The sequence below is a fragment of the Pelomonas parva genome (genome assembly GCF_043555835.1).
Taxonomy (GTDB): Bacteria; Pseudomonadota; Gammaproteobacteria; order Burkholderiales; family Burkholderiaceae_C; genus Pelomonas; species Pelomonas parva.
The window spans coordinates 169,229-377,904 of the sequence record NZ_JBIGHV010000008.1 but is presented as its reverse complement, the minus strand read 5'-3'; the positions used below and the strand labels follow the sequence as shown (position 1 = coordinate 377,904).

179 protein-coding genes and 4 pseudogenes (1 of these 183 cut by a window edge) are annotated in these 208,676 nt (G+C 68.9%); 105 read left to right on the top strand and 78 right to left on the bottom strand.

Translation table 11 applies throughout. The features are described from left to right. On the top strand, nt 1-677 hold a 677-nt coding region (locus tag ACG00Y_RS21825; protein WP_394482527.1), incomplete at its 5' end, for an OB-fold nucleic acid binding domain-containing protein. A 203-nt stretch (nt 678-880) separates the two neighbouring features. Here the strand turns inward: ACG00Y_RS21825 and ACG00Y_RS21820 are convergent. From ACG00Y_RS21820 to ACG00Y_RS21805, 4 genes are all read right to left on the bottom strand, one after another. Next, nucleotides 881-1,876, bottom strand: coding sequence for a hypothetical protein (locus tag ACG00Y_RS21820; protein ID WP_394482525.1), 996 nt, complete (start codon nt 1,874-1,876; stop codon nt 881-883). Between the two features lie 55 nt (nt 1,877-1,931). Then, nucleotides 1,932-3,344, bottom strand: a complete 1,413-nt coding sequence (locus tag ACG00Y_RS21815; protein ID WP_394482524.1) for a CBASS cGAMP synthase — start codon at nt 3,342-3,344, stop codon at nt 1,932-1,934. A gap of 1 nt (nt 3,345) precedes the next feature. Further along, nucleotides 3,346-4,347, bottom strand: a complete 1,002-nt coding sequence (locus ACG00Y_RS21810; protein WP_394482522.1) for a CBASS cGAMP-activated phospholipase — start codon at nt 4,345-4,347, stop codon at nt 3,346-3,348. Nucleotides 4,348-4,437: 90 nt separating this feature from the next. After that, nucleotides 4,438-5,088 carry a hypothetical protein gene (locus ACG00Y_RS21805; protein ID WP_394482521.1) on the bottom strand — a complete coding sequence of 217 codons (651 nt, stop codon included), beginning with the start codon at nt 5,086-5,088 and terminating at the stop codon, nt 4,438-4,440. A gap of 52 nt (nt 5,089-5,140) precedes the next feature. On the opposite strand from ACG00Y_RS21805, the gene ACG00Y_RS21800 reads away from it, so the two are divergent. Continuing rightward, entirely contained in the window at nt 5,141-6,124 is a 984-nt protein-coding gene (locus ACG00Y_RS21800) for a toll/interleukin-1 receptor domain-containing protein (RefSeq protein WP_394482519.1), read from the top strand. A 508-nt stretch (nt 6,125-6,632) separates the two neighbouring features. On the opposite strand, the gene ACG00Y_RS21795 is transcribed toward ACG00Y_RS21800, so the two are convergent. Next, nucleotides 6,633-8,081, bottom strand: coding sequence for a UvrD-helicase domain-containing protein (locus ACG00Y_RS21795; protein ID WP_394482518.1), 1,449 nt, complete (start codon nt 8,079-8,081; stop codon nt 6,633-6,635). 125 nt (nt 8,082-8,206) lie between these two features. Here ACG00Y_RS21795 and ACG00Y_RS21790 point away from each other — a divergent pair, with 125 nt between their 5' ends. Then, nucleotides 8,207-9,955, top strand: a complete 1,749-nt coding sequence (locus ACG00Y_RS21790; RefSeq protein WP_394482517.1) for a hypothetical protein — start codon at nt 8,207-8,209, stop codon at nt 9,953-9,955. A 1-nt stretch (nt 9,956) separates the two neighbouring features. Continuing rightward, on the top strand, nt 9,957-13,091 hold the full coding sequence (locus tag ACG00Y_RS21785) for an AAA family ATPase (protein WP_394482516.1): 3,135 nt from the start codon (nt 9,957-9,959) through the stop codon (nt 13,089-13,091). Between the two features lie 16 nt (nt 13,092-13,107). Here the strand turns inward: ACG00Y_RS21785 and ACG00Y_RS21780 are convergent, their stop codons facing one another. Continuing rightward, on the bottom strand, nt 13,108-13,818 hold the full coding sequence (locus tag ACG00Y_RS21780) for a hypothetical protein (RefSeq protein ID WP_394482515.1): 711 nt from the start codon (nt 13,816-13,818) through the stop codon (nt 13,108-13,110). A 188-nt stretch (nt 13,819-14,006) separates the two neighbouring features. On the opposite strand from ACG00Y_RS21780, the gene ACG00Y_RS21775 reads away from it, so the two are divergent. Beyond that, a complete protein-coding gene (locus ACG00Y_RS21775; RefSeq protein WP_394482514.1) occupies nt 14,007-15,047 on the top strand; it encodes a hypothetical protein in 1,041 nt (346 codons plus the stop codon). A 568-nt stretch (nt 15,048-15,615) separates the two neighbouring features. On the opposite strand, the gene ACG00Y_RS21770 is transcribed toward ACG00Y_RS21775, so the two are convergent. The 5 genes from ACG00Y_RS21770 to ACG00Y_RS21750 all read right to left on the bottom strand — a co-directional run bounded on the left by ACG00Y_RS21770 (nt 15,616) and on the right by ACG00Y_RS21750 (nt 20,879). Then, a complete protein-coding gene (locus tag ACG00Y_RS21770; RefSeq protein WP_394482513.1) occupies nt 15,616-17,115 on the bottom strand; it encodes a malonate--CoA ligase in 1,500 nt (499 codons plus the stop codon). A 6-nt stretch (nt 17,116-17,121) separates the two neighbouring features. Further along, nucleotides 17,122-18,072: a Bug family tripartite tricarboxylate transporter substrate binding protein gene (locus tag ACG00Y_RS21765; RefSeq protein WP_394482511.1), complete on the bottom strand. Its 951-nt coding sequence runs from the start codon at nt 18,070-18,072 to the stop codon at nt 17,122-17,124. A gap of 56 nt (nt 18,073-18,128) precedes the next feature. Next, on the bottom strand, nt 18,129-20,120 hold the full coding sequence (locus tag ACG00Y_RS21760; protein WP_394482509.1) for a PAS domain-containing hybrid sensor histidine kinase/response regulator: 1,992 nt from the start codon (nt 20,118-20,120) through the stop codon (nt 18,129-18,131). 40 nt (nt 20,121-20,160) lie between these two features. Further along, on the bottom strand, nt 20,161-20,589 hold the full coding sequence (locus ACG00Y_RS21755; RefSeq protein ID WP_394482508.1) for a globin family protein: 429 nt from the start codon (nt 20,587-20,589) through the stop codon (nt 20,161-20,163). An 89-nt stretch (nt 20,590-20,678) separates the two neighbouring features. Further along, on the bottom strand, nt 20,679-20,879 hold the full coding sequence (locus ACG00Y_RS21750; RefSeq protein ID WP_394482506.1) for a hypothetical protein: 201 nt from the start codon (nt 20,877-20,879) through the stop codon (nt 20,679-20,681). Nucleotides 20,880-21,011: 132 nt separating this feature from the next. Here ACG00Y_RS21750 and ACG00Y_RS21745 point away from each other — a divergent pair, with 132 nt between their 5' ends. Continuing rightward, complete coding sequence (locus ACG00Y_RS21745) at nt 21,012-21,740, top strand: response regulator (protein ID WP_394482504.1); 729 nt, start codon at nt 21,012-21,014, stop codon at nt 21,738-21,740. Nucleotides 21,741-21,904: 164 nt separating this feature from the next. Here ACG00Y_RS21745 and ACG00Y_RS21740 read toward each other — a convergent pair whose 3' ends face one another. Beyond that, on the bottom strand, nt 21,905-22,387 hold the full coding sequence (locus ACG00Y_RS21740; protein ID WP_394482502.1) for a response regulator: 483 nt from the start codon (nt 22,385-22,387) through the stop codon (nt 21,905-21,907). 238 nt (nt 22,388-22,625) lie between these two features. On the opposite strand from ACG00Y_RS21740, the gene uvrA reads away from it, so the two are divergent. Both uvrA and ACG00Y_RS21730 read left to right on the top strand, forming a co-directional pair. After that, nucleotides 22,626-28,250, top strand: coding sequence for an excinuclease ABC subunit UvrA (gene uvrA, locus ACG00Y_RS21735; protein ID WP_394482501.1), 5,625 nt, complete (start codon nt 22,626-22,628; stop codon nt 28,248-28,250). A gap of 160 nt (nt 28,251-28,410) precedes the next feature. After that, nucleotides 28,411-28,806 (top strand): hypothetical protein, encoded by a 396-nt coding sequence (locus ACG00Y_RS21730; protein ID WP_394482499.1) that lies wholly within the window; start codon nt 28,411-28,413, stop codon nt 28,804-28,806. A gap of 40 nt (nt 28,807-28,846) precedes the next feature. On the opposite strand, the pseudogene ACG00Y_RS21725 reads toward ACG00Y_RS21730, so the two are convergent. Together ACG00Y_RS21725 and ACG00Y_RS21720 are read right to left on the bottom strand one after the other, a co-directional pair. After that, nucleotides 28,847-28,933, bottom strand: a pseudogene (locus ACG00Y_RS21725) (PEP-CTERM sorting domain-containing protein); the annotation flags it as partial. A 54-nt stretch (nt 28,934-28,987) separates the two neighbouring features. After that, nucleotides 28,988-30,382 (bottom strand): annotated as a pseudogene (locus ACG00Y_RS21720) (choice-of-anchor I family protein); the annotation flags it as partial. A gap of 115 nt (nt 30,383-30,497) precedes the next feature. On the opposite strand from ACG00Y_RS21720, the gene ACG00Y_RS21715 reads away from it, so the two are divergent. Both ACG00Y_RS21715 and ACG00Y_RS21710 read left to right on the top strand, forming a co-directional pair. Then, nucleotides 30,498-32,891 (top strand): sensor histidine kinase, encoded by a 2,394-nt coding sequence (locus tag ACG00Y_RS21715; RefSeq protein ID WP_394482497.1) that lies wholly within the window; start codon nt 30,498-30,500, stop codon nt 32,889-32,891. 38 nt (nt 32,892-32,929) lie between these two features. Next, complete coding sequence (locus ACG00Y_RS21710; protein WP_394482495.1) at nt 32,930-34,663, top strand: diguanylate cyclase; 1,734 nt, start codon at nt 32,930-32,932, stop codon at nt 34,661-34,663. 70 nt (nt 34,664-34,733) lie between these two features. Here ACG00Y_RS21710 and ACG00Y_RS21705 read toward each other — a convergent pair whose 3' ends face one another. Continuing rightward, nucleotides 34,734-35,423 carry a response regulator transcription factor gene (locus ACG00Y_RS21705; RefSeq protein WP_394482494.1) on the bottom strand — a complete coding sequence of 230 codons (690 nt, stop codon included), beginning with the start codon at nt 35,421-35,423 and terminating at the stop codon, nt 34,734-34,736. A gap of 164 nt (nt 35,424-35,587) precedes the next feature. On the opposite strand from ACG00Y_RS21705, the gene ACG00Y_RS21700 reads away from it, so the two are divergent. Then, nucleotides 35,588-35,938, top strand: a complete 351-nt coding sequence (locus tag ACG00Y_RS21700; protein WP_394482492.1) for a hypothetical protein — start codon at nt 35,588-35,590, stop codon at nt 35,936-35,938. Nucleotides 35,939-36,180: 242 nt separating this feature from the next. Here the strand turns inward: ACG00Y_RS21700 and ACG00Y_RS21695 are convergent, their stop codons facing one another. Together ACG00Y_RS21695 and ACG00Y_RS21690 are read right to left on the bottom strand one after the other, a co-directional pair. After that, on the bottom strand, nt 36,181-36,723 hold the full coding sequence (locus ACG00Y_RS21695) for a DUF1415 domain-containing protein (RefSeq protein ID WP_394482490.1): 543 nt from the start codon (nt 36,721-36,723) through the stop codon (nt 36,181-36,183). Continuing rightward, the gene (locus ACG00Y_RS21690; protein ID WP_394482488.1) at nt 36,720-37,913 is read right to left on the bottom strand and encodes a M20 aminoacylase family protein; all 1,194 of its coding nucleotides are present in this window, start codon (nt 37,911-37,913) and stop codon (nt 36,720-36,722) included. The genes ACG00Y_RS21695 and ACG00Y_RS21690 overlap by 4 nt, the downstream gene beginning before the upstream one ends. Before the next feature lie 49 nt (nt 37,914-37,962). Here ACG00Y_RS21690 and ACG00Y_RS21685 point away from each other — a divergent pair, with 49 nt between their 5' ends. The 10 genes from ACG00Y_RS21685 (at nt 37,963) to ACG00Y_RS21640 (ending at nt 52,051) form a co-directional block, all read left to right on the top strand. After that, nucleotides 37,963-38,274, top strand: a complete 312-nt coding sequence (locus ACG00Y_RS21685) for a hypothetical protein (RefSeq protein ID WP_394482486.1) — start codon at nt 37,963-37,965, stop codon at nt 38,272-38,274. A 70-nt stretch (nt 38,275-38,344) separates the two neighbouring features. Continuing rightward, complete coding sequence (locus ACG00Y_RS21680; RefSeq protein WP_394482485.1) at nt 38,345-40,339, top strand: TonB-dependent receptor; 1,995 nt, start codon at nt 38,345-38,347, stop codon at nt 40,337-40,339. Nucleotides 40,340-40,466: 127 nt separating this feature from the next. Continuing rightward, nucleotides 40,467-41,900: a circularly permuted type 2 ATP-grasp protein gene (locus tag ACG00Y_RS21675; RefSeq protein ID WP_394482483.1), complete on the top strand. Its 1,434-nt coding sequence runs from the start codon at nt 40,467-40,469 to the stop codon at nt 41,898-41,900. Nucleotides 41,901-41,914: 14 nt separating this feature from the next. Next, a complete protein-coding gene (locus ACG00Y_RS21670; protein ID WP_394482481.1) occupies nt 41,915-42,859 on the top strand; it encodes an alpha-E domain-containing protein in 945 nt (314 codons plus the stop codon). 445 nt (nt 42,860-43,304) lie between these two features. Further along, entirely contained in the window at nt 43,305-46,763 is a 3,459-nt protein-coding gene (locus ACG00Y_RS21665; protein ID WP_394482479.1) for a transglutaminase family protein, read from the top strand. A 45-nt stretch (nt 46,764-46,808) separates the two neighbouring features. Beyond that, complete coding sequence (locus ACG00Y_RS21660) at nt 46,809-47,093, top strand: ribbon-helix-helix protein, CopG family (RefSeq protein ID WP_394482477.1); 285 nt, start codon at nt 46,809-46,811, stop codon at nt 47,091-47,093. After that, entirely contained in the window at nt 47,090-47,383 is a 294-nt protein-coding gene (locus ACG00Y_RS21655) for a type II toxin-antitoxin system RelE/ParE family toxin (protein ID WP_394482475.1), read from the top strand. Before ACG00Y_RS21660 ends, ACG00Y_RS21655 begins: the two co-directional genes overlap by 4 nt. 1 nt (nt 47,384) lies before the next feature. Further along, nucleotides 47,385-48,230 carry an alpha/beta fold hydrolase gene (locus ACG00Y_RS21650; RefSeq protein WP_394482473.1) on the top strand — a complete coding sequence of 282 codons (846 nt, stop codon included), beginning with the start codon at nt 47,385-47,387 and terminating at the stop codon, nt 48,228-48,230. A 67-nt stretch (nt 48,231-48,297) separates the two neighbouring features. Next, nucleotides 48,298-51,036 (top strand): circularly permuted type 2 ATP-grasp protein, encoded by a 2,739-nt coding sequence (locus ACG00Y_RS21645; protein ID WP_394482471.1) that lies wholly within the window; start codon nt 48,298-48,300, stop codon nt 51,034-51,036. Nucleotides 51,037-51,112: 76 nt separating this feature from the next. Beyond that, entirely contained in the window at nt 51,113-52,051 is a 939-nt protein-coding gene (locus tag ACG00Y_RS21640; protein ID WP_394482469.1) for a transglutaminase family protein, read from the top strand. On the opposite strand, the gene ACG00Y_RS21635 is transcribed toward ACG00Y_RS21640, so the two are convergent. The 4 genes from ACG00Y_RS21635 to ACG00Y_RS21620 all read right to left on the bottom strand — a co-directional run bounded on the left by ACG00Y_RS21635 (nt 51,958) and on the right by ACG00Y_RS21620 (nt 60,994). Beyond that, nucleotides 51,958-53,211, bottom strand: coding sequence for a PepSY-associated TM helix domain-containing protein (locus ACG00Y_RS21635; protein ID WP_394482467.1), 1,254 nt, complete (start codon nt 53,209-53,211; stop codon nt 51,958-51,960). The genes ACG00Y_RS21640 and ACG00Y_RS21635 overlap by 94 nt on opposite strands. Before the next feature lie 2 nt (nt 53,212-53,213). Continuing rightward, nucleotides 53,214-55,394, bottom strand: coding sequence for a TonB-dependent receptor (locus ACG00Y_RS21630; RefSeq protein ID WP_394482465.1), 2,181 nt, complete (start codon nt 55,392-55,394; stop codon nt 53,214-53,216). Between the two features lie 243 nt (nt 55,395-55,637). Further along, entirely contained in the window at nt 55,638-58,127 is a 2,490-nt protein-coding gene (locus tag ACG00Y_RS21625; protein ID WP_394482464.1) for a S8 family serine peptidase, read from the bottom strand. A 143-nt stretch (nt 58,128-58,270) separates the two neighbouring features. Continuing rightward, a complete protein-coding gene (locus tag ACG00Y_RS21620) occupies nt 58,271-60,994 on the bottom strand; it encodes a CHASE domain-containing protein (RefSeq protein WP_394482462.1) in 2,724 nt (907 codons plus the stop codon). 113 nt (nt 60,995-61,107) lie between these two features. Here ACG00Y_RS21620 and ACG00Y_RS21615 point away from each other — a divergent pair, with 113 nt between their 5' ends. Next, a complete protein-coding gene (locus ACG00Y_RS21615; RefSeq protein ID WP_394482460.1) occupies nt 61,108-61,653 on the top strand; it encodes a DinB family protein in 546 nt (181 codons plus the stop codon). Between the two features lie 6 nt (nt 61,654-61,659). Here the strand turns inward: ACG00Y_RS21615 and ACG00Y_RS21610 are convergent, their stop codons facing one another. Next, nucleotides 61,660-65,190, bottom strand: coding sequence for an indolepyruvate ferredoxin oxidoreductase family protein (locus ACG00Y_RS21610; protein WP_394482458.1), 3,531 nt, complete (start codon nt 65,188-65,190; stop codon nt 61,660-61,662). Nucleotides 65,191-65,301: 111 nt separating this feature from the next. On the opposite strand from ACG00Y_RS21610, the gene ACG00Y_RS21605 reads away from it, so the two are divergent. Continuing rightward, entirely contained in the window at nt 65,302-65,772 is a 471-nt protein-coding gene (locus ACG00Y_RS21605) for an Lrp/AsnC family transcriptional regulator (protein WP_394482456.1), read from the top strand. 7 nt (nt 65,773-65,779) lie between these two features. Here ACG00Y_RS21605 and ACG00Y_RS21600 read toward each other — a convergent pair whose 3' ends face one another. Next, entirely contained in the window at nt 65,780-66,202 is a 423-nt protein-coding gene (locus ACG00Y_RS21600) for a winged helix-turn-helix transcriptional regulator (protein ID WP_394482454.1), read from the bottom strand. A 107-nt stretch (nt 66,203-66,309) separates the two neighbouring features. Between ACG00Y_RS21600 and ACG00Y_RS21595 the strand changes: the two genes are divergently transcribed. Continuing rightward, nucleotides 66,310-67,149, top strand: coding sequence for an SDR family oxidoreductase (locus ACG00Y_RS21595; protein ID WP_394482453.1), 840 nt, complete (start codon nt 66,310-66,312; stop codon nt 67,147-67,149). Between the two features lie 117 nt (nt 67,150-67,266). Continuing rightward, nucleotides 67,267-68,295, top strand: coding sequence for a sensor domain-containing diguanylate cyclase (locus ACG00Y_RS21590; RefSeq protein WP_394482451.1), 1,029 nt, complete (start codon nt 67,267-67,269; stop codon nt 68,293-68,295). 21 nt (nt 68,296-68,316) lie between these two features. Here the strand turns inward: ACG00Y_RS21590 and ccsB are convergent, their stop codons facing one another. From ccsB to ACG00Y_RS21575, 3 genes are all read right to left on the bottom strand, one after another. Next, nucleotides 68,317-69,666, bottom strand: coding sequence for a c-type cytochrome biogenesis protein CcsB (ccsB, locus tag ACG00Y_RS21585; protein WP_394482449.1), 1,350 nt, complete (start codon nt 69,664-69,666; stop codon nt 68,317-68,319). Beyond that, a complete protein-coding gene (locus ACG00Y_RS21580) occupies nt 69,663-71,741 on the bottom strand; it encodes a cytochrome c biogenesis protein ResB (protein ID WP_394482446.1) in 2,079 nt (692 codons plus the stop codon). Before ACG00Y_RS21580 ends, ccsB begins: the two co-directional genes overlap by 4 nt. 61 nt (nt 71,742-71,802) lie before the next feature. Beyond that, nucleotides 71,803-72,423, bottom strand: coding sequence for a c-type cytochrome (locus ACG00Y_RS21575; RefSeq protein WP_394482444.1), 621 nt, complete (start codon nt 72,421-72,423; stop codon nt 71,803-71,805). Nucleotides 72,424-72,493: 70 nt separating this feature from the next. Here ACG00Y_RS21575 and yihA point away from each other — a divergent pair, with 70 nt between their 5' ends. Next, nucleotides 72,494-73,240 (top strand): ribosome biogenesis GTP-binding protein YihA/YsxC, encoded by a 747-nt coding sequence (gene yihA / locus ACG00Y_RS21570; protein ID WP_394482442.1) that lies wholly within the window; start codon nt 72,494-72,496, stop codon nt 73,238-73,240. Here yihA and ACG00Y_RS21565 read toward each other — a convergent pair whose 3' ends face one another. Then, nucleotides 73,241-75,286, bottom strand: coding sequence for a DUF1631 family protein (locus ACG00Y_RS21565; RefSeq protein WP_394482440.1), 2,046 nt, complete (start codon nt 75,284-75,286; stop codon nt 73,241-73,243). A 232-nt stretch (nt 75,287-75,518) separates the two neighbouring features. On the opposite strand from ACG00Y_RS21565, the gene ACG00Y_RS21560 reads away from it, so the two are divergent. Continuing rightward, complete coding sequence (locus tag ACG00Y_RS21560) at nt 75,519-76,346, top strand: MipA/OmpV family protein (RefSeq protein ID WP_394482439.1); 828 nt, start codon at nt 75,519-75,521, stop codon at nt 76,344-76,346. A gap of 113 nt (nt 76,347-76,459) precedes the next feature. On the opposite strand, the gene groL is transcribed toward ACG00Y_RS21560, so the two are convergent. Together groL and groES are read right to left on the bottom strand one after the other, a co-directional pair. Then, entirely contained in the window at nt 76,460-78,109 is a 1,650-nt protein-coding gene (gene groL, locus ACG00Y_RS21555) for a chaperonin GroEL (RefSeq protein WP_394482437.1), read from the bottom strand. Nucleotides 78,110-78,163: 54 nt separating this feature from the next. Next, on the bottom strand, nt 78,164-78,454 hold the full coding sequence (gene groES / locus ACG00Y_RS21550; RefSeq protein ID WP_394482435.1) for a co-chaperone GroES: 291 nt from the start codon (nt 78,452-78,454) through the stop codon (nt 78,164-78,166). Between the two features lie 417 nt (nt 78,455-78,871). Between groES and mraZ the strand changes: the two genes are divergently transcribed. The 15 genes from mraZ (at nt 78,872) to ftsZ (ending at nt 96,124) form a co-directional block, all read left to right on the top strand. Next, entirely contained in the window at nt 78,872-79,303 is a 432-nt protein-coding gene (gene mraZ, locus ACG00Y_RS21545; RefSeq protein WP_394482546.1) for a division/cell wall cluster transcriptional repressor MraZ, read from the top strand. An 11-nt stretch (nt 79,304-79,314) separates the two neighbouring features. Next, nucleotides 79,315-80,268, top strand: coding sequence for a 16S rRNA (cytosine(1402)-N(4))-methyltransferase RsmH (gene rsmH, locus ACG00Y_RS21540; RefSeq protein WP_394482433.1), 954 nt, complete (start codon nt 79,315-79,317; stop codon nt 80,266-80,268). A gap of 4 nt (nt 80,269-80,272) precedes the next feature. After that, nucleotides 80,273-80,536 carry a cell division protein FtsL gene (gene ftsL, locus ACG00Y_RS21535; RefSeq protein WP_394482431.1) on the top strand — a complete coding sequence of 88 codons (264 nt, stop codon included), beginning with the start codon at nt 80,273-80,275 and terminating at the stop codon, nt 80,534-80,536. Then, nucleotides 80,533-82,317 (top strand): peptidoglycan D,D-transpeptidase FtsI family protein, encoded by a 1,785-nt coding sequence (locus tag ACG00Y_RS21530; RefSeq protein ID WP_394482430.1) that lies wholly within the window; start codon nt 80,533-80,535, stop codon nt 82,315-82,317. Before ftsL ends, ACG00Y_RS21530 begins: the two co-directional genes overlap by 4 nt. Beyond that, a complete protein-coding gene (locus ACG00Y_RS21525; RefSeq protein WP_394482428.1) occupies nt 82,317-83,783 on the top strand; it encodes a UDP-N-acetylmuramoyl-L-alanyl-D-glutamate--2,6-diaminopimelate ligase in 1,467 nt (488 codons plus the stop codon). The genes ACG00Y_RS21530 and ACG00Y_RS21525 overlap by 1 nt, the downstream gene beginning before the upstream one ends. After that, nucleotides 83,780-85,174, top strand: a complete 1,395-nt coding sequence (locus tag ACG00Y_RS21520; RefSeq protein ID WP_394482426.1) for a UDP-N-acetylmuramoyl-tripeptide--D-alanyl-D-alanine ligase — start codon at nt 83,780-83,782, stop codon at nt 85,172-85,174. The genes ACG00Y_RS21525 and ACG00Y_RS21520 overlap by 4 nt, the downstream gene beginning before the upstream one ends. Then, on the top strand, nt 85,164-86,342 hold the full coding sequence (mraY, locus tag ACG00Y_RS21515) for a phospho-N-acetylmuramoyl-pentapeptide-transferase (RefSeq protein WP_394482424.1): 1,179 nt from the start codon (nt 85,164-85,166) through the stop codon (nt 86,340-86,342). The genes ACG00Y_RS21520 and mraY overlap by 11 nt, the downstream gene beginning before the upstream one ends. Nucleotides 86,343-86,346: 4 nt before the next feature. After that, nucleotides 86,347-88,053 carry a UDP-N-acetylmuramoyl-L-alanine--D-glutamate ligase gene (gene murD, locus ACG00Y_RS21510; protein WP_394482423.1) on the top strand — a complete coding sequence of 569 codons (1,707 nt, stop codon included), beginning with the start codon at nt 86,347-86,349 and terminating at the stop codon, nt 88,051-88,053. After that, nucleotides 88,050-89,294, top strand: a complete 1,245-nt coding sequence (gene ftsW, locus ACG00Y_RS21505) for a putative lipid II flippase FtsW (RefSeq protein ID WP_394482422.1) — start codon at nt 88,050-88,052, stop codon at nt 89,292-89,294. Before murD ends, ftsW begins: the two co-directional genes overlap by 4 nt. Continuing rightward, nucleotides 89,291-90,364 (top strand): undecaprenyldiphospho-muramoylpentapeptide beta-N-acetylglucosaminyltransferase, encoded by a 1,074-nt coding sequence (gene murG / locus ACG00Y_RS21500; protein ID WP_394482420.1) that lies wholly within the window; start codon nt 89,291-89,293, stop codon nt 90,362-90,364. Before ftsW ends, murG begins: the two co-directional genes overlap by 4 nt. Next, on the top strand, nt 90,361-91,749 hold the full coding sequence (gene murC / locus ACG00Y_RS21495) for a UDP-N-acetylmuramate--L-alanine ligase (protein ID WP_394482418.1): 1,389 nt from the start codon (nt 90,361-90,363) through the stop codon (nt 91,747-91,749). Before murG ends, murC begins: the two co-directional genes overlap by 4 nt. Beyond that, on the top strand, nt 91,746-92,717 hold the full coding sequence (locus tag ACG00Y_RS21490; protein WP_394482416.1) for a D-alanine--D-alanine ligase: 972 nt from the start codon (nt 91,746-91,748) through the stop codon (nt 92,715-92,717). Before murC ends, ACG00Y_RS21490 begins: the two co-directional genes overlap by 4 nt. A gap of 4 nt (nt 92,718-92,721) precedes the next feature. After that, nucleotides 92,722-93,549: a cell division protein FtsQ/DivIB gene (locus ACG00Y_RS21485; protein WP_394482415.1), complete on the top strand. Its 828-nt coding sequence runs from the start codon at nt 92,722-92,724 to the stop codon at nt 93,547-93,549. Between the two features lie 8 nt (nt 93,550-93,557). After that, the gene (gene ftsA / locus ACG00Y_RS21480; protein ID WP_394482413.1) at nt 93,558-94,787 is read left to right on the top strand and encodes a cell division protein FtsA; all 1,230 of its coding nucleotides are present in this window, start codon (nt 93,558-93,560) and stop codon (nt 94,785-94,787) included. Nucleotides 94,788-94,882: 95 nt separating this feature from the next. Further along, entirely contained in the window at nt 94,883-96,124 is a 1,242-nt protein-coding gene (gene ftsZ, locus ACG00Y_RS21475) for a cell division protein FtsZ (RefSeq protein WP_394482411.1), read from the top strand. A 53-nt stretch (nt 96,125-96,177) separates the two neighbouring features. Here ftsZ and ACG00Y_RS21470 read toward each other — a convergent pair whose 3' ends face one another. Together ACG00Y_RS21470 and ACG00Y_RS21465 are read right to left on the bottom strand one after the other, a co-directional pair. Beyond that, nucleotides 96,178-97,365: a Bcr/CflA family efflux MFS transporter gene (locus tag ACG00Y_RS21470; RefSeq protein ID WP_394482409.1), complete on the bottom strand. Its 1,188-nt coding sequence runs from the start codon at nt 97,363-97,365 to the stop codon at nt 96,178-96,180. Continuing rightward, complete coding sequence (locus tag ACG00Y_RS21465) at nt 97,362-98,204, bottom strand: alpha/beta hydrolase (RefSeq protein ID WP_394482408.1); 843 nt, start codon at nt 98,202-98,204, stop codon at nt 97,362-97,364. Before ACG00Y_RS21465 ends, ACG00Y_RS21470 begins: the two co-directional genes overlap by 4 nt. 94 nt (nt 98,205-98,298) lie before the next feature. Here ACG00Y_RS21465 and ACG00Y_RS21460 point away from each other — a divergent pair, with 94 nt between their 5' ends. The 6 genes from ACG00Y_RS21460 (at nt 98,299) to ACG00Y_RS21435 (ending at nt 102,971) form a co-directional block, all read left to right on the top strand. Then, nucleotides 98,299-98,862 carry a TetR/AcrR family transcriptional regulator gene (locus ACG00Y_RS21460; protein ID WP_394482406.1) on the top strand — a complete coding sequence of 188 codons (564 nt, stop codon included), beginning with the start codon at nt 98,299-98,301 and terminating at the stop codon, nt 98,860-98,862. Between the two features lie 77 nt (nt 98,863-98,939). After that, nucleotides 98,940-100,907, top strand: a complete 1,968-nt coding sequence (locus ACG00Y_RS21455) for a sensor histidine kinase (protein ID WP_394482404.1) — start codon at nt 98,940-98,942, stop codon at nt 100,905-100,907. An 18-nt stretch (nt 100,908-100,925) separates the two neighbouring features. Continuing rightward, nucleotides 100,926-101,861, top strand: coding sequence for a UDP-3-O-acyl-N-acetylglucosamine deacetylase (gene lpxC, locus ACG00Y_RS21450; RefSeq protein WP_394482402.1), 936 nt, complete (start codon nt 100,926-100,928; stop codon nt 101,859-101,861). Then, the gene (locus ACG00Y_RS21445; RefSeq protein WP_394482400.1) at nt 101,858-102,565 is read left to right on the top strand and encodes a RelA/SpoT domain-containing protein; all 708 of its coding nucleotides are present in this window, start codon (nt 101,858-101,860) and stop codon (nt 102,563-102,565) included. Before lpxC ends, ACG00Y_RS21445 begins: the two co-directional genes overlap by 4 nt. Beyond that, on the top strand, nt 102,562-102,786 hold the full coding sequence (locus ACG00Y_RS21440) for a hypothetical protein (protein ID WP_394482399.1): 225 nt from the start codon (nt 102,562-102,564) through the stop codon (nt 102,784-102,786). The genes ACG00Y_RS21445 and ACG00Y_RS21440 overlap by 4 nt, the downstream gene beginning before the upstream one ends. Next, nucleotides 102,786-102,971, top strand: a complete 186-nt coding sequence (locus ACG00Y_RS21435) for a hypothetical protein (protein ID WP_394482397.1) — start codon at nt 102,786-102,788, stop codon at nt 102,969-102,971. Before ACG00Y_RS21440 ends, ACG00Y_RS21435 begins: the two co-directional genes overlap by 1 nt. 275 nt (nt 102,972-103,246) lie before the next feature. Here ACG00Y_RS21435 and ACG00Y_RS21430 read toward each other — a convergent pair whose 3' ends face one another. Together ACG00Y_RS21430 and ACG00Y_RS21425 are read right to left on the bottom strand one after the other, a co-directional pair. Continuing rightward, nucleotides 103,247-104,731: a carboxypeptidase M32 gene (locus tag ACG00Y_RS21430; RefSeq protein ID WP_394482395.1), complete on the bottom strand. Its 1,485-nt coding sequence runs from the start codon at nt 104,729-104,731 to the stop codon at nt 103,247-103,249. Beyond that, on the bottom strand, nt 104,728-105,225 hold the full coding sequence (locus tag ACG00Y_RS21425) for a YqaA family protein (protein ID WP_394482394.1): 498 nt from the start codon (nt 105,223-105,225) through the stop codon (nt 104,728-104,730). Before ACG00Y_RS21425 ends, ACG00Y_RS21430 begins: the two co-directional genes overlap by 4 nt. 61 nt (nt 105,226-105,286) lie before the next feature. On the opposite strand from ACG00Y_RS21425, the gene dusB reads away from it, so the two are divergent. The 12 genes from dusB to ruvC all read left to right on the top strand — a co-directional run bounded on the left by dusB (nt 105,287) and on the right by ruvC (nt 115,603). Next, nucleotides 105,287-106,336, top strand: a complete 1,050-nt coding sequence (dusB, locus tag ACG00Y_RS21420) for a tRNA dihydrouridine synthase DusB (RefSeq protein WP_394482392.1) — start codon at nt 105,287-105,289, stop codon at nt 106,334-106,336. Nucleotides 106,337-106,343: 7 nt separating this feature from the next. Beyond that, on the top strand, nt 106,344-106,592 hold the full coding sequence (locus tag ACG00Y_RS21415) for a helix-turn-helix domain-containing protein (RefSeq protein ID WP_394482391.1): 249 nt from the start codon (nt 106,344-106,346) through the stop codon (nt 106,590-106,592). A 59-nt stretch (nt 106,593-106,651) separates the two neighbouring features. Beyond that, the gene (gene purH, locus ACG00Y_RS21410) at nt 106,652-108,232 is read left to right on the top strand and encodes a bifunctional phosphoribosylaminoimidazolecarboxamide formyltransferase/IMP cyclohydrolase (RefSeq protein WP_394482390.1); all 1,581 of its coding nucleotides are present in this window, start codon (nt 106,652-106,654) and stop codon (nt 108,230-108,232) included. Between the two features lie 8 nt (nt 108,233-108,240). Beyond that, complete coding sequence (locus tag ACG00Y_RS21405) at nt 108,241-108,819, top strand: hypothetical protein (RefSeq protein ID WP_394482388.1); 579 nt, start codon at nt 108,241-108,243, stop codon at nt 108,817-108,819. A gap of 92 nt (nt 108,820-108,911) precedes the next feature. Further along, on the top strand, nt 108,912-110,321 hold the full coding sequence (locus ACG00Y_RS21400) for a coniferyl aldehyde dehydrogenase (protein ID WP_394482386.1): 1,410 nt from the start codon (nt 108,912-108,914) through the stop codon (nt 110,319-110,321). Further along, on the top strand, nt 110,321-110,827 hold the full coding sequence (locus tag ACG00Y_RS21395; protein WP_394482385.1) for a hypothetical protein: 507 nt from the start codon (nt 110,321-110,323) through the stop codon (nt 110,825-110,827). Before ACG00Y_RS21400 ends, ACG00Y_RS21395 begins: the two co-directional genes overlap by 1 nt. Then, nucleotides 110,824-112,434, top strand: coding sequence for a GMC family oxidoreductase N-terminal domain-containing protein (locus ACG00Y_RS21390; RefSeq protein ID WP_394482384.1), 1,611 nt, complete (start codon nt 110,824-110,826; stop codon nt 112,432-112,434). The genes ACG00Y_RS21395 and ACG00Y_RS21390 overlap by 4 nt, the downstream gene beginning before the upstream one ends. Before the next feature lie 12 nt (nt 112,435-112,446). Next, on the top strand, nt 112,447-112,980 hold the full coding sequence (locus tag ACG00Y_RS21385; protein ID WP_394482383.1) for a GNAT family N-acetyltransferase: 534 nt from the start codon (nt 112,447-112,449) through the stop codon (nt 112,978-112,980). Next, the gene (locus ACG00Y_RS21380) at nt 112,977-113,366 is read left to right on the top strand and encodes a GFA family protein (RefSeq protein ID WP_394482382.1); all 390 of its coding nucleotides are present in this window, start codon (nt 112,977-112,979) and stop codon (nt 113,364-113,366) included. The genes ACG00Y_RS21385 and ACG00Y_RS21380 overlap by 4 nt, the downstream gene beginning before the upstream one ends. Before the next feature lie 40 nt (nt 113,367-113,406). After that, the gene (locus ACG00Y_RS21375; RefSeq protein WP_394482381.1) at nt 113,407-114,060 is read left to right on the top strand and encodes a lysophospholipid acyltransferase family protein; all 654 of its coding nucleotides are present in this window, start codon (nt 113,407-113,409) and stop codon (nt 114,058-114,060) included. Continuing rightward, nucleotides 114,057-115,055: a phosphatidate cytidylyltransferase gene (locus ACG00Y_RS21370; protein WP_394482380.1), complete on the top strand. Its 999-nt coding sequence runs from the start codon at nt 114,057-114,059 to the stop codon at nt 115,053-115,055. Before ACG00Y_RS21375 ends, ACG00Y_RS21370 begins: the two co-directional genes overlap by 4 nt. Then, nucleotides 115,055-115,603, top strand: coding sequence for a crossover junction endodeoxyribonuclease RuvC (gene ruvC / locus ACG00Y_RS21365; protein ID WP_394482378.1), 549 nt, complete (start codon nt 115,055-115,057; stop codon nt 115,601-115,603). The genes ACG00Y_RS21370 and ruvC overlap by 1 nt, the downstream gene beginning before the upstream one ends. Nucleotides 115,604-115,651: 48 nt before the next feature. Here ruvC and ACG00Y_RS21360 read toward each other — a convergent pair whose 3' ends face one another. The 3 genes and pseudogenes from ACG00Y_RS21360 to ACG00Y_RS21350 form a co-directional block, all read right to left on the bottom strand. Further along, complete coding sequence (locus ACG00Y_RS21360) at nt 115,652-116,476, bottom strand: PEP-CTERM sorting domain-containing protein (RefSeq protein WP_394482375.1); 825 nt, start codon at nt 116,474-116,476, stop codon at nt 115,652-115,654. Between the two features lie 37 nt (nt 116,477-116,513). After that, nucleotides 116,514-116,981: pseudogene (locus ACG00Y_RS21355) on the bottom strand (FxDxF family PEP-CTERM protein); the annotation flags it as partial. A 74-nt stretch (nt 116,982-117,055) separates the two neighbouring features. After that, nucleotides 117,056-119,782, bottom strand: a complete 2,727-nt coding sequence (locus ACG00Y_RS21350) for an ExeM/NucH family extracellular endonuclease (protein WP_394482374.1) — start codon at nt 119,780-119,782, stop codon at nt 117,056-117,058. Nucleotides 119,783-119,888: 106 nt separating this feature from the next. Here ACG00Y_RS21350 and ACG00Y_RS21345 point away from each other — a divergent pair, with 106 nt between their 5' ends. From ACG00Y_RS21345 to ACG00Y_RS21335, 3 genes are read left to right on the top strand one after another with little or no spacing between them, the layout of a single operon-like run. Continuing rightward, nucleotides 119,889-121,286, top strand: coding sequence for a sodium:solute symporter (locus ACG00Y_RS21345; RefSeq protein ID WP_394482372.1), 1,398 nt, complete (start codon nt 119,889-119,891; stop codon nt 121,284-121,286). A gap of 37 nt (nt 121,287-121,323) precedes the next feature. Continuing rightward, nucleotides 121,324-123,102, top strand: a complete 1,779-nt coding sequence (locus ACG00Y_RS21340; protein WP_394482370.1) for an ABC transporter ATP-binding protein — start codon at nt 121,324-121,326, stop codon at nt 123,100-123,102. Between the two features lie 28 nt (nt 123,103-123,130). Beyond that, entirely contained in the window at nt 123,131-124,855 is a 1,725-nt protein-coding gene (locus tag ACG00Y_RS21335; RefSeq protein ID WP_394482543.1) for an ABC transporter ATP-binding protein, read from the top strand. Here ACG00Y_RS21335 and ubiG read toward each other — a convergent pair. The 5 genes from ubiG to ACG00Y_RS21310 are packed head-to-tail and all read right to left on the bottom strand — an operon-like array spanning nt 124,852 to nt 128,451. Beyond that, entirely contained in the window at nt 124,852-125,568 is a 717-nt protein-coding gene (gene ubiG / locus ACG00Y_RS21330) for a bifunctional 2-polyprenyl-6-hydroxyphenol methylase/3-demethylubiquinol 3-O-methyltransferase UbiG (protein ID WP_394482368.1), read from the bottom strand. The genes ACG00Y_RS21335 and ubiG overlap by 4 nt on opposite strands. Then, nucleotides 125,561-126,103, bottom strand: coding sequence for a demethoxyubiquinone hydroxylase family protein (locus ACG00Y_RS21325; RefSeq protein ID WP_394482366.1), 543 nt, complete (start codon nt 126,101-126,103; stop codon nt 125,561-125,563). The genes ubiG and ACG00Y_RS21325 overlap by 8 nt, the downstream gene beginning before the upstream one ends. After that, entirely contained in the window at nt 126,100-126,480 is a 381-nt protein-coding gene (locus tag ACG00Y_RS21320; RefSeq protein WP_394482364.1) for a DCC1-like thiol-disulfide oxidoreductase family protein, read from the bottom strand. The genes ACG00Y_RS21325 and ACG00Y_RS21320 overlap by 4 nt, the downstream gene beginning before the upstream one ends. A 44-nt stretch (nt 126,481-126,524) precedes the next feature. Next, nucleotides 126,525-127,784, bottom strand: coding sequence for a patatin-like phospholipase family protein (locus tag ACG00Y_RS21315; protein ID WP_394482362.1), 1,260 nt, complete (start codon nt 127,782-127,784; stop codon nt 126,525-126,527). A 22-nt stretch (nt 127,785-127,806) separates the two neighbouring features. Further along, complete coding sequence (locus ACG00Y_RS21310; RefSeq protein ID WP_394482360.1) at nt 127,807-128,451, bottom strand: phasin family protein; 645 nt, start codon at nt 128,449-128,451, stop codon at nt 127,807-127,809. Nucleotides 128,452-128,624: 173 nt separating this feature from the next. On the opposite strand from ACG00Y_RS21310, the gene ACG00Y_RS21305 reads away from it, so the two are divergent. Genes ACG00Y_RS21305 through ACG00Y_RS21290 form a run of 4 tightly spaced genes read left to right on the top strand, consistent with a single transcriptional unit; the run spans nt 128,625 to nt 133,282 of the window. Next, a complete protein-coding gene (locus ACG00Y_RS21305; RefSeq protein ID WP_394482359.1) occupies nt 128,625-130,619 on the top strand; it encodes an SDR family oxidoreductase in 1,995 nt (664 codons plus the stop codon). Between the two features lie 7 nt (nt 130,620-130,626). Continuing rightward, nucleotides 130,627-131,172, top strand: a complete 546-nt coding sequence (locus ACG00Y_RS21300) for a GNAT family N-acetyltransferase (protein ID WP_394482357.1) — start codon at nt 130,627-130,629, stop codon at nt 131,170-131,172. Then, nucleotides 131,169-132,392 (top strand): saccharopine dehydrogenase family protein, encoded by a 1,224-nt coding sequence (locus ACG00Y_RS21295; RefSeq protein ID WP_394482355.1) that lies wholly within the window; start codon nt 131,169-131,171, stop codon nt 132,390-132,392. The genes ACG00Y_RS21300 and ACG00Y_RS21295 overlap by 4 nt, the downstream gene beginning before the upstream one ends. Further along, entirely contained in the window at nt 132,389-133,282 is an 894-nt protein-coding gene (locus ACG00Y_RS21290) for a LysR family transcriptional regulator (RefSeq protein ID WP_394482353.1), read from the top strand. Before ACG00Y_RS21295 ends, ACG00Y_RS21290 begins: the two co-directional genes overlap by 4 nt. Here ACG00Y_RS21290 and ACG00Y_RS21285 read toward each other — a convergent pair. The 5 genes from ACG00Y_RS21285 to ACG00Y_RS21265 all read right to left on the bottom strand — a co-directional run bounded on the left by ACG00Y_RS21285 (nt 133,273) and on the right by ACG00Y_RS21265 (nt 135,966). Beyond that, nucleotides 133,273-133,947, bottom strand: a complete 675-nt coding sequence (locus ACG00Y_RS21285; protein WP_394482351.1) for a glutathione S-transferase family protein — start codon at nt 133,945-133,947, stop codon at nt 133,273-133,275. The genes ACG00Y_RS21290 and ACG00Y_RS21285 overlap by 10 nt on opposite strands. Before the next feature lie 91 nt (nt 133,948-134,038). Continuing rightward, entirely contained in the window at nt 134,039-134,521 is a 483-nt protein-coding gene (locus tag ACG00Y_RS21280) for a hypothetical protein (protein ID WP_394482350.1), read from the bottom strand. Continuing rightward, on the bottom strand, nt 134,518-134,790 hold the full coding sequence (locus ACG00Y_RS21275) for a hypothetical protein (RefSeq protein WP_394482348.1): 273 nt from the start codon (nt 134,788-134,790) through the stop codon (nt 134,518-134,520). Before ACG00Y_RS21275 ends, ACG00Y_RS21280 begins: the two co-directional genes overlap by 4 nt. A 51-nt stretch (nt 134,791-134,841) precedes the next feature. Continuing rightward, nucleotides 134,842-135,312, bottom strand: coding sequence for an outer membrane lipoprotein (locus ACG00Y_RS21270; protein WP_394482346.1), 471 nt, complete (start codon nt 135,310-135,312; stop codon nt 134,842-134,844). Between the two features lie 96 nt (nt 135,313-135,408). Continuing rightward, nucleotides 135,409-135,966, bottom strand: coding sequence for an HNH endonuclease (locus ACG00Y_RS21265; protein ID WP_394482344.1), 558 nt, complete (start codon nt 135,964-135,966; stop codon nt 135,409-135,411). A 224-nt stretch (nt 135,967-136,190) separates the two neighbouring features. On the opposite strand from ACG00Y_RS21265, the gene ACG00Y_RS21260 reads away from it, so the two are divergent. Genes ACG00Y_RS21260 through ACG00Y_RS21225 form a run of 8 tightly spaced genes read left to right on the top strand, consistent with a single transcriptional unit; the run spans nt 136,191 to nt 144,639 of the window. Then, nucleotides 136,191-136,913 (top strand): TetR/AcrR family transcriptional regulator, encoded by a 723-nt coding sequence (locus ACG00Y_RS21260; protein WP_394482342.1) that lies wholly within the window; start codon nt 136,191-136,193, stop codon nt 136,911-136,913. Nucleotides 136,914-136,950: 37 nt separating this feature from the next. Beyond that, nucleotides 136,951-138,741, top strand: coding sequence for an acyl-CoA dehydrogenase C-terminal domain-containing protein (locus tag ACG00Y_RS21255; protein WP_394482340.1), 1,791 nt, complete (start codon nt 136,951-136,953; stop codon nt 138,739-138,741). A 12-nt stretch (nt 138,742-138,753) separates the two neighbouring features. Further along, on the top strand, nt 138,754-139,185 hold the full coding sequence (locus ACG00Y_RS21250) for a DUF2147 domain-containing protein (RefSeq protein ID WP_394482339.1): 432 nt from the start codon (nt 138,754-138,756) through the stop codon (nt 139,183-139,185). A gap of 23 nt (nt 139,186-139,208) precedes the next feature. After that, nucleotides 139,209-141,605 carry a 3-hydroxyacyl-CoA dehydrogenase/enoyl-CoA hydratase family protein gene (locus ACG00Y_RS21245; RefSeq protein WP_394482337.1) on the top strand — a complete coding sequence of 799 codons (2,397 nt, stop codon included), beginning with the start codon at nt 139,209-139,211 and terminating at the stop codon, nt 141,603-141,605. Between the two features lie 9 nt (nt 141,606-141,614). After that, nucleotides 141,615-142,100, top strand: a complete 486-nt coding sequence (locus ACG00Y_RS21240; protein ID WP_394482336.1) for a DUF4442 domain-containing protein — start codon at nt 141,615-141,617, stop codon at nt 142,098-142,100. A gap of 11 nt (nt 142,101-142,111) precedes the next feature. Continuing rightward, entirely contained in the window at nt 142,112-143,326 is a 1,215-nt protein-coding gene (locus tag ACG00Y_RS21235) for an acetyl-CoA C-acyltransferase (protein ID WP_394482334.1), read from the top strand. A gap of 3 nt (nt 143,327-143,329) precedes the next feature. Further along, complete coding sequence (locus ACG00Y_RS21230; protein WP_394482332.1) at nt 143,330-143,863, top strand: DUF1569 domain-containing protein; 534 nt, start codon at nt 143,330-143,332, stop codon at nt 143,861-143,863. Nucleotides 143,864-143,874: 11 nt separating this feature from the next. Further along, complete coding sequence (locus ACG00Y_RS21225; RefSeq protein ID WP_394482330.1) at nt 143,875-144,639, top strand: enoyl-CoA hydratase; 765 nt, start codon at nt 143,875-143,877, stop codon at nt 144,637-144,639. A 17-nt stretch (nt 144,640-144,656) separates the two neighbouring features. On the opposite strand, the gene ACG00Y_RS21220 is transcribed toward ACG00Y_RS21225, so the two are convergent. Continuing rightward, nucleotides 144,657-144,818, bottom strand: a complete 162-nt coding sequence (locus ACG00Y_RS21220; protein WP_394482328.1) for a DUF1328 domain-containing protein — start codon at nt 144,816-144,818, stop codon at nt 144,657-144,659. A gap of 115 nt (nt 144,819-144,933) precedes the next feature. Beyond that, nucleotides 144,934-145,347, bottom strand: coding sequence for an acyl-CoA thioesterase (locus ACG00Y_RS21215; protein WP_394482326.1), 414 nt, complete (start codon nt 145,345-145,347; stop codon nt 144,934-144,936). A 50-nt stretch (nt 145,348-145,397) separates the two neighbouring features. Between ACG00Y_RS21215 and ACG00Y_RS21210 the strand changes: the two genes are divergently transcribed. The 3 genes from ACG00Y_RS21210 to ACG00Y_RS21200 are packed head-to-tail and all read left to right on the top strand — an operon-like array spanning nt 145,398 to nt 149,089. Continuing rightward, nucleotides 145,398-147,215: an ABCB family ABC transporter ATP-binding protein/permease gene (locus ACG00Y_RS21210; RefSeq protein WP_394482324.1), complete on the top strand. Its 1,818-nt coding sequence runs from the start codon at nt 145,398-145,400 to the stop codon at nt 147,213-147,215. A gap of 60 nt (nt 147,216-147,275) precedes the next feature. Further along, nucleotides 147,276-148,613 carry an AAA family ATPase gene (locus ACG00Y_RS21205; protein WP_394482322.1) on the top strand — a complete coding sequence of 446 codons (1,338 nt, stop codon included), beginning with the start codon at nt 147,276-147,278 and terminating at the stop codon, nt 148,611-148,613. After that, nucleotides 148,610-149,089, top strand: coding sequence for a type II toxin-antitoxin system VapC family toxin (locus ACG00Y_RS21200; protein ID WP_394482320.1), 480 nt, complete (start codon nt 148,610-148,612; stop codon nt 149,087-149,089). The genes ACG00Y_RS21205 and ACG00Y_RS21200 overlap by 4 nt, the downstream gene beginning before the upstream one ends. A gap of 3 nt (nt 149,090-149,092) precedes the next feature. Here the strand turns inward: ACG00Y_RS21200 and ACG00Y_RS21195 are convergent, their stop codons facing one another. The 3 genes from ACG00Y_RS21195 to ACG00Y_RS21185 all read right to left on the bottom strand — a co-directional run bounded on the left by ACG00Y_RS21195 (nt 149,093) and on the right by ACG00Y_RS21185 (nt 150,350). Further along, on the bottom strand, nt 149,093-149,392 hold the full coding sequence (locus tag ACG00Y_RS21195; RefSeq protein ID WP_394482319.1) for a hypothetical protein: 300 nt from the start codon (nt 149,390-149,392) through the stop codon (nt 149,093-149,095). Between the two features lie 75 nt (nt 149,393-149,467). Further along, entirely contained in the window at nt 149,468-150,097 is a 630-nt protein-coding gene (locus tag ACG00Y_RS21190; RefSeq protein ID WP_394482317.1) for a UPF0149 family protein, read from the bottom strand. A 13-nt stretch (nt 150,098-150,110) separates the two neighbouring features. Continuing rightward, complete coding sequence (locus ACG00Y_RS21185) at nt 150,111-150,350, bottom strand: hypothetical protein (RefSeq protein WP_394482315.1); 240 nt, start codon at nt 150,348-150,350, stop codon at nt 150,111-150,113. A gap of 65 nt (nt 150,351-150,415) precedes the next feature. Here ACG00Y_RS21185 and ACG00Y_RS21180 point away from each other — a divergent pair, with 65 nt between their 5' ends. Beyond that, the gene (locus ACG00Y_RS21180; protein ID WP_394482313.1) at nt 150,416-151,261 is read left to right on the top strand and encodes a transposase; all 846 of its coding nucleotides are present in this window, start codon (nt 150,416-150,418) and stop codon (nt 151,259-151,261) included. Continuing rightward, the gene (locus ACG00Y_RS21175) at nt 151,258-152,091 is read left to right on the top strand and encodes an amidohydrolase family protein (protein WP_394482311.1); all 834 of its coding nucleotides are present in this window, start codon (nt 151,258-151,260) and stop codon (nt 152,089-152,091) included. The genes ACG00Y_RS21180 and ACG00Y_RS21175 overlap by 4 nt, the downstream gene beginning before the upstream one ends. Here the strand turns inward: ACG00Y_RS21175 and ACG00Y_RS21170 are convergent. Genes ACG00Y_RS21170 through ACG00Y_RS21155 form a run of 4 tightly spaced genes read right to left on the bottom strand, consistent with a single transcriptional unit; the run spans nt 152,078 to nt 155,294 of the window. Next, nucleotides 152,078-152,815: a LytR/AlgR family response regulator transcription factor gene (locus ACG00Y_RS21170; RefSeq protein ID WP_394482309.1), complete on the bottom strand. Its 738-nt coding sequence runs from the start codon at nt 152,813-152,815 to the stop codon at nt 152,078-152,080. The genes ACG00Y_RS21175 and ACG00Y_RS21170 overlap by 14 nt on opposite strands. Continuing rightward, entirely contained in the window at nt 152,812-153,831 is a 1,020-nt protein-coding gene (locus ACG00Y_RS21165; protein WP_394482308.1) for a histidine kinase, read from the bottom strand. The genes ACG00Y_RS21170 and ACG00Y_RS21165 overlap by 4 nt, the downstream gene beginning before the upstream one ends. Further along, a complete protein-coding gene (locus ACG00Y_RS21160; RefSeq protein WP_394482306.1) occupies nt 153,822-154,919 on the bottom strand; it encodes a sensor histidine kinase in 1,098 nt (365 codons plus the stop codon). The genes ACG00Y_RS21165 and ACG00Y_RS21160 overlap by 10 nt, the downstream gene beginning before the upstream one ends. Before the next feature lie 12 nt (nt 154,920-154,931). Beyond that, a complete protein-coding gene (locus ACG00Y_RS21155; protein ID WP_394482304.1) occupies nt 154,932-155,294 on the bottom strand; it encodes a hypothetical protein in 363 nt (120 codons plus the stop codon). Between the two features lie 188 nt (nt 155,295-155,482). On the opposite strand from ACG00Y_RS21155, the gene ACG00Y_RS21150 reads away from it, so the two are divergent. The 5 genes from ACG00Y_RS21150 to ACG00Y_RS21130 all read left to right on the top strand — a co-directional run bounded on the left by ACG00Y_RS21150 (nt 155,483) and on the right by ACG00Y_RS21130 (nt 161,434). Further along, on the top strand, nt 155,483-157,738 hold the full coding sequence (locus ACG00Y_RS21150) for a penicillin-binding protein 1A (RefSeq protein WP_394482303.1): 2,256 nt from the start codon (nt 155,483-155,485) through the stop codon (nt 157,736-157,738). A 100-nt stretch (nt 157,739-157,838) separates the two neighbouring features. Beyond that, nucleotides 157,839-158,543 carry a hypothetical protein gene (locus ACG00Y_RS21145; protein WP_394482301.1) on the top strand — a complete coding sequence of 235 codons (705 nt, stop codon included), beginning with the start codon at nt 157,839-157,841 and terminating at the stop codon, nt 158,541-158,543. Between the two features lie 88 nt (nt 158,544-158,631). Beyond that, nucleotides 158,632-159,297 carry a hypothetical protein gene (locus tag ACG00Y_RS21140; RefSeq protein WP_394482299.1) on the top strand — a complete coding sequence of 222 codons (666 nt, stop codon included), beginning with the start codon at nt 158,632-158,634 and terminating at the stop codon, nt 159,295-159,297. A 45-nt stretch (nt 159,298-159,342) separates the two neighbouring features. Then, on the top strand, nt 159,343-160,188 hold the full coding sequence (locus ACG00Y_RS21135) for a phytanoyl-CoA dioxygenase family protein (protein WP_394482297.1): 846 nt from the start codon (nt 159,343-159,345) through the stop codon (nt 160,186-160,188). Nucleotides 160,189-160,336: 148 nt separating this feature from the next. Beyond that, nucleotides 160,337-161,434 (top strand): BON domain-containing protein, encoded by a 1,098-nt coding sequence (locus ACG00Y_RS21130; protein ID WP_394482295.1) that lies wholly within the window; start codon nt 160,337-160,339, stop codon nt 161,432-161,434. A 63-nt stretch (nt 161,435-161,497) separates the two neighbouring features. Here the strand turns inward: ACG00Y_RS21130 and ACG00Y_RS21125 are convergent, their stop codons facing one another. From ACG00Y_RS21125 to ACG00Y_RS21075, 11 genes and pseudogenes are all read right to left on the bottom strand, one after another. After that, on the bottom strand, nt 161,498-161,917 hold the full coding sequence (locus ACG00Y_RS21125; RefSeq protein WP_394482293.1) for a BRO1 domain-containing protein: 420 nt from the start codon (nt 161,915-161,917) through the stop codon (nt 161,498-161,500). 108 nt (nt 161,918-162,025) lie between these two features. Next, on the bottom strand, nt 162,026-163,405 hold the full coding sequence (gene glmU, locus ACG00Y_RS21120; RefSeq protein WP_394482291.1) for a bifunctional UDP-N-acetylglucosamine diphosphorylase/glucosamine-1-phosphate N-acetyltransferase GlmU: 1,380 nt from the start codon (nt 163,403-163,405) through the stop codon (nt 162,026-162,028). A 62-nt stretch (nt 163,406-163,467) separates the two neighbouring features. Beyond that, nucleotides 163,468-164,091, bottom strand: coding sequence for a hypothetical protein (locus ACG00Y_RS21115; protein WP_394482290.1), 624 nt, complete (start codon nt 164,089-164,091; stop codon nt 163,468-163,470). Nucleotides 164,092-164,195: 104 nt separating this feature from the next. Further along, on the bottom strand, nt 164,196-164,822 hold the full coding sequence (locus ACG00Y_RS21110; protein ID WP_394482288.1) for a DUF4136 domain-containing protein: 627 nt from the start codon (nt 164,820-164,822) through the stop codon (nt 164,196-164,198). An 81-nt stretch (nt 164,823-164,903) separates the two neighbouring features. Continuing rightward, nucleotides 164,904-165,908 carry a glycosyl hydrolase family 18 protein gene (locus ACG00Y_RS21105; RefSeq protein ID WP_394482287.1) on the bottom strand — a complete coding sequence of 335 codons (1,005 nt, stop codon included), beginning with the start codon at nt 165,906-165,908 and terminating at the stop codon, nt 164,904-164,906. Between the two features lie 116 nt (nt 165,909-166,024). Beyond that, nucleotides 166,025-166,936, bottom strand: coding sequence for a tRNA 2-thiocytidine(32) synthetase TtcA (gene ttcA / locus ACG00Y_RS21100; protein WP_394482285.1), 912 nt, complete (start codon nt 166,934-166,936; stop codon nt 166,025-166,027). 6 nt (nt 166,937-166,942) lie between these two features. Further along, nucleotides 166,943-167,341 (bottom strand): dihydroneopterin aldolase, encoded by a 399-nt coding sequence (locus tag ACG00Y_RS21095; protein WP_394482541.1) that lies wholly within the window; start codon nt 167,339-167,341, stop codon nt 166,943-166,945. Nucleotides 167,342-167,650: 309 nt separating this feature from the next. Further along, a pseudogene (locus tag ACG00Y_RS21090) lies at nt 167,651-168,193 on the bottom strand (FAD-dependent oxidoreductase); the annotation flags it as partial. Nucleotides 168,194-168,231: 38 nt separating this feature from the next. Further along, nucleotides 168,232-168,876: a FecR family protein gene (locus ACG00Y_RS21085; protein ID WP_394482283.1), complete on the bottom strand. Its 645-nt coding sequence runs from the start codon at nt 168,874-168,876 to the stop codon at nt 168,232-168,234. A 131-nt stretch (nt 168,877-169,007) separates the two neighbouring features. Beyond that, entirely contained in the window at nt 169,008-170,222 is a 1,215-nt protein-coding gene (locus ACG00Y_RS21080) for a hypothetical protein (RefSeq protein ID WP_394482281.1), read from the bottom strand. 58 nt (nt 170,223-170,280) lie between these two features. Further along, entirely contained in the window at nt 170,281-174,363 is a 4,083-nt protein-coding gene (locus tag ACG00Y_RS21075) for an FtsW/RodA/SpoVE family cell cycle protein (protein ID WP_394482279.1), read from the bottom strand. Nucleotides 174,364-174,463: 100 nt separating this feature from the next. Here ACG00Y_RS21075 and ACG00Y_RS21070 point away from each other — a divergent pair, with 100 nt between their 5' ends. The 14 genes from ACG00Y_RS21070 to ACG00Y_RS21005 all read left to right on the top strand — a co-directional run bounded on the left by ACG00Y_RS21070 (nt 174,464) and on the right by ACG00Y_RS21005 (nt 188,421). Continuing rightward, entirely contained in the window at nt 174,464-175,798 is a 1,335-nt protein-coding gene (locus ACG00Y_RS21070) for a hypothetical protein (protein WP_394482277.1), read from the top strand. A 285-nt stretch (nt 175,799-176,083) separates the two neighbouring features. Continuing rightward, the gene (locus ACG00Y_RS21065) at nt 176,084-178,075 is read left to right on the top strand and encodes a hypothetical protein (protein WP_394482276.1); all 1,992 of its coding nucleotides are present in this window, start codon (nt 176,084-176,086) and stop codon (nt 178,073-178,075) included. Next, nucleotides 178,072-179,019, top strand: a complete 948-nt coding sequence (locus ACG00Y_RS21060; RefSeq protein WP_394482274.1) for a hypothetical protein — start codon at nt 178,072-178,074, stop codon at nt 179,017-179,019. The genes ACG00Y_RS21065 and ACG00Y_RS21060 overlap by 4 nt, the downstream gene beginning before the upstream one ends. 2 nt (nt 179,020-179,021) lie before the next feature. Then, on the top strand, nt 179,022-180,524 hold the full coding sequence (locus ACG00Y_RS21055) for a caspase family protein (protein WP_394482272.1): 1,503 nt from the start codon (nt 179,022-179,024) through the stop codon (nt 180,522-180,524). 114 nt (nt 180,525-180,638) lie between these two features. Further along, nucleotides 180,639-181,241: a hypothetical protein gene (locus tag ACG00Y_RS21050; RefSeq protein WP_394482270.1), complete on the top strand. Its 603-nt coding sequence runs from the start codon at nt 180,639-180,641 to the stop codon at nt 181,239-181,241. Between the two features lie 17 nt (nt 181,242-181,258). After that, nucleotides 181,259-182,014 carry a hypothetical protein gene (locus ACG00Y_RS21045; protein WP_394482268.1) on the top strand — a complete coding sequence of 252 codons (756 nt, stop codon included), beginning with the start codon at nt 181,259-181,261 and terminating at the stop codon, nt 182,012-182,014. 14 nt (nt 182,015-182,028) lie between these two features. After that, nucleotides 182,029-182,640 carry an OmpA family protein gene (locus ACG00Y_RS21040; protein ID WP_394482266.1) on the top strand — a complete coding sequence of 204 codons (612 nt, stop codon included), beginning with the start codon at nt 182,029-182,031 and terminating at the stop codon, nt 182,638-182,640. A gap of 20 nt (nt 182,641-182,660) precedes the next feature. Then, the gene (locus ACG00Y_RS21035; RefSeq protein WP_394482264.1) at nt 182,661-183,167 is read left to right on the top strand and encodes a DUF4384 domain-containing protein; all 507 of its coding nucleotides are present in this window, start codon (nt 182,661-182,663) and stop codon (nt 183,165-183,167) included. Then, a complete protein-coding gene (locus ACG00Y_RS21030) occupies nt 183,164-183,757 on the top strand; it encodes an OmpA family protein (protein WP_394482263.1) in 594 nt (197 codons plus the stop codon). The genes ACG00Y_RS21035 and ACG00Y_RS21030 overlap by 4 nt, the downstream gene beginning before the upstream one ends. A gap of 6 nt (nt 183,758-183,763) precedes the next feature. After that, nucleotides 183,764-184,420 carry an RNA polymerase sigma factor gene (locus tag ACG00Y_RS21025; protein ID WP_394482261.1) on the top strand — a complete coding sequence of 219 codons (657 nt, stop codon included), beginning with the start codon at nt 183,764-183,766 and terminating at the stop codon, nt 184,418-184,420. A gap of 5 nt (nt 184,421-184,425) precedes the next feature. Then, nucleotides 184,426-185,094, top strand: a complete 669-nt coding sequence (locus ACG00Y_RS21020; RefSeq protein WP_394482259.1) for a hypothetical protein — start codon at nt 184,426-184,428, stop codon at nt 185,092-185,094. Between the two features lie 113 nt (nt 185,095-185,207). Continuing rightward, complete coding sequence (locus tag ACG00Y_RS21015; protein WP_394482257.1) at nt 185,208-186,638, top strand: DUF4384 domain-containing protein; 1,431 nt, start codon at nt 185,208-185,210, stop codon at nt 186,636-186,638. A 2-nt stretch (nt 186,639-186,640) separates the two neighbouring features. Then, nucleotides 186,641-187,939: a serpin family protein gene (locus tag ACG00Y_RS21010; RefSeq protein ID WP_394482255.1), complete on the top strand. Its 1,299-nt coding sequence runs from the start codon at nt 186,641-186,643 to the stop codon at nt 187,937-187,939. Between the two features lie 11 nt (nt 187,940-187,950). After that, nucleotides 187,951-188,421 (top strand): hypothetical protein, encoded by a 471-nt coding sequence (locus ACG00Y_RS21005; protein ID WP_394482253.1) that lies wholly within the window; start codon nt 187,951-187,953, stop codon nt 188,419-188,421. 1 nt (nt 188,422) lies between these two features. Here the strand turns inward: ACG00Y_RS21005 and ACG00Y_RS21000 are convergent, their stop codons facing one another. Further along, a complete protein-coding gene (locus tag ACG00Y_RS21000) occupies nt 188,423-189,037 on the bottom strand; it encodes a protein-methionine-sulfoxide reductase heme-binding subunit MsrQ (RefSeq protein ID WP_394482251.1) in 615 nt (204 codons plus the stop codon). Continuing rightward, nucleotides 189,037-190,008: a protein-methionine-sulfoxide reductase catalytic subunit MsrP gene (gene msrP / locus ACG00Y_RS20995; RefSeq protein ID WP_394482250.1), complete on the bottom strand. Its 972-nt coding sequence runs from the start codon at nt 190,006-190,008 to the stop codon at nt 189,037-189,039. Before msrP ends, ACG00Y_RS21000 begins: the two co-directional genes overlap by 1 nt. Before the next feature lie 221 nt (nt 190,009-190,229). Between msrP and ACG00Y_RS20990 the strand changes: the two genes are divergently transcribed. Beyond that, nucleotides 190,230-191,027, top strand: coding sequence for a restriction endonuclease (locus ACG00Y_RS20990; RefSeq protein WP_394482248.1), 798 nt, complete (start codon nt 190,230-190,232; stop codon nt 191,025-191,027). 128 nt (nt 191,028-191,155) lie between these two features. Here the strand turns inward: ACG00Y_RS20990 and ACG00Y_RS20985 are convergent, their stop codons facing one another. From ACG00Y_RS20985 to imuA, 3 genes are read right to left on the bottom strand one after another with little or no spacing between them, the layout of a single operon-like run. Then, a complete protein-coding gene (locus ACG00Y_RS20985; protein WP_394482246.1) occupies nt 191,156-194,506 on the bottom strand; it encodes an error-prone DNA polymerase in 3,351 nt (1,116 codons plus the stop codon). Then, a complete protein-coding gene (locus ACG00Y_RS20980; RefSeq protein WP_394482245.1) occupies nt 194,503-195,792 on the bottom strand; it encodes a DNA polymerase Y subunit UmuC family protein in 1,290 nt (429 codons plus the stop codon). Before ACG00Y_RS20980 ends, ACG00Y_RS20985 begins: the two co-directional genes overlap by 4 nt. After that, nucleotides 195,761-196,627, bottom strand: coding sequence for a translesion DNA synthesis-associated protein ImuA (gene imuA / locus ACG00Y_RS20975; RefSeq protein WP_394482243.1), 867 nt, complete (start codon nt 196,625-196,627; stop codon nt 195,761-195,763). The genes ACG00Y_RS20980 and imuA overlap by 32 nt, the downstream gene beginning before the upstream one ends. Nucleotides 196,628-196,865: 238 nt before the next feature. On the opposite strand from imuA, the gene ACG00Y_RS20970 reads away from it, so the two are divergent. Continuing rightward, complete coding sequence (locus ACG00Y_RS20970; RefSeq protein WP_394482241.1) at nt 196,866-197,483, top strand: discoidin domain-containing protein; 618 nt, start codon at nt 196,866-196,868, stop codon at nt 197,481-197,483. Here the strand turns inward: ACG00Y_RS20970 and ACG00Y_RS20965 are convergent. The 3 genes from ACG00Y_RS20965 to ACG00Y_RS20955 all read right to left on the bottom strand — a co-directional run bounded on the left by ACG00Y_RS20965 (nt 197,480) and on the right by ACG00Y_RS20955 (nt 200,370). Continuing rightward, nucleotides 197,480-198,532, bottom strand: coding sequence for a serine/threonine protein kinase (locus ACG00Y_RS20965; protein WP_394482239.1), 1,053 nt, complete (start codon nt 198,530-198,532; stop codon nt 197,480-197,482). The two genes, ACG00Y_RS20970 and ACG00Y_RS20965, sit on opposite strands and share 4 nt — an antisense overlap. 28 nt (nt 198,533-198,560) lie before the next feature. Beyond that, the gene (locus ACG00Y_RS20960) at nt 198,561-199,421 is read right to left on the bottom strand and encodes a DUF2726 domain-containing protein (RefSeq protein WP_394482237.1); all 861 of its coding nucleotides are present in this window, start codon (nt 199,419-199,421) and stop codon (nt 198,561-198,563) included. 139 nt (nt 199,422-199,560) lie between these two features. Further along, nucleotides 199,561-200,370, bottom strand: a complete 810-nt coding sequence (locus ACG00Y_RS20955) for a GNAT family N-acetyltransferase (RefSeq protein ID WP_394482235.1) — start codon at nt 200,368-200,370, stop codon at nt 199,561-199,563. A 205-nt stretch (nt 200,371-200,575) separates the two neighbouring features. Between ACG00Y_RS20955 and rplM the strand changes: the two genes are divergently transcribed. The 3 genes from rplM to erpA all read left to right on the top strand — a co-directional run bounded on the left by rplM (nt 200,576) and on the right by erpA (nt 201,873). Further along, complete coding sequence (gene rplM, locus ACG00Y_RS20950; protein WP_056203159.1) at nt 200,576-201,004, top strand: 50S ribosomal protein L13; 429 nt, start codon at nt 200,576-200,578, stop codon at nt 201,002-201,004. A 9-nt stretch (nt 201,005-201,013) separates the two neighbouring features. Continuing rightward, nucleotides 201,014-201,406, top strand: coding sequence for a 30S ribosomal protein S9 (gene rpsI / locus ACG00Y_RS20945; protein ID WP_056262649.1), 393 nt, complete (start codon nt 201,014-201,016; stop codon nt 201,404-201,406). A gap of 101 nt (nt 201,407-201,507) precedes the next feature. After that, nucleotides 201,508-201,873, top strand: a complete 366-nt coding sequence (gene erpA / locus ACG00Y_RS20940; RefSeq protein WP_394482233.1) for an iron-sulfur cluster insertion protein ErpA — start codon at nt 201,508-201,510, stop codon at nt 201,871-201,873. On the opposite strand, the gene ACG00Y_RS20935 is transcribed toward erpA, so the two are convergent. Then, nucleotides 201,874-202,986 (bottom strand): anhydro-N-acetylmuramic acid kinase, encoded by a 1,113-nt coding sequence (locus ACG00Y_RS20935; RefSeq protein WP_394482231.1) that lies wholly within the window; start codon nt 202,984-202,986, stop codon nt 201,874-201,876. It abuts the gene before it with no gap. Continuing rightward, nucleotides 202,964-204,352 carry a peptidoglycan DD-metalloendopeptidase family protein gene (locus ACG00Y_RS20930; protein WP_394482229.1) on the bottom strand — a complete coding sequence of 463 codons (1,389 nt, stop codon included), beginning with the start codon at nt 204,350-204,352 and terminating at the stop codon, nt 202,964-202,966. The genes ACG00Y_RS20935 and ACG00Y_RS20930 overlap by 23 nt, the downstream gene beginning before the upstream one ends. A gap of 227 nt (nt 204,353-204,579) precedes the next feature. Here ACG00Y_RS20930 and tyrS point away from each other — a divergent pair, with 227 nt between their 5' ends. Further along, nucleotides 204,580-205,806, top strand: coding sequence for a tyrosine--tRNA ligase (gene tyrS / locus ACG00Y_RS20925; RefSeq protein WP_394482228.1), 1,227 nt, complete (start codon nt 204,580-204,582; stop codon nt 205,804-205,806). Here tyrS and ACG00Y_RS20920 read toward each other — a convergent pair whose 3' ends face one another. Then, nucleotides 205,807-207,294, bottom strand: a complete 1,488-nt coding sequence (locus ACG00Y_RS20920) for a protein adenylyltransferase SelO (protein ID WP_394482226.1) — start codon at nt 207,292-207,294, stop codon at nt 205,807-205,809. It lies immediately after the preceding gene. Between the two features lie 58 nt (nt 207,295-207,352). Then, nucleotides 207,353-208,676, bottom strand: partial view of a S41 family peptidase gene (locus ACG00Y_RS20915; RefSeq protein ID WP_394482224.1) — the final stretch only. Its footprint extends 2,006 nt past the window's final position; the window shows 1,324 of its 3,330 coding nt (coding positions 2,007-3,330); its start codon lies beyond the right edge, outside the window; its stop codon occupies nt 207,353-207,355.

The following is a 208,676-nucleotide window of genomic DNA, read 5'->3' as shown; positions in this document are numbered from 1 at the left end:
CGCGCTCACGACAAGCCACAGCACCGTCCACACATCGGAATCACATCCTCATCGCCACTGCGCCGATGGACCCACGAGCTCGCCACGATCGCTTGAACCGGAGATTCGGAATTTTGCAGGTCCGACTACAGAGCCTGAGCGGGAACCGCCGGCAGCAGATGTGGGACGCAGCCGGCCTGGGCGCGCAGCCCGAACTGCTGTCGGACGCGCCCATCCGCGAGGCGTTCCTGCAGTTCGTTGCTGCACCGGAAGCGCACGACGTCATCCACGACTACCGGTCGTTTGGCTTCACCCTGCGTAGCCACCCGCTCAAGCTGCTGAGGCCGCGGCTGGACGGACTCAACTTCGGCCTGCGGAGCTTCAGCCAACTGGAGGGCCTCCGTGACGGCAAGCTGGTGCGGACCTGTGGCCTGGTCAAGCGGCGTCAGCAGCCCGAGACCGCATCCGGCGTGACGTTCGTTTCGCTCGAGGATGAGGACGGCGACATCCAGGTCGTCGTGTGGAGGACGCTGCGGGATGCGCAAGAGAGCGTGCTGCTGACATCGCGGCTGATGGCGGTGGAAGGCGTTCGGCAATCGAGGGACGGTGTCACGGCTCTGGTGGCGCACAAGCTGCGGGACTGGACGCGGATGCTGGGGACGCTGGCCGATTCGGCGACGAGCCGGGACTTTCGATAGGCTCCCACGAAAGCGCAGCTCAACCCGACGAGCCGCGAGCAGCTCTCACATTGACCGCGACGAATGACGGAAGCTAGCGAGCGCCGGGCAGGAGTGTCGGCCGCTTCTCGCTGTCATCGTTGGTCGCAGTGACCTTCACGTTGACTTAGCCGCGGCCGACTGTTCGCGTCGGTTGCTGTCCGCTGTTGCCTTGAATTTTGGCTTCAAGGCGCTCTTCGATTCCAATTCGGACGGTCGCTGCGCGTGCCAATGGACATCGTAATAGTCATGGTTGCATGGGGCAGCCATGTGCCGTTCCAGGCCTCCCCGCCGCCGAGATTGCTTGCGATGATGTCAACGACCTCGGGGTCTCCGCATGCAATCTTAGACACGATATCCGACTCCTCATCGCGGAGAAGGTGTTCGTCCTCATACGAGTCTGGATTCAACCTTCCCTCGTGCGGGATGTGTTGCAGCAGGAACCACGACAACGGCATTGTTGAACGCATGACTTGGCTATGAACTTGCCCTAGGTTCGCCGGCGTGTGCTTGTGGTTCGCGACAAAGATGCCCGCACCAATGCTTGTCCCGCCGGCCGCGACTTCGTCGTACAGAGCCTGGCCGTAGGCGTAGTCGTAGATGTGACCGACCACGGCCTTGTTGCGGTGATATGCAAGCTCCTTGGCAACATCGGCGTCCAGGGTGTTAGGTCGAGGGCAGTACAAGAGGTATCGGAAGGAATCCAAGTTGATGAACTTGGCCAAGTCTTCAATTCGAATCTGCTGTTTAGGCGTCTTGGATTTGAACGTCGAAATCGTCGAGTACCTTAGCGGAGAAAGCGAGTCAGGAAACAGGCGCTTCGCTTGAAGAAGCCATGAGCGCTGGCCAGACTGCGACGGCTCGTAGTAGTTCTGATACCTGACGATGAGTCCAATGTCGGCCTGGGAAACTAGGTTCTCGTACTTCTTGGGATGCTTGTGTGTTTCCAGTGAGAAGCTCACGTCGAGCGGGTCGCCGGCATTGCTCAAGGTGGCTCTGAGTTCATGCAGCGGAAAGTCGAGTCGTACATCGACGCCGACCTCCTCATCGAGCAGGTCAATAAGCAGCTCGGTAAGGTACTCCTCATCTTTTGGACGCTTGCCGACCATCGGGGAGACTACGGCGCGGTCGATGGAATCGAAATAGCGAATCAGCTGCTTGATGGCAAAGGGCGAGAGCATTTTGAGGGCGTGGGGGGTGTTCGTCTTGGATGAGGCGCAGGAAGGAGAAGCTGCCTCAGCGGCGGCGCTTCGTCTTGATACGCCGCCATGGGGCATTGCGCACAGGACTGCGTTCGGCCGGCAGCATGTCCTTCACCACGACAGGTACACGGCGAAGAGCATGCACTTGACCATGCAATCGGATGACGCAGTCCATGTAGTGTTTGCCCGCGTAGGCCGTGTGCTCATCGGTTGAAAGTTGCCGCAAGCCGTAGGACCTGTGGCCTAGGTCACTTGCTTCGTCGGCCTCGCCGCCGGCATTGCGGACAGTCCATTCAACAGATGCAAACTGCGGGACGACATGTGGATTTGTGATGACAAACTTAAGGTCGCGGTCGCGCAAAACGCCCAGCACTTCATTCTGATGAGTGGCGAGACGCTCGGTCGTTCCGCGTTTGAAGATTTGAACCTCAATCTCCGGCAGCAACATGACTGCCCGGCCAGATTCCTCGTCGACGACTTCCAGTTCTTCGGCCTCAGGCAAGGGCATCAAGAAGGAGAAGGCCTCCGACCAAATAACTGCTGCTGCGGCCTCGTCCTCAGCAACGTCAGCGCGCTCTGCAATGTCAAGCAACTGATTCAATCTCGCCGCAAAGACGTCCCAAGCCTCGGCGTTCATTCGGTTGAGGTTCTCGTCTATATCTGAAGCAGGGTTCTGCACGTGCTTGTCTTCAAGAAGCCTGGCGTGCATGTTCCTGACGACCTCAATGAGGGCATCGTCGTCATCAATGCCGATAAATCGTGTGAGCGTGCCTATCTTCTTAAAGCTCTCGGTCACCAGGACGGTCAAGAAGATGGATGTCGGGCGTGCCTGCGGTACGTCGTCGAACGATACGGCCGCCCACGCCTTGAGATAGCGAACTAGGCGACGCACTTGGTCGCGTTCGCCCGAGTCGACGGCGTTCTTGAACCACTTGTAGAACGCCTTGGGGTCGCTGTCTTCCCACGTTCCGTCGAGACACGCGAGGCGCCTTTCATCGCTGTCACGGTTGAGGTGGTATACGGGAGTGTCAATGTGGAACTGACGCACGTAGTTCGCGCGGGAGCATCGCGGCTTGGGTGGTTCCGAGACGGACTTCAAATCTTCGCAAGTACCGGCGAATAGCTTGATTTCTTCCTGCACCCATGTGCGAAGCTGCTGTGCAGTCGGGGTGACATCCTCATCGCCTTCCCATTCGAAGTAGACCCCCAGGTCGACGTCGTACGCCTCATCCGGATGAACCGGCTTGATAAGCGTTCCATACTTGTAAGAGCCTTGGAGCCAGGTCGATATGGTGTAGCCATGCTTCGCTTTGAGGCTCGAACGCAAGTGGTCCGCCAACGTGTTCCAGCTACTCTGAAGGAATTCCCGTTGAGCAGCTGTGGGTGAAACGCGTGCGATGAGAGTCTGTTCAACGTTGCCGTTGAACAGAGTGCTTGCCTGCCCCATGTCAATCTCCTCGGACCAGCTTCAGTTGGGGCTGGTGCTTGGTGAACGGTTGAAGAACGTTGCCGACAAGGTCTGACGCACACTTCGAGGCAAGCCCGATGAGAGTCTTCCGCGCGGCTTCGCTGGCAACGTCGAGTCCGAGGTCAGACGCTTGCTCGTTGGAGGGTTCGGCATCGATTCGGAGATATCGGTCGCCCAACTTGTGCTTCATCAGCTGGTCGACCAGCTGTTGCTGGGAGGAGATGATGACGTTGAAAAGGCGCTGGTCCGACATCCAGTCGAACACGCCCATTTCCGCGTCAGCGCTATAGGAAAGCGAGTACTTCTTGGTTGTAGTGCCGACGCTGAGGATGCGAACAGCGTCTGCCGGGACGTCAAAGTAGTACTCAGCCTCGTGCAGCGCCAGCAGGTCGGGAGCGTTGGCGAACAACCCCCCGTCGGCGTAACGATTGCCTCCCACCTCGGCGAGGCCAAAGAACGTCGGCGCCGCCGCGGTGGCCAAAGCTACGTCCACTGCTTTGTAATTCCTATCGCGCGTCCACTCAGCTTTGTGGCGCGTTTTGAAGACCTGAGGCTCGCCCTTCGTGACGTTCACCGCTGGGATGGCGCACGGATGCGTTGCGTCGTTCAGGGTAAGGTCCTCGGGCAAGAGCTCGAGAATTACTTCCCGAAGGTCCGAGGACTGGTACCTTGGCTTGGACCGGTGGCAGAAGATGTCGGTGCCGATGCCCAACTTTGACGTAGGTTTAGCGTGCAGCGGAAAAATCTTGGTGCCGTGAGCGACGAACGTTTCGACGACCTTGCTCATTTTTACTTCGAAGGCGACTGCCAGCGCCACTATGCCGCCTATCGAGGTTCCGTAGGTTAGGTCAAACCTACGGCCAATCGGTTCGCCGACGTGCTCCTCAATCTCCTGCAGAACTCGGGCCGTAAATAGGCCCCGATATCCGCCGCCAGTTAGCGCCAGCGCCTGGAACGGCTGTTCCGTCGTCCAACCTGTCATCTCCGCTCCCTGAAATCTTGTAGGCTCAGGATACCAACAGTTGGCGTCATAGGTCGGCTGCCTAGACCTTCCAATCCGCTCGCCCAACTCCTACTTGTAGCCAGGAAATAGGCGCGACATCTTGGCGCCCATTTGCTCGCAAATGCCTTTGACATCCTCGGCGCTGTCGGCCCGATAGACTGGCCATTCGAAGCTGTCTCTCTTAAGGTGTCGGACCTGCGGCTGACCGTACTGTGGAAACAAGAGAACGCCAACGTCTCTCGTGTTCACGAGGGTGGCTGTGAGGGTTAGGCGGGCCTGAACTGCCGCGGCGGTGTGCAAATTCTTCAGCAGTTCGCCGAACTGGGTGAACGCATTCACGATGGCCGGATGCACTCCGGCCAAGTCTGCATACACCATCAACCTCACAGCGGCGAGAAAGTGCCCGTCTTGGTGGAGCTCAGTGACCCAGTTCGGTTCGCTCCGGCTGTCGACGGAAGACACGCCATCGAAGACCTTCGATGTCCGCCCAGCCATAAATCCGGACCACCATTCGGCACCGTTGTATCCGTTGCACCCTTTTAGCAGAGCTTGGTTGACCTCGCCGGAGTCCAGGTTGGCAACTTCGGTATCGTCGGCGGCGCACTGAATTACCAGCGTCGGGGTGTCTTCGAAGCCATGGTCCTCCAAGAGGCATCGAAGCTTCTTGATGAACGGCAGACGTTCCGGCGAATGGAGGAGGGGGTCTAGGCTCGGTAACATAGCTCTTCCTTAAAAATTTTGTCTGCGGAACCCGGCTTCGCCGGCAACTTACATGGCTCGCGTCTTCATCTCCTATTGCCACGCTGACCAGGCGCTTCGCGCTCAGCTCGACATTCATATGGCCATGCTCAAGAGGCAAGCCATCGTTGAGGTCTGGACCGACCACTGTATCCGTCCCGGGGAGCCTTTCGACGTCCACATTGCCGCGGCGCTGGAGGAAGCTGACGTTATCTTGTTGCTCGTCAGCCCCGACTTTCTTCACTCGGATTATTGCGTCACCATCGAGATGAAGAGGGCGCTGGAGCGCGCCGCAGCTGGTCTGGCTCAAGCTGTTGCGGTCATCCTCAGACCATGTGACTGGAAGTCTTCAGAAATTGGGAGGCTGAAGTGTCTGCCGACCGATGGAAAGCCGGTGGTCAAGTTCGCCAGCTTGGATGACGGCTTCGATGACGTGGTCGCACAGTTGCGCACCATGCTCACCAAGCCTGCGACCGGTCGACCATTTCCCAAGCATGCGGCGATTGCCGCAGACACGGAGACCGCGCGCGCAGTAAGTCAGAGCGTTTCCTCATCAGGGGGCGCACGTCGTTCGAGCAATCTGAATCTGCCCCGAAAGTTCTCCGACATCGACCGCGCGGAGTTTGTAGCGGAGGGCCTGGCTTACATCCGCGACTACTTCGCCAACTCGCTCAAGGAGCTGGAGGCTCGCAACCCTCACGTCAAGACGCGCTTTAGCCAGGAGACTGCCTCCTTCTTCGTCGCAAGTGTTTTTAGCGACGGAAAGAAGATGGTTGGGTGTGGCGTCCGCCAAGGTGGCTTCATGGGCGGAAACGGTATCAGCTTCGTCTTGAACGACGACCCTCAGCTCTCCAACAGCAGCAACGAGTCGTTGAGCCTGACCGATGACGAGTTCAATCTTGGCTGGCGCGCCATGTTCGGAGGATTCGGCGGTCGCGAGCGTGAGGTGATGCTGACGCACGAGGGCGCAGCAAGCCATCTGTGGGATATGTTCGTGCGTCCGCTGCTGCGGCAGTGAGGTCGCGGCGCGTAGCTCAGTGCGCCATCTGCTTTGGTTCTTCTTGAAATCAGAAGAAGTCGTCTTCCCCATCGGAGGGTCTTTTTAGCCCGATTTCGCTCATCAGACTCCTCGCAAGGATTTTTCGACTTGATGGCTTCCCTTCCCCTAGAAGAAGGTAAGTCAGGGTCGTGAAGTCACTGCGTGCACGGCGCAGGCGCCTGAAGACCTCAACCGCCGAAGACCAGGGAACTAACGCATCAGATTGCGAGTTCAACTCCCTAATGCTTTCTGCGAGTTATCGACTCAACAATTCTCAACTCGCGAATGAGTGAATCGAGGATTTCTTGGCTGCGCGTTCGGGGGCGTCTCATGACGTCGGACGCTACCAAAAAATCGGAAATACGGGGATAGACCACCAGTGTTGTCGAGAGACACCAGCAGTGCGCAACAGCTCCGCATCAAATCGTTTTGCCACGGTGCGGAGAATGCGCTTGCGAACTTTCGGAAGCCAATCTGGGGGCGGGCGCTACCTTGCAAGGCGTCTCGTGAACTTGCAGCGTGGATAGTGGGAGCAGCCCATGAAGGGGCCCCATTTCCCTTTTCTCGGCACAAGGAATCCGACTCGGCAACTGGAGCACAACTCCGCGTCGCTTTCATCGCCGTCGACGTTCAGCACCTTGATGCCGTGGTCGCGGATGAGCTCGGAGACGAACGTCGATTCCTTGCGCTCGATGGTAATGAGAGTGACGGTCTTGCGTGCCCGCGTCAGGCCGACGTAGAACAGCCGACGTTCCTCTGCGAACTCGTGGCTGTCTTCGCCAGGCATCGCTAGTGCGAGTACGGGGTCATCGACGATGCGGCAGGGGAAGCCCATGGTATCGGAGCTGAGGCCCGGGATGATGATGTGGTCGGCCTCAAGTCCTTTTGCCGAATGAACGGTCATGAACTGAAGGTCCACGCCATACATTGAATAGTGCGTTGGCATGTGTGTGCGGTCGCGCTTGTAGCGGCCGAGCACGTAGACCGACTGCTTCCCTCCGGCATGGCTCTCGATGAGACGGCTGATGACTGTCTCGATTGCGGACTTGGTCTGCTGCTCGTTGGCGACCCGGACGATGCGGATGGGGTCAACAACCTGCTCCATTGGTGAGCGCACGGCCTTTCGCAGCTGGCGTGCGTTCTGCTGGATGAATTTGCCGGTGATGTCGCACAGGGACTGAGGACAGCGGAAGGTGGTTTCGAGCTTGAGCGTGACGGCCTTGCCGAAGTGCTTTTCGAATTCCGACATGACGCCAAGGTCGGCACCGGCGAAGCGGTTAATGGACTGCCAGTCATCGCCGACTGCGAATAGGTAGCGGCCGGGTTTGCTGACCAGCGCCGCGACTAGGCGCGCGCGGGCCTGGCTCGCGTCTTGGAACTCGTCGACCATGACGAGCTCGTAGGGGTTCTGCCACTGGCCACGCTCCAGGCAGTCGGCGGCCATGTTGAGCATGTCTTCGAAGTCGATAACCCGTTCCGCGCGCAGCCGTGCCTCCCAGCGGTCCCAAAGCTTTTCGAACAAACCCAAGAACATCTGGTGGCGGAACCTGAAGGTGCCGGCGACCCCGGTATCCAGGCGGCTCCGAAGTTCCTCCATGGTCAGCCGGTTGTTCTTGACGTGGGTCAGGAATGCCCGAATGGTCCGAACCAGCCGAGGGCTCTCTATAGGCTGGCGACCAGGCGCCGGCCGGTCGGGGTTGGGGTCGAGCTTGACACCGAGGGCGGTGAGCTGACTCTCCAGCTTGCTGAAGAGCTGGCCCGACCAGAGGTCGGCCATCGTCGTCTCGAGAAGGCGCGTTCCGTTCTCGGCATGAACCTGCCGCTTCCAGGCCATGCCTCCCTTGTAGCCAGCGAACTCGGCCGGCGCCTCACCCTTTGCGTTGACGGCCCAATGCTCCAGGTAGGCATCCGCATCAGGGAGGTAGAAATCGGGCACGTACTGGCGGTGCTGCGGTGGCACAAGCTAGCCGTTGACGCATGCGGTTTTGTCGGTGCAACAAATTGCTACCATCCGCCGAAAAAGGGCTCGTATCGCCCAGCGGGAGGGAAATGCCAGCGCCAGTGTTCATCAGCGACGTGGAGGAGGTGCTCGCCTTGCGCGGGCTGGATACTCCTGACTTGGCGATGCTTCAAGCAACGCACCAGAGCTACCGCGCGCTGCTTCTTCAGCCGGCTGGGCCCATCTACGCAGACACCCATCGCATTGGTCCCCTAGACTTGGCCGCAGCGGCCGCCAGAGCAGACGGCTTCCTTTCGCTGGCTGCTCAGCGCGGCGACCAGCTCGTAGTCGCGCCTGAATACTTCCTTCCCGTGGATTCGCTGGCTAGGGCAGCGCAGGGTGGACCTTTCCCCGCAGAGGGCGCCATTTGGGTGCTTGGGTGCGAAAGCCTGACCCCAGTGCAACTCGAGGATTTCAAAACTGCCTGCGCGGGTCATTGCGACGTCATCTACGAGGATGACCCGTTTCCAGCGGTGCAGGGCAACTACTTCGACCCTGTAGCGTACTGCTTTGTCGCCCGTGACAAGGAGAAGAATCTCAAGCGCGTCGTGCTCTTTCAGTTCAAGACGGCGCCGTCACGCGACGACCACGGCTTTGAAAACAAGCAGTTGCGCTGTGGCCGCGCCATCTACCGGTTCCCCAACAAAGACGGCGCCATCAAGCTCTCGACCATCATCTGTTCCGATGCGCTGGACCTTGGCGAAGACCTTCCCGCAAATAAGAAGCTGTCGGATAGAGCCATCCTCATCCACATCCAGCTGAACCCTAAGCCCAAGCACACCGACTACCGGAGGTACCGGAACGAGGTCTTCCGGCGCAGCCCGGTCGCCACCGACTGCGACATCATCTGCTTGAACTGGGCTCACAACGTTGTCCAACACGAGGCAGGCGGCCACGCTCCACATGCTTGGAAGAATGAAAGCGGTTCAGCTTGGTACGTGCCGGAGCGTCGCTGCTCGGTCAAGGATGGCGAGGTCGCCAACAACGAGGCCAAGGGCCTGTACTACACCTGGCACGAAAAGAGGCGTCACGTCCTGCACTTCCACTACGACGAGGCCATCTTCGCGCTGACGGTTCCCAAAGTTTGGCAGGACGGCCCGGCGGTCCACGACGTGCTCATCGGACCGCAACTAGATACGCGTTTCGCCTGGGAGGACGGCGCCGGCGCATGGGCTGAGAACACGAGCTGCCCGGAGACCGGGTGGGCCGCAGTCATCAACGCGAACCCGGAAGTCACCGCAGCGTTCCAAAGCCTGCAGGACATCGCGAACCGGCTGCACATCGAGCGCGCCATCTCGCTTTCCTGCGGTCCTCACAGCATGAAGGACCAGTGGCATCTCGTGAACAACCTGGACGTGTGCCGCATCCCAGAGTCTGAAGTCGTTTCCCGCGCCACCCTTCAGCTCGACCGCGACGTCGCAGCCTCCGAGGAACGAAATAGACGCATCACCCGCGTCGCGACGCTGGGGCACATCCTTCAGACGGCGACATTGCCCGCGCAAATCAAGGACCTTGCTGGTGGCGATGCGTCGATAGCGTGGTCTCCGGACTCTCCCAACACCAATGTCATCAAGGCCGGCTCGCGGCCGGCGCTGGTGGCGTACCTCGGGGACAACCCGTCGATGGATATGGTTAAGAGGGTCGGCGAGAACGCCTTCGAACTCCTGCGCAAGGAGAACAAGGCGCACAAGGACCGCGTGGCCATCTGCTATCGCACGGTCACTGGCGTCACGAAGTTTGCCGATATCAAACAGCAGACTGACATTACATACGATGGAAGCAGCATGGCGTCCATCACAGGGGGACAGTGAGATGCCTGAGATGCAAGCCGCGCGTGACGCGCTGAACCATCTTCTCGTCGGGCTTCACGATGTCGACGACTCCGTCGTGCGCGGCGAGAAGAAGCTGGGCGAGCAGACCTACGCTGTTGCCTATGTGGATTTCGCTGATGACGTGGTGGAGCGCTCGCTACACCTGCGCGACTTCCAGGAACGAATCCTGGCTGACGACTTCTTCGACACGCCGGGAGACCTGCGCTGGAACAAGTACCTCTATTTCGTCGCTGGCCCCAACTCCAAGGCAGACCCTCAATTTGCTGCCGCGAAGGCTGCAATCGAGGCTGACAAGGACTACGCGCGCAAGCGTGTCATCTCGCAGGACGACCTCGAATCCCTGCTGGGTGGGCCGAAGCTGTTCGAGGCGGCAGAGCGCGGAAGCACCTATGACGTGCTGACGGACTGGCGGCAGCGGCTGTCGGCGGCTGGGCTTGAACTGCTGCTCGACGCGCCTAGCCCTCGCACCACCGTTGTCGAGAAGATTGCCCGTCGCGAAGCAGGGGCGGCCTCGAAGGGGAAGCAGCAGGTGAAGGAGCTGAATCCTGCCGACATGCCGCTGGCGACAGCGAAGCTGCTCAGCCTGAACATCGCTACGTTCCGGCCAATTCATAACGGCAAGACATACGACTTTGGCGACGTCACGCTGCTCGTTGGCGCCAACGGCAGCGGAAAAACCTCTCTGCTCGAGGCCGTCGAGTATTTCTACTGCGGGAACAACCGCAGAAGCAAAGCCGTCGGGCCGGTGCGACTTAAAGGCAAGCTGTTGTCCTCTGCGGGAGGCAGCGCCGTCGAGCTTCCATCCACCGCGGACGGCCCCCGCATCAAATCTCGAAATCTTGCTTGGTACAACCGTAGGGAGCACAGCGTCGATGACATCGTTGAAAGGTTCGCGCTCTACAACTTCCTCGACACCGATGCTGCCTATCGCTTGTCAGGCAACCTGAAGCCAGATGACATCACCAACGAGCTGAGTCGATTGCTGGTGGGCTCGTCAGCCGCGACGACATTCGACGACTTCAAGAAGTTTCGCGACGACGTTGACAAGGCTGCGGATAAGGCGCAGCGGCGCGGCGATGGAATCCAGGCGGAATTGACCGTGATGGAACGGCGGCTCAAGGAACTGGAGGGCAAACCATCCACGGCGAAGACGCTGACAGACGCGTATCGCGCCGCACTTGCAGGCCTCGGCTGGAAAAGGCCTTCTGAAGCCGGTGCTCCAACGCCTAGGGAAGGCCAGGAGCTTCTTGCCGCGCTCGCGCACGTGCAAGCGTTGGTCTCCCTGGGGAGCGCGGCTCGAACCATCAAGGATGTCGAGAACCGCGCCGCGCAACTGGAAGCAGTCGTCGTCAACGCTAGGCCCGTCGAGTCTCAATTGGTTGGGTGCCTCGAGCAGGAGAAGCGCCTCGCCTCGAAGATGGGCGGGCACGAGGCGAATGTCAACGACCTGGACCAATGGATTGCCTATGAGGCCGTGGGCTTTCATGACGTGCGCCGGCGATATAAGTTGGCCCGCGAGGTCTCGGAGCAGCTGGCCAGGCGCCTTGGAGGATTGGTGGCTGGCGACCTGCCCCAGGTTCCGCAACAGTACGCGGGCCTCGAGCTACAAGCTGCCGTGCAGATTGCGGTTGAAGCCGCGACTTCTGCTCACGCGAGGTTCACCCGCGCTCAACAAGCCCTGGACCTTCACGGCAGGGCTGCGTCGGCCCGCGCATCTGCGGCGGCGAAGCTGAAAGACGCGGCGAAGGAGGCGCTCAAGTCGGCCGAGAACCCGAACATGTGCCCAGTCTGCCGCACCGTACATGCCAGTGGCGCATTGATGCACCTCATAGAGGAGCTCAACTCAGGGCCGGAGACCACTCAGGAGGTCAAGGCGCTGGCAGAGTCGCTGCGCCTGGCGGGAGAAGAAGCGAGCGAAGCGCGGCGGTGGGCCGGCGCCGTGGAGCTCTGCCAGAAGTTTGCAACGCAGGTGCAGTTGAAGGGGACCACGCCGAAGGATGTCCTCGAAGAACTGGTCAGACTCCGTGAACAAGCGAACCAGGCGCAGTTTGAACTCCAGCGTGTCACCAAGGAAGGACAGGACCTGGGCAGCGCAGGCTTCTCAAGCACTGAAGCTGATTTGCTGTTGAGCCGAATCGCGGCATTGTTGGACGCCGAACCTGGCAGCCTCACGGCAGAGATTGCGTTGGGTGAACGGAGGCGTCAGTCGGACGCTGTGGATGAGACGCGAAACCTCTTGGGTGAGTGCCGCAGCACCATGGGCGGGTTTGTAGAGTCCATCCGAGGCTTCGCTCGGGATGCCTTCGTGGACAGCTGGGTCACGCGCGTCGAGCCAAACGGCACTTTCGCTTCGCTTGTGGCGCTGCAAGATGAGTTCCTGCCCGCTACAACCGATGCCGCTGGCCTTCGTTCTTATCTCGCAGTCGAGGACGATGTCCCGCTCGTCGAGGTCCAAGCGCGCGTCGCGGCCGTTGCCTCCGCGTTCAAGCAAGCTGACGAGGCATCGCGCAGCGACTCGGAGAGCTCGGCAGAGCAACGCGACCTACCGAGGAAGATTCAGGACTCGAAGCTCAGCCTCGGGAAGTATCGCGACGAGGAGAAGGCGCTCCTGGAAGCGGGCAGGACCTTGGAAGACCTCATCGAGAACGCTTCCCTGGAGAACGCCACTAGGGAGGCGCTTGATGCCATTGGCGGCCAAATCAACGAGGTTTTCTCGCGCATCCATTCGCCGCAGGAGTATGAGTACGTCGGCAGCCCCACTGTTCTTCTTCGGACCGCGGAAGGTCATGAGCCCCGCACGCTCGACCAGGTCAGCACCGGACAGCGAGCCGCGTTTGCCTTGTCCATCTTCCTGGCCAGAAATCGCACGGCAGGCGCAGCGCCCCCGATGCTGCTCATCGACGACCCAATCGCGCACATCGATGACCTCAACGCGCTGTCATTCCTGGACTACCTGCGCGACCTGGCTGTGGACTCGGGTCGGCAAATCTTCTTCGCCACCGCAGACACGCGCGTGGCATCTCTGTTCTCAAAGAAGTTCAGCTTCCTGGGCGAGAGGTTTAAGACCATCAGCTTGGTTCGCGAACCGCAACCCGAGCCCGCTGCGCAAGGGTGATATTCCTTGCCGCCGGTCACACCAGGAAATCTTGAAGCTTCACGACATCGAGCACGTCGTTTTGCCGAACGCTCGAGCCCAGCCACGCCTCCGAGTCCATTGGGTAGGCGTCAGGGTTGATGCGCCGGTGGTGGTAGTTCAGGGCGCACCAAGCCATGTCACAGTAGGTGCGGATGGCGTCGCCCGGCAACGCCACCTCCACGATTACGGGCTCGCCGAGCGTCTTCAGCTTCTCTATGACCGATGAGTCGTCGGCGAGGGGCATGTGAATGGCCTCGCCGCCATAGGCCCTGAAGAACGGTTTAGTCCCATGCGAAACAGCAAGGCTGCGCGTGAGGCACGCCCACACCTTTCCCTCCCGCGATTTGACCTGGCCAGCATCGAAGTACGCCGCCCATTGCTTGCGCATGTACGACTGCTCGTTGTCGGTGAAGTGGTGCCCCAGCGAGTGCAGAAATTCGTCCTGGTGGGCTCTGAGATTGGTTGCACGTAGGCCGTGACGCTTGAAGTAGCCCGGCTCCGGCTCTCGAGTGCAGTGGTAGCCGTGGATGCGCTGGGCGCACAGGTGCTCAGACAGTGCGTCGGCTATTGCATCGAGCGGGCCGCCGCGGATGAGGCTCTCGGTGTCTCGAGTTGCGCGCATCTCGCGGTCATGCGCGTTCAAGGCCTGACGCAGGGCCTTGGGAATCGAGTGCGGGTCTTCAAGCTTGACAGGGGCGGTGAGCATCGGTGGGTAGTCTGTAGTCGAAGGGACGCAGTAGCGAACGGTGAGTACCTCGGTCCAATGTGTACGCGGCGGCTGGCTTTCGACGCATCCTCAGCGGCGTCGCCGACCAATGCCGGTGGAACTTGCGCCCGTGACTACGTGGCAGCCGCCGGATACTACGCATAGACCAACGAAAGGGAGAGGACTTGATGCTCACCAGCACATTTACCGAGGCGCTTCAGCGTTTTCTTGGCACGAGGCAAACGTACGCGCCGCTGACCTCATTTGTGACGGACTTGAGCCAGAGGTATGAGCGGGTGCTCTCGCCCATCTCGAAGTTGCCCGAGGATTCAAGCAAATGGCAAAGCATTAACTCGGAGATGCACCAGGTGATGGCGGAAGCCGGCACGGCACTGCGCGGCAATCCTTCTTCCGCGATTTTTAAGGCTGCCGAGCATCTGGAGGAAGCGGTATCGCTCGTTCCCTTGCCGGCGCCGGTCGAGAAGGTGGAGGAAAGCCTGACGGCCTTTAAGCACAGCCTCGACACCTTCCTTGAGGGGCAGAACGCCCAGGCTGGTTTCAACCTCCTACTTGCGGCGCATACCCTTGGGCGTCGATACGACGCTCTCGTGGAGATTGCCGAGAGTGTGAGCCAAGCTCTTGAGCCGGAACCCCTTGCAGAGGGGGGACGCCTAGTGATTGCCATCGACGACGACCTGAGCCTCGAAGAGATGGCGGCGTTTCTGACGTTCTTTGCGACGCTGTACCGAAGGCTTGCGGAAATTGCTGAGCTGCAAGGCGGCGACCGACAGCTGCGTGCTCGAAGAATCGAGTCCGGAAGCTGGTGGATGGACTTGGCCGGGAATCCGACGGTCATCGGGCTGTTGGGAACGCTGGTTACTGCCTTCTTTGCATGGTCCTATCGCAGGTACACCAATGAAGGCCGCTCGAAAACGCTTCCGGAAAAGATGGAGTCAGTGCAGAAGGCGCTGGGCTTGCGGGAGAAGCTGAAAGACGCTGGCTTCAAGGTCGAGCATCTCGACGCCACCATCCAAGAGCTAGAGCATGAAGTTGCCCGCGAGCTGGTGGACCTGTTTGACTCCAGACGCCGCGTGCGGGTCGACAACGCCGTCTACACGCGGATAGAGCCCGTTTGGCCTGAGCTCGGAACAGTATCCCGGACGCTGATTTCGGCTCCTCCAAAGAGCCTATTTCTTCCTTCCAGCGGCGGGAACGACGACAAGGGTTGAATGCTCTCGCCTGCCGATGCTGATGATGACCATCGTGGCCCGGCGCAGCTAGAGAGCCTCCGTGAACGAGGGGCGCCAACAGACCGAACTGAGTCAACGGCGCTTGGCACAACTTTAGTCCGCACTGGCACGCTTGCCCGGCGGCTTTTTGCTTTGGCCAGCATCATCCCGGCCGGGAAACTATGCTCGCTGAGCTATGGATAGCGAAGAACTGTTGGTTGAATCTTGCTTGGACCGGTACGACGTCGGAGACGGTTCGTCGGCTAGGTCGTACCGGTACCGAGCGCGGCAGCTGCGGCTACAGACTTCTCCCAGATGCCGAATTGGGCTTTAGCGTAAAGCCTTTAGGTTGGACTTGCGGGTAATTGGCGCTTCAGTCTGTGGGGCTAGCAGTCCCACGTCGACGTCGCTTCTCTCACGATGTCGACTTTAATTTTGCAAAACGCTGTTTTGAGGGGCAAAAAAGTCAATGAAATCAAGGGGGCCTGATGTCGACTTTCGCCGGCACGAAAAAAGTCAATGAAATCAACACCCCTCGATGTCGACTTTAATTCTTCCGGTCAGAGCCCTAGGTGAACAACCCCGCGTACTGCTCCCTCAGCAGCTTCTTCTGCACCTTCCCCATCGCATTCCTCGGCAGCTCGTTCACCACGATGACCCGCTTGGGCACCTTGAACCCGGCGATGCGGCCCTTCAGCTCGCGGATCAGTGCCTCGGGGTCGGGCTGGCCTGACGGCGTGATCACCGCCACGACGGCCTCGCCGAAGTCTGGGTGGGGCACGCCGATGACGGCCGACTCGCCGACGCCCGGCAACTCGTTCAGGAATCCCTCCACCTCGGCCGGGTAAACGTTGAAACCGCCGCTGATGATGAGGTCCTTGCTGCGGCCGATCAGCGTCAGGTAGCCGTTCGCGTCGACGCGGCCCACGTCGCCGGTCCTGAACCAGCCGTCCGCCGTGAACTCCTCGGCCGTCTTCTCCGGCATCTGCCAGTAGCCGCTGAAGACGTTGGGGCCGCGCACCTGCACATGGCCGATTTCGTCCACCGCGCAAGCCTCGCCGTCATCGCGCAGCACACGCAGGCCGACGCCCGGAAGCGCCCGGCCGACCGTGCCACCGACGCGCTCGCCGTCCTCAGCGCGACAGGGGTTGGACGTCAGCATCAGCGTCTCGCTCATGCCGTAGCGCTCCAGGATCAGGTGGCCCGTGCGGGCCTGCCAGTCGCGCCAGGTCTCGATCAGCAGCGGCGCGGAGCCGCTGATGAAGAGGCGGATGTTCTTCGTGTCCAGCACCTTCTCCTGCAGCAGGCGCACGTAGAGCGTCGGCACGCCCATGAAGACGGTGGCCTCGGGCAGGCGGCGCGCAACGGCCGTGGCGTCGAACTTGTTGAACCACAGCATGCGGCTGCCGTTCAACAGCGCGCCGTGCGAGGCGACGAACAGGCCGTGCACGTGGAAGATGGGCAGCGCGTGGAGCAGTACGTCGCTCGGCTGCCAATCCCAGAACGTCTGCAACGTCTGGGCATTCGACAACAGGTTGCCGTGGCTCAGCATCGCGCCCTTGCTGCGCCCGGTCGTGCCACTGGTGTAGAGGATGGCGGCGAGGTCGCTCTCCGCCCGCGCCACGGGCTCGTGGGCCAGCGGCATCTGTGCGGCGCGGTCCAGCAGCGTGCCGCTGCGGTCGTCGTTCAGCGTGAACACCCAGCGCACGCCGCGCTGGAAGGCCTGCTTGCTGACCCAGCCGAAGTTGCGGCCCGCGCAGACGACGACGCCCGGCGCCGCGTCGGTGATGAAGTGCGCCAGCTCGCTGGCCTGGTAGGCCGGGTTCAGCGGCAGGTAGACGAAGCCGGCGCGCAGCACGGCCAGGTAGAGCATCAGGCCCTCGACGCTCTTGTCGGCATGCACGGCGACGCGACTGCCTGGGGCCAGGTCGAGCCTGCCCAGCCAGTTGGCCAGCATCGCGCTGCCGCTCTCCAGGTCGCGCCACGAGTAGAGCGCGCCGCCGCTGTCGATGGCGGTCGCGTCGAGGTCGGCGGGCCAGCCGGCGCGCAGGGCTGAGTACAGATTCATCGTGGATCAGTCCATCTTGGCGCCAGAGGCCTTGACGACGGCCGCCCAGCGCTTGATCTCAGAACTGACGAACTGCCCGAAGGCGTCGCCGTACAGGTTGGGCGTCTCGGCGCCCAGGCCGTTCCAGACGCTGCGGATCTCGTCGGTCGCGAACACCTTGCGCAGTTCGGCCTGCATGGCTGTGACGGCTTCCTTGGCCGTGCCTTTCGGCGCCCACAGGCCATACCAGGTCGACACCTCGTAGCCCGGCACGCCGGCTTCGGCGGTGGTAGGCACATTGGGGAAGCCGACCGCGCGCTTGGCTCCGGCGACGGCCAGTGCCTTGATGCGCCCGCCCTTGATGTGCGCCGCCGACGAGCCCAGGCCGTCGAACATCAAGTCCACCTGACCGGCGATCAAGTCCTGCAGCGCCGGGCCGGCACCGCGGTAGGGGATGTGGGTGATGAAGGTCTTGGTCTGCAGCTTGAACAGCTCGCCGGCCAGGTGGTGCGAGGTGCCATTGCCGGCCGAGCCGTAGTTGAGCTTGCCCGGCTTGGCACGCACCGTGGCCAGCAGGCCCTTGAGGTCGGTCACCGGCACCTGGCCGGGGTGCACGACGATGACCTGCGGCACGCTGGCCAGCAGCGCGACGGGGATGAAGTCCTCCTCCAGCCGGTAGTCCAGCTTCGGGTACATGGACGGCGCGATGGCGTGGTGCACCGCGCCCATGAAGAAGTTCGTGCCGTCCGGCGCCAGCCGCGCCGCCACGCTCGCGCCCACCGTGCCACCGGCGCCGCCCTTGTTGTCGATGAGCACCTGGCGGCCCAGCTGTCGGGTCAGCAGCGTGGTCAGCGGCCGCGCGAAGGCGTCGGTGCCGCCGCCGGCGGGGAAGGGCACGATCCACGTCATGGGCTTGAGCCCTTGAGCCTGCGCGAGCCAGGGGCTCAACATCACGGGCAGCAGCATGCGTCGCTTCATCGGTTTGTCTCCGGATGGTTTTTTGTGCGGGCGATTATGGGCGGCCCGCCGTGTGGTTACGCCGTCAGCAGCGCCGTCACGCGAGCCAGCAGCTCGGCCTTGGAGAACGGCTTGTTCAAGCGGTCGCAGCGCGCCTCGTCGAGGAACTGGCGGGCCGTGGGCGAGAGCGTGTCGCCGGTGACGAACAGCATGCGCCGCGCCAGCTGCGGGTGGCGGCGCTTGACCTCGCGCCACAGCCCGGCGCCGTCCAGCTCGGGCATGTGCAGGTCGCTGACGATGGCGTCAAAGCGCGCCTCTTCCAGCATCGCCAGCGCCACCGCGCCGGACTCGGCGGTCATGACCTCATAGCCCGCGCCCGCCAGCATCTCGCCGATCAGCTCGGCGATCTCGGGCTCGTCGTCGACGACCAGCAGGCGCGCGCTGACCTCGTCGGTCTCGGCCAGCGGCACGGGCTCGGTCTCGCTGGCCTCGCGCTCGCCACTGACGGGCAGTTGCAGGCAGAAGCAGGCGCCCGAGCCATCGTCCTGGATGGTCAGCTCGCCGCCGTGGTCGCGGGCGATGGAGCGCGACACGGCCAGGCCCAGGCCCGTGCCCACGCCTTCGCTCTTGGTCGTGAAGAAGGGTTCGAAGATGCGCTCGCGCAGCTCGGGCGCAATGCCCGGGCCGTTGTCGCGCACGCGCATCCACACGCGCGGCACGCGGCGGCGGTCGCCGTCGGTCATCGGCGCCAGACCGGTGGAGACGACCAGGCGCCGGCCCTGGTCGCGTGCGCCCAGCGCCTGCTGCGCGTTGACGATGAGGTTGAGCACGATCTGGCCGATCTGGTCGGCGTCGGCCTTCACCGGCGGCAGGCCGGGCAGCAGGTCCAGCGTGACGGCGATGCCATGGCTGCGCAGCACATAGGCCAGCATGTCGATGGCAGCCGTGGCGAGTTCGTTCAGCGCCACCTCGCTGCGGTTGGCGGGCCGGCTGCGCGCCATGTTCAGGAAGGTGCGGACGATGCGGCCGCAGCGCTCGGCGGCCTCGTGGATGCGCTGGGCGTCGCTGGCCAGCGGGCTGCCGCTCATCTTCTCGGCCAGCAGCGAGGCGCGGCCCATGACGATGGACAGCGGGTTGTTCAGCTCATGCGCCACGCCGGCCAGCAGGCTGCCCATGGCGGTCAGCTTCTCGCTCTGGCGCAGTGCCTCGCGTTGGCGCTCGATCTCGCCCTGCGCGGCTGCGCGCTCGGAGAGGTCGAACAGCGAAGCGGTGTAGAAGGTCTGGCTGCCGACGCCGGTGCGCCACAACACCATCTCGACGGGGAACTCGCTGCCGTCCGCACGCAGCGCCGGCATCTCGACGCGCCGGCCCATGACGCGTTGCTCGCCGCCGGCCGTCACACGCGCCATGCCGGCGTCGTGCATCGGCCGCAACCGGGGCGGGATCATCACCTCGGCCACCGAGCGGCCCAGCGCCTGCTCGCGCGTGAGGCCGAACATGGCCGCCGCTGCCGGGTTGAACTCGACGACATGGCCAGTCTCGTCCGTGGACACCAGCGCGGCCATCGCGTTGTCGAAGATGGAGGCCTTCAGCGCCTGCGTGGCCTCCAGCTCGGCGACCTTGGCGGAGAGTTCGGCATCGCGGCGCTTGAGCTCGGTCAGGTCCAGGCTCATGACGACGGTGGCCTGCGGCACGCCGCCCTGCACGTCGACCGGTACGAGGTGCTCGCGCATGTAGCGCCGGCCCGCGCCGGCCAGCTCCGTCCAGCCCTCCCAGGCCACGGTCTGGCCGCTGGCCAGGCGGGCGCGCACGCCGCCGTAGCTGGCGTAGGCGTTGTCGCCGACGATGCGGCCGATGGGCTGGCCGAGCACCTGCTTGGGATGCAGGCCGGTGAACTTGAAGAACTCGTGGTTGGCCCAGACGAAGCGTTCCTCCACGTCCAGCACGACGACCCGCGCGGGCACGGCTTCGAGCAGTTGCGACAGCAGCGGCAGCGTGGCTTGCAGCACCTGGCTGAGCTCGCCGACGCCGGCGTCCGGCGCGGGGTGAAAGTGAAGGGTCTCGGTCATCGGGCGCCTTTCCTCATGGCGCGGCCGATGATAAAGACGCTCAGGCTGCCATGGCCTGCGCTTCGGTCGCGCCCTGCTGCATGGTCTTCGCAACATGGCCGTACATCGTCGTCCAGGCCTCGCGCACTTCCGGCGTGAAGGCGTCGCCCAGGCCGGCAGACAGCGTGTCCAGCAGCGCGGCGCCGACGCTGGCGTAGTGCGCATCGACGACACCGTAGCCCGCGTGGCGCTGACCCAGCTTGAGCAGCACGGGCGTCAGCGAGGCCGGGCGGTCCAGCAGGTCGATGGCGGCGGCCAGCATCTGCATCAGCCGGGCGCCTTGCTCGCCCATGTCGCCGCCGCGGAACAGCGCGCGCAGGGCGGCGTCGCGGGTGAACAGCTGGGCGTAGAAGGACTGGGCCACCGTGGCGGCCAGGGGCTTCAACGGCTCGAAGCTGCTGCGGATGAGGTGGACTTGATGCGGGGTCATGGCGAGGTCCTTGGGCTTGGTGATCGGCCACCCGAAGCTGACGCACCCCTCGGGGGCAGCGAGCAACACGAGCGTTCTGCGGTTGAAGGTCAGCCGCGCAGGTAGGCGTCGGCGACGGGGGCGAAGATGCACAGCAGCGGCAGCGCAGCGACCAGGCGCTCCAGCGGATGGCTGCTGACGGTGGGCGCTTCGTCCCAGTCATCGAGGTCTTCGGCGAAGGCCTCGCTGCGGAAGGTCACGACCATCGTTTCGGGCCAGTCGGTGTGCGGGTTGTCGCTGCGGAAGTTCATGGCGTTGCTCCTGTTCGGTGACTGGACTGTCTGCGGCGGGCGTTTCAGCGCGGCTTCAGCACCGGCGGCCGCGTGTTGCGTTTGTTTCAGCACCACGCCGCCGTCGTTTGAGCCTGCCTATCATTCGCCGCCATGCCAGACACCCTGCCCACCGTCCTGCTCGTCGACGACGAGCCCGAACTGCGCGCCCTGCTGGCCGAGTACTTCGGCCGCAACGGCTTCGAGGTCCTGCAGGCCGAGGACGCCGCCGCTGCCCGCGCCCGGGTCGCCGAGCGCGTGCCCGACGTCGCCGTGCTCGACATCAACATGCCCGGCGAGAACGGCCTGTCGCTGGCCCGCGCGCTGCGCGAGGCCCACCCGCGACTGGGCGTGCTGATGCTGACGACGGCCGGCGAGGCCATCGACCGCATCGTTGGCCTGGAGGTGGGCGCGGATGACTACGTCGCCAAGCCCTTCGAGCTGCGCGAGCTGCTGGCCCGCGTGCGCGCCGTGCTGCGCCGGCTGCAGGTGACGGCCGCACCGGCGGCGGCCGAGGCCGAGCCGGCGTCCGAGGAGCGCGTGCCCTTCGGCCCCTGTCGGCTGCATCTGGGCGAACGCAAGCTCTTCGGTGCGGACGGTGCCGAGATCGACATCACCGCCGCCGAGTTCGACCTGCTCGCGCTGTTTGCCCGCCACCCCAACCGGCCACTGAACCGCGACCAGATCATGGAGCAGGCGCACAACCGCGGCTGGGATGTCTTCGACCGCAGCATCGACCTGCGCGTCATGCGCCTGCGCCGCAAGGTGGAGCGCAACCCGGACAAGCCGGAGGTCATCAAGACCGTGCGCAACGTGGGCTACGTCTACGTGCCGGCGGGCTGAACGGCATCTACGCGGCCGTCGTGAATTTGCGGGCCGAGCGCCGGGCCGCTCCGAAGCCGGCCCGTCTGGCGATGTGCGAGCGGGGCCTTCCCCGCGAGCATCGCCGTCCCCTCGGGGGACCGCTCAGGCTTGCCGCGTCCAGCAGGCTAGACTGAGCGAGGGGCTCAATGCGTCCCCGGCAGCTTCAGCCAGCGCTGCAACCGCGTGCGCAGCGCGACGAAGTCCAGCGGCTTGGTCAGGTGCTCGTCCATGCCCGCATCCATGCTGGCCGCCACGTCGGCGTCCAGTGCATGGGCGGTGAGGGCCAGGATGGGGAAGTTGACCATCTTGCCGTCGCGCTGCTGGGCGCGGATGCGGCGGGCGCATTCCAGGCCGTCCATGCCGGGCATCTGGATGTCCATCAGCACCAGATCCGGTGCGGCCTGTTCGCAGGCGGCCAGCGCCTCGATGCCATTCCTGGCCAGCGTGGCGTGCACGCCCATCAGCGCGAGGAATTCAAGGGCGACGACCTGGTTGATGTGGTTGTCTTCGACCAACAGCACCTGGGGCTGGCGTCGTTGCGCCTGGGTTTCGTCGGAGTCTGGCTGCGGCGCATCAAGGCCCGCACCGCCGGCGGCGGCGCTGAGCCAGAGTGAATGCGTGGGCACGTCAGCAGGCAGCCTTGAATAGTCCATCCCATTTCCTCGGTCGTTTTTATGGCCCCCGGTAAGGGGTAGGCCGATTGTTGCCGCAGGCAGCGCCGCGACGCAACCGGCGGCGTCGGAAATAGGAACAGCCTTGGCCGTTCACGTAGGCTGACGGAGGCGCTGCCGGGTGGCTTGTGCTGACGCGTTTCGCCTTGACGGCTCCCTACACTGCTCGCCTTTGCAGTTTTGGCCCCCATCCATGTCCGACGGTCTGATCCGAATCCGAGGCGCTCGCCAGCACAACCTCAAGAACCTCGACCTGGATCTGCGCACCGCAGAGCTGACCGTCGTCACCGGCCCCAGCGGCTCGGGCAAGTCCAGCCTGGTGTTCGACACCCTCTATGCCGAGGGCCAGCGGCGCTATGTGGAGACCTTCTCCGCCTACGCCCGCCAGTTCCTGGACCGCATGGACCGGCCGGCGGTGGACAAGGTGGACGGCGTGCCGCCGGCCATTGCCATCGACCAGACCAACCCGGTGCGCACCAGCCGCTCCACGGTCGGCACCATGACGGAGCTGAACGACCACCTGAAGCTGCTGTTTGCCCGCGCGGCGGAGCTTTATGACCGCAAGACGGCAGCGCCGGTCAGGCATGACACGGCGCAGAGCATTTATGTGGAGCTGATGGCGCGTGCGGCCGAAGGCGGCGACCCCAGGATGGTGCTTACCTTTCCGGTGGAGTTGCCGGCGAACACCAGTGCCGAGCAAGTCGCCCAGTGGCTGTCGGCCAGCGGCTTCACGCGGGTGCAGGCCGAGCGTGAATCGGACGGCAAGAAGCTGCTGGACGTCGTGGCGGATCGCTTCCGCATCCAGGGCGCTGGCAAACAGCGTGCGATGGAGGCCATCGAGCTGTCGCTGAAACGAGGCTCAGGCCGGCTCAGCGTCTACGTCGGCGACGAAGGCGCCACGTTGTGGCGCTTCTCTACCGGCCTGCATTGTCCCGAGAGCGACATCCGCTACGCCGACCCGCAGCCGGCGCTGTTCTCGTTCAACTCCGCGTTCGGCGCCTGCGACAACTGCCGGGGCTTCGGCCGCGTCATCGGCGTGGACCTGGGCCTCGTCATCCCCGATGACCGCAAGACGCTGCGCAACGGCGCCATCAAGACGCTGCAGACACCGGCCTGGAAGGACAGCCAGGACGACTTGCTGAAGTACGCCGGCGAGGCCGGCATACCGCGCGACACGCCGTGGAAGGACTTGTCGCCGGCCCACCGCGACTGGGTCATCAACGGCACGCCGAACTGGAACGGCAACTGGAACCGGCAGTGGTACGGGGTCAAGCGCTTCTTCGAGTACCTGGAGAGCAAGGCCTACAAGATGCATATCCGTGTGCTCTTGTCCAAGTACCGCAGCTACACCGAATGCCCGAGCTGCCGGGGTGCGCGGCTGAAGACCGAGGCGCTGCTGTGGCGTGTTGGCTCCAAGGCGCTGGCGGACGCTGCGCTGCCTGCAGCACAGCGTTTTCTGCCGGTGGGCGTCGACTGGAGCCGCGAGCAGCTCGAAGCGCTGCCAGGCCTCTCCCTGCACGACCTGATGCAGTTGCCTATCCAGCGCCTGCGCGATTTCGTCGACGGACTGCAACTGCCCAGCACCATGCTGGACGAAGCGTTGAAGCTGCTGCTGGACGAGATCCGCCACCGCAGCCGCTACCTCTGCGACGTGGGCCTGGGCTATCTGACGCTGGACCGCCAGAGCCGCACACTCTCCGGCGGCGAGGTGCAGCGCATCAACCTGACCACGGCGTTGGGGACTTCACTGGTCAACACCTTGTTCGTGCTGGACGAGCCCAGCATCGGCCTGCATCCGCGCGACATGGGCCGCATCGTGCAGGCCATGAAGCGGCTGCGCGATGCGGGCAACACGCTGGTCGTCGTCGAGCATGACCCGGCCGTCATGCTGGCGGCCGACCGGCTCATCGACATGGGCCCCGGCCCCGGCGAGCGCGGTGGGCAGATCGTCTTCGACGGCACACCCGAAGACATCCGCTCGGCGGACACGCTCACCGGCGCCTACCTGGGCGCGCGCAAGCATGTCGGCATGGGCCTGAAGCGCTTGGTGGACGAGTCCACGCCCAAGCTCATCCTCGAAGGCGTGCGCGAGCACAACCTGCGCAACGTGTCCGTCGCCTTCCCGTTGCAGCGCCTGGTCGTCGTCACCGGCGTGAGCGGCTCGGGCAAGAGCACGCTGATGCAGGACGTGCTCTACCCCGCGCTGGCCCGCCAGTTCGGCAAGGCGACCGAGACGCCCGGCGCGCACGACCGCCTGCTGGGCGGTGACTTCCTCGCCGACGCGGTGTTCGTCGACCAGTCGCCCATCGGCAAGACGGCGCGCTCCAACCCGGCCAGCTATGTCGGCGCCTTCGACGAGATCCGCAAGCTGTTCGCCGACGCGCCCATCGCCCGCGAGCGCAGCTACACGGCCGGCATGTTCAGCTTCAACGCCGGTGACGGCCGCTGCCCGACCTGCGGTGGCTCGGGCTTCGAGCATGTCGAGATGCAGTTCCTCAGCGACGTCTACCTGCGCTGCCCGGACTGTGACGGCAAGCGCTTCCGCGCCGAGATGCTGGATGCCAAGCTGACGCTGAAGGACCGCGACCTGAGTGTGGCCGACGTGCTGGAGCTGACGGTTGCCGAAGCGGTGCACCTGTTCAGCGAACACCGCGCCGTGCTCGCCAAGCTGCAGCCCATCGTCGACGTGGGCCTGGAGTACGTGCGCCTGGGCCAGCCGGTGCCGACGCTGTCCGGCGGCGAGGCGCAGCGCCTCAAGCTCGCCGGCTTCCTGGCCGAGGCGGCCGCGTCGCCGCGCTTTGGCGTGGCCAAGAAGGGCACGCTGTTCCTGTTCGACGAGCCGACGACCGGCCTGCATTTCGACGACATCGCCAAGCTGATGCGTGCGCTGCGCAAGCTGCTGAGCGCCGGCCATTCCCTGATCGTCATCGAGCACAACCTGGACGTCATCCGCGCGGCGGACTGGCTCATCGACCTGGGCCCCGAGGGCGGCGAGGCAGGCGGTGAGATCGTCTGCACCGGCACGCCCGAGGAGATCACCCAGCACGCCACCTCGCACACCGCCGCCGCGCTGCGCGACTACGCGCTGCACATGGATCGTCCAGCGATGGCGGTTGAAGAGGGCCGCCCCCTGCAGTCCATCATCCGTGGCCGCCGCCAGACCGACGAGGCCATCAAGATCGTCAATGCCCGCGAGCACAACCTCAAGGGCCTGAGCGTGGACATCCCGCGTGGCAAGTTCAACGTCGTCACCGGTGTGTCGGGTTCCGGCAAATCCACGCTGGCCTTCGACATCCTGTTCAATGAAGGCCAGCGCCGCTACCTTGAATCCCTGAATGCCTACGCGCGTTCCATCGTGCAGCCGGCCGGCCGGCCCGAGGTCGATGCCGTCTGGGGCATCCCGCCGACCGTCGCCATCGAGCAGCGGCTGTCGCGCGGCGGCCGCAAGAGCACGGTCGCGACGACGACCGAGGTCTGGCACTTCCTGCGCCTGCTCTACGTCAAGCTGGGCGTGCAGCACTGCACCAAGGACGGTGCGCCGGTGAAGCCGCAAAGCGTCGAGTCCATCGCCGCGCAGCTGATGCGCGACTACCGGGGCCAGCATGTCGGCCTGCTTGCGCCGCTGGTGGTGAACCGCAAGGGCGTCTACACCGACCTCGCCAAATGGGCCAAGGGCCGGGGCCATACGCATCTGCGCGTGGACGGCGAGTTCCTGCCCACCAGCCCCTGGCCGCGCATCGACCGCTTCAAGGAGCACACGCTGGAGCTGCCGGTCGGTGATCTCGTCATCGAACCCGAACGCGAGGCCGAACTGCGCGAGCTGCTGGCCAAGGCGCTGGACATCGGCAAGGGCGTGCTGCATCTGCTGGCGCCGCTGGACGGTCTCAGCGTGGAGGCCGGCGCGACCGGCGCCGGTGTCGGCACCGTCAAGGTGTTCTCCACCAAGCGCGCCTGCCCCATCTGCGGCACCAGCTACCCCGAGCTGGACCCACGGCTGTTCTCCTACAACTCCAAGCACGGCTGGTGCACCAGCTGCGTCGGCACCGGGTTGAGCCTGACACGCGAGCAGCGCAAGGCCCTGGACGACAGCGTGCAGGACGACGACAACCGCGGCCGCGAGCAGAGCTTCCCGTCCGAGGAAGCCGAGGTCGAAGGCCTGACCGACGCGGCCTGCCCGGACTGCCACGGCACGCGGCTGAACGCGACGGCGCGCTCGGTCGAGTTCGAGGACAAGGCCATCGGCGACGTGGCCGCCTGGAGCGTGGGCGAGGCGCAGGCCTGGGTGAAGGGCTTGCATCTGCATGGTCGTGACGCCGACATCGCGCGTGACGTGGTGAGCGAAATCCTCGGCCGCCTGGAGTTTCTGCAGGAGGTCGGCCTGGGCTACCTGACGCTGGACCGCGCGGCGCCCACGCTGTCGGGCGGTGAGGCGCAACGAATCCGCCTGGCCGCGCAGTTAGGCAGCAATCTGCAAGGCGTCTGCTATGTGCTGGACGAACCCACCATCGGCCTGCATCCGCGCGACAACCAGATCCTGCTGAAGGCGCTGGCGACGCTGGGCGACAAGGGCAACACGCTGGTGGTCGTCGAGCATGACGAGGACACGATCCGACGTGCTGACCACATCATCGACATCGGCCCCGGTGCCGGCAAACGTGGTGGCCGCGTGGTGGGCCAGGGCACGGCGGCGCAGCTGGCGCTGGAGCCGGATTCAGTCACCGGCCGCATGCTGGCCCACCCGCTCATTCATCCGCTGCAGGACCGCCGACCGATTGAATCGGATGCGCCCAAGTTGACGGTGCTCAACGCGGCTCTTCACAACCTCAAGGGCGTGACTGTGGATGTGCCGCTGCACCGCCTGGTGGCTGTCACGGGCGTATCCGGCTCCGGCAAGTCGACGCTGGCGCGCGACGTGCTGCTGGCCGGCATGGCCGTCGCCGTGCCGCTGCGCAAGGCGCCGGCCAAGTGGACCGGCTGCGACGGCATCGAAGGCCACGAGCAGGTCGACCGCGTGCTGGAGGTCGACCAGACCCCCATCGGCAAGACGCCGCGCTCCTGCCCGGCGACGTATATCGGCTTCTGGGACGCCATCCGCAAGCTGTTCGCCGAGACGCTGGAATCCAAGGCGCGCGGCTATGCGCCGGCCCGCTTCAGCTTCAACACCGGTGCGGGCCGCTGCCCCGGCTGCGAAGGCCAGGGCATGAAGACCATCGAGATGAGCTTCCTGCCCGACGTGAAGGTGCCCTGCGACCAGTGCCATGGCCAGCGCTTCAACCCGGAGACGCTGGGTGTTTCGTGGCGGGGGAAAAGCATTGGCGACGTGCTGGCGATGGAGGTCGACGAGGCCGTCGAGTTCTTCGCGGCCATGCCGTCGATTGCGCATCCGCTGCAGTTGTTGAAGGACGTGGGGCTGGGCTACCTGACGCTGGGGCAGCCGTCGCCGACCTTGTCGGGCGGCGAGGCCCAGCGCATCAAGCTCGTCAGTGAGCTGGTGAAGGTGCGCGACGACGTGGCCCGGCGCGGCCAGAAGGCGCCGCACACGCTCTACGTGCTGGACGAGCCCACCGTGGGCCTGCACATGGCGGATGTGGAAAAGCTGATCCGCGTGCTGCACCGCCTGGTGGCGGGCGGGCATTCGGTGGTGGTCATCGAGCATGACCTGGATGTCATCGCCGAGGCCGACTGGGTGCTGGACCTGGGCCCGGAGGGCGGCGATGCCGGCGGTCGCGTGGTGGTGGCCGGCACGCCGGAGCAGGTGGTGGCCAGCGGCAGCCACACCGGCGTGGCGCTGAAGCCGGTGCTGGCACGAGTGGGGTAGCACTTGAGGCCCAAGCCGGGAGTTCGCGCCGGCGGGCCTCGGCCAGCGTCGGTTTTGGTGAAACCTCCGGTTTTCCCGAACCGTCGCTGAGCCTCAGGCGCCTTCCTTGCCGCCGCGATGGCGAAGACACTCCGCCAGTTTTCTGACTGGAGTTCGTGCCATGTGGATCGTTGCGGGATGGGTGCTGGTGTTGCTGCTGCTGGCCATGTGGTCCGGGCTGGTGTGGGCCGGTGAGGCGCTGCTGGCGGCGGCGCTGTCCAAGGCCGGCACGCTGAGTACAGGGGACTGGAGCCTGCCCGAGGCGCTGACGGCCTGGCTGCCCGTGCCGGTGGCCGAGTGGCTGGCCGGCACGCTGGAAACGCTGACGCCGCAGTTGCAGGCACTGGTGGGCACGCTGCCCTGGCTGTCCGGCGGTGTCACCGTGCTGGCCTGGGTGGTGTGGAGCCTGGGCGCCCTGCTGCTGCTGGGCGTCGGCGTGGCCGTGCATGTGGCGGTGGCGCTGTGGCGCAAGTCCGCGCGGTCGTCGCTGCCGCCCAGCGTCACCGTGCTGCGGTAGGTCAGCCTGCCCACCCGCTTGGGTGGGTAGAACTTGGGCCTCAGCCCCGGCGGCGGCGGGCCATCAGGCCCACGCCGGCCAGGCCGGCCAGCATCAGCGCATAGGTGCCCGGCTCCGGCACCGGTGCCAGCGCGAACAGCGTCGTGCCGGCGTTCACGCCGTCGACGCCTTCGCTGGCGATGGCCAGGTAGTGCGTGCCATCCATCGTGAAGCCCTCCAGGCCTTCGGGGCGGGCCTGGCCCAGCGTCAGCATGCGCACGAAGCTGGTCTTGCCCGGGTCGGTCACGTCGATGTCGAACACCGCCACGGCGCCGCTGGTCGTGCGCTCCAGGCCGACGAAGGCGAAGGTCTTGCCGCCGATCTCCATCAGCTCCACGCCTTCGGGCTCCACGCCCTTGTCGCGGCTGCGGCCGTCGTCGTAGAGGCCGAGCTTGTGCGCCTCGACGTCCAGGATGTTGCCGCTGTCGTAGACGAGGTTGCCGTCCGCGTCGCGGATGGAGAAGGAACGGGCGCCGGCGGCGAACAGGTTGCCGGCGGACGAGTCGGTGTTGGACACGCGCAGGTTGGCCAGGTTGCCGGTGCCGCCCAGGCTGCCGGAGCTGGCGGCCGAGCGGTCGGCGTCGTCTTCGCGGAAGTCGCCTTCGTTGGCCATCACCACATAGGTCTTGGCGCCGGACTGGAAGGTTGCCATGCCGTCGGGCATGTAGAGGCCCTTGGCGGCCACGTTCTGGAAGCTGACGCCGCCGCCATTGAGGGTGTCGATGGCGTTGCCGGCTTGCGAGAAGTCCTTGGCGCCCAGGCCCACCACCTTGGTGAACTGGCCGCTCTGCAGGTTCAGCACACCCATGGCGTTGGCTTCCTGCAGGCTCACATAGGCCTCGGTGCCAGCCTTGTTGACGGCGATGTACTCGGGCTCGAAGTCCATGCCCGTGCCGGTGCGGATGTGGCTGCCGCTCTGGGCCACGCCGGCCAGCGTGGCGGTGGCCGTGACCGTGCGGCTGGCGACGTCGATGATGCTGACGCTGCCGATGGGGTCGTTGGCGTTGGTGCCGTAGACGCGCGGCACCGAGTCGCCGATGCGGGTGCCGTAGTCGCCGGTATTGGGCGTGGCCTCGTTGGCCACCAGCAGGCGGCTGCCATCCGGCGTGAAGGTCAGCATGTCGGGCAGCGAGCCCACGGCAATGGTGTTGGTGCCGGCCAGCAGCGAGCGGCTGCTCGTGTCGTAGAGCTGCACGACGCCCGGCAGCTTGCGGTCGCTGGCTTCGATGGCGAAGGCGGCGACGCCGTTGTGGATGGCCACGCTGTTGATCGAGCCCCAGGCGCTGGTGTCGATGAAGCTCAGCGACGCGCCGGTCTTGGCGTCCAGCACGTTGACGCCGCGCACGCCTGCCACCCACAGCGTCTTGCTCGTCGCGTCGAAGGCGGCGATCTCGGACAGGAAGCCAGTGGGTGTGCCCGCGTGGGCCGTGGCCCAGACCTGGCTGGCGCCGTCCAGCACGCTGGCGGCGTGGGCGGTGCTGCCCAGGGTCAGGGCGAAGGTGGCGGCGAGGGCCTGGATCAGTCGGGTGGGCTTCATGGGGTGGCGGGCGGTTGGACCAAAACCGCGCATGCTGTGCCGGCTGCGTGACAGGCCCGTGACCAAGGCGGGGTGCCCCCCGGTTTCGGTGGCGGGCTTGCCCTAAGCTGCCGCCATGGTGATTCCAGACCTGCCGCCCGACGAAGACCGCCGCCTGGCCCGCCTGGCCGCGCTGGCCGTGATGGACAGCGAGCCCGAGCCGCTGTTCGACCACCTCACCGCGCTGGCCGCGCAGGTCTGCGGCACGCCCGTGGCGTTGCTGGGCCTGCTGGACGAGAAGCGCCAGTGGTTCAAGGCCGCCGTGGGCTTCGGCCGCAGCGAGACACCGAGGGCGCAGACCTTCTGTGCCCACACGCTGCTGGCCGACGGGCTGTTCGAGGTGAACGACGCGAGCCTGGACGAGCGCTTCGCCAATCATCCGGACGTGCTGGCCGAGCCGCCGCTGCGCTTCTACGCCGGCGTGCCCATCCGCCTGGACGACGGCAGCCACCCGGGCACGCTTTGCGTGGTCGACTTCCGTCCGCGCCAGCTGACGGACGCGCAGCGCGAGGCCTTGATGCGCCTCGCCGATTCCGCCGCCGAGGCGCTGATGATGCGCGAGCGGGACCAGGGCAGCCGCGAGGCGCAGCGCAAGAGCGACCTGCGCTGGCAGGTGCTGGCCGAATCGTCGCCGCTGGGTATTTATCAGACGGATGCAGACGGCCTGTGCCAGTACGTGAACCCTGCCTGGGAGCGCATCTACGGCATCACGCTGGAGGACAGTCTGGGCGAGGGCTGGGGGGCCACGCTGCATCCGGAGGACGGGCCTGCCGTCGTGGCGCAGTGGCGGCAATCGGCGGCCCGGCGGCAGCCGTTCGAAATGAGCTACCGCATCCGCCGCCCGGCGGGCGCGGGTGGTGATGTGCGCCATGTCCATTCGCGTGCCCAGCCCCTTCTGACTGCGCAAGGCAGCCTGCGCGGCTTTGTCGGCATCGTCGAGGACGCGACCGACCGCCTTGCCGCCGAACGCCAGCTGCGCGACAGCAAGATCCTGCTGGATCGCACCGGCCGCGTCGCCGGCGTGGGCGGCTGGAGCCTGGACCTGCAGACGCAGGCGCTGGTCTGGAGCGACCAGACCTGCCGCATCCACGATCTCGCGCCCGGCCACCGGCCGACGTTGGAGGAGGCCATCGGCTACTACCGGCCCGAGGCGCGCCCCGTCATCGAGGCAGCGGTGCGGCGCGGTATCAGCCACGGCGATCCGTGGAGCCTGGAGCTGCCACTGGTCACCGCCCGGGGGCGCGAGATCTGGGTGCTGGCCCAGGGCCAGGTGGACTGGCAGGACGGCACGCCGGTGCGGCTGGTGGGCGCGCTGCAGGACGTTACCGAGCACCACCGCGCCACGGTGGAGCTGGAGCGCAGCCGCCAGCGCTTGCGCGCGCTGTACGAGACGACGCCGGCGCTGATGCATTCGGTCGACGCGGCGGGGCGGTTGCTCAGCGTGTCGGACCGCTGGCTGGAGCGGCTGGGCTATCGGCGCGACGAGGTGGTCGGCCGCATGCTGGACGACTTCCTGACGCCCGAGTCCAGCCGGCTGGTGCGCGAGGTCTACCGCCCGGCCGTGTGGCGCGACGGCCATGCCGATGACTGCCCCGTGCAGCTGATCTGCGCCGACGGCCTGCTGCGCGACGTGCTGGTGTCGGCCGTGGCCGAGTACGCCGACGACGGCCGCCCGCTGCGCGTGCATGCCCTGGTGGACGACATCACCGAGGACTTGAAGCGCCGCGCCGAGCTGGCGCAGGAGCAGCAGATGCGCCGCCAGACCGAGCGCCATGTGCAGGAGCTGGACCGCCTGCTGCGCGAGCGCTCCGAGATGCTGGACGTGCTGGCCCACGAGGTGCGACAGCCCCTCAACAACGCCAGCGCCGCGCTGCAGAGCGCCGCCGCCAGCCTGGCCGGCCGCGGTGAGCAACAGGCCCAGCAGCGGCTGATGCGTGCCCAGGCCGTGCTCGGGCAGGTGCTGGCCGGCGTGGACAACACGCTGGCGGCGGCCAGCCTGGTGGCGGGCGCGGGCCGCATCGCCCGGCTGGACACCGACATCGACACGCTGATCGCCGTCACCATCGCCGACCTGGCGCGCGACCAGCGCGAGCGTGTCGTCGTGCACCGCCACACCGCCACGCGCACCGCGCTGATGGACATGAGCCTGCTGCGCCTGGCGCTGCGCAACCTGCTGTCCAACGCGCTGAAGTACGCGCCCGGCGCCAGCCCGGTGACGCTGCATGTGATGGACTTCGACGAGCCACCGGCGCTGCAGTTCGAGGTGGTGGACACCGGCCCGGGCATCGCCCGCGAGCTGCTGCCGCGCCTGTTCAGCCGCGGCGCGCGCGGCGGCGGGGCGGAGTCCACGCATGGCCTGGGCCTGTACATCGTGCGCCGCGTGATGGACTTGCACGGTGGCAGTGCGGAGCTGGTGCGCACCGGCGCGGCGGGCACCGTCATGCGCTTGACACTGCCGCAGGCAGGCTGATGCCGAGAGCGCGCGCCTGCATGGATACTGAAACCCTCTTGACGCCCAACGCCCTCGCCAAACCCGCCCGCCGCCTGCCCAGCCTGCGCAGCCAGCTCAGCCTGGTGCTGGGCGGCCTGTCGCTGGCCATCCTGACGCTGGTGGGTGGCTACCTCGGCAGCGTGGCGACCGACGAGATCTACATCGCCCAGCAGGCCGCCGTGCGTGCCACGGCGCAGTCGGCCGCCGAGCTGCTGGCCACGCAGCTGCGCGACCGCGAGCGCGAGATCGAGCTGCTCAGCGTCGCGCCCTATCTCGTCAACGGGCCGCTGGACTCCGCCCTCGTGCGTGGAACGCTGGAGCGCCGCCAAGCGCTGCACGACGAGTTCGCCTGGCTGGGCGTGGCCGCGCCGGACGGCACCGTGCTGCAGGCCAGCGGCGGCATGCTGATGGGCCGTTCGGTGGCGCAGCGGGACTGGTTCATCGCCGCACGCGAGCATGTCTATGTGGGCGACGTTCACGAGGCCAAGTTGCTGGCCACCATGCTGCCGGCCCTGCCCAACGGCGAGCCGACGCGCTTCATCGACTTCGCCGCCCCCATCCGCGACGCCGAGGGCCGGCTGCGCGGCGTCGTCGGCGCGCATGCGCACTGGCGCTGGGTGACCAGCCTCGTCGAAGGCGTCACGCGGCGCCAGCACCCTGGCAGCGGCATCGACGCCCTCATCCTGGACCGCCAGGGCCGCGTTCTCTACCCCGAGGCGCTGAAGCTCGCCCAGGCCGCAGGCAAGGCCGTGTTGCCCAAGCCGGTGGGCGGGCGTTTCGAGGGGGAGCTGGTGTTCGACGGCAAGCCCTACCTGGCCAGCGAGGCCACGCTGCAGGCGCGCACCCACGCCGACCTGGGCTGGCGCATCGTCGCCCGCCAGCCGATGGAGCAGGCGCTGCGCCCGGTGCGCGACCTGCGTCGCGAACTGGTGCTGCTGGGCCTGCTGGCCGCCGCCGCGCTGACCTTGGCCGCACTGCTGCTGGCGCGGCGCATCAGCCGCCCGGTCGAACAGCTGGCGCGCGTGGCCCAGCGCGTGCAGTCCGAGCGCCGCATCCCCGACTTCCCTGAGCAGCCCGGTGCGCAGGAGCTGGCCCGCCTCAGCGAGGCCATGCATGCGATGGCCGGCTCGCTGCTGGCCACCGAGCAGGCGCTGCAGCAGACCAACACGACGCTGGAGGCCCAGGTGCAGCAGCGCACCGCCGAACTGGAGGCCGCCAACGCCGCGCTGGAGCACCTGGCCACGCGCGACCCGCTGACCGGCCTGCACAACCGACGCAGCCTGGACGCGCGCCTGGCCGAGGCCTACGCGCTGGACCGCCGCTACGGCGCCGTCAGCGGTCGCGTGCACGGGCTGTTGCTGATCGATGCGGACCACTTCAAGCACATCAACGACAAGTTCGGTCACCCGGTGGGCGACGCCGTGCTGCGCCTGCTCGCCGAGGTGTTGCAGGCCTCGGTGCGGGTGACGGACGTGGTGGCGCGCTTTGGCGGCGAGGAGTTCGCCGTGCTGCTGCCGGAGCTGGCCGGTGCCCAGGACGCCGTCATGGCGGCGGAGAAGATCCGCACTGCGGTCGAGGCGGCCTTCTTCCCCGAAGTGGGCAGGCTGACGGTCAGCATCGGCGTGAGTCTGGCTTCACCGGGCGATGAGGACCTGCGCCCGCTGGTTGCACGCGCCGATGCCGCGCTGTACGAGGCCAAGCGCGGCGGGCGCAACGCGGTGGTGCTGAAGACCGCTGACGCGCCGACGTAGGGCGGGTCGGGACCCGCCGTTTCGTTGCATGCCACCACAACGGCAGGTCTTGACCCGCCCTACCCGTGGATCAGATCAGCTGCAGCGGCGCGCGGAACACGTAGCCGACGCGCGACTTGCTCTGCAGCGGCACCAGCGTCGGCGTGGCCCGCTCGATGCGGCGGCGCAGCCGGTAGATGGTGGCTGAGAGCCCGTCGTCGGCATCGCCCTCGACCACCTCGCGACCCAGCCGGTTCAGCAACGCCTCGCGCGTGACCGGTTCGCCGCCGGCCTGGGCAAAGCATTCCAGCAGCTGCCGGTCGGCCTCGCTGAGCTGGATGCGCGTGCCGTCCGGCACCAGGAGTTCGCCGCTGACTCGGTCCAGCTTCCAGACGGCGTCGGCCGGCGACGGCTTGGCCACGCGGCGCTGCACAGCGGCGATCGCCAGCGCCACCTGCTCGAACTGCACCGGCTTGACGAGGTACATGTCCGCGCCCGCCGTGATGACCTCGCGGAACACCTCGGGCCCCAGGCGGCCGGACACGACGACGACACCCGCATCCGTGCGGCGGCGCAGGATCTTGATCAACTCCACGCCGTTCACGCCCGGCAGCATCAGGTCGACCAGATAGAAGTCGTAGGAGAACGCCTCGGAGGCGGCCAGCAAGGCGTTGCTGTCGTCAAACCGGCTGACCGCGATGCCTTGCTCCTGCAGGAACTGCGTCAGGAATTCCGAGTAGTCGGCGTCGTCGTCGATCAGGGCAAGGGTCTTGGGTTGCATGGCGGCGAGGGGCACGGGAGCAGCCGGGCAGTTTGCCGCATGACTGAGGCGTCAGGTCGCATTCAACCCCGGGCAATGTGCCGATTTGCGCGCTCTCGTTGGCGATAAATGATTGACGCCGGCCGCCAGGCGTGAGAAATCTCGGGGACCGAAGGAGACAAGCGATGAACGATGCCGCCGACGATGCAGGCACGGACGAACTGGGCTGGCTGTTGCCGGGGCACCGCGCGGCGCCTGCAGAGGCGCTCAGGCGCATCCAGGTGCTGTGCGTAGCCTGGCCCGACCTGCATGCCGCCATGTTCGCCGTGCTGGCCACGCACCAGGAGTTGCCGCGCGACATGCTGGCCGCGGCGATCAAGCAGTTCCGCCCTGACCTGGAGCCTTACACGCGCGAGGACGTGGTGGGCCTGCTGACGGCGCTGTGGAACGGCGGCAGGAGCGGCTTCGACGCCGTGCTGCGCACGCGGGCGAATGCGCCGAAGAAGGTCGGCGGTTTCTCGTGGGTCAAGGAGTGAACCCCTCGTCTGGGCTCGCTCCCGCTGCACGCGGGCGAGCCCAGCCGGTCTTGCAGACCGCACTGCGGCAGTGCCGCAGCTCTTCGGCAGGCACAAGACGCCCACTGGGCGTCTTGTGTCCGGCCTCAGCCCCCAAGGGGACGGCGATGCATGCGGCATTGAGCCGCAAGCACATCGCCAGAGCGGGCCGGCTTGGGAGCGGCCCGGCGCTCGGCCCGAACGCGCCATGCCCGAGAGGCTCCTCAGCGCTTGAGCCCCAGCGCCGCCCAGCCCTCGTGGCCCAGTTTTTCCAGCGTGTCGAGGTTGCCCTCGAAGATGGCCGCCGTGTCGGGCATGGACTCGACGGCGCGGGTGATGCTCTCCTCGCGCAGCAGGTGCAGCGTGGGGTAGGGCGAGCGGTTGCTGTAGTTGGCGATGTCGTCGGGCTCGCTGCCGTCGAACTGGTAGGCCGGATGGAAGTCGGCGATCTGCAGGATGCCGTCCAGCTTCAGCTCATCCACCAGCGCATCGGCCGCGTCCAGGAAGTCGTTGAAGTCCAGGAAGTCGGTCAGCGCGTTCGGGTGGATCACCAGCGTCGTGTCGACCTCTTCGGGGTCGGCCCGGTTCAGCGCCAGCAGCTCGCGGGCCAGATCCTTCAGCAGCGCCTCGGGGTCGGTCGCGTCGCTGACGACATAACGGATTCGTTCGTTGACATGCACCGCCTTGGCGAACGGGCAGAGGTTGAGGCCGATGACGGCCTTGACGACCCAGTCGCGGGTGTCGTTGATGACTTGATCGTGGTTCATTTCGGTTGGGCCAGCCATTGCTCCGCGAGACGGACCCACATCGATCCACCCAGCGGAATCAGTTCGTCGTTGAAGTCGTAGCTCGGGTTGTGCAGCATGCAGGGCCCCAGGCCGTGGCCGCCGACGCGGTGCTCACCGTCGCCATTGCCGATGAGGAAGTAGCAGCCGGGCTTGTTCAGCAGGTAGTAGCTGAAGTCCTCGGCGCCCATCGTCGGCTCGAACTCCTGCACGTTCTCAGAACCCACCATCCCGGTCAGGACGCCGCGCACGAACTCCGTCTCGGCGGGGTGATTGATGGTGGGCGGGTAGTTGCGGCGGAACTCGAACTCGGCCGTCAGCTCGAAGGCGCCGGCCAGTTGCTCGGTCATGTCCTTCATGCGGCGCTCCAGCAGGTCCAGCAGCTCCAGCGTGAAGGTGCGCACCGTGCCCTCCATGACGACCGTGTCGGGCACGACGTTGGTGGCCTCGCCGGCGTGGATCATCGTCACGGAGATGACGCCCGGGTCGATGGGCCGCTTGTTGCGGCTGATGATGGTCTGGAAGGCCGTGACGAGCTGGCAGGCCGCCGGCACCGGGTCGACGCCCAGATGTGGCATGGCCGCGTGCGAGCCCTTGCCCCTGAGCGTGATCTTGAAATCGTTGCTGCTGGCGAACACCGGGCCGGGCTTCAGCGCGAACTGGCCGGCCTTCAAGCCGGGCCAGTTGTGGGCGCCGAACATGGCCTCCATCGGGAACTTGTCGAACAGGCCGTCCTTGATCATCTCGCGCGCGCCGCCGCCGCCTTCCTCGGCGGGCTGGAAGACCAGGTAGACCGTGCCGTCGAAGTTGCGGTGGGTGGCCAGGTGCTTGGCCGCCGCCAGCAGCATGGCGGTGTGGCCGTCGTGGCCGCAGGCGTGCATGCGGCCCAGGTAGCTGCTGGCGTGCGAGAACTGGTTGCGCTCGGTCATGGGCAGCGCGTCGATGTCGGCGCGCAGGCCGACGGCGCGGGTCGAGGTGCCGTTCTTGACGATGCCGACGACGCCTGTCTTGCCCAGGCCGCGATGGATGGGAATGCCCCAGTCGGTCAAGGCCTTGGCGATGACGTCGGCGGTGCGCTCCTCGTGGAAGCAGAGTTCGGGGTGCTTGTGCAGGTCGCGGCGGATGGCCGTGATCTCGGCCGCGTCGGCCAGGATGGTGTCGATGAGCTTCATGAGCGGGTGACTTCAGGCTCTGTAAGAGGCCGAGTTTAGGATTGCGCCCGTGAACCTTCGTCGTTGGTCAAGAAACTGGCTGTTGTGGCTGGCCCTGCTGCTCCCCATCGCGCAAGCGATGGCGGGTGTGCACGCGCTTTCGCACGCCGGCCACGACCAGGACGATGCCATCGTTCACCTGGTCGATTGCGACCTCTGCCTGACCGCCGCCCACCTGGCGGGCGGCGCAGCGGCCGCCGAGCCCGCACCGCTGCCGGCCGGCGCCGCCGTCGACGCGCGCGTCACGCTGCGGCCAACGCCGGCCCTGCAGCGCGACGCCGCCTGGCGCCCGCCGGCCCGCGCGCCCCCCGCTTCCGCCTGAAACCCAAGCCTTTCCCGCGCCCGGTCATCCCGGGGCGCGGGCGTTTGTCTTTTCTCCCGGAAGTTCTCTCATGCGTTCCTTCGCCTTGGCGCCGCTCGCGGCCGCCTGCCTTTCCCTGTCCGTCTCCCTGGCCGCCCAAGCCCAAGCCACCGAAACTCTGGACAAGGTCGTCGTCACCGGCAACCCGCTGAAGAGCCAGGTGCTGGCCCAGCCCAGCGATTCCCTGTCCGGCGACCAGCTCGTGCTGACCCGCGCCGCGACCCTGGGCGACACGCTGCAAGGCCTGCCCGGCGTGGCGGCCACCAACTTCGGCCCCAACGCCAGCCGGCCCAGCATCCGCGGCCTGGACGGCGACCGGGTGCGCATCCTCAACAACTCGGGCGCGTCGGTGGATGCGTCCAACCTCAGCTTCGACCACGGCGTGGCCATCGATCCGCTGGTCATCGACAAGGTCGAGGTGTTGCGCGGCGCGGCGGCGCTGCTGTACGGCGGCAACGCGGTGGGCGGCGTCGTCAACACGCTGGACAACCGCATCCCGCGCTCGCTCGTCAAGGGTTTGAGCGGTGCGGCCGAGGTCAGGTTCGGCGGTGCGAACAAGGACAAGAGCGGCGCCGTCGTGCTGGACGGCGGCAGCGGCACGCCGCAGTCGGGCTTTGGCTGGCACGTCGACCTGGCTGGCCGCGATGCCGATGACCAGCGGGCACCGCGCTTTTCCAGCCCGGCCGAGGACGGCGTCGAGAGCCGCACGAGCGTGCGCAACTCCGCCGCGAGCAGCCACGGTGGCGCCGTCGGCGGCTCGGTGTTCTTTCAGGGCGGTTTTGCCGGCGTGTCGGTGGACGACTTCCACACCGACTACGGCACCACCGCCGAGGCCGACGTGACCATCAAGATGCAGCGCCAGCGCCTGGCCACGGCCGGTGAATGGGCCACCACCACCGGGCCCCTCCACCGCATCAGCTGGCAGCTCAGCCGCAACCGCTACGAGCACACCGAGATGGAGGGCGACGAGGTCGGCACCACGTTCAAGAGCCGGGGCACGGATGGCCGGTTGGAGGTGGAGCATGCGCCGTTCGGGCCGCTCAAGGGCATCGTCGGCCTGCAGACCGAGTCGCTGGACTTCTCGGCGCTGGGCGAGGAGGCCTTCGTGCCGAGCACGCGCACGCGCAGCACCGGCGTCTTCCTGTTGGAGCAGGCGAAGCTGGGCGGCGTGGACTGGTCGGCTGGTGCACGCACCGAGCGGGTGACCGTCGACTCCGAAGGCGGCGACCGTTTTGGTGCGGCGCAGTCGCGGCGCTTCAGCCCGCTGAGCCTGGCCCTCAGCGGCGTGCTGCCGTTGGACAGCGCCTGGAGCCTGAGTGCCAACCTGAACCGCACCCAGCGCGCGCCGGCCTATTACGAGCTGTTCGCCAACGGCCTGCATGTGGCCAGCGCCGCGTTCGAGCGCGGTGACCCGACGCTGGGCCTGGAGCGCTCCAAGGGCGCGGACATCGGCCTCAAGTGGGAGGGCGGCCAGAGCCATGTGCACGTCAACGTCTACGAGACGCGCTTCACGAACTACATCGCGCTGCAGGCCACCGGCGAGAGCGTCGAGGACGAAGGCGAGAGCCTGCCGGTCTACGCCTTCCAGGCCGTGCCGGCGCGGCTGCGCGGCGTGGAGCTGGAAGGCCGCTGGCAGGCCCACCCGGCCGTGGCGGTGCTGGCCCAGCTCGATGCCGTGCGCGGCAACAACCGGGCGACCGGCGAGCCGCTGCCCCGCCTGGCGCCGCTGCGCGCCATGTTGGGGCTGGAAGCCAAGCTGGGTGCCTGGTCGGGCAAGCTGGAATGGCGCGGTGCCGCCCGCCAGACCCGCGTCGCCGAGTTCGACACGCCCACGGCGGGCTACGGCACGGTGCGCCTGAGCGTCAGCCGCCAGCTCCGCTGGGGCCAGACCGACGCGCTCTGGTACCTCAAGCTGGACAACCTCGGCAACAAGCTGGCCTACAACGCCACGGCAGTGCCGACCATCCGCGCGCTGGCCCCTCAGGCAGGCCGGTCGGCCAGCACGGGGCTCCAACTCCGCTTCTGACTGTATAACCCTGGTGCCTTGGCGCCTCTGCGGCGGGCTCACTGCACCGTCGCAGTGCCCGTGCGCACCAGAAACCGCAGCCCGAGTGGGCGCGGTTTTTGCGTCGTTGGTTGTGAGAGGAGCAACGATGCAGACCGCCTTTGACGAGATGAACGCCGCGGGGCCAGTCACCCGCGCCCACTACGAGGCCTATGCCCGCTGGCTGGCGGAGCAGCCCGAATCGCTGATGCGCGAACGGCGCGAGCAGGCCGAGCTGATCTTCCGCCGCGTGGGCATCACCTTTGCCGTCTACGGCGACAAGGACAGCGGGGAGGGCACGGAGCGGTTGATCCCGTTCGATCTCATCCCCCGCGTCATCCCCGCCAGCGAATGGACGTCCATGCAGGCCGGCCTGGCCCAGCGGGTCACCGCGCTGAACCGCTTCATCCACGACGTCTATCACGACCAGGACATCCTCAAGGCCGGCCTCGTGCCGGCCGACGAGATCCTGAACAACGCCCAGTTCCGCAAGGAGATGATGGGCGTGGACGTGCCCGGCGGCGTCTACAGCCACATCGCCGGTGTCGACATCGTGCGCGCAGGCCACAGCGACGGCAGCGGTCAGTACTACGTGCTGGAAGACAACCTGCGCGTGCCCAGCGGTGTGAGCTACATGCTCGAGAACCGCAAGATGATGATGCGGCTCTTCCCCGAGCTGTTCACCGGGCACCGTGTCGCGCCGGTCGCGCACTATCCCGACCTGCTGCTGGACACGCTGCGCAGCGTCGCGCCGCAGGGCGTGTCGGACCCGACCGTCGTCGTGCTGACGCCGGGCATGTACAACTCGGCCTACTTCGAGCACGCCTTCCTGGCCCAGCAGATGGGCGTGGAGCTGGTCGAGGGTCAGGACTTGTTCGTCGACGGCGGCTTCGTGTACATGCGCACCACGCGTGGCCCGAAGCGCGTCGACGTCATCTACCGCCGGCTGGACGACGACTTCCTCGACCCCAAGGTGTTCCGCCCCGACTCGCAGCTCGGCTGCGCCGGCCTGGTGGATGCCTACAAGGCCGGCAAGGTGACGCTGTCCAACGCCATCGGCACGGGCATCGCGGACGACAAGTCCATCTACCCCTATGTGCCGAAGATGATCGAGTTCTACCTCGGCGAGAAACCCATCCTGCAGAACGTGCCCACCTACGTCTGCCGCGACAAGGACGACCTGGCCTACACGCTGGCCCACCTGTCCGAGCTGGTCGTCAAGGAGGTGCACGGCGCCGGCGGCTACGGCATGCTGGTCGGCCCGGCGGCGACGAAGGCGGAGGTCGAGGCCTTCCGCGCCCAGCTGGTTGCCAACCCGGGCAACTACATCGCCCAGCCGACGCTGTCGCTGTCCACCTGCCCGACCTTTGTCGAGAGCGGCATCGCGCCGCGTCACATTGATCTGCGACCCTTTGTGCTGTCCGGCGCCAGCGTGCGCATGGTGCCTGGCGGGCTGACGCGGGTGGCGCTGAAGGAGGGCTCCCTGGTGGTGAACAGCAGCCAGGGCGGCGGCACCAAGGACACCTGGGTGCTGGAAGACTGAAGGGAGACGACAAGATGCTTTCAAGAACCGCCGATCACCTCTTCTGGCTGAGTCGCTACATCGAGCGTGCAGAGAACACTGCACGCATGTTGGATATTGCGTATCAGACGTCCCTGCAGCCGCAGTCGGCCGAAGAGTCCGAGCAGTCCTGGCGCAGCCTGGTGTCCATCTCCGAGCTGAACAGCCTCTACAACGCCAAGTACGCGCGCATCGACAGCCGCAGCGTCATGGACTTCATGGTGGCCGACGAGAACAACCTGTCGTCCATCTACAACTGCCTGCGTGCCGCCCGCGAGAACGCTCGGGCCGTGCGCGGTGCGTTGACGACCGAGGTCTGGGAGACGATGAACCAGACCTGGCTGGAGTTCCGCCGCCTGCTGCGCGAAGGCCTGCTGGCGCGCGACCCGTCGGCGTTGTTCGAGTGGGTCAAGTACCGCAGTCACCTGTCGCGCGGCGTGACCGTGGGCACGATGCTGCAGGACGAGGCCTTCCACTTCATCCGCATCGGCTCCTTCCTGGAGCGGGCCGACAACACGGCCCGGCTGCTGGACGTGAAGTTCTATCGCCAGGAGCAATCCCAGGGTGGTGACGACGCGGCGCGCGATTTCTACTACTGGTCGGCCGTGCTGCGCTCGGTGTCGGGCTTCGAGATCTATCGCAAGGTCTACAGCAACGTCATCCAGCCGGAGAAGGTGGCCGAGCTGCTGATCCTGCGGCAGGACATGCCGCGCTCGATGTCGCACTGCATCACGCGCATGCTGGCCAATCTGAAGCGGGTGGCCAATCCGCAGTCCGGCGAGACGCTGCGGCGCGTCGGGCGGCTGGAAGCTGAGCTGGCCTTCGCGCGCATCGATGAGATCCAGGCGGGAGGGCTGCATCCTTTCCTGGATGGCTTCCTGGCGGAGGTGGCGGATCTGGGGGCGAGCATCAGTCGCGACTTCTTGGTGCCGTCGACTTGAGGGATTTGGACATGGCCAGTCTTTCGCGTTGTTTGTCGAAGGGGTGGTTTTATGGCTAGGCCCAGCGGGGATTTAGCGAAACCTTCGGTTTTCGCCCCCGCGGGCGAGTCACTTTCTTGGGCGCCCAAGAAAGTAACCAAAGAAACCGCCCCCGTTCCGTCGCCCCTCCGCTTCGCTGCGGGGTCCCCTGCGATGCTCGCAACCCGAGGCTCGCGCAGAACTCGCTTCGCTACGCGCCGCTCAAACAGCTGCGCGAAGTCAGTTGACGAAGTGCGCTTCGCGCACGCCTCGGGTTGCTGCGCTTCTCGGCTCCTCCAAGGGGGAGCCCCGAACAGTCAACAGCCAAACCCGAAAGCCGGTTGCCCGTCGGGGAGAACTCCCGGCATGGGCCTAGCCACACAACGAATCTTGGAATGAGCACCGCCCCAAAGGCACGGTGAACCACATGAGCATCCACGTCGCCCTCAAACACGTCACCCGCTACAAATACGACCGCCCGGTCAACCTGGCGCCGCAGGTCGTTCGGCTGCGCCCCGCGCCGCACTGCCGCACCCATGTGCTGAGCTATTCGCTGACGATCGAGCCGGTGAGCCACTTCCTGAACTGGCAGCAGGACCCGTTCGCGAACTACCTGGCGCGGCTGGTGTTCCCCGAGAAGACGACCGAGTTCACCGTCACCGTGGACCTGGTCGCCGAGATGGCGGTCTACAACCCGTTCGACTTCTTCCTGGAGCCGCACGCCGAGAACTTCCCGTTCACCTACGACGAGGCGCAGCGCGCCGAGCTGGCGCCCTACCTGATCGCCGAACCGCTGACGCCCCTCGTCGAGGCCTACCTGAAGGACATCGACGTCACCGAGCGCCGCACGATCGACTTCCTCGTCTACCTGAACCAGAAGGTCCAGCACAGCGTCTCGTACACGATCCGCATGGAGCCGGGCGTGCAAACGCCCGAGGAGACGCTGACCAAGGCGTCCGGCTCCTGCCGCGACTCCGGCTGGCTGTTGGTGGAACTGATGCGCCACCTGGGCCTGGCCGCGCGTTTCGTGTCGGGCTACCTGATCCAGCTGACGCCCGACGAGAAAGCACTCGACGGCCCGAGTGGCACCGAGGTCGACTTCACCGACCTGCACGCCTGGTGCGAGGTCTACCTGCCCGGCGCGGGCTGGATCGGGCTGGACCCGACCTCCGGTCTGCTGGCCGGCGAAGGCCACATCCCGCTGGCCGCCACGCCCACCCCCGGCAGCGCCGCGCCCATCAGCGGCGCGGTGGACGAGAGCGAGGTCGAGTTCGAGCATGAGATGGGCGTCACGCGCATCTACGAATCGCCGCGTGTCACCAAGCCCTACACCGACGAGCAGTGGGCGCAGGTGCTCAAGCTCGGCGAGCAGGTGGACCGCGAACTGATGGCAGGCGACGTGCGGCTGACCATGGGCGGCGAGCCGACCTTCGTCGCCATCGAGGACCGCGACGCGGCCGAATGGAACACCGACGCGCTGGGGCCCACGAAGCGGCTGTACGCCCAGCAGCTCACGCACCGCCTGCGCGACGAATACGGCCAGGGCGGCTTCCTGCACTTCGGCCAGGGCAAGTGGTACCCGGGCGAGCAGCTGCCGCGCTGGGCGCTGTCCATCTACTGGCGCGCGGACGGCCAGCCCTGCTGGCGCAACCCCGACTGGTTCGCCGACGAGCGTCAGGTCCACGCCTACACCAGCGAGCACGCCAAGACCTTCATGGCCGCGCTGACCAAGCGCCTGGGCGTGACGGACAGCCATGTGCAGCCGGGCTATGAGGACACCTTCTACTACCTGTGGCGCGAGCGCCGCCTGCCGGTCAACGTCGACCCCTTCGACTCGCGCCTGGACGACGAGATGGAGCGCGCCCGCCTGCGCCGCATCTACGAGCAAGGCCTGGCCCATGTCGTCGGCTACGCGCTGCCGCTGAGCCGCAGCGAGGACGCGCCGCCGCTGGGCGGCAACCGTTGGCAGACGGGGCCCTGGTACTTCCGCGGCGAACGCCTCTACCTGTTCCCGGGCGACTCGCCGATGGGCTGGCGCCTGCCGCTGGACTCGCTGCCCTGGGTCAGCAAGGGCGACTTCCCGCACCTGATCGAACAGGACCCGTTCGCGCCGCGCGGCATGCTGCCGGCAGCGGCGACGCTGCGGGCGCAGACCATGGGCATCACCACGACTGGCCCGGCGACCGGCTTCCTGCGCGCCGGCCAGGCTGCAGGGGGCGCCGGTTCGGTTGCCACTGGAGTGGCGACCGGCCCTGGGACAGCCTCAGGTACTGACGCAGCGCCTGGCGCCCCGGCCCGCTTTGAAAGCGCCGGTGGCCTCACGCGCACGGCGCTCTGCGTCGAGGCGCGCGACCCGCGCCGCGCCAACGGCCCCAAGGCCGAGCGCAAGGGCCAGGCCAGCAGCGTGCTCTACGTCTTCATGCCGCCGCTCGAAAAGTTGGAGCACTACCTGGAGTTGCTCGCCGCCATCGAGATCGCCTGCGAGGACACCGGCTTCAAGATCGTGCTGGAGGGCTACCCGCCGCCGCGCGACCCGCGCTTGAAGCTGCTGCAGGTCACGCCCGACCCCGGCGTCATCGAGGTCAACATCCACCCCGCGCACAACTGGGGCGAGCTGGTGGCGCACACCGAGTTCCTGTACGAGGCGGCGCGCCTGACGCGCCTGTCCAGCGAGAAGTTCATGCTCGACGGCCGCCACAGCGGCACCGGCGGCGGCAACCACTTCGTGCTGGGCGGCGCCACGCCGGCGGACTCGCCCTTCCTGCGCCGCCCCACGGTGCTCGCCTCTCTGCTGGCCTACTGGCACAACCATCCCTCGCTCAGCTACCTGTTCAGCGGCCTCTTCATCGGCCCCACCAGCCAGGCGCCGCGCGTGGACGAAGCGCGCAACGACCAGCTCCGCGAGCTGGAGATCGCGCTGGGCGAGATCTTCAAGGCCAGCGACGAGTACGGCGAGACGATGCCGCCCTGGGTCGTCGACCGCACGCTGCGCAATGTGCTGGTGGACGTGACCGGCAACACCCACCGCAGCGAGTTCTGCATCGACAAGCTCTACTCGCCCGACTCCGCCACCGGCCGCCTGGGCCTGCTGGAGTTGCGCGCCTTCGAGATGCCGCCGCATGCGCGCATGAGCATCGCGCAGCAACTGCTGCTGCGCGCCCTGGTGGCGCGTTTCTGGAAGACGCCGTACCGCGCGCCCCTGGTGCGCTGGGGCACCGAACTGCACGACCGCTGGCTGCTGCCGCACTTCGTGCAGGAGGACTTCGCCGACGTCGTCGAGGACATGAACGAGGTGGGCTACGCGCTGGATGCCGCCTGGTTCGCGCCGCATTTCGAGTTCCGCTTCCCCAAGTACGGCGAGTTCGCCGCGCGCGGTGTGCACGTGACGCTGCGCAGCGCGCTGGAGCCCTGGCATGTGATGGGCGAGGAAGGTTCGTCCGGTGGCACGGCGCGTTATGTCGACTCGTCGCTGGAGCGCATGGAGGTGTTGGTCACCGGCCTGGTCGACACCCGCCACCGTGTGACGGTGAACGGCGTGGCCCTGCCGCTGCAGCCCACTGGCCGCGTCGGCGAGTACGTGGCCGGCGTGCGCTACCGCGCCTGGCTGCCGCCGTCGGCGCTGCACCCGACCATCGGCATCCATGCGCCGCTGACCGTGGACCTGGTCGATACCTGGCAGAACAAGAGCCTGGGCGGCTGCCGCTATTTCGTCACCCACCCCGGCGGGCGCAGCCACGAGACGCTGCCCATCAACGCCTACGAGGCCGAAAGCCGCCGCCTCGCGCGCTTCGCGGCCATGGGCCACACGCCGGGCAAGATCGTCGTGGCCGAGCCGCAGCGCAGCCTGGAGTTCCCGTTCACGCTGGATCTGCGCAAGCTGGGGTGATGTAGCACAATTGCGCTACTCGTCTCTGATTTCAGGAGTAGCGCCATGTCGACCACCACCATCCGCCTCGAAGACGACCTGAAGGAGCGAGTGAGCGAGGCGGCCGCGCGGGCCGGTAAGACCTCGCATGCCTTCATCCGCGACGCCATCGCGGAGTCGGTCGCGCAGGCGGAGTTCGATGCGGAGATGGATCAGATCTGCGAGGAGCGCTGGGCGGAGTTTCTGAAGACGGGTGAGGCCATCAGCCTCGACGAGGTCGAGACCTACCTTGATGCCAAATTGGCGGGAAGACCGGCTCCCTTGCCGGTGCCACGCAAGATCCTTGAATGACGCGCGTCGAATTTCAGCGTGGCGCGCTGAATGATCTTGCTCGCATCACCGACTTCCTGATGGCACACGATCCAGACAACGCGTTGGATCGCAAGGACGAGTTGATCGCGGCACTTCGCGTGTTGACGCATGCGCCTGAAATCGGGCGTCGGGTGGACGTCGGAACGCGCGAACTGGTCGTGGGTCGTGGCGCGCGCGGATATGTCGTGCGCTATCGCTACATACCGCGAGCCGATGTCGCTGTCATCGTCGCCATCCGCCACCAGCGCGAATCGCCCCGCCGCCGTTGACATGCACATCGAAATCCAACCCGGCGTCCGCCTCTTCGTCGACATCGAAGGCCTCGGCCATCTGCCAGACGGCCGCGCGCTGAAGGAGAAGCCGACGCTGATCCTCATCCACGGCGGCCCTGGCTTCGACCACACGGCCTTCCGCCCCTTTTTCAGCCGCTTCACCGACCTCTGCCAGGTCGTCTACTTCGACCAGCGCGGCCATGGCCGCAGTGACGTGCGGCCGCTGGACGAGATGCGGCTGGATGTGTTCGCCGACGACGTGGTGCGGCTCTGCGATGCGCTTGGTATCACCAAGCCCATCGTGCTCGGCCAGAGCTTCGGCGGCTTCGTCGCCCAGCGCTACCTGGCCCGCCACCCGACCCACCCGCGCAAGGTGGTGCTGTCGAGCACCTCGCATCACTTCGGCCTGGCGCGCAAGGTCGAGCGCTTCGGCCGGCTGGGCGGGCCTGACGCCGCGCAGGCCACGCGCGACTTCTGGGAGCGGCCCGGCCCCGACACTTGGGGTGCCTACGAGCAGCATTGCCGCCACCTCTACAACACCCAGCCCAAGAACCCCGACGCCGGCGGCTGGATGATCTTCAAGTCGGAGATCCTCTTCGAGCACACCCGCACCGAACTGCCCGGCATGGACCTGCGGCCCGGCCTGGCGCAGGTGCAATGCCCGGTGCTGGTCATGGCGGGTGAAGACGACCCGGTCACGCCGCCCGAGGACGCCGAGGAGATCGTCGCTGCGCTGCCCGCCCACTGGGTGCAGTTCGCGCGCTTCCCCGGCGTCGGCCACGGCGCCTGGCGTGACGACCCCGAGGCCGCCGAGCGCGCGCTGCGCCGCTTTATCGGCGACTAGCCGCATCCCTTGCCCGGCGGGGCCTGGACATTGCTTGACAATCCGTTTCCACCTCAGCCTCCACCCCATGTCCCCGCTCACACCCAGCCAGTGGAGCCTGCTCCCCGATGAGCCGGACGAGCCCGCCGCGCCCGACCCGCTGGTCCAGGCCGCGTCGGCCACGCTGCGCAGCCGTGACGGCCACTTCTACGAGCTGACCGGCCAGGTCAACCGTGCCGGAGAACCGCAGGCCGGCCTGGCGGAGCGCTGGCAGCGCTTCTTCGAGGCCGGCGGCGCGGCCGGCTGGCAGGAATTGTCGGCCAAGGCGCTGCGCGTACAGCGCCGCGTGCTGGAGGACGGCGCCAGCTACAACGTGCACAGCGACGGCCCGCCGCTGCCCGGCGAGGAGAGCCAGCAGAGCGGGCCGCTGGCCCGGCACTGGCCGCTGGAGCTGCTGCCCATGCTCATCGCGCCCGACGAGTGGCGCGGCATCGAGGCCGGCATCGCCCAGCGGGCGCGGTTGCTGGACGCCGTCATGGCCGACACCTACGGCGAACGCAAGCTGCTCAACGACGGCCTGCTGCCCGCCTCCCTGGTTCTGGCCCACCCGCAATACCTGCGCGCCATGCACGGCGCCCGGCCGGCCGGCGGCGTGCACCTGCAGGTGCTGGCCTTCGACCTGACACGCTGCGCGGACGGCAAGTGGTGGGTGGTGGGGCAGCGCACGCAGGCAGCGTCGGGCCTGGGCTATGTGCTGGAAAACCGCCTCATCATTGCCCAGCAGTTCCCCGAGGCCTTCCGCCAGATGGCCGTGCAGCGCCTGGCCGCCAGCTACCGCGACTTCATCCGCACGCTGATGAAGCTCTCGCCCGCCGGCCAGCGCGGCCAGCACGTGCGCGTGGCACTGCTGACGCCGGGCCCGCGCAACGAGACCTATTTCGAGCAGGCCTTCCTGGCCCGCTACCTCGGCATCACGCTCGTCGAGGGCGCCGACCTGACCGTGCGCGCCGACAAGGTCTACCTGAAGACGCTGGGTGGCCTGGAGCGCGTGCACGTGCTGCTGCGCCGGGTCGATGACACCTGGCTGGACCCGCTGGAGCTGCGCCCGGACTCCATCCTCGGCGTGCCGGGCCTGCTGCAGGCGGCGCGCGCGGGCGAGGTCGTCATCGCCAACGCACCGGGCGCCGGCTGGCTGGAAAGCCCCGGCCTCACTGCCTTCTGGCCCGGCGTGGCCGAGAGCCTGCTGGGCGAGGAGCTGAAGCTGCCGGCCATCCAGTGCTGGTGGTGCGGCGAGGAGAGCGCCTGGCGGCGGCTGCGTGCGCGGCTGGCGGAGTTCGTCGTTGTGCCGACCTTCTCGGCGAGCAGCACGACCCAGCACTTCACGCCCATCGTTGCCGCCGAGCTGAGCGACGAGGACCTGCGCGTGCTGGCCGCCCGCATCGACGCCGACCCCACCGCCTACACGCTGCAGGCGCGCGTCAAGCCCACCAAACAGCCCGTCTGGGTGCGCGGCGCGCTGGAGCCGCGCGTGGCCGTGCTGCGCGTCTTCGCGATGACGGACGGCGAGGGCGGCTGGACCGTGCTGCCCGGCGGCCTCACCCGCGTGGCGCCGCGCCGCGACCCGCTGGCCGACGCCTGGCTGTCCATCCAGCGCGGGTCGCTCAGTGCCGACACCTGGGTCATGACCGACGGCGAGGTCGACCCCACCTCGCTGCTGTCCCAGCCGTTGCAGGCCGCCGACCTGCGCGACGTGCAATGGACCGTCACCAGCCGCGCCGCCGAGAACCTGTTCTGGCTGGGCCGCTACACCGAGCGGGCCGAGAACAGTGCGCGGCTGGCGCGTCATGTCATCGAGGCCAGCGTCATGGTGCAGCGTGGCGCCATGCCGGCGGCCATGCTGCCGCTGCTGGACGCGCTGGCGCGCCGCCACGGCCTCGTCGGTGCCAAGGCGCCCGCTGCCCAGGACGACCCGCGCGGCTTCGAGCGAGCGCTGCTGGCGTCGCTGCTGCCCGGCTCAGCGGCCCACAGCGTCGGCTGGAACCTGCGCGCGCTGCTGGGCTGTGCCCAGGCGCTGCGCGAACGCCTGTCGCCCGAGGCCTGGCGCCTCATCCACGAGGCCGCCGCCCAGTTCGAGCAGCACCTGCGCGCCGTGCTGGACCATCCCGGCCCGGCCGCGCCCGTGACCGACGTGCTCAACGTGCTGGCCCGCGCCGACACCCACCTGGCCGCCATCACCGGCGCGCAGACCGACCGCATGACGCGCGACGACGGCTGGCGCCTGCTGTCGATCGGCCGCCAGATCGAGCGGCTGTCCTTCCATGCCGAGGTGCTGGCCGAGGCCTTCTCGCAAGGCAGCGCCAGGCAGTCTCAGGTGGCCTTGGGCTCCCTGGGCGGCGCGCAGAGCCAGCAGCAGACCTCGGGGGACACCCAACCACTGGCCCTGACCGAGGACGGCTTCGCGCTGCTGCTGGGTGTGTTCGACTCCACCATCACCTACCGCGCCCAGTTCCAGACCCGCCGCGAGGCGCCGCCGCTGCTGCACCTGCTGGTGCACAACACCGACAACCCGCGCTCGTTGGCCTGGGTGGCGCGCACGCTGCGCGACCGCTTTGCCAAGCTGGCGCGGCACGACCCCGACTGGGCCGCCGCCATCGCCACCGAACTGCCCGTGCCGGAGGCCTGGTCGCTCGCCGAACTGGCGGCGCCCGGGCCGGCCCTGGTGACGCATCTGCACCGCGCCGTCGCCCAGGCGGGCGAGCTGTCCAGCCTGATCAGCCAGCGCTATTTCGCGCATGTCATCGGTGCGGAGCAACGCGTATGGCAATGAGCGCCGCGCAGGGCCGCCTGGCGAACGCCTGGCCCATCCGTCGGACAGGCAAGGCCGTAGGCCGAAGGGTGCACCCATGACAGTTCGGCTGGCCGTCCATCACATCACCGAGTACACCTACGACGATTCGGTGGAATGGGCGCACCACGCCGCCTGCCTGGCGCCGCAGGACACGCCCTGGCAGACCATCCACGGCTGGCGGCTGAACATCGACCCGCTGCCCGACGGCTGGGGCACCGGTTGGCATGACATGGGCCTGGAGCCCGACACCAGCGAGCTGACCCGCCGCCTGCGCCGCGACCCCTGGGGCAACCGCCACCTCAGCTTCGGCCATGCGCGCGTGCACGAGAAGCTTGTCGTCGACAGTCATTTCGTCGCCGAACTGCAGGAGCGCCGTGCGCCCGACCCGGGCTGCGGCCCGGCCTGGGAGCGGGTGGCCGCCAGCCTGCGCTACCGCGCCGGCCGCGCGCTGCACGAGGCCGACGAGTTCGCGCTCGCCTCCACCTACGCCGCGCCCGACGACACGCTGGCCGCCTACGCCCGCCGCGCCTTCTCGCCCGGTCGCACGCTCGCGGCCGGCGGCCTGGCACTGATGCACCAGATCCACACCGACCTGCGCTACCGGCCGCACAGCACGACCGTCGCCACCCGCGCGGCCGACGCGCTGGCGCAGCGCAGCGGCGTCTGCCAGGACTTCGCCCATGTCTTCATCGCCGCCTGCCGCGCGCTGGGGCTGGCTGCGCGTTACGTGTCCGGCTATCTGCTGACCCGGCCGCCGCCGGGCCAGACCAAGCTGGTCGGCGCCGACGCGTCGCATGCCTGGGCCGAGCTGTGGTGCCCGGAACAGGGCTGGCTGGCGCTGGACCCGACCAACGCCGTGCCCGCCGACCTGGACCACGTCACGCTGGCCTGGGGCCGTGACTACGGCGACGTGGCGCCGCTGCGCGGCGTGCTGCGCGGTGGCGGCGTGGCGACGTTGCGGGTCGGCGTCTCTGTGGAGCCCGTGGCCGGCTGAACAGCCACCGGGCGTGCGCGCACCTGGGCTGCCCGCCCGCGCTGGCGCCGCCACCACAGCCAGGCGCCGGTGGCCAGCAGCGCGGCGGGCAGCAAGCCGAACGCGGTCCACAACAGCCGCGCTGCCAGGCCGAGCGCTTCGCCGCTGTGCAGCGGGAACAGGCTGTCGACCAGCTGGTTGCCGGCCGGCGCGGCCAGTGGGTCGTAGCGCTCCAGCACGCGGCCCTGGCGGTCCAGGCGCACGCGCGTGTAGCCGGTGGTGGCGCGCAGCTCGCCCGGCTGCAGCAGGCGCACCTCGACCGCGCCCTTGGTCGGCAGCGTCAGCCGGGACCAGCGGGCCGCCGGAAACTCGCGTTGCGCGGCCGCGATCCAGGCGTCGGGGCCCGGGTTGGCGGGTGCGATCTGCGTCGCCTCGGGCGCGCGCAGGGCCGCCAGTTTGACCAGGCGCTGCAACGGCAGCACGGCGGCCACGCCGTCGCGGGTCGGGTTGGGGAAGACGAGGGCGGCGCCCGTCAGTGAAAGAACGAGCGCCACCGGCAGCAGCCACAGCCCGGCGGCTCGGTGCAGCTCGTACCAGCGCCGCGCCGGCGGGCCCTGCCAGCGCACCTTCAGTGCCTGGGCCCAGGCCTTCAGCCGCGGCCCGGTCGCGCGTGGCCAGGACAGCCACAGCCCGGTCAGCGTGAGCCCGGCGAAGAGCAGGGCCGCGATGCCGGCGACCACATGCCCGGTCTCGCCGCCGAGCAGGCGGCTGTGCAGCTCGTACAGCAGCGGCACGGCATGGACCGCATCCAGGCGCACGGCGCCGCGCTCGCGCGCGCCCAGGTAGCGGCCGCAGTCGGGGTCGATGAAATGCTCGGTGCGCCAGCCGCTGGCGGCATCACGGGCCTCCCACACCTGGTAGGCCGCGCCGAGTTCGCGCGGTGCGATCACCGTCTGCACCCGCGCACGCGGGGCGTGTTCGGCCAGCAGCGTCAGCGTGCGGGCCACCGGTGTGGCGGAGGCGGTGCAGGCCGAGGCTGGCGCGCGGAACCAGGCGGGGTTGAGCGCCGCGTCCAGCGACGCCTGCCAGACCATCAGGCTGCCCGTCAGCCCCAGCAGCGCCAGCACCAGGCCGGCCAAAAGGCCGACCCAGCGGTGCAGCCAGGTCAGGAGCTTGCGCATGTTCAGAAGTCCCGGCGCCAGCTCAGCGTGACGGTGCGGCCGCGGCCGGCGTAGTAGTCGTCGTTCGTGCCCGCGTAGTGGGCCTCGCTGTAGTAGGTGAAGTAGCGGCGGTCGAGCAGGTTCTCGATGCCCAGACCCCATTGGCCCGAGGCCGTCTGCCAGCGGGTGGACAGGTCCAGCACCGTGTAGCCCGAGAAGCGCTCCGCCAGCGACGTGGTGCCCGAGACTTGGCCGAGGTTGGCCTCGCGTGGCCGGTAGTGCGAGGCGTTGAGTTGGGCTTGCCAGTCGCTGCGCGGCGTCCACTGCGCGCCCAGCAGCAGCTTGTCCGGCCCCTGCGAGCGGGCGCCCAGCATCAGGGTCAGGGGTTGCCCGGCGGCACTGGCGGTGCGGCCCAGCGTGCGGGCGTAGGTGGCGTTGAGCTTGAGCTGCGCGTCGACGCGGTGCTCCGCCGTCACCTCCACGCCCTTGACCTCGATGGGCACGCGTTGCACCGTGCCGATGCCGTTGGACACGATGATCTGGCTGCCCAGTTCGGAGCGCGAGCGGTAGACCGAGGCCGACAGCGTGGAGGCGCCGCCGCGCCAGTTCACGCCGACCTCGTGGTTCTTCACGACGATGGGCTGCAGGTCCACGAGCTGGGTCACGGACTGGTTGGCGGTGCGCACGGCGCGCAGGATCAGCCCGGCATCCGGCGGCCCGAAGCCCTCGTTGTAGGCCGCGAAAGCCGACCAGCCGCTGCGCCCGAAGCGCCACACGCCGCCCAGGCTCTTGACGAGCTGGTTGGCGCGCCGCTCGCCGCCGGTTACCAGCGTGTTGTTGTAGAAGGCCAGCGTGCGATAGCTGTCCACCTGCAGCCGGGTGTGCTCGTCGCGCAGGCCGCCGCGCACGGTCAGCGGGCCGGCCTCGTACTCCAGCTGCACGAAGGGCGCGAGGCTGCGGTAGTGCAGCGGCGGCACCCAGGTGCGGCCGGTCTGCGTGAGGCGCTGCGAGGAGGTGTCGTCCAGCAGGTCGATGCCCGTCGTCAGCTCCAGCCCCGGCAGCGCGAGGTCGGGCCGCACCCAGCTGCTGCGCAGGCCCCATTTCTTGGCGACCACCTCGCTCTGGTCCACCAGCGTGCCGACGGGTGCGAGGCTGGCGTCCTGGAAGGTGGCGATCACACCGCCGCTGTAGCGGGCATGGAAGTCCTGCTTGAACAGCTGCACGCTGGCGCGGCCGCCGACGAGGTCGTCGTGCGTCCAGTCCAAGCTGGCGGAGCGCACGCGGTTGCGCGGCGGCTCCCAGGCGAGCGTGCCCTCGGCCGAGGTGGTGGGTTGGCCTGTGGCGCGGTTGCCGGGCACGTCGACCCGGTCGTCGAAGCCCTCGGCATTGAAGCCGTTGACCATGAGCTGCAGGCGCTGTGCACCGAACTCCGTGCCGGCCTTGAGGAAGAGGTCGGCCGAGCGGTGCAGCGACTCGGTGGCCAGTGGCCGGCCGGTGCCGTCGACGCCGGTGCCTTGCGACAGCGCGCCGGCGTAGAAGATCACATCCCAGGGCTGGCTCTGGGCGCTGGACTCGCTGCGATGCTGCAGCAGGTAGCCCGTCTTCCAGCTGCTGCTGTCGCTGTGGAACTGGCTGCCCAGCTTGACCTCGACCGACTGCTGCGTGCCCGCCTTCGTCGGGCGGCGGGTGATGGTGTTGATGATGCCCCCGGTCGCGCCCATGCCCTGGGCCGCCGAGGCGCCGCTGACCACCTCGATGCGCTCCACGATCATTGGGTCGGCGAAGTAGCCCTCGCGGCCACCGAAGCGCAGCGGGTTGGTCTGCGGAATGCCATCAAGCAGCAGCAGCGCGTTGCGGCCGCGCAGGCCCTCGCCGAAGTTGCTGAGCTTCTGGCGCGACGGCGCGTAGCCGGGCACCTGCAGGGCGAGCAGGGCGCTGGGGTCTTCGCTGACGAGGGTCTGGGCCTCGATGTCGGCCCGGGAGATGACGCCCACCGCGCCGGGAATGCGGTCCAGCGCCTTGCTGCCGCGTGTGGCGGTGACGAGGACGGCTTCGAGTTGCTGGGCGGACGGGCGGGCGTCGGCGCCCTGGGCTGCCGCGCCCTGGTGTGCCAGGGCGCAGGCGATCGTCAAGGCGGCCAGGCGCAGCGGTGAGGGGCGTGCCGGGCGGCGGCGCGCGACGGGGATGCGGGAAGCAAAGGACAAGGACAACATGGGCACCTGAGCTGGGGAGGCGCCGCTGATGGCCGTGGGGCACATCGCCCCGTCGGGGCCCGCGGTCGCCGTGAAACGCCGCAGTTTACTTTCTAAATGAGAACAAATCGCATTCGCATTCGTATTGATGTCGCTCCGCCTGATGTGAAGCCGCCGGCGCCAGCGCCTGACCCCGAGGCTGCTGCCAGCGTTGACCGTGGCAGCGATGCCGTGTCAGCGCGTGGCGGTTGTTGCCTAAGGCATCTGCGTCCGCACGGGGACGGTGCGTCGCGCCACGCCGGCGGCGGCCAGCAAGGCCAGCAGCCACAGCGCCGACACCGCGCCGCCGCCGCCGCCGGCCCCGCTGGTCGTGGCCGCCGCCGCCGCCGCCACGGTGACGGTCTGTGTCTGCACCGCCTGTGCGCCGGCGCTGTCGGTCAGCGTCAGCTGCACGGTGAACGTGCCGGCCGCGCTGGTGGCCACGGTGGCCGTGGCGCCCGTCGTGTTGCCGCTGAAGGCCGCGATGCCGCTGCCGCTGGTGAGGCTCCATTGGTAGCCGGTCAGCGTGCGGCCCGCAGGCGCGCTGGAGCCGGCGCTGTCCAGCGTGACGCTGTTGCCCGCCGTCACACCCGTTGCCGACGGGCTGATGCTTGCCGTGGGCCCCAGCGCGGTCACCGTGACCGTCGTGTTCGCACTGCCGGTCTGGCCCAGCGAGTCGGTCACCGTCAGCGTGACGACGAACGTGCCGCTGCCGCTGCCCAGCGTGGCCACCGCCGCCGTCGCGGCATTCGTCGCGCTCGTGAAGCTGGCGAGGTGGGCCGGGCTGGCGCTGACCGTCCACTGGTAGCTGACGATGCTGAAGCCGGTGGCCGCGCTGGCGCTGCCGCCGTCAAAACTGACCGGCGTGCCGGCGGCCACGGCGCTGGCCGAGGCGACGATGCCGACCGTGGGCGCGGCCGGTGCGGTCACGGTGATGGCCTGCGTGCTCGTGGCCTGCTGGCCCAGGCTGTCAGTCACCGTCAGCTGCACGGTCACGGCGCCGATGCCGATGGTCTTCAGGCTGGCCGTGGCCGCGTTGCTCGCGCCGCTGAAGCTGGCCAAGGCCGCGCCGCTGGTGATGGCCCATTGCCAGCCGGTGATGGTGCGCGTGCCCGGCGCGGTGGAGGCGCTTCCGTCCAGTGCGACGGTCGTGCCGGCGACCACCGTCGTCGCGCTGGCGGTGATGCCGGCCGTCGGCGTGGCCGTGTTGGCGGCGGCGGCCACGGCGGCGCCCACGTCCAGCAGGCCGGCGCCGCAGGTGGACGTGGTGCAGTGGCACTCGTCCTGCGCCACCGCGGTGGGCGCGCGGCAGACGGGCACGCTGCTGCCTGCGGGTTGAGCCGGGAAGCTGCGCGCCGTCGACTGCAGCAGCGACTTGACCTGCGCCGGCTTCAGCGACGGGTTGGCCGACAGCATCAGCGCCGCCGCGCCGGCCACCATGGGCGCGGCGAAGCTGGTGCCCACCGAGTAGTTGCTGCTGTTGCTGTAGGTGTGCGTGCCGGCCGTCGTCGTGCCCGCGTTGGTGGCGGTCAGGATGGGGTAGAGGCAGGCGCCCGTGCTGTTGACGCAGTTGCCGCCGGGCGCGGCGATGGCCACCTGCGGGCCGATGCTGGAGAAGCCGACCTTGGTGCCCGCATGGCGCACGCCGGCCACGGCGATGACCCCGCTGCAGTTGGCCGGCACGCCCACGGCCAGGCCTTCCTCGTTGCCGGCCGCAGCAATGACGGTGACGCCGGCCGCGACGAGCTGGTTGATCGCATCCTGGTAGGCCGCGCTGCAGCTGCCGCTGCCGCCCAGGCTCAGGTTGATGACCTTGGCCGGGTTGGCGTTGCTGGTCGGCACGCTCGTCAGGCCCGCGGCCCAGAGCATGCCGGCAATGATGTCCGAGTCGCTGCCACCGCACTTGCCCAGCACGCGCACCGGCAGGACCTTGACGTTGTAGCCCACCGAGGCCATGCCGACGCCGTTGTTCGTCTGCGCGCCGATGAGGCTGGAGGTCTCGGTGCCATGCCAGCTGCTGTTGGTGGCCGCCACGCCGCTGCCGCACTGGCCGGCGGTCGTCCAGTCGCCGGGGTCGGTGGCGTCGCCGTCGCGGCCGCCGCCGTCGCCAGACGTTGTGGTCGAGCTGACGAAGTCGTAGCCGGGCACGAGCTTGGCCGCAAGGTCGGGGTGGGTCAGCAGCACGCCGGTGTCGACGTCGGCGACGACGAGGCTGGCGGAGCCGGTCGTGATCGCCCAGGCGCCGACGGCGTTGATGGCCGACACCAGCGTCGCGTCCGCCGGCTGCAGGTACCACTGGCCGGCGGCCAGGGCCGAGCCCGAGGCGGCGGGCAGCAGCGGGTCGTTCGGCAAGGCCAGCGCGTGGCGGCGCTCGTCGGGCACGGCGTATTCCACGTCGGCGTCCTGGGCCAGCCGGGCGGCCAGTGCGGCGGAGGTGAGCGTGCGGTCGCCCCAGACCACTTGGCTGCGCGCGTCGATCATGCGGCCGTCGCGCAGACTCATGCCGTGACGGCCGGCCAGCGTGGCGGCCTGCTGCGGGCCGCGGTCGCCGCGCTGGCGGGCCTCGCGCATCAGCGGCCCCAGGGCCTTGAACTTGACGATGACGCGGGCAGCGTCGGCGTCGTCGCTGGCAGCCTGGGCGGGCAGGGAGGCAAGCACCAGCGCAAGCAGCGCGATCGCGGCGATCAGCACGAGCAGGACGGGCACGAAAAAACGGGGGGTGAATCGGGCGAGAAAGCGGCGCACGCAAAGCTCCGTTGGCGGACCGCGCCGATGTTCACGCAGGCCCGTAACTGCCTTGCTGCGGCTTTGTGTCGATGCCGACACATCGCCTTCGCACAGCCGCTTCGCTAGCGCGACAGCGCCTTCGGCCGGCCGGCCCGCTTGTTCGCGAACATCGCCTCGTCCGCATGGCGCATCAGCGCGTCGGCCGTGCGGCCGTCCAGCGGGTAGTGGGCCAGGCCCAGGCTGCTGCCCACGGCGACCTGCGCACCGCTGGCCAGCGTGATCGGCCGGGCCAGCGCGTCCAGCAGCCGGTTCAGCACCGCCCCGGCCTCGCCGGGCACCTGGGCCAGCGTCAGCAGCACGACGAACTCGTCGCCGCCCAGGCGGGCCACCGTGTCGCCGGCGCGCAGGCCGCCCTGCAGCCGCGCGGCCACGGCCTTCAGCACCTCGTCGCCGGCGTCGTGGCCGTGGGTGTCGTTGATCTGCTTGAAGCCGTTCAGGTCCAGGTAGGCCAGTGCGAACACATGGCCGCTGCGTTCCGAGCCCTGGATGGCCTGCTTGAGGCGGTCCGCCAGCAGCAGTCGGTTGGGCAGGCCGGTGAGGGCGTCGTGCAGCGCGGCATGCTCCATGCGGGCCTCGTGGGCCTTGCTCTGCGTGATGTCCACCATCATCCACAGCGACTCGCCGCCCGGCTCGCCGGGCAGGGCGGGCAGCTCGACGCCGGCCAGGTCCACCCAGATCAGCGAGCCGTCCCTGCGGCGCATCTGCAGCTGCGTGCGGAAGCGCCCGCCGGCGCGCAGCTGCGGGTAGGCCAGCGCGCCCAAAGTCTCGTAGGACGTGTCGTCGACATAGAGGCGGCGCGCGTCGGTGCCCAGCAGCTCGCCCTCGGCGTAGCCGAACATGCGCTCCAGCGCCGCATTGCGCCAGACGATCTTGCGTTCCTGCATCTTGGCGATGCCGATGAGGTCGCTCTCCAGCATGGCCTCCTGGTTCAGCGTGAGCTGGTGCAACTGCTGGCGGATGCGGTGGGTCTCGGTGATGTCGAACATCACCGAGCGGCTGCGCAGGTAGCTGCCGTCGGCGGCGTAGATGGCGGTGGCCGACAGGCTGACGCGGCGCACCTCGCCGTGGCGGCCCTTGAGGTCGAACTCCAGCTCCGACACGCGGCCGTCGCGCTTGAAGCGCGGGAAGGCGTCGTCGAACAGCGCCTGGCTCTCGGGGCTGAAGAAGTCGCGCGGGCTGGCGCGGCCTATCAGCTCCTCGGCCGTGCAGCCCAGCCACTTCTGGCCCAGCGCATTGATCTGCAGGAAGCGGCCGTGGCTGTCCAGCGCGTAGTAGGCGCAGGGTGCGTTGTCGTAGAGGTCCAGCAGGCTCTGGCGCGCCTCGTCGGCCTGGGCCTGCAGCGTCTTGCGCGCGGTGATGTCGGAGGCGATGAACAGGAAGCCGCTCAGCGCACCGTCGTCGCCATGCAGCGGCTGGATTTCGAAGTCCACCCAGTAGTCGCGGCCGCTCTTGGCGCGGTGCATCAACTCGACCTGGCAGCCCAGGCCCACGCTCATGGCCTCACGCATGCCGTGCACGGTGTTCTCGTCCGTCAGCTCGGAATGCAGCAGGTCGCTCGGCAACACGCCCAGCGCCTCGGCCGGCGTATAGCCGCTGATGCGCGTGAAGCCCTCGTTGACCCAGGTGATGCGGCGCGCGGGGTCGGTGATCATCACCGCGTTGGTGGTGTGGCTGGCCACCATGGCCAGCCGCGCGAGGTCGGCCGTCATCGCCCGGGCCATCCGCTCGGCGCGCGCCCGGCCGGCGGCCAGCAGGTAGACCGTCACGGCCAGCAGCAGGCTCAGCAGCACGCCGCCCACCACCAGCCCGAGGCCGGCCAGGCCCAGCAGCCGCGCGGCGGAGGCCTGCGTCAGCGCGACATCGAGCTGGAACTCGCGGCCCGAGACCGTGAAGCGGTGCGACTCGGCCATGGGCGCGTCGGCCAGCGTGTAGTCGGCCATGTCCTCCGGCGGCAGCAGGCCGCCCTCGCGCATCGCCAGCAGCGGCTGGAACTGGCCGTCCAGCAACTGCGCCGAGAGCTTGAGGTTCAGCAGCGACGCGGCCGGCTCGGCCACGCCTTGCAGCAGTTCGTTGGCCACCAGCGGTGCGTACAGCAGGCCGGTCAGGGCCTCGCGCCGCTTGGCCGGCGTGCCGGGGTCGTGGCCCTCGCGGTAGATGGGCACGAAGAGCAGCAAGCCCGGCCCCTTCAACGGGTCCTGCACCAGCCGCACGGGTGCCGACAGCGTCGCCTCGCCGGTGGCGATGGCCTGCTCGATGGCCTGGCGCCGTGTCGGGTCGCCACCCGCATCCAGCCCCCAGGCCGCGAAGTTGCGTGAGAACGGCGAGATCTGCGTGACGACGTAGAGCGTCGGGTCCTGGCCGGAACCGTGCACGCGAAAGCCCGTCCCGCCCTTGCGCTGGCGGGCGGCGATGAAGGCGCTCAGGTCGCTGCGTGCCACCCGCTCGATGAAGCCGAAGCCGCGCGCGCCGGGGAACTCGCTGGCCAGCTCGCGCGACTCGACATAAGCCTCGAAGCTGGCTCGGGTGAAGCTGCCATCCAGCGCCGCCAGCGTGCCGCGCGCGCCGCGCAGGCCGTAGGCGGGCATCGTCAGCCGCTCGGCGAGATCACCCCGCAGCCGCTCCACCTGGCGCTCCTGCAGGCTCCGCGCGTCGGCGCTGGCCCGCTGCTGCTGCCAGATGGCGGCGACGCCGGTCAGCGCCAGGCCGATGGACAGCACGATGGCCGCCGCGATCCACGCGGTCGTGCTGGCCGGCTCCTGCCCGGTGTAGCCGTCTCCTGTGCGCAAGCTTGTCTCTCTTGTCGTCGTCATGCACGGCGCCAATGCCGTCCGGCGATTGAAGCATTTCCGGTGGGCGGCGTCAGCCCCGCGCCGCAGGCCTCCGCGCACAATCGCCGGCCATGACGCTGTTTCTCACCCAGGCCCGCGCCAACCGCCTGGCCAACCGCCGCCTGCTGGGTGCAATCGGCCAGTTGCCGAGCGCCGACTTTCACGCGCCGCGCACCAGCTTCTTCCCCAGCCTGGCGCTGACGTTGAACCACATCCTGGCCGTGGACGGCTACTACCTCGCCGCCCTGCACGGCGATGTGGACATGGTGAAGTGCTGGTCCGCCTATGTGCCTGCGGCCACAGCCGCCGAACTGGCCGTGCGGCAGGATGAGAGCGACCTGCGCCTCATCGCCTTCTGCGCCGGCCTCACGAGGGCCGACGACGAACGGGTCGTCGCCTTCGACCGTGGCGCGGGCCTCGATGCCGGGCCGCGGGAGCCGCTGTGGCGGGTGCTGGCCCACCTCTTCATGCACCAGACCCACCACCGCGGCCAGGCGCACGCGATGCTGGCCGGCACGTCGGTGAAGCCGCCGCAACTGGATGACTTCATCCTGTTGGGGGACTCGCTGCACCGCGGGGGTGACATGGTGGCGTTGGGGTGGGTCGAGCCCGTCTGATCGGACTCAGAGTTCGGCAACGCCCTTGGCCCGCGCTGGCATCGCCACCGGCTGAGCCATCACCTCCGCCGCGCGGCCGTGGAAGCGGTCCAGCAGCGCTTGCCACTGCTTCTTCACGGCCACGACGTTGGCGTGCTTCACGTGGCCGTAGCCGCGAATCTTCTCCGGCAGTCGGGCGAGGTCGACGGCCGTGCTCAGGTTGTCGGCCGTCAGTGACGCCAGGATCTCGTCGACGAGATTTTCATAGTCGACGATCAGCTGCCGCTCCATGCGGCGCTCGGCGGTCTTGCCGAAGATGTCCAGCGCCGTGCCGCGCAGGCCCTTCAGCTTTGCCAGCCACTTGAAGGCGGTGAAGGTCCACGAGCCCAGTTCGATCTTCTTCGCGCGGCCGTCGGCGCCGGGCCGCGAGATCAGCGGCGGGGCGAGGTGGAAGGAGAGGCGCCCCCAGTTCTCGAACTGGTCCTTCATGGCGGCTTCGAAGCGACCGTCGGTGTAGAGGCGGGCGACTTCGTACTCGTCCTTGATGGCCAGCAGCTTGGCGTAGTAGCGGGCCACGGCTTGGGTCAGACGCTGGCCCTTGCCGAGCGCGGATTCGGCGGTGCGCACGCGGTCGACGAGGCTGCGGTAGCGCGCGCCATAGGCCGCGTTCTGGTAGTCGGTCAGGAACTTCACGCGCCGCTCGATCAGGCCGTCAGGGCCGTCGAGCTGGTCGAAGTTGAAGAGCTTGACGACGTTGACATCGCCCGCCAGCCTGGCGATTGCGTCCGGCGCGGCGATGGCCAGGCGGCCCAGCGTGAAGGCGGTCTTGTTGGCGTCGACGGCGACGCCGTTCAGCTCGATGGCGCGCATCAGCGCCGCCTCGCTGACGGGGATGAGCCCGCGCTGCCAGCAGGCGCCCAGCATGACGATGTTGCTGGGCAGCGTGTCGCCCATCAGGCGCTGCGCGATGTCCTGCGCGTCGAGGGTGGCCAGCTCGCCCTGCTCGCCCACGGCGAACTTCATCTTGGCCAGCAGCGAGTCGCCCTGCAGCGACGCATCCGGGTTGCGCACGAAGCTGGCGGTGGGCAACTCGTGCGTGTTGGCGAGGATGACGGTGCGGCCGGCCTTGACCGTGCCCAGCGCGTCGGGCGACGCGCCGACCACCATGTCGCAGGCCAGCAGCACGTCGGCCTGCTGTGTGTCGATGCGCACCTGGTTGAGCAGGTCCAGCGTCGGCGCCACGCGCACGAAGCTCAGCACCGCGCCGCCCTTCTGCGCAAAGCCCATGAAGTCCAGCACCGAGGCCTGCTTGCCTTCGAGGTGGGCGGCCATGGTCACCAGCGCGCCGACCGTGACGACGCCGGTACCACCGACGCCGGTGACCAGCATGTCGAACGGTCCCGTCCAGTCCCATGCGGCGGGCGGCGTGATGGCCGCGAGTTCGCGTGCCAGGTCTTGCGCCGTGTAGCTGGCGCCGGCCTTTTTCTTCAGCACCGGCCCGTGTACCGACACGAAGCTCGGGCAGAAGCCGCTCACGCAGCTGAAGTCCTTGTTGCAGCTGCTCTGCTCGATGGCGCGCTTGCGGCCCCAGTCGGTCTCCACGGGCACGACGCTCAGGCAGTTGCTGGCCACGCCGCAGTCGCCGCAGCCCTCGCACACCGCCTCGTTGATGAAGATGCGCTTCGGCGGGTCGGGGAACTCGCCCTTCTTGCGCCGGCGGCGCTTCTCGGCGGCGCAGGTCTGGTCGTAGATCAAGACGGTGACGCCTTCAATCTCGCGCAGTTCGCGCTGCACAGCGTCCATCTCGCTGCGGTCGTGGAAGGTCGTGCCGGTGGGGAACAGGCCGTGATGGCCGTCGTACTTGCCGATCTCGTCGGACACGACGACAAGGCGCTTCACGCCCTCAGCCTCCACCTGCCGCGCAATCTGCGGCACGCTGGTCTGGCCGTCCACCGGCTGTCCGCCGGTCATCGCCACCGCGTCGTTGTAGAGGATCTTGTAGGTGATGTTCGTCTTCGCCGCGATGGCCTGGCGTATGGCGAGGTAGCCCGAGTGGTAGTAGGTGCCGTCGCCCAGGTTCTGGAAGACGTGCTTCTCGGTCGTGAAGCGCGAATGCGCCGCCCAGTCCACGCCCTCGGCGCCCATCTGGATGAGGCCGGACGTGCCGCGCTCCATCCAACTCGCCATGAAGTGGCAGCCGATGCCGGCCAGCGCACGCGAACCTTCGGGCAGCCTGGTGGACGTGTTGTGCGGGCAGCCCGAGCAGAAATAGGGCTGGCGGCGCACGCCGTCGGCGGCGTTGCTCAGCAGGCAGGGCGTCAGGAAGTCGACGACGAGGTGGCGGCGGTCCAGCGCCGGGTTGAGCCGCGCCAGCCAGTCGGCCACCGTGCCCATGATGCGGCTGGGGCGCAGCTCGCCTAAAGCGCTCAACACGGCGGCACCGTGCTCATCGGTCTTGCCGACCACGCGCGGGCGCTGGAAGTCGGGCAAGTGGTAGAGCAGCTCCTTGATCTGCCGCTCCACCACCGGGCCCTTCTCCTCGATGACCAGCACGTCGGTCAGGTTGCTGCAGAACTCGACGATGCGCGTCGGCTCCAGCGGGAAGACCAGGCCCACCTTGTAGACCCGCACGCCGGCGGCGGCCAGCGCGTTGGGGTCCAGGTCGAGGCGGCGCAGCACCTCCATGAAGTCGTAGTGCGCCTTGCCGACCGTGACGATGCCCAGCGTGGCGGCCGGGCTGGTGACGATGTGCTTGTCGATGCTGTTGACCTTGGCGAAGGCCTTCGCCGCGTCCAGCTTGTGCGCCAGGCGCGACTCCAGCTCCAGCGACGGCAGATCGACCGCGCGGATGTGCAGGTCGGTCGGCGCCTGGTGGTCGACCGCGTGCTCGAAGTCCAGCGGCACCGCGTCCAGGTCCACCGTCATGCCGCTCTCGACCACCTCCGAGATCGCCTTGAAGCCGACCCACGCGCCGCTGAAGCGGGAGAGCGCCCAGCCGTACAGGCCGAACTCCAGGTACTCGGCCACGTTGGCGGGGTGGACCAGCGGCATGCTCCAGGCCTGCAGTGCCTGGTCGCTCTGGTGCGGTGTGCTGCTGGACACGCAGCCGTGGTCGTCGCCGCACACCACCAGCACGCCGCCCTGCTTGCTGGTGCCGTAGACGTTGCCATGCTTCAGCGCATCGCCCGAGCGGTCAACACCTGGCCCCTTGCCGTACCACATCGCAAACACGCCATCGACGGTGCGCTGCGGGTCCAGCGCCACGCGCTGCACGCCCAGGCAGGCGGTGGCGGCCAGGTCCTCGTTGATGGCGGGCAGGAACTCGACGTGGGCGGCGGCCAGGAACTTCTTCGCCTTCCACAGTTGCTGGTCCACCATGCCCAGCGGCGAGCCGCGGTAGCCTGAGACGAAGCCGGCCGTGTTCAGCCCCGCGCGTTCGTCCTGCTTCTTTTGCGCCAGCAGCAGCCGCACCAGCGCCTGCGTGCCGGTCAGGAAGACGGCGCCGCCGTCGGCCGCGAGGTTGTCGCTTAGCTGGTAGGGGCGCAGGGCGTCGGTCATCGGGGGCTCCTCGTGGGGAGGAAATTCTTTCTCCGTAGATGCGGAAGAGCTTGCCTCAATGCCGGGTCCGAACGAGTCGAATGGGATGATTCTTCTCCAAAGAGGCAAATCATGGAAACAAACGACTTCGACCGCGCCAGCCTGCTGATCCTTCAGGAACTGCAGGCCGACGCGCGGCTGTCCACCCAGGCGCTGGCCGAGAAGGTGGGCCTGTCGGCCACGCCGGTGTGGCGGCGCGTGAAGGAGCTGGAGGAGCGCGGCGTCATCCGGGGTCAGGTCGTGTTGGTGGACCGCGAGAAGCTGGGCCTCTCGATCCTCGTGCTGGCCCATGTCAGCCTGGTGCGGCACAGCGAGGGCGCCGTGGAGCAGTTCGAGCGACTGGTCGGCACGCGGCGCGAGATCATCGAATGCCACGCCATCACCGGCGAGGCGGACTACGTCATCAAGGTGGTCGCGGCCGACATGAAGGCCTATGACCTGTTCCTGCAGCAGCACATCTTCAAGCTGCCCGGTGTGAGCAGCGTGCGCAGCAACGTGGTGTTGCGCGAGGTCAAGTACGAGACGGCGTTGCCGGTGGGCTGAGGCAGCCTCAGCGCAAGCGGTGCACCGTCGAGCCCGCCGCCGGCTCGCGCACGGCCTGCGACGCGGCATCGAAGGCGGCCTGGGCGGCGAGCACGGCGTCCATGTGGTGCTCGGCCCAGTGCGTGAACGACGCGATGCTCGCCGTCAGCGTGTCGCCCAGCGGCGTCAGCGCGTATTCCACCGCCACGGGCACGCTGTCCGCAAACACCGTCCTCGACACCAGCCCATCGCGCTCCAGCTTGCGCAGCGTCTGCGTGAGCACCTTCTGCGTGATGCGCTGGATCTCGCGCTTCAACACGCTGAAGCGCATCGGGCCGCCCTGCAGGCGGTCCAGGATGAGCAGCGCCCACTTGTCCGCCAGGCGCCCGAGCACCTGTCGGGTGGGGCAGTCCTCGGCATAGATGTCGTAGGCGTATGGGGGTGCGGTCATGGTGAGGGTTACCTGCAGGAAACCTGGTGATGTGCCGGTGCCTGCTTGGCAGGGCTTTGCGGAGTGGCTCCAATGTACTGGTTTCCAATTGATACCAAGGAGTGATGATGAGCGGAACGATTCTGGTGTTCGGTGCGGGCGGCCATGTGGGCCGGCCACTGGTGAAGGCGCTGCTGGCGCGCGGCGAGACGGTCAGGGCGGCGACACGCTCGGGCGCAGCCGTGGAGGGCGCGGAGGGCGTGGCCTTCGACTTCGCGTACCCGGCCGGGCTGGATGCTGCGCTGGACGGCGTCGACCGCGCCTACCTGCTGCTGCCCGCAGGCCATGTGCAGGCGCTGGCGCTGCTGCTGCCGGTCGTGCAGCGGCTGGCTGAGCGGCGCATCAAGGTCGTGTTCCAGAGCGCCATCGGCGTCAACGCCGACGACAGCATTCCGTACCGGCAGGTCGAGCTGGCAATCGAGCGTTCGGGAACGCCGTTCGTCATCCTGCGGCCCAACTGGTTCGCCGACAACTTCCACAGCTACTGGAAAGCGGGTGTCGACCAGGGCGTCATCGCCGTGCCCGCTGGCCAGGGCGGCACCAGCTTCATCGACGTGCGCGACATCGCGGCCAGCGCCGCCGCCGCGTTGACGCGCAGCGACTTCGACGGCCAGGCCTTCGACCTCACCGGGCCGCAGGCGCTGGGCTACGCGGAGGCGGCGCAGCTACTGTCCGAGGTGCTGGGCAGGCCGGTGCGCTACGAGGCCGTCAGCGACGCGACCTTCGTCGACCAGGCGGCTGGCGCCGGCGTGCCGCGCGACTATGCGGAGTTCCTGGCCGCCATCTTCCACCCGGTCCGCGAGGGCTGGACGGCGGGCGTGACCGATGCCGTGCAGCGGCTGACGGGGGCGCCGCCGCGCACGCTGCGCGCCTATGCCGAGGACCACCGGCAGGCGCTGTCCGCCTGAGCGGGCGAGCGCACGCGTCGCCTGTTTGTGGATGCGTTGCGGCCCGCGCAGAGGCGATGATGTCGCCAGCCTGCGGGAGGCAAGCCGGACCGACCGCACAGACACGCGCCGCAGCCCATGGACTCCTTCTTCGCCCAGCTCTCCGATTCCGTCAACGGTGCCCGCACGCTGGAGGAGCTGACCCGGCCGCTGCTGGAAATGCTGGAAGCGGTGACGGGCCTGGAGTCCACCTACCTGACCACCATCGACCTCGCCGGCGGCCTGCAGCACATCGTCTACGCGCGCAACTCGCACGACTTGCAGATCCCCGAGGGCTTGTCCGTGCCCTGGGGCGACACGCTGTGCAAGCGTGCCCTGGAAGAAGGCCGGCCCTATACCGACAACGTCAGTGACGTCTGGGGCGACTCCGAAGCGGCCCGGCTGCTCGGCATCCAGACCTATGTCAGCACGCCGGTGCGCACCGACGACGGAGCCCTCTACGGCACGCTCTGCGCGGCCAGCTCGCGGTGCCAGCCGATGACGCCGGAGGCCCAGCATGCGCTGAAGCTGTTTGCCGGTCTCATCGAGCATCAAGTGGCCCGCGAGCGGCTGGTCGATCAGTTGAAGCAGGCCAATGTCGAGTTGCGCACGCAGGCGCTGACCGACGCGCTGACCGGGCTGCCCAACCGGCGCGCGCTGATGCAGGAGTTGGTGCGCCTCGCATCACTCGCGCAGCGCACGGGCAGCTGGCTGCTGGCCGGCGCCATCGACCTGGATGACTTCAAGCAGGTCAACGACAGCCACGGCCATGATGCCGGTGACGACTTCCTGCGCGGGGTGGCCCGCAAGCTGCACGCGGCGCTGCGCGGCGGCGACGTGCTGGCGCGCATGGGCGGCGACGAGTTCGTCGTCATCGGCCTGGGGCCCAAGCTCGCCGAGGACGGTGCGAAGGCGGCCCAGCTGATGCGCCAGCGCCTGGAGGAGGCCACCGCCGGGCGCTACACGGCCGGGCCGGCCACCATCGAGTACGACGGCGCCAGCGTCGGCGTGGCCTGCCTGGACCCGCAACAGGCGAGCATCGAGGACATCTTGCGCCAGTCGGACTCGGCGATGTACCGCGTCAAACTGCAACGTAGGGAGGCCGCTCGTCCGGTCCTGCCTCGCTGAACGCGGCGGTACTGCTGAGGCCTACAGCTCGCCGTAGCTGTGCAGCCCGCTCAGGAACATGTTGACGCCCAGGAAGGCGAAGGTCGTCACCAGCAGACCCACCAGCGCCCACCAGGCCGCGACGGTGCCGCGCAGGCCCTTCATCAGTCGCATGTGCAGCCAGGCCGCGTAGTTGAGCCAGACGATCAGCGCCCAGGTTTCCTTCGGGTCCCAGCTCCAGTAGCCGCCCCAGGCCTCGGCGGCCCAGAAGGCGCCCAGGATGGTGGCGATGGTGAAGAAGGCAAAGCCCAGCGCGATGGCCTTGTACATGAGGTCGTCGAGCTGCGGCAGGTCGGGCAGGCGGGCCGTCAGGCGCGGGCGCAGCGCCACGGCGATGGCCAGGAACACGGCGACGCCGGCGATCTTGCGTGCCCAGCCGTCCAGGCCGGTGATCGTGGCGGCGGTCACGTCGCCGCCGAAGCGCACGGCCAGGATGATGGCGATGATGGCGACCGGCATCGCCACCAGGCCAATCCACAGCGAGCGTGTCGTGGCTGTCTTCAGCAGATAGGCCAGCGCCACCATGGCCGCCAGCGCGAAGGCGCCGTAGCCGACGAAGTTGGCGGGCACGTGGATCTTCATCCACCAGCTCTGCAGCGCCGGCACCAGCGGCTGGATTTCCTGCGCGCCGCGCTCCAGCGTGTACCAGAGCAGGAAGGCGACGGCCGCGCTGACGACCAGCATCACGTAGGCGCCCAGCGAGCGCGTCGCGAAGCGCTGCTCGTAGTAGAGGTAGAACAGCGTCGTCATCCAGCAGAACAGCACGAAGACTTCGTAGAGGTTGCTGACGGGGATGTGGCCGATGTCGGCGCCGATCTGGTGGCTCTCGTACCAGCGCACCAGCGTGCCGACCAGCGCCATGAAGACGCCGCCCCAGGCCAGCTTGGAACCGATGCTCTCGGCCACGCTGCTGTTGCCGGCGCGCGTGAAGAAGCCGCCCCAGTAGAAGAGCATGCTCATCGTGAACAGCAGGCTCATCCACAGGATGGCGCTCTGGCTGGACAGCATGTACTTCAGGAAGAAGGTGTTCTCGCCGGCGGCCAGGTCGGCGCCGAAGCCGTCGGTCTGCTGCCCGTACAGGCCGATGGCCAGCAGCGTGGCGGCGCCCACGGCGATGCTCAGCGTGCGCAGTGGTTTCCAGAACCAGCCCAGCGCGATCAGCGTCGGCAGCGTGCCAGCGAGGATGCCTTGCTCGTAGACGTCCATGCTGGCGTGGTAGCGGCTGAAGGCGTAGCCGCCGCCCAGCAGGACGAGGGCGGCGAAGAGCCAGTCCAGCGCGTCGCGGCGCTGCAGCGCGTGGCGGCGCGGCAGGTCGAAGGTGGTGGTGTTCATGAGTGATCCTTCAGCACAGCGGCTTTCAACTGGGCGAACAGCGTCGCGTTGTCGGGCGACTCGCGGGTGCTGGACATGGCCATGCGCACCTGCGAACTGGCCGGGTCGGCGCTGGGGGCAATCCAGACCCACAGCCTACGCTCCTTGATGTAGAGCATGGCGAAGACGCCGACGATCAGCAAGACGGCGCCCAGATAGACCAACGTCTGACCCGGCGCTCGCGCGACCTGGAAGACGCTGGCCTGCACCTGCTCGAAGCCTTCCAGCTGCAGCAGCATGGGCGCGGGGTAGTAGAGGCTGTCGGACAGCGACAGCACGGACTGCGTCATGAAGGCCTGGGTCTGCGTGCCGACGTCCGCGCGCTTCAGGCCGGCGCGCTCGCGGGCAAGCTGGTGCAGCTCGAACAGGCTGCCGTTGAGGATGCGCAGCAGCACCTCGGACACGCGCGGGCGCTCGGGCTCGGGCACGTCGCGCTCGATGAACTGCGACAGCGCCGGCAGGCCACCCTTGGCCTCGTCGCCCGGCTTGGCGGCGGCGCCCGAGAACAGCGTCAGCGCACGCTGGGCCGTGAGCTGCAGCTGCGGTGTCAGCTGCGGCTGCCCCGGCGGCGTGGCCGACACCGCATAGGCGCGCGCAGCGGCGTCGCGCAGGGCCGGGTCGTTCAACGCCTGGCGAAGGCGCAGCCAGCCGGCCAGCTCGCCGTTCTCGTCCGCCGGCATGCGCAGGTAGCGGAAGTTCTCGGCCGGCGTGTCGCGCACGCCGGCGAGGAAGGAGCGCTGGCCTTCGAGCTCGACCGGCACCATGTAGTTGTTGAACTCGCGCGCCTGGCCGGCCGCGTCGCGCAGCTTGTAGCTGAAGCTGGGGCCGACGTTCTGCAGCTCCTTGGACTTGTCGCCCTTGGCGCCGCTGCCCAGGTGCTGGCTCAGGCGCTCGCCGAGGTCGACCTTGCGCACGTCGGCGCCGCTGGCATTGGCCCCACTGCCGTCGTTCGCCATGTTCTCGACGTTGATGACGCGCAGGCCATCCAGCTCCAGCGTCTGCTCGCCCAGCGTCAGCTTGCTGCCGACGCGGCCGTCGAAGCTGACCGCCTTGCCGCCGGCCAGCGGCAGCATCTTTAGCTGCAGCTTGCTGCCGCCGTCCTCGAAGCTGCTTTGGAAGATCGCCAGGCCCTTGTGGATGACGGGCTCGTTGACCTTCACCGTCGCCTCGCGCCGCGTGCCGCCGTCGTGGATGACGATGTCGCTGGCGAAGCTCTTGGGCATGCCGGTGGGGTAGTAGTCGACCTTGAACTGTTTCAGCTCGATGTCGAAGGGCAGGTCCTGCAGCACGACGCCGTCGGGCAGGCTCAGCACGGCAATGCCTTGCCGCTGCCGCTCGGGCACCGACACATTGCCCCGGAAGCTCGGGTTGCCGGCGCCCAGGCGGTGCTCGGGGCGGATCTCGGCGACCATGCCGGAGCCGGTGTAGAGCTCCTTGCCCTGCAGCCACATCGCCAGCTTGACCATCGCGTTGCCGTCCAGCACGCCGCCGATCAGGATGAGCACGATGGACGAGTGCGCCGCCAGGTAGCCGATCTTGTTGGCCGCGCCGCGGCGGGCCGCAATCATGATGCCGTTGTCGCGCCGCTGCACGCGGGCCTTCCAGCCATGCTGCGTCAGCGTCGCGCCGATCTCGGCCAGCGCCATCGACGGGTTGCTGGGCAGCTCGCCGATGGCCTTGTGGTGGTGGGCCTGCAGCGACTGCTCGCGCACGCCTTCCTTGTAGCTCTTCAGGTCAGCGAAGATCTTGGGCGCGTTGCGGGCGATGCACAGGCTGGTCGACACCACCAGGAAGGCCAGGATGACCAGGAACCAGGTCGTGCTGTAGACCGTGTACAGCCCGAGCTTGCCAAACACCTCGGCCCAGAACGGGCCGAACTGGTTGATGTAGTTGCCCATCGGCTCGCTCTGGCGCAGCACCGTGCCGATGACCGAGGCGATGCAGATCACGCTGAGCAGCGTGATCGCGAAGCGCATGGACGCCAGCAGGTCCAGCAGTTCGCGGGCGGCGGAGGGACGGGGGGCAGTGGAGGACATCAGGGCTTTGAACAAAAAAGGCCGGTGAGCACCGGCCTTCGTTCCTGGGCTTTCGTGGCGATCAGCGCAGGCCCGCAGCGTAGTCGGACACGGCCTTGATTTCCTTGTCGTTCATCTTCGCTGCCACGCCGATCATGACGGCATTGTTGGCGCGGGCGCCACTGCGGAAGGCCACCATCTGCGCCTCGACATAGTCGCCGTGCTGGCCGCCGATGCGCGGGTACTGGGACGGCATGCCGGCGCCGGTCGGGCTGTGGCAGCCGGCGCAGGCCGGCACGTTGCGCTCGGCAATGCCGCCGCGCCAGATCTTCTCGCCCAGGGCGACGGTGTCCTTGTTCTTGGCGAAGCCGGGCTTGGCCGTCTTGCTGGCGTAGAAGGCCGACACGTTGCGGATGTCTTCCTCCGACAACGTGGCGGCCATGCCTTGCATGACGGCGTTCTTGCGCTTGCCGGCCTTGAACTCGGCCAGCTGCTTGGCCAGGTATTCGGGATGCTGGCCGGCAATGATGGGGTTGGCCGGGCTGCCGCGCGAGCCGTCGGCGGTGTGGCAGGCGGCGCACACCTGCGTGGCGATCGCGCCACCCTTGGCGAGGTCGGGCTTCGGCGGCGCGGCAGCCGGCTCCTTCGCGGAAGCCGTGGCGGCCAGCAGCAGACTCGACAGGAGGATGGCGACAGTCTTCATGGATTTATTGGGTTTCGTTGGGCGCAACTTTCGAATTTTACAATGCTCGACCACAGCGTCTGAGCCTCCCATGACCAACGAAATCCCTGAGGCAGCGACTGCCGAGCCGATCACCGAGAAGATCGCCCTGGCCTGGACGCACACCACGCGCTTCCTGACGACCGCCAGCCAGCTCATTCACCTGCCCGCCACCGAGCTGCCGGAGATCGCCTTCGTCGGCCGCTCCAACGCCGGCAAGTCCACTGCCATCAACACGCTGGCGCAGCAGAAGCGGCTCGCGTTCGCGTCCAAGACGCCGGGCCGCACGCAGCACATCAACCTGTTCGAGCTGGGTCCCAAGGACGCCGCCGATGCGCTGTTCGCCGACCTGCCTGGCTACGGCTACGCGGCCGTCGCCAAGGCCGCCAAGGTGCGCTGGCAGAAGGTGATGGCCGACTACCTGGAGGTGCGCCGCAGCCTGTCGGGCGTCGTGCTGATGGTGGACTCGCGCCTGGGCCTGACCGACCTGGACAAGCAGCTGCTGGATTTCGTCGCCGCCCGCGTCGCCACCGGCGAGATCAAGCTGCTGGTGCTGCTGACCAAGTCAGACAAGCTCAACCGCAAGGAGGCGGATGCCATCCTGCGTTCGACCACCGACTACCTCGCCGGCCTGTCGACCGAGAACTCGGACGTGGCGGTGACGCTGTTCTCGGCGCTGAAGAAGAGCGGCGTCGGTGACGTGGCGCTGGCGCTGCGCGAATGGGTGCTGGCGCATCGGGCGGCCGACGCGGTGCCTGACTCGGCCTTGGCGGCCCAGCCCGCACAGCCGGCTGACTGATCAGCCGCCATCGAGGTCGCTCATCAGCGTGTCGACGGCGCGCTGCACGACGCTGTCGTCTTCCAGCGCGGTGATGAGGCCGTTGGCCAGCAGCGCCTCCAGCGCGCGGCGCGTCAGCGGCAGGCGCTCGTCGGCCTCGCGGCCGACGAAGAGCATGAACTGGCGGCCCTCGCTGATCCAGGCGACCTGGGTGGTGTGCCAGTCACCCTGGATGAACATGTGGAACCAGCGGCCGATCTGCAGGCCGTCTATCCAGCGCTGCAGCGCGGCGCGGGCGTCCGGCGAGTCGTGCTCGTTGTAGAGCGCCACCGGCACCGTCGGCAGCTCGCCGCGGTCGACATCGGCGCTCAGCCAGTGCGAGGGGATCTGGGAGTCGCGCTCCTCCATCAGCCGCTTGACGATCTCGTCGGCCGAAGCCGGCGCGGCGCTGGCGGCCGTGTCGGGCTTCGGCGCGGTCGGGCGGCGCGCATGGGCCTCCAGCGCCGGCAGGCCGCGCAGCAGGCGGGCATGCTGGCCCATCAGTTCGGTCAGGGGCGGCTCGCGCTTGGCCTCGGGCAGCTGGATGCTGTCGCAGCCCGTCATGAGGCGCTCGCCGAGCACCGGCAGGCGCATTTGCAGCGCCTCGCGGTCGGCGCTGTCGCGCGGCGTCGTGAGGCTGTCGATGACGGCGTCCACCAGCTCCATCGCCGCCAGTGCCTCCTGCGAGTCACGGCCGTGGCGCACCATGGCCGTGACGATGACCTCCACCCAGGCGGTCTGCAGGAAGCGGTGCATGCGCGGGCCCAGCGGCGCGTCGGCGACCTGGTGGTCGATCTGCTCGCGGATCAGCTCGCGCCACTCGGTGCGTTGCTGTTCGCGCTCCAGCGCGGCCAGCGCGACGGCGTTGCGCTCGCTGCTCTGGCGCGCCTGCTGGTCGATCTGCGCGTCCACCCGGGCCAGCACCTGCTGGAAGAGGGTGGCGGTGGGCGTCGGCGCGTCCACCAGCAGCTGGGCTTCGGCCTCCATGAAGCGCAGGAACTCGACGAAGCGCCGGTCATCGACGCGCTCGAAAGCCATGCCGTGGGCGGCCACGCGGTTCAGCAGCGACCAGGTCGGGTGGTCCTGCCGGCGCAGCAGCGTCGCGTCGCTGCGCGCAAGGCGCACGACGGCGATCTGCAGGCGGGCCAGCAAGGCCTTCAGCGGCGGCAGCAGGCGGGGGTCGGCCAGGATCTGGTCGTAGAGCCGGCTCAACATGTCCGGCCCGGTCGAGCGGACGAAGGGCGCGGGGGCGAGCGGGTCGCGCTGCGTCAGGCCGCCCAGCGCGCTGAGGCTCTGCGGTCGTGAGTTGACGGCATCGACGCGGCGTGAGAGCCCGTCCAGCGTGCCCGGCGGGGCCTGCCGCACGCCGATGCCGCGCGCGGCGGCCAGGCGCTGGTGGGCCAGCGGGTCGGTCTGGGCATGTCCGTGCGAGGCCACCATGTCGCCGATGTCTGCGGCATGCAACGCGGCGCAGGCCTGCACGTACTGGCGCTGCAAGGCCCTGGCCAGCGGCGTGGCGGCCGCGCGCATCAGCTCGTACTGGACCTGCGCGCCAAGCGGGCTGGCGGCCAGCGCATGGTGCAGCGCGTGGGCATAGAGGGCGGGGCGCAGCGGGTTGTCGCGCTCGCGCGCCCGGGCAGTACCGCGCAGCGCGGCGTAGAAGTTGCCGATCTGGTGCAGCTCGGCGCGGCTCAGCTCCTCGGCGGTGTGGGCGACGTGGGCAATCGCGACGTCCTGCAGCGCCTGGTGTTCGTCGACGAGGCTCAGGCCCTCCATGCCGCCGAACTGCAGCGGTGCGCGCTGCAGCGGGTCCTCGCCGCGCCGGCCGGCCTGCAGCAGATCGATGAGCTTGCCCTCGAAGTCGGCGGCGAAGTGGGCCCGCACCTTGCGCCAGGCATCTCGCAAAGGGAAATGCTGGGGATGCTTGTCGAGCTCGTCCTGCACGACGTGCAACAGCTCGCGGGCCAGCGGACCGGCTTCGGTCAACGCATGGTCGAGCAGGTGGTGGGGATGCAGGCTGGAGGACATGGACGCGGCGGGACAGGGAGCTGCGATTATCCGGCGCCACCCTGGTGCGTCCTGCCCTGTCGCAGGCGTTTTCAGCCCCCTCAGCCACATGGCAAAAGCGGTGCTTCAAGACCTATTCACGCTTTTTGGGGATGGTGCAGCGGGCTTGCGCGGCCGGCGGCGTGCGCGCAGCGTTGTCAGGGCGGCGCGCAGATGGCGGCATGATGGGCGTGGTCCAGCTTGGCTCATCACCATGAAATCTCTTCTTTTGCTCGCCGGCCTGTTCAGCGCCTCAGCCCAGGCCGACGAGGCCGCACCTCGCCGCCCGGACCTGCCGCTGTGGGAGCTGGGCGTCGGCGCCGCTGCTGTTTCCCAGCAGGCCTATCCCGGGTCCGATCAGCAGGCGCGCCGGGCGCTGGTGCTGCCCTACCTGGTCTACCGCGGCAAGCTGCTGCGCGCCGACGGCAACGGCGCCGGGTTGCGCGCGGTGCGCACGGAGAGCTTCGAGCTGGACGTGTCCTTCGGCGGCTCGCTGAGCTCGGGCTCCGAGACGCTGCGGGCGCGCGAGGGCATGGCGCGGCTGGGCACGCTGCTGGAGGCGGGGCCGGTGGCGCGCTGGTTCCCGAATGGCCGTAGCGCCCGTGACCGCATCACCGTGGAACTGCCGCTGCGCGCCGTCTTCGAGGCCCGCAACCCGGGCCGGCACCGCGGCTTCAGTTTCGAGCCGGAGGTGGGCATCCAGCGGCGCGCCGACTCGGGCCGCTGGGGCTATGGCGCCAGCGTGGGCGCGGTGTTCGGCGACCGGCGGCTGGGCGCGACCTTCTACGAGGTCGCACCGGGTGACGTGCGGCCGGACCGGCCGGCCTTCGAAGGGCGCGCCGGGCTGATCGCCTGGCGGCTGGGCGCCAACGTGGGCATGAACGTCACGCCGGACCTGCGTCTCTACGCCTTTGGGCGCCTGGACAGCGTGGCCGGCGCCGCCAACCGGGCCAGCCCGCTGGTGCGGCAGACGACGGGCGCCAGCTACGGCATCGGCCTGGCCTACACGCTGAAGCGCTCGGCGGCGCGAGCAAGCGACTGAGAACGGCAGACGCAAAGAAAAAGGGCTGCTTGCGCAGCCCCTTCTTGAATGCTTGATCAGTTGGGGACAGAGCTGCCGGACGGGTACGCCCGTCAGGTCTGTCCCGCAATGTCTTACATATCCATACCGCCCATGCCACCCATGCCGCCCATGCCACCAGGCATGCCGCCGCCGGCAGCTTCTTCCTTCGGCGACTCGGCGACCATGGCTTCGGTCGTCAGCATCAGCGACGCGACGGAAGCGGCGTTCTGCAGGGCAGTGCGCGTCACCTTGGTCGGGTCCAGGATGCCCATTTCGATCATGTCGCCATAGGTGTCGTTGGCGGCGTTGAAGCCGTAGTTGCCCGAACCGGCCAGCACGGCGTTGACGACGACGGAGGCTTCGCCACCGGCGTTGTAGACGATCTCGCGCAGCGGCGCTTCGATGGCGCGCAGGACCAGCTTGATGCCGGCGTCTTGATCAGCGTTGTCGCCCTTGATGGCGCCAGCAGCTTGCTTGGCGCGCAGCAGCGCGACGCCACCACCGGCCACGATGCCTTCTTCAACGGCTGCGCGCGTGGCGTGCAGTGCGTCTTCGACGCGGGCCTTCTTTTCCTTCATCTCGACTTCGGTGGCGGCACCGACCTTGATGACGGCAACACCGCCGGCCAGCTTGGCCACGCGTTCTTGCAGCTTCTCGCGGTCGTAGTCGCTGGTGGCTTCCTCGATCTGGATGCGCACTTGCTTGACGCGGGCTTCGATGTCAGCGGCAGCGCCGGCGCCGTCGATGATGGTGGTGTTTTCCTTGCCCACTTCGACGCGCTTGGCCTGGCCCAGGTCGGCCAGCGTGACCTTCTCAAGCGTCAGGCCGACTTCTTCGGCGATGACCTTGCCGCCCGTCAGGATGGCGATGTCTTCCAGCATGGCCTTGCGGCGGTCACCGAAGCCAGGCGCCTTGACGGCGACGACCTTCAGGATGCCGCGGATGGTGTTGACCACCAGCGTCGCCAGCGCTTCGCCTTCGACTTCTTCGGCAATGATCAGCAGCGGGCGGCCGGCCTTGGCCACTTGCTCCAGCGTGGGCAGCAGGTCGCGGATGTTCGAGATCTTCTTGTCGAACAGCAGGACGAAGGGGTTGTCCAGCAGCGCGGCTTGCTTCTCGGGGTTGTTGATGAAGTAGGGCGACAGGTAGCCGCGGTCGAACTGCATGCCTTCGACGACGTCCAGCTCGCTGTCCAGGCTCTTGCCGTCTTCGACGGTGATGACGCCTTCCTTGCCGACCTTGTCCATCGCTTCGGCAATGATGCGGCCCACTTCCACGTCGCTGTTGGCCGAGATCGTGCCGACTTGAGCGATTTCCTTGGAGGTGGTGGTGGCCTTGGAGGCCTTCTTCAGCTCGGCGACCAGGGCGGTGACCGCCTTGTCGATGCCGCGCTTCAGGTCCATCGGGTTCATGCCGGCGGCCACGTACTTCATGCCTTCGCGGACGATGGCTTGCGCCAGCACCGTGGCGGTGGTGGTGCCGTCACCGGCGTTGTCGCTGGTCTTGGAAGCGACTTCCTTGACCATCTGCGCGCCCATGTTCTGGAGCTTGTCCTTCAGCTCGATTTCCTTGGCCACGGACACACCGTCCTTGGTCACGGTGGGGGCGCCGAAGGAGCGCTCGAGCACGACATTGCGGCCCTTGGGGCCAAGGGTCACCTTGACCGCGTTGGCCAGGATGTTCACGCCTTCGACCATGCGGGCACGGGCCTCGCCGCCAAAGATCACGTCTTTTGCTGCCATTTGATTCTCCGAATTCTTAAAGTGGGGTCAGAGTCGATTTATCGACGCGACGGATTAGCGCTGAACGACGGCGAAGAGGTCTTCCTCGCGCATGACCAGCAGTTCCTCGCCGTCGACCTTGACGGTCTGGCCGGAGTACTTGCCGAACAGGACGCGGTCGCCGACGGCGACGTTCAGGGCGATGAAGTCGCCCTTGTCATTGCGCTTGCCCGGGCCGACGGCCAGGACTTCGCCCTGATCGGGCTTCTCGGCGGCGTTGTCGGGGATGACGATGCCGGAGGCGGTCTTGGTTTCTTGTTCCAGGCGGCGAACGATCACGCGATCGTGCAGGGGGCGCAGCTTCATGGGGTCTCCTTCAGAGAGTTTCGAACCGCAGCGGCCGCGGGCTCATCGAGCTGCGGCGCGCCGAGAAAACGGGGCCGATTGCTCGACCCGATTCGTTAGCACTCATATGTGGCGAGTGCTAGCAGCTCAGCATTATAGGGACGCAATGTGGCGATTCAAGAGGCTTGGGCTGATCGGAAAGCGAGCGGCCCAGACACCACCAGAAACACAACAGATTCCACGCAGAAGCTAAAGCGTCACTTCGCAATATCTGAGCAAGTGCTTATTTATGAACGGTTTTTTCTGCGAAGCTGGATATTTAAACAGTCCATGCTAAGTGCTTGATTTCATTGAAAAAAACCGTGCCGAACCTTGACCCTGTTCATCCGAGGGCTTAAAGTGGGGAGAAGTGTCCTTTCGTGGTGAAAAGTGTCGGAAATCGTCTTTCAGGGGGCCTCCAACTTGGCGTTAGACGCCAAGGGGCGCCTGGGCGTGCCTACTCGACACCGTGAGGTGCTGCAGCTGCTCTGCCAGGGGCGGCTGACCGTCACCAAGCATCCGGATGGCTGCCTGATGCTGTTCCCGCGCCCGACATGGGAGACCTTTCGCGACAAGGTCGCTGCGCTGCCGATGTCGGCCGCCGGCTGGAAGCGCGTCTTCCTGGGCAATGCGATGGATGTCGAGATCGACTCGGCGGCGCGCGTGTTGATCTCGCCCGAGCTGCGCAAGAGTGCCGGCCTCAAGAACGACGTGATGCTGATCGGCATGGGCAGCCACTTCGAGCTGTGGGACACCGAAGCCCATGCCGCCCACGAGGCCGAGGTGATGTCGGGGCCGCTGCCGGACGCGCTCAAGGACTTCAGCTTCTGATGGCCGCTGACGTGACAGAACCCGCCGAGTTCCGCCACACGACCGTGCTGCTGGACGAGGCGGTAGACGGCGTGCTGGCGCGGCCGGACGGTGTCTACGTGGATGGCACCTTCGGTCGCGGCGGGCACTCGCGTGCGCTGCTGGCCAGGCTGGCGCCCGAGGGCCGCCTGATCGGCATCGACCGCGACCCCGAGGCCATCGCCGCCGCAGCGGCCATCACAGACCCGCGCTTCTCCATCGTCCACGCCGGCTTTGCCGACATGGTGGAGGAGCTGGCGGACATCGGTGTGCATCAGGTGGATGGTGTGCTGCTGGACCTGGGTGTGTCCAGCCCGCAGATCGACAACCCGGAGCGCGGCTTCAGCTTTCGCTTCGTCGGGCCGCTGGACATGCGCATGGACACGACGCGTGGCCAGAGCGCGGCGGATTTCCTCGCGCGGGCCGACGAGCGCGAGATTGCACGGGTGATCAAGGACTATGGCGAAGAACGGTTTGCTGGCCAGATTGCAAAGGCGGTTGTTGCTCGCCGAGAAGCCGGTACGCCGCTCACGCGCACCGACGAGCTGCGCGAACTCGTGGCTCGCACGGTCAAGACCCGCGAGCCCGGCCAGGACCCGGCCACGCGCACCTTTCAAGCTCTTCGGATTCATGTCAATGGAGAGCTGGAGCAGCTTGATCAAGGACTGAAGTCCGCGCTGCGGCTGCTGGCGCCGGGCGGGCGGTTGAGCATCATCAGCTTCCACTCGCTGGAGGACCGGCGCGTCAAGCAGTTCATCGCCGCCCACAGCAAGGCCGAGTTCGACCGCCGCGCGCCGTTTGCACCGCCGCCGGAACTGGCGCTGGTGGCACTGGGCCGCGTGAAGCCGAGCGAGACCGAGGTGCGGGCCAACCCACGTTCGCGCTCCGCCGTGCTGCGCGTTGCCGAGCGCACGGACGCGCCGCTGGCATCCGCAAAGGGCGGCTGAAGCCGTGGCCAAGCTCAACCTCGTCCTCATCCTCGCGGTGCTGGCCAGCGGCCTGGCGCTGGTGCACAACGCCTACGAGTCGCGCCGCCTGTTCGCCGAGCGCGAGCGCACCAAGGCCGAGGGCCAGCGCCTGGCGGCGGACGCCGAGCGGCTGAAGGCCGAGCGCCATGCGCAGGCGACCAACCTGCGCGTCGAGCAGGTGGCACGTGAGCGCCTGGGCATGCGTTTGATCTCGCCGGCCGTCGTCGCCTCTGGGGTGGCGCCATGAGCCGGCAGAACAAGTCCGGCGCACGCGCCCTCGGCTCGGGCCGTGGCGTCAGTTACTCCACCAGCCCGCTGCTGGCGTCCAAGACGCCGCCGTGGCGCTCGCGCTTTCTCGTTGCCCTCGTCGGCCTGGCCTTTGCCGGTCTGCTGGGTCGCGCCGTGTACGTGCAGGTGCTGCACAGCGAGTTCTTCCAGAAGCAGGGCGAGGCGCGCTACGCGCACACGCTGGAGCTGCCCGCCAGCCGTGGCCGCATCAACGACCGCGCCGGCCAGACGCTGGCCGCCAGCGTGGCCGTGCCGTCGATCTGGGCCATCCCGAAGGAAGTCGATGCCGATGCCGACAAGCGCCGCGCGCTGGCCCAGGCGCTGGGCCTGTCCAACAAGGAGCTGGCCGCCAAGCTCAACCCCGAGGCGCGCTTCGTCTGGCTCAAGCGCCTGGCCGACGACGAGACGGCCGCCAAGGTCAAGGCCATCGGCCTGAAGGGCATCTTCCAGGACCGCGAGTACCGCCGCAAGTACCCGGAAGGCGAGGCGGCAGCGCATGTCGTGGGCTTCACCAACGTGAACGACCGCGGCCAGGAGGGCATCGAGCTGGCCTTCCAGAAGGAGCTGCAGGGCCGCGACGGCTCGCGCTCCGTCGTGCGCGACCGCCTGGGCCGCGTCGTCGAAGATTTCGGCGACATCGTGCCCGCCGCCAACGGCCGTGACATCGACCTGTCCGTCGACTCCAAGGTGCAGTTCTTCGCCTACCAGCGCATCCGCGACGCGGTGGCGGCCAACAAGGCCAAGGCCGGCTCGGTCGTCGTGCTGGACGTGCAGACCGGCGAGGTGCTGGCGCTGGCGAACTTCCCGAGCTACGACCCGGGCAACCGTCAGAACCTGTCCGGCGAGCAACTGCGCAACCGCGCGCTGACCGACGTCTTCGAGCCCGGCTCGACGATGAAGCCCTTCATCGCCGGCCTGGCGCTGGAGACCGGCCGCGTGAAGCCGGAATCGCTGGTCGACACCGGCAACGGCCGCTACCCCTTCCACGGCGCCGTCATCACTGACACCAAGCCGCACGGCCTCATCACCGTGCGCGAGGTCATCCAGATGTCCAGCAACATCGGCACGACCAAGCTGGCCATGCAGATGCCGGCGCGCGAGATGCACGAGCTGTTCACCGGCATCGGCCTGGGCCAGCGGCCGCAGATCAGCTTCCCCGGTGCGGTGGCCGGCAAGCTGCGGCCCTACAAGACCTGGCGCCCCATCGAGCAGGCGACGATGAGCTATGGCTACGGCCTGTCGGCGTCGCTGTTCCAGCTGGCGCGGGCCTACACGGTGTTCGCGCGCGACGGCGAGATCATCCCGGTCAGCATGCTGCGCCAGCCGCATGACCACCCCGTCGCCGGCATCCGCGTGTTCTCGCCCAGCGTGGCGACCGAGGTTCGCCACATGCTGCAGGCCGCCGCCGGCCCCGGTGGCACGGCGCCCGATGCGCAGGTGCCGGGCTACAGCGTCGGCGGCAAGAGCGGCACGGCGCACAAGCAGGAGGGTCGCGGCTACGTCAACAAGTACCGCTCCTGGTTCGTCGGCCTGGCGCCCATCAACAACCCGCGCATCGTCGTGGCCGTCATGGTGGACGAGCCGACCGCCGGCGTCTATTACGGCGGCAAGGTGGCCGGCCCGGTGTTCAGCCAGGTCACCGCTCAGACCCTGCGTTTGCTCGGCGTCGCGCCGGACCTGGACGTGAAGAGCCAGATCGTCGCGAATCAAAAAGCCACGGCCGTGGAAGAGAGCTTCTGATGCTGACCCGCCTCAAGTCCCCCGACGCCGCCGCCCGCTGGCTCGCCGAATGGTGCACCGGCACGCTGCGCACCGACAGCCGCCAGGTGCAGCCCGGCGACGCCTTCATCGCCTGGCCGGGCTATGCCCGCGACGGCCGCGAATACGTGGCTGCGGCGTTGGCGGCAGGCGCGGCGACCTGTCTGGTGGAAGACGGCGATGTCGAACGCTTCGGCTTTGTCGATGCGCGCGTTGCGTCGCTGCCCGGCCTGAAGGCGCGCACCGGCGAGATCGCCGCGGCCTTCTTCGGCAAGCCCACCGACACGTTGGACGTCATCGCCGTCACCGGCACCAACGGCAAGACCTCTTCGGCCTGGTGGATCGCGCAGGCCTCGGCGGCATTGGGCAAGCGCTGCGGCGTCGTCGGCACGCTGGGCATCGGCGAGCCGCCCAAGCTGGACTACAACGGCCTGACAACACCTGACCCCGTGCTGCTGCAGGCCGCGTTTGCGCGCATGCACAGGGAAGACTTCGCCGCCTGCGCCATCGAGGCGAGCAGCATCGGCATCGTCGAAGGCCGCCTGGCCGGCAGCGCCATCCGAGTGGCCGTGTTCACCAACTTCACGCAGGACCACCTCGACTACCACGGCGACATGAACGCCTACTGGGTGGCCAAGCGGGCTCTGTTCGGCTTCCCCGGCCTGCGCGCGGTGGTTGTCAATCTGGACGATGCCAAGGGCGACAGCCTGGCCAAGGAGCTGGCGTCGCTGGATGTCTGGACCACCGGCGTCGAGCGGCTGGATGCGCGGCTCACCGCCCGCGACCTGCACTACACCGGCGAGGGCCTGGCCTTCACGCTGCACGAGGGCAGCGAGGCCGTCGCCCTGCAGACCAGCCTCATCGGCGACTACAACGCGGCCAACCTGCTCGGCGTGGCCGGCGCGCTGCGTGCCCAGGGTCATGCGCTGGCCGACGTGGCCGCCGCGCTGGCCCGCGTGACGCCGGTGCCCGGCCGCATGCAGCGCGTCGGCAATGGCCGCGAGCTGCCGCAGGTGGTCATCGACTACGCCCATACGCCGGACGCGCTGGAGAAGGCGCTGTCGGCGCTGCAAGGGCTGGCCAAGGCACGCGGCGGCGAACTGGTCTGCGTGTTCGGCTGTGGTGGCGACCGCGACCGGGGCAAGCGCCCGCAGATGGGCAGCATCGCCGCGCGGCTGGCGGCCCATGTCGTCGTCACGACGGACAACCCGCGCACCGAGGTGCCGGCGCAGATCCTGGCCGACATCACTGCCGGCGCGCCGGCGGCCATCGTCATCGAGGCGCGCGAGGAAGCCATCCGCGCCGCGATCACGCAGGCCGGCGCCCGCGACATCGTGCTGGTCGCCGGCAAGGGCCATGAGGACTACCAGGAGGTGAACGGCGTGCGCCGGCCCTTCTCCGACGTGGCCGAGGCGCGCGCGGCGCTGCTTGAGAGGGCGGGGCTGTGAGCTTCTTCTTGACGCTCGCTGAAGCGCAGGCGCTGCTGCCGGGATCGACCTTGGTCGGCGACGGTGCGACCGGCTTCGCCCGCGTGCACAGCGACACGCGCACGCTGCGCGACGGTGACTTGTTCGTCGCGCTGCGCGGCGAGCGCTTCGATGCGAACGACTTCCTCGCGCAAGCCAAGGCCTCGGGCGCGGTTGCCGCGCTGGCCGAACGCGGCCTGGCGGAAGCTGGTCTGCCGGGCCTGCTCGTGCCCGACGCCAAAGCGGCGCTGGGCCAGCTCGCCGCGGCCTGGCGCCGCCAGCAGCTGCTGCCCGTCATCGCCGTCACCGGTTCAAACGGCAAGACGACGACGACGCAGATGATCGCCAGCATCCTGCGCGCCTGGGTCGCTGATGCGGCGCTGGCCACCGAAGGCAACTACAACAACGACATCGGCGTGCCGCTGACGCTGCTGCGCCTGCGTCACGACGATGAGCTGAGCCACCGCGCCGCCGTCGTCGAGCTGGGCATGAACCACCCCGGCGAGATCGCGCCGCTGGCCGCGATGACGCAGCCGACGGTGGCGCTGGTCAACAACGCGCAGCGCGAGCACCAGGAGTTCATGGCTACCGTCGAGGCCGTCGCGCGCGAGAACGGCGCCGTGCTGGAAGCCCTCGCGCCCAGCGGCTGCGCCGTCTTCCCGGCCGAGGACGCCTGCGCGCCGATCTGGTTTGAGATGGCCGGCGCCCGGCCGCACCTGACCTTTGCATTGCATGGCGAGGCGGACGTGACCGGCGAGGCGCTGTGGAAGGGCACGCACTGGGCGCTGGAACTGCACACGCCCGCCGGCAGCGCGCCGGTGGCGTTGCACATGGCAGGCGAGCACAACGTGCGCAACGCGCTGGCTGCGGCCGCCTGCGCGCTGGCCGCCGGTGCCACGCTGTCGTCCATCCAGCAAGGCCTGGAGGCCTTCCGCGCCGTCAAGGGCCGCAGCGAATTGAAGCACGACGCGCAAGGCCGCACGCTCATCGACGACAGCTACAACGCCAACCCCGACAGCGTGCGCGCCGCCATCGCCGTGCTGGCCGGCCTGCCCGGCGAGAGCTGGCTCATCCTGGGTGACATGGGCGAGGTGGGCAACGACGGCCCGGCCTTCCACCGCGAGGTCGGCGCCTATGCAGCCGAGCGCGGCATCGCCCACTTCTGGACGGCGGGTGCTGCCGCTCGCGACGCCGCTGCGGCCTATGGCCCGGCGGCCCGCGCCTTCGACAACACGGCCGCGCTCATCGCCGCCCTCAACGAACAACCCAGCGTGAGCCAGACCCTCGTCAAGGGCTCGCGCTTCATGAAGATGGAACAAGTGGTCGCCGCATTGCAAACCACCCAACCCACCGGAGACACGCATGCTGCTTAGCCTCGCCCAGTGGCTGCAGGGTCTCTACCCCGACCTGGGGTTCCTGCGCGTCTTCCAGTACATCACCTTCCGCGCGGTGATGGCGGCCATGACGGCGCTGCTGATCGGCCTGGCCTTCGGGCCCTGGGTCATCCGCAGCCTGACGGCGATGAAGATCGGCCAGCCCATCCGTGCCTACGGCGTGCAGCAGCACCTGGCCAAGGCCGGCACGCCGACGATGGGCGGCGTGCTCATCCTCATCGGCATCGGCGTGTCGACGCTGCTGTGGTTCGACTGGAGCAACCGCTTCGTCTGGGTCGTCATGCTCGTGACCATGGGCTTCGGCGCCGTGGGCTGGGTGGACGACTGGCGCAAGGTCGTCGACAAGAACCCCGAGGGCATGCGCAGCCGCGAGAAGTTCTTCTGGCAGTCGCTGATCGGCCTGTTCGCGGCGCTCTACCTGGCGTTCAGCGTGTCGGAGACGAGCTTCCTCGGCGTCGTGCAGCTGTTCTTCCGCTGGGTGTCCAGCGGCTTCTCGACCGAGCTGCCGCCCAAGGCCGACCTGCTGATCCCGTTCTTCAAGACCATCTCCATGCCGCTGGGCGTGTGGGGCTTCGTGGCGCTGGCCTTCTTCGTCATGGTCGGCACCAGCAACGCGGTGAACTTCACCGACGGGTTGGACGGCCTGGCCATCATGCCGGTGGTGCTGGTGGGCTCGGCGCTGGGCCTGTTCGCCTACCTGACCGGCTCGTCGGTGTTCTCCAAATATCTGCTGCTGCCCTACATCCCGGGCGCTGGCGAACTGCTGATCTTCTGCGCCGCGATGGCCGGCGCGGGCCTGGCCTTCCTGTGGTTCAACGCGCACCCGGCGCAGGTGTTCATGGGCGACGTCGGCGCGCTGGCGCTGGGCGGCGGCTTGGGCACCATCGCCGTCATCACACGCCAGGAGATCGTGCTCGGCATCATGGGCGGCATCTTCGTGGCCGAAGTGCTGTCGGTGATGCTGCAGGTCAGCTGGTTCAAGTTCACGAAGAAGCGCTTCGGCACGGGGCGGCGCATTTTCAAGATGGCGCCCCTGCACCACCATTTCGAGAAGAGCGGCTGGAACGAGACGCAGGTCGTCATCCGCTTCTGGATCATCACCATGCTGCTGTGCCTGGTCGGCCTGGCGAGCCTGAAGCTGCGGTAGGCCGATGAAGCTGAGCCTGCCGCAACTCGTCGATCAGCGTGTGCTGGTGCTGGGCCTGGGTGACTCCGGCCTGGCCATGGCGCGCTGGTGCGCGGGGTTTGGCGCGCAGGTGACGGTGTGGGACTCGCGCGCGCAACCACCGCAGCTTGGCGCGTTGGGCGACACGGCGGCGTTCATCACGGGTGAGTTGACGGCCGAGATCGCGGCCAGCTTCAACGCCGTGCTAAAGAGCCCCGGCCTGTCGCCGCTGGATGCGCGCCTGGCCGCCGTCTATTCGCACGGCCCGGCTGTGCGTGGCGAGCTGGACCTGTTCGCCGACGCACTCGCGGCGCTGAAGGCGCAGCATGGCTACGCGCCCGCCGTGCTCGCCATCACCGGCACCAACGGCAAGACGACGACCACCTGCATGACCGGCTTGTTGGTCGAGCGCGCCGGCAAACGCGTGGCCATCGCCGGCAACATCGGCCCTACGCTGCTGGACACGCTGACCGAGGCGCTGGTGAATGAGCCCGAGCCGGCGCCGGTCGAGCTGCCGGCCGAGGTGGCAGCAGCCGAGGTCGAGGACGTGCCCGCTGAAGAGGTGGCGGAGCAAGCTGCAGTGCTGCCCGACGAGGATGCGCCGCTGCAGTCGCTGCAGTCGCTGCAGTCGCTGCCCATCGCGCCACCACCGCCGCGCGGCCCGGTGTTCGAGACGCTGCCCGAGGTCTGGGTGCTGGAGCTGTCCAGCTTCCAGCTCGACGGCGTCACCGGCTTCGAACCCACCGCCGGTGCCGTGCTGAACCTGACGCAGGACCACCTTGACTGGCACGGCGACATGGCCGCCTACGGCCGCGCCAAGGCGCGCATCTTCGGCCGCGAGTCCGTCATCGTCGCCAACCGCGACGACGCCGAGGTCGAAGGCCTCGTCCCCGCGCCGGTGTTCGTCAAGGGCAGCCGCGGCAAGCCCGGCCGCACGGTGTCGCGCCGCGTCGTGCGCTTCGGCCTGAACCCGCCGCGCGTGGCGGGCGACTTCGGCCTCGTCGACGAGGGCGGCCTGACCTGGCTGGTGCGCGCCCTGGAGCTGGACCCGACGATCAAGCGCAGGAAGGGCGATGACGCCGAGCCGCTCATCATCCAGCGCCTGATGCCCGCCGACGCACTGCGCGTGCGCGGCCGCCACAACGCCGCCAACGGCCTGGCGGCGCTGGCGCTGGCCTGCGCCGCAGGCTGCGAGCTGGCGCCGATGCTGCATGCGCTGCGCGAATACCGTGGCGAGCCGCACCGCGTGGAGCCCATCGGCAGCATCGACGGCGTCGAGTTCTACGACGACAGCAAGGGCACCAACGTCGGCGCCACCGTCGCGGCCATCTCGGGCCTGGGCGCGGACCGTGCGCCGGCCAAGCTGATACTCATCCTCGGTGGCGACGGCAAGGGCCAGGACTTCGCGCCGCTGGCCGACGGCGTGGCACGCCACGCCCGTGCCGTGGCGCTGATCGGCCGTGATGCCGCGCAGATCGAAGCGGCGCTGGCCGCCAGCGGCGTGCCCATGCAACACCACGCGACGCTGGAAGCCGCGACGGCCTGGTGCCTGACGCAAGCGCAAAGCGGTGACAGCGTGCTGCTGTCACCGGCCTGCGCCAGCCTGGACATGTTCCGCAACTACGCCCACCGCGCCGAGGTCTTCGTCGCCGCGGTGCAGCAGCTTGCCGATGAACGCGGGGTGGCCTTGTGAACGCCATCGCGGCAAAGCTGCAAGCGTTGTGGAAGCGCGGCGACGACGAGTCCGGCCCGGTGCCGGTGCGCGACTGGGTCTCCACGTCGGCCGGCCGGCCGACGCAGTTGCAGGGCTTTGACATCACCCTCGTCTGGGTCGTGCTGGCGCTGATGGCCCTGGGCCTGCTGATGGTCTATTCGGCCTCCATCGCGATGCCGGACAACCCGCGCTTCTCGCGCTACCAGCCGACGCACTTCCTGACGCGCCACCTGATCGCCATCGGCTTCGCGTTGACGGCCGCCTTCATCACGGTGCAGATCCCCGTGGCCCTGTGGGAGCGCTACGCGCCCTGGGTCTTCGTCGTCGCGCTGGTGCTGCTGGTGGCGGTGCTCATTCCCGGCATCGGCAAGGTCGTCTACGGCGCACGCCGCTGGATTCCTCTCGGCGTCATGAACTTCCAGCCCAGCGAGCTGGCCAAGTTCGGCATCGCGCTGTACGCGGCCAACTACATGATGCGCAAGATGGACGCGCGGGAGAACTTCTTCCAGGCCGTCACCCCAATGGCGATCTCGCTGGCCGTCGTGGGCGTGCTGCTGCTGGCCGAGCCGGACATGGGCGCCTTCATCGTCATCGCGGCCATCACGATGAGCATCCTGTTCCTGGGCGGCGTCAACGGCCGCATGTTCCTGCTCATCACGCTGGTGCTGGTGGGCGCCTTCGTGCTGATGATCACGTTGATCGATTTCCGCCGCGAGCGCATCTTTGCCTACCTCGACCCGTGGAACGAGAAGTACGCCCAGGGCAAGGCCTACCAACTGACTCACAGCCTGATCGCCTTCGGCCGCGGCGAGTGGTTCGGCCAGGGCCTGGGCAGCAGCGTCGAGAAGCTGCACTACCTGCCCGAGGCGCACACCGACTTCCTGCTCGCCGTCATCGGCGAGGAACTTGGCTTTGCGGGAGTGGCCGTGGTGATCCTTGCGTTCTTCTGGCTGACCCGCCGCTGCTTCCTCATCGGCCGCCAGGCCATCGCGCTGGACCGCGTGTTCGCGGGGCTGTACGCGCAGGGCATTGGCATCTGGATGGGCGGCCAGGCCTTCATCAACATGGGCGTGAACCTCGGCGCGCTGCCGACCAAGGGGCTGACGTTGCCGTTGATGAGCTTTGGTGGGTCGGCAATCTTGATGAACTGTGTGGCGTTGGCAGTTGTCTTGAGGATTGACCTGGAGAACAGGCAACTGATGAGGGGTGGGCGGTCATGACCCGTCACCTCGTGGTCATGGCTGCCGGCACGGGCGGTCACGTCATCCCAGGTCTTGCGGTTGCAGAAGAGATGCAGCGCCGTGGCTGGACCGTGTCGTGGATAGGCACGCCGCATGGCATGGAAAACCGCCTCGTGCCTGCGCGTGGCATCGCGCTGGACGCGCTGCCGTTTGCCGGCCTGCGTGGCAAGGGGCTCAAGCACACGCTGCGCGGCATCGTCGGCTTCTTCAAGTCGCTGGGCGCCGCGCGACGCGTCTACGCCGAACGCAAGGCCACCGCCGTGCTGGGCATGGGCGGCTATGTCTGCGTGCCGGCCGGCCTGAGCGCCGCGCTGACCGGCCGGCCACTGATGCTCGTCAACGCCGACGCGGCGATGCTCAAAAGCAACCTCGCGCTGAAGCCGTTCGCACGCCGCATCGCCTTCGGTTTCGACGGTGCAGCGGCTGCTTCGACGCGCGGCGCGGTCGTCAGCGGCAACCCGGTGCGCGCCGAGATCGAGGCCCTGCCCGCGCCCGCCGAGCGCATGGCCGATCGCATCGGCCCGCTGCGCCTGCTGGTGCTCGGCGGCTCGCTCGGCGCGCGTGCGCTGAACCAGACGCTGCCCGAAGCGCTGGCGCTGTGGCCCGAAGACCAGCGCCCGCAAGTGCTGCACCAGTCCGGCCAGGATCATCTCGGCGCCGTCTGGCAGGCCTACACCGATGCCGGGCTGACGGCCGAGGTGCGCCCCTTCATCGACGACATGGCCGCCGCACTCGCCTGGGCCGATGTCGTCGTCTGCCGCGCGGGCGCCATCACCGTCAGCGAACTCTGCGCGGCCGGCTGCGCAGCCGTGCTGGTGCCGCTGGTCGTCAGCACCACCTCGCACCAGCGCGACAACGCCGTCTTCATGACCCAGCACGGCGCCGCCATCCATCTGCCGCAGACGGAGCTGACGCCGCAGAAGCTGCATGAACTGCTGAGCGGCCTGGACCGTGGCGCGCTGCTGGCGATGGGCGAGAAGGCCCGCGCGTTGGCGCGCCCCCGCGCGGCTGCCCGCGTGGCTGACGAAATCGAAGGAATGTTGAAGTGAAACACGCCGTACAGCGTTTGCACTTTGTCGGCATCGGCGGCGCTGGCATGAGCGGCATCGCCGAGATCCTGCACAACCTGGGCTTCACGGTCAGCGGCTCGGACGCGGCCGAGAGCGCCACGACCGAGCGCCTGCGCGCGCTGGGCCTGCGCGTGGAGATCGGCCACTCGGCGCCGCACATCGGCGACGCGCAGGCGCTGGTCACCAGCACCGCCGTCGCCGCTGACAACCCGGAGGTCATGGCCGCCCGCGCGCGCCAGGTGCCCGTCGTGCCGCGCGCCGTCATGCTGGCCGAGCTGATGCGGCTGCGCCGTGGCATCGCCATCGCCGGCACCCATGGCAAGACGACGACCACGTCCCTGGTCACCGCCATCCTCGTCGAGGCCGGGCAAGACCCGACCTTCGTCATCGGCGGCAAGCTCAATGCCGCCGGCGCCAACTCGCGGCTGGGCAAGGGCGAGTTCATCGTCGTCGAGGCCGACGAGAGCGACGCGTCGTTCCTCAAGCTCAGCCCGGTGCTGGCCGTCGTCACCAACATCGACGAAGACCACATGGACACCTACGGGCATTCGGTGGAGAAGCTGCACGCGGCCTTCATCGAGTTCCTGCACCGCATGCCCTTCTACGGCGCCGCGGTGGTCTGCGCTGACGATCCCGGCGTGCAGGCCATCCTGGGCCGCGTTGAGCGACCGGTCGTCAGCTACGGCCTGTCGGCCGGCGTCAGTGTGCGCGCGGTCGACGTGCAGGCGCTGGCCGGCGCGCAGATGCGCTTCACCTGCGAGCGCGAAGGCGCCGAGCCGCTGGACGTGCTGCTGAACCTGGCCGGCGAGCACAACGTGCGCAACGCGCTGGCGGCCATCGCCATCGCGACCGAACTGGACTGCGCGGACGCCGACATCCAGAAGGCGCTGGCGAACTTCTCCGGCGTGGGCCGCCGCTTCGAGAAGCATGGCGAATGGCCGGCTGGCGATGGCGGCCGCTTCGAGCTGGTCGACGACTACGGCCACCACCCGGTCGAGATGGCCGCCGTGCTGGCCGCCGCGCGCGGTGCCTACCCCGGCCGCCGGCTCGTGCTGGCCTTTCAGCCGCACCGTTACACGCGCACGCGGGACTGCTTTGTGGACTTCGTCCGCGTGATGGCTGGCGCGGATGTCGTGCTGCTGACGGAGGTCTATTCGGCCGGCGAGTCGCCCATCATCGGCGCCACCGGTGAGGCGCTCGCGCAGGCCGTCGGCACGCCGAACTTCGTTCCGACGGTGTCCGACATGCCCGCCGCACTGGCCACGTTGACCCGCGACGGCGACGTCGTCATCGGCATGGGCGCGGGCTCGATGAGCAGCCTGCCGGGCCGCGTCGCCGCCCACTTCCAAGGAGGCGCTGCATGACCTCTCCCATCGATCTGAACATTGACGCGACTGCACTCGGCAAGGTCGCCGTGCTGTTCGGCGGCCACAGCGCCGAGCGGCCGGTGTCGCTGATGAGCGGCACCGGCGTGCTGGCCGCGCTGCAGTCCATCGGCGTGGACGCGCATGCCTTCGACCCCGCCGAGCGCCCGTTGCAGGCGCTCAAGGACGAGGGCTTTGCGCGCGCCTTCATCGCCTTGCACGGCCGTGGCGGTGAAGACGGCACCATCCAGGGCGCCCTCGAATGGCTGGGCATTCCGTACACCGGCTCCGGTGTGACCGCCTCCGGCGTGGCGATGGACAAGACCATGACCAAGCGGATCTGGGCCAACGAGGGCCTGGCGACGCCGCAATACCTGGCCTTGTCCCGCGCCGAGCTGACGCGCGAGCGCATCCGCCAGATCCCCGACACGCTGGGCCTGCCCGTCGTCGTCAAGCCGCCGCACGAAGGCAGCAGCATCGGCATCACCAAGGCCGCCGGCTACTCGGACATGCGGGCAGCCGTCGAGCTGGCGCTGGGCTTCGACGACGAACTGCTGTTCGAGCAATGCATCGAAGGCCCGGAGCTGACCTGCGCCGTACTGGGCGAAGGCGACGGCGCCGTCGCGCTGCCCGTCATCGAGATCCGCGCCGTGGCCGGCAATTACGACTTTGCCAACAAGTACGAGACCGACACGACGCAGTACCTGTTCGGCTCGCTGCCCCCCGCGCTGGAGACCGAGATCCGGCAACTCGTGCTGCGCGCCTATCGCCTGCTCGGCTGCCGGGGTTGGGGCCGCGCGGACCTGATGCTGCGCAAGTCCGACATGACCCCCTTCCTGCTGGAGATGAACACCAGCCCGGGGATGACCTCGCACTCGCTGGTGCCCAAGGCGGCGCAGGCGGTGGGTATCGACTACCCGCACCTGTGCCTGTGGTTGCTGTCGCAGGCCCGCCTTGACCGCGCTTGAACTGATGAACTCAGCTGCCGCCACCGCTGCGCTGCCGCCCGACATCCGCCTGATGAATGCGGTGTCGGCGCTGCTCGTCGCGGCCTTGCTGGTGACGGCGGCCTGGGGGCTGATGCGCTGGGTGGTGCGGCTGCCGGTGTTCAACCTGCGCGCCATCCAGGTCGAAGGCGATGTCAGCCGCAACAGCGTCGCGTCGCTGCGCGCCAATGCGCTGCCGCATCTGCACGGCTCCTTCCTCAGCATGAACCTGCAGCAAGGCCGTGCCGCCTTCGAGGCCGTGCCCTGGGTGCGCCACGCGCAGCTGCAACGCGTCTGGCCGATGCGGCTCAGGGTCCGCCTCGAAGAACACCGTGCCGCTGCCTACTGGGAAGCGCGCACGGACGGCGCAGACTCGGCCACCGAAGCGACGGCCGAGCGCGCGCTGGTGAACAGCTTTGGCGAGGTCTTCCAGGCCAACCTGGGCGATGTCGAGGACGAGACGCTGCCCGTGCTGGCCGGCCCTCCCCAGGCCGCCGGCACCATGCTGCAGATGTGGCGGGCCCTGTCGCCGGACGCCGAACGCTTAAGCGAAAGCATCGAGCGCCTGGACCTGTCCGGCCGCGGCTCCTGGCGCGCGACGTTTGCCAGCGGCGCCGTCATCGAGCTGGGCCGTGGCGGCGAGCAGGAAGTCGTCGAGCGCTTCGGCCGCTTCGCCCACTCCGTCACCCAGGTCACCGGGAACTACCGCAGCCCGCTGCTGTCCGCCGACCTGCGCCATGCCGACGGCTACGCGGTCAGGCTGCGCGGCGTGACGACGGAAATGCCGGGTAAACCCGTAAATAGAAAACGCTGAGGACGGACATGCCCAAGGAATACAAGGATCTGGTCGTCGGTTTGGATATCGGCACTGCCAAGATCATGGCCGTCGTGGCCGAGGTTTTGCCGGGCGGTGAATTGCGCATCGCCGGCCTCGGCGTGGCGCCGTCGCATGGCTTGAAGCGCGGCGTCGTTGTCAATATCGATGCCACCGTGCAGTCCATTCAACAGGCCTTGAAAGAGGCCGAGATGATGGCCGACTGCAAAATCTCCCGGGTTTACACGGGGATCACCGGCAGCCATATCCGCGGCCAGAACTCCACCGGCATGGTCATCGTGCGCGACAAGGAGGTCACGCCAGTCGACGTGACGCGGGTCGTGGAAACTGCCAAGGCCATCAATATCCCCAACGACCAGCGCCTGTTGCTGGTCGAGCCGCAGGAATTCGTCATTGATGGCCATGAGGTGAAAGAGCCCATCGGCATGAGCGGCGGGCGGCTGGAGGTCAAGGTCCATATCGTGACCGGCGCTCAAAGTGCGGCGGAAAACATCGTCAAATGCGTGCGCCGCTGCGGCCTGGAGGTCGACCAGCTGGTTTTGAATCCCAGTGCCTCCAGCCATGCCGCGCTGACCGCCGACGAGCGCGACCTGGGCGTTGCGCTGGTGGATATCGGCGCCGGCACCACCGATGTGGCTATATTCACAGGTGGCTCCATCCGGCATACCGCCGTCATTCCGATTGCTGGCGACCTGATCACCAGCGATATCGCGATGGCGCTGCGCACGCCGACCAAGGATGCCGAGGAAATCAAGGTCGAATATGGCGTCGCCAAGCAGTTGCTGGCCGACCCATCCGACCAGGTGGAAGTGCCCGGCCTGGGCGACCGCAGCCCCAGGATGCTGTCCAAGCAGGCGCTGGCCGGCGTCATCGAGCCGCGCGTCGAGGAAATATTTTCCCTCGTGCACCAGGTCATTCGCGAGAGCGGATATGAGGAATTGCTGTCCTCCGGGATTGTGCTGACCGGCGGTTCGGCGGTGATGCCGGGCATGGTTGAACTCGCCGAGGATATTTTTCTGAAACCTGTCCGACGCGGTCTGCCCACCTATTCGGGGGCCCTTTACGACATGGTTGCCAACCCCCGCTCGGCAACCGTCATGGGCTTGCTGGAAGAAGCCCGGCTGTCGCGCAGCCGGGGTTTCAAGGCGGCCCAGCAGGCCGGCTCGGTGCAAACCCTGCTCGGCCGCATCAAGGACTGGTTCATGGGGAATTTTTGACCCCCTAAAAGCCATGCTCGGACGTGAAAAATTTGTTGCAGCAACTGGTTATTTTTTTTGTGCCACGGCACAATTGCCGAAGTTAGGAGATTGATATGCCCATCGAGATGATCGAAGAGTTTGACCAAGGCACCCAAATCAAGGTGATCGGGGTCGGTGGTGGCGGCGGCAACGCGGTGGACCACATGATCGCCCAGGGCGTGCAAGGCGTTGAATTCATCTGCGCCAATACCGACGCGCAAGCGCTGAACCGCTCCAAGGCGGATCAATTGCTGCAACTCGGCACCTCCGGCCTGGGCGCCGGCGCCAAACCCGAAATGGGTCGCGCCGCCGCTGAAGAAGCCGAGAACCGCATTCGCGAATCCATTGCCGGCGCCAATATGCTGTTCATCACCGCCGGCATGGGCGGCGGTACCGGCACGGGCGCGGCGCCGATAATTGCCCGCGTCGCCAAGGAAATGGGCATCCTGACCGTTGGTGTCGTCACCAAACCCTTCGAATTCGAAGGCGGCCGGCGCGCCAAGGCGGCCGACGCCGGCCTGGCCGAACTCGAAGCCAATGTCGACTCGCTGATCGTCGTGTTGAACGACAAGCTGCTCGACGTGCTGGGCGACGACGTCACACAGGACCAGGCCTTCGCGCACGCCAATGACGTGCTGAAGAACGCTGTTGGCGGCATTTCGGACATCATTCACATCCCCGGCCTGGTCAACGTCGACTTCGAGGACGTCAAGACCGTGATGAGCGAGCCGGGCAAGGCCATGATGGGCACGGCGCAAGCCGGCGGCCCGGACCGCGCCACCAAGGCCGCTGAAGCCGCCGTCGCCTGCCCGCTGCTGGAGGGCATTGACCTGTCCGGCGCGCGTGGCGTGCTGGTGTTGATCGCCGCGAGCCGCGCCAACTTCAAGCTGAGCGAGTCGCGCAACGCGATGAACGCCATCAAGCGTTATGCGTCGGAAGAAGCGCACATCATCTACGGCACCGCCTACGACGAAAGCCTGGGCGACTCGCTGCGCGTGACCGTCATTGCCACCGGCCTGACCGCCGGCCGCGCCCGCCAGCAGGCGCCGCTGCAAGTGGTGCAGACCCACCAGGTCGTGCGCAACGGCACCGACGGCGTGGCCATGCCGGTGCTGACGCAGGCGGTGGCCATGGCCGCGCCGACGGCACAACACGCCAACGTCGGCCTGGGCCTGGGTGACTTCGCGAACGCCAACGTGCCCAGCGTCTGGCGCCATGGCCGTTCGGGCAGCGCGGCCGCCAAGGTCGAGGCGCTGTCGTCCAACGGCATGGACGAAATCGAGATCCCTGCCTTCCTGCGCAAGCAAGCTGACTGAGTAGTTTTTGCTTCACGCAAAGGGCGAGTCGTGAGACTCGCCCTTTTGCTTTGTCAGGACGCGCGAACGGCTGTGACCGCAGGCTTGGCCGTGCCTGAAAGCAAAGCCAGCAAACCGCCACCCGCAAGCACCAGCGCCAACGCATCCACGCGCGCACCTGGCAGGGTCGCCGCCGTTGTCGTCAGCATGGCGGCGGCGGCCATCTGCAGGAAGCCCAGCAGCGCTGAAGCCTGCCCTGCCTGTGACGCGAACGGCGTCAGCGCCAGCGCCGTGCCGGTGGGCGACACCAGGCCCATGCCGAACAGGAAGACGCAGCCGGACACGGCGAAGCCGATGAGGCTTGCAGCGGGGCTGATCAGCATCGCCAGCCCGCCCACGACCGCCAGCGCCGCACCCACTCGCAGCACCGTGGGCGCGCCCCAGCGTGCCGTCCAGCGCGGCGCCGTCTGGCCGGCGGCGAAGACGACGAACACCGTCGCCGCGAAGAACAGCCCCACCTGCAGCGCCGAGAAGCCAAAGCTGCCCGCCAGGACCAACGGCGCCGTGCCGAAGAAGGCGAACAGCGCGCCGAGGATGGCCGCCGTCGCCAGCGCCGGGCGCAGGAAGCGGGCGTCGGCCAACAGCTTGCCATAGCCACGCGCCAGCGCGCCCACGGGCTGATGACGGCGGCGCTCGGTGGGCAGCGTTTCGCCGACGATGCGCCCATAGGCGAGCGCCAGTGCCAGGCCGGCCAGCACCAGCACGGCGAACAACGCCCGCCATCCCCAGGCCGCCTGCACCAGGCCGCCGAGCAGCGGCGAGAAGCCGGGCGCGGCCGCCATGACGACCATGATGCGGCCCAGCAGCGCCGCGAGCAACGTGCCTTCGAAGCGGTCGCGCGCGGCGGCCCGTGCCAGCACGGAGGCCGCAGCAGCGCCGAGCGCCTGCAGCACCCGGCTGGCCAGCAGCAGCGGCAGCGTGCCTGCGAACGCGCCCACGAGGCTGCCGGCCACGAACAAGGCCAGACCGCCGAGCACGACAGGCCGGCGGCCCATGCGGTCCGACAGCGGCCCGACGATGAGCTGGGCCAGCGCAAACACCGCGAGGAAGAGGCCCAGCACGCCCGCCGTCAACTGCGCCTCGTCGACGGCCAGCGACTGCGCGATGACCGGCAGCGAGGGCAGCAGGATGTTGGTGGACAGCGTCGCCAGCGCCGACAGCGCGGCCAGCGTCAGCAGCCAGGGGCGCGGCACCGTGTTCATGTCGACGCACCATCGGCGATGAAGGCCACGCTGCGGGCGATGACGTCGGTATCGGCCAGCAGCCGGCGGTGGCCGAGCCCGGTCAAGGGTTCAAGGTGCGAGCCAGGCCAGGCGGCGTGCAGCGCCTGCGACGCTGCGAACGGCACGATGCGGTCCTCGGTGTCATGGACGATGAGTCCGGGGTGGCGCAGGCCGTGCTGGAGCCGCTCCAGGTCCACGTTCGCGATGCGCGTGCCGATGAAGTTCTCGACCCAGCCGGTGAATGCGGCCGCATCCGACGGCACCAGGCCTTGTGCCCTGGCGATGCCCTTGACCATGGGTGTCAGCGACGACGGCCCGGCCAGGTGCACGCTGCGCTTCACCGGCAGTCCATGCGCAAAGGCCAGCAGCGCGGCGGCCGAGCCCATCGAATGGCCGATGACGCCGTGCACCGAGCCGATGTCTGCCATCAGCGCACGCAGCGCGCGGCCGGCATGGACGACGCTGGCGGCATGGCCGGTCGAATCGCCATGGCCGGGCAGGTCGAACAGCGTCACCGAGAAGCCGGCATCGACCAGCGGCCGCGCGAACCCGAGCAGGTGCGCGCCACGGCTGTTCCAGCCATGCACCAGCAGCACACGCGGCCCGACGCCCAGCGTCCAGCGCGCGAGCTCGAGGCCTTCGTGGCGCAGCGGCGCCTCGGCGGCCGCGGCGAGCGCGGCCTCCTCGGCGGCGCTCAACGCGACACGTTCGGGCGTCGAGAAGGCGTGGCGGGCGGCGGCGAGGCGGCCGTCGTCGTGGGCCGGGCCGAGGTCGCGGTTAGCGCCGGTGACGAAGCCGGCGGCGTTGCTGAACTGCATGGTGGTGCCTCTGCGCGTTTCATGTCGACTGACATGATTAGTATAAATGTCGATCAACATATAAACTTGGTCAAGTCCCATCTCTGGAGGCCCCATGAAAGTCACCCGCGCCCAGGCCGAAGAGAACCGCGAACGCATCCTCGACAACGCCGCCCAGCTGTTCCGCGAGCGCGGCTTTGATGGCATCGGCCTGAACGACCTGATGCAGGCCGCCGGGCTCACGCGCGGCGGCTTCTACGGCCACTTCGAGTCCAAGGACGACCTCGCCGCCCAGGCCACGCGGCGTGCACTGGCGGCGAACCGCGAGCAGTGGAAGAAGCAGACCGCCCGCGGCCTCGCCACGTGGGTCAAGGCCTACCTGTCCGACGCGCATCGCGACCACATCGGCGCGGGCTGCGGGCTGGTGGCGCTGGCGGGCGACGCGGCGCGCGGCGCGCCGGCCGTGAAGGCGGTTTTTGCCGAGGGCGTGGGTGGCTTCATCGACACCCTGCAGGCGCAGATGCCCGGCGGCACGCCGGCCGAGCAGCGCGAGCAGGCGCTGGCCATGTTGTCGACGCTGGTCGGCGCGCTGCTGCTGTCCCGTGCCGTGGGCGACGCCGGCCTGTCGCGCGAGCTGCGCGACGCCGCGCGCAAGCACCTGCCGACAGGCGGCGGCTGAGGCCCGTCGGGCGGGCAGGGATTGCCGGGCCCCTGTGGCATGCTCGCGGCCCATGTCAATGCCTAGAAATCGTCGCGATGTCTGAATACCGCGCCGTGCTGCGGGCTTGGCTGTTCATGCTGGCCCTGAGCTTCGCGCTGCCGGCGCTGGCCCAGCGCCTGCCGCAGCACAGCCCGCACCATGCGGCCGACGAGGCTGCGCCTACCGAGATCGCGACGACGGCCTTGAGCCGCGACCAGCTCGATGCCTGGTGGGCCGCCTTGCGCCGTCAGGCGCTGGCCACCAGCGGGCCGCTCAATCTGCCGGCCGAGCTGCTGCCGCCGCAGGACGCCGCAGCCTGGCAGCCGGTGGCCATGCCGGACGTGCGCGCCCGCCCCGGCGCCGCCGTCGTCAGCGATGCGGGCGGCTATGAGATGCGCTGGTACCGCGTGCATGTGCCGGCCGATGTCGACGCGCCGCAAGCCCTCTACCTGCCGCGCCTGGTGACCTTGTCCGCCGCGGTGCTGGCGCGCACGGACGAGGGCGGCTGGCGGCTGCTGCTGGACAACCAGCATGTCGAGCGCGAGCAATGGGTGCAGCCGATCTGGCTGCCGCTGCCAGGCAATGGCGCGCGTGCGCTGGAGCTGGTCATCGCGCTGCCCGTGCCGGCGGGCAGTTATCACGCGGTGTCGCGCATCTGGCTCGGCCCGCGCGACGTGCTGGAGAAGCGCTGGCAATGGCGCGTGCGCATGCAGACCGGCCTGCCGCAGGCGGTGAGCCTGACGCTGGCCGTGCTCGGCTTTTTCGCGCTGACGCTCTGGCTGCGTCGCCCCGGCGACGCCATCTACGGCCTGTTTGCCCTCGTTGCCGCCGCCTGGATGGTGCGCAACTTGCACTACTACGTCAGCCTGCCGGCGTCGACGGCGGGGCAGGACTGGTTCTGGTGGCTCACGCATGCGTCCATGGCCTGGGTCATGTTGACCGCGCTGCTGTTCGCGCTGCGCTTTGCCAGGCGCCGCTCGCTGCCGCTGGAGCGGGCACTGATCGCGGCCGTCGTGGGCGTCAGCGTCGTCAGCATGCCGCTGTGGCTGCGCCAGCTCGACATGGTCGTGCTGCAGTACGCGGTCACGGCGCTCGTGGCCGCCGTCGGCACGGGCTGGCTGGCTTTCCTGGCCTGGCGCGAGCGCCTGCCCGAGCTGCGCGTCATGGCGCTGGCCCTCGTCGTCGGCGTGCTCTTCGGCGCGCACGACCTGGCCGTGCTGGCCGGCTGGGCCTGGCCCGAGCATTCCTTCTGGATGCCGCTTGCGACGCTGACCGTCATGCTGAGCTTCCTGTATGCGGTGCAGCGCCGCTACGTCGGCACCGTCGAGCAGGTGCAGGCCGAGAACAGCCAGCTGCAGGAAGACCTGGACGAGCAGGTCTCGGTGCTGCAGGCGCAGAACGCGCAACTCCGCGAGGTGGAACGCCAGCAGGCGCTGCTGCTGGAGCGCCAGCGCATCATGGCCGACATGCACGACGGCCTGGGCTCGTCGCTGCTGTCGGCGCTGGTGGCGATGGAGCAGGGCAGCATGTCGCACGAGCAGTGCGTGGAGGTGCTGCGCGAATGCGTGGACGACCTGCGTCTCGTCATCGACTCGCTGGAGCCGGTCGGCCACGACCTCGTCTCGCTGCTGGCGACGATGCGCTACCGCCTGGGCAAGCGCTTGCAGATCGGCGGCCTCAAGCTCGACTGGGACGTGCAAGACCTGCCCCCGCTGGCCTGGCTGGAGCCGCCCGATGCGCTGCACGTGCTGCGGCTGATGCAGGAGGCGCTGAACAACGTGCTCAAGCACGCCCACGCCAGCCGCGTGCGCATGGTCACGCGCCACCACGGCAGCTATGTCGAGATCCGCGTCGAGGACGATGGCGCCGGCTTCGACCTGCAGAACATCCGGCACGGCCGCGGGCTGAAGAGCCAGATCAAGCGCGCCCAGCGCCTGGGCGGCAAGCTGCGGGTCGACTCCTCGCCAGGAAATGGCACCAGGCTATCGCTGCGATTGCCCGTTGAGCGAAAGAACCACGGCTGATTCCCGGACAATCCCGGCATGGTCAAGCAACGCACCCTGAAGTCGATCACGCGCGCCGTCGGCGTGGGCATCCACAGCGGCCAGAAGGTGGAGCTGACGCTGCGCCCCGCGCCCGCCGATACCGGCATCGTCTTCCGCCGCGTGGACCTCTGCCCACCCGTGGACATCCCGGTCAGCGTCACCTCGGTCAGCGACACGCGCATGGCCACCACCATCAGCCCCGGCGGCGACCCCGGCGCGCCGAAGGTGCAGACTATCGAGCACCTGCTGTCCGCCTGCGCCGGCCTGGGCCTGGACAACCTCTACGTCGACATCAACGCCGACGAGGTGCCCGTGCTGGACGGCTCGGCCGCCAGCTTCGTCTTCCTGCTGCAGTCCGCCGGCATCGCCATGCAGGACGCGCCCAAGCGCTTCCTGAAGGTCAAGAAGCCGGTCGAGGTACGCCATGGCGAGGGCAAGAAGCTGATGTGGGCCCGGCTGGAGCCGCACCACGGCTACACGCTGAGCTTCGAGATCGAGTTCGACAACCCGGCCGTGGCGGCCACCGGCAGCCAGTACGTGTTCGACATGGGCTCCGGCACCTACAAGAAGGACATCGCCCGCGCGCGCACCTTCGGCATGACGGCCGACATCGACCTGATGCGCTCGCGCGGCCTGACGCTGGGAGGTTCCATGGACAACGCCATCGTCGTGGACGACTACAAGGTGCTGAACGCCGGCGGCCTGCGCTACGACGACGAGTTCGTGAAGCACAAGATCCTCGACGCCATCGGCGACATGCAGGTCGCCGGCATGCCGCTGCTGGCGGCCTACACGTCCTTCAAGGGCGGCCATGCGCTGAACAACAAGCTGCTGCGTGCGCTGCTGGCGGACGAGGACGCCTACGAGATCGTCTATTTCAAGGACGTGCAGGAGGCGCCCAAGGGGTTTGCCGAGCTGGCGCCGGCGTGGTGAGTACGACGCAGGTCAACAAGCTGGGTGAGAGGCTGCGTAAGGGGCCGATCACCGAGGCTGACCTGCATCTGCTGGACGAATACCGGAGGCAGTTCGCAAACGCAAGCTCAGAAGTCGAGCGGGTCCTGCGAGAGGAGTTCCGGCAGCAGCCCGCCTCGCGCGAGGCGAAATCGACGTCGGCCATTTGCGCCAAGCTCCAGCGGGAGCGCGGCTCGCGCCTGGCATCCATGCAGGACATTGCAGGCTGCCGCATCGTTGTGGCTGACAGGCAAGCACAGCGGTCGCTCGCGGACGCCTTGGCTATGAGGTTTGTTGAGCACAGGCTGATCGACCGTATCGCCCAACCAAGCCACGGCTACCGTGCCTTGCATCTCGTCGTTGGCGTGGAAGGCCGGCGCGTCGAAATCCAGATCCGTACCGAGCTGCAGCATCTGTGGGCGCAGGTCTGCGAACGGATTGCCGACAAGGTCGGCCTTGAATTCAAGTACGGCGTTGGCCACCCTGTGCTGCAGCAATGGCTTGCGTCACTTTCGACGGCTGTCGACCAGGTCGAGCGAGGATTCGATGGCGAGACAATGCTAGCCCCGCTAGCCGCTGTGCGCATGATGCCGCCTGGCCCAGACATGACGCCTGACCGCGAGAACTTGAATGAGTTGTTACAGGCGCTCGTGGAGTTCATTCCCGCGCTCGGAGAATCACGATGATCTATCTGATGGATTTCGATCCCAAGCACCGCCGACTTCACCGCATGCAGGTGTTTGACGATCTGCAGCGCCCGCTTGCGCAGGACGAGCGGCTGAAGTGGGAGTTGCTGTATTTGCAGGCGGGAGAGCAACGGGAGGTTGTCTTGCTGGCAGCTGCCGACGAAGCCACGTTGCGCCATACCCATGCACGCTACTTCAGTACGGCACTCGTCGCGTCCTGATGCTCATCGCCCGCCTCCTCATCGGCCTGCTGCTGTTCTCGGCCGTTCTCTGCTTTGCGTTTTCCATCGCCACGGGCCAGCCGCGCTGGCGGCGCATGGGCCTGGTCATCCTGAAATGGACGCTCGTTGCCGGCCTGGCCTTCTTCGCGGTGCTGATCCTGGAACGCTTGGCGCTGATGCTGTGACGCCGTTCACGGCTGGGCTGCAACACCCCTGGGCTTGCGGGGATGGCAGCGAGGGCTGAGCTGCTCAGAATGCAATCACGGTCGCTGTTCGAGTTGCAGCGGCCCAGCCCGGAGACCAGAAGAAGGCCGGGCGCGACGCGCGGAGAAGGCCGGGGGGCCGGGGAAGCGCGGCGGATTTGGAAGAGAGAACGTTCGAACCGAACTTGGGCCGCTCGCGTTGAGCGGCCCTATTTTTTGCCAGCCTGTAGGGCGGGTCGCGACCCGCCCTACGGCGCTCACAAATACCGGCTGCGAAGGTGGGCCTCGAAATGCGCCGGGTTCAGCGCCTCGCCGCTGGCACGCCTGACCAGCTCGGGCGTCTCGTAGCGGCTCGCGTTCTGCCACACGTTCGTGGCCAGCCAGTCGAACACGCCGCCCAGCTCACCCTGGGCAATCTGCGCGTCCAGGTCGGGCTGCTGCGCGCGCATCGTCGCGAACCATTGCGCGGCGTACATCGCGCCCAGCGTGTAGCAGGGGAAGTAGCCGAACAGGCCGGCCGGCCAGTGCACGTCCTGCATCGGCCCGTCCTTGAAGTTGCCGCGCGTGTCCAGGCCGAGCAGCTCGGCCATCTTCGCGTCCCACAGCGCGGGAATGTCGTCCACCTCGGCCTGGCCCTCGATCAGCGCGCGCTCGATGTCGAAGCGCAGCAGGATGTGGGCGGGGTAGGTGACCTCGTCCGCATCGACGCGGATGAAGCCGGGCTGCACGCGCGTCAGCAACTTGTGCAGGTTGCCGGGCTCAAACGCCGGTTGGTCGCCGAAGTGCTTGATAAGCAGCGGCGACAGCAGACCGGCGAAGGCCGGGTGGCTGCCCAGTTGCATCTCGAAGCTCAGGCTCTGGCTTTCGTGGATGCCCATGGAGCGCGCGCGGGCGATGGGCTGGCCGAGCAGATCTCGCGGCAGGCCCTGCTCGTAGCGGCCGTGGCCGGTCTCGTGGATGGTGCCCATCAGGCTGGGCAAAAAATTGTCCTCGCGGTAGCGCGTCGTCATGCGCACGTCCTCGGGCACGCCGCCGCAGAAGGGGTGGGTGCTTTCGTCCAGCCGGCCGGCGGCGAAGTCGAAGCCCATCAGTTGCATCGCGTCCAGGCCGAGGGCTTTCTGCGCGGCTGTGGGGAAGGGGCCAACCGGCTCGATGACGGTCTCGTGCGACTGCCTGGCCGTGACGTCGCGGATCAGTCCCGGCAGCCATTGGCGCAGCGGCGCGAAGGCGCGTTCGATGTCGGCCGAGCGCATGCCCGGCTCGTACTGGTCCAGCAGCGCGTCGTACTTCGACAACCCCGCCCTCTGCGACAGCAGCTCGGCCTCTTGCCTCGCTATCGCCAGCACCTCGCGCAGGTTGGGCACAAAGCCCGCCCAGTCGTTGGCCGGGCGCTGGCTGCGCCAAGCGTGCTCGCAGCGGTTGTTGGCCAGGCTCTTGGCCTCCACCAGCGCCTGCGGCAGCGCGTTGGCGGCGCGCCAGGCGCGGCGGATTTCGCGCAGGTTGGCGCGCTGCGTGTCGTCCAGCGGCTCGGCGGCGGCCGCGTCGAGCAGGCCGGTGAGCGCGGGGTCGGTGGCGAGCTGGTGCAGCAGGCCATCCATCTCGGCCAGCGCGAGGCTTCGCGCCTCGTTGCCCTTGGCGGGCATGTTGGCGGCCTGGTCCCATTGCGCGATGGACTGCAGGTGGGCGAGGCGGTACAGGCGCTGCTGGCGCGCGGTGAGGTCTTGGTAGGCAGATGGGGTCATGACAACCAGTGCTCCGGGATCAGCCAAATCAAGGCTGCGGTGTAGAAGAGGAAACGCAGGAACTTGCCGACGGCCATGTAGCCCACGCAAGGCCAGAACGGCATCTTCAGCCAGCCGGCGACGGCGCACAGTGGGTCGCCGACGATGGGCAGCCAGCTCAGCAGGCAAGCCTTGGGGCCGAAGCGCTGCAGCCATCGCGTGGCGCGCGAATGCGAGGGTTCGCGGTGCTTGACGGCCTCGACCGCCCTTTCGGCGCCATAGCCCATCCACCACGACACCACGCCGCCCAGCGTGTTGCCGACCGTGGCGACGAGGATGGCGGGCCAGAACATGCCGGGGTCGGCCTTGACGACAAGGAAGACGGCGGGCTCCGAACCCATGGGCAGCAGAGTGGCCGAGATGAAGGCGACGACGAAGACCGCGACCAGCCCGACCTGGGGCAGGGCCAGCGCGGCGAGCAGTTGCGCAATGTGCTCGGAGAGCCAGAGTTCCATCGGCGCATTGTCGGTTCGACCGGGTCGCTACAATCGCGCCTCATTTTTGAGCAGCCCCCTCGTGCACATCGGCCCCCACCAACTCCCCAACGCGCTGTTCGTCGCGCCGATGGCCGGGGTCACGGACCGGCCGTTCCGCCAGCTGTGCCGCCGCCTGGGCGCCGGCTATGCGGTCAGCGAGATGGTCACGTCGCGCAAGGAGCTGTGGGGCAGCCTGAAGACCTCGCGCCGCGCCGACCACGCCGGCGAGCCCGGGCCGATCGCCGTGCAGATCGCCGGCACCGACGCGGCCATGATGGCCGAGGCGGCCGCCTACAACATCGATCGCGGCGCGCAGATCATCGACATCAACATGGGCTGCCCGGCCAAGAAGGTCTGCAACAAGTGGGCGGGCTCGGCGCTGATGCGCAACGAGGCGCTGGCGCTGGAGATCGTCGAGGCGGTCGTGGCGGTGTGCGCGCCGCTTGGCGTGCCGGTCACGCTGAAGATGCGCACCGGCTGGAGCGCCGACGAGCGCAACGCACTGCGCCTGGCCCGCATCTTCGAGGCCGCCGGCATCGCCATGCTGACCATCCACGGCCGCACGCGCGAGCAGGGCTACAAGGGCCTTGCCGAGTACGACACGGTAGCGGCCGTGAAGACAGCGCTGACCATTCCCGTCGTCGCCAACGGCGACATCGACACGCCCGAGAAGGCCCGTGACGTGCTGGCCTACACCGGTGCCGACGCGCTGATGATCGGCCGCGCGGCACAGGGCCGGCCCTGGATCTTCCGCGAGGTGTCGCATTTTCTGGCGACGGGCGAACACCTGGCCGCACCCACCGTCACCGAAGCGCGCGACGTGCTCACCGAGCACCTGCACGACCACTACGGCCTGTACGGCGAGCGCAGCGGCGTGCGCAGCGCGCGCAAGCACATCGGCTGGGCCGTGCGCGGCCTGCCGGGCGGAGAAGACTTCCGCCAGCACATGAACACCCTGGAGCGCTGCGAAGAGCAGTTGCAGGCGCTCCGCGACTGGTTCGACGACCTCGGCCAGACCCACCACCGCCTGCCTCCCACCGAGGTGGCCATCGACGAAGACGCGCAAGCCGACGAAGCCTGCGCCGCCTGAACCTGCCATGAGCGCCCAGAAGAACACCCCGCCCAACCCCATCGACGCCTGCGTGCGTGACAACCTCGAAGCCTTCTTCCGTGACCTCGACGGCCAGGAGCCGCATTCGATGCACGAGATGCTGATCAAGCTCGTTGAAAAACCGCTGATCGAGATCGTCATGCGTGAGGCCGGCGGCAACCAGAGCAAGGCTGCGCAATGGCTGGGCATCAACCGCAACACGCTGCGCCGCAAGCTGACTGACCATGATCTGTAACTCTTGCGGGTTGGACCTTCGAGCGCAGCGAGAAGCTCCGACCTCAACTGACTAAAAACATGACCCAACTTACCGCACTGCTGTCCGTCTCCGACAAGACCGGCATCCTCGAATTCGCCAGGGAGCTGCACGCGCTGGGCACCAAGCTGCTGTCCACCGGCGGCACCGCCAAGCTGCTGGCCGATGCTGGCCTGCCCGTCACCGAGGTGGCCGAGCACACCGGCTTCCCCGAGATGATGGACGGCCGCGTGAAGACGCTGCACCCCAAGATCCATGGTGGCCTGCTGGCGCGCTCTGATCTCCCAGAGCATGTCGCGGCCATGCAGCAGCACGGCATCACGCGCATCGACATCCTGGCCGTCAACCTCTACCCGTTCGAGGCCACCGTCGCCAAGCCCGGCTGCACGCTGGAAGACGCCATCGAGAACATCGACATCGGCGGCCCGGCCATGGTGCGCAGCGCGGCCAAGAACTGGAAGGACGTGACGGTGCTGACCGACGCGGCCCAGTACGCCGCTGTGCTGGAAGAGCTGAAGGCCAATGGCAAGACCAGCGACAAGATGCGCTTCGCCGCCTCCGTCGCCGCCTTCAACCGCATCGCGCAGTACGACGCTGCGATCAGCAACTATCTGTCAGCGCTGCAGGAAGATGGCAGCAAGGCTGAGTACCCCGCGCAGATGAACTCGACGTTCGTCAAGGTGCAGGACCTGCGCTACGGCGAGAACTCGCACCAGACCGCGGCGCTCTACCGCGACCTGTTCCCGGCCCCCGGCTCGCTCGTCACCGGCAAGCAGCTGCAGGGCAAGGAGCTGAGCTACAACAACATCGCCGATGCCGATGCGGCGTGGGAATGCGTGAAGAGCTTCGACGTGCCCGCCTGCGTCATCGTCAAGCACGCCAACCCCTGCGGCGTGGCCATCGGTGCCGGCCCGGCCGAGGCCTACAGCAAGGCCTTCAAGACCGACCCCACCAGCGCCTTCGGCGGCATCATTGCCTTCAACCGCGAGGTGGACGGCGCGGCAGCTCAGCTCGTTGCCAAGCAGTTCGTCGAGGTGCTGATGGCGCCCAGCTTCAGCGCCGAGGCGCTGGAAGCCTTCAAGGGCAAGGTCAATGTGCGGCTGCTGCAGATCGCGCTGCCGGCCGGCGGCTCGCGCCCCTGGGACCAAGGTCGCAATGCGCAGGACGTCAAGCGCGTCGGCTCCGGCCTGCTGGTGCAGACCTCGGACAACCACTTCCTGAAGCGCGAAGACCTGAAGATCGTCACGACGCTGCAGCCCACGGCCCAGCAGCTCGACGACCTGATGTTCGCGTGGACCGTGGCCCAGTACGTGAAGAGCAATGCCATCGTCTTCTGCGGTGGTGGCATGACGCTGGGCGTCGGCGCCGGCCAGATGAGCCGCCTGGACTCGGCCCGCATCGCCTCCATCAAGGCCCAGCATGCGGGCCTCTCGCTGACCGGCTCAGCCGTCGCCAGCGATGCCTTCTTCCCGTTCCGCGACGGGCTGGACGTGCTGGCCGATGCGGGCGCGACCTGTGTCATCCAGCCGGGTGGTTCGATGCGCGACGAAGAAGTCATCGCTGCCGCCAATGAGCGTGGCATTGCGATGGTGCTGACGGGCGTGCGCCACTTCCGTCACTGACGACGACTGTGCGCTGGCTGGTTCCGTTCGCGCTGCTGCTGTCGTCACTGGCTGCCAGCGCCGGCACGTCGCAGGCGCTGCGTGATCTGCTGGTGAAGATGGACCAGCTCGCGCGCCTCGGGAAGCCGCTTGATGCCAAGGATCTGCCGGCGCTGTTGGGGCTCAAGTTCGATACCGAATGCCTGGAACATTTGCGCTCGGCCAACAACCAATGCTGGCGCGAACTTTCCGCGCCGACGTTGGGTTGGCGTGGCGTTTACGGCCGGTACGACGCCCTGGGTACGGTCGTGAGCGTGACGCGCAGGCTCAACCAGGCCCCCTGCGTACGAGCTGCTGACTTGGCAACGGCGCTGCCCACGCCGTCCCGGATGCAGCCGCAGCTGGCGGGTATCGGGCATATCGGGGTGGACGGTCTGGAAGTCCCAGTGCCGCATTTCGAATCCATGCCGACCTGGCGTTACGCCGCACCGCGCGCTGGACGAGAGACCATGCTGGTGCTCAAGGAAGCGCAGGGTTGCGTGAGAGAGATCGCCTTGAACGTGGATCTCCCCTTGCCGATTGAAGGCTCCCCGCCCCGGCCCCGCTAGAGGTAGGCCTCTAGTCCAGGGCCGTCCCCGTTGGTCGACCTGCCACTTGCGGTTAGCCTCCCCGGATTCGATCAAGAACCGGAGACAAGGCCATGGACACCGCGCTGCAGGAACGGCTGCATCTGGCGCTGCTGAGCCAGCGCCGCGCCTTCGAGGCCGAGCGCATGCCGACCTACGAAGTGCGCCGCGACCGCCTGGAGCGGCTGCTCGCCATGACGCGCCAGCACGGCGAGGCGCTGGCCGCCGCGATGGCCCAGGACTTCGGCCACCGCGCGCGGCAGGAGTCGCTGCTGGCCGACATCTTCACCGTCGAGTCCGGTGCGCGCCATGCGATCAAGCATCTGCGCGGCTGGATGAAGGCGCGCCGTGTCGCCACGCCGCTGCACTTCCTGCCCGGCCGCAATGTGTTGATGCGCCAGCCGTTGGGCGTCGTCGGTATCGTCTCGCCCTGGAACTACCCCTACTACCTGGCCATGGAGCCGGCCATCGCCGCGCTGGCCGCCGGCAATCGCGTGCTGATCAAGCCGTCGGAGCTGACGCCGGCCACCTCGGAGCTGATGGCCCGCCTCGTGTCGGAGCACTTCAAGCCCGAGGAGATGCTGGTCATCACCGGCGACGCCGAGGTTGGCAAGGCCTTCACGCAGTTGCCGTTCGACCACTTGTTCTTCACCGGCTCCACCGCCGTCGGTCGCCATGTGGCGCAGGCTGCGGCCAAGAACCTGACGCCGGTGACGCTGGAGCTGGGCGGCAAGTCGCCGGCCATCGTCGACCGCAGCTGCGACCTGGACCTGACCGCATCGCGCCTGGCCTTTGGCAAGCTCTTCAACGCGGGCCAGACCTGCGTGGCGCCGGACTATCTGCTGGTGCCGCGTGAGCTGGTGGAGCCGCTGAGCCAGCAGATCCTCGCCGAGATGCGCCGCATGTACCCGCGCATCGCCGGCAATGCCGACTACACCAGCATCGCCACGCCGCGCCACCACGCGCGGCTGCAAGGTCTGATCGCCGATGCAGCCGAGCGCGGCGCGCGGGTGCTGCGCAGCCATGACGAGCAGCCGACCGACCGACGCATCGTGCCGACGCTGCTGCTGAATGTGCCGCCCGACGCCACCGTCATGCAGGAAGAGATCTTCGGCCCGCTGCTGCCCGTCGTCGGCTACGACAAGGTGGACGAAGCGCTCGCCCACGTCAACCGTGGGGACCGCCCGCTGGCGCTGTACTGGTTCGGCCAGGACAGCGCCGCGCGTGATCACGTGATGGCACAGACCCATGCCGGCGGCGTGACCATCAACGACTGCCTGTGGCACCTGGGCCAGGAGGACCAGCCCTTCGGTGGCGTCGGCGCCAGCGGCATGGGCTCGTACCACGGCGAGTGGGGCTTTCGCACCTTCAGCAAGGAGAAGCCGCTGTTCATCCAGTCGCGCTTTGCCGGTACCAAGCTCTTCCAGCCGCCCTATGGCAAGACCTTCGAACGCCTGCTTTCCGTATTGAAGAAGATCATCTGATGCAGCGCCGTCGACTTTTGAAGTTAGGTATTGGCGCCGCCGTCATCATCGGCGTGGCCGGCGCCGGCATCGCGTTGATCAAGCCGGGCCTGGTGGACGGCAAGCTGGGCCCCGGCGCGCGCGAGGTGATGCGCGCCGCCGCGCAGGCCGTGTTGTCCGACTTGCTGCCGTCAGGTGCGGCGCGGGATGCCGCGCTGCAAGCCCAGCTCGCGCGGCTGGACGCGACCATCGCCGGCTTCCCCGCCGCGACGCGCAAGGAGCTGTCCGATGCCCTCGGCCTGCTCGGCACGGCGGCCGGCCGCTATGCGCTGGTCGGCCTGTCCATCGCTTGGGCCCAAGCCAGCACGCAAGACGTGCAGCAGGCGCTGGACGCCATGCGCCTGTCCTCGTCCAACACCCGGCAGCAGGTCTATCACGCGCTGCGTGACCTGAACGTGATTGCCTTCTTCACCGAGCCCGCCAACTGGCAGGCTGCCGGCTACCCCGGCCAGCGCGAGATCCCATGAGTTCACTGCCCGACTCCATCCTCGGCGGCCTGCAGCGTGGCTGGAAGGTGCACGGCGGCCCGCATGCGGCGCTGCCCGCCTCGCTGGACTGCGACGTCGCCATCATCGGCAGCGGCGCCGGTGCCGGCATCACGGCCGAGATGCTGGCCCGCGCGGGGCTGAAGATCGTCATCGTCGAAGAAGGCCCGCTGCGCTCCAGCAGCCAGTTCAAGCAGCGCGAGCTGGACGCCTATCGCGACCTCTACCAGGAGTGCGGCGGCCGCAAGACGGTCGATCAGGCAATGAACATCCTGCAGGGCCGCTGCGTCGGCGGCTCCACGACGGTGAACTGGACGGGGTCTTTCCGCACGCCGCCCGATGCGCTCGCGTACTGGGGCGACAAGTTCGGCCTGACAGACTTCAACGAGGCCGCAATGGCGCCGTGGTTCGAGCAGGTCGAGCGGCGCCTGAACATCAGCGACTGGCTGACCGAGCCCAACGAGAACAACGGCGTGCTCAAGCGCGGTGCCGACAAGCTGGGCATCCCGACCAAGGTCGTGCGCCGCAACGTCAAGGGCTGCTGGAACCTCGGCTCCTGTGGCATGGGCTGCCCGACGAATGCCAAGCAGAGCATGCTGGTCAGCACGCTGCCCGCCGCGCTGGACCTGGGCGCGACGATGCTGGTGCAGTCACGCGCCGCGAAGTTCGAGCTGCGGGGCGAGCGCGCGACGGCGCTGGTCGTCGAGCCGGTGGCGCTGGATGGTGCCGTCACGGGCGCGCCGCTGCGCATCACCGCCAAGCATTACGTCGTCGCCGGCGGCGCCATCAACTCGCCGGCGCTGCTGCTGCGATCCGGTGCGCCCGACCCGCACAGCCTGCTCGGCAAGCGCACCTTCCTGCATCCCACCGCCGGTGTCGTGGCGCTGTTCGAGCATGAGGTCGCGGGCTGGGCCGGTGCGCCGCTGTCGGTGTTCAGCGACCACTTCCTGCACACCGGCCCCGTTGATGGCCCGGTGGGCTACAAGCTCGAAGTCGCCCCCGTTCACCCGGCCTTCGCCTTGACCAATGGCGGCGGCATTGGCGCCGAGCTGGCCCAGCGCGCCCGCGACCTGCCGCGCACGCAGCTGATGATCGCGCTGCTGCGCGATGGCTTCCATGCCGATGCGGCGGGCGGCGCCGTCAAGCTGCGCAGCGACGGCTCGCCCCAGCTGGACTACGCGCTGACCGACTACCTGCTCGACGGCGTGCGCCGCAGCTATCTGACGATGGCCGAGATCCAGTTCGCCGCCGGCGCCAAGGCCGTGCGCCCGGTGCACGAGCAGGCCGCCGACTACGCCAGCCTGGCGGAGGCGAAGGCTGGTATCGCCGGTCTCGCGATGAAGCCATTTCTTGCCACCGTCGGCAGCGCCCACGTGATGGGCGGCTGCACGCTGGCTGCCGATGCGGCCCGCGGCGTCGTGCGACCGGACGGCCAGCACTGGCAGCTCGCCAACCTGTCGGTGCACGACGGCTCGCTGTTCCCGACCAGCCTGGGCGCCAACCCGCAGCTCACCGTCTATGGCCTGGCGGCGCGGCTGACGAGCGGGCTGATCCAGCGGCTGGGTGGCAAGGCGCAGCCGTTGGCCTAGAGAATCGTCGGCATGCCGACGACACCGCACATCCGCCACGCCACGGTTGACGACGCCGCCGCGCTGGCGTCATTCGCCGCCCGGGCCTTCGCCGACACCTACCTCGGCCTTGACGACCCTCAGGAGATCGCCGACTACTGTGCCGAGCACTTCCAGCCGGAGGTGATGGCAGGGGTCATCCGCGACCCGGCCTGCGCGACGCTGCTGGTCTGGGTGGGCGAGCAGTTGGCGGGTTACGCCATCTTGCGCGACACACCGCCACCGGGCTGCGTGACTGCGCCCCAGCCGCTGCAGCTGTGGCGCCTCTACCTGGGCCAGGGCTTCATCGGCCAGGGCCTGGGCGCGCGGCTGATGGCCGAGGTGCATGAGCAAGCGCGGCGGCGTGGCGCGCGCACGCTTTGGCTGGGCGTCTACGACCGCAACGTGCGCGCCGTCGAGTTCTACGGGCGCTTCGGTTTCGTGCAGGTCGGCACCAGCCAGTTCCTGTTCGGCGGCCGCTACTACGCCGACCCGATCTATGCCGCCGCCGTGAAGGAGTCCCCATGATCGAAGGTTCCTGCCTGTGCGGCAGCGTCCACTGGCGCTTCGACGGCCAGCCCGACGGCGCCACCGCCTGCAACTGCACCGCCTGCCGGCGCTACGGCACGCTGTGGGCCTACGACTACGTGGACGAGGGCATCCACGTCACCGGCCCCACGCAGGCTTATGTCCGTGGCAAGGCGCTGGAGTTCCACTTCTGTGCGACCTGCGGCTGCGTGACGCACTGGCGCGGCCTGAGCCTGGACGAGCAAGGCCGCCGCCGCCTCGCCGTCAACCTGCGGCTGGCCGAGCCCGAGGCCGTGGCTGAGATTCCCATCGACCACTTCGACGGGTTTGACACGTTCGACGACCTGCCGCGCGACGGGCGCTGCGTGCGGGACTATTGGTTCTAGCCTTGCCATCGCAGCCAAGGGCGGCACTGATAATCCGGCGATGACGCCAGCCGCCTTCACCGGCCAGTTGCTCGCCTTCATCGCCCGCCTCATCACGGGCGCGCAAGGCCACTGGAAGGGCTGCCCGCCAAAAGCCGAGCAGCGCATTTACATCGCCAATCACCAGAGTCACTTCGACCTCGTCCTGATCTGGGCCGCGTTCCCGCACGAGTTGCGCGCGCAGACCCGCGCCATCGCCGCGCGTGACTACTGGACCAAGAGCGCCTTCCGGCGCTGGCTGACCACTGAGGTGTTCAACGCCATCTACGTCAGCCGCTCGCGCGCCACGCCGGACGAAGACCCGCTGGAGCCCCTCGTCGAGGCGCTGGCCAATGGCGATTCGCTCGTCATCTTTCCGGAGGGCACGCGCTCGAACAAAGGCAACCCCATGCCGTTCAAGAGCGGCATCTATCACCTGGCGCAGCAGTTCCCGCACGTGCAACTGATCCCCACCTGGATAGACAACGTGCAGCGCGTCATGCCCAAGGGCGAGGTCGTGCCCGTGCCCATCCTGTGCACGGTGACGTTCGGCGCGCCCATCCAGCTGCAGGATGGCGAGAGCAAGGCCGACTTCCTGTGCCGCGCCCGTGAGGCGGTCATGGAGCAGCGGCCCGACCCGACGCTGGTCGGCCATGTGGCGGAGGCCGACGCATGAGGTGGCTGAAGGGCCTGGATGCCAGCGAGCAGGTCGCGCTGCTGTTCGTCGTGCTGTTCGGCTTCCTGATGCTGCTGACGGTGGGGCTGTTCCTGAACTCGCTGCGCGAGCGCGCCGACGAGGACGCGCGCCGGGCCTCGGAGTTGACCTGGGAGCGCGTGCGCCGCGACCTGCGCGCGGCCTGGATAGGCGGCTGCATGTTCTGGGTCGCCTGGATCTCCGGGCCGCTGGGCGCGACGCTGCTGTTCGCGCTGTTCTCCTTCCTGGCGCTGCGCGAGTTCATCACGCTCGTGCACACGCAGCGCAGCGACCACCGCCCTCTCCTCGTCGCCTTCTTCGTGCTGGTGCCGGTGCAGTACATGCTGTGCGGCACGCGCTTCTTCGACCTGTTCACGGTGTTCCTGCCCGTCTACGGCTTCCTGCTGCTGCCCATCGTCAGCGCACTGGCCGACGACCCCAGCCGCTTTCTCGAACGCAACGCCAAGATCCAGTGGGGCGTGATGGTCTGCGTCTACGGCCTGTCGCACGCGCCGGCGCTGCTGCTGCTGGACTTCCCGGGCTTCACCGGCCGGGGGGCCTTCCTGCTGTTCTTCCTGGTCATGGTGGTGGCGTCGTCGCAGATCGCGCAGGAGATCGCCACGCGCACGTTGCGCCGCCGACCGGTGGCGCGGCGCATCAGCCGCAGCTTCTCGATGCGCGCCTGGTGGATAGGCACGCTGACCGGCGCGCTGGCTGGCGGCCTGCTGTACTGGATCACGCCGTTCAAGGCCGGCCAGGCGCTGGCGATGGCCTTCGTCACCGCCGCAGCGGCGGGCTTTGGCGGTCTGGTCATGAAGGCGCTGAAGAAGGATGCGGGCGTGCGCTACTGGGGCAACCGCAGTTCCATCACCGGCGCCGTCGGCCTGCTAGACCGCATCGCGGTGCTGTGCTTTGCGGCGCCGGTGTTCTTCCATTCGGCGCGCTGGTATTTCCAGTTGCCGCTGGGATACCGGTGATGAGGATTCTCGGCATCGACCCTGGCTTGCAGACCACCGGTTTTGGCGTGATCGAGGCCGATGGCCCGCGCCTGGCCTATGTCGCCAGCGGCACCATCAAGACCAGCGCCGTCGCCACCGGCGACCTGCCGGCGCGGCTGAAGATCCTGTTCGACGGCATCCGCGAGGTCACCGCGCGCTACCAGCCCCAGTGCGCGGCGGTGGAGATCGTCTTCGTCAACGTGAACCCGCAGTCCACGCTGCTGCTGGGCCAGGCGCGCGGCGCGGCGATCACGGCGCTGGTGTCTGCGGACCTGCCGGTGAGCGAGTACACGGCCCTGCAGATGAAGAAGGCCATCGTCGGCCACGGCCACGCCAAGAAGGAGCAGATCCAGGCCATGGTGCAGCGCCTGCTGGCTCTGCCCGGCCTGCCTGGCACCGATGCCGCCGATGCGCTGGGCATTGCGATCATGCATGCCCATGCGAGCGTCAGCTTCGAGGCCATGAGCCGCAGCACGACGCTGCAAAGGCGGCAGCACGCGCAGTTCAAGGGCGGGCGCACCTACTGAAGCAAAACGGCCCGCCGAAGCGGGCCGTTCAACGTGGCGGGAGTCTGCTCAGGCCTTGCGGCGGCGGGCCATCCAGCCGACCAGGCCCAGGCCACCCAGCATCAGCGCGTAGGTTTGGGGTTCCGGCACGGCAGACACCGTGGCCGTGAAGGCCACATTGTCGATAGCCAGTCCGTGGTCGTTGCCGGCGTTGTTGACCTCGGCCCAGCGCACCCACAGCGTGCTGCCGTTGGCCCAGGTCAGCGACTCCACCGTCTGCGTCAGACCTGGCGCGCGGTTGGCGGCGAGGTTGCCGTTCAGGTCGTCGGACGTGGTGCTCGCAACCGGTGAGGTAAAGGTCAGGCTGCTCAGGTCACCCCAGTCGGCCACGTCAGCAAAACTGGCGCCGAAGCCGTACTGCACGGTCATCGCCTGGGCCGTCGCGTTGCCGCCATTGCGCCACTGCTCGCCGTCGTAGCTCAGCTTGAAGCTGTCGATGGTCTTGCCGGTGTTGTTCTGCAGTGCGAGGGCGATGTAGCCGGCCGTTGCGCCGTTCGCTACCGTGCCCCAGTAGCTGGCGGCGCCGCCCGAGCCGATGCTGCCCAGCGCGCGGTCGCTGTTGCCGGTACTGCCGTAACTGAAGAAGTGGCCGGTGTTCGAGTTGCCGTCGTCGCCCCGGTAGGTGGGCGCCGCGGTGCCGTTGGGACGGTTGAACAGCGACCAGCCGGCCAGCGTGCTGTCATTGGCCCAGGCAATGTTGGTGCTGGAGGTCGCCGAGGCCAGCGTGTCGAAGGTCTCGCTGTAGTCCAGGTCGGTCGCAATGAGCGACACGGCGGCATGGGCCGGCAGCGCGGCAAGGGCGGCGAGGGCGAGAGCGGTGAGTTGCTTGTGCATGGGATGTCCTGGATGGAAGTGGCGTTTGTGAGCGGGGTCAAGCCTTGCGGCGGCGGGTCATCCAGCCCACCAGGCCGAGGCCGCCGAGCATCAGGGCGTAGCTTTCGGGTTCGGGCACGGCAGAGATCTGGAATTCGCCGGAGCTGAATCCCAGTGGCCCGCTGTGATCCAGCGTGCCTTGCAAACCGCCGAGGAAGCCTGAATAGAGGGTCAGCGTCGTGCCGTTGACGCTGGAGTCGTAACGCAGTTCCGTGAACACGCCCGCGTCGAACAGCACCGTGGGCGGAGAAATTGCGTCGGCCGTGGCCAGCGTGTATGCCTGACCGCCGAAGTTGAAACTGAAGGCCGTCAGCAGTACTTCGCCTCTGTAGTCGCTGGCGGGCAGATCGAGCGAGAAGGTGCCGGTGAAGGCCTGGCCCTCGACGTTGCTGACTTCGGAGAACGTGAAGCTGCCGTCGAAGCGGAAGTCTTCTGCAGAGGCCGCTGCGGCAGTCAGGCTCAGGACGGCGGCGGCCAGGGCAGCGCGCAGGGTAGGGATGTGGGTCATGGCGTTGTTGATCCGAAAAGAGTGGAAGCGGCTCAGAACTGGAAGCTGCCGGCGCTCAGCGAGCCGCAGCTGACGTTCTTCAGCAGCAGCAGCGAGCGACGCGATGCCGGTCCGGTGGCGTCGGGGTCCATGGAGATCAGCGAGTCACTGGCGCCCGTGCGGGAACAGATGACATGGCCGCTGGTGAGCGGCGCCTCGGCCGTGACGCCGGCTGTTCGCAGCACCGCACGCAGGTTGATGATGTCGCTGCCCGGCGTGAAGTCGGTCAGCGTGGCGCCGCCCGTGAAGCCAGTGCCGAACGCGAACTGGTCGCGCCCCGCACCGCCCGTCAGCGTGGGCCTGAGCGCGCCGACCGTGATCAGGTCATCCCCCGCCGTGCCCGCAACGCTGGCACCCGCCGCGGTGATGTAGGTGTTGTACAGGTTCAGGCCCATGATCACCGGGTCGTGGTCCGACGAGCGGTACACGGTCGGTTGGTAGGGGTCGGCAGCGCAGGTCGCGCAGGCCGGCTTCTTGAACTCCAGGTTGTAGTCGTGTGCCACCGACTCATCGGCATTGATGTGCCACTCGGTCGCGCCGCTGACCTTGGGCGACAGCGACGACGTGGTGATGGCGTGGTCAAGCCGGCCGACGGCACCGTCGAAGACGTAGGAATAGCCCAGCGTGTTGAAGCGGCCGATCTGGTCGACGAAGCCGTTGTCGGTCAGGCGCGTGATGGGGTCTTCCATGCCGTAGGCGTTGAAGTCACCCACCAGCACGACGTCGTTGCTGCCACTGTTGGTCTGCAGCGTGGCGACGAAGCTGCGCAGCCGGTCGGCCTGCGCCACGCGCGTGGCGTTGTGGCAGCCCTGGCCGTCGCGCTGGTCTGCGTCCGGGTCACTCGACGACGAGGGGCAGCTGCCCTTGCTCTTCAGGTGATTGACGACCAGCGTGAACTTCAGGCCGTTGGGCGCGGCGAAGGTCTGCGCCACCGTCGGGCGGTTGTTGACGGCGTCGTTGTCGATCACCGACGTGCCCACGGGGCTGAGCTTGGCGGGCTTGTAGATGACGGTGGTCTTGATGGCATCCGTGCCGACCACGCCGGCGGCCAGGCCAGGCGCCACGGCGTAGACGCTGCTGCCGTAGCGGGCGTTCAGCGCCGCCACCAGGTTCTGCGTCGCGACGGCGTTGTTCTGGATCTCCATCAGGCCGACGGCGTCGGCATCGATGGCGCTGAGTGCAGCCACGATCTTGTCCCGCTGGCGGTTGAACTCGGCGAGGCTGTTGGCGCCGCGGCAGCTGGCGGACGCGGACTGGCCGGCCGCGCAGGTCTGGCCGCTGCCGCCGTCGGCCGTCGCGCCGTTGGTGAAGGTGGTGAAGTAGTTCAGCACGTTGAAGGCGGACAGCTTCACGTTGCCGCCCACCGACGGCGGCGTCGTGGTGCGCGGGTTGCTGAGCGTGTACTGCAGGGCCGCATTGGTTTGCGGCACGATGCGGTAGGCGCCGGGAGCGCCACCGCTCGCGGTGGTGGGGCCGTAGTCGACCACGCCGGTGATGGACGCGACGGTGTCACCGCCACGCAGTGCGCCGGTCGGGCCGGTGAAGGGCGTGGGGTCGACGTTCTGCAGCGAGCTGCCGTCTTCCAGCACGACCAGGCGTGCCGCGTTGCTGGCGGCCATGGCGATGGCCTGCTGCGATCCCGCGCGGTACTTGTTGGTGGGCGTTTCCAGCCGGCCGCCGGCCGCCAGCGTCAGCTGGCCAAAGCGCGCCTGGAAGGAGGTCTGGCCCACCGTCAGCGGGCCGGCCAGCGTGACCAGCATGCCTTCGTAGGCTTCCAGGCCGCCGGCCACCGGCAGGCTGATGGCCGTGGGTGTGACGCTGTAGCCCGGGTTCGTGCTGATGCCGGACGGGCTGGTGAGCTGGGTGACGGTGCCGCCGCCGGTCGAGAACTCGCCGACGGTGCCGGTCAGGCGTGCCAGCTGGCCGACGGCCACGGTGGGTGCCGTGCTGGTGAAGACGAGGATGCCGTCAGACGTGGCGGCGTTGCCGTCGCCCACCAGGGACTGCATGTAGAAGCCGTTGTTGGTGAGCCGGGTCACCACGCCTTCGGTCGTGACACTCTGGCCGACCAGTGGGCTGCTGGCGCCGCTGCCCTGGATTTCGTAGATGTGCTTGAACGCAGCCGGCGCAGGTGCCGGGCCGGGTGCCGGTGCCGGGCCGGGCGCCGGCGCGTTGGCGCAGGGCGCGAGCGGGGTGGCGGTGTTGCGGGGCAACGGCGCAGCGGTGATGAAGGTGGTGCCGCAGCCGTTGTCGGCGCGCACCGACGCGGTCGTGCTGGTCAGCGATGCATAGGCCACGAGGTCGGCGGCCGCCGGGCTGGCGCCGGACAGCGCGCCGGTCGAGGTTGACAGCGCGACCTTGCCCGCAGCGCCGCCCATGCCGATGGTGCCCGTCGCGTCCGGCGTCGGCAGCGCGGTGGTGCCGCCCGTGCCGGCTGCCTGCTGCACCAGCAGGTACTGCCCCGGTTGCAGGTCCACGGCCGGCAGCGTGGTCACCGCCCAGGTCGTGCCGGCAGCCGAGGCGTACTGCACGGACCAGCCGCTGAGGCTGACCGGCGCGGAGCCGTTGTTGAACAGCTCGATGAAGTCGTTCTTCAGCGTGGCGCCGCCGTTGCCACCCCCGCCGTACACCTGGCTGATGACAACGGCTGCAGACGCATTCAGCGCGAACGGCGTCGCGAAGGCTGCGGCAAGAAGAGCTACCAGGGGTCGGAGTTTCATGACTGATTAGTAAAAATTGCCCAAGACGGGGCGCATCCTATTGATGCTTCGTGACGAATCGATCCACCCGGTTCGAGGGGGTGCCCTCGGGGCATCATGCGGACCCATGGCGCCTGCACTACTTTTGACCGGGGTTCTCACCTACTTCGCCCTGCTGCTGGTACTGGCGCGGTGCGTGTCGCGCGGTTCTGGTGCTGAGGGTTTCTACGTGGGGGGCAGGGAAAGTCCCTGGCCGGTTGTCGCCTTCGGAATGATCGGTACGTCGCTGTCAGGCGTCACTTTCATCAGCGTGCCCGGCTCGGTGGCCGCCAACGGCTTCACCTACCTGCAGATCGCCATCGGCCAGGTGGCGGGCTACGTCGTCATCGCCTTGCTGCTGTTGCCGGCCTATCACCGCCTGAAGCTGGCCTCCATCTACGGCCTGCTCGGCGAGCGCCTGGGACCCGGGGCGCAGCGGCTGGGCTCGGCCTACTTCGTGTTGAGCCGCACGCTGGGCGCCACGGCGCGGCTCTACCTCGTCGTGGCGGTGCTGCATACGCTGATCCTGCAGCCGCTGGGCCTGCCGTTCGCGCTGGGCGCGGCCGTCGTGCTGGTGATGATCCTGCTTTACACGGTGGAGGGCGGCGTGAAGGCGCTGGTGTGGACGGACACGCTGCAGACCGCCGGCATGCTGACCGGCCTGATCGTCTGCACGGTGCTGCTGTGGCGGCCTGATGCGTTCGCGCAGCTCGATGCGGCGGGCCTGTCGCGTGTCTGGGTGGGCGACCCGCTCTCCCGCGACTTCTCTGCCAAGGCGCTGCTGGCCGGCATGTTCATCGCCATCGCGATGACCGGGCTGGACCAGGAAATGATGCAGAAGAGCCTGTCGGTCGCCCGGTTGCGCGACGCGCAGAAGAACCTGCTGGTGCTGGCGGTGCTGATGCTCGTCGTCGTCGCGGTGTTCCTGCTGCTGGGCGGGCTGCTGACGCTGTTCGCGCTCGAGCACGGCCTGGCGGCGAGGGGTGACGCGCTGTTCCCCACGGTGGTCATGCAGCACCTGCCGGCCTGGGTGCAGATCGTCTTCGTGCTGGCGCTGGTGTCGGCGCTGCTGCCCAGCGCGGACGGCGCGCTGACGGCACTGACGGCCAGCACCTGCCTGGACCTGCTGCGTGTGGGCAAGGAAGACACGCGGACAAGGCGGCGTGTGCATCTGGGGTTTGCGGTGCTGTTCCTCGCGCTGGTGCTCGGCTTCAAGGCGCTGGACAGCGCCAGCATGATCTTCCTGATCCTCAAGCTGGCCGGCTACACCTACGGGCCGCTGCTGGGGCTGTTCGCGTTTGCGCTGTTCACGCCGAGGGCGGTGTCGGGGCGGGCGTTGGTGGCGGTCTGCGTGGCGGCGCCGTTGCTGTGCGCGGGGCTGGACTTCGGTCAGCCTTGGGGCGGGTATCGGATCGGGCTGGAGTTGCTGCTGCTCAACGGGCTGCTGACGTGGTTGGGTTTGTGGGTGGCCGCGCGTCGAGGATGATTGCCGGCCGGCGCGCCGCAGCGACACTGCGCGTCCCATGCCCGTTCTAGCGACCTCCCCATCCGTCGGCCTCACCCGCATGCTCGCCGCCTTCGTGCGCGAGCACTGGCGCGCCTATGCGTCCGCTGCCGCGATGCTCAGCTGCATCGCCGCGCTGACCGTCTGGATTCCCCGCCAGGTCGGCCATGTGGTCGATGCGCTGGTGGCCGGCGGCCTCAAGGGTCCAGCCCTCATCGAGCAACTGGCGCTGCTCGTCGCCGCCGGCCTCGTCATCTACCTGCTGCGCGTGGGTTGGCGCTTGACGCTGTTCAAGGCCGCCTACCGCCTCGGCGCGCGGCTGCGCACGCGATTGTTCGCGCGGCTGGCGTTGCAGGGCCCCGCCTACTTCCAGGGCCAGCGCACCGGCGACCTGATGGCGCTGGCGACCAACGACATCGATGCCGTCGAGCAGGCCGCCGGCGAGGCCATGCTGGCGGGCTTCGACGGCAGCCAGACGCTGCTGCTGGTGCTGGCGATGATGACCATCAGCATCGACTGGCGGCTGGGTCTGGCGGCCCTCGTGCCGTTCCCGCTGATGGCGCTGGCGTTCTGGTGGATCTCCAAGCACCTGCATGAGGCCGCGCAGGATTCGCTGGGCCGCTTCGGCGACCTCAACCAGCAGGTGCAGGAGAGCCTGGCCGGTGTGCGCACGCTCAGGGCGTTAGGGCTGGTGGGGCGCAACGAGCAGCGCTTCCGTGAACTGGCCGACAGCGCCGCCGAGGCCAGCTTCCGCTCCCAGCGCTGGGAGGCCGCCTACGAGCCCGCTGTCGGCATGACGCTGGGCGCGGCGACGGCCATCGCGCTGGCCGTGGGCGGCTGGCTGGTGGCGCAGCGCGAGATCAGCATCGGCCAGTTGACGGCCTTCACGATGTACCTCGGCCAGCTGATCTGGCCGATGTTCGCGGCCGGCTGGGTGCTGGCGTTGCTGGAGCGCGGCCGTGCGGCGTGGACGCGGCTGTCGCCCGTGCTGGACGCGCCGCTGACGCTGGCCGACGAGGGCAGTGCGGTGCTGCCGGTGCAGGCGACGTTGCGCGCCGAGGGGCTGACGTTCAGCTTCCCCAACGCCAGGCGGCCGGCGCTGGAAGGTGTCGACCTGACCCTCGCGCCGGGCCGCACGCTCGGCATCGTGGGCGCGACGGGCGCCGGCAAGTCGACCTTCGTGCGCCTGCTGCTGCGCCAGTCCGAGCCGGACGCCGGCCGGCTTCGGCTCGCCGACGTGCCGCTGCCCGATCTGCCGCTGGCCACGCTGCGTGCCCACATCGCCTGGGTGCCGCAGGAGGCGTTCCTGTTCTCCGCCTCGGTGGCCGAGAACATTGCGCTGGCAAGACCTGACGCCACACCCGCCGACATCGAAGCCGCAGCCCGCCTGGCAGCGGTGCACGACGACATCGCGCGGCTGCCGAACGGCTATGCCACCGAGGTCGGCGAGCGCGGCGTGACGCTGTCCGGCGGCCAGCGCCAGCGTGTGGCCATCGCGCGGGCGTTGCTCAGCGACGCACCGCTGCTGGTGCTCGACGACGCGCTGTCGGCGGTCGACACCGGCACCGAGACCGACATCCTCAGCCACCTGCGCGAGCTGCGTTCAGCGCGACCCGACCGCAGCGTCATCGTCATCGCCCACCGGCTGTCGGCCTTGATGGATGCCGACGAGGTGATCGTGCTCAAGCAGGGCCATGTCATCGAGCGCGGCACGCACGTGCAGTTGCTGGAACTCGGCGGCTGGTATGCGGCGCAATGGCGCTATCAACAGATCGAGGCCAGCCTTGAAGCCGCTTGAGAAGCCTTGGAAGAGCGTCGGCCTGCTGATGGAATCGGCAGCCCCCGAGCGCCCGCAGCTCATCCGCGGCGGCATCTGGCTGCTGCTCGCCGCCGGCCTCGAAGTGCTCGCCCCCATCCTCGGCAAGCGCTACATCGATGACCACCTGCTGCCCGGCCACTACGACTTGGGCGCGATGGCGATGCTGCTCGCCACCGTGCTGCTGACTGGCTGGGCGTCGAGCTGGATCCGCTACGCGCAGCTGTCGCGCATGGCCGGCGTCGCACGTCGCTCGGTGCTGCGGCTGCGTGAGAAGGTCTACGCCCACGTGCTGGCCCTGCCCATGGCCTTCTTCGACAAGGCCATCACCGGCCAGCTCGTCAGCCGCGTCACCAACGACACCGAGGCGGTCAACCAGTTGTACCGGCAGGTGCTGTACGTGATGCTGGACTCGACCATCGTCGTCTTTGGCTCGCTGGTCGCGATGGCCTTCCTGGACTGGCGGCTGATGCTCATCGTCGCCACGCTGGTGCCGGCCATGGTGCTCATCATCAAGGGCTACCAGCACCTGTCTGCGCCGGCCGCGCAGCGCACCCGGCAGCTGCGCAGCGACATCAACGCGCAGATGGCCGAGAGCATGGCCGGCATGGCCGTGCTGCAGGCGGCCGGCGCGGCGGGGCGCTTTGGCGAACGCTTCGAGGCGGTCAACGCCGAGCACCGCCTGTCCCGCATCGCCGAGCTGCGCGCCAACGCCTGGCTGCTGCGGCCGGCGCTGGACCTGATGAACGTGTTGCTGCTCGTCACCGTCATCTACGCCTTCGGCCGCCGAGAGCTGTCCGGCATGGAAGTGGGCCTGCTCTACGCCTTCCTGGCCTACATCGCCCGCGTCGTCGAGCCGCTGATCCAGATCACCATGCAGTTCGGCCAGCTGCAGCAGTCCATGGTGGCCGCGTCGCGCGTGCGGGCGTTGCTGGAGGAAGCCGAGTTCCGTGGTCCGCCGCAGGACGGCGAGCCGGTTTCGCAAGGCGCCATCCGCATCGAGGGCCTGAGCTTCGGCTATGACCCGGCGCGGCCGGTGCTGCATGGCGTGGATGTGGACATCCCCGCCGGCAGCTTTGTCGGCATCGTCGGCCACACCGGCAGCGGCAAGAGCACGCTGCTGTCGCTGCTGCTGCGCTTCTACACGGCCCAGAACGGCCGCATCACGGTGGACGGCCAGCCGCTGGAAGGCGTGCCCGATGCGGCCTTCCGCGACGCCGTGGGCCTGGTGCCGCAGGAGGCTTTCCTGATGGCGGCCACCGTGCGCGAGAACATCGCCATGGGCCGGCCGGGCATCACCGACGCCGCCGTCGAAGCCGCCGCCCGCGACGCCCGTGCGCACGACTTCATCACCGCTCTGCCGCAGGGCTACGACACCCGCCTCGGCGAAGGCGGCGCCCGCGTCTCCAGCGGCCAGAAGCAGTTGCTCGCCATGGCCCGCGCGCTGGCCGGCGCGCCGCGCATCCTGTTCCTGGACGAGGCCACCAGCAATGTCGACAGCGAGACCGAGGCCCGCATCGGCGAAGCGCTGACGGCGCTGCACGGCCGCGTGACGATCGTCGCCATCGCGCACCGGCTGTCCACCATTCGCGCGGCCGACCAGATCCTCGTGCTCAACCACGGCCACGTGCAGGAGCGCGGCAGGCATGATGAGTTGATGGCCGTCGACGGCGGGCTGTACCGCCGTCTTGTCGAACTGCAGACGCTGGAAGAACCCGCTGCGGACGAGGGTTAGGGCCGCACGAAGCTCGCCAGGTAGTTGACCGACGTGTCGCTCGTCCAGCTGGCGCGGTGCAGCACGGGCAGGTAGCGCATGCCCAGCCGCTGCAGCGGCCGCAGGCCCGCGAGCGTGGCGGCGGCTTCCAGCTCGTCCGGCGTGACGAACTGCTGCCAGCGGTGCGTGCCCACCGGCAACACGCGCAGCACGTACTCCGCGCCGACGATGGCCAGCAGCCAGCTGCGCACGGTGCGGTTGATGGTGGAGGCGATCAGCAAGCCGCCCGGCGCCACGTGGCTGGCCACCTGGGCCAGGAAGGCCGGCACATCGTCTACATGCTCCACCACCTCCAGCGCCAGCACGACGTCAAAGCGCTCGTCGGGCCGCAGCGCCACCGCCGGCTCGCCAACGCGGTAGTTCAGCTGGGGCACTTCGCCGCCATGCCGGCGGGCCGCGCCGATGTTGCCGGCCGAGGCATCGATGCCCACCACGTGCAGGCCGTCGCGTGCCAGCGGCTCGGCCATCAGGCCGCCACCGCAGCCCACGTCCAGCAGGGTCAGGCCTTGCCGGCCGGCGTGATGGCGGGCGATGGCCTCGCGCACCCAGGCCAGGCGCAGCGCGTTGGTGACGTGCTGCGGCCGCATCGGGCCTGCCGGGTCCCACCAGGTGGCGCTCCAGGCGTCGAAGCGGGCCACCTCGGCCGGGATCACGGTGCTGCGTTGTTCAGACATGCCGGCACACCGATACGGCCGCCGCCGAGCCCCGGCCGACCAGGGCGCACCAGGCACGCAGCCACAGCCCCGGCGCCGCGCCGCTGTGCGCGGCGGCTGCTTCGTCACGATGATGCGCCTCGTCCTGGCGGCAGGCCTCCAGCTCGGCGCGCAGCCCGGCCCAGGTGACGTCGCCCGTCAGGCGGTCGATCTGCTCCTGGTAGTGGCCGTCGACGAAGGTCTCGACCGCAGCGATCGTGGCGTAGACCGCACGCGGCCCGAACAACGCCGGCAGCGCGCCGGTCAGCCAGCCGCTGATGCGCCACAGCGGCAGCAGCCGGCTGCGCTGGCCCGGCGGCAGCCAGGCCTCGACGACGGCGAGGTGGCGCTGCTCGGTGGCCAGGTGGCGCCGGGCGAAGTCGCGCAAGGCCGGGTCCCGGCTGACCGCCAGCACGCCGCGATAGATGCAGACGGCGCCGGTCTCGCCGGCATGGTCGGTGCGCAGGTCGGCCCGGAGGTCTGCGGGCAGAGCGGTGGCGCCCATTCCGGCGCTCATGCCGGCTTCCTCCACAGCCTGCGCAGGTGGAGAAAGCTGCAGTAGGCTGCCTCCAGCAGCCACACCACGGGCCGGTGGTCCAGCAGCCGGGCCAGCCAGGCGGTGCGCGGCAGGGCGGCCCACATCGCGATGAAGGCTGCCGCGCCGCTGACCAGCTCGCCATTGGCGCCACGCACATGCAGGCGAGCCAGCGCCTGCGGCCGCGTCAGGTCGCCGCCCAGTGCACCGGCTTCACAGGCGGCCACGTCTACCCAGCACAGCCTCTCGGCGCCGGGTTGGCGGCGGTACAGGTCAATCTCGCGGGTGCAGACCGGGCAGGCGCCGTCGAAGTAGACGGTGGGGCGGTCGGCTGGTGCTGCGATGGGGGCGGGCGACATAGGGGCATGTTGCCCGCAGGGGCCATGCCTTGCCCTGCGGTCGGCTATTGCGCCTCGTGCCGCGTTCCCCGGCGCGCTTCCAGTACGCTCAGCGACCCGCGCAGCATGCGCAAGGCTTGCTCCATGCGCGTCTCGCCCGGCGTAGGCAGCAACCGGGCTTCGTGGTTGGCCAGCACGTCCTCGCGCAGCACCAGCCCAGCGCGGGCGAACTGCGGCTGCAGCACGGCGGCGCGCTCGCGCAGCAGCTCGCGCGTTGTCTGATACGCGTGCTCGGCGAGGTGGCGGCGCTGGCTGTAGCTGAAGGTGTTGGCGAGGAACAGTTCGGCGTCGCGCGGGTCGGGCTCGAACAGCAGGATGTCGGTCTGCGGATGCGTCAGCTCGTAGCCCTTCATGCCCAGCTCCAGCCGCGAATGGATCAGCGAGCGAAAGGTCTGCGACAGCACCAGCGGCAGGCCGCCGTCCACCAGCCGGTGGATGCGCGGCTGCAGCGCGCGCAGCGCCGGGCGGCCGAGCTTGCTGGCGAGCTTCCTGGCGCGGCGCGAGCGGGCCTCGCGGTAGGACAGGCGGTCGCTGGCGTAGGGCACCAGCGGGTTCAGGCAGATCAGCAGGTCCAGCCCGCGGTCCAGCAGCACGGAGGCGTGCAGCGTCTTCTTCAGCGCGCCGTCCACGTAATGTCGGCCGTCGATCTCGACCGGCGGGAACAGGCCCGGCAGCGCGGCGCTGGCCTGCACGGCCTGGGAGATGGGCACGTGGTCCCAGCCCGGCGCGCCGAAGGGGACGGCCTCGCCGCTGTCCAGGTCGGTGGCGACCAGCACGAGGCGGCGGCGCAGCTCGCGGAAGTCGTTCGTGCGACCCGGCGCGGCGAACACGCGGGTCAAGGCTTCGCCGAAGCGCTCGCTGCTCAGCAGGCCGGTGGGCAGTGCGCGGCCCAGGCGCTCGATGGCGGACAGGCGCGAGCGGCCCTCCAGCAGCACCTCGCGCGCGGCGTCGGTCAGCAGTTGTGGCAGCAGGCGCAGGCGCTGGCCGAACTCGGCCCAGGCGGGTTGCAGCAACTCGGCGGGGTCGAAGCGGTCGGGCGCTTCCGCCGTGTTCTCGATGAAGGCGGCGCAGAGCTGGCGCGGCGTCATGCCGTTGGCCAGGCCGGCGGCGATGAAGCCGCCCGCGCTGACGCCGATGTAGCCGTCGCAGGCGGTGAAGTCCAGGCCGTCGACGGCCTCCTCCAAAGCACAAAGGGCGCCAACTTCATAGATGGCGCCCAGTGGGCCTCCGCCTGCCAGGGCCAACCCGATGCGTGGTTGGCTCATGGTCAGAAAGAGCTAGTGTCGATCAGGCCTGAGGAGCAGGCGCGATCTTCTTGGCAGCCGGAGCCTTCTTTGCAGCCGGCGCCTTCTTGGCCGGGGCGGCCTTCTTCGCAGAGGGTGCAGGAGCAGGTGCGGGGGCGGGCTTGGCTGCAGCCTTGGCAGCGCCTTTCTTGGCCGGCGCAGCGGCAGGCTTGGCAGCCGGCACCTTCTTCGCAGCAGCCTTCTTGGCCGGCTGCACGCCGGTGGCGACGGCCAGGTCGTCGATGCGCTTGATCAGCGCGTCGATGTCGCCCTTGGTCGGCACGCCCAGGCCTTGCAGCGCCTTGGCCACGCGGGCTTCGAAGATGGTTTCCAGCTTGTCCCATTGCTGGCCGGCCTTGGCGCCGACGTCACCGGCCATGCCGCTGACCTTGCTGGCGACGGCGCTGAGTTTCTCTTCAGCGGCGGATTGGGTCTTCTTCTGCAATTTCTGTCCTTCGGAGACGAGGGCCTCGAAGACCTTGGAGCCTTCACCCTGGGCCTTGGCGAAGGAGGCGAGACCGGCGGCCCAGATCTGCTGGGCACTGTCCTTGATGTTCTGGGCCATCTCGCTGTCGAGCAGGCCAGCGGGGAAGCCGGTGGCGGCAGCAGTCTTCTTCTTGTCAGCCATCTTCTGGAGCTTCTTGACCATGGTGTGTCCTTTCGAGTGAGCGAATTGCCTGGGGGCACTGTAGCGGCCGCATCCCCTGTCGGCGCGGGCATTCCTAGTGAGTGCGCTCTATGCCGGCCCTCGGGAAAGTGCGCAGCAAGCCGTCTACGGCGCTGGTCAAGAATGAGCCAAACCCCACAAGCAGGAGACCCCGCATGCAGTATTTCGTCACTGGCGCCACCGGCTTCATCGGCAAGCGGCTCGTCAAGAAGCTGCTGGCCCGGCGCGGCAGCACGGTCCACTTCCTGATGCGCGAGGAGAGCACGGCCAAGCTGCCCGACCTGCTCGCCTACTGGGGCGTCAGCAAGACCCGCGCGATTCCCGTCTATGGTGACCTGACGGGCAAGAAGCTCGGCGTGGCCGGCGACGTCATCAAGAGCCTGAAGGGCCAGATCGATCACCTCTATCACCTCGCCGCCGTCTACGACCTGAGCGCGGATGAAGAGGCGCAGGTGGCCGTCAACATCGAGGGCACGCGCTCGATGGTGGAGTTCGCGCAGGCCATCGACGCCAGTCATGTGCACCACGTCAGCTCGATTGCGGCGGCAGGCCTGTACGAAGGCGTGTTCCGCGAGGACATGTTCGAGGAGGCCGAGAACCTCGATCACCCGTACTTCATGACCAAGCACGAGAGCGAGAAGATCGTGCGCAAGGAATGCAAGCGGCCGTGGACGGTCTACCGCCCGGCGCTGGTCGTCGGCGACTCCACCTCCGGCGAGATGGACAAGATCGACGGGCCCTACTACTTCTTCAAGTTGATCCAGCGCATGCGCCAGATCCTGCCGCCGTGGATGCCCAGCGTCGGCCTGGAGGGCGGCCGCATCAACATCGTGCCGGTGGACTTCGTCGTCGACGCGCTGGACCACATCTCGCACAAGGTCCACAAGGGCCAGGGCTGCTACCACCTGGTCGACCCGCAGGGCTACCGCGTCGGCGACGTGCTGGACATCTTCAGCAAGGCCGCGCATGCGCCCAAGATGAATTTGTTCATCAACGCGGCGCTGCTGGGCTTCATCCCCAAGAGCGTCAAGAAGGGCTTGATGGCGTTGGCGCCGGTGCGCCGCATCCGCAACGCGGTGATGAAGGACCTCGGCATCCCCGAGGACATGTTCACCTTCATCAACTACCCGACCCGCTTCGACTGCCGCGACACCGAGGCCGCGTTGAAAGGCTCGGGCATCGCCTGCCCCGACCTGAACGACTACGCCTGGCGGCTGTGGGACTACTGGGAGCGTCATCTCGACCCGGCGCTGTTCATCGACCGCAGCCTGCGCGGCGCGACCGGCGGCAAGGTGGTGCTGGTCACGGGCGGCTCCTCGGGCATCGGCCTGGCCGCAGCCATCAAGTTCGCCGAGGCCGGCGCCATCACGCTGATCTGCGCGCGTGATGAGGTGAAGCTGGCCGAGGCGGTCAAGGAGATCAAGGACAAGGCCGGCAAGGACGCCAAGATCCACAGCTTCGCCTGCGACATCGCCGACGAGGCCAGCTGCGCCGCGCTGATCGCCTGGTGCAACGACGAGTTCGGCGGTGTCGACTTCCTCATCAACAACGCCGGCCGCTCCATCCGCCGCGCCATCGAGAGCAGCTACGACCGCTTCCACGACTTCCAGCGCACGATGGACCTGAACTACTTCGGCTGCCTGCGCGTGACCATGGGCCTGCTGCCCGGCATGGTGGCCAAGAAGAAGGGCCATGTCGTCAACATCAGCTCCATCGGCGTGTTGACCAACGCGCCCCGCTTCAGCGCCTACGTCGCCAGCAAGGCCGCGCTGGACGCCTGGACGCGCTGCGCCTCCAGCGAGTTCGCCGACACCGGCGTGACCTTCACGACCATCAACATGCCGCTGGTGCGCACGCCGATGATCGCCCCGACGGCGATCTACAAGAACGTGCCGACGCTGGCACCCGAGGAGGCCGGCGACATGATTGCGCAGGCCTGCATCAACAAGCCGGTGCGCATTGCCACGCGCCTGGGCATCTCGGGCGAGATGCTGCATGCCGCCGCACCGCGCATCGCGCAGATCGTCATGAACACCACCTTCCGCATGTTCCCGGACAGCTCGGCCGCCAAGGGCGACAAGTCCGGCAAGTCGGGGCTGTCGCCGGAGGCCATCGCGATGCAGCAGATGATGCGGGGCATCCACTTCTGAGGCGCCCATGTTGAGAGGTCAGCGCGTTGGCCTGCGCCACGTCACCGAGGACGACCTGCCCTGGCTCAAGCGCTCGGTCAGCGACCCCCAGGTGTCGGGCCCCTTCATGGGTTCGCGCATGATGGCGCCGCACACGGTGGACAAGCGCTGGAACGACAACGGCTTCGCCAGCGAGGAGGCCGAGCGCCTGCTGATCTGCCACCTCATCGACGGCAGCGTCATCGGCGACGTGGTGCACTTCGCGGCGGCCCGCTACACGACGGCGCGCGAGATCGGCTGGTCGATGGCCGACATTGCGATGCGCGGCCAGGGTCTGGCCAGCGAGGCGGCTGCGCTGCTGGTGGACTATCTGTTCCAGAACTGGCCGGTGAACCGCCTGTCCTGCGGCATGTCCGTGCACAACCATGCCTCGCGGCGTGTCGCCGAGAAGTGCGGCTTCAAGCACGAGGGCATCCAGCGCGGCATCGTCTTCGTCAACGGCGAGTATGTGGACTGCCATTCGCTGGGCCTGCTGCGCAGCGACTGGATGGCGATGAAGGGCCGGGCCGGGTGAAGCCGCGCGAGTTCGACCTGGTCGTCTTCGGCGCTACGGGCTTCACGGGCCGGCTCGTCGCCGAGTACCTGCACCTGAGCGGCGCCGCCGGCGCGCGCTGGGCCATTGCCGGGCGCAGCCTGGACAAGCTCGCCCAGGTGCGCGACGAACTGCACCTGCCGCCAACCGTCGCGCTGCTGCAGGCGGATGCCAACGATGCAGCCGCGCTCAAGGCCTTGGTCGGGCGGACCCAGGTGGTCATCACCACCGTCGGTCCCTACCAGCTGCACGGCGAGCCGCTGGCCACGGCTTGCGCTGCAGGCGGCACCGACTACGTCGACCTGTGCGGCGAGCCGCTGTGGATGGCCCGCATGATCGACAAACTGACGCCGCTGGCTGAGAAAAGCGGCGCGCGCATCGTCTTCTCCTGCGGCTTCGATTCCATCCCGTTCGACCTCGGCGTCGTCTACTTGCAGGCCGAGGCGCAGGCCCGCTTCGGCGCACCGCTGGCGGAGGTGCGCGGCCGCGTCGCCAGGCTCAAGGGCACGTTCTCCGGCGGCACCTTCGCCAGCATGCTGGCAACCATCGAGGCGGTCCGGCGCGAGCCGGGCTTGGTGAAGCTGATGGCCAACCCCTTCGCGCTGTCGGGCGGCTTCAAGGGCCCCAGGCAGCCGGCCGATCAGGGCGCCGATTTCGACGACTGGGCAGACGCCTGGACCGGCCCCTTCGTCATGGCGACCATCAACACCAAGAACGTCCACCGCAGCAATGCACTGCGCGGCCACCCGTGGGGCGAAGGCTTTGTCTATAGCGAGAAGCTGCTGACCGGCAGACCCGGCCAGGGCGACAAGGGCCGCCGCAAGGCCGGCGCGCTGGCCCGCTTCACCAAGCTGCAGAACCTGGCGCTGGCTCTTTCGCCAACGCGTGCTTTGCTGCGCCGCTTTGTGCTGACCCAGCCTGGCGACGGCCCGAACCAGGCCGCGCGTGAGGCGGGCCGCTACGAGGTCTGGTTCACCGGCAGGTCGGCCTGCGGCCAGACGCTGCGCGCCATCGTCAAGGGCGACCGCGACCCGGGTTACGGGTCGACCTGCAAGCTCATCAGCGAGACGGCCCTATGCCTGCTGCAGGACGCGGGCCGCGACGCGACGCCCGGCGGTGTGTGGACGCCCGGCAGCGCCATGGGCCTGGCGCTGGTGAGACGGTTGCAGGCCCGGGCGGGCCTGAGCTTCGAGATCGCATGAGCGCCGCGACGATGGCGCCCGCCTTGCAGTGGGACGATTTGCGTGTGGTGCTGGCAATTGCGGAGCAGGGCACGCTGTCGGCTGCAGCCCAGCAGCTGAACGTCAGCCACCCGACCTTGTCACGGCGCCTGCAGCGCATCGAGCGGCGGCTGGGCACGCGGTTGTTCGACCGCCTGCCGACGGCGCTGCGGGCCACCGAGGCGGGCGAGGAGATCAGGCGCGTGGCGCTCAGGCTGAGCGAGGAGGTGGCGGCGCTGGAGCAGCGCATCGGCGGCCTGGATGCGGCCGCTGACGGCACGGTCAGGCTGACCGCGCCGGATGCCGTGGCCGAGTACCTGCTGCCCGGCATGTTGGCGGCCATCTGCCAGGGCCACCCGGGCTTGCAGATCGATCTGCTGGTGACCAACCAGTTGGTGTCGCTGCCGCAACGCAAGGCCGACATCGCGCTGCGTGTGACCGCCAAGCCGGACGACGCGCTCACCGGCCGCCAGGTCGGCGCCGTGGCCATGGCGGTGTACGCCGCGCGCAGCCTCGCCGACGCCCCCGCTGGCCTGCCCTGGGTGGGCTTTGACGCTGCGCTGGCCTGCAACGGCCCGGGTGAATGGATGGCGCGCCATGTGGCCGACGGCGACATCCGCCTGCGCGCCAACACCTTGCTCGGTGCCGCGCAGGCCGTGCGCGCCGGCATCGGCTGCGGGGTGCTGCCCTGCTTTGTTGGCGGCGCCTTGCCCGACCTGGTTCGGTTGGGCGAGCCGCTGCCGGGCCTGACACAGCCGCTGTGGATGCTGATGCACCCCGACACGGCCAGGCTGCCGCGCGTGAGGCGCGCAAGCCAGGCGCTGGCCGACCAGTTGCGCGACGCCGCGGCGCGGCTGACAGGTCAGGCCTGAGCCGGCTCCATCAGACGGGACAGCCGGGAGCCGCGCGTGGCCAGGTAGTGCTTGAAGCGTTGGCCGTAGTCGGCCACGACGGCGCCTTGGACGCTGGCCCGTTGAGCCAGCCGGCGGCGATAGGCCGGCACACGGGTCAGGCCTTCGAAGACGCCAAAGTCGCCGATCTCGTCGAAGCTGTCGAACAGCCGGAACAGCGGCGCGAACGCGGCATCGACCAGGCCGAAATGCTCGCCGTCGAAGCAGCGCCCGGCGCCGAGCTGGCGCTCCAGCGTGTTGAAGCGGACTGCCAGGTCGGCGCATTTGCGCTCGAACGACGCGGCATCGGGCGCCGAGTAGAAGGCGAATACATCGCCCACGATCGCGGAGGCGAATTCCACCCAGGCGCGGTGCCGGGCCCGCGCTGCGGGTTCGGCCGGCAGCAGCGGCGCGCCGGGCACCACGTCCTCGATGTACTCGCAGATCACTGACGACTCGAAGATGGCAGCGTCGCCATGGCGCAGCACGGGCACCTTGCCCAGCGGCGACAGCGCCAGGAACCAGGCCGGCTTGTCGGCCAGGTCGATGTAGACGCGCTCGAAGCCCAGGCCTTTCTCGGCCAGTTGGATGGCGGCGCGCTGGGTGTAGGGGCAGAGGTGGTTGCTGATCAGCTCGAAGGCGGGCATGGCAGGGCGGGTGGTGGAGTGGATGTCCACGGTAGGCCCGGGCGCCGCGCCGCGCCATTGACAAGCTGTTCAGGCGGCTGTGCAGGAATGTTCAGTCGCGGCCCGCCGGCCGCTCGTAGCCGTTGTCCACCCAGGCCTCGGCCGCCGACTGGCTGAGCTTGAAGCCCGCCGCCACCTTGACCTGAGCCAGGCGCTCGCCGGCCGCGTCGTAGGCGGCCAGCCACGCGTAGGGGTCGTCCTCGGCGGGCACGATCTCCAGCGTGATCTTCAGCCAGGCGCCGTCGCGGGCGACGTAGAGCGCCTTGTTGAGCTGGGCATGCAGCTGCTGCTCGTGGCGGCGCAGCACCTCGGAGGCCGTCTTCACCAGCGTGTTGAAGGCATTGACGTCCAGCGGCTTGGGGTTCTTCTTGTCGCGCCCCATCGTCCAGGGGCCGACCAGCGCCGGCTCGCTCTCGCCGGCCTTGAACATCGCGACGGCCCAGCCCTCGTCGTCCTCGTTCTTGATGACCTGCGCCGTCCAGCCGTTGTCGCGCCACAGGCGCGCCTCGAAGACGGGTTCGTCCACCTCGCTCATGCCAGCCCCTTGGTCAGCAGCTCGGCGACGAGGGCGTTGATGCCGCCTTCATGGCCGGCCGCGCGTTCGCGCAGCCGCTCCGTCAGCTCGGCAGGCAGCTTGCAGGCAAAGGGGACGAGGCCGGCAGCGGCATCCAGCTTGCGCTGGGCCTTGCGGTCGGGCAGCGCGGCGGCGGCCTGGCCAAAGCGGCCGGGCGTCGCCTTGCCGCGCATGGCGCTGTCCAGCTTCAGGCCGGCGAGGCGTTCGAGATCTGTTTTCTTCATGCTCATGGGCCGGATTGTCCCTGGTCGGGACGCCGGCCCTTGAGCGAACTTGCGCGCTCAGCCGTTGCTGGCGGGCACGACGGCCGGGGCGCGCGTCACGCGGGTCTTGCCGCCGGTCGTCACCAGCACGACCGGGTCGCCGCTGTTGAAGGCCTCGGTGCCCTTGGCCTGGATGATGGCGCGGCGTTCGCCGTTGCGCAGCTGGACGATGATTTCCAGCGCGTCTTCGCGGGTGGCCGAGCGCTCGATGGCGTTGCCGATGACGGCACCGGCCACGGCGCCGATGACGCCGACGATCTGGCCCTCACGCCGGCCGCCGACCGAGCTGCCGGCAATGGCGCCGGTGACACCGCCGGCCACAGCACCGACGCCGCTCTGCGAGCCATCGACAGTGACGGGGCGGGAGGACAGCACGGTCGCATCCTGCACCTGGGACAGGCGCTGCGCGTCGCCGCGCTGGACGACATCGGGGCTGGTCGTCGAGCAGGCCGAAAGCACCAGGGCCGCAGCCAGGGTGAGGGAAGTCATGAGCTTGGACATGGTGTTTTCTCCTTGGGCAAAACGGCTGCCCAACGTGTCGAATTGTCCGGCCGTTGACCGATGGTCGCAGGCAGCTACAACTCTTTACCCGTGCAGCCGGCTCGAACGGGGCACGCTGGCGAGCAGGAACTCCATCTGGTCTGCCAGGATGCGCCTGCCGCGCAGGATCATGTCTTCATGCAGGCTCGGTACGTAGGGCAGGTAGAGCAGGCTCATGTTGGCCTCCTCGGGCAGGCGGCTGCCCTTGCGGCCGTTGCAGGGCCGGCAGGCGGTGATGCAGTTCATCCAGCTGTCGTAGCCGCCGCGCGACGTGGGGTGGATGTGCTCGCGCGTCAGGTCCTCCGGCAGGCAGTGATGGCCGCAGTAGGCGCAGACGTAGCGGTCGCGGGCGAACAGCTTGGCGTTGGACAGCGCGGGCGCCTGGCGCCAGGCGCGGCTGGGTACCGTGCCGCGCACGGCAATGATGGAGTGCACCTCGATGCGCGATTGCCGGCCACTGACGCGCTGCCAGCCGCCACGCAGCACCTGGCAGGGCTCGCCGAGCGTCCAGGCAACGCCGTCGCAGGCGTAGATCACCGCCGCTTCACGCGTCGTGATCCAGGCCTGGGGCCGGCCAGAGACATCGAGTTGGAGAACATCCACGGAAGTCAACCTCCAGACGCGAGACTACTGCAGAAGTCGACAGGCCCTCAAGCGCGTGCGCATGACAGCGGGCGCGTGCGCTCGTTCGGCGTTCAGGGTGTTCCCTAGTTGGGTGGCACTTATAGGCACAACACCCTAGAAAAACGCTGGGTCAAGCTGGCGCCGTCATGGACGCGGCCTGCAAAATAGAACGATCGTTCGTTTTATTCCTGCTCGCCCTCACCGTGTCCACGCTGCCCGCCCCTGCCAAGAAAGCCGCCTCGCTGCGCGCCGCCAAGCCGGTGCGGGTGGCGCGTTCGCTGCAGAAGGGCCAGCAGACCCGCGCCGCCATCCTCGACGCCGCGCTGGGCCTGGCCTCGCACATGGGGCTGGAGGGGCTGTCCATCGGCGCGCTGGCGGACGTGACGGGCATGAGCAAGTCCGGCGTCTTCGCCCACTTCGGCTCGCGCGAGGAATTGCAGATCGCCGTCGTCACCGAGTACCACGCCAAGTTCGAGGAAGAAGTCTTCTTCACCGCCATCCGCGAGCCGCGCGGCCTGCCGAGGCTGCGGGCGATGTTCGAGCGCTGGGTGCGCCGTGTGTCGGTGGAGGTCGATTCGGGCTGCATCTACATCAGCGGCGCCGTCGAGTTCGACGACCGGCCAGGTCCCGTGCGTGACGCCCTCGTCGCCATGGTCAAGGCCTGGCACGCGGCGCTGCACAAGGCGATTCACCTTTCTGTGGCGGAAGGCCATCTGCAGGCCGAGGCCGACGTCGACCAGATCGTCTTCGAGCTGCACGGCCTGATCCTGTCGCTGCACCACGACGCGCGTTTCATGCGCATCCCCGGCGCGCTGTCGCGGGCCGGCGTCGGCTTCGACCGCACCATCCAGTTCTACGCCACGCCGGCCGGCCTCGACGTCGACCGCGCGCGCAAATTGCCCAGGGCCGGCGCCACTCGGCGCTGAACCCTTCACCCACGACCTTTCGTTCCAGGAGTCCCCGATGCCCCAGTACACCCCGCCCTTGCGTGACATGCAGTTCGTCATGCACGAGCTGCTGAACGTCGTCGATGAACTGAAGATGCTGCCCGGCCACGAGGACATCGACGCCGAGTCGATCAACGCCGTGCTGGAAGAGGGCGGCAAGTTCGCCGCCGAAGTCATTGCGCCGATCAACCTCAGCGGCGATGCCGAGGGCTGCACGCTGGACAAGGCGACGCACGAGGTGACGCCGCCCAAGGGCTTCAAGGAAGCCTACAAACAGTACGTCGAAGGCGGCTGGCCGGCGCTCTCCTGCGACCCCGAGTTCGGCGGCACCGGCCTGCCGCATCTGGTGAACCAGTTCTTCTACGAGATGCTGAACTCGGCCAACCAGGCCTGGACGATGTACCCGGGTCTGTCGCACGGCGCCTATGAAGCCCTGCACGCCCACGGCACGCCCGAGCAAAAGGCCACCTACCTGCCCAAGCTGACCAGCGGCGAGTGGACCGGCACCATGTGCCTGACCGAGCCGCACTGCGGCACCGACCTCGGCATGCTGCGCACCAAGGCCGAACCGCAGCCCGACGGCACCTACCGCATCACCGGCGCCAAGATCTTCATCTCGGCCGGCGAGCACGACATGGCCGACAACATCATCCACCTGGTGCTGGCCCGCCTGCCGGACGCGCCTGCGGGCTCCAAGGGCATCTCGCTCTTCATCGTGCCGAAGTTCAACGTCAACGCGGACGGCTCGCTGGGCAGCCGCAACACGATCTTCTGCGCCGGGCTGGAGCACAAGATGGGCATCCACGGCAACGCCACAGCGCAGATCGTGCTGGAGAACGCCGCCGGCACGCTGGTGGGCCAGCCCAACAAGGGCCTGGCCGCCATGTTTGTCATGATGAACGCGGCCCGCCTGGGCGTGGGCAACCAGTCGCTGGGCCTGACAGAAGTGGCGTATCAAAACGCCGTGGCGTATGCGAAGGACCGCCTGCAGATGCGCGCGCTGAGCGGCCCCAAGGCGCCGGACAAGCCGGCCGATCCCATCATCGTCCACCCCGACGTGCGCAAAATGCTGCTGACCGCCCGCGCCTTCGCTGAAGGCGGCCGCATGTTGCAGGCCTACACGGTGCTGCAGCTGGACAAGGCGCTCAAGAGCGACGACGAGGACGAGCGCAAGGCGTGCGACGCCGAAGTCGCGCTGCTGACGCCCATCATCAAGGCCTTCATCACCGACAACGGCTGGCTGGCCACCTCTCACTGCATGCAGGTGTTCGGCGGCCACGGCTTCATCCACGAGTGGGGCATGGAGCAGTACGTGCGCGACGCGCGCATCAACATGATCTACGAGGGCACCAACACCATCCAGTCGCTGGACCTGCTGGGGCGCAAGGTGCTGGGCAACAACGGCGCGACGCTGAAGAAGTTCGGCAAGAAGATCGCCGCCTTCATCGAGGAAGAGGGCACCAACGAAGCCATGCAGGAGTTCGTCAACCCGCTCGCCGACCTGGGCGACAAGGTCAACAAGCTGACGCAGGAACTGGGCATGAAGGCCTTCGGCAACCCCGACGAGGTGGGTGCCGCGGCCGTCGATTACCTGCGCGTGGTGGGCCACATGACCTTTGCCTACTTCTTTGCTCAAGCGGCGAAGATCGCGCTGGCCAAGAAGGACAGCGGCGACCCGTTCTACACCGCCAAGCTGGCCACGGCACGCTTCTACTTCGCCAAGCTGCTGCCCGAGACGGCCAGCCTGATCCGCACTGCGCGTGCCGGTCTGGCGCCGCTGATGGAGATGGAAGAGGCCCTCTTCTAAAAGGATGCCCGCATGAAGTCCCTGTTCGCTGCTGCCCTGCTTGTGCCCGTGCTTGCGTTCGCGCAGGCAACACCCGTGGGCTTGTGGAAGACCATCGACGACGACGGCAAAACCGCGAAGTCGTTGGTCCGCATCAGCGAACAGGGGGGCACCCTCACAGGCAGCATCGACAAGCTGCTGGACCCCACCGCACCGGCCGACGCCCGGTGCGACAAGTGCGCTGACGACCGCAAGGACAAGCCCGTGCTCGGCCTGCAGATCATCCGCGGCGTGAAGGCCGAGGGTGAGGGCACCTGGGGTGGCGGCGAGATCCTCGACCCCAACAACGGCAAGACCTACAAGACGCGCCTCAAGCCGGTCGATGGCGGCAAGCGCCTCGAGGTGCGCGGCTACATCGGCGCCCCACTTTTCGGCCGCACCCAGACCTGGGTACGGGCTGAATGAACTGAATATCCAGGAGAAAACCCATGAGTCGTTTCCAAGTCCGCAAGGTCGCCGTGCTCGGCGCCGGCGTGATGGGCGCGCAGATCGCCGCCCACCTCGTCAACTGCAAGGTGCCAGTCGTTCTGTTCGACCTGCCTGCGAAAGAAGGCGCCAAGAATGGCATCGTCACGAAGGCCGTCGACGGGCTGAAGAAGCTCAAGCCCGCGCCGCTGGGTGATGCGTCGGAAGCCGCGTTGATCCAGCAAGCCAACTACGAAGAGCACCTCGAAGTGCTGCGCGGCTGCGACCTCATCATCGAGGCCATCGCCGAGCGCATGGACTGGAAGCTGGACCTGTACACCAAGATCGCGCCGTTCGTCGCGCCGCACGCCATCGTGGCTAGCAACACCTCGGGCCTGAGCATCACCAAGCTCAGCGAAGTGCTGCCCGAGGAGATCAAGCCACGCTTCTGCGGCATCCACTTCTTCAACCCGCCGCGCTACATGGCGCTGGTCGAGCTGATCAACACGCCGACCACACAGCCCGAGATCCTCGACCAGCTCGAAGCCTTCGTGACCACGTCGCTGGGCAAGAGCGTCGTGCGCGCCCATGACACGCCCAACTTCGTCGCCAACCGCGTCGGCATCGCCGGCATGATGGCCACGATGATCGAAGCCGAGAAGTTCGGCCTGTCGGTGGACGTGGTCGACGACCTGACCGGCAAGAAGCTGGGCCGCGCGTCGTCGGGCACCTTCCGCACTGCTGACGTGGTGGGCCTGGACACCATGGCCCACGTCGTCAAGACGATGCAGGACAACCTGAAGGACGACCCGTTCTTCTCGACCTACGCCACGCCCAAGGTGCTGGCCGGCCTGATCGAGAAGGGCGCGCTGGGCCAGAAGACCGGCGCGGGCTTCTACAAGAAGGTCGGCAAGGACATCCAGCGCCTGGACTTCGCCACGGGTGAGTACGTCGCCGGCGGCAAGAAGGCCGACGAGATCGTGGCCCGCATGCTGAAGAAGCAACCGGCCGACCGCCTGAAGCTGCTGCGCGAGAGCAGCAACCCGCAAGCCCAGTTCCTGTGGGCCATCCTGCGCGACAGCTTCCACTACGCCGCCGTGCACCTCGACACCGTGGCCGACAGCGCGCGCGAGATCGACTTCGCGATGCGCTGGGGCTTCGGCTCCAGCCAGGGCCCGTTCGAGCTGTGGCAGGCCGCCGGCTGGAAGCAGGTCGCCGAGTGGATCTCGGCCGACATCGCCGACGGCAAGGCCCTGTCGACCGCGCCGCTGCCCGCCTGGGTGACGGAAGGCCCGGTCGCCGAAGCCGGCGGCGTGCACACGCCTGCGGGTTCGTGGAGCGCGGCCGAGAGCAAGTTCAAGCCGCGCAGCGAGCTGCCGGTCTACAGCCGCCAGGCTTTCCGTGAATCGCTGCTGGGCACCGGCGCCGCCGACCCGCTGAAGTCGGGCACCGAGCTGTTCAAGAACGAGGAAGTGCGCGTCTGGACGCTGGACGGCAAGGTCGTCATCGCCTCCATCACCGCCAAGCTGCACCTGATCAGCCCGGCCGTCACCGAAGGTCTTTTGCGCGCCGTCGAGATCGCCGAAGCCGACTACCAGGGCCTGGTGATCTGGTCGCCGGACGACGTGTTCTCGGCCGGCGCCAATCTTGAGTCCCTGATGCCCGTCTTCATGAAGATGGGCAGCAAGGGCATCGCGCCGGAAGAGAAGAAGCTGCAGGACATGATGCTGCGCCTGCGCTACGCCAGCGTGCCGGTCGTCGCCGCGATGCGCGGCCTGGCGTTGGGCGGTGGCGCCGAACTGGCCGTGCACTGCGCGCGCCGCGTCGCGCACGTCGAAAGCTACGTGGGCCTGGTCGAAGTCGGCGTGGGCCTGATCCCCGGCGGCGGCGGCCTGACCTACATCGCCCGCCGCGCCGCCGAGATGGCCGCCGCTGGCAATGCTGGCGCGGACATCCTGGCCTTCCTGAAGGACGGCTTCCTGACCGCGGCCACGGCCAAGGTGGCGACCTCGGCGCACGAGGCCAAGAAGAACGGCTTCCTGCTGGAGTCCGACATCATCGTCCCGCACAAGGACGAGCTGCTGCACGTCGCGACGGCCACCGCCATCGGCATGTCCGAGGCCGGCTACCGCCCGCCGCACAAGGCCCTGTTCCCGGTCGCCGGCCGCAGCGGCATCGCGACCATCAAGGGCCAGGTCGCCAACATGCGCGATGGCGGCTTTGTCAGCGCCCACGATTACCACCTGGCTGCGGCGATTGCCGACGTGGTCTGCGGTGGCGAAGTCGAGGCAGGCTCCCTGGTGACGGAGGAGTACCTGATGGCGCTGGAGCGCAAGCACTTCTGCTCGCTGCTCGACAACCCCAAGACCCAGGAGCGGATCATGGGCATGCTGCAAACGGGCAAGCCCGTCCGCAACTGAAGGCCCATCGTGAACCGGCTTCAACGCACGTTAGCCAAGCTGGACGGCCTGCCGTCCCCGCTGCGTGGGCCTGCGCGCAATTTCGCGCTGCGGCGCGCGGTGCCCTTCACGGGTACGGCGGGCTTGGACTTCGTCGCGCTCTCGCCCGAGCGCAGCGAAATCCGTGTCGCCAACCGTCGCCCAGTGCAGAACCACATCCAGGGCGTGCATGCGGCCGCGATGTCGCTGCTGGCCGAGACCGCCACCGGCATGGTGGTGGGCATGAACGTGCGTGACGACTGCCTGCCGCTGTGCAAGTCGCTGCAGGTGAACTTTCGCAAGCGCGCCACGGGCGGCCTGGTCGCCAAGGCGCACCTGACCGCAGCGCAGCGCTTCGCGATGGCGAACGAAACCAAGGGTGAGGTCAAGGTCGCCGTGACCGTGACCGACGAAGCCGGCATCGAGCCGATCGAGTGTGAATTTGTCTGGGCCTGGGTGCCCAAGCCCCAGGCCTAAAAGGAATCATCATGAGCAACCAAGTCCAAGACGCCTACATCGTTGCCGCCACCCGCCTGCCCATCGGCAAGAGCGGCCGTGGCTATTTCAAGAACACCCGCCCCGACGAGATGCTCGTCAAGGTCATGCAGGCCGTGCTGGCGCAAGCCCCGGGTCTGGACCCGGCGGCCATTGAAGACGCCATCGTCGGCTGCTCCTTCCCCGAAGGCGAGCAGGGCATGAACATCGCCCGCGTCGCCTCCGTGCTGGCGGGCCTGGGGCCGACCATCGGTGGCGTGACGATCAACCGCTACTGCGCGTCGGGCATCACCGCCGTGCAGATGGCGGCAGACCGCATCCGCGTCGGTGAGGCCGATGTGATGTTCGCCGGCGGCGTCGAGTCCATGTCCATGATCCCCATGGGCGGCAACAAGCCGTCCCTGAGCCCGCTGATCTTCGAGAAGGACGAGAACATCGGCATCGCCTACGGCATGGGCTTGACGGCCGAGAAGGTCGCCGCGCAGTGGAAGATCAGCCGCGAGGCGCAGGACGCCTTCTCGGTGGAATCGCACCGCCGCGCCGTGGCCGCGATGGCTGCCGGCCACTTCGACGCCGAGATGACGCCCTTCGACGTCGTCGAGCGCACGCCCAACCTCGCCGACGGCACGGTCAACACCAAGACGCGCACCGTCAAGCTGGACGAAGGCGCACGGCCCGACACGTCGCTGGAAGGCCTGGCCAAGCTGAAGCCCGTGTTCGCCGCCAAAGGCAGCGTGACCGCCGGCAACAGCTCGCAGACCTCCGACGGCTCGGGCGGCCTGCTCATCGTCAGCGAAGCGGCCTTGAAGCGCTACAACCTGACGCCGCTGGCCCGCTTCGTGTCCTTCGCCGTGCGCGGCGTGCCGCCGGAGATCATGGGCATCGGCCCCATCGCCGCCATCCCGGTTGCGCTGAAGGCGGCAGGCATCACCGCTGCCGACCTGGACTGGATCGAGCTGAACGAGGCCTTCGCGGCCCAGAGCCTGGCCGTGCTGAACGACCTGGACAGCAAGGGCATCGAGCTGGACCGTGCCAAGGTCAACCCCAACGGCGGCGCGATTGCGCTGGGCCACCCGCTGGGTGCCACGGGCGCCATTCGCGCGGCCTCGGTCATCCACGGCCTGCGCCGCACCGGCGGCAAGTACGGCATGGTGACGATGTGCGTCGGCGCCGGCCAGGGTGCGGCCGGCATCTTCGAGCGCCTGTAAGCCATGGACCGCCGCCGCGCGCTCAAGACCACCACGGTGTTGCTCGCGGCGGCGCCGCTCGCCGCTTGCACCGGCAGGCTGACAACGTTCACGACTTGGCGGCAAGCCCAGCAGGAGGTGCTGGACCTGCTTTTCAAGCCCAAGCTCGTGCAGGGCAACCCCTGGAACCTCAGCCAGGTGTTGCAGCATCTGGCGCAGAGCATCGAGTTCTCGATGCAGGGCTATCCGACGCTCAAGCGCGCGTGGTTCCGCGCCACGGTCGGATCGGCGGCTTTCGCGGTGTTCAACATGCAAGGGGAGATGAGTCACGACCTCGCCGAGCCCATCCCCGGCGCGCCCGCGCTGGACCCATCACAGGCGCTGAAGACCTCGGTGCAGCGTTTGCTGAACGCGATGGAGGCGTTCGCCGCATTCAACGGTACGCTCCGGCCTCATTTCGCCTACGGCGAGCTGACCAAGCCGCAGTACGAGCGAGCCCATCTGATGCACCTGGCGAACCATTGGACGCAGTTCCAAGTGAAAACCGCCGTTGCTTGAAGGAATCTCAAATGACCATCAAGACCTACACCGTCAACGGCGTCGCGACCCTCGAGATCGCCCGCCCCGAGAAGAAGAACGCCATCACCCAGGCCATGTACCAGGCCATGGCCGATGCGCTGCGCGCCGCCGATGCCGACCCGGCTGTGCGCGCCGTGCTGATCACCGGCCAGCCGGGCATCTTCACGTCCGGCAACGACCTCGAAGACTTCATGGCCGGCCCCACGCGTGGTGAAGACGCGCCGACCTTCCAGTTCATGCACGCGCTGGTCGACAGCACCAAGCCCGTCGTCGCCGCAGTCACCGGCGCGGCCATCGGCATCGGCACGACGATGTTGCTGCATTGCGACTTCGTCTATGTGGCCGACGACGCGCGGCTGGCCATGCCGTTTGTGGCGCTGGGCCTGGTGCCGGAGTTCGCCTCCAGCGTCGTGTTGCCGCAATTGATCGGCAACCGCCGCGCAGCTGAGAAGCTGCTGCTCGGTGACCCGTTCACGGGCGAGCAGGCGGTGGAGGCGGGCATCGCCAACGGCGTGCTGCCGGGCGGCGAGGTGTTGAACCATGCCCGGCGCGTGGCCGAACGCTTCAACAAACTCGCCCCCGGCGCGGTGCGCGACAGCAAGCGGCTGATCCGCGAACCCCAGCGCGAGGCCGTCAAGGCGGCCATCACGCGTGAGGCGGCGGTCTTCGGCGCTCGCCTGCGCAGCCCGGAAGCCATGGAGGCCTTCCAGGCCTTCTTCCAGAAACGCGTGCCGGACTTTTCCAAGTTCGACTGAGCGCGCGAGGGCCGGCCCTATTTTCGGACCAGGCCGACCAGCAGGCCGATGACGGCCAGGATCAGGAAACCGTAGAACAGGATCTGGGCGAAGCCTGCCGCACTGGCGGCGATGCCCCCGAAGCCGAAGACGGCCGCGATCAGGGCGATGACGAAAAAGATGATGGCGTAGCGCAGCATGGCTGGTCTCCTCACGGGTTGACGCCTGAATGGCGGACAGGGGAAGACTAGGGCTGCGGCCTTTGCGCCAGTGACGGACGGTGCAGGGGCCTGAAGTCGGACAGGGCTGACGCTGTTACATCTGGGCCGGCGCGACCAGCCGCGGCTTGCCCTGGCGGTCGATGGCCACGTAGGTCAGGTTGGCCTCGGTCACCTTCACGACATGCGGGTTCTCCGGGTCGCGCTCGGCCATCACCTCCACATGCACGGTGATCGACGTGCGACCCACGCGGGTGATGGTGGCGTAGAAGCTCAGCAGGTCGCCGATGGACACCGGCTGCTTGAAGACAAACTCGTTGACGGCCACCGTCGCCACGCGCCCGCGCGAGAGCTTTGCGGGAAGGATCGAGCCCGCAATGTCCACCTGCGCCATGATCCAGCCGCCGAAGATGTCGCCGTTGGCATTCGAGTCGGCGGGCATGGGCATCACGCGCAACACCAGTTCACGCTGGCCGGCCTGGGTTTGTGCGGGGCTTGATTCCTGGGTCATGGCTTTCACTTGGGAGAATCCGGCAGCCATTCTCGGCTCTGACGGACTTCATGCGATCCACTCCCCGCGCGCCCAGCCTGCCTTCCGCCCCCGATGCGCCCACCGTGAGGGGCGACTGGGGCACCATCGCCCGCCTGCTGCCCTACCTCTGGCGCTACCGCTGGCGCGTCGGCGCGGCGCTGGCTTTCATGGTGGCCGCCAAGGTCAGCAACGTCGGCGTGCCGCTGCTGCTGAAGAACCTCGTCGACAGCCTGGACCTCAAGCCCGGCCAGCCCGAGACGCTGCTCGTCGTTCCGCTGGGCCTGCTGCTGGCCTATGGCGCGCTGCGGCTGTCGACCTCGCTGTTCACCGAGCTGCGCGAGCTGATCTTCGCCAAGGCCACCGAGGGCACGGCGCGCAGCATCTCGCTGCAGGTGTTCCGCCACCTGCACGAGCTGTCCCTGCGCTTCCACCTGGAGCGGCAGACCGGCGGCATGACGCGCGACATCGAGCGCGGCACGCGCGCTGTCCACTCTCTGATCAGTTATTCCCTCTACAGCATCGTGCCGACGCTGATCGAGGTGGTGCTGGTGTTGACGCTGCTGGGCGTCAAGTTCGACGCCTGGTTCGCCGCCATCACCATCGCCGCGCTGGTGGTCTACATCGCCTTCACCGTCATCGTGACCGAATGGCGCACCAAGTTCCGCAAGCAGCTCAACGAGCTGGACTCGGTGGCCCACAGCCGCGCCATCGACTCGCTGCTGAACTACGAGACGGTCAAGTACTTCAACAACGAGGGCTTCGAGGCGGGCCGCTACGACGAAAGCCTGGAGAAGCTGCGCAAGGCGCAACTCAAGAGCCAGACGACGCTGTCGCTGCTGAACACCGGCCAGCAGCTCATCATCGCCACAGCGCTGGTGCTGATGCTGTGGCGGGCCACGCAGGGCGTGGTGGACGGGCGCATGAGCCTGGGTGACCTGGTCATGGTCAACGCCTTCATGATCCAGCTCTACATCCCGCTGAACTTCCTCGGCGTCATCTACCGCGAGATCAAGCAGGCGACCACCGACATCGAGAAGCTGTTCGGCCTGCTGGACCGCGACCGCGAGGTGGCCGACGCGCCCGGTGCTGTGGACCTTCAGGTGAAGGGGGGCAGCGTCGTCTTCGACGACGTGCGCTTCGCCTACGACCCGGCGCGGCCCATCCTGCACGGCGTCAGCTTCGAGATCCCGGCGGGCAAGAAGGTGGCTGTCGTCGGCCCCAGCGGCTCGGGCAAGAGCACGCTGGCGCGCCTGCTCTACCGCTTCTACGACATCGATGGCGGGCAGATCCGCATCGACGGCCAGGACATCCGCGCCGTGACGCAGTCCAGCCTGCGCGCGGCAATAGGCATCGTGCCGCAGGACACCGTGCTCTTCAACGACACGGTGGCCTACAACATCGCCTACGGCCGGCCGGGCGCCGGCAGGGAAGAGGTGGAGGGCGCCGCGCGCGCGGCCCACATCCACGGCTTCATCGCCGGCACGCCGCTGGGCTACGACACGATGGTGGGCGAACGTGGCCTGAAGCTGTCGGGCGGCGAGAAGCAGCGCGTGGCCATCGCCCGCACGCTGCTGAAAAACCCGCCCATCCTCATCTTTGATGAGGCCACCTCGGCGCTGGACTCCACCAACGAGCGCGCCATCCAGGCCGAACTGGAGGCCGTCGGGCAGAACAAGACCGTGCTGGTCATCGCCCACCGGCTGTCGACGGTGGTGGACGCGCACGAGATCCTGGTGCTGGAGCAAGGCCGCATCATCGAACGCGGTCGGCACGACGCGCTGCTGGCCCGGGGTGGGCGCTACGCCGAGATGTGGCGGTTGCAGCAGGCGACGGGTAGCGATTCGTGAGCGGGCACACTTGGGGAGTTTCTGCGACCACCCTGCAAATCCAATACCTGTGAGCGTCCCATGCTGACTGCATTCAGTCTTCGAGATTTCAAGAGCTTCCGTGAGGCCAAGCTTCCGCTGGGGCCGCTGACGGTTCTGATTGGCGCAAATGCATCCGGCAAGAGCAATGCCATCGAGGCACTTCGACTGCTCTCATGGCTTGCTCAGGGCCAGAAGCTCACTTCCATCCAATACGCTGTCAACAGCGCTGATCGAGTCGTCCGAGGTCGCATCGAAGACCTGTGTCATCGTGGTGTGGCCAAGTTCAGCCTGGGCTGCAGGACCGACGATCGCCACTGGAACGAGCTGGAGATGCAAATCACCGTTCGCGATGGCGAGCTCCACATCACCGGCGAACATGTCGGTGAGATGCTGGAGAACCTGCCGCTTTACTCGATGGACCGTCCATCACAGGGGCTGAGTACGGACGCGGGAGTGGCCTACAACAACTTCGCCCGGGGGGGCAACAAGCCCCATGTGACCGTCAGTGACCAGATGGCGGTGTTCGTCCAATTCGAGAGCGCAGTTCGGTTCGAGGCGGGTCACAAGAAAGCGCAGGAGACCATTCCCGCAGTCGCCAAGCGGCTACAGACCACGCTGTCCAACATTCTTTTCCTGGACCCCGCTCCGGCTCGTATGCGTGAGTACAGCTTCACCAACGACAAGCGACTTCTGGGTGACGGAACGAACCTCTCCAGTGTCTTGCACCGGTTGTGGGGCGATGACGATGAATCGGGCAACGAGCCCTATGCGACCCAACGCCAAGCGATTCTCGATTTCATCCAAAGCCTGCCAGAGCAGGACATTTCTGGCTTGAGCTTCCTCGACGGGCCGCGGGGCGAGGTGATGGTTCAATTGCAGGAAACCTTCGGTGGCACGCCGAGGGTCTATGACGCATCGCTGCTTTCTGACGGTACCTTGCGTGTCCTGGCCATCGCGGCCGCGATGCTCTCTGCGCCGGAAGGGAGTCTGGTCGTCATCGAAGAGATTGACAACGGTGTGCATCCGAGCCGTGCTCGACACCTGTTGGACAGCATTCGCACCGTCGCCGAACGACGCAAGCTGCGCGTACTGCTGTCCACGCACAACCCAGCCATGCTGGACGCGCTGCCCGATGCCGCAGTCCCCGACGTTGTCTTCTGCTACCGCGATCCTGTCAGCGGTGCCAGCAAGCTGGTTCGTATGAACTCGATCCCGGATGTGCCTGAGCTGCTCGTGCAAGGGCCACTGGGTCACCTGATGACATCGGGCGCACTGGAGCGCTTCGTCAAGACCCACAAGGGACCTGAAGCGCGCAAGCAACAAGCGAAAGCGTGGCTTGAGTCGCTGAAGTCGGCCAAATCGGACGCTGGCAAATGAGCGCGATCGTCATCGTCGACACATCGGTGTTACTGAATATCCTCGACGTTCCTGGGCGAAACGAGAGCCGGGCCGGGGTGCTGACTGAGCTCGGGAAGTTGATCGAGACCAGCGATCACTTGTTCATCCCGATGGCGGCGATCGTCGAGGTGGGAAACCACATCGCTCAGCTTGGCAACGGTGCGCAGCGGCGAGCCGCTGCAGAGCGCTTCATTGCCGAAGTGAGAAAGGCACTTGCCGACGAAGCGCCGTGGAAGCCGATCAATTTCCCGTCCAATCAAGAGGTGCTTGGTTGGCTCGACGTTTTTCCGGACGCCGCGATGCAAGGCTTGGGCATGGGCGATCTCTCCATCAAAAAGGAGTGGGAGGATCTCTGCGCGAAGTACAGCATGAGTCGAGTTCGGGTCTGGACTCTCGACAAAGACCTTGCGGGGCTGGATCGCGCCGGAGTCACGCGCCGCCGGGTCACGCCATAAAGTTCAGTGCGGCTTCTTGGGCTTCTCGAAGCTCTTGGGCCGATAGACGTTGCCGTCCCATTCGCCATCAGGCTTGTCGCGCGATGAGGACTCGCGCGCACGGCGGATGGCGCGTTCGGCCTCCAGCGCGGCGGCGCGGGTCTGGCGCTGGCGGCGGCGCCAGCCGGTGGCGCGGTCGACCTGCGCCCGCACCCAGTCGCCCAGCCGGGCAATGGCCGCGTCTACCCGGGCGCGGGCCCGGTAGGGCAGGGCCATGTGAATAGCCAGCGCGATGCAGGTGGCGAGGCCGAGGGCTGCGAACACGGTGTGAAGCATGGGCCGAGTTTGAACCAAAGCCGCGCCGGCAGCCACCTGTGATGAGGGGATAAAGACCCGCGTCTACTTTTGAGTGCGCATGGCCCACAGCGCCAGCATGGCGTCAGGAATCGTCCGGCTGGCCTCGTCGCGCGCCTCGGCGCTTGCCTCAACCAGCGGGCCGTCCTCGGCGCCCAGCGCAGCAAGCGGCGCCAGCAGCGGGCCGGTCTCGGCGCCGTCGAACAGCGGCTCCCAGGCCTCGGGCGCCAGGTTCACGGCGATCAGGAAGCCAGCCGCCCAGTCCTCTGCGTCGGCGTACTCAATGGCTTCGTCCTCCTCCTCGCCTTCGGTGTCGGCCTCGGCAAAGCTGAAGATCGGCTCCCAGGCCTTGGGGTGATTCGTCCAGGCATGGGCAATGGACTGCAGGTGGCGCAGCACCAGCAGCGTGACCTTCTTGCGCTGCTTGCCGCTGACGAAGGGCGCGGGGTCCACGTCGCCGTCACCGCCCCAGACGATCGGCAGCCAGGAGTCGCCGGGCACATCGGCCAGTTGTCGGCCGGGCGTCAGCAGCAGGCCGGCCAGGTAGCCGTCCAGCGCCTCGATGTTCAGCGCCCCATCGGTGGGCAGGATGGACAGCAGCTCGTCGAGGTCGTTCAGCTCGTCATCGGACAGCGGGCGGTTGTCGGAGGCGGGGTTGTATTGGGGGTAGGTCATGTACGGGGTCCGTTCAGCCCGGGCGGCCGTGGCGGCTCTTGGGCTTCTTGCTGTCGATGTCGGCGAACTGCGTCTTCAGTAGCGCCATCAGTACGCGCGCATTGGCTTCCGTCATGACGATGAAGCTGCTGGGCTCGATGCCGTCAACCGGCGTCTTGGCCGTGACCAGCGCGTCCACCTTGAACATGAGCTGGCCGTACTGGTTGGTGGACGCGGCCTTGAACTTCTGGACTTCGATTTGATGTGTTTTCATGGCGGAGCAGACGACCGTCGGGCCGCCATCTTGCCATTCCCGGCCGGCGGACTTAAGGTCGCCGCATGGCGCGGCCCCCTCGACTCGAGATTGCCGGCGCGGTCTACCTGATCAGCGCCCATTGCCCGTTCGAAAGCGGCCGGCCCGCTTTTGTCGACGATGCGGACCGCGGTGAGATGCTGGCCCTGCTGGCGCAGGCGCTGCACCGCTTCGACGCCCAGGCGCTGGCCTATGCGTTGCTGCCCGACCACTACGACCTGCTGCTGTTCACGCGCCGGGCCAACCTGTCGGCGCTCATGCGCCATGTCAACGGCGTCTACACCCAGCACCGCCAGCGTCGCGACGGCTGCAGTGGGCCGCTGTTCCAGGGGCGCTTCCGTGCCGTGCTGGTGGACCGCGAGCGTCACCTGCTGGACGCCTGCCGCTGGGTCGACCTCGGTCCCGTGCGCGAAGGCCTGGCGCGCGGCGCGGCGGGCTGGGCGGGGTCGAGCTTCCGCGCGCTGGCCGGTCTGGAGGCCGCGCCGGAATGGCTGGACGTGGACGGCCTGCACAGCCACCTGCTGGGCCGCCCGGCCGTGACAGCGGCACAGCACCGCTTGGCGGGCGACCGCTATGCGCGGCTCGTCGCGTCCGAGCCGGGTCTGCAGCTGTGGCCGGAGCGGCTGCGCGAGCAGATCTTCCTCGGCGACGCCGACTTCGCCGACCGCATGCGCGCCGCCGCCGTGGCGCCCCGGCGGGCGGTGCGCACGACCTGGGCCGACTGGCTCAAGCGCGCCGACGGCATCCGCGAGCAGGCCTTGTGGCTGGCCCACACCGAAGGCGGCGTGGCGATGACTGACTTGGCCGGCCAGCTGGGGCTGTCCGTGTCGCGCATCAGCCGTCTCATCGCCGCAGCGGAGCGCGCCGTTTGAAGCGCCGTGCGCTGTTGCTGGCCGGCTTGCCGCTCACGGCGCGCGCAGCCGACTACGCCGGCCCGATCTTCGACGCCCACCTGCACTACAACGACGACGCGCAAGCGCCGCATCCGCCGGCCGACGTGCTGGCGCGCATGGGCCGGGCCGGCGTGCGCGGTGCGCTGGTCAACAGCCGGCCCAACGATGGCACGCTGCGGCTGGTCGCTGAAGGCGGCGCGCAGTGGGTGCCCTTCGTGCGTCTGTACCGCAACCGGGCGGACTACACCGGCTGGTTCGCCGACGACAGCATCCGCCGCATGGTGCTGGACTTGCTGGCCAAGAGCAGCCCGGCCGGGCCGTTTCGCGGCCTGGGCGAGTTCCACCTCTACGACAGCGCCAACGCAGACGGCCCGACGGCCATCGCACTGATGAAGCTGGCCCGCGAGCGCGGCCTGACGGTGTTGGCGCATGTGGACGACATGGCGGTGGACAAGCTGCTGGGCCATGCGCCCGGTGCGTCGCTGATCTGGGCGCACACGGGCATCTCCGGCGAACCGGTGGAACGGGTGCGCGAGCTGTTCGCCAAGCACGCGGGCCTGCGTGGCGAGCTGTCCTACCGGCCGGGGCTGACGTTCGACGGCCGCATCACGCCTGAATGGCGCGCGCTGTTCACCAGCCATCCCGACCGCTTCCTGGTCGGCTCGGACACCTGGGTCACGCCGCGCTGGCAGAACTACGAAGGCTTGTTCGCCGAGTACCGCCGCTGGCTGGGCCAGCTGCCTAACGAGGTGGCCCAGCGCATCGCCTGGGGCAATGCTGCGGACCTGTTCAGCCTTAAAGCTGCTTGAACCGATGCGCGTAGCTGGGTGAGACCTCCAGCGTTTCCGGCCGGTTCTTCAACGTGATGTTGAGCTTGCCGCTCAGTGAGCGCCCCACTGACTTGATCGCATGCGCGTTGACTATTGTTGAGCGGTGCACCTGCCAGAAGTGTTCGCCGTCCAGCCGCGTGACGAGTTCCTTCAGCGGCACCGAGATCAGCGCCTCGCTGTCGGCCGTGACGACGGCCACGTACTTGTGGTCGGCGCGGAAATAGGCCACGTCCTCGACGGTGATGAGCTGCAGCTCATGCCCGCGCTGCACGGTGATCCAGCGCAGAGGCTCTGCGGTGGCGGGCGTGGTGCGCCTGGCCAGGCCGCCCAGGTCGGCGGGCGGCAGCGTCAGACGCTCCTTCAGTCGCAGCAGCGTCTTGGCCATGCGCACCGGGTCCAGCGGTTTCAGCAGATAGCCGACGGCGCCCTCGTCGAAGGCCTGCACCGCGTAGCGCTCGTGGGCCGTGATGAAGACGACATGGGCGCGGCGGCCGATCAGTTGGGCCACCTCCAGGCCCGACAGGCCGGGCATCTGCACGTCCAGGAAGCACACGGCCGGCGCCAGCTGCTCCACCAGGCGCAGCGCCTCGTGGCCGTCGCGTGCCATGCCGACGATCTGCGCCTCGGGCCACTGCCTCAGCAGCTCCTCGCGGATCTCGGCAGCGAGCAAGGCCTCGTCTTCGGCGATCAGGATGCGGGTCATGTCGGCACGGGCCAGGTCAGCTTGAACAGCGGCATATCTTCGACGAGCAGCACCATCGCCGCGGACTGCCCATGCACGGCGTGCAGGCGCCGCGCCAGCTCTGCCAGCGGCACGGCCTTGGCGGCCTGCAGCGTCCGCGTGAGGTCCGGCCCCAGCGCGCGCAGGCGCAGCTCGGCCACGCCGGCACCGCCGTGCAGGGACAGGCTCCACAGCGTCGTGCCTTCGTCCAGCAGCGGCCGCACCAGCGGCAGCAGCACCATGGGCGCCAACGGCCAGTCCGGTGGGTCAGCGAGGCCGGCGAGGTGCAGGCGCTCGGTGTGCTGGGCGTCGGCGCTGACGAGCTGGGCATAGGCGCGCAGCGCGGCGATCTCGCGCGCCAGCGTCGACACCTCGGCCTCCACATGCGGCTGCAGCGCCCGCAGCAGCTCGATCAGCGCCGCCAGCCGCGCCTGGGCACGCAGGGGCTCGTTCAACAGCTCGTCGTCGATGGCGGCCAGGCGTTCTGACAGCAGCGCCGGGTCCATGCGCGCCTGCAGTGCCAGCAGCTGCGTGGCGGCGAGCTGGCGTTCGCGCTGCGCAGCGGCGTCCTGCAGCCTGGCCAGATGCGCCTGGGCGCGGCGCGAGAAGCGCAACTGCGCGTAGACGGCCACGCCCAGGCCATGCCAGATCAGCGTCGTGCCGGCCAGCACGAAGTTGTCTTCCCAGCGCCACCAGTCGGCCTTGCCGAGCAGCGGGTACAGCTGCGGCGCGATGAGCCAGATGCCGCCGACGACGGTCAACCCGACGACGGCCATGTAGGCCGGCAAGGACGGCAGCCGGCCGGCGTCGACCAGCGCATCGGCCAGGCGCAGCAGCAGCACGGCGGGGATGCCGAACTGGATGACGTTGTAGGCCAGCGCGTTCAGTGCTTCGCCGGCCGACATGGTGTTGCTCAGCGGCGTGCCATTGGCCACCAGCGTCGCGGCGCCGACGAGCATCATCCAGCCGGCATCGCCGGCCCTGAAAGTCAAGGCCATGGCAGTTGCACGCGGGCGATCAAGCCGCGCGGGCGGTTCAGGTGCAGGCTCAACTTGGCTGCTGCGCCATGCGCCGCTGCGAGCCGCGCGCGCAGCGTGGCCAGCCCCGTGCCGCTGCCGCTGCCGCTGCCCATGCCGGCGCCGGTGTCGGCCACCTCCAGGCGCAGCAGGCCTGCTTCGTCGGGGTCGGGCAGCGCACGCACGCAGATCTCGCCGCCCTGCACCTGCGGGGCGATGCCGTGCTTGATCGCGTTCTCGGCCAGCGTCAGCAGGCAGGTGGAGGGCACGATGACGTCCTCCAGACCCGGCGAGATGTCGTAGCGCAATGCCAGGCGCTCCGGCCCGATGCGGCGCTGGTGCAAGGCCAGGAAGGCCGTCACCAGCTCCAGCTCGCGCGCCAGCGGCGTCTCGCTCTGGCGCAGCTCCGGCAGCGCGGCGGCCAGGTAGCGGCGCAGGTCGCTCAGCATCGCCTGCGCGGCGCGTGCATCGGTGCGCGCCAGGCGGCGCAGGTGGGCCAGCGTGTTGAACAGGAAATGTGGCTCCACCTGCGCCTGCAGCAACGCTGCGCGGGCCGCGTCGAGCTGGCGAGCCTGGGCCTGCTCGGCGCGCTTCAGCATCGCAGCGGCGGCCTCGCCGTGGTGGCCGAGGCGGCGGTACTCCAGGCCCAGGCAGACGCAGGTGGAGAAGGTCAGCAGCACCTGCAGCGTGTAGGCGGTGAGCCGGCCGTCGGGCGCGCCCACGGTGTGGGTGACGCTGTTCAGCAGCGCGAAGAGCAGCGTCAACCCGGCGATCTGCACCGTCAGCCCCCAGTTGCGCGCCGGCCCCGCGCGCGGCAGCCTGCGCTGCGTCAGCGTCGCAGCCAGCCACAGCATCCACAGCAGGAAGGCCAGGCCCAGGCCACCGCTCAGGCCCGCGTCCGCGTGGCAGCTGCTGTCGTCGCCGTCCTGCGCCGGCCACAGCTTGCAGCGCACGGCGCCCGGCAGCAGCAGCGCCAGCGCCAGCAGCGTGCTCAGTGCCGCAGCGGCCAGCACGGCACGCCAGCGCAGCAGGGCGGCACGGTCGACCGGGTCGGCGGGGTTGGGCGGCATGGGGGCCAAGGGTCAGCGTGGCGGGTTCGCCTGGGCGAGGGTGGCGGAGGCCGCCGTCGCGGCGGCGCGTGGGGCGGGGTTCGCGAAACGGATGTTAAGGACGTAGCGCTGCGGCGTGCCGGCGCGGCAGGCCATCGTGTCCATGGCGATGCGCACCGGCGTCAGGTAGGCGCGCGAGCCCTGCAGGCCGACGAGCTGGGTGCGGCCATCGGCGCCCACCTCGAACTCGACCCGCACCTCGCCCTCGGCGCCGATGCGCTGCTTGGCGCTGGCCAGGTATTCGGCGAGATGCTCGCCGGCCTCGGGGCAGGCGGCGGGCGCGGCGAAGGCGGGGGCGGCAGACAGCAGCAGTGGCAGCAGCAGGACGGTTTTCATCGGCGTCTCCGGCGAGTTGGGATGGCGCCAAGTTAGAGACCGCCGCGCCGCCGGTCACGCGCTGCCGGACGAAGCGCCGCTTTCATCCGACGAACCACGGGCCGCGCGCGACGGCGCAAACACTTGCTGACTTTCGGCACGGGAGCCGTGCTGCGGTGATGCCGCAAGCCGGCTCTACCATGCGCGCCATGCTGAAAGTCTTCGTCCAACGCCCCTGGCTGAGTGCGCTCGTCGGGCTGCCCCTGGCCCTGCTGCTGCTGGGTGCCGTCATCGCGGCCATCGTCTGGGTGCGGCTGCCGGCGCTCGACCGGCTGACCGACTACCAGCCGCACCAGCCGCTGCGCGTGCTGAGCGCCGACGGCCAACTGATCGGCGAGTTCGGTGCCGAGCGCCGCCGCTTCGTGCCGCTGAAGGACATCCCCAAGCCCATGCAGGACGCGCTGCTGGCCGTGGAGGACGCCGACTTCTGGACGCATGGCGGCATCGACTACAGCGGCATCGCCCGCGCGATGTGGCGCAACCTCACGCACAGCGGTCCGCTGCACGGTGCGTCCACCATCACGCAGCAGCTGGCGCGCGACACCTACCTCACCAAGGAGCAGCGATGGACGCGCAAGGTCGTCGAGGCGCTGCTGGCCATCAAGATCGAGGGCGCGCTCAGCAAGGAGCAGATCCTTGAGATCTACATGAACCAGATCCATCTCGGCAACCGTGCCTACGGCTTCGCGGCTGCGGCCGAGCGCTATTTCGGCAAGACGCTGGCCCAGCTCGACACTGCCGAGATGGCCACCTTGATCGGCCTGCCCAAGGACCCCAACCGCCTCAACCCCGTGCGCTTCCCCGAGCGCGCCAAGCGCCGCCAGGCCGTGGTGCTGGGCCGGCTGGAGGCGGTGGGCCTGATCACCGCCGAGCAGGCCCTGGCGGCAAAGGCCAGGCCGCTGGACATCCGGCGCCCCAAGCGCCTGTCCGGCATCGCCGACCACGCGGCCGAGCAGGTGCGGGCCGAGATCGTCAACCGCTTCGGCGAAGAGGCCTACACGCGCGGCCTGACGGTGACGACGACGCTGCTCTACGCCGAGCAGGCGGCCGCCCAGGAGTCGCTGCGCCACGCGCTGTTCGAGCTGGAGCGCCGCCAGCCCTTCCGCGGCCCCGAGGCCACGGCCAGGCTGCCAGCAGGCGACGAGGGCCTGGATGACGCGCTGGACGACGCCTTCGACGCCCACCCCGACCTCGGCGAGCTGCGCACCGCCGTGCTGCTGGAGCAGGACAAGACCGCCGCCCGGCTCGTGCTGGCCGATGGCGAGCGCATCACGCTCAAGGGCGCGGCGCTGCGCTCGCTGCAGAGCGCCAAGCGCGGCGCCGTCGTGCGCGTGCTGGAGTCGGGCAAGCAATGGCTGCTCAGCCAGACGCCGCAGGCCGAGGGCGCTGTCGTCACGCTGGACCCGGCCACCGGCGCCATCCGCGCGCTGGTCGGCGGCTTCGACTTCACGCGCAACCAGCTCAACTCCGCGACGCAGGCCTGGCGCCAGCCGGGCTCGGCCTTCAAGCCCTTCGTCTACTCGGCGTTGATCGAGCAGGGCGGCTGGGCCGGCACGCTGGTCAGCGACCAGCCTTTCGAGCAGGGCGACTGGGCACCGCGCAACTACGACGGCACCTACGAAGAGGCGCTGACGCTGCGCCAGGCGCTGGCGCGGTCCAAGAACATGGTCTCTATCCGTCTCGTCCAGACGTTAGGCCCGCAGCGCGTGCGGTCCTGGTCGGGGCGCTTCGGCCTGGACGAGGAACGCCAGCCGCTCAACCTCACCGTCGCCTTGGGCACCGGCGCCGTCACGCCGCTGCAGATGGCCCAGGCCTACGGGGTCTTTGCCAACGGCGGCCAGCTGCAGACCGGCTGGCTGATCCAGCGCGTGCAGGACGCCCAGGGTCAGGTCGTCTGGCAGGCCGAGCCGCCCAAGGCCCGCCAGGTGATCAGCGCGCGCAATGCCTTCATGACCTCGCAACTGCTGGCCGCCGTCACGCGCGAGGGTACTGGCGCGCCGGCCAGCGTGCGGCTCGGCCGCTGGGACTTGTACGGCAAGACGGGCACCACCAACGACGCCATCGACGCCTGGTTCTGCGGCTTCCAGGCGTCGCGCGTCGGCGCGGTGTGGATAGGCTATCCGACGCCCAAGTCGCTGGGCGAGCGCGAGACCGGCGGCGGCCTGGCCCTGCCGGTCTGGGCCGCGACCATGGCCGTGGCGCTGAAGGGCCAGCCCAACGACCCGCTGACGCCGCCACAGGACGGCAGCCTGGTGCAGGTGGGCGAGGACTGGTTCTACAACGAGTTCGCCGGCGACATGGCCATCGCCCGCATCGGCCTGCCGCCGGCGGCGCCGCCGAGCGATGCGGCCTCGGAGGCGGACGGCAGCGCGGTGTCGGCCGAGCGGACACCGATCAATCAGTAGCGGCGGGCGTGTCGATTGCGGCAAGCAACGCCGGGTAACAGCTCTGTGCCCGGCGCGGCCCTAGAGTCGAGCCTGTTCCTCAACCCGGTCAGTCCTGCCCATGCGCCATCTCTCGCCCCTCATTCCCGCCTCGGCCTTGCTGATCCTGCTGCTGGCCGGCTGCGCCTCGGTGCGTGACGGCCGGCCGCCGGTCGAGCGGCGGGAGCAGCGCATGGCCCAGGCGTCGTCGGTAGCGGGCGTGGCCGAGGAGAGTTTCGGCAAGCCGGCCTGGGGCGCCAAGGGCGAGTTCGCACTGGGCAGCCAGCGTGTGCGCTACGAGCGCGGCGCCGACCGGCTGGCGCTGTTCGAGCCGCTGCCTGCCGCCGTGCGCACGCCGCTGCGCTTCAACGTGGGCGACAGCGCGGCGGTCTGCGAGGGTTGGACGCCGGAGCAGAGCGCCAACGCCCGCCAAAGCAGCAGCAAGCCCTGGGTGCTGAGCTGCCGCTGGGGCAGCGCACCGGCAGCGATGCTGCAAATCGGCGAAGGCCAGCTGCGCCAGGGCAAGCTCAGCCGCGAGGGCGCCTACCGGCGCGGCGAGCTGACGCTGGGCCTGCGCTCGGCGCATCTGCACGAAGGCAATGCCCAGCCGCAGACGGTCGCCGTGGGCTACGAGATGCTGCACCAGGGCACCGTGGTCGGCAGCCTGGACCTGAGCGGCCCGGTGCCACGCCTGCGCCGGCCTGACCCGGCCACGCCGGTGGGCCGGGCCGTCACGGAGGCCGCGCTGGCGCTGGCACTCGTCTCGGACGCCGCCGCCGGCCGCTGACCGGGCGTGCCGGCAGTCACGGGTGAGAACCGGCATACGCCGGCCGGCGCCCTAGAGTGCCCGTATCGACTCGACGGGATGACGGTGTATGCGATATCGATGGACGCTTGCAGCCTTGCTGCTGGCTGGGCTGGCCGCCTGCGGCGTGGTGCGCGAGGCGCGCATGGCGCAGGCCGCGTCGCTGGCGGCGGTGGCCGAGGAATCCTTCGGCAAGCCCGGCTGGGGCCGCACGGGTGAATTCACGCTGGCCGGCCAGCGCGTGCGCTATGACCGCGGCGCCGACCGGCTCTCGCTGTTCGACACGCTGGCCAGCGGCCGCGCGCCGCTGCGCTACACCTGGTCGACCGCCGCCGGCGACAGCGAGGCCGACTGTACGGCGCGCCAGACCGAGGTGACGGCCGGCGTGCTGGCCCTGTCCACCAAGCCCTGGACGCTGAACTGCCGCTGGCGCGGCGTGTCCGACGCGACGCTGCAGATCGGCGAGGGCCGCGTGCAGTGGGGCCAGCAGACGCGCGAGGGCAGCTACCAGCGCGGCACGCTGAGCCTGGGCCTGCGTTCGGTGCATCGCTTCGAGGGCAGCGCCATCGCCACGTCCGGGGCCGTCGGCTACGAGATGCTGCACGGCGGCCAGGTCGTCGGCAGCGTGGACCTCAGCGGCGGCGTGCCCCGCCTGCGCCGGCCCGACCCTGCCGCGCCAATGGGCCAGGCCGTCACCGAGGCCGCGCTGGCGCTGGCGCTGGTGTGGGAGCCTTGAGGCTGCTGCGGCAGCTCACAATCGCGGCAACTCCGTGAGCACCGCATGACCCTCGACGCCACCCGCTACGCCGAACAAGGCTACCTCGTCATCCCCGGCTTCAAGCCCGCCGCCGACATCGCCGCGCTGCGCCAGCGTGCGCTCGAGATCGTCGACGCCTTCGACCCGGGCGAGCAGCGCCCCGTCTTCACGACCGAGGAGCAGCAGCGCCACGTCGACGACTACTTCCTCGACAGCGGCAACCAGGTGCGCTGCTTCTTCGAGGAGGAGGCCTTCGATGCCGAGGGCCGGCTGCGCGTGCCCAAGGACCTGGCCATCAACAAGATCGGCCACGCGATGCACGACCTGGACCCGGTGTTTTCGTCCTTCTCCAAGGGTCAGGGCTTGCGCGACGTGGCGGCGGCGCTGGGCCTGGCCCGGCCGCAGGTCTGGCAGAGCATGTTCATCTTCAAGCAGCCCGGCATCGGCGGCGAGGTGCGCTGGCACCAGGACGCCAGCTTCTTCGACAGCGACCCCATCACCGTGACGACCTTCTGGTTCGCGCTGGAAGACGCGACGCTGGCCAACGGCTGCCTGTGGACGGAGCCCGGCGGCCATCGCGGCGCGCGCGGCGTGCTGCGCGAGCGCTTTGTGCGCGAAGGCCAGAAGGCCTGGATGGAGCCGGTCGACGCGACGCCCTGGCCCGCTGCGGACTCGGCCGAGGCCATCCCGCTGGAGGTCGAGGCCGGCTCGCTGGTGGTCTTCCATGGCCTGCTGCCGCACTACTCGGCCGCCAACCGCTCCGAGAAATCGCGCCATGCCTACACGCTGCACGTGACCGACGCGGCCAGCCGCTACTCGCCGCGCAACTGGCTGCAGCGTGACGAGACGTTGCCGGTGCGCGGTTTCTGAGCGGGCTTCTCACACCGCTCACATCCCGCTACAGCCGGCCCCGCTTGTCCTACAAGGCGAGGGCCCCTGCACCGGCAAGGCAGGGGTCCTGTCACGCTCAAAGTTGGCTTCACCGCAAACGTCGACAACACGACGACAGGAGGCCAACATGAAGTTCCCCAAGTCCATACACGCCGAAGGTTGGGCCGATCACATCGACGCCACGCCGGGCGCCCTGTCCGGTACGCCCAAGCCCGCAGCAGCCAAGACTCGACTGCCCCTGCGCGGCGCCAAGCTGCCGGCGAGCGCCATCCGCCTGGATTCGCAGGACGTGCCGCCGTCGCTGTCGAGCATCCCGCCGACAACCGTGGGCGTCTCCAGCGCCATCCCCCGCGGCACGGCCGGCGCCGCCGCGTTGCCGCCCCAGCGCGAAAACCAGCGGGGCTGGATGATCGCGGCCGGTGCCGGCGCTGCCGTCATTGCCGCTGTGGCCCTCTGGTCGGTGAATCGCCCGTCCGAATCGCCCAGCACGCCGCCCGCCATCGTTACGGGCAGCGCAGCGCCGCAGGCCGAAGTGGCCGCAGCCGTGCCGGTGCCTGAGCCGGCGGTGCCTTCGCAGGCCGATGCCGAGACCGGCACGGCCACCACCGTGGCCGCTGCCGAGCCGGCCCGCCTGGGCCCGCCGGTGACGACCGTGAAGCCGGCCCCGGAGTCCCGCCCGGTGGCACAGGCCACGTTGCCGGCACCACGCCCGGACTTGGTGGTGCGCGCCAATCCGCGCAACGACACGCCCGCCGCGCAGCCGAAGCCCTACCTGCAGCCCATCCCGCCAGTGGCAGCCGCGCCGGCGACCGAGGTGCAGCCGCTGGCGGTGACGCCGGACACCACGCCCATCACGCTGCCGCCGACCGCAGCCGGACCGACGCCTGCCACCGCGCCGCTGGCCGCCGTGACGCCGGTCCCTGCCGCCAGTGCCACATTGCCCGTCACGCCGCCGCTGGCCCAGGCCCCCATGCCGTCCCCTGAGGACACGGGCATCACGCAGCAGGTGCGCAGCGCGCTGGCCGCCGACTCCACGCTGGCCGCCGTGCCCATCGCCGTGAGTACCGACCAGGGCGTCGTCAAGCTCGAAGGCCAGGCGCCCGACGCGCCGACGCGTGAGCGTGCCACCGTGGTCGCCTCGTCGGCCTCGGGCGTGAAGGCGGTCGACAACCGCCTGACGCTGGCACCCGCGCCCATGCTCAGCCAGGCGCCCAGCGGCCTCTGATCGCAGCGCCAAAAAGCGCAAGGGCGCCCCTCGGGGCGCCCTTCTTGCGTGGACGAGAAGTCGTCAGTGACAGAGCTGGGTGCGCACCGGCGCCAGTTCGGCGTCGATCAAGGCCTCGTGCGTCGCTTCGCGGGCGGCTTCGAGCTGTAGGCAGAGTTCGGTGATGCCGTCGTCGCGGCCGGCGACGACGTCGGGCAGTGGTGCGGTGCAGATGTCAGTGGGCAGGTCGGCCAGCGCACCGATCAACTGGAACAGCAGTTCCAGGCTGGCTTCGCCGTCCTGCGGCAGGTCGCGCGCCGTGCCCAGGCTGCGCGCCAGGTACCAGCAGGCCTCGGCCGCGTTGTCGCAGGCCTGTGCCTTCAACTCCAGCGCGCGGTTGCGGGCATCGGCTTCGCTGCGGGCCTGAACGGCTTCGAACGCACCCAGGTCAACCGGGACGGCGTCATCCAGCGAGAGCGCGGCAAAGTCGAGTTCGTGGGCCATGAGGACTGCGGGCGTTGGTAAGGCAGGGCCATCGTAATGGCGGGCGGGTCCGGTGATTGCCCCCTCACCTCAGGCGGCATGGGGCAATCACCGGAACTAAGTCACTATTCAACGCTTCTTCGCGGGACGGGTCCAACCGGCGACAGCCAGCTGTTTGCCGCGCGCCACGGCGAGGTCGCCCGGGTTGACATCCTTCGTGATCGTCGAACCGCCGCCAATCGTCGCGCCCTGGCCCAGCGTCACCGGCGCGACCAGCACGCAGTTGGAGCCGACATGCACGTCGTCGGCGATGGTCGTGCGGTGCTTGTTGGCGCCGTCGTAGTTGGCCGTGATGGAGCCCGCGCCGAAGTTCACGCGCTCGCCCACGGTCGCGTCGCCCAGGTAGGCCAGGTGGTTGGCCTTGGCGCCCTTGGCCAGCGTCGCGTTCTTGACCTCGACGAAGTTGCCGATGTGCACCTCCGCGCCCAGCTGCGCGCCGGGGCGCAGGCGTGCGAAGGGGCCGATCAGTGAGCCGGCACCGACGCTGGCGCCCAGCGCCTCGCCGTCGATGTGCGTGAACTCGTGGATGCGCGCACCGGCGGCAATGCTCACGTTGCGGATGACGCAGTTGGCGCCGATGCGCACGCCGTCGCCCAGCTCGACCTGGCCCTCGAACAGGCAGTTCACGTCGATCTCGACATCCTGGCCATGCGTCAGCGTGCCGCGCAGGTCGAAGCGGGCCGGGTCGGCCAGGCGCACGCCGGCGCGCATCAGGTGTTCGGCCTGCCGGGCCTGGAAGGCGCGCTCCAGCTGCGCCAGTTGCACGGGGTCGTTGACGCCCAGCACCTCGATCTCGCTGTGCGCCTTGATGCCCAGCACCGGCAGCCCCTCGGCGACGGCCATCGCGACGATGTCGGTCAGGTAGTACTCGCCCTGGGCGTTGTTGTTGGTCAGCTGGCCGACCCAGCGCTTGAGCGCGCCGGTGGGCGCGGCCATCATGCCGCTGTAGCCCTCGCGGATGAGGCGCTGCGCGGGTGTGGCGTCCTTGTGCTCGACGATGGCCAGCACGCCGCCGTCGTCCTTGTTGCGGATGATGCGGCCGTAGCCGGTGGGGTCGGCCAGGTCCACCGTCAGCAGCACGAGGGCATGGCCGGCGCAGGTCTCGATGAGGGCCTTGGCGGTGGCCGTGTCGATGAGCGGCACGTCGCCGTTGAGGATCAGCGTCGTGCCGTCGCCGACCAGCGCGGGCACGACTTGCTGGATGGCGTGGCCGGTGCCGAGCTGGGGCATCTGGCGCACGAAGCTGATACCGTCTGCAGCCACAGCCGCCTCGACCTGCTCGGCCCCATGCCCGGTGATGACGATGCGCGCTGCGGCGGCCAGCGGCTCGCAGCTCTTCAGCACATGCGACAGCAGTGAGCGGCCCGCCAGCTTGTGCAACACCTTGGGCGTTGCGGACTTCATGCGGGTTCCCTTGCCCGCCGCCATGATCACGATGTTGAGCGCCATGCTGCCTTGCGACTACGTTTTAACGAAGTCGCGATTATGGGCAGGCAGTTGGCAGGCTCCTCTTAATCAGCCACCGGCGTGGGCACGCTGGCTCCCTTGGGGTTGGCCTTGGGGAATTCGGCCAGCGCGACGTCGAAGAGCTGGGCCGTCGAAGGGGCGGTGCGCACGAGACCCGTATTGAGCGCGCTGGCCTTGTACAGCGCCTCGCCACTGGCGCGGTCGCGCAGCAGCACGATCACGGCGCGGTCATGGCGCTGGTCGGTGAGGAAGGGGTCCTGGCGCAGGCTGCGGCTGGCGTCAGGCCACGACGTCTGCAGCAGGTCGCCCTGCCAGCGCGTCCAGAGCGCCGCGTCCCTGTGCAGAGCCCTGGGCGAGGGGTCGCTGGCGGTGCGGACTGAGCCCAAGGTCACCAGCACGTCGGCGCTCGTCGCATCGGCCGCAGGCTTGAAGCCGGCCTTCTCCAACGCGCCCTTGGCGGCGTTTTGCAGCGCGGCCTGGGTCCGGCCGGCCTTGCGGCTCTGCGGGGAGGTGGCTGCGAAGGCGTAGGTGGCGGGCTGGCGGTCAGCCGGCCAGGCGCCTTGACTGACCACCTCGGTGGGCACCGTCTTGGGGGCTGCACAGCCCGTCAGGGCCAGCACGGCGGCAACCAGGCTGAACAGGGCCAGTGGGCGGGTGGGCTTGAACATGTGGGTCTCCTCGCGTCGTGATGCGTACGATCTTGTGAGTGCAAGTTTGCCGCGAGGTACGAACTTGTCTCTCAGGGTTCGCACGACCTCGTCGCGGGCCGCCGTCAGCCAGCGACTTGCACGGCGACGCGGTGCGACTTCGGGTTGACCCGCGGGAACTCGGCCAGCGCGGCATCGAACAGCGGCGTCAGCACCGCATCGCCCGAGGACATGCCCTCGTTGCTGGCATGCGTCTCGTACAGCGCCTCGCCGCTGGCCCGGTCGCGCAGCAACACGGCGACGGCGCGGTCGTAGCGGCGGTTGAAGAACGGGTCCTGGCGCCAGCCCCAGGGCCCGGTGCCGACATAGCCGTATCGAGGGGACAGCAGGCGGCCGCGCCAGCGCCACCACAGCGGGTCGTCCCAGGGCACGGGGTCGTAGGCGGTGACGCGGGCGCCCAGCGTGACGAGCACGTCGGCGCTCTTCAGGTCGGCGGCAGGCTTGAAGCCGGCCCGCTCCAGCGCGCCCCGGGCGGCGTCTTCCAGCGCCGTCTGCCGCTTGCTGGCCTCGTCGTTCTGCTGCTGCGAGGGCAGGCGGTCGAAGGCATAGGTGGCCGCCTTGCGGTCGGCAGGCCAGGCGCCATAACTGGATACGTCAGCGGAGACGGTGTAGGGGCCGGCGCAGCCGGCCAGGGTCAACGCCGCTGCAGCGGCAAGGCTGGTGAGGACCAGCCGACGGGTGGGGGTGAACATGCGTGCCTCCTGAATTTGCGGGCGATGCCGCTGATCTTGAGTGGGCCAGTTTGCCGCAGTGTGTGCGTCTGCATCCAGATGTCACCGGATGGCCCCGCACTTGACCGGCGACAGGTGGCGGTTGATGGCGGCCAGCAGGCTGTCGGGCGAGTCGGCGGCGGTGTCCATCGTCAGCTCGAAGAACATCACGCCGGCCAGGCCTTCGTCCAGGATGTGCTGGGCCTTGCGGGCGGCGAGGTCGGGTGTTTCGAAGAAGGTGTTGTCCGGCGCGCGCGCCAGCAGGTCGCGGTAGGCCACGTCCTTGACCTGGCGGTTGCTGCCGCCGACGAACTCCTTGCCGTAGAAGGGGATGCCCGCAATGATCTTGTCGCGATGGAAGCCCCGGTCGACGAGGAACTGCACGCTCTGCTTGAACGTGCCGAAGTCCGCGTGATGGCCCACGGCAGATTCGTCCCAGCGGCCGGTGAAGTCGAAGGACATCAGCGCGACATGGTCGACATGGGCCTGCAGCTCGGCGAGGTATTGCTCGCCCACCCAGTGACCGGCGAACACCGAGGTGGTCAGCTGCGTGCCGGGCGGCAGCGTGCGCCGCAGTTCGGCCAGCAGAGTCACCAGCAGGCGGCTCTCGACGGGGTCGTTGCCGCCTTGCTGGCGCACGGCCTGCTGGGTCCAGTACTCCCAGTCGATGTCGATGCCATCGATCTGGTGGCGGGTGACGTAGTCGCGCACGGCGGCCGTGAAGCGACTCAGCTTCTCCGGCGATGCGGCGATGCGCTGGAAGGCATCACCATAGCCCTGCGCGCCGCCGATGGAGACGATGACGCGCTTGCCGTTCCGGTGGGCATCGCGAACCAGCGGCTCCACCAGGCCGTCCAGCGCCCGGGTGTCCAGCCCGCCGTCGGGCGTGGGCAGCGCAAAGACCAGCGCCACATGCGTGATGCGCTGCCAGGGGATCTGCGCCGGCGGCAGCACCTGCTGCTTCCAGCTCGGGTAGACGGCGACGATGGGCATGCACTGCGTCTGCACGCGGTGTTGACTGCAACCCGCCATGGCGGCGAGCAGCAGCAAGCCGAGAAGAGCGCGCATGGGTGTCCCCGGAATGAAAACGGCGCGCAGTCTAGGGACGGCGCGCCGAGTTCATCGTGGGCGGGTGACAGGCCGCAGCCCGGCTGGCATGGGCTGCGCCTGCGGCCGACGGAAGCTCAGTCTCGGATGAGGCTCACGACCTTGGCCGTCGGCGTCGCGCAGCTCTCGTCGTCGTCGAACGCGATGTCGCCATCCGGCTCGGCCTTGCCGGTGGCCTTCATCGTCTCGAACGGGAACAGCTTCTTGTCCATCAGGTGCGAGGGCACGACGTTGCCCATCGCCGTGAAGATGTTGTCGATGCGGCCGGGGTAGCGCTTCTCCCAGTCGTTGATCATGGCCTTGACCTGCACGCGCTGCAGGTTCTCCTGGCTGCCGCACAGGTTGCACGGAATGATCGGGAACTGGCGGTGCTCGGCCCAGCGCACGAGGTCGGGCTCCTTCACATAGGCCAGCGGGCGGATGACGACGTTCTTGCCGTCGTCGCTGACCAGCTTGGCCGGCATGCCCTTCATGCGGCTGCCGAAGAACATGTTCAGGAACAGCGTCGTCACCATGTCGTCGCGGTGGTGGCCCAGCGCGATCTTGGTGGCGCCCAGCTCACCAGCCACGCGGTACAGGATGCCGCGGCGCAGGCGCGAGCACAGCGAGCACGTCGTCTTGCCCTCGGGGATGAGGCGCTTGACGATGGAGTAGGTGTCCTGCGTCTCGATGTGGAAGTCCACGCCGCGCGAGCGCAGGTAGTTGGGCAGCACGTCCTCGGGGAAGCCGGGCTGCTTCTGGTCGAGGTTGACGGCGACGAGGCTGAACTTGATTGGCGCCCGCTGCTGCATGTTGATCAGGATGTCCAGCATCGCGTAGCTGTCCTTGCCGCCGGACAGGCACACCATGACCTTGTCGCCTTCTTCGATCATGTTGAAGTCGGTGACGGCCTGGCCCACCTGGCGGTGCAGGCGCTTGGACAGCTTGTTGATTTCAAACGCAGCCTTCTTGTCGGCGGCGGCTTGGTCGAGATCTAGAACTTCAGACATGGCGGGTCACCAGATTCCGGTTTCGGAGCTGACTGCGACTTCGCAGTCCGGGAAGATTTCGAGCTTGGTCAGCTTCACGCGCACGCCGACGACGCCAGCCAGGCTCATCAGGCGGTTGCTGAGCTTGCCCACCAGCGCTTCGACGAGGTCGGTGTGCTCGACGGTGCACTCGTCGATGATGGCCGCGCGGATGCGGCGGTAGTCCAGCACGCGGCCGATGTCGGCGTCGCGGGCGACGATGGGCAGGGCGCCGAGGTTGACCTCCGCGTCCACCTGGATGGGCTGCGGGCCGGTGCGCTCGAAGTCCAGGATGCCCAGGTTGGCCTTGAAGCGCAGGCCTTGCAGGTGGATGACCTGGCGGTTGTTGAAGCGCTGCGGCGCGGCCGTCGGGCCTTCCGGGCGCAGCGCCTGCTCGATGAGCTTGGCGGCCTGCACGCCGTCGGCCAGTGCCGTCTGCACGCAGGGGTGCCAGCGCCCGCTGGCGTCGCCAGCCATGAAGGCATGCGGGCGGTCGTGCTCGCTGAGCAGCGTGAAGGCCGAGGGCTCGGGCTCGAAGCCCAGCAGCGCAGCGACGCTATCGAAGCGCTCGTTGCCGACCGTGACGCCCGTGTCGTCCGGCCGCATGCCGTCGGGCAGCGGCGTGGCCAGGCGCAGCTGGATGCGCGGGTGGGCCTCGACGCGGGCGATGAGATGGGCCTGCGCCCGCCAGCTGCCGCGCGCCCACAGCGTCACGTCGCAGCCGCGGTCGGCCAGGAAGAGCGCGTTCTCCGCCGCGTTGTCGCCCGCGCCCAGCAGCAGCACGCGCCCTGGGGCGAATGTGTCGCGGCGCATCGTCAGTGCAGTGGCATCGAGCACACGCGGGTGCGGCACGGCGAAATAGCGCGCCGGCCGCAGCAGCCGCAGGCCGGTGGCGACCAGCAGCGCGCGGCAGTGCACGTGCTCGCCCGTGGCCAGTTGCAGCGTCCAGGCGCCGGCCGCGTGGCGGGCCGATTCGGCCCGGGTGCCCAGGCGCAGCGCAATGCCCGGCGTGGCCTCGACCTGCTGGGCGTAGCTCAGCGCCAGCTCGGTCAGCGCGCTCGCGGGCCGGCCCAGCACCCAGTCCTGACGGAACTCCAGCCCTCGCAGCGCGGCACACAGCTGCGGCTCGCGCTCCACCAGCAAGGTCGACAACCCCAGCTGCGCCAGCCACGACGCAGCGCTGCAGCCGGCGGGGCCGCCGCCGAGGATGGCAACGTCGATGGAGGTGGAACTTGGCATGGCGCGGCTGGAGAAAGCCGCGAATTATCCCAGCCGGGCTAAACGCCCGAGAGTCGGTCCTGCTTCTGCTTCATTCGGTCCGGGTTGAAGCTCTTGGCCACCACGCACTCGCCACCTTGGCGGCAGACCATGGCGGGCGAACCGGGTTGCAGCAGCACGGGTGGCTGGCGCAGGCTCTTGGCGCGGGGTTTGTCGGGCGCATCGACGGTCTCGATCTCGACCTTGCCCTCCTGCACGTCCACGCTGGTGTCCAGGTCGGCGCCCACTTCCACCATGAACTCGGTGCCGCGCACGGCCGTCACCGCGCTGGGCGTGCGGACGGTCCAGCTGCCGCCGCGCGACGGCGAGACGGTCTGACCGATCAGGCCCAGCTGCAGCAGCAGCGAGGCCTGGCGGGGCTTGCCGTCGCGGCCGCCCGCGAAGGCTTCGATGCGGAACACCGAGCGGTCGCCGATGACGACGGTTGAGCCGTCGACGAAGCGCAGCCGCACGCGGCCCTTGTCGCCGGTGCGCACGTCGGCGCCAGGCTCCAGCTTGTCACCCACCGCCAGCGCGCGTGCCTGGGCCGCCGGGCCGGTGTGCGCCTCGCCGCTCAGGCCCGCCACTTCCGCCACCGGCGCCGCTACTGCCATCGCTACCGGCAACAGCCAACCCGCCCACAAGACCAGCAAACGTTTGTTCATCTCAGTTCTCCATCCGCATTTCGGGCCGAGCGCCGGGCCGCTCCCAAGCCGGCCCGTTTCGGCGATGTGCTTGAGGCTCAATGCCGCAAGCATCGCCGTCCCCTCGGGGGACCGACCAGACTCGCTCGCGTTCAGCGATGCGAGGTTGGGCGAGGGGCCTCGTCAGCCAGTTCGATCCTAAGTGCCGGGAGTGCCGTGCCCGTGACGGCATCGCGGACTCCGGCCGGGCAGTTCAGCACCAGTTGCATCGGCAGCTCGGCCACCACCAGTTCGGCCGGCAGCGGTTGCAGGTCTTCCGCGCCGTAGTACATGGGCGCGGCATCGGCGCGGCGGGCCGGGCGCAGCTGCAGGCCTTGCGCGCCGTGCCGCTCGATGAGCAGCGGGCAGCTCTGGCTGGCCACGCCGAGCAGCGCGCCGTGTTCGCGGCCGAAGCCGGCTGCCTCCAGCGCGGCGCGGTCCAGGCGCGCCGGCCAGCCCTTGAGCGTCATCTCGAACGGCGTGGCGAAGTCTGCGGCCAGCGTGCCCAGCACGCGCACGCGCAAGCCCCGGGCCGGGGCGCGCAGGGCGGCCAGCTGCTCGGCGTCCGGCATGGCCGTCGACGGCACGCCGGTGACTATCGGCATGGCGGTGGCGTCCGCACTGGCCGGGCTGAGGCGCACGTGCAGGTCGGCGTCCAGCACGGCCAGCGTGCCTTCGGCGTTCAGGCGCGGCTCGAAGCGGTAGTCCAGGCGCAGGTCAGGCTGGCAGCTCACGTCCATGCGCCGCAGCATGGCGGCCACGGACTGCACCGCCTGCGGGTCGAGCGGCGGCATCATCTGGCGCAGCGTCGCGTCGATCTCGGGCAGGTGGGCGCTGATGCCGACATGCGCCACCGGGCGGCTCTGCAGGCCGGCGGTGTCGTAGCGCAGCGCGGCGGCCAGTGCCTCGCGCAGCATCTCGGCGGCGCGTCGGGCGGGGATGCCGGCGACCTCCCGAGGCGCCTCCCTCACTGGGCGCGCTGGCTGGCTGCCGAACAGGCGCTGCCACCAGCGCTGCCTTGGCGGTGGGGGGGCCGTGGCGGGCGCTTCCTCGAAGATCATGCGCACCAGGTGCTCGCCACCGGCGTTGTCCAGCGGCCGCTCGAAGCGCCGCAGCGACAGCTCCACCCGGCCCTGGCCATGCTCGCTGAGCAGCCCGGCCAGCAGGCGGCGCAAGTCCTCCGGCTCGGTCGGCACGGGCACGGCGCTGGACAGCCGCACCTCGATGCGTCGCAGCCGCCGGGACGCATCCAGGTGGCGGTTGACATGGGCCTGGATGGCGCGGGCGGTCGCCTGGCGGCCTTCAAAGCGATGTTCGAGCGTGGTCATGCGGGCTCCTGAGGGGCATGTGGCTCTGGACGCAGGCGGGCGGATTTCGTCAGGCGGGTCATGACCCGCCGTTTGCGGGCGTTTCCGAGGCCGAAGTTCGATTTGGGTGAGCGCCGCCAAACGGCGGGTCGCGACCCGCCCTACCGGGCTGCCGCACCAGGGTCAATGCCGCCTCGGCCGCCGCCGACGAACGCAGCTCCAGCGTCGCCCCCTCGCGCACCCGCAACGCCATCGCGGCCACGGCGTAGCGGCGGCCGTCGGGTGCGACGAACACGCCGCCGAACAGCTTGGCCGGCAGGCTCAGGCCGGGCTTCACCCAGGGGCCGTCCTCGGCGGTGAGGAAGTCGCTGGTGCCGGTCTTGCCCACCAGGCCGGGCAGGCCCTCCGCCGGGCAGCCGGCCATGACGACGCGGCAGGAGCCCTGGGCGGTGCCCTTCCAGGCGCTGGCGGTCACGCCACCGGCCGCAGCCAGCGCGCGCCGGGCCGCAGCGGGCGAGCCGAAGGCCAGCGGGATGCGGGCCACCGGCTGGCCGGGCCGCTCCAGCAGGTGCAGGGCCGGGGCGTCGGCCCGGCCACGGGCGCGCAGGTCCAGGCGCCGCCACAAGTCCACCAGGCCCAGCGCGCTGATGCGCATGTCGGCGCTGCCGATGCTGGAGTCCGCCAGGCGGCGGGCGGCCACGTACTCGGTCATCACGGCGGCACCGTGGCGGCGGTCGGCGTTCAGGCCGGCTTCCTTCTCGCGGCGGATGGCGCTCATGTCGGCGAAGCTCATGCGCTGCGGCGGGCGCAGGCCGGCGATGCCTTCGCGCAGGCCGAACTGCCAGCCTCCTAGCGCCGTTGTGCCGCCCCACAGCAGTTCGCTGCGCGTCTCGCTGAAGCCGATGCGCGCCAGCGTGTCCACATAGACCTGGCCCGCATCGAGCGCGGCGCGCTGCACGCTGGACTGGTCGTGGCTTTCGGCCAGGATGCGCTTCCAGCCGGTGTCGTCCGCTGCGTGGCCGGCGTCGATGGCGGCCAGCATGGCCAGCGGCTTCAGCGAACTGCCCGGCGGCACGGCCCACAGCGCCGGGGCCTGCAGGGCGAGGTAGGCGCTGTGGCGGTCGGGAAACTGCGAGCAGGGCTGCGGCTTGCCGGGGCGCAACGCGGCGCGCTGGCCTTGCGGGCCGGCGTCGGCGCTGCGGCTCAACGAGTCGAGCGCGCAGTCGCTCAGCGAGCCGGCCAGCGCGACGATGCGGCCGCTGTCCACCTCGGCCACCACGAGGCCGATGGCAGCGCTGCGCAGGCGGTTCTCATCGAAGAAGCGCTGGCGCCAGCCCGCGTCGCGCGGCAGGGCTTCTTCGCAGTCGGCGCTGCGCGCCGTGAAGCAGTCGGCGATGCGCTGGGCGCCACGCTGCAGCGCCGGGTCCAGGCTCAGGCCCAGCTGCGGGCCGGTGGGGATGCTGCGGCCGTGCAGCGTGCGCTCGCCGGTGGCGGTCGTCACGCCGGCCTGCAGGCGGGGCGCGAGTTCGCGTTGCAGCCAGGGGTCGCCGAGCAAGGGCTCCACGGCGGCCAGACCGCGGCAGTCGTCGCTGGGCGCGGAAAGGCTGGACGCGCAGCCGGGCAGGCCCCACCAGGCGTTGGGGCTGGTGAAGTCACGCCGCACCGCCATCGGCTCGCGGCGCGGGAAGAAGGGCGCCAGCCGCGAGCCGGCGGGCGCGTCGGGCTCGGCCCAGCGGCGCAGCCCGCCCTGCAGCAAGGCGCCCAGTTCGCGCGCTAACTGGCGGCAGGCGCCCCGGGCGGCGGGCTGGCTGAGCAGCACCGGCAGATCCAGGCGCAGCTGCCGTGCGGCCAGCTGGGCGCTCCAGTCCGACGCGACGCGGGCCAGCTCCGGGCAGTTGGGTGGCCCGGGCTCGGCGGGCGGGTCGGCCGGCAGCAGCGCGCGGGCGACGGCGTCGGCCAGCTCGTAGCGGGCCTGGGCGACGTGCTGGTGCTGCGGGTTCTGCATGCGCATCTGCAGCAGCGCCAGACCCAGCAGCGCGGCCACGCCCAGCAGCGCCAGGCCGGCCAGCGCCGCACCGCGCTGGCGCAGCAGACCGGGCAGGCCGGCGGTCCCATGCAGCCGCACGCCGGTCTGTTCGACTTGGCCCTGCGCATGCGCCGTGCCCAGTGCCAGCGCCAGATAGAGCAGCGCGGCGAGGTGGCCGACCGGCCCGTAGCCGAGCAGGGCCACGGGCAGGCCGGTCAGCGGCAGCATGCCGGCCACGCCGGCCAGGGACAGCAGGATCTTGACCGCCATGACCGCGCAGCCGAACAGGCCCAGCGCGGCCAGCCAGCGCAGCGCTGGTGGCTGGCCGGGGCGCAGCGCGGTGCGTGCCGCCAGCGTGGCCGAGCCGGCAAACAGCGCCAGCGTGGCCGCCAGCAGCGCCAGGCCGCCAGCCTGGCCCCACAGCGCCACGGCCAGGGCCAGCACGTAGTCGCTCGGCCCCTGCAGCGGCAGGCCGTCGATGGGCCGCGTGTCGGCCGAGAAACCTTGCCAGGGCACGTAGCCGGCGCCCCAGCCCGACAGACCGGCGCCGTGCATCAGCCAGCGAGTGCGGGCCAGGTCGGAGCTGGCGGCGTGGTAGGGGTCAGCCATCGCCAGCAGGCGGTCCTGGGCATGGGCCGGCAGCCAGTGCAGCGCCGCCGGCTCGGGCCACCACACCAACGCCATGCCCAGCAGCAGGACGATCACCAGCGCCCCGCGCTGCAGCCGCCCGCCGAACAGGGCGAAGAAGCCTGCGCCCATCGCCAGCGCCACCAGCGCATGCCCCAGGTCGCCCCGGTAGACGGCGCCGCCCACGGCGACGGCCAGCGCGCCGAGGGCGATGACGAGGTTGCCCGCGTCCAGCCCGCCGCCGGCATTGGCAAAGCCGGCCTGGCGCGCGAAGTAGGTGGCCAGGCCCACGCAGCCCAGCGCGATCAGGCCTTCGCTGACGGCGGCCGGCAGGCCCAGGCCCAGCACGGCCGCGATGCCCAGCAGCAGCATGACACCGGTCTGCGCCGCGCCCCGGCGGGGCTGCGCGCCCCAGCGCACCCAGGCCCGCATGGGCGCCAGCACTGCGGCGCTGCCGGAGCGCAGCCGGCCCAGCGCCAGCACGAGCCCGGCCAGGCCCAGCAGCGGCCACCACAGCCGCTGCTGGCCGCCGCCGGGCAGCGGCAGCGCCAGGCTCAGGTCTAGCCACCGCTCGCCGCTGCCGAGGGCGAAGAACTGGCGCTCGACGAGGTAGCGCAGCGCCGGGTCGCCGGTCAGCGCCAGGTCGGTCAGCAGCAGGCCGCCGCAGGCCAGCAGCTGGGTGGCGGCCACCCAGGGCAGCAGTGGGCCGCCACTGATCAGCACGGCGGCCAGCAGCACCAGGCTGCTGGCCAGCAGCATGTCGGGCAGCCCGTGCAGCCGCGCCAGGCTGAAGCCGCGCGCCGCATGGGCCTGGGCGCGGCGGCGCCATTCGAGGGCGTCGGCCAGCGTGGCACGGTCGCTGGCGAAGTGGGCCGAGGGTGGCGCCTGGCCGTAGTCCAGCTGCAGCAGGCGGCCGCTGGCCTGCAGGCCCAGCTGCAGCGCCTGCTCGTGGGTGGCGGCTGCGGGCCGTGCAGCCAGCGGCCGGCTCAATGCATCGGGCGCGGGCTGCGGGCCGATGGCTTCGCGCTGCGGCTGGGTCGAGGCCGGCAGCAGCCCGGCCAGACCGGGGCGCTGCCGCTGCAGGCGGCGCATCTCGGCGGTCAGGGCGGCGGCTGCGGGCGGCGCGTGTTCGGCTTGGGCGGCCAGCCAGTGGCGGGTGGCTTGGGCCTGGGCGTCCAGATGAGCGGCATAGACCCGTGCCGCTGCTGCCACGGCGTCGGCGGGCAGCGGCTGCGGCGTGGCCAGGCAGGCGGCCAGCTCGGCGCGCTCGATGCGGCCGACCCAGCGCGCCAGCCACGACGGCGGCGTGGCGCAGAGCCGGCGCAGCTCGGCCAGGGGCATGGGCGCGGGCAGCGGCGTGGCCAGCGCATCGGGCACGAAGCGCTGCACTGTGGCCTCGGCGGGCAGTCGCGCCCATTGGCGCTGGTGCTGCTGGGCGATCAGCAGCCAGCCCAGCACGAACAGCAGCAGCGCGGGCAGCAGCCGGGCAGGGTGGAGTCGGTTCGGCATCCGGGCAGGGACGCAGCGCGCCGGAAAACGTCAGCCCACCTGACGTTTGTTCGCGGTAGCCGTCATGCAGTCTCGCACCCACAATCCCCCGCACCTCGCCATGGACACCCAGCCGACGATGACCCAACTACCTGCCGATACCCCGGTCGAATGGTTCTCTGAAAGCACCCGCGTCATCGATGGCCGGCCCGATGCCCGCTATGGCTGGGCCGAGTCGCCTGACGGGCCGTGCATCGTCAAGGCGCTCGATCTGCGGCTGGGTCCTTCGGTCGCCAGCCTGCTGGACCATGAGCGCGCCGTGCTCAAGCTGCTGGGCGACCGCGGTGCGCCGGTGCCGCAGCTGGTGCCGACCGAGGCGCCCGGCTGGCTGGCGACGCGCTTCGGCGGCCTGAGCCTGCGCGTGCTGGCGGGCCTGCCGGGTGCGCCGGAGCACCTGAGCTTCGACGAGCGGCTGGCCGTGTGGGTGCACTTCCTGCGCCGGGCCGAAGCCTTCGTCACCGCCGGTGCGCTGCCCATCGACCTGTGGGACGGCAACATCGTGCTGCCGCTGACGCGCGGGGTGGCCGGTCAGGTGATGCCGCAGGACGCCGTGATGATCGACCACGCGCACACCGTCGTCACCGGCATGCACCTGCGCCGGCCGGTCATGATCGGCGCGCACATGGACCGCATCGCGCCGGAGCTGCGCCAGTTCCTGGAAGCCGACCAGGTGCGCTTCGTGCACGCTTTTCGGGAAGCCAACGCCCCCTTCCCGCAGACCACGGCCGCCGTGCAGGACGTGGAAGCGCGCTCGGCGCAGATCTTCGCCGCCTACGACGCCGACCAGCAGGTGCAGCAGGCGCTGGACGACGGCAAGCTGGACATTGCCGCCGCCATGCAATACGCGGCCGCCGTGGCGGTGGAGCGACTGCTGCCGATGGCGCCGCCGGCCGCGCGCCAGCCGCTGTTCGACGTGCTGCGGCGCATGAAGGCCGAGGCGCCGCAGGCGCGCTTCCCGTCGCTCACCGAGGCCTCGGAAGCGCTGCGCCGCGTCATGCCGGCACTGCCGCGCACCGGGCGCCACCAGTACCCGCAGGTGCTGCCCGCCACGCTGAAGCCGCTGCCCGTGCCGGAGACGCCGGTGGATGGGCCGATGCCGGGGGAGGGCACCTTCAGCGCCGACCAGCCGACGCAGCGCACCAGCGGCGCCATCGTCGACTTCATCAACATCGACGAGTTGCCGGCGGCCTCCCCGCCTGCGCCGTCGCCGCTGCCGCCGGCCCAGCCCACGTCCTACGGCAGTGCCTCCACCGTCGATCCGGTCATGAAGCCGCCGGCCGAGCCGGCTGCGGTGCAGGCCGCGCCCGCCACCGGGCTGCCGTGGCGGTGGCTCTACGCTGCCGGGCTCATCGCCGGCGGCCTGCTGGGCCAGTGGGCGGCGACGCGCGGGCTTTAGGACGTTGCCGATGGACTGACGTTTGCTTGGCCACTGCGTCTTGAATTGCAACAACGGTGCAACAGGAGCAGTGAAGTGAAAGAGTCCAGCACGCGGCGCGGCGCCCTCTCGAACGGCCCCAGCCACCTACCTGCCCAACTGGGGGAAGGGAAACCACCCGTCTGGCAGTTGTCATGCCGCGTCGGTAGCATGTTGTTACGGCGAGGCCGTCAAGTCCAGGGAGTTGGCGATGAACGGGATGGGGAGACGCGGCGCGGGCGGCAGGCACGCCGCTGGGGGTGGGGCATGAAGAACCCGTGCACCTCCCGAGGGCGCCCTGGCCCGTCGCTCGGTGCGCATCCGCTGCGTGCCACCGTGTGCGCGGCGCTGCTGTTCACGGCCCCGGCCCTTGCGCAGAACAACAGCGCCGTCGACCTCGTCAAGAGCCTGTTCAACCAGCCGCCCGCCGCCGGGCTGCAGACACAGCCGACGCCCGAGTCGCTCAGGAACGCGGCGCTGCAGGCCCAGGCCGGCCAGGCCGCGCCGGGTGAGCCCATGTCGGCCGACCTGGGGATGCTGTTCGCCAAGGGCACGGTCAATGGCGCCGAGCTGGTGGGCACGCTGCGGGCCATGCAGGAAGAGATGCGCATGCGCAAGGCGGCCAAGGCCGCCGTCTTGCTGGGCGGAGCCCTGGACACGGCGACGACCCAGCTCACGTCCGGCAACTTCAACATCAGCGACACCCTCAAGGAAACGGCCGTCAAGGCGGCCATCGAGCTGGTCAAGCAGTCCGTGGCCAGCGCGGCCAGCAAGGCGCTGGACGACTATCTGCAGTCCATGCTCGACGATCCCGCCGCGCTGGCCGCCGAGACCGTCAAGCTGCCGCCCCCCGCCGGCATGAACGCCACCCAGGCCAAGCGCGTGGTGACGATGGCGGCGCTGGTGGTGGGCGCCAAGGTCACCGGCAAGCTGCTGAAGCGCGCGCAGAAGGACCTGGAAGGCCTGAAGACCGACTTCGGCAAGGTCATCCACCGGCGCGAGGAAGCGGCCAAGCTGCTGTTCGCGGCCATGACCGAGCGCAACAAAGCGCTGGCCGCCAACGACACCAGTGGTGGCGAGAAGTCGGCCGAGCTGGCGGCCAGCCTGTCGCAGGAGGACATGGCCTTCATGGAGCGGGACCTGGGCAAGCTCAAGGTCGGTGACTTCGCCAAGGACATGGCGGCGCAAAACCTGGCACTGAGCTACCTGCAGCGGGTCCAGCCCGAGGCCTTCAAGGCCTACCGCACCGAGACGGATGACGTGGTCCGGCGCACCAAGACCTATCTGCAGACCATGACCGGCATCGTCGCCTTCGGCGCGATGACGGCCAATTTCGTGCAGGCCGTCGGCGAGGCGGCCAAGGAGAAGCAGCAGGGGCTGGGGCCGCTGCTGATGTCTCTGCCGATGATGCTGGACTTCGTCTACGAGGCCGCGCCGCTGGCCAAGGTGGCCGTGGAGACGGCGGCCAAGGGGGTGGAGCTGGGCGCGTCGAGCGAGGAGGGCGGCAACTTCTTCACCCGATTGGTCGGCACCAAGAAGAGCTTCGTCTTCGTCGACGGCGACAAGCCGATGAACATGGCCAGCGCCAAGGACGTCTTCGCCGAGCTGAACAAGCGCGAGGAAACGGCGGGCTTGTTCAAGGGCGCGCTGTTCCGCAGCGATGCGCCGGGCATGCTGCAGCGCATCGGCGAATGCGACCGCCCTGAGGCCGGCCGCATGGTGGACCTGGCCGTGAGCAAGTCGGAGCGCGAGGAGTTCGCCGCCGCCTATTTCAACGACAAGGAGAAGGCCGACGGCTTCACCTTCGTCAATGCGATGGAGTCGCCGGGCACCAGCCTGCAGGAGCAGCAGCTGCCCGCGCAACTGCTGACCTCCGACCATCGCGAGCGCACGACGGCCGATGCCGAACCGCTGTCCAGGGTGCAGCTGCGCGTCAGCGAGAAGTATGGTGAATGGGGCGACAACCAGCTGATGCGGCTGATCTTCGCCAACCGCGAGGGCCAGGCCCGGCACGCGACCCTCTACCTGGGCTCGGTCGCCATCCGCCCGGTGCCCAGCCCCCAGGCCGTGTTCGTCTACGAGACTGCGGCCGAGGCCTGCAAGACGCTGGTCGTGAAGCCGCCACCGCCACCGCCCAAGGCGGCGCCCGTGCCGCCGCCGCCCGACGCCAAGAAGGACGCCAAGGGCAAGAAGCCCGCCAAGCCGGCGCCCAAGGCCGCGCCCGCCAAGGCGCCCGTGAAGAAGGAGGGCAGCAAATGAAGCCGCTGCTGACGAAGGTCTTGCTGGCCTTGGCGATGGTCGCCACGCTGCCGTCCTGCGCGGTGGCGCAGAAGGTCGAGGTGGTGAGCAGTCTGGTGATGCCGCCCAGTGCCGACTACGGCCGCCTGAACAAGCTGCGCACCGAAGGCCGCATGACCAAGGTCTACGTGGACATGCTGCGCACGGCCGACGGGGCGGACAAGGCGCACTTCCCGCCCGAGATGGCGCAGTTGGTGGACATCACGCCGCTGGGCCTGACGCGGCTGTTCACCGACACCATCCTGAAGAGCCGGCGCTTCGAGGTCTACGACCTGCGCTCGACGGTCACCGCCGAGCAGGCCGACGTCATGATCGATGCGCAGATCATTGCCGCCAACCAGGAGTTCAAGCCGCTGGAAGGCGGCGTGCAGGCGGCGCACACCAGCGTGCTGCTGTCGGTGCAGATGAAGGACATTTACACCGGCAAATACCTGCTCGGCACGGCCGTGCAGGTGGAGGGCAGGACGGGCCTGGTCAGCGGCGACCGCGCGGTGCTGATGCCCGGCGAGAGCCCCAGCGACCCCGCCATCCGCAACAAGCTGATGATCGACTACCAGCGCGCGTTGCGCCGTGCTTTCGTGCTGGCCGGGCAGCGCATCGAGGGCATCCTGCGCCCGCAGGGGGTGGTCACGGTCGTGGACGGGAACGACATGGCCTTGATGGGTGGCCAGCAGCATGGCTTCCAGGACGGCGACGAGCTGATCGTCTTCCGTTCCAAGCTCATCACGGTGGGTGACAGCGAGAAGTTCGGCATCACCAAGCCCATCGCGCTGGTGCGCTGCACCGGCGTGGGCACCGAGACCAGCCAGTGCGCCGTCGTGCGCAAGCTGGCGGACGTGCAGCCCAGCGAAACTGACTTCGCCATCATCACCGACGCTTCGCTGCGCAAGACCCGCTGGGAGTAGCGATGAAAACGATCCAAATCCGCAGGCGCCAGACCCTGACCCTGCTGGGCGCCGGCATGGCCTTGCCCGCGCTGCCCGGCCTGGCGGCAATCGGCGGTCCGGTGCGAACCGACCTGCTGACCGTGCTCTACCGCAAGGAGCGCGTGAACGCGCCGTCGCGCCTGGACCCCACCGTCGCGGCGGCCACCCGCGTGCTGGAGGACGCCTTCATCAAGCAGAAGCTCACCGTCGTGCAGCCCGACGCGCGCACCTACCAGCTGCTCGACCAGGGCCCGGCGATGCTGGTCACCTTCGCGCCCGATGCCGGCTTCTCGCTGGTGTTCTCGCTTTACCAGAACGTGCGCCCGCGACCGGGCAGCGACACGGTGATGGCCGAGGTGCGGCTGGAGGCCCGCGTGTTCGTCGGCCGCAGCATCCTGGCCTCGGAAACGGCCGTGGGCCAGATGCTCGCGACGCTGACGCCCGAGACGCGCGAGTTCGGCGAGCGCCGCGCGCAGGAGCAGGCCGCCGAGAAGGCTGCCGCCCAGCTGGCCACCCGCATCGGCACGCGGCTGCGCGGCCTGACGCCGCAGCGCCTGCAGGAGCTGCTCGACGAGCCGCCGCCGCTGGTGGCCGGCGCCACGCCCGTGGTGCTGCCGCCCGAGCCCGCGCCGGCTGCACCCGACCAGCCCATGCCGCCGCCCAGGCGCTGCTTCGCGCTGCTGATCGGCATGTCCGACTACGGTCCTGTGCGCCAGCGCCTGCGGCCGCACCTGGACCCCGGCGACCTGCCCGGCGTCGCCGACGACGTCGCCAACATGGCCAAGGCGCTGCCCGGCATGGGCTTCGACAAGGGCAACATCCGCACGCTCGTCGATGCCCAGGCCACCAGCGGCGCGGTGCGCCAGCAGCTGATGGAGCTGGCCGCCAAGACGCAGGAGGACGACCTGGTGCTGATCGCCATCTCGGCCCATGGCGCGCCCAAGGAGTTCGGCCCGTCCGGCTTCGGCCTGCCCGTGCTGGCGGACTTTGGCGGCCAGGGCGACGCCAACGCGCTGGACTTCTGGCAGCTGCAGAGCATGACCGGCAACCTGCCGGCGCGGCGCATCGTGCTGGTGGTGGACACCTGCCATGCCGGCGGCGTGGCCCGGCTCATGCCCAGCGCGGTGGTGACGGCCCAGGGCGTGGACGTGCGCAGCGGCAATGTCTCGCCCGAGCCCGAGGCGATGGCCCGCGCGGCAAAAGCGAACGCGGCGCTGGCGACCCGCCACTTCGCGGTGCTGGCGGCCTCGCAGCCCGAGGAGCTGTCGCTGGAGGACCCGCCCAACGGCGGCCTGTTCACGTCGCGGCTGCTGCGCGGCCTGGCGGCGTCCAAGGGCCAGCTGTCGCTGGAGCAGGTGTTCCTGGAGCATGTGCAGAAGCAGGTGCTGGAAACCTCCCGGGTGCTGTGCCGCAAGGACGGTGGCTGCAAGGTGCAGACCCCTATGTTCGCCTTCGCGGGGCGCGGCAACATGATCCGGTTGTGAGGTCGCGTGCAATCACCGCGCCCTTGGCCTGACGTTTTTTCGCCGGCCGCGTCCCTGGCACTACCTCAATCCCCCGTCCCGCTCCGGCTGGACCTTTCCGAGAAGGAGCCCCTGATGAACAAGATGAAGCTGAACCAGCGCGCCGCCGTCGCGGCCGCCCTGGCCCTGGCCTGTGGCCTGTCAGCGGCGACCGACCGTGCCAAGGACGTGGTGATCGACCGCGTCAGCTCGCCGGTCGTCAACGCGTCGCCGGCCGCTGCCGGTGATGCGATGAGCGTCAGCGTGCTGCTGGAAGCGCCCGACGGCAGCCTCACGCCCAAGAGCACCGATGTGCTGTTCCGCACCGGCGACCGCTTCCGCATCAAGGTGCTCGGCTCGCGGGACTCGCGCGTGTCGCTGTTCAACACCAACCCGCGTGGCGAACTGGGCAGCGAGCCCGTCTGGCGCGGCGAACTGCGCCAGGGGCAGGAGCTGATCACGCCGCGCCTGGCGCTGACCGGCAACTCCGGCGTCGACCAGCTGCACGTCGTCATGGAGCCGGTGCAGGAGAGCGGCCTCTTCGCCTGGGTCAGCCAGTGGCTGCGCTCGCTGAAGGAGGGCGGCGGCGCGTCCAAGGACATCCGCGTCGATGTGCAGAGCACGCCGACGACCACCTACATCGTCAACGAGGGCGGCCAGGGCCTGGTCACCACCATCAAGATCGCCCACAGCCGCTGAGCGCCGAGGAGACGTCCATGAACAAGATCAAGACCTTCGCGCTCGCCGCCACGCTGTGCTTCGCTGGAGCCGCTAGCGCGCAGGAGAAATCCGTCGCCGTCGAGCACGTGCCCGCCTTCAATGCGTTCAACCACTGGGCCGGCCAGCTTGGCGCGGTGCCGGAGACGCCGGTGGGCAGCGTGCAGTCCGTGCCGCTGACGCTGGCCGGGGCCGCCGCGGGCGACACCTACCAGCCGCTGCCGGTCATCCTCGGCCTGCCGGACCTGCCGCTGGTGGGCCCGGGCGCCAGCGCCGCCGCGCGCAACTGGAGCCAGCAGTTCAACTACCAGGGCCTGATCCTGCGCCAGGTGGTGCTGGACGCCGCCGGCCGCAAGCGCGAGCTGCGCGGCATGGGCGCGCCGCTGCAGCCGGGCGAGCGCTTCAAGGTGCGCGTGACGGCGACCTTCGACGCCGTGGCCGCCGTCGACCAGGTCATCGGTGACCTCTGGTACGGCCGCCGCACCGGCCAGGTCTACCCGCAGGCGGGCCTGTCGGTGCAGATCAAGGCCGGCGAGACCGTCGACCTGCCGCTGGGCGCCAACGAGTATTTCCTGATGAACCGCCCGGCCAACGAGCGCCTGGTCGTGTCGGTGCGCCACGCCAAGGCCAGCCCTGAAGGCCGCAGCGACCAGCCGGCCTACCGCCAGGACGGCCGCATCGGCTCGCTGTACCTGCAACTGGTGCCGCGCGGCAAGTTCCCGGCCATCGAGCAGGCCGTCTCGCAAGCCCAGTGAAGCAGGAGCACATCATGAAGATGCACAGACGCAGCCTGCTCGCGCTGGCTGGCCTCGCCGCAGCCGGCGTGGCCCAGGCCGAAGAAATCCCGCCGCCCGTCGTCGGCGCGCCCAAGATCCTGGAGGCGCTGAACCCCAAGGACGTGGTGCTGGACAACCCCGGCGCGCCCGGCAGCAGCCGACCGCCGCGCCGCGACCCCGCCATCAGCCTGCAGGTGCAGTTCGGCTTCGACTCCGCCGAGCTGATGACCCAGGGCAAGCGCCAACTGGATGAACTGGCCCTGGCACTGAACGACAAGGCCCTGGCCGTGTCCGGCTTCGAGCTGGGCGGCCACACCGACAAGGTGGGCGACGCCGCCTACAACGTGCGCCTCAGCATGGACCGCGCGAATGCCGTGCGTGCCTACCTCATCGACGTGCACGGCATCGGCGCCCAGCGGCTGCAGGCCATCGGCTTCGGCTATGCGCGCCTGGCAGACCCGTCCCGCCCCACGGCCGCCGTGAACCGCCGCGTGGAAGTGCGCCGCGTCAGCGGCATGCGCCCGGCGCCGGCGGCGAACCGCCCGGCCAATGCGCCGACGCCCGTAACGTCGCCGAGCGACCGCTTGGTTCCCACGCCGCGCTGAACGCCTCAGGAGATTTCGACATGAAAACCCGTTCCTTCATCGCCGCCCTCCTGGTCGCCGCCGGCCTGGCCGGCTGCGGCGCCAGCACCCCCACGGCGCCCGACAGCGGCAGCCTGGCGCGCGTCGACACGCTGATGCGCAGCGCCTCCGGCGCCCTGCCCATCGCGCTGAAGCTGTCCAGCGAGCAGATCCGCATGGGCGACACGCTCGGCGCCAGCGTGACGCCGGGCGTTTCCGGCCACGTCTACCTGATCCAGGTCGGCACTGATGGCCGCACGCAGAGCCTGCTCTTCCCCAACGCCATCGACGGCGCCAACTTCGTGCCCGCCGGCAACACGCTGCAGCTGCCGCGCCCGAACTGGCGCATGACCGCTCGCGGCCCGGCCGGCGTGGGTTACTTCGTCGCCGTGCTGAGCGTGCAGCCGCTGGACCTGATGGCCCTGCAGGCCAGCGTGGCGCGCGGCGAGCTGGCCGTGCCCGGCAGCTATGGCGCGGCCATGGCCACGCTGCGCGAGACGGCGCCATGAGGCGGCACCTGCTGGCGCTGGCCCTGCTGGGCTGCACGGCGTTGGCCCAGGCGCAGGAGGCGCCGCTGGCCAACCCCAGCCAGGACGAGCTGCGCGCGCTGCTGGGCGCGCCGCCCAAGGTGGCCACCACGCGCAGCTTCACGCGCACCGCGCCGCCCAGCACCGACGGCGCCTGCGCCGGCGGCGACCCCAGCCCCGCCACGGGTGGCGGCACGCGCAGCCTGGGCGTCGTGCCCTACGGCGGCGCGGGCGCGGCCAACGTCAACCTGGCCATCCAGTTCGCCACCGGCTCAGACGCCATCGCCGCCGCCAGCCAGCAGGTGCTGGACCGCCTGGCCGCCGTGCTGAAGGAGCCCGACATGGCGCAGCGCCGCTTTGCCGTGGCCGGGCACACCGACGCGACGGGCGAGGACCGCATCAACCTGGAGCTGTCCTGCGCGCGGGCCATTGCCGTGCGCAAGCACCTGCTCAAGCGCGGTGTCGCGGCGGAGCGGCTGAGTGCCTATGGCTTTGGCAGCGCCAAGCCGCTGCAGCAGGGCGCGGCCGAGTCGGCCGTCAACCGGCGCGTCGAGATCCGCCGCGCGGAGTGACGCCCCTTGACCACGGCAAGCCCTGACCCCACGGCCGCGCGCCGTTCCACGCTGGCGGACGACGGCATTGCCACGCAGGCCGCCGAGGCGGCCAGGACCGGCGCTGCCGGCCGCGAGCGGGCGGCGGCGCTGCTGCTGCGCCACCGCAGCCGGCGCCTGCAGGGCTTCTTCCGCAACAACAAGGTCGGCGAGGCCGAGGCCGAGGAGCTGACGAGCGAGGTGGTGCTGAACTTCATCACCCAGCCGCCGCAGGACTGCCCGGCCGAGGTCTGGCTGTGGACGCTGGCCCGCAACGAGCTGATCGACTGGGCGCGCAAGCGGGCCGCCCTCAGCCGCGGCGGCAGCGCGCAGGGCGGGCCGCTGGAGCTGGCCTTCGACGCCGACGCCTGGCTGGCCGTGCAGGAGACCGTGGCCGGCGACACCGAGCTGCCGGCCTGGGTGCGCAACTGCGTGCAGCGAGCCGCCGCGCAGTTCGAGAAGGACGAGCCGCTCACCGCCCAGGTGCTGCTGTTCAAGGCCCAGGGCTGGTCGGCCCGCGAGATCGCGGTGTTCTTCGGCGCGCCGCCCGCGCGGGTCAGCAAGGCGGCAGAGGGCGCGGCACGGGACCGCGTCTACCGGGCGTGCCAGCTGGCGCGCGACTATTTTCAGCATTGCAAGGAGTGAGGGCGATGCTCACAGGTTCACAGGACGAGCGCTGGCTCGCCGTGCTGGCCGGCCAGGCCGCCCCCGCCGATGCGGCGGAGCGCCAGGCCGCCGAGTTGAGAGGTTATTTCGAGCAGCGCGTTGCCGCTGTTCCTGCCGCCGATGCGGAGCAGGAAAAGCGCCTGATGAACATGCTGCGTGCCCGTGGCGCGTTCGCTGATGCGGTGCCCGCTCGGCCCACCGGCCTGCTGGCCGCGCTGAGCGCGTGGTGGAACGCCCCGCAAGGCCGCATGGGCTATGGCTACGGGGCGGCGGCGCTGCTCGCCTTCGTGGTGGTGTCGACGCCGCTGTTGCAGCAGCCGCAGGACGAGGGCGGTGGCGACGAGGTGGTGGAGCCACCCCCGCACACGCCCGCGCCGCCGCCCAGGCCCGGCCAGCCCAAGTCGTTGCCGAAGACGCTGCAGGGCGGGGCCGTCGTCGTGGCAGCCGAGCCGGAGCAGGCAGCGCTGCGCCTGCAGCTGGCGTTGTCGGCGCAAGGAGTGTCATCCGCCTTGCAGCGCGACGGCGCGGGCTGGCGCCTGACGGCCGAGCTGCCGGCTGCGGCCCGTGCGGCGCTGGAGCCTGAGTTGCAGGTCCGCAGCCTGGCCTGGCCGGGCGATGGGCGGCTGGACGTGCGCTTCGTCAAACCGCAGTGAACGCTTTTGTGAAGGCGCGCGGCCGAGATCAATGCACTTTCCTGACATCGGCGCCGCCGCTGCGTCCTTGTCCTGCAACAGCCCCTTCGACCCACCTTTTTGAGAAGCAGACGATGAACAAGCCTGAAGCCCTGCCCCTCCCCTTGGCCTTGTCCTCGCGGCTGCGCGCCGCGTTCGCCATCGCCGCCGGCCTGTCGCTCGGCGGCCTGGCGCATGCCGAGAACCATGCGCTCATCATGACCATCGACTACGCGGGCACGAGCGCCCAGCTGCCGCCCACCGGCATCGAGGCCGACGGCCGCCTGGCCAGTCAGATCGCTGAAGGCATGGGCGTGCCGCGCCAGAACATCCGCTGGCTGCGCAACAAGGAGCTGTCCGCGCAGGGCATGGCTCAAGCCATCCAGCAACTGGCGAACGAGCGTGTGCGCGAAGGCGACAAGGTCTTCCTGTTCTATTCGGGCCACGGCGCCCAGGTGGACGGCCGCGACGGCAGCAAGTGCACCGAGGGCCTGGTGTCGGCCGACGTGAAGATCGTTGCCGACAGCTATCTGCAGTCCGTGCTGCAGGCGCTGTCGGCCAAGGCCAGCCAGGTGGTCATGCTGAACGACTCCTGCTTCTCCGGCGGCCACGCCACCAAGAGCCTGACGCGCAGTGCCGACGGCTCCACGCCGAAGTTCGCCGTCGTGCCCAAGGCCGGCTCGGCCAACGACGAGGGCTATCAGTGCGGCAACGCGGTGAATGCCAAGTCGCTGTCGCGCACGCTGGGCGTGGTGGCCTCCGCCAAGTCCGCCCGCATGCTCTACATCGCCGCTGCCGCCGACAACGAAGTGGCCTGGGCCGCCGACAAAGGCAGCGCTGCCACCGTGGCCTGGGCCCGCTGCCTGCAGGACCGCAGCGCCGACCGCGACCGCAACGGCATCATCGACGGCGAGGAACTCAAGCTGTGCTCGCAGGCCGTCGTCAACGGCGGCAAGTCCGGCAAGCAGACCATCACGCTGCTGGGCGAGGGGCGGCTGCCGATGAGTTTCGTGGCGGATGCGTCCGGCGGGGGCGGCGGTGCATCGGGCGGTGCTGCGCCGGTGGCCAACGGCGCGGGCGCGCTGGAGAGCCTGCGCCGCGCGGCCGACCCCACCATCCGCGTCGGCATCCAGGTCAACAACCCGCGCCTCAAGATCAACCAGGACCTGCTGGACTTCTCCGTCTCCGTCGACCGGCCCGGCTACCTGTACCTGCTGCACCTGGGCACCGACGGCAAGTACTACCAGCTCTTCCCCAACGACCGCGACACCAACAACAAGGTGGCCGCGGGCACGCACCGTTTCCCGCGCGAGAGCTGGGCGCTGCAGGCGCACGGACCGGCGGGCAAGAGCTACTTCATGGCCTACCTGTCCAATTCGCCGCGCGACTTCGGCAAGGAGCTGTCCAAGGACGGCGGCTTCGTGACCGGCAGTGCCACGGCCGCCACGGTGCGCAGCCTCGGCGTCGTCGCCATGGACAGCCGCTTTGGCGCCAGCACGGTGGCCGAGATCAGCGAAGTCAACTGACCATGAAGCTGCACCTCCTCCACCTCTGCCTGGCCGCCGCCGGCCTGGCCCATGCCCAGACGCCCCAGGCCGCTTCCGCGCCCAGCAAGGACATCGTCATCGACAGCGCCCCGGCCGACACAGCGGCGCCCGCCGTCGTGCCGCCGCCGCTGTCGCCCTCGCGCGGGCCGGCCGGCGCCGCGCTTGCCGAGCTGGGGCTGGACCTGCTGCGCCAGCCAGGCAGCGAGCCGGCCGGCGCGGTGAACGTGGCGGTCTCGCCCGTGTCGCTGGCCGCCGGCCTGGGCCTGGTGCATGCCGGCAGCGGCCCGCTGGGCGCGCGCGAGCTGGCCGGCCTCGTGGGCAGCCGCACGGCGGGCGAGCGGCTGTTGGCCAGCCACCTGCCGCGCCTGCTGGCGGCGTTGCAGCAGCCGGGCAGCGGCGTGAGCCTGGCCAACCGTGTCTGGATCGCGCGCAGCGCGGGCCGCGCGGTGCCGGCCGCCTACGCCGAGCGGGTGCAGCAGCGCTACCAGGCCGATGCCGCACTGCTGAACTTTGCTGACGCCGAAGCCGCCCGCCGCACCATCAACCGCTGGGCCGCCGACAAGACCGCGCAGCGCATCCCGACGCTGCTGCCGCCCGGCGCGGTGACGCCGGCCAGCCGCATGGTGCTGACCAGCGCGCTGCACTTCAAGAGCCCGTGGCTCAAGCCCTTCGACCCGGCCCGCACGGCCGCCAAGCCCTTCCACACGGCGCCCGGCGCGATCAAGCTGGTGCCGACGATGAGCGACGAGCGTGAGGTCCGCATGGGCCAGGTCGGCCAGCTCACCGTCATGGAGCTGCCCTTCGCCGCGCCCGGCTACGCGGTGCTGCTGGCCATGCCGCCGCAGGGCCGCGACCTGCAGGCCGCGCTGGACGACATCGATGGCAGCGACCTGGCCACCTGGGGCGACCCGCTCAAGCCGCTGACCTGTCGCCTGGAGATGCCCAAGCTGCAGCTCGCGCCCAAGCCGCAGGCGCTCAAGACCACGCTGCAGGCGCTGGGTGTGGAGGCCGTGTTCGGCCCGGGCGCCGACTTCACGCCGCTGCTGGGCCGCGCGGCCAAGGGTGTCTACCTGGACAACGTCTACCAGTCCGTCGCCGTCACGCTGGACGAGCAGGGCGGCGAGGCGGCGGCGGCCACGGCGGCCGTCGGCCTGGCCAAGTCCTTCAGCGCACCGGCGCCGGTGTGCGCCGTCAACCGGCCGTTCGTGTTCGCCATCGTCCACAAGCCGACCGGCGCGCCCTTGTTCGTGGGCCGCATCGTCGACCCGTCCCTGCCTTGAAGGAGCCTGCCATGGCATCCCGTTTCCTCAAGCTCGCGCTCGCCGTGTTCATCGGCGCGGCAGCGGCCTTCCTCGTCACCGGCCTTGCGCGTGGCGAATCGCCCGGTCAGACCTGGTCGCGCTTCGCCGTCTGGGCCGGCGGCGGCTCGGCTGGCAAGCCCGTGCTGACGGCCGGCGTGCTGGTGGGCGGCTCCGAGCACGCGGCCGCAGACGGCCGCATCGGTCTGCCCAGCGGCACGCGCTTCCAGCTGCGCGTGCACAGCAGCCGCGCGGGCGTTGTGCATCTGCACGCCATCAACCCGCAAGGCCAGGCCAGCGACAAGCCGCTGTGGACGGCCGACATCGCCGCCGGCGCCTACCTCGTCACCCCGGTGCTGCGGCTGGAAGGCGCGCAGGGCAAGGAGACTCTCAGCGTGCGGCTGAAGGCGCCCGGCGCAGCGAGCGAGATCGCACGGCAGGACGTGCAGATCTGGCACCAGTGAGCTATCGGCTGCGGCGCAAGGCCTTTGCTACGCGCCACCCCAGCAGCAGGGCGAGCAGGGCGCCGTAGACGGCCGGCTCGGCAAAGTCCTGCTTGCCGGCGCGCATCCAGATGAAGTGCAGCAGCGCGATGACAGCCGCCGCGTAGGCCGCCTTGTGCAGCGCCTGCCAGCGCTTGGCCCCCAGCGCCTTGATCGCCTTGTTGAAGCTGGTGGCCGCCAGCGGCAGCATCAGCGCCCAGGCCGTGAAGCCCATCAAGATAAATGTCCGCTTGGCAATGTCGTTTGCGATGTCGTCCAGGGCGAGCCCCATGTCCAGCCAGCCATAAGCCAGCATGTGCAGGGACGCATAGAAGAACGTGAACACGCCCAGCATGCGGCGGAACCTCGCCACCGCGGCCAGGCCTGTCACCTCGCGCAGCGGTGTGATGGTCAGCGTCAGCCACAGGCCGCGCAACGTCCAGTCGCCCAGATCGCGGATCAGAGCCTCGGCCGGGTTGGCGCCCAGCCGGTTGGAAACCGCCGCGTAGACCAGCCAGGCCAGCGGTGCCAGGCAGAGCAGAAACAGCACCGGCTTGGCGGCGCGGCTCAGCAGCGCGGCCGACAGCGCGCGTTTCATCAGTAGAAGCGTTTCAGGTCCATGCCCGCGTACAGCTGGCCCACCTGCGCCTCATAGCCGTTGAACATCAGCGTCGGCCGCTTCTTGGCGAACAGCCCGTCCTCGCCGATGCGCCGCTCGGTCGCCTGGCTCCAGCGCGGGTGCGGCACGTTGGGGTTCACGTTGGAATAGAAGCCGTACTCCTGCGGCGCGCTCTGCTCCCAGCTGCTGCGCGGCTGCTTCTCCACGAAGCGGATCTTGACGATGCTCTTGGCCGACTTGAAGCCGTACTTCCACGGCAGCACGATGCGCACCGGCGCGCCGTTCTGGTTGGGCAGCACCTCGCCGTACATGCCGAAGGTCAGCAGCGCCAGCGGGTGCATGGCCTCGTCCATGCGCAGCGCCTCCACATAGGGCCAGTCCAGCACGCCCGAGCGCAGGCCCGGCATCTGGGCGCGGTCCGCCAGCGTCGTGAACTCGACGAACTTCGCCTTGCCGGTGGGCTCCGCTCGCTTGATCAGTTCGGATAGCGAATAGCCCACCCAGGGGATCACCATGCTCCAGCCTTCCACGCAGCGCAGCCGGTAGATGCGCTCCTCCTGGGCACTGAGCTTGAGCAGCGCATCGATGTCGTACCGCCCTGGCTTGGCGCACTCGCCTTCCACCACAACCGTCCACGGCCGGGTCTTGAGCGTGTGGGCGCGCTCGGCGGGGTCGGACTTGTCGGTGCCGAACTCGTAGAAGTTGTTGTACGACGCCGCATCGGCATAGGCGGTGGGCTTGTCCAGCACCATGGCGCCGGCAAGGGCTGAGCGCGCGCCCGGCAGCTTGGCCAGCTTGCCGCCGCCAGGCGCGCCGCCTTGGGCCAGGGCCAGTGGGGAGGCGGCGGCCAGGCCCAGGCCGGCCAGGGCGCTGCGGCGGTTGAGGTAGACCGAGCGGGGGGTGATCTCGCTGGGTTGGGGCTCGTGGGGGAAGGGGGTGCGGATCAGCATGGTGGATTTCGCGGTGGCGGTGGATCTGTGGTCGCGGCGGGCCGGCCGCAACTTACACCCTCGGCGTCGGGCGTGTCTGGCGCAGGCCTATTCCGCTGTCGGCCATGGCTCGCGCCGGCCGGACCGATGGCGCCGTTAGGATTTCTGCAACAGGGAGAAATCGAATGGCAGCAAGGGACAAAAAATCCGGCCGCGCGGTCAGGCGTCGGCAAGAGGCGGCCTTGAGGCTGCTGCTTCTCGGTGTGGTGCTGGTGGTGGCGTCGTTCTTCGTCGGGCAGTCCATCTTTGCGGGTGCCCTGGCGGCTGTGAGGCCGCTGGGCTTCCTGATGGTGGCGGCTGGCGGTGTGCTGCTGTGGCTGGGCCGGCGTGCTTCGCCGGCATCGCATCCGGCGACGGTGCTTGCCGCGGCCGGTGCGGTGGCCGCAGCCCCGCCGCCGATGCCCTTGGCGCCGGCCAGCAGGCCCACTGCGTGGAGTGCGGTCGTGTTCGAGACCATCGAATGGCGACGCTTCGAGGCCGTCGTCGAAGCGCTCTTTCGGCAGGCCGGCTTCCATACCCGTTCGCAAGCGCATGGTGCCGATGGCGGTGTGGATGTCTGGCTCCATTCGAAGAGCGTGCCCGACCAGCCCGTCAGCGTCGTGCAGTGCAAGCACTGGCAGGGCAAGCGGGTCGGGGTGGACAAGATCCGCGAGTTGCGGGGCGTCATGGCTGCCCATGGTGTGAAGCGGGGGCAGTTCGCGACCACCTCCACCTTCACACCCGACGCCGTGACGTTCGCGCGTGAGAACAGCATCAACCTGCTGGACGTGGATGCTCTGCTTGCGCTGATCGACGAGCGCACGCCTGAACAGCAGCAGGCGCTGCTGGAGGTCGCGCTGGAGGGCGACTACTGGCGGCCGACCTGCGTGAACTGCGGCAGCAAGCTCGTCGAGCGTGTGGCGAAGGGAGGCGGTAGCCGCTTCTGGGGATGTGCCGGATTCCCGAAGTGCAGGACCACGATGCCGATGAAGGCGGGGTAGGAGCGACGTGGTGTGGGTGTGTGCCCGCCAGTGAACGCGGGCGGCGCTGAGGCTGTTTCGATCCGAGCCCGCCATTGAAGACGGTGAGGGTCCATCCCCGCTCACGCGGGGCCGCTCTCTGCGGAGACTCACCTGAAATCCCGGCTCTCCGTCTGCAGCCGCCCCAACCGCTCATTCAGATTGACGAACCCCCGCGCCAGCAGGTGCCGCACATCCCCATCCCCTCGCTGCCACACACCCTCCACCGCCAGCAGCCGCGCGCCGAGGATGACGTCGCGGTGTTCGGTGTAGATGTCGGGCCAGACGATGACGGCGACGTTGCCGGTTTCGTCTTCCAGCGTGATGAAGAGCGTGCCCTTGGCGGTCTGCGGTTTCTGGCGGCCGGTGACGAGGCCGCAGGCGCGGGCGGGGCGGCCGCCTTTGTGGTTCGCCAACTGCGCGGCGTTGAGCCAGCCCTCGCGGGCCAGGCGTGGCCGCAGCAGCGCCAGCGGGTGGCGGCGCAGCGTGAGGCCGGTGGCGGCGTAGTCCCACAGCACCTCTTCGCCCTCGGCGGCGGCGGGGAGTTCGAGGTCGTCCTCGGGCAGCAGGCTGCCTTGCAGCAGCGCTGGCATCGAGTGCAGGGCCGAGGCCTGCCAGACCTGCTGGCGGCGGTGGCCGGCGAGGCTGGTGAGCGCGTCGGCGGCGGCGAGGTGCTGCATGTCCTGCTGTTTCAGGCGGGCGCGCAGAGCCAGGTCTTGCGGGTGGGCGAATTGGCCATCGCGGCTGCGGGCTGTCTCGATGCGCGCGGCGGCCTCGGTGCCTAGCCCGCTGACGAGGTGCAGACCTAACCTCACCGCCGGCTGGTGCTGGCCATCGCGGGCTTCGAGCGTGCTGTCGGCATCGCTGTGGTTCACGTCGATGGCGCGCACCTCGACCTCATGCCGCCGTGCGTCCTGCACGAGCTGACTGGGTGAGTAAAAGCCCAGCGGCTGTGAGTTGAGCAGCGCACACAGGAAGGCCGCCGGCTCGTGGCATTTGAGCCAGCAGCTGACGTAGGTGAGCAGCGCAAAGCTGGCGGCGTGGGACTCGGGGAAGCCGTAGCTGGAGAAGCCCTTGATCTGGGCAAAGATCTGCTCGGCGAAGGCGTCGGTGTAGCCGCGCTCGCGCATGCCCTTGACGACCTTGTCGTAGTACTGCTCCAGCACGCCGGGGCGCTTCCAGGCGGCCATGGCGCGGCGCAGCTGGTCGGCCTCGCCAGCGCTGAAACCGGCGGCAATCATGGCGACCTGCATGACCTGCTCCTGGAAGATGGGCACGCCACGCGTGCGCCAGAGCGCTTCCTTCAGCGCCTCGCTGGGGTAGGGCACGGCGTGTTCGGGCAGCGCGCGGTTCTTCAGGTAGGGGTGCACCATGCCGCCCTCGATGGGGCCGGGCCGCACGATGGCGACTTCGATGACGAGGTCGTAGTAGCAGCGCGGCCGCAGCCTGGGCAACATGGACATCTGCGCGCGGCTCTCGATCTGGAACACGCCGACGGTGTCGGCCGCGCAGATCATGTCGTAGGTGGCCTCGCACTGCTGGGGCGTGGTGGCCAGGTCGTAGGTGGTGCCGCGCATCGGGTTGACGAGCTCGAAGCAGCGCCGCAGCGCGCTGAGCATGCCCAGGGCGAGCACGTCGACTTTCATCATCTTCAGCTCGTCGATGTCGTCCTTGTCCCATTCGATGACGCTGCGGTTGGCCATCGTCGCGTTCTCGATGGGCACGAGGCGCTCCAGCGGGCCCTCGGTGAGCACGAAGCCGCCAACGTGCTGGGACAGGTGGCGTGGCAGGCCGTTGAGCTGGCGGGCCAGCGTGATGAGCTGCAGCAGGCGCGTGTCGTCAGGGGCCAGGCCCAGGCGCTGCAGCAGGGCGTCGCGGTGGGCGTCGGGGAAGACGTCGAGCGCCCAGCCGCCGTGGTCCTTGGCCATCAGCACGAGTTGTTCTTCGCTGAAGCCCAGTGCCTTGCCGACGTCGCGGATGGCGCTGCGCGGGCGGTAGCAGATGACGACGGCGGTGAGCGCGGCGCGGTGGCGGCCGTACTTCTCGTAGAGGTGCTGGATGACCTCTTCGCGGCGGTCGTGCTCGAAGTCGACGTCGATGTCGGGCGGCTCGTTGCGCTCCTTGCTGATGAAGCGCTCGAACAGCAGCGTGCTCTCGGCCGGGTCCACCGACGTGATGTGCAGGCAGTAGCAGACGACGCTGTTGGCGGCGGAGCCGCGGCCCTGGCAGAGGATGTGGATGCTGCGCGCGAAGGCGACGACCTCGGCCACGGTCAGGAAGTAGTGCTCGTAGCGCAGGTCTGCGATGAGCGTGAGCTCGTGCTCGATGCGCCGCTGGAACGCTTCGGGCACGCCGGCCGGCCAGCGTTCACGGGCACCGGCATCGGTCAGCGCGCGCAGGTGCTGCATGGCGGTGCGCCCTGGCGGCACGACTTCGCTGGGGTATTGGTAGCTGATCTGGGTCAGCTCGAACGTGCAGCGCGCGGCCACGCGCAGCGTCTCGGCCATCAGCTCGGGCGGGCAGGTCTGCGAGAGGCGCTGGCGACTGCGCAGATGCCGCTCGGCATTGGGCTGCAGGTCGAACCCGCAGTCCGCCACGGGGCGGTTCAGCCGCGTCGCGGTCATCACGTCCTGCAGCGCCTTGCGCGAGCGCACGTGGAAGTGCACGTCGCCCGCCGCGACCAGCGGCAGTGCGGTGGCGTCGGACAGTTGATGCAGGCGCTGCAGCCACTGTGCATCGCCGGCCTCGCGCAAGAGTTCGACGGCGATCCAGGCCCGGCCGGTGAAGTGCTGCAGCAGCCATTGCGCGGGCGACAGCAACTCGGCATCGCTCGCGTTGCGCGGCAGCACGATCAGCGCGAGGCAGTCGCTGAGCCGTTCGGGCGGGATCTGGCGCCAGTGCAGCGTGTACTCGCCCTTGACGGGGCTGGCCTGCCGCAGCCGCGTGATGAACTGGCTGAGGTTGCCGTAGCCGTTCAGGTTCTGCGCGATCAGCACGAGCTTGAAGCGCGGCGTGCCGGTGTCGTCGCGGACGAGGAATTCGCTGCCGATCAGCAACTGGAGCAGGTGCGGCTGAGGGATGCCGTCGTCCGGCATGCAGGCCTCCCGCGCTGCCGTCTGCGCGGCGTGGTGCGCCGCCTCGCGCAGTTCGCGCAATTGCTTGTGTGCGCGCACGACGCCGGCCAGCGAACATTCGTCGGTGATGGCCAGCGCGTCGTAGCCGAGAGTGACGGCGCGCTCCACCAGCTCGGCCGGCTCGGACGCGCCGCGCAGGAAGCTGAACGCCGTGAGGCAATGCAGTTCGGCATAGCGCGGCACATGGCCGGCGGGCCGTGGCGCCGCATGGCCTGTGGCCAGGTGGCTGCGGGCCTTGGCGTTCCGGCGCAGATCGGCGTCCGACGAGAAGCCCTGTGCCCGCATGTCGGCCAGGCGCTCGTCGCGGTCCGAGATCGGCGGGCTCATGCAAACACCCCGTGCAGAAACCAGCCTGCCCCGGTGGACGACGCCACTGGCAGCCGCTCGCGGTACACCCACAGCAGCCCGCGCGTGGCGCTGCGGAAGACGAAGTAGTCGCGCGTCTGCACACCGCCGTCCCACCAGCCCGCCTCCACGCGGTGCGGCCCGCTGATGCGGATGAGGGCGCCGGCATACAGCGGCTGTTCCTGCGCATTGCAACGCAGCGGCTGCGGCGGCTCGACCAGCCAGGTCGGCTGCGGCCCGGGTGGCGGGCGCACGGCGACCGAGGGCGGTGCCGGCCAGGGCTGCCAGCATTGCATGCGGTCCAGCCGGTGGTCCTCGTGCAGCCGGCCCTCACGCACGTGCGCCGCGCCCAGGCGCACGGACAGCCGCTCCAGCAGCGCGTTCGTCGTTGCGCGCTCCTGCGGGTCGCTCGGGCCGGGCAGCAGGCTGGCGCTGCCTTCCTCCAGCGGCAGCACGGTGTCGGCGCTCAGGCGGATCTCGCCGGCCGGCGCGGCCAGCGTCTCGCGGGCTAGATGCTCGGCCAGCAGGCGCGTCAGGCGGTGCAGGTCGCGCGTCGTGTCGGCCGTGGCCACGGTCAGCTCGCCGCCGTCGGCCACATCGCGGGCGCGCATCGCGTCGTGCTGCCAGGACAGGCGCAGCGCACGCACGCCGGCATGGCGCGCGGCCAGGAAGGCGCAGAGCTGGCGCAGCAGCGCTTCGGCAAAGTGCAGCAGCACGGGCGTGTGCTCAACGCGGTACGGCAGCTCCAGCCGCGCGTCGAAGCGTTCGGGCAGCGTCAGCCACGTGTGCACCTCGGGCAGGTCGCCATAGGCCTGGTCCAGCGCCGTCAGCAGCGCGGGGCCGAAGCGCCTGGCCAGCGCCGCGCGCGGCAGCCGGCGAAGCTCGCCGAGATGCCGGCAGCCCAGCCGGGCCAGCATCGCGTGGTGGGCCTGGGCGGCGCTGAGGGCCGCGAGCGGCAGCGCGTCGAGGCGCTCGCTCAGGCGGCCCGCGTGCGGCGTGTCGGGGCAGCGCGCCTGCGCCAGCGCGGCCAGCGCGGTGGTTGCCCAGGCCATGGCGCCCACGGCCAAGCCGACTTGCCCGGCGTCCGCCTGCAGCTTGAGGCGCAGCGCCCGCGCGCCGCCAAACAGCCGCAGGCTGGCCGCCACCTCGGCGACGACCGCCTCCTCCAGCCGGGCGACGCGTGGCGTGAAGCTCAGCGCCAGCCAGGCCAGGGCGTCGGCATCGCCGGCGGGCGCATCAGGCTTGCAGCACAGCGCGAGCCAGCGCATCGGCGCGCTCCGTCGGTGGGCTGGCCGGCGCGGGGGCGGGCGCAGGCATCGGTGCCGGCAGAGGCTTGCGTTTGGCGGCAGTCAGCAGCGGCTCCACCGCGCCCGGCACGGCGGGCAACTCCAGCCAGCCCTCGTGTGCCGGCCCGCGGCGCTTGAGCAGATGCACGTTCAACCCCCAGCCCTCGCCCGGTTGAACGACCAGGCGCAGCGGCGCGGCGGAGGACTGCTGGCCCGCGCGCTCCGGCCGCACGAGGAAAGCCGGCGCATCGGAACTCAGCGCGTTGACCTGCAGCCGCCGCACCTGCTCCGGCCGAGCCTCGGGCAGCCAGGCCAGCACGGCCACGCGCGACTTGATGGCCTGCTCCGCCGCCCAAAGCGCTTGTGCGGGCGTGCCGGCCGACACCCAGACCAGCGCCGCATGCGGCAGCCCCAGCGCCTGCAGGCCGGGCAGATGCGGCGTGTGCGGCGGGTTGATGAGCAGCAGCGAGCGCAGCGCGGGGGCGCGCGCTCGTCGGCCCGCAGTGGCGGCCGGTAGCGCCTGGGCGGCCCACCAGCCACGCAGGGCAGGCGCCAGCAGCCGCCACTCCAGCACGCCGAACTGCGGCGTCAGCAGCTCGGTGACGGCGCGCAACGGCCAGCCGCCGCCGGGCAGCTCGGCGTCCAGCGCCGTGAAGCCGCTGGCCAGCGTCGGGTCGGCGGCGGTGCTCAGGCTGCTGCCGCGCCACAGCCGGCCTTGCAGCTGGGCTTCCAGCGACGGTCGGCCGGGTGGGCCTTGCATGGGCGCACACCCGAGGGGAGGCGGGCTGGCGGCGGCGGCGAGAGGAGCGGAGAACATGGCCAGACGGAAGGCAGAAGGCGGAAAGCGGGGGAAGAAACCGGAGCCTGGATGTGACCACAATACTGTATGTATATCCAGTATTTTTTGCCAATCAGACCGGCTCATCGACCGGCGATTGGGCGTGCAGCGGGATCTCGCGCGGTTGTTGTTGGGCTCGCCCCCTCCCCGAACCCCGGTGTTGTCTCGCCGCAGCCGCCGCTCTCCAATCCGCTCAGCAACAAGGAGCAGGAGAACGATGAAATCCCGTGCACTGGCCCTGGCGGCCCTGGCGACATTGGCCGCTGCCATGGCCTCCCCGGCCTGGGCAGTTGCCCCGGCTCCCTTGCCGGTGGCGAGCTACCAGCTGTCGCACAACGGCCCCGATTTCTATGGCTACAACGACCCGGGCACCGACCTGACCGACGGCGTCATGGATGTCCAGGTCGGCGGCGGCTACTGGGCGTGGTCGCCCTACGTGTTGTGGGACGGCGTCTCGCCGACCATCACCTTCGACCTCGGCAGCGTCCACCAGGTGGACCACATCGAGGCGCACTTCCTGGCCTACCCGTCGGCCGCCGTCACACTGCCGGTGTCCGCGTCGGTGCGCTATTCGGTGGACGGCGTCAGCTTCAGCAGCGCGCAGGTGGTGCCGGCGCATGACGGCCTGGCCCTGTCCAACGACCTGCCGGTGACCTTGAGCTTTCTCACCCCTGGCGCCGGCCGCTTCGTCGAGTTAACGCTGGGAACGCCGGGTCGCTGGATGGCCTTGAGCGAGGTGCAGCTGATGGCCGCCCCCGTCCCCGAGCCCGATGCCGCGCTGCTGATGCTGGCTGGTGCAGGCGTGCTGCTGGCCGCGCGTCGCCGCAAGGCTTAGGCGAAACCGTCGCCGTCGAAATCCACCGCATCCTCGTCCCGCGCAAGCGTCGGCGGAGCGTCCTTCGGTTTCATCGCCTCCAGTTGCTCGCGCAACAGCGCGACCTGGTCCATCCAGTAGTTGGGCGTGCCGAACCACGGGAAGGCGGCCGGGAAGGCCGGGTCGCCCCAGCGGCGGGCCAGCCAGGCGCTGTGGTGGATCATGCGCATCGTGCGCAGCGGCTCGATGAGGCGCAGTTCGCGGTCGTCGAACTCGGCCATCTGCTCGTAGCCGTCCAGCACGGCCTTGAGCTGGCGGCGGGCGGCGTCACTGCCCTCGGTCGGGCCGGGCAGCAGCATCCACAAGTCCTGCACGACCGGGCCCATGACGGCGTCGTCCAGGTCGACGAAATGCGGGCCGCGGTCCGGCGTCCACAGGATGTTGCCGGGGTGGCAGTCGCCGTGCAGGCGCGTGAGCTGCAGGTCGGGCAGGCTGTCGAAGGCGGCCTGGATGGACTCGATGCAGCGCCGCGCGGCGTTGTCCCAGGCCGGGGCGGTTTCGGGCGGGATGGCTTCGTGCTCGATCAGCCAGTCCCGCGCCGCCTGCGCCGGTGCCGCGCTGGCCCAGGTCAGGCGTTCGGCAAAGGCTTGTCGCCGGCCGACGCTATGCAGGCGGGCCAGCAGCCGGCCGATCCAGCGCAGCACCTCGGGGTCTTCCAGCTCCGGCCCACGCCCGCCCTGGCGCGGCGTGACGGCCAGGCGCTGGCCCTGGTAATGGAAGAGGGTGGAGCCACCGTCCAGCACCCACGGCGCGGCGACGGGCACCTCGGCGGCGGCCAGCTCGGTGGCGAAGGCGTGCTCCTCCAGGATCTGCGCATCGCTCCAGCGCGCCGGGCGGTAGAACTTGGCTACTGCCACACGGCCATCCTCCAGGTGGACCTGCAGCACGCGGTTCTCGAAGGAGTTGAGCTGCAGCATGCGGCCATCGGCGCGCAGGCCGGTGGCGTCGAGCGCGTCGAGCATGAACTCCGGCGTCAGGTCGCCGAAGCTGAGGTCAGGGGTGGCATGCATCCGGCGAGTGTCGCCGGATCGGATCAGCTCAACTCCGACGCGGCCGCTGGGTCGCGTAGCGCGGTGCGTCGACGACGACGCCGACGATCTCGTCCATCAGCGCTTCGTCGTCCGCGTCATCCAGCACCGGAATGCTGCGCGGGTTGTAGTGGGCGGCGCCGAGGTCGCGCTGTGGCAGGCGGCGCGACGGCGTATGCGCGGGCTGGGCCGGCATGCGCGGGTGGCGCTCGCCATAACCGTCCCCACCACCGCCAAACACGCCGGCGTCCTGCCAGAGCGGCAGCGGTTGGGAGAACTGGCCCCAGTCGCTGCCGAATTCGTCCTCGCCCATGCCCATGCCACTGCTGCGGCGCCGAGGCAGGCTGGCAGTGGCCGCCGGCGCCGGCAGCGGGCCGCGCGGGTTGCTGCCCTGGGGAACGAGGAGTTGCAACTCGGCGATGCTGGGCAACTGGTCCAGCGCGCAACGCAGATAGCGCACGCGGCAGGCGGACAGCACGGCATGCTTGATCTGCAGGCTGCGCGGCGTGACGCCCCGTTCGCCTTCCAGGTCAATGGCCGCCAGCACCCGACCATTGGGGCTGCAGACGGCGAAGGTCACATGCGAGGCGCCTAGCAGGTCGAACCAGTAGCGCACTTCCTTGGCCTCGGTCGGCTGGCAAAAGCGCACCAGCGGCAGCTTGGACAGCACGACATGGTGGGGCAGGGCCTCGCGCAGCAGCCGGAAGACGCGGCGCTCATCGGTCGTGAACACAGGTCGCGCCGTGAGTGACCACTCCGCTGGTAAGCCTTTATTGGCGTAAGCCGGGCGGCGCAGTGCCCAGACCAGGCTGATGGCCAGGCCCAGCACGCATACAGCCAGCGCGGCGATCCAGTAAATGGCGTACGGCATGTGCCTCAGGGAGTTGGGGCGTCATCGCCGACGGACTCGCGGCGTATTGGGAGTTCAATGTAGCGCAATCAGGTGACAGGGACGCACTCGCTAGCCCGTAGTCCCCCAAGCTGAGGGATGGGGTTTGGAGCGCCCGCGCTCATTCCTTACTGCTTCGGCCCGAGGCATCGATCTGGGCCTTGATCTCGCCCACGCTGTCGACGAAGTCGCTCAGCACCTGGGCCTGACGCTTGAACTGGAAGTCCAGTTCGCCGAGGTGGCGGTCCAGGGCCTGCTCGACCTGGGAGCCGAAGGTGTCGGGCGGCAGGCGCAGGTAGGCGGCCGATTCGCTGCCGTCGCGCTCGACGATGGCGCCGGCCGCGGTCGCGATGCGCAGCATGGGCCGGTTCTCGCTCAGCGCATGGATGAAGAGGGTGTCGATGCCGCGGTTGCGGGCGTGCAGCGCAGCGGTCTGGAACAGCCGCCCGCCCAGCCCCCGGCCGCGCGACTCGGGCAGCACCGAGACGCCGAACTCCGCCATCGTGCGGGTCGGGTCGCCCGGCAAGGGCTGGCCATAGGCCAGGTGGGCCAGCGCCACCAGTTTCAGGCGGCGGTTGAAGATGCCCAGCACCTCGTCGCGGGCGAAGTCGATGCTCAGGGCGTACTTGTGGATCTGCTCGTCCGACGCCGAATAGCCGAAGCGCAGGTAGCGGTCGCGCGGCTCCATCGCCAGCAGGTGCTCGATGATGCGACGGCGGTGGCGGCGGGCCAGCGAGCGGATGGGCACCCAGGTCGACAAGCGCTCCAACGCCGCCCGGGCCGCGACCAGCGGACCGGCGGGCGCGGCTGGGGGCGAGGCCGATGGCGGCGCGGGATGCGGGTCCGGGCCAAAGGCCGACAGCACCTGGTCCCAGTCGGTCGCAGGTGGGTCGGACGGGTCTGCAGGGCGCGCGGGCGGTTTGCGGGGCATGCGGTTGCTCGGTGGCGTGGCTAGGTTAACGCGCCTGGCGCTTTCAAACCATGGCTGACGCTGCTACACTCGTGGGCTTTTCCGTCAACAGGCTGCGGGAAAGATCTGTCCGAGAGGTTGTGCATTCATGACACAGCACCGAGGGCAGTCGAATTCAGCCAATACTGCCGGCCCTGTTGAAGGGCCAGCACAGCGAAAGCAACTCATGAAGACCTTCAGCGCCAAGCCGGCCGAGGTGACGCACGAGTGGTTTGTGATTGACGCCACCGACAAGGTGCTCGGACGTGTTGCCAGCGAAGTGGCACTCCGTTTGCGCGGCAAGCACAAGGCCATTTACACGCCTCACGTGGACACCGGTGATTTCATTGTCATCGTCAACGCGGAAAAGCTCCGTGTGACCGGCAACAAGGCCACCGACAAGGTGTACTACCGTCACAGCGGCTTCCCCGGTGGCATCTACGCCACGAAGTTCAAGGACATGCAAGCCAAGCACCCCGGCCGCGCGCTGGAAAAGGCCGTCAAGGGCATGCTGCCCAAGGGCCCGCTCGGCTACGCCATGGTCAAGAAGCTGAAGGTCTACGCAGGCCCGACGCACCCGCATACCGCCCAGCAGCCCAAGGCTCTCGAGATCTAAGGAACGGCCATGATCGGAAACTGGAATTACGGTACGGGCCGTCGCAAGTCGTCGGTCGCTCGCGTCTTCATGAAGAAGGGCACGGGCCAGATCATCGTCAACGGCAAGGCCATCGACACCTACTTTGGTCGTCAGACCTCGATCATGATCGCCAAGCAGCCCCTGCTGCTGACGAACAATGGCGAAGCGTTCGACATCAAGGTGAACGTGCATGGCGGCGGCGAGTCCGGCCAAGCCGGCGCGCTGCGCCTGGGCATCACCCGCGCGCTGATCGACTACGACGCGACCCTGAAGCCCGAACTGAGCCGCGCCGGCTTCGTCACGCGTGACGCGCGTGAAGTCGAGCGTAAGAAGGTCGGTCTGCACGGCGCTCGTCGCAGGAAGCAGTTCAGCAAGCGTTAATCGCTGCTCGACGCAACAAAAGGCCGCCGCAACGCGGCCTTTTGTTTTTGCGCGGACAATCCCTCTTATTCGTCTCTGGACAGATTCACAGGAGCCTCGCCATGAGCGCCGTGCTTGATACCCCCGTCACCGACATTCCCGTGCCTCTCGTGTTCACCGACAGCGCCGCCGACAAGGTGCGCGACCTGGTGGCCGAAGAAGGCAACCCGGAGCTGAAGCTGCGCGTGTTCGTGCAGGGCGGCGGCTGCTCGGGCTTCCAGTACGGCTTCACCTTCGACGAGGCCGTCAACGATGACGACACGCAGATGCAGAAGAACGGCGTGACGCTGCTGATCGACGCGATGAGCCTGCAGTACCTGATGGGCGCCGAGATCGACTACAAGGAAGACCTGCAGGGCGCGCAGTTCGTCATCAAGAACCCGAATGCGACGACGACCTGCGGTTGCGGGTCGAGCTTCTCGGTCTGATCAGGCCGGATAGAGGCAACCCAAGAGCCGCAGACCTGCGGCTCCCGTGACGGCCGGCAGATTGCCCGGCCGTTTTGTTTTGAAGCGCATGGCCAGCCAGGCAAAGGCGGCCGCTTCGACCTGATCGACCGGCAGGTCGTGCGCGGCGCTGGACTCGACCGTGACGCCGGGCAGCAGGTCGGACAGGCGCTGCATCAGCCGCCCATTCAACGCGCCACCGCCGCAGGCGATCAGCGACCTGGCGCCCGGCATCTGTGCCCGCAGCGCATCGGCCACGCAGCGCGTGCTGAGCTCCAGCAGCGTGGCCTGCACGTCTTCCGGCGCGAGGCCGGGCAGCAGTCGGCTCTGCAGCCAGCCAAGGTTGAAAAGGTCGCGGCCGGTACTCTTGGGCGGTGGCAGCGCGAAGAAGGGCTCACCTAGCAACGTGGCCAGCAGCGCCGGAGACACACGTCCGGTGGCGGCCCAGGCGCCGTCGGCGTCAAACGCCTTGCCTTGGTGGCGGGCGATCCAGCCGTCCATCAGGCAGTTGGCCGGGCCGCAGTCAAAGCCGCCGGTGCGGCCGTCGGCGAACAGCAGGCTCAGGTTGCTGATGCCGCCGAGGTTCAGCACGGCGCTGTCCTGGCCTTCGGCGCTGAAGACGGCGCGGTGGAAGGCCGGCACCAGCGGCGCGCCCTGGCCGCCGGCGGCGACATCGCGGCTGCGCAGGTCACAGACGACATCGATGCCAGCTTGTTCAGCGAGCAAGGCGCCGTTCAGCAGCTGCGTCGTGTAGCCGTCAAAGCCGCCGGGCTGATGGCGAACGGTCTGGCCGTGGGCGCCGATGGCGGCGACCTGGTCGCGCCGCGTGCCGGTCGCTTCCAGCAACTGGGCGACGACGTCGGCATAGCCGCGCGCGACAGCGTTGGCTGCCAGCGCGGCACGGTGCAGTTCGTTGTCGCCGGGGGTGTTCAGCGCGAGCAGTTCATCGCGCAGCGCCGGGGCGAAAGGTGCGTGGACGTGGCCGGTGACGGCCAGCCGGCCCGCGTCAAAAAGAACCCCATCGATGCCGTCGAGCGAGGTGCCCGACATCAGCCCGATGTAGAGCTGGCCTTCAGTCGGCGGCAGAGATGCCATCCATGGTCTGGGCTACGGCCAGCTGGGTCTTGATGCTGGCGACGGTCTGCTGGAACTGCGCCTTGGCGTAGCTGGGCAGCGTGACGGCTTCGGACGCTCGGGCGATGACGCGCGGGTCGACGTGGCGGCCGCCGACGCGGAACTCGAAGTGCAGGTGCGGGCCGGTCGCCCAGCCGGTGGCGCCGACGGCGCCGATGCGCTGGCCTTGCTCGATGCGCTGACCCTTCTTCACGTCGATCTTGCTCAGGTGGGCATACACGGTGGTGCGGTTGCCGCTGTGGCGCACGTGCACGACGTTGCCGAAGCCGTTCTGCCAGCCAGCCATCTCGACGCTGCCATCGCCCACGGAGCGCACGGGCGTGCCGGTGGGGGCGCCGTAATCGGTGCCGTTGTGCTGGCGCCAGGTCTTGTGGATGGGGTGGAAGCGCATCGCGAAGCCGCTGGTGATGCGCGAGAACTCCATCGGGCTGGCCAGGAAGGCGCGGCGCTTGCTCTGGCCGTCGAAGCCGTAGAAGCTGGCCTTGCCGCTGGCGCTGTCCTTGAAATAGACGGCCGAGTAAGTGCGGCCGTTGTTCGTGAACTCGCCGGCCAACAGGCGGCCGACGCCGCCGTCCCACTGGATGGGCTCGCCGTCGGCGGTCAGCGTTTCGTAGACGATGCTGAAGCGGTCGCCCTTGCGCAGCTCGCGGTGGAAGTCGATGTCGCCGGAGAACATGTCGGCCATCTGCGAGGCGATGGCGTCGGGGATGTTGGCGTCGTCCGTCGCGGCGAACAGCGAGGTGCGGATGCTGCCGCTGCCCAGGGCGACCTGGGCCTGCAGCGGCGCGGTCTCGGTGCGGGCGGTGAAGCGGGTGCCGTCGCGCTCGATGCTCAGGCGGGTGAAGTGACTTGCCTGCTGCTCGACCTTCTCGGCCGGGAAGCGCACGACGATCTTCTGCACCTGGCCCGAGGCATCAGCCGTGACGTGGACCATGCGGCCGGCGCGGCCCTGAAAGATGCGGCGGGCCAGCGGGTCCGCGCGCAGGAAGGCGGCGGCGGCGGGGTCGAAGGCGCCGGCGCGCTTGAGCAGGCTGTCGGGCGTGTCGCTGGAGCGGGTGGCCTCGGCGCGGGTCAGGCCGACGCGGTGGGCGGCGAGTTCGTCGAGCTGGGCTTCGATGCTGGGCGTGTCCAGCATCTCGACCACGGTGCGCTTGGGCAGGGCAGCGGCGTCGGGGGCGAGGGGGGCGATGCCGAAGGCGGTCACCGCGAAGCAGCTCAGCAGGCTGACGACCGAGGTGGTCAGTGCGCGCGGGTGGCGGGCCGCGAAGGACTCGGCGCTGGCGAGGGCGGTTTTGACTTGCTGAAGGTGTCTCTGGACTACGGTCACTCTCGGCATCCCGGGGTTGTCGCTGGGGGCAATCCCGGCTGAGCCGGTTCCACGCGAAGGCCGCTCCCGTTGGCGGCCCTTAAAATCCATATCGGTTGTGTTGAAGCAACACCCCCGATTCGAAGGGTGAATTCTAACGGCCTTGTCCTACTTGGCATGCCGGTTAACCCCGATAGATCAACAACTTAACAATTTCGCCCGGCTTCTAACAAGTTGGCGAGCTGCTCATGTCCGACGCCCCGAAATTTCCCATCACCGATGCCGTCCTAGAGGCGCTGGCCGTCACGCGCCGAGGTGTGGATGAGTTGCTGCCCGAGGCGGAGTGGACCAAGAAGCTGGCCCGCTCGGCTGCGACGGGCGTGCCGCTGCGCATCAAGCTGGGGCTGGACCCAACGGCGCCCGACATCCATGTCGGTCACACGGTCGTCTTGAACAAGATGCGCCAGTTGCAGGACCTGGGTCACCAGGTCATCTTCCTGATCGGCGATTTCACGTCGTTGATCGGCGACCCGTCGGGCCGCAACGCGACGCGCCCGCCGCTGACGAAAGAGCAGATCCAGGCCAACGCCGAGACCTACTACGCCCAGGCCAAGCTGGTGCTGGACCCGGCGCGCACCGAGATTCGCTACAACTCCGAGTGGAGCGAACCGCTGGGCGCGGCCGGGCTGATTCAGCTGGCGGCCAAGTACACGGTGGCGCGCATGATGGAGCGCGACGACTTCACCAAGCGCTTCGCCGCTCAGACACCGATCTCGGTGCACGAGTTCCTGTACCCGCTGATGCAGGGCTACGACTCGGTGGCGCTGAAGAGCGACCTGGAACTGGGCGGCACCGACCAGAAGTTCAACCTGCTGATGGGCCGCCATTTGCAGCAGGAGTACGGCCAGGAGCCGCAGTGCATCCTGACCATGCCGCTGCTGGAGGGGCTGGACGGCGTCGAGAAGATGTCCAAGTCCAAGAACAACTACATCGGCATCACGGAGCCGGCCAACACGATGTTCGCCAAGATCCTGTCGATCAGCGATGTGCAGATGTGGAAGTGGTACGAGCTGCTGTCGTTCAAGTCGATCGGCGAGATCGCCGCGCTGAAGGCCGAGGTCGAGGCCGGGCGCAACCCGAAGGACGCCAAGGTCGCGCTGGCCAAGGAGATCACCGCGCGCTTCCACAGCGCGGCGGCGGCGGATGCGGCCGAGGCGGACTTCAACAACCGCGCCAAGGGCGGCATTCCCGACGAGATCCCCGAGGTGCAGCTGAGCGGCGCGCCGATGGGGCTGGCCCAGGTGCTGAAGGCGGCGGGCCTGGTCGCGTCGACCGGCGAAGGCCTGCGCATGGTGGAGCAGGGCGGCGTGCGGCGTTCGGGCGAGGTGCTGTCCGACAAGGGCCTGAAGCTGGATGCCGGCGAGCATGTGCTGCAGGTCGGCAAGCGCAAGTTCGCGCGCGTGCTGCTGAGCTGATCAGGTGCCGCAGAAGGTGCGGTAGTTCGCGGTCACGTCAGTGGCGGCCGGCGCGGCATAACGCGTCGACAGGGCGGATTCCTGCCAGGGTGCGCGCACGGCGGCCAGCAGCGACTCGAACGGCGCCAGGTCGCCCGCCGTCGCGGCGGCCAGTGCTTCCTCGACGAGGTGGTTGCGCGGGATGACGGCCGGGCTGGCGCGGCGCATGCGCTGCGCGCGCGCGCCGTCGTCGGGGCCGCAGCGCTGCCGCCAGCGGGCCAACCAGGCGTCCAGCGCCGCACGGTCGACGAACAGGTCGCGCAGCGGCTCGGGCCGGCCCTCGGCGGCCGAGGCCAGGTGGCGCCAGGCGAGCGTGAAGTCCACCGCCTGCGTGTGCAGCAGCGTCAGCCAGTCGGCCGCCAGCGCGGTGTCGGCCTCGTCATCGGCCGCCGTGGCGGTGACGATGCCCAGCTTGTCGCGCTGGCCGGCCAGCAGCGCGCTGGCCAGCAGTGCGGGGAAGTCGTCGATGACCGCCGTCACGTCCGCCACGGCGCGCTCGATCGCCGGCTCGTCGTCATCGGCTGCCATCAGCGGTAGCAGCGTCTCGGCAAAGCGTGCCAGGTTCCAGCGGGCGATGGGCCCCTGGTTCGCGTAGGCGTAGCGGCCGTGGTGGTCGATGCTGCTGAACACGGCGGCCGGGTCGTAGGCCTCCATGAAGGCGCAGGGGCCGTAGTCGATGGTCTCGCCCGACAGCGCCATGTTGTCGGTGTTCATGACGCCGTGGATGAAGCCCATGTTCAGCCACTGCGCGATCAGCTGTGCCTGGCGCCCGGCCACGGCGCGCAGCAGCCCGAGGTGGCGGTCGGGTGCGCCGACCAGATGCGGGTGGTGACGCGCGACCGTGTAGTTGCTCAGCCGGCCCAGCATGTCCAGGTCACCGCGCGCGGCGAAGAACTGGAAGCTGCCGACGCGCAGGTGGCTGGCCGCCACACGGGTCAGCACGGCGCCCGGCAGCGGCGTCTCGCGGCGCACCAGCTCACCGGTGGCGGCCACGGCCAGTGCGCGCGTGGTCGGGATGCCCAGCGCGTGCATGGCCTCGCCGATCAGCACTTCGCGCAGCATCGGGCCCACGGCGGCCTTGCCGTCGCCGCCGCGTGAAAACGGCGTCCGGCCCGAGCCCTTGAAGGCGATGTCGCGGCGCTGACCCGAGCGGTCTATCACCTCGCCCAGCAGCAGCGCGCGGCCATCGCCCAGCTGCGGCGAGAAGCCCCCGAACTGGTGGCCGGCATAGGCCTGGGCGATGGGCTCGGCGTCGGCCGGCAGCTGGTTGCCGGTAAACAGCGCGGCAGCGTCCGGGCCTTGCAGCGCCTCGGGCGGCAGGCCCAGCTCGTCGGCCAGCGCGTGGTTGGCGAACAGCAGGCGCGGCTCGGGGACGACAGCGGGCTGCCAAGCCTGGTAGGCGCCGGGCAGGTCGCGGGCGTAGGTGTTGTCAAAGCCAAAGCGGTGCATCAGAACCTCTGTGGGAGCGGTGTGCCAGTGTGCTGGCAAACGGCGCACCGCCCCTCGTTCAGGGCTTCACCGGCCGCAGGTAGGGCCCGGGCTTCACCACCGGGATGGGCTGCTCGGCGATGCGCTTCTTCAGCTCCGCAATCGCCGCGTCCAGCTGGGCATCCTGGCCGGCGAAGGTCGCGCGCGGCGGGTTGTCGACCTCGATGTCCGGCGCAACGCCCACGCCCTCGATGAGGAAGCGGCCTTCGGCGTCCATCTGCCCCATCTCGGCGGCCCGCATGATGCCGTTGTCGATCAGGCGGTTCTGGTCGGACAACCAGACACCCGCGCCCGAGCTGCGCTTGCCGATGACGGGACCGATCTTCAGGCGCTTGAAGCCTTCGGCGAAGGTCTCGCCGTCGCTGTAGGTGTCCTCGTTCATCAGCACGACGGTGTGCCCTCGATAGACGTTCTGCATGTTGGCGTAGACGCCGGTGCCAGCCGGTGAGCGCGGCTGCCAGAAGGCCCAGGCGCGGCGCAGCAGCTTCTCCAGCACCCAGCTGTCGATGTTGCCGCCGTTGTTGTAGCGCACGTCGATGACGAGGCCGTCGCGGTCGCTGGCGGCGTAGAACTCGCGCACGAAGTCGGCGATGTCGGCCGCGCCCATCGCACGCAGGTGCACATAGCCGATGCGGCCCTGGCCGGCCTGCTCCACCGCGCGGGCGCGGCTGACGCGCCAGTCGTTGTAGCGCAGCTGGTTCTCGCGCAGCTGCGCCACCGGCGTGACGATGCGCTGCACCGTCTTGCCGCCCGCCTGCTTGACGTCCAGCAGCACCTGGCGGCCGGCCTGGCCGCGCAGCAGCTCCAGGAGGTGCGGTGCCTCGGCCGTGGGGCGGCCGTTGATGTGCGTGATGACGTCGCCGACCTTCAGGTTGACCGCTGGCGTGGCCAGCGGCGGGGCCTCGGCGGGCAGCTCCGCCTCGAAACCGTAGATGGCATCGATGCGCCAGCCGCCCGGCGCCTTGGAGAAGCGGCCGCCCAGGCCGGCCAGGCCCGGCTCGTCCGGCGCGGGCCGCGTGTCGCCGGGGGCGACCTGGCTGTGCAGCGCGCCCAGCTCGCCCACCATCTGCGCCATCAGCTCGGCCAGCTCGAAGCGGTCGGTCACGCGGTCCACCAGCGGTTCGTACTTGGCGCGCGTGGCGGCCCAGTCGACGCCGTGCATGTCCTTGTCGTAGAAGAAGTCGCGCTGCATGCGCCAGGCGTCGGCGAACATTTGCTTCCACTCGGCGCGCGGCTGCGTGGCGATGTGCCAGTCGGTCCAGCGCACGGTCAGCTTGGCCAGGTCGTTAGGCAGCTTGGGTGCGGCGTCGACGATGAGCACCTCGGGTGCGTTCTGACCCTGG

Excerpts from the sequence above, each read along its gene's own strand:
- ACG00Y_RS21800 (WP_394482519.1), top strand. The coding sequence starts at position 5,141 with ATGGCTCGCGTCTTCATCTCCTATTGCCACGCTGACCAGGCGCTTCGC.
- ACG00Y_RS21210 (WP_394482324.1), top strand. The coding sequence starts at position 145,398 with ATGCGATCCACTCCCCGCGCGCCCAGCCTGCCTTCCGCCCCCGATGCG.
- ubiG (WP_394482368.1), bottom strand. The coding sequence starts at position 125,568 with ATGTCTGAACAACGCAGCACCGTGATCCCGGCCGAGGTGGCCCGCTTC.
- ACG00Y_RS21580 (WP_394482446.1), bottom strand. The coding sequence starts at position 71,741 with ATGTCCTCCACTGCCCCCCGTCCCTCCGCCGCCCGCGAACTGCTGGAC.
- ACG00Y_RS21245 (WP_394482337.1), top strand. The coding sequence starts at position 139,209 with ATGAGTCGTTTCCAAGTCCGCAAGGTCGCCGTGCTCGGCGCCGGCGTG.
- ACG00Y_RS21775 (WP_394482514.1), top strand. The coding sequence starts at position 14,007 with ATGCTCACCAGCACATTTACCGAGGCGCTTCAGCGTTTTCTTGGCACG.
- ACG00Y_RS21190 (WP_394482317.1), bottom strand. The coding sequence starts at position 150,097 with ATGACCTACCCCCAATACAACCCCGCCTCCGACAACCGCCCGCTGTCC.
- imuA (WP_394482243.1), bottom strand. The coding sequence starts at position 196,627 with ATGTTCTCCGCTCCTCTCGCCGCCGCCGCCAGCCCGCCTCCCCTCGGG.
- ACG00Y_RS21440 (WP_394482399.1), top strand. The coding sequence starts at position 102,562 with ATGATCTATCTGATGGATTTCGATCCCAAGCACCGCCGACTTCACCGC.
- ACG00Y_RS21370 (WP_394482380.1), top strand. The coding sequence starts at position 114,057 with ATGAGGTGGCTGAAGGGCCTGGATGCCAGCGAGCAGGTCGCGCTGCTG.
- uvrA (WP_394482501.1), top strand. The coding sequence starts at position 22,626 with ATGTCCGACGGTCTGATCCGAATCCGAGGCGCTCGCCAGCACAACCTC.
- ACG00Y_RS21675 (WP_394482483.1), top strand. The coding sequence starts at position 40,467 with ATGCAGACCGCCTTTGACGAGATGAACGCCGCGGGGCCAGTCACCCGC.
- ACG00Y_RS21035 (WP_394482264.1), top strand. The coding sequence starts at position 182,661 with ATGAAAACCCGTTCCTTCATCGCCGCCCTCCTGGTCGCCGCCGGCCTG.
- ACG00Y_RS21070 (WP_394482277.1), top strand. The coding sequence starts at position 174,464 with ATGGACACCCAGCCGACGATGACCCAACTACCTGCCGATACCCCGGTC.
- ACG00Y_RS21660 (WP_394482477.1), top strand. The coding sequence starts at position 46,809 with ATGTCGACCACCACCATCCGCCTCGAAGACGACCTGAAGGAGCGAGTG.
- ACG00Y_RS21610 (WP_394482458.1), bottom strand. The coding sequence starts at position 65,190 with ATGACCGACGCCCTGCGCCCCTACCAGCTAAGCGACAACCTCGCGGCC.
- ACG00Y_RS21150 (WP_394482303.1), top strand. The coding sequence starts at position 155,483 with ATGCTGAAAGTCTTCGTCCAACGCCCCTGGCTGAGTGCGCTCGTCGGG.
- ACG00Y_RS21180 (WP_394482313.1), top strand. The coding sequence starts at position 150,416 with ATGGCGCGGCCCCCTCGACTCGAGATTGCCGGCGCGGTCTACCTGATC.
- ACG00Y_RS20935 (WP_394482231.1), bottom strand. The coding sequence starts at position 202,986 with ATGGCATCTCTGCCGCCGACTGAAGGCCAGCTCTACATCGGGCTGATG.
- ACG00Y_RS21235 (WP_394482334.1), top strand. The coding sequence starts at position 142,112 with ATGAGCAACCAAGTCCAAGACGCCTACATCGTTGCCGCCACCCGCCTG.
- ACG00Y_RS21075 (WP_394482279.1), bottom strand. The coding sequence starts at position 174,363 with ATGCCGAACCGACTCCACCCTGCCCGGCTGCTGCCCGCGCTGCTGCTG.
- ACG00Y_RS21380 (WP_394482382.1), top strand. The coding sequence starts at position 112,977 with ATGATCGAAGGTTCCTGCCTGTGCGGCAGCGTCCACTGGCGCTTCGAC.
- ACG00Y_RS21320 (WP_394482364.1), bottom strand. The coding sequence starts at position 126,480 with ATGTCGCCCGCCCCCATCGCAGCACCAGCCGACCGCCCCACCGTCTAC.
- ACG00Y_RS21695 (WP_394482490.1), bottom strand. The coding sequence starts at position 36,723 with ATGAACCACGATCAAGTCATCAACGACACCCGCGACTGGGTCGTCAAG.
- ACG00Y_RS21605 (WP_394482456.1), top strand. The coding sequence starts at position 65,302 with ATGGAAACAAACGACTTCGACCGCGCCAGCCTGCTGATCCTTCAGGAA.
- ACG00Y_RS21485 (WP_394482415.1), top strand. The coding sequence starts at position 92,722 with ATGAACTCAGCTGCCGCCACCGCTGCGCTGCCGCCCGACATCCGCCTG.
- ACG00Y_RS21270 (WP_394482346.1), bottom strand. The coding sequence starts at position 135,312 with ATGACTTCCCTCACCCTGGCTGCGGCCCTGGTGCTTTCGGCCTGCTCG.
- ACG00Y_RS21010 (WP_394482255.1), top strand. The coding sequence starts at position 186,641 with ATGAAGCTGCACCTCCTCCACCTCTGCCTGGCCGCCGCCGGCCTGGCC.
- ACG00Y_RS21465 (WP_394482408.1), bottom strand. The coding sequence starts at position 98,204 with ATGCAGTTCAGCAACGCCGCCGGCTTCGTCACCGGCGCTAACCGCGAC.
- ACG00Y_RS21215 (WP_394482326.1), bottom strand. The coding sequence starts at position 145,347 with ATGACCCAGGAATCAAGCCCCGCACAAACCCAGGCCGGCCAGCGTGAA.
- ACG00Y_RS21390 (WP_394482384.1), top strand. The coding sequence starts at position 110,824 with ATGAGTTCACTGCCCGACTCCATCCTCGGCGGCCTGCAGCGTGGCTGG.
- ACG00Y_RS21340 (WP_394482370.1), top strand. The coding sequence starts at position 121,324 with ATGCCCGTTCTAGCGACCTCCCCATCCGTCGGCCTCACCCGCATGCTC.
- ACG00Y_RS21395 (WP_394482385.1), top strand. The coding sequence starts at position 110,321 with ATGCAGCGCCGTCGACTTTTGAAGTTAGGTATTGGCGCCGCCGTCATC.
- groL (WP_394482437.1), bottom strand. The coding sequence starts at position 78,109 with ATGGCAGCAAAAGACGTGATCTTTGGCGGCGAGGCCCGTGCCCGCATG.
- ACG00Y_RS21310 (WP_394482360.1), bottom strand. The coding sequence starts at position 128,451 with ATGGTCAAGAAGCTCCAGAAGATGGCTGACAAGAAGAAGACTGCTGCC.
- ACG00Y_RS21125 (WP_394482293.1), bottom strand. The coding sequence starts at position 161,917 with ATGGCCCACGAACTCGACTTTGCCGCGCTCTCGCTGGATGACGCCGTC.
- ACG00Y_RS21470 (WP_394482409.1), bottom strand. The coding sequence starts at position 97,365 with ATGAACACGGTGCCGCGCCCCTGGCTGCTGACGCTGGCCGCGCTGTCG.
- ACG00Y_RS21230 (WP_394482332.1), top strand. The coding sequence starts at position 143,330 with ATGGACCGCCGCCGCGCGCTCAAGACCACCACGGTGTTGCTCGCGGCG.
- ACG00Y_RS21200 (WP_394482320.1), top strand. The coding sequence starts at position 148,610 with ATGAGCGCGATCGTCATCGTCGACACATCGGTGTTACTGAATATCCTC.
- lpxC (WP_394482402.1), top strand. The coding sequence starts at position 100,926 with ATGGTCAAGCAACGCACCCTGAAGTCGATCACGCGCGCCGTCGGCGTG.
- ACG00Y_RS21360 (WP_394482375.1), bottom strand. The coding sequence starts at position 116,476 with ATGCACAAGCAACTCACCGCTCTCGCCCTCGCCGCCCTTGCCGCGCTG.
- ACG00Y_RS21005 (WP_394482253.1), top strand. The coding sequence starts at position 187,951 with ATGGCATCCCGTTTCCTCAAGCTCGCGCTCGCCGTGTTCATCGGCGCG.
- ACG00Y_RS21315 (WP_394482362.1), bottom strand. The coding sequence starts at position 127,784 with ATGAGCCAACCACGCATCGGGTTGGCCCTGGCAGGCGGAGGCCCACTG.
- ACG00Y_RS20920 (WP_394482226.1), bottom strand. The coding sequence starts at position 207,294 with ATGCACCGCTTTGGCTTTGACAACACCTACGCCCGCGACCTGCCCGGC.
- ACG00Y_RS21170 (WP_394482309.1), bottom strand. The coding sequence starts at position 152,815 with ATGACCCGCATCCTGATCGCCGAAGACGAGGCCTTGCTCGCTGCCGAG.
- ACG00Y_RS21300 (WP_394482357.1), top strand. The coding sequence starts at position 130,627 with ATGTTGAGAGGTCAGCGCGTTGGCCTGCGCCACGTCACCGAGGACGAC.
- ACG00Y_RS21590 (WP_394482451.1), top strand. The coding sequence starts at position 67,267 with ATGGACTCCTTCTTCGCCCAGCTCTCCGATTCCGTCAACGGTGCCCGC.
- glmU (WP_394482291.1), bottom strand. The coding sequence starts at position 163,405 with ATGGCGCTCAACATCGTGATCATGGCGGCGGGCAAGGGAACCCGCATG.
- ACG00Y_RS21700 (WP_394482492.1), top strand. The coding sequence starts at position 35,588 with ATGAACGATGCCGCCGACGATGCAGGCACGGACGAACTGGGCTGGCTG.
- ACG00Y_RS21525 (WP_394482428.1), top strand. The coding sequence starts at position 82,317 with ATGCTGACCCGCCTCAAGTCCCCCGACGCCGCCGCCCGCTGGCTCGCC.
- ACG00Y_RS21435 (WP_394482397.1), top strand. The coding sequence starts at position 102,786 with ATGCTCATCGCCCGCCTCCTCATCGGCCTGCTGCTGTTCTCGGCCGTT.
- ACG00Y_RS21305 (WP_394482359.1), top strand. The coding sequence starts at position 128,625 with ATGCAGTATTTCGTCACTGGCGCCACCGGCTTCATCGGCAAGCGGCTC.
- ACG00Y_RS21645 (WP_394482471.1), top strand. The coding sequence starts at position 48,298 with ATGTCCCCGCTCACACCCAGCCAGTGGAGCCTGCTCCCCGATGAGCCG.
- ACG00Y_RS21105 (WP_394482287.1), bottom strand. The coding sequence starts at position 165,908 with ATGCGCGCTCTTCTCGGCTTGCTGCTGCTCGCCGCCATGGCGGGTTGC.
- ACG00Y_RS21250 (WP_394482339.1), top strand. The coding sequence starts at position 138,754 with ATGAAGTCCCTGTTCGCTGCTGCCCTGCTTGTGCCCGTGCTTGCGTTC.
- ACG00Y_RS21765 (WP_394482511.1), bottom strand. The coding sequence starts at position 18,072 with ATGAAGCGACGCATGCTGCTGCCCGTGATGTTGAGCCCCTGGCTCGCG.
- ACG00Y_RS20960 (WP_394482237.1), bottom strand. The coding sequence starts at position 199,421 with ATGCCGTACGCCATTTACTGGATCGCCGCGCTGGCTGTATGCGTGCTG.
- ACG00Y_RS21745 (WP_394482504.1), top strand. The coding sequence starts at position 21,012 with ATGCCAGACACCCTGCCCACCGTCCTGCTCGTCGACGACGAGCCCGAA.
- rplM (WP_056203159.1), top strand. The coding sequence starts at position 200,576 with ATGAAGACCTTCAGCGCCAAGCCGGCCGAGGTGACGCACGAGTGGTTT.
- ACG00Y_RS21205 (WP_394482322.1), top strand. The coding sequence starts at position 147,276 with ATGCTGACTGCATTCAGTCTTCGAGATTTCAAGAGCTTCCGTGAGGCC.
- ACG00Y_RS21275 (WP_394482348.1), bottom strand. The coding sequence starts at position 134,790 with ATGAGCATGAAGAAAACAGATCTCGAACGCCTCGCCGGCCTGAAGCTG.
- ACG00Y_RS21810 (WP_394482522.1), bottom strand. The coding sequence starts at position 4,347 with ATGACAGGTTGGACGACGGAACAGCCGTTCCAGGCGCTGGCGCTAACT.
- ACG00Y_RS20965 (WP_394482239.1), bottom strand. The coding sequence starts at position 198,532 with ATGCATGCCACCCCTGACCTCAGCTTCGGCGACCTGACGCCGGAGTTC.
- ACG00Y_RS21140 (WP_394482299.1), top strand. The coding sequence starts at position 158,632 with ATGCGATATCGATGGACGCTTGCAGCCTTGCTGCTGGCTGGGCTGGCC.
- ACG00Y_RS21715 (WP_394482497.1), top strand. The coding sequence starts at position 30,498 with ATGGTGATTCCAGACCTGCCGCCCGACGAAGACCGCCGCCTGGCCCGC.
- ACG00Y_RS21815 (WP_394482524.1), bottom strand. The coding sequence starts at position 3,344 with ATGGGGCAGGCAAGCACTCTGTTCAACGGCAACGTTGAACAGACTCTC.
- ACG00Y_RS21110 (WP_394482288.1), bottom strand. The coding sequence starts at position 164,822 with ATGTTCACCCCCACCCGTCGGCTGGTCCTCACCAGCCTTGCCGCTGCA.
- ACG00Y_RS21015 (WP_394482257.1), top strand. The coding sequence starts at position 185,208 with ATGAACAAGCCTGAAGCCCTGCCCCTCCCCTTGGCCTTGTCCTCGCGG.
- ACG00Y_RS21160 (WP_394482306.1), bottom strand. The coding sequence starts at position 154,919 with ATGCCGCCCAACCCCGCCGACCCGGTCGACCGTGCCGCCCTGCTGCGC.
- ACG00Y_RS20955 (WP_394482235.1), bottom strand. The coding sequence starts at position 200,370 with ATGCCCCGCAAACCGCCCGCGCGCCCTGCAGACCCGTCCGACCCACCT.
- ACG00Y_RS21290 (WP_394482353.1), top strand. The coding sequence starts at position 132,389 with ATGAGCGCCGCGACGATGGCGCCCGCCTTGCAGTGGGACGATTTGCGT.
- ACG00Y_RS21780 (WP_394482515.1), bottom strand. The coding sequence starts at position 13,818 with ATGCTCACCGCCCCTGTCAAGCTTGAAGACCCGCACTCGATTCCCAAG.
- ACG00Y_RS20970 (WP_394482241.1), top strand. The coding sequence starts at position 196,866 with ATGAAATCCCGTGCACTGGCCCTGGCGGCCCTGGCGACATTGGCCGCT.
- ACG00Y_RS21080 (WP_394482281.1), bottom strand. The coding sequence starts at position 170,222 with ATGACCACGCTCGAACATCGCTTTGAAGGCCGCCAGGCGACCGCCCGC.
- ACG00Y_RS21055 (WP_394482272.1), top strand. The coding sequence starts at position 179,022 with ATGAAAACGATCCAAATCCGCAGGCGCCAGACCCTGACCCTGCTGGGC.
- ACG00Y_RS21490 (WP_394482416.1), top strand. The coding sequence starts at position 91,746 with ATGACCTCTCCCATCGATCTGAACATTGACGCGACTGCACTCGGCAAG.
- ACG00Y_RS21665 (WP_394482479.1), top strand. The coding sequence starts at position 43,305 with ATGAGCATCCACGTCGCCCTCAAACACGTCACCCGCTACAAATACGAC.
- ACG00Y_RS21670 (WP_394482481.1), top strand. The coding sequence starts at position 41,915 with ATGCTTTCAAGAACCGCCGATCACCTCTTCTGGCTGAGTCGCTACATC.
- ACG00Y_RS21280 (WP_394482350.1), bottom strand. The coding sequence starts at position 134,521 with ATGAGCGAGGTGGACGAACCCGTCTTCGAGGCGCGCCTGTGGCGCGAC.
- ACG00Y_RS21615 (WP_394482460.1), top strand. The coding sequence starts at position 61,108 with ATGACGCTGTTTCTCACCCAGGCCCGCGCCAACCGCCTGGCCAACCGC.
- ACG00Y_RS21575 (WP_394482444.1), bottom strand. The coding sequence starts at position 72,423 with ATGAAGACTGTCGCCATCCTCCTGTCGAGTCTGCTGCTGGCCGCCACG.
- tyrS (WP_394482228.1), top strand. The coding sequence starts at position 204,580 with ATGTCCGACGCCCCGAAATTTCCCATCACCGATGCCGTCCTAGAGGCG.
- ACG00Y_RS21325 (WP_394482366.1), bottom strand. The coding sequence starts at position 126,103 with ATGAGCGCCGGAATGGGCGCCACCGCTCTGCCCGCAGACCTCCGGGCC.
- ACG00Y_RS21430 (WP_394482395.1), bottom strand. The coding sequence starts at position 104,731 with ATGACCCCATCTGCCTACCAAGACCTCACCGCGCGCCAGCAGCGCCTG.
- ACG00Y_RS21345 (WP_394482372.1), top strand. The coding sequence starts at position 119,889 with ATGGCGCCTGCACTACTTTTGACCGGGGTTCTCACCTACTTCGCCCTG.
- ftsZ (WP_394482411.1), top strand. The coding sequence starts at position 94,883 with ATGCCCATCGAGATGATCGAAGAGTTTGACCAAGGCACCCAAATCAAG.
- ACG00Y_RS21000 (WP_394482251.1), bottom strand. The coding sequence starts at position 189,037 with ATGAAACGCGCGCTGTCGGCCGCGCTGCTGAGCCGCGCCGCCAAGCCG.
- ACG00Y_RS21425 (WP_394482394.1), bottom strand. The coding sequence starts at position 105,225 with ATGGAACTCTGGCTCTCCGAGCACATTGCGCAACTGCTCGCCGCGCTG.
- ACG00Y_RS21350 (WP_394482374.1), bottom strand. The coding sequence starts at position 119,782 with ATGAAACTCCGACCCCTGGTAGCTCTTCTTGCCGCAGCCTTCGCGACG.
- ACG00Y_RS21135 (WP_394482297.1), top strand. The coding sequence starts at position 159,343 with ATGACCCTCGACGCCACCCGCTACGCCGAACAAGGCTACCTCGTCATC.
- ACG00Y_RS21655 (WP_394482475.1), top strand. The coding sequence starts at position 47,090 with ATGACGCGCGTCGAATTTCAGCGTGGCGCGCTGAATGATCTTGCTCGC.
- ACG00Y_RS21225 (WP_394482330.1), top strand. The coding sequence starts at position 143,875 with ATGACCATCAAGACCTACACCGTCAACGGCGTCGCGACCCTCGAGATC.
- ccsB (WP_394482449.1), bottom strand. The coding sequence starts at position 69,666 with ATGAACACCACCACCTTCGACCTGCCGCGCCGCCACGCGCTGCAGCGC.
- ACG00Y_RS21600 (WP_394482454.1), bottom strand. The coding sequence starts at position 66,202 with ATGACCGCACCCCCATACGCCTACGACATCTATGCCGAGGACTGCCCC.
- ACG00Y_RS21595 (WP_394482453.1), top strand. The coding sequence starts at position 66,310 with ATGAGCGGAACGATTCTGGTGTTCGGTGCGGGCGGCCATGTGGGCCGG.
- purH (WP_394482390.1), top strand. The coding sequence starts at position 106,652 with ATGACCCAACTTACCGCACTGCTGTCCGTCTCCGACAAGACCGGCATC.
- ACG00Y_RS21455 (WP_394482404.1), top strand. The coding sequence starts at position 98,940 with ATGTCTGAATACCGCGCCGTGCTGCGGGCTTGGCTGTTCATGCTGGCC.
- ACG00Y_RS21530 (WP_394482430.1), top strand. The coding sequence starts at position 80,533 with ATGAGCCGGCAGAACAAGTCCGGCGCACGCGCCCTCGGCTCGGGCCGT.
- ACG00Y_RS21220 (WP_394482328.1), bottom strand. The coding sequence starts at position 144,818 with ATGCTGCGCTACGCCATCATCTTTTTCGTCATCGCCCTGATCGCGGCC.
- ACG00Y_RS21285 (WP_394482351.1), bottom strand. The coding sequence starts at position 133,947 with ATGCCCGCCTTCGAGCTGATCAGCAACCACCTCTGCCCCTACACCCAG.
- groES (WP_394482435.1), bottom strand. The coding sequence starts at position 78,454 with ATGAAGCTGCGCCCCCTGCACGATCGCGTGATCGTTCGCCGCCTGGAA.
- ttcA (WP_394482285.1), bottom strand. The coding sequence starts at position 166,936 with ATGTCTGAAGTTCTAGATCTCGACCAAGCCGCCGCCGACAAGAAGGCT.
- ruvC (WP_394482378.1), top strand. The coding sequence starts at position 115,055 with ATGAGGATTCTCGGCATCGACCCTGGCTTGCAGACCACCGGTTTTGGC.
- ACG00Y_RS21460 (WP_394482406.1), top strand. The coding sequence starts at position 98,299 with ATGAAAGTCACCCGCGCCCAGGCCGAAGAGAACCGCGAACGCATCCTC.
- ACG00Y_RS21560 (WP_394482439.1), top strand. The coding sequence starts at position 75,519 with ATGAAATCTCTTCTTTTGCTCGCCGGCCTGTTCAGCGCCTCAGCCCAG.
- ACG00Y_RS21335 (WP_394482543.1), top strand. The coding sequence starts at position 123,131 with ATGGAATCGGCAGCCCCCGAGCGCCCGCAGCTCATCCGCGGCGGCATC.
- ACG00Y_RS21050 (WP_394482270.1), top strand. The coding sequence starts at position 180,639 with ATGAACAAGATGAAGCTGAACCAGCGCGCCGCCGTCGCGGCCGCCCTG.
- ACG00Y_RS21690 (WP_394482488.1), bottom strand. The coding sequence starts at position 37,913 with ATGAAGCTCATCGACACCATCCTGGCCGACGCGGCCGAGATCACGGCC.
- ACG00Y_RS21650 (WP_394482473.1), top strand. The coding sequence starts at position 47,385 with ATGCACATCGAAATCCAACCCGGCGTCCGCCTCTTCGTCGACATCGAA.
- ACG00Y_RS21085 (WP_394482283.1), bottom strand. The coding sequence starts at position 168,876 with ATGAACAAACGTTTGCTGGTCTTGTGGGCGGGTTGGCTGTTGCCGGTA.
- ACG00Y_RS21565 (WP_394482440.1), bottom strand. The coding sequence starts at position 75,286 with ATGTCCTCCAGCCTGCATCCCCACCACCTGCTCGACCATGCGTTGACC.
- erpA (WP_394482233.1), top strand. The coding sequence starts at position 201,508 with ATGAGCGCCGTGCTTGATACCCCCGTCACCGACATTCCCGTGCCTCTC.
- ACG00Y_RS21705 (WP_394482494.1), bottom strand. The coding sequence starts at position 35,423 with ATGCAACCCAAGACCCTTGCCCTGATCGACGACGACGCCGACTACTCG.
- ACG00Y_RS21760 (WP_394482509.1), bottom strand. The coding sequence starts at position 20,120 with ATGACCGAGACCCTTCACTTTCACCCCGCGCCGGACGCCGGCGTCGGC.
- mraY (WP_394482424.1), top strand. The coding sequence starts at position 85,164 with ATGCTGCTTAGCCTCGCCCAGTGGCTGCAGGGTCTCTACCCCGACCTG.
- rpsI (WP_056262649.1), top strand. The coding sequence starts at position 201,014 with ATGATCGGAAACTGGAATTACGGTACGGGCCGTCGCAAGTCGTCGGTC.
- ACG00Y_RS21255 (WP_394482340.1), top strand. The coding sequence starts at position 136,951 with ATGCCCCAGTACACCCCGCCCTTGCGTGACATGCAGTTCGTCATGCAC.
- ACG00Y_RS20985 (WP_394482246.1), bottom strand. The coding sequence starts at position 194,506 with ATGAGCCCGCCGATCTCGGACCGCGACGAGCGCCTGGCCGACATGCGG.
- ACG00Y_RS21130 (WP_394482295.1), top strand. The coding sequence starts at position 160,337 with ATGAAGTTCCCCAAGTCCATACACGCCGAAGGTTGGGCCGATCACATC.
- ACG00Y_RS21785 (WP_394482516.1), top strand. The coding sequence starts at position 9,957 with ATGCCTGAGATGCAAGCCGCGCGTGACGCGCTGAACCATCTTCTCGTC.
- ACG00Y_RS21730 (WP_394482499.1), top strand. The coding sequence starts at position 28,411 with ATGTGGATCGTTGCGGGATGGGTGCTGGTGTTGCTGCTGCTGGCCATG.
- ACG00Y_RS21680 (WP_394482485.1), top strand. The coding sequence starts at position 38,345 with ATGCGTTCCTTCGCCTTGGCGCCGCTCGCGGCCGCCTGCCTTTCCCTG.
- ACG00Y_RS21155 (WP_394482304.1), bottom strand. The coding sequence starts at position 155,294 with ATGAAAACCGTCCTGCTGCTGCCACTGCTGCTGTCTGCCGCCCCCGCC.
- ACG00Y_RS21770 (WP_394482513.1), bottom strand. The coding sequence starts at position 17,115 with ATGAATCTGTACTCAGCCCTGCGCGCCGGCTGGCCCGCCGACCTCGAC.
- ACG00Y_RS21385 (WP_394482383.1), top strand. The coding sequence starts at position 112,447 with ATGCCGACGACACCGCACATCCGCCACGCCACGGTTGACGACGCCGCC.
- murD (WP_394482423.1), top strand. The coding sequence starts at position 86,347 with ATGAAGCTGAGCCTGCCGCAACTCGTCGATCAGCGTGTGCTGGTGCTG.
- yihA (WP_394482442.1), top strand. The coding sequence starts at position 72,494 with ATGACCAACGAAATCCCTGAGGCAGCGACTGCCGAGCCGATCACCGAG.
- ACG00Y_RS21415 (WP_394482391.1), top strand. The coding sequence starts at position 106,344 with ATGAGCGCCCAGAAGAACACCCCGCCCAACCCCATCGACGCCTGCGTG.
- ACG00Y_RS21640 (WP_394482469.1), top strand. The coding sequence starts at position 51,113 with ATGACAGTTCGGCTGGCCGTCCATCACATCACCGAGTACACCTACGAC.
- ACG00Y_RS21165 (WP_394482308.1), bottom strand. The coding sequence starts at position 153,831 with ATGGCCTTGACTTTCAGGGCCGGCGATGCCGGCTGGATGATGCTCGTC.
- ACG00Y_RS21750 (WP_394482506.1), bottom strand. The coding sequence starts at position 20,879 with ATGAACTTCCGCAGCGACAACCCGCACACCGACTGGCCCGAAACGATG.
- ACG00Y_RS21040 (WP_394482266.1), top strand. The coding sequence starts at position 182,029 with ATGAAGATGCACAGACGCAGCCTGCTCGCGCTGGCTGGCCTCGCCGCA.
- ACG00Y_RS21060 (WP_394482274.1), top strand. The coding sequence starts at position 178,072 with ATGAAGCCGCTGCTGACGAAGGTCTTGCTGGCCTTGGCGATGGTCGCC.
- ACG00Y_RS21185 (WP_394482315.1), bottom strand. The coding sequence starts at position 150,350 with ATGAAAACACATCAAATCGAAGTCCAGAAGTTCAAGGCCGCGTCCACC.
- ACG00Y_RS21805 (WP_394482521.1), bottom strand. The coding sequence starts at position 5,088 with ATGTTACCGAGCCTAGACCCCCTCCTCCATTCGCCGGAACGTCTGCCG.
- ACG00Y_RS21400 (WP_394482386.1), top strand. The coding sequence starts at position 108,912 with ATGGACACCGCGCTGCAGGAACGGCTGCATCTGGCGCTGCTGAGCCAG.
- ACG00Y_RS21375 (WP_394482381.1), top strand. The coding sequence starts at position 113,407 with ATGACGCCAGCCGCCTTCACCGGCCAGTTGCTCGCCTTCATCGCCCGC.
- ACG00Y_RS21115 (WP_394482290.1), bottom strand. The coding sequence starts at position 164,091 with ATGTTCAAGCCCACCCGCCCACTGGCCCTGTTCAGCCTGGTTGCCGCC.
- ACG00Y_RS21635 (WP_394482467.1), bottom strand. The coding sequence starts at position 53,211 with ATGCGCAAGCTCCTGACCTGGCTGCACCGCTGGGTCGGCCTTTTGGCC.
- ACG00Y_RS21820 (WP_394482525.1), bottom strand. The coding sequence starts at position 1,876 with ATGCTCTCGCCCTTTGCCATCAAGCAGCTGATTCGCTATTTCGATTCC.
- ACG00Y_RS21145 (WP_394482301.1), top strand. The coding sequence starts at position 157,839 with ATGCGCCATCTCTCGCCCCTCATTCCCGCCTCGGCCTTGCTGATCCTG.
- murG (WP_394482420.1), top strand. The coding sequence starts at position 89,291 with ATGACCCGTCACCTCGTGGTCATGGCTGCCGGCACGGGCGGTCACGTC.
- ACG00Y_RS21020 (WP_394482259.1), top strand. The coding sequence starts at position 184,426 with ATGCTCACAGGTTCACAGGACGAGCGCTGGCTCGCCGTGCTGGCCGGC.
- ACG00Y_RS21755 (WP_394482508.1), bottom strand. The coding sequence starts at position 20,589 with ATGACCCCGCATCAAGTCCACCTCATCCGCAGCAGCTTCGAGCCGTTG.
- ACG00Y_RS21045 (WP_394482268.1), top strand. The coding sequence starts at position 181,259 with ATGAACAAGATCAAGACCTTCGCGCTCGCCGCCACGCTGTGCTTCGCT.
- ACG00Y_RS21030 (WP_394482263.1), top strand. The coding sequence starts at position 183,164 with ATGAGGCGGCACCTGCTGGCGCTGGCCCTGCTGGGCTGCACGGCGTTG.
- ftsA (WP_394482413.1), top strand. The coding sequence starts at position 93,558 with ATGCCCAAGGAATACAAGGATCTGGTCGTCGGTTTGGATATCGGCACT.
- msrP (WP_394482250.1), bottom strand. The coding sequence starts at position 190,008 with ATGCTGATCCGCACCCCCTTCCCCCACGAGCCCCAACCCAGCGAGATC.
- ACG00Y_RS20980 (WP_394482245.1), bottom strand. The coding sequence starts at position 195,792 with ATGCGCTGGCTCGCGCTGTGCTGCAAGCCTGATGCGCCCGCCGGCGAT.
- ACG00Y_RS21065 (WP_394482276.1), top strand. The coding sequence starts at position 176,084 with ATGAAGAACCCGTGCACCTCCCGAGGGCGCCCTGGCCCGTCGCTCGGT.